Here is a 228,488-nt window from a genome sequence, read left to right as displayed (position 1 = left end):
CACAAGCGCGACGCCTGTTCGGTCAGCGCCTGCTGCAGCGCCGGGTGCGCGTGACCCAGTGCGTTAACCGCAATGCCGCCGGCAAAGTCGATATACTCTTTGCCGTTCTGATCCCAGAGGGTCGAGCCCGATGCGCGTACCGGTACAAAGTTCGCTGGCGCATAGACCGGCACCATCCATTGATCGAAATCGTGACGCGAAACCTGCAGTGACATAACTGTTTCTCCTGCCTTCCCGCCCGGCGCACCGGTGAGTAAAGCGAATGTTTTAAATTTGTGAAATTCGGGTGAACACAGCCCTACTGTAAAGTGCAGCTTGCGTGCCAGCAAAGCGAATAAATGCATAAAAGAGGGAGGACAACGAAATATCAATAACTTAAAATCATACGCTATTCACTTTAAATGCATATATAGTGAATAATTTCGTGAGCGCCGCGCCTGCGCCGCATATTCCGCAGCAGATTTATGCAGTTGCCGGAGTAAATATTGCTTTTGTGATCGCTCCTGACTTTTATGTTCAAATTCAGGCAAAAAACGCACTTTATAAGTGCAGCGCGCTCTGTTTCATGGCAGATCGCTCGCATAAAAGAGGGAATCAGATTTAATGCCAAAAGAAATAAGTCTGGTCAGGCTGAGAGCATACTCCCGTGTGGAAAAACGCCAGGGGTTTTATTAATCAGGTTTCAGCAAATAAATAGTAGGGGTTAAAACAATTATTACTGACGTTATCATCAATGCAGCAATAAGAATTAATGATGGTCACTTAATTTGTAAGCAAGCTAATTATTAGAGCATTACTCTTAGTGTGGCATTTGAACTTTTTCGGTAAAGCTTGATTTTCATTTGGGATTGGCTAGCCGTTCGCAAAGGTGCATTCGCATAAACAAACCTCACCAAATATCGGGTAAACTCTCTTTAAAATCAACATATTGCATCGAAAACCTTTCATTAATCCTTTTACTGCCGATAATTTCCGCCGCGCCAGAAAGATCAAAAAACAAACAACATAAACAGTGAAATTGCTTTTGAAATATTCAGTTACACTTATTGCACTAGGTCAACTTATCCTTTTGTGTCATTTTTCTTTCACCCCAGATAGCGGGGAATAATAACTAACAAAGACAGGGTAAATATAAATGATGAAGCGCGCGTTAGCGGCGGCAGTGGTGTCGTCTCTTGTTGGAATATCTGCCGGCCAGGCAGCGGAGATTTATAATAAAGATGGCAACAAACTCGACTTAGTGGGAAAAATTAACGTCTCGCACCTGTTTTCCAACGACAGCAGCAACGATGGCGATACCTCTTCCTATACGCGCCTCGGCTTTAAGGGCGAAACCAAGATTACCGACCAGCTGACCGGCTATGGCTTCTGGCAGTATCAGTACAGCCTGCGCAACTCGGAAGGCAGCGACGCGCAGAACGGCAACCGCACCCGTCTCGGCTATGCCGGTCTGAAGTTCGGCGACGCCGGCTCGCTCGACTATGGCCGCAACTACGGACTGGTCTACGACGCGTTCGCCTATACCGATATGCTGCCCTTCTTCGGCGGCGATTCCGGCTACACCGACGCCTTCCTGGCGGGACGCTCCACCGGCCTGCTCACCTGGCGCAACAAAGATTTCTTCGGCCTGATTAAAGGACTGAGCCTGGCGGCGCAGTATGAAGGTAAAAACGATCGCGCCGGCAACACCGACGGCGTGCGCCGCTCCAACGGCGACGGCTACGCCCTTTCCGCCAGCTACGCCTTCGATTTCGGCCTGAGCTTTACCGGCGCCTACGCCAGCCTCGATCGCACCGAAGCGCAGAATGCGGCGGCGCGCGGCGACGGCGAAAGAGCGCAGAACTGGGCGACGGCGGTGAAATATGATGCGAATCAGATCTATCTGGCGGCGATGTATGGCGAAACCCTGAACGCCACGCCGATCAGCGGCGGCTTCGCCAACAAAGCGCAGAACTTCGAAGCGGTGGCGCAGTATCAGTTCCTGAACGGCCTGCGCCCGTCGATAGGCTACGTTTCATCTAAGGGCAAAGAGATTGAGAATATCGGCGACGCCGACATCTTCAAATATGTTGCGGTGGGCGCCACCTACTATTTCAACAAAAATATGTCGACCTACGTGGAGTACAAGATCAACCTGCTGGACGACAACAACCCGCTGGGTCTGAAGACCGACGATATCACCGCCGTCGGCCTGATCTACCAGTTCTGATAAGGTTTTACCCTCACTCTGCGCCCGGTCCGTGTCAACCGGGCGCGCAGGGCCGCGCAAGCGGCCTTTTTTTTGCTCCCCGCAGAGGCGTGCCGCCAGGGCTAGGTCAGACGGTAGTAGGCGTCGGGGCGCAGCGGCGTCGGCAGCGTCTCCTCTTCCCCCGCCATTTCCCGCAGGCTGATCTCGATATTGGCGCAGATCGCATCCATCGGCAGATGGTTGTTTTGATAACCGAATGGCATCTCCAGCTCTTCCGCCAGCGTATCGAGCGACAAAAAGGTGTAGGAGATAAACATCGACACCAGCGGCGTCATGTAGTGCAGATCGGGCGCCAGCGCGAACGGCAGCAGCGTGCAGAAGAGATAGACGGTGCGGTGCAGCAGCAGGCCGTAGGCGAATGGCACCGGCATGCTCGCCAGCCGTTCGCAGCCGCCGAGCACCGCCGCCAGCTGATTCAGGCTCTCGTCGATATTGCTCCACACCAGATCGCTGATTTTGCCCTGGCGACGCTGATCCGCCAGCCAGTGCGAGAGCTGAAGGTGCAGCATATTGGTCGGCGAGCGGCGCGACAGCACCCAGTCGGCATCTTCCCCGAGCAGCCTCTGCAGATCGGCGCGCGCGTCGCTGCGCCGCAGCTGGTGCTTCAGGCTGTAGCAGAACGCCAGCAGCAGCGCCTGAATGCGCGGCGCCTCTTCAGGAAAGAGCGCCAGCACCTGCCGCTGTAGCGTGCGACAGGCGATCAGCAGCGCGCCAAAAAAATGGCGCGCCTCGCTGAAGCGCGCGAAACAGACGCTGTTGCGAAAACCAAGAAACACCGCAATGGAGACGCCGAGCAGGCTAAAAGGCGCCAGCGTCAGCTTTATGCCGAGCGTCTCGTACCAGTTGAGCAGCCAGAGTGCGAGCAGCGACATCAGCAGGTTGAGAAACAAACGAAATGAAATAACAGGCAGCACAGAGCCGTGCCAGGCGAACAAACGAACGAACCAGTGGCGATGGGGACGAACGATCATGATCTGCAGGTGACAAGGGATTTTGCGGCGATTCTGCGACTTTCCCGCCCGCCTGACCAGCGATAAATTGTGACAATTGTCACAATTTATCGCTGACCGCGCATATGCCGTCAGGGCGCCATAATATCGAAGCGACCGGACGCCGCGCCGGCATCGGCCTGCATCGGCGGCTGCACCTTCAGGGTGATCCAGTTCGAGGTGACGCGCTGCTGCTTATCATCCTCCAGCGTCACCGACAGGCGATACTCGTTGCTGGCGCCCGGCGAGTCGTCCCAGGCGGGCACGATCAGGCTCCAGCCCTGCGGCTGGCTGTTATTGGCGGGCGGCGTCAGGCTCAGCGCCTGGGTATCGCCCTGCCAGCTCACCGCCTTAATCGGGTTACTGTGGCGGATCTGCAGCTTCAGCGGCAGGCTTTCGCCCGGCGTCAGCTGCCACGGCGGCGTGGCGAGAAACACCGACAGAGTTTTGCGCTGGCGAAAATCGAGCACCGGCGTATCGGAACGGGTGACGCGGTCATAGCGGCTGCCGCGCAGCGAACGCGCCTCGGCGACGTTGCTCGCCTCCAGCTGCTTGCTCAGCGCTACGCCGAAGCGATAGTTAAGCTTTAACCCCAGCTGATCCTGCGTCTCGCCCGCGCTGCTGGTCTTGTGGCTGGCCGACAGCGTCACCAGCGGCACTGGCGTATAGGAGAGGCCGAGCGACAGCGCGGAGGGGTTGTGATAGCGGTTGCCGCTGTGAAAGAGATCGACGTTATCGCCGAGATACTGCTCCCAGCTCAGCGACACGCCGAGCTGACGATAGAACGGCAGATAGCTCTGGGTGGTGATGTCGTAGCCGCGCGCCATGCGCTGCTGCCCGGTGTCGCCGCTGTTCTTCCAGCTGCCCACCGGGTGATAGTAGTTGGCGGAGAAGCGCAGATTCTCGTTCCAGGCTTCAGTGCCGAGCGAGGCGCGCTGCTGGCCGATATCGAAGCTGCGATCGAGAAAGGCGTTATAGCCCAATAGCCAGTTTGGCGTCACCCAACGCTGGCCCAGCCCGACGTTGCCCACCAGCCCGTCGCTGGTATCGCGCACCCCTACCTGACTAAAGGTGAGATGGCTGCGCTCGTCCGCCAGCGCGGTGAAGAGATCGCCGCCGGTGCCGGTAAAGCTGCCCTGCATATCCACCATCAGATCGAGCTGGGCGTTGCCGTAGGGCGACAGCAGCGACTGCCCTTCGCTCTCGACGCGATTCGCCACCTCGTCGCGAAAGTGGTTGAAAGCCCAGACGCCCGCCTGCTGGCCGAAACTGGTGCTGTTGTCGCCGTTCTGGCTCGCTTCGCCGATGTCTTTGGCGATAGCGGCGAGCCGCTTATTCCACTCGTCGTCGCTCTGCGCGTTGCCCAGCGACGGCAGCGCCGCCAGCTGCTGGTTAAAGCGAGCCGGATCCTCGAAAGGCGTCTCCGCCACGGAGGCGGTGCCGGTGAAAGCCTGCGCCGCAGGCACAGCGGAAAGGATCGCCGCGACAAGGGGCGAAGAGGCAAAAAAAACACGGGCAAAGCGATGAAAAAACATAGCGTCTTATCGGGTTTTTCGGCTAATTAACGAGACCTGGCTCACAAAATGGCTTGAGTCAACTTTAACACATCGTGATGAATTTGCAGAGAAAGGCGGTGAAAAGCGGAAAAACCAGGGGAAAAGCTGGATAAACTCGGATTTATCCAGCCTGAAGAGGGCGTCAGGAGAAGATGAGCCCGCCATCGACGTTAATGGTCTGGCCGGTAATGTAGCGCGCGTCGTCAGAGGCGAGAAACGCCACCAGCCCGGCGACATCCTCCGGCTGACCGGCGCGCTTCAGCGGAATATTCTCTACCCACTCCGCCATTAGCTCGCCCTTGCCATATTTTTTCTCATCGGTGCTGAGGATCTCGCCCCAGACGCGGTCGTTATAGTCCCACATCTCGCTCTCGATAATGCCGGGACAGAAAGCGTTCACGGTGATGTGCCAGGGCGCCAGCTCCAGCGCCAGACTCTGGGTAATGCCGATCACCCCCATCTTGCTCGCCGCGTAGTGCGGCGTGTAGATAAACCCCTGACGCCCCTGGCCCGAAGAGGTGTTGATCAGGCTGCCGCCGTTCTGCTTCACCATATACTTCGCCGCCTCGCGACAGCAGAGCCAGACGCCGGTGGTATTCACCGCCAGCACTTTCTCAAAATCCGCCTTCGGCATAGCGTCGAAGCGGTCGATAGTGATCACGCCCGCGTTCTGAATCGACACATCGATGCGGCCGAAGCGGTCAAACGCCTGCTGATAAAGTTGCTGGACCGCGGCTTCGTCGGTGACGTCCGCCTGCAGCGCCAGAATATCGCTGCCGTACTTCTCCTTTAGCGCTTCGGCGGTGGCGAACACCCGCTCGGCGTTGGAGACCATCACCAGGTTCGCGCCGTCGCGCGCGAAGCGCGCCGCGATGCCGGCCCCGATGCCGCGACAGGCGCCGGTAATTACTACGGTTTGTCCTTGAAAATTACGCGTCATGTTGCCCTCCGCTTATCCATGACTAACTTCAGATACCGATGTCGACTGCTGCTTTTTTTCATGGCGACGCAGCAGCACCACTTTGCTTTGCAACCGTTGCTGGAACTGGTCGATCACCACGGCGGTGACAATCACCAGCCCCTTGATCACCATCTGCCAGAAGTCGCTGACGCCCATCATCACCATGCCGTCGGCGAGGAAGACGATCACGAAGGCGCCGATAATCGAGCCGGAGACGCGACCGCGACCGCCCGCCAGCGCCGTGCCGCCCAGCACCGTGGCGCCAATGGCGTCCATCTCGAACATATTGCCGGTCATCGGATGGGCGGTTTGCAGCTGCGACGCCACCACCAGCCCCACCAGCCCGGCGCAGAGGCCGGAGAAGGCGTAGACGAAAATCTTCACCTTCACGATCGGCACGCCCGCCAGCCGCGCGGCCGATTCGTTGCCGCCGGTGGCGTAGATGTAGCGCCCCAGCGGCGTTTTGCGCGTCAGGTAGAGCCCGAGCAGCAGAAAGCCCACCATCAGCCAGATCGGCAGATAGATGCCGAGCAGCGTGCCGGAGCCGAGAAAGGCGAAGCCGGTATTGCCGAGCGCCGGCAGACCGACCAGGTTGGCGTAGGTGCTGCCGTCGTTGAACAGCAGCGCAGCGCCGCGCGCCACATACATCATGCCCAGGGTGCAGATAAAGGGCGCGACGCCGAGCCGGGTGATCACCGCGCCGTTCACCAGCCCGATAATTACGCCAAACAGCGCCACCGCGAGGATCACTTCCGGCACGTTGAGAAACAGGGTATTGCCGCCCCACAGCGGCACGCCGCTGGTGAGCAGCGCGCCCGCCACCATGCCGCAGATGCCCGCCACCGCGCCCACCGAGAGATCGATGCCGCCGGTGAGGATCACCAGCGTCATGCCGATCGCCAGCAGCCCGGTAATGGCGACGTGCTGGGTCATAATCAGCAGGTTCGACGGGGTAAGAAAGTTCGGCACCATGACGCTGAAAAAGCCGATGACGATCAACAGCGCGATAAAGGTGCGCGCTTTCAGCAGGTACATATAGAGCAGGTATTTTTGGTTCATCATCTCTCCTGCGGGCGATCGACGTCGCCCGTCATGCCTGGTAAACCGGCGGCTTAGTCATGCGGCGTTGAGGCCGTAATCAGTTTTTCGCGCGTAACCTCAGCGCGGGGTAAATCGGCGGTGATACGGCCGTCTGCCATCACCAGCACGCGGTCCGCCAGCGCCATCACCTCATCCAGTTCGGAAGAGGAGAACATCACCGCCAGCCCCTGCTGCGCCAGCGTGCCGATCAGGTGATAGACGTCGGTTTTCGCGCCAACGTCGATGCCGCGCGTCGGCTCGTCCAGCAGCACCACCTGCGGCCCGGTCATCAGCGCCTTACCCAGCACCACCTTCTGCTGGTTGCCGCCGCTCAGCGAGGTAATCGGCAGCTCGGGATCGCTGACCTTGATCGCCAGATGCTGGATCATTTCGTCGACGCGCCGCTTCTCTTTGGCCGGATGCAGCAGGCGCAGCGCGCGGCGAAAGCCGCGCAGGCTGAGGTCGGTCAGCGTCATGTTGGCGGTGATCGACATCAGCTGCACCACGCCTTCGCCCTGGCGATCCTCCGGCACCAGCGTAATGCCGCGCTTCAGCCGCTGCTGAAAGCTGCACCGCTCCAGCGCGCTGCCCGCCAGCCGCACCTTGCCCGACTGGCAGTGCATCAGGCCGATCAGCCCTTTGAACAGCTCGGTGCGCCCGGCGCCCAGCAGGCCGTAAATGCCGATCACTTCCCCTTTGCGCAGCGAGAAGCTGACGTCGTTGAGCCGGTAGCCGCCGTTCTGATGCAGCGCGGTCAGGCCGTCTACCTCCAGCACCGTTTCGCCCTGCGCCGCCGCCTGATAGTCGAAGTGCTTTTTCTTGTCGCCGACCATCTGTTCGATAATCCAGGGCACGCTGGCGTCGCGCACCTCGCGCTCGCTGATAAAGCGGCCGTCGCGGAAGATGGTGATGTGGTCGCCGATCTCCATCAGCTACTCCAGCCGGTGCGAGATATAGATGATGGTGACGCCGCGCCGCTTCAGCTGCTCAATAACGTTGAACAGCACCTTCACCTCCGACTGGCTGAGCGCGCTGGTCGGCTCGTCCATAATCAGCACGCGCGTATCTTTCGAGAGCGCCCGCGCGATCTCCACCAGCTGCTGATGGCCGATGCCCAGCTCGCCCAGCGGCGCGTAGGGATCGACATCCAGCTCCAGCCGCTCCAGCAGCGACTTCGCCAGCGCATACTGATACTTCTCGTTGATCACGCCGCGCTGGAAGAACTCGTTGGCGATAAAGATGTTGTCCATCACGTTCATATTGGGAAACAGGTTCAGCTCCTGAAAGATAATGCTGATGCCCTGTTTTTCCGCCTGGTGCGTCGAGGAGAGCGATACCGGCTCGCCGTCGAGCAGGATTTCGCCGCTGGAAGGGGTCTCTACCCCGGCCAGCATCTTCATCATGGTGGATTTGCCCGCGCCGTTTTCGCCGATCAGCACGTTGACCTTGTTGCGATAGACGCGATAGTTGACCTGATCGAGCGCGGTGACGCCGGGATAGATGCGCGACAGGCCGCGCGTCTCGATAATCACCTCGCCGTCCGCTTGTGAATGCTGCATAACCGCTCCTTACTGCCGCGCGATGGCGACAGGCGTCACGTTCGGGATCTGCTGCGGCACATCCCAGCTGCTGAATACGCCCGTCAGCTGCACCTTGTCGCCCACTTTCGGCTTAAAGGCGGTCATCATGCTGGAGGCCTGCTGATTGATGGCGCGGCCGTAGTCGCCGAACAGCACCTGGTCGTTAAAGTCCTGATAGCTCGCCCCTTTATAGGCGTCGCGCAGCGCGGTGCCGGGAATAATCGGTCCGGTCTGCACCGTGATGTTGTCGCCAGAGGCGTCTTTGACCGTCATACGACCGCTGCGCGACGTGGTATTGACCGCCGTCACTTCGCCGCTGACGCTGACGCTAAACACGCAGGGGTTTTCCGCCTGACTGCGATAGCCCAGCGTGCTGCAGGCGGTGTCGAAATCTTTCGCCGCCTGCAGCGCCTTCAGCAGTTCGGCCGCCGGTTTCGCGTCGCGCTGCACCTGCGGCACTAGCTGTTCGCGCCAGGTCTGGGCGATATTCGCCATCTTCGGGTTCGGCGGATTTTTCAGATCCGCCAGCTCCTGCTGCGACACAATGCGGCAACCGCTGAGCACAATCATCGGAAGCAGAAGCCAGAGTCGTCTGTCCATGGGGTTCTCCTGACGCCCGTCCAGGACGGGCGCCGCTGCAAGGGGGTTACGACTTAAAGTTGAAGTCCTGCACGCCGCTGGCGTTATCCGGCGTAATCAGGATGCCGCGGAACATCACGCGCTGCTTCGCCGGCTTGACCCCCTTCTGAATAAAGTTATCCAGATCGGTGACGCCCTGCGCGGCGATCGCCTGCGCCTGCAGCATCACCGTGGCTTTCAGCGTGCCCGCCTTCACCGCGTCGCGCTCGTCGTTGCTGCCGTCGATCCCCACCACGGTGACGTCGTTGCGGCCCGCCGCCTTCAGGGCGGCGATCGCGCCCAGCGCCACGGGTCCGTTGCCGCAGATCACCCCTTTCACATCGGGATGCGCCTGCAAAATGCTGTCCATGATGCGCTTGCCGTCGATCAGGGTGCCTTTCGCATCCTGGCGCGCCACGCTCTGCATATCGGGATACTGGTCCAGCACCTGATGGAAGGATTTCGAACGCGTCACGCAGTTGTTGTCCGCCAGGTTGCAGGTCAGCTCGGCATATTTGCCCTTCTCGCCCATCTTCTCGACGAACACGGTGGCGACGTCGGAACCGGCCTGGAAGTTGTTATGGGTGATCTGCTCCAGCGCCACGTCGTCGACCGGAATTTCGCGGTTGATCAGCACCACTGGAATACCGGCCTCTTTGGCCTTTTTGATCGCCGCGACGCTGGCGGTGGAGTCGGCGTTGTCGAGAATAATGCCCTGCACTTTTTTGCCGATGGCGGCGTCGATCAGCTCGCTCTGCTTCTTCACGTCTTCGCCATGCGACAGCACCGAGGTTTTGTAGCCCAGCTCTTGCGCCTTGAGGTTGGCGCCCTTGGCTTCCGAAGCGTAATAGGGATTATCCAGCGAGTTGACGAGGATCATGATGGTGCCTTTCTCCGCCGCGAAGCCGGCGCTGGAGAAGAGGCTGGCGGCGATCGCGGTGCACAGCAGGGAGCGGGTTTTCATGGCGATATTCTCTCTTCTATTTGTAGGGGGGTAAGGCTTTGGGGCTGGTGCTGCATTACCAGATAGTGAAACCGCCATCGATCATCAGATCGGCGCCGGTAATCATGTCGCTGCCGTTGCTGGCGAAAAACAGCACGGCGGCGGCGATTTCGTCGGTGTAGGCGAAGCGGCCTAACGGGATGAGTTTTTTCATCGCTTCGCCCTTTTCGCCGCGCCAGGCTTTTTCGCCCATCGGCGTCAGCACCACGGTGGGCGACAGGGTATTAACGTTAATGCGGTGCGGCGCGAACTCCTTCTCCATCACTTTGGTCATGCCGAGCAGGCCCGCCTTCGCGGAGGTGTAGGCGACGTGATTGTCGATGGCGATCGAGGCCGCCTGCGAGGCGATATTGATGATTTTGCCTCCCTTGCCCGCCGCGACCATGCGTTTGCCCGCCGCCTGCGCGCAGAGAAACGGTCCGGTCAGGTTAACGGCGATCTGCTTCTGCCATTCGGCAAAATCGGTTTCCAGCACCGGCTGCAGCATCACGTAGCCGGCGCAGTTGACCAGGATATCGATCTGGCCGTAGTGCTGCGCCACCTCGTCGAACGCCCTCTCCACCGACGCCGGATCGGTGACGTCGCAGGTGACGAACTGCACCCTGTCTGCGTCGAAGCTGTCGCGCAGGCTAGCGACCTTTTCCGCTTCGAAAGGGGGATAGAGCAGCGCCAGACGCGCCCCTTTCGCCAGCAGCATCTCGTTGCTCGCCATGGCGATACCCCCGAGTCCGCCAGTCACCACCGCCACTTTGCCGCCAAGATCCATCGCGCTGTCGACGCCGTAGCGCAGGTTTACGTCATATTCGCTGCTCATCTGTTCCTCACTTGTGTCGTTGCCGGCGGCCGCTCCAGTTAAAAACGGATTTTTTCCGGACTTACGGGATATTTGATTTTCGAACAAAAATATAAGCTATCGAATCGCAATGGTATGTGGGTGAGATCAAATTTCATACACCTCGCGAAAATTATTTTTATCCCTTTGTTTTCGTGTGATATAGCGTAAACCGCATAAACCGGGCATGGATAAAGGCGCTATGCGAACCCTGCGCTTTCAAAGAGATGCGAGATTTTCATTTTCATTCGAAAACAAATGGCGCGCCGGGCTGCCTCGCATTCGCTAAAAGTGCGGGGTAAACTCAGCGTCAGGCATCAATTCGCCGGATATGACCGTGATTGAGAAGAGGGAGCATTTCGATTGAAAAGCAAAATTGAGCAGCTTGCCGATATGCAGCAGCGCCGCGAAAAGATTCTGGAGATGATCCGTGAAGACGGCACGGTGACGGTTAAGGCGCTGACGGAGGCGTTCGGCCTGACGGAGGCCACTATCCGTACCGACCTGAGAATGCTGCAAAAGCAGGGGTTTGTGCAACGCTATCACGGCGGCGCGACCCTGATGACCGGCAAGCAGAATACCGGCGCGCTGCTGCTGGAACGGCAGACCCATCTGGAGGAAAAAGAGGCGATCGGCCGACTGGCGGCGCAGCATATCGAAAACGGCGACACGGTGATTTTCGATTCGGGCACCACGACTACCGCCATCGCCGAGGCGATCGGCCATATTCGTCGCCTCTCGGTGGTCACCACGGCGGTGAATATCGCGCTCAAGCTGGGCGGCGAGCCGGGTATCAACATTCTGCTTACCGGCGGCACCTTTAAATTCCCGACCCTTTCTACCTCCGGCGAAAAGGCAGCGAGCTTTTTTGAAAACGTGCTGGCGCAAAAGCTGTTTCTCGCCACCGCCTGCATTTCGCCACGCCTCGGTCTCAGCTTCCCCAGCGAAACCGACATCAAGGTGAAAATGGCGATGATCAACTCTGCCAGCACGGTCTACGTGGTGGCGGACTCCAGCAAAATCGACAAGGTGTCGATGTTCGCGCTGCCCTGCGACTGGAGCCATATCCACTATCTGATCACCGACGACGGGATCAGCGCGGCGCAGATCGCCGCCTTTGAGGCGCTTGGCGTCAACGTGCTGGTGGCGCCGCTGCCGCAGGCGCAGCGGCGCGCGGTTTAGGCCTGCGCCGCTGCGGCCCGCTGCGCCGCTGCGGCGTAGCGCACCACCTCGCCGACAATCAGCAGCGATGGCGAGACCGGTCGCTGCTGCGCCACCGTCTGCGCCAGCCCGGCCAGCGAGGTGATCAGCACCCGCTGATCCGCGCGCGTGCCGTTCTCGACGATCGCCACCGGGGTATCGCCCGCGCGCCCCTGCTTCTGAAGCTGGGCGGCGATCGAGGCGCTCCAGCGCAGCCCCATATAGAACACCAGGGTTTCGCGCGGGTCACCGTAGGCCCGATCCGCCAGCTGCGGCTCGCCCAGCTTGCCGTGGCCGGTGATCAGCCGCAGCGACTGGGCGCAGTCGCGGTGCGTCAGCGGAATGTTGCTGGCGGCGGCGCAGCCCACGGCGGCGGTGATGCCCGGCACCACCTCGCAGCGCACCTGCGCCTGCTGCAGAAACGCCAGCTCTTCGCCGCCGCGTCCGAAGATAAAGGGATCGCCGCCCTTTAGCCGCACCACCTCGCGGCCGCCGCGCGCCAGATCTGCCAGCAGCTGGTTGATCTCGCCCTGTTTCATCCCGTGACGGCCAGGCTGTTTGCCGACGTCGATGCAGAGCGCTGAGGTCGGCACCTCCGCCATCACCGCCTCGCTCACCAGCCGGTCATAGACTACCACTTCCGCCTGATGCAGCAGCCGCAGCGCTTTCACCGTCAGCAGCTCGACGTCGCCCGGTCCCGCGCCGACCAGCCAGACGCGTCCCTGCCCGTCGCCGTTTGACAGCAGTTTATTCAGTGAATCGATAGCAAAGGTCATCGCGTTCTCCGTTACGCCGTGGCTGGCGTGAATAACAGTTGTTTCAGTTCAGGAATGCAGGAGCCGCAGTTGGTGCCGCACTTCAGCGCGGCGCCGAGCGCCGCAGGCGAGTTGCAGCCCAGCGCCATCGCCTGCCGGATCGCCGTTTCGCCGACGCCGAAACAGCTGCAGATGATGCGCCCCGCGTCCCTGCCCTGCGCGCTGCTGCCCGCCAGCAGCGCAAAGCGTCCGGCGGCGTCGGCGGGCGGCGCGCGAAAGGCGGCGGTGATGAATTCATGGTCAAGCCTCGGCAGGCGCGGCGCGGCGTAGAACGCCAGCTGCAGCTCGCCCTCGCGCCACGCCAGCAGCCGGTACTCTCCCGCAGCGCCCACGGCCTGCTGCAGCTGCATGTTCTGCGTTGTCAGCTGCGCCTGCGCCCAGTCGCGCGCGACGCCGTCGCCCGCCAGCGTCAGCCGCTGCGCGCCTGCCTGAGGCGCGCGCGCCCAGTAGCGCAGCCCGGAAGGCGCCTCGACGTTGCGCTGCCACAGCCAGCCCTGCCAGCCGGTACGCAACGGCTGGATACGCACCGCCGTCTGCTTCAGCGCCGGCTGGCCCGATGCCGGACAGCAGCGCGCCGTCACCAGCGCGTCAACATTGCTCCGCAGCGCGAACTGACGGTTCCAGTGCATCGGCGCAAACAGCTCGTTAAGACGCATACCGCTGTCGACTCGCACCCGCGCCGCCATCCAGCCGCGCGCCGACTGCACCCGCGCCAGATCGCCATCGGCGAGCCCCCAGCGCTGCGCCGTTACGGGATGCAGCGCGATAAAGGGCTCGTCGATATGCTGCATCAGGCGCGGCACCGCGCCGGTGCGCGTCATGGTGTGCCACTGGTCGCGAATACGTCCGCTGTTCATCAGCAGCGGATAGCCTTCGTCGCCCGCCGTCTCCAGCGGCGCGGCGCAGGGCAGCAGCCGCGCTTTGCCGTCGTCATGATAAAAGCGGCGATCGCCGAACAGTCGGGCGCAGCCGTCAGGGAAGCGCGCGTTGACCGGCCACTGCACCGGTTTCAGCTGGTCCCAGGCGTCGTCGCTGAGCTGCGCCAGCCCGCTGATGTCGAAAGCGCGCTGGCCGTGGTTTTCAAAGCCGGAGAGCGCGGCGTGCTCGCGAAAAATCGCCGCCGGATGCTGCCAGCCGAAGGCGTCGCCAAAGCCGAGTCGCTGCGCCACCTGCGCCAGCAGCCACCAGTCGGGCTTCGCTTCGCCGGGCGGCGGCACAAAAGCGCGCTGGCGCGAGATGCGCCGTTCGGAGTTGGTCACGGTGCCGTTTTTTTCGCCCCAGCCGAGCGCGGGCAGCAGAATATCGGCAAACGCCGTGGTGTCGGTGTTCGCCATCACGTCGGAGACAATCACCAGCGGGCACGCGGCCAGCGCCTGCGCCACGCGGTTGCCTTCCGGCATCGACGCCGCCGGATTCGTGCCGAGGATCCACACCGCCTTCACCTCGCCGCGCGCCACCGCCTCGAACAGCGCGACGGCGGTGAGGCCGGGCCGCCGCGCCACCGTCGGGCTGCGCCAGAAGCGCTGCAGCCGGTCGCATTCGGCGTTGCTGAAGCCCATATGCGCCGCCAGCTGATTCGCCAGCCCGCCCACTTCGCGTCCTCCCATGGCGTTAGGCTGTCCGGTCAGCGAAAAGGGTCCGCAGCCCGCGCGCCCCAGCTTGCCGCTCAGCAGATGGACGTTAACAATGACGTTGTTATGGTCGCTGCCGGCGGCCGACTGGTTAATGCCCATGCACCAGAGCGTCAGCACCCGATCGCTGTCGCTAAACAGCTGGTAGAACTGCGCCAGCAGGCCGCTATCCAGATCGCAGGCCGCCGCCGCGCGCGCCAGCGTCCAGGGCTGCGCCGCCGCCAGCGTCTCCTCGACGCCGTTCAGGTGCGGCAGCATGCTGCTGTCGATGGCGCCATGCTGCGCCAGCCAGTTAAGCAGACCGCTGAACAGCGCGCCGTCGCTGCCCGGCCGCAGCGGCAGATGCAGATCCGCCAGGTCGGCGCTCGCGGTGCGGCGCGGATCGATCGTCACCACGCGCATCGCCGGACGCTGCTGCTTCGCCTGCGCCAGTCGATGATAGGCAACCGGATGGGTCCAGGCGGCGTTGGAGCCCACCAGCACCACCAGATCCGCCTCGGCGAAATCTTCATAACAGCAGGGTACCGCGTCCGCGCCAAAGGCGCGCTTGTAGCCCACCACCGCCGAGGCCATGCAGAGGCGCGAGTTGGTGTCGATATTGGCCGCGCCGAGATAGCCCTTCATCAGCTTGTTGGCGACGTAGTAATCCTCGGTGAGCAGCTGGCCGGAGGCGTAGATCGCCACCGCCTCCGGACCGTGCTGCTCGATAATGGCGCGCAGGCGCGCGGCTGCGCTCTCCAGCGCGCGTTCCAGCGCTACCGGCTCGCCGTCGACCCGCGCCCGCAGCAGCCGACCGCTGGCGTGCAGGGTATCGCCCAGCGCGGCGCCTTTGACGCACAGGCGTCCGAGGTTGGCCGGATGGCTGACGTCGCCGGCGACGGCGCCGTCGACGCCTACGCTGACGCCGCAGCCGACGCCGCAGTAGGGACAGGTGCTCTTCATGAGGCTTCCGCCATCAGGTTCAGCGGCCGGTTCGCCACCCAGATGCGCCCCGCTTCCAGCTTCACCGGCCAGCAGCGCAGCTGATGCTGCGGGTTGTCGAGACTCTGCCCGTCGCGCAGGCGCACGCGCTGCTTGTAGAGCGGCGAGATCACCACCGGCTCGCCCGCCACGTCGCCGAGGATGCCGCGCGACAGCACGCTGACTTCGCTGCCCGGTTCGCGATCCTCCAGCGCGTAGAGATCCTCGCCGAAGCGGAACAGCGCGATGCGCTCGCTGCCGAGACGCGCCCCGATGCCCGCCTGCGGCGGCACCGCCGCAAGATCGCACAGCGCGCTCCAGGGTTCGGCCGGCAGCTCGCGCAGCGCAATGCGCGCTGGCGTCGCGGGCTGGCGCTGATCCCGCACCCGATCGTAACGCAGCGCCTCGTCCGCCCCCGCGCCGTTTACAGCGGGGGTAAAAAGCGCGCGCCGCGACGGATCCGCCAGCGTGGTTTGCCATTCGCACTGGTAGCTCTCGACCACGCGCTGCATTTCCGCCTCCAGCGTCGCCGCGATGCCGAGGCTGTCCTCCATCACCACCTGGCGCAGATAGTCGAGCCCGCCGTCGAGATTATCCATCCAGACGCTGGTGCGCTGCAGCCGGTCGGCGGTGCGCACGTAGAACATCAGGATGCGATCGACATAGCGGATCAGCGTCTCGTCGTCGAGATCGCTGGCGAAGAGATCGGCGTGGCGCGGCTTCATGCCGCCGTTGCCGCAGACGTAGAGATTCCAGCCCTTTTCGGTGGCGATGACACCGATATCTTTGCTCTGCGCTTCGGCGCACTCGCGGGTGCAGCCTGACACCGCCATCTTGATCTTGTGCGGCGCGCGCAGCCCTTTGTAGCGATGCTCCAGCGCGATGGCGAAGGCGGTCGAGTCCTGCACGCCGTAGCGGCACCAGCTGGAGCCGACGCAGGATTTCACCGTGCGCAGCGATTTGCCGTAGGCGTGGCCGGTCTCAAAGCCCGCCGCCAGCAGCGCTTCCCAGATAGCGGGCAGCTGATCCAGCCGCGCGCCGAAGAGATCGATACGCTGGCCGCCGGTGATTTTGGTGTAGAGATCGTAGCGCGCCGCCACTTCGCCGATGGCGATCAGCCCCTGCGGCGTGATCTCGCCGCCCGGCACGCGCGGCACCACGGAGTAGCTGCCGTCTTTCTGAATATTGGCGAAGTAGCGATCGTTGGTTTCCTGCAGCGGCAGGTGCGCTGGCTTCAGCAGGTAGTCGTTCCAGCAGGAGGCGAGCAGCGACGCCGCCAGCGGCTTGCAGACTTCGCAGCCGTGGCCGCGCCCGTGCGCCGCCAGCAGCGCCTCCCAGCTTTTCAGCTCGCCGACGCGCATCAGGTGATAAAGCTCCTGCCGCGAGTATGGGAAGTGTTCGCAGATATCCTTTTTCACCTCGACGCCGAGGGTCGCCAGCTGGTGCTCCATCACCTGTTTCACCAGCGCCGAACAGCCGCCGCAGCCGGTGGCGGCGCGGGTGCACTGCTTGATCGCCGCCATATCGCCGCAGCCCGCCTGCACCGCGGCGCAGATCTCCCCCTTGCTGACGCTGTGGCAGGAGCAGACCTGCGCGCTGTCCGGCAGCGCCGCCACGCCCAGCGCCCGGCTCGGCGCTCCCGCCAGCGCGGGCAGAATCAGGCTCTCTGGCGCGGCGGGCAGCGCCATCTGGTTGAGCATCATCTGCAGCAGCGTGCTGTAGTCGGCGCTGTCCCCTACCAGCACGCCGCCCAGCAGGGTTTTGCCCTCGCCGCACACCACGATTTTCTTGTATATCCCTTTAGGCTCGTCGGTCCAGTAGTAGCTCTGGCTGCCCGCTGTACGGCCGTGGGCGTCGCCGAACGAGGCGACCTCAACCCCCAGCAGCTTGAGTCTGGTGCTCATATCCGCGCCGGTAAACAGGCTCGCCTCGCCGGCGAGGTGTCCGGCCAGCGCGCGCGCCATCTGGTAGCCGGGCGCCACCAGGCCGAAAATTTGCCCGTTCCACAGCGCGCACTCGCCGATGGCGAACACCGCCTCGTCGCTGGTCTGGCACAGATCGTTGATGACGATGCCGCCGCGCGGGCCGAGGGTTAATCCCGCCGCGCGCGCCAGCTCGTCGCGCGGGCGGATGCCCACCGAAAAGAGCACCATGTCGACGTTGAGCGTCTCGCCGTCGGCGAACCGCAGCGTCAGGCTGTCGTCCGCCTCGCGCACGAGGCTTTCCGTCTGCTTCGCGGTGTGCACCTGCACGCCGAGCGCGTCGATTTTACGCCGCAGCATCTGTGCGCCGCCCTCGTCCAGCTGCACCGCCATCAGGCGCGGCGCGAATTCGACCACATGGGTCTCCAGCCCAAGCTGGCGCAGCGCGTTGGCCGCCTCCAGCCCCAGCAGGCCACCGCCAATCACCACGCCGCGCCGGCTGCGGCGCGCGCAGGCGGCGATGGCGTCGAGATCGTCCAGCGTGCGGTAGACGAAGCAGCGCGGGTCGTCGTGGCCGGGGATCGGCGGCACAAAGGGACGCGAGCCGGTGGCGAGCACCAGCCGGTCCCACGTCAGCTCGTCGCCACGGCTATCGCGCAGGCTGCGCTGCTGGCGATCGATCGCCACCACCCGGCAGTCGCTGCGCAATTCAATGCCGTGCGCCGCAAAAAAGTCCTCGCCGACCAGCGACAGATCGGCGGCGCTTTTACCGTCGAACCAGGATGAGAGATGAACGCGGTCATAGGCAGGCAGCCGCTCTTCGCCGTAGACCACGATGTGATAGCGCTGGTGCAGCGCACGCGCCACCAGCTGTTCGAGGAAATGGTGACTGACCATGCCGTGACCCACCACGGCTAATACCGGTTTACTCATCATCGGGCTTCCTGCAGCCTGCGGCTGCGTTTCGGGTGAAGTATCAAAAAGGGTGTGCAGCGCGGCGCGTTCGCCCGCCTGCAGTTTCGCCAGCAGCGGCGCGGCCTGGCGACAGTCGCCGTAGAGCAGCACGCCGCTCAACCGGCCGTCGCGCAGAAACAGACGGCGGTAGTCGCCGGCGATCGGATCGAAGCTGACGCAGCTCTCCGCCTCGCGGATATCGCCGGCGCTAAACAGCGAAATCCCGCTGACCTTGAGGCGGGTGCCGTCGACCTGATGGCGAAAATCAGCAACCGGCTGCCCCGCCAGCTGCGCCGCCAGCACCTCCGCCTGCGCCAGACAGGGCGCCACCAGCCCGAAGGTCTCGCCGCCTGTTTCACAGCACTCGCCGAGGGCGTAAACGCCGGGCAGCGCGCTGCGCAGCTGGCGATCAACGATGATGCCGCGATGACAGGGCACGCCCGCCGCCGCCGCGATGGCAATCTCCGGCTCGACGCCGATGGCGATCACCACCTGCGCGGCAGGCAGCGCGCGACCGTCGGCGAGCAGCACGCCGGTTTCCGTCACCGCCGCCAGCCCGCTGTTAAGCACGACGTGCAGGCCGCGCGACGTAAGCTGCGCAAGGAGCAGCGCGCCTGCCTGGGCGTCGAGCTGGCGATCCAGCAGCCAGCTTTTGTGGTGCAGCAGCGTGACTTCGCGCCCCTGGGCACGCAGCGCGGCGGCGGCCTCAATGCCGAGAAAACCGCCGCCCAGCACCACCACCGGCCCCGTTCCAGCCAGCAGCGCGTCGACGTCCGCTTTGCTGCGAAAGCCAAAGACCTGCGGCCGGTCGACGCCGGCTATCGCGGGCAGCCGCGGACGCGATCCGGTAGCGAACACCAGCCGATCCCAGGACAGCGCACGCCGATCGGTCTCAAGCCGCCGCGTCGCGAGGTCGAGCTTTAGCGCCGTTTCGCCTGCCAGCAGCGTGACGCCGTGCTGCTGGTACCAGGTCTGGGTATGGATGAGCGTCTCCTCGAAGGGTCGCTCGCCCGCCAGCACCGGCGAGAGCAGCACCCGGTTGTAGTTGCCGTGCGGCTCGCGCCCGATCACGGTGATGGCGTAACGATCCGGCGCGAGGCGCAGCAGGCTTTCCACCATGCGCATCCCCGCCATGCCGTTGCCCACCACCAGCAGCCGTTGCGTCATAGGCGGCTCCTCAGGCTGCGGTCTGTTTTTCATAGAGAAAGTGCAGGATCTGCTGGCGCAGCTGGTGGTAACGCGCCTCATCCGCCAGCGCGACCCGCGAGCGCGGCCGGGCGAGATCGATGGTCAGGATTTCGCCCACCTTCGCCGCCGGGCCGTTGGTCATCATCAGCACCCGGTCGGAGAGCAGCACCGCCTCGTCGACGTCGTGGGTGATCAGCACGATGGTGGTGTTCAGCTCCTGCTGGATGCGCATGACGCTGTCCTGCAGGTGCGCGCGCGTCAGGGCGTAGAGCGCGCCGAACGGCTCGTCGAGCAGCAGCACGCGCGGCTTCATCGCCAGCGCGCGCGCAATGCCGACGCGCTGCTTCATGCCGCCGGAGATCTCGCCGGGGCGTTTGTGCATCGCATGGCTCATCTGCACCCGGTTCAGGTTGTGCTCAATCCACTCCGCCATCTCCGCGTTGCTCATGCGGCCTTTAAACACCTGCCGCACCGCCAGCTCAACGTTCTGCCAGGCGGTCAGCCAGGGCAGCAGCGAGTGGTTCTGAAACACCACCGCGCGCTCCGGGCCCGGCCCGGCGATTTCGCGGTTGTCGCACAGCAGTACGCCGCTGCTCGGCGCGGTGAGCCCGGCGATCAGATTGAGCAGCGTCGATTTGCCGCAGCCAGAGTGGCCGATCAGACTTAAGGTCTCTCCTTCGTGAATGTCGAACGAGACGTTATCCAGGGCGAGAAAGTCGCCGCCCGCGGTGGTGAAACGCTGGCTGACCTGCTGAACGCGAATAATCGGTGACATAGCGGCTCCTTATTTATCCCAGCTAAAACGGCGGGCCAGCAGCATCAGGCCCTGCTCCAGCAACAGCCCCACCACGCCGATAATCAGAATGGCGATGAGGATGTTCTCGACGTTGAGGTTGTTCCACTCGTTCCAGATCCAGAAGCCGATGCCGAGGCCGCCGGTGAGCATTTCAGCGGCGACGATCACCAGCCAGGCGATGCCGATCGAGAGGCGCACGCCGGTGAGCACCGCCGGCAACACGGCGGGAAACAGGATGCGGCGCATCACCGTCCACTCTGAAAGCTGCAGCACGCGCGCCACGTTCAGATAGTCCTGCGGGATGCGCTGCACCCCTTCGGCGGTGTTGATCACCATCGGCCAGATCGAGCAGATAAAAATGGTCCAGCTGGAGGCGGGTTCAGCGCGCTGGAACAGCAGCAGGCCGATCGGCAGCCAGGCGAGCGGACTGACAGGACGCAGCAGCGCGATAATCGGGCTGAACATGCGCGACACAAAGGTGAAGCGCCCGAGCAGAAACCCGGCGGGGATGCCCACCAGCGCCGCCAGGCCAAAGCCGACGGCGACGCGCTGCAGCGAGGCGAGCACGTTCCAGCCAATGCCCTGGTCGTTCGGTCCGGCGTTATAGAAGGGATCGGCGAACAGCGTCAGCGCCGCCTGCCAGGTGGCGTACGGCGTCGGGAAGCCGCTGCTCCACAGCGCGGCAATCTGCCACACCAGCAGCATCAGCAGCAGGCCACACAGCGCCGGAATGAGCCGCTGCATCAGCGGTCGCAGGCGCGGCGGACGGACCGCGCTTTTCGGTTTCAGGTTAAGGGTGACGACGGTGCCGGGTTCAACGGCGGCTGGGGCGCCGATCTGCGCAACTTTTTTCATCTCTGCCTCTCTTAGCGTTTCAGGGCGAAGCCGGCAGCGTAAGCGGCAGGATCGCTGCCGTCCCACACTTTGCCGTCCATCAGGGTGCTGCTGCGCAGTTCGCCTGGCGGCAGCGCGACGTTGCCGACGGCGCTCGCCGCCTGCTTGTAGATGTCGATGCGGTTGATCTGCCGCGCCACCGCCAGATAGTCGGGATCGGCGCTGAGCATGCCCCAGCGCTTCATCTGCGTCAGGAACCACATGCCGTCGGAGAGCCAGGGAAAGCTCACCGCGCCGTCGCCAAAGAAGCGCATGGCGTGCGCGTCCTGCCAGCTTTTGCCGAGGCCGTTCTGGTACTGGCCGAGCATGCGGCCCTCCAGCGTCTCAACTTTGGTGTTGATCCAGGCGCGCTGCGCCAGCACGGCGGCGGTTTCGCGTCGGTTGTCGTCGGAGGCGTCGATCCAGCGCGCCGCCTCGAGCACCGCCGCGGTCAGCGCGCGAGCGCTATTGGGGTTGCTTTTCACCCACTCGGCGCGGGTGGCGAGGATCTTTTCGGGATGATCCGGCCAGATCTGCTGCGAGGTGGCGGCGGTGAAGCCGATGTTGTCGCTGATGGCGCGCTGGTTCCACGGCTCGCCGACGCAGAAGCCGCTCATATTGCCGATCTTCATGTTCATCACCATCTGCGGCGGCGGCACCACCAGGGTGCGGACGTCGTCGAAGGGGTGAATGCCCGCGCTGGCGAGCCAGTAGTAGAGCCACATAGCGTGGGTGCTGGTGGGAAAGGTATGGGCGAAGGTGAAGGCGCCTTTCGGCTGCGCCGCCACCGCCTGCTTCAGGCTGGCGGCGTCGGTCACGCCCTGCGCCTTAAGCTGGCTGGAGAGTGTAATCGCCTGGCCGTTGTTGTTGAGCGTCATCAGGTTGGCCATGTCGTGCTGCGGCCCCGCCACGCCCAGCTGTAGGCCGTAGATCATGCCGTAGAGCGCGTGGGCGGCGTCCAGCTCGCCGGAGGTGAGCTTGTCGCGCACCGCCGCCCAGCTCGCCTCTTTACTCGGCTGCAGCGTCAGGCCGTATTTTTTATCGAAGCCCTTCACCGCCGCCATCACCACCGGCGCGCAGTCGGTGAGCGGGATAAAGCCGACGCGCAGGCTCGCCTTCTCCGGCGCGTCGGAACCGGCGGCCCAGACGGCGTTGCGCAGTCCCGGCAGCAGATATGCGCCGCCAGCGGCGGCGCCGGCGAGTAACAACTTGCGCCGTGAGGCGGAAAAAGAGGAGTGGCTCATCGCTCGCTTCCTGAAAAAAGAGAATAAAAAAAGGCGTCCGACCGACATGCTTGCGCATGCGGATGGACGCCTTTATCCAAAGCACTGTTTCGCCGCCGTTGGCGAAAGAAGTGCGAATTCCCTAAAAGTACAGCAAGGAGCGTGCCAGGTCAGGAAGTCCGCGCCGGCGCGGCTTTCGGCGCGGTGAAACGGAACGGATGCACTTTGCTAACGCAGCCTGCGCACAGCGGTTGTGCATCTACCTCTGGAGAGGTAGCCGTGCCGCGCATCTCACTGCGGCGCGGGCGGCTGCGCCATCGCGGCCACCGCCAGCACCGCCTGAGCGATGTCAATAATGCGTTTATTCTGGTTCATGGCGCTTTTGCGCAGCGCCTGCCACGCCGCCTGTTCGCCGTAGCCGTGCTGCTGCATCAGCCAGGCCTTGGCCTGATCGATCACCCGTCGCTCCTCTAAGGTAGCGCGCATGGTCGCCAGCTCATCCGCCTGACGCTGCAGACGCTGCGCCTGCTCGCGCACCAGCGACAGAACCGAGCGGCCAAGCTGATGCGCCAGGCCGTCGCTGTGCAGCCGGGTCTGCTCTTCCGGCAGCCAGTCGGCGCCGGCGATATAGAGGCTGAAGCTCTGATCCGCTGCCAGGGCGGGCTGCGCGGCTTCGCTCTGCGCCGCCTGAATCGCCTGGCGGCAGCGCGTCATCAGCGTAGCGGTAAGGTGATCCTCCAGCTTTTTCATCTGATCGATGCGGGCGCTAAGCAGCGAGAACCAGCGCAGCGTGCCCGCCTCCTCTTCCTGGCCGAGCGTGCAGGCGATGCGCCGCAGCCGCTCCACTTCCCGGCTGGCGGACGCCAGCGGACGCCAGCGGGCCAGCGCGTCGGCGTCGGCAAACTGGCTGAAGGTGGCGAAACTCTGCTCCTGCGCCGCGATCAGCGCCACCATGCGCTGACGCTGCTCTTCGCTGAAGCGGCCAGCGGCGAAGCCTGCCGATCCGGTGGCGCGCTCCTGCCCCACCAGCTCTTTGCCCTGCATAAAGCTGAACAGCGCAATCAGCGCGCGGGAAATATCGGGATGGCTGGCGGTATCCGCCGCTTCGAACACCAGGTTCAGCAGGGTGCGGATGACCTGGTTGAACGCCTGCATCGCCTGCGTCTGATCGCGCTCGCCCGCCAGCATCTGCGCGCGCAGGCCTGGCAGCGCCGCCAGCGCCTGCAGCGCGGCGGCGATCAGATTGCAGAAGCGGCTGTCGCCGGGATGGGCGGCAGCGGGCGGCAGCGCCTGGGTAAAGCGTCGGATCGCCGCGCTCACCTCGCCCTCGCGCGCCAGACGCTCCTGGGCAAACAGCCGCCCCTGCGAGCAGATCCAGATATTGCTGGCACCACGCTCGCGCTGAAGCTGATGGATCAATTCGCTCAGCGCCGCAATCAGCTGGCCGGTGTGCAGCAGCCGTTGCAGGCTGGCGATGTCGCTGTCGCGCGATGCCTGGAGGTATGCCAGCGCGTCGGTCATGGTGATCACCTTTTGCTCAGAGTCGCCTTATTTGGGCAAAACGAAGCAAAAGCCGTGCCGGTTTATAGAAAAAGTGCGATCGCCCTCACCCGTATATTCTGAAAATAACAGGCGCGAAAGAGGAAGCGCAGAAGGCGCAGGCGGCTGAAGCAATTAAAAAAATTTAATAATTTCCCATTCCCGGTGGCCCATGACAAAATAGCCTGCTTCATAATTCATCACGTTACGTCATTCATTCGTAAATTTCGTTTAACTGAACTACCCAGCGACCTTTTTCGGCATCTTTGCGCACCGCGCGCCAGGCTGGCTAGCATGGCTTTAGCGACAGCGCAATGGTTTGAAATCTCAAAAGTCTTAGGTAGACTGGATGCAGTACTATCCTGATGTAATTTGTCTGTTTTTTTAGCTGATGCTGTGAAGGCATGATGCAGGTTGCGGGTCGTCACCAGCGTGACGATGGCGACGTATTATGCAGTTACTCTGATGAAATCGAGGAACATGGTGAAAAAGAGTCTTGCGTTAATGCTGCTGGCGACATTGACCCTGGCGGGCTGTAAAGCGCCGCCGCCGTCTGTCACCGATGACACGCTGGTCACCAGCGAAGTCAATGGCGTTAAATTAGTGCATCGTCATGCGGTCGCCGCGCCTGCCGAATTTACCCCGGTTAATGAAACCTGGCGCGCGCTCTATGCGGCGTCGGTGATGACCACGCCCGATTACGGCGGCAAAGTGGTGCGTTATCTTGAAACCGGCAAGCCGTTCGAAGTGCTGGGCAGCGTCGAAAACCACTGGCTGGCGATCGCCGACCAGGCTGACGGCCCGCTGATCGGCTATGTTCCGCTGAAAGCGGGCGTGGAGAGCAGCCGCTACGACGCCACGCTGCGCAGCGATCGCCCGCGGCCGCGCGGTAAGAATAAGCAGGTCTGCGTCGATGTCGGCGGCGCCAGCAAAGCGTGCCGCACCAACGATACCGCGACCTGGATCTTAGACTGATAATGAAATCCGGCGCATATTGCCAGTTTGTCATCCCTGAGCTCGCCACTCAGGGATCTGTTCTTGTCTGGAAGAATCCCCGTTAATGACTCAGGAATCGCAGGCCGCAGAGGCGAACGCCTCGGGCAACGATAATCTTTTACTGCAGGCTGCGGCGCCGCTGCTGAACGCCGTGGTGCAGCTTCGCCAGGCGGTGACGCACGACGATCCCGCTGGCCTGCGTCAGTCGCTGATTGATGAAATCCGCCAGTTCGAGCAGCGCTGCAAGCAGGCGGGACTGCCGTTCGAGATGATTATCGGCGCGCGCTACTGCCTGTGCAGCGCGCTGGACGAAGCCGCGGCGCAAACTCCGTGGGGCACGCGCGGCGTCTGGTCCGGCAACGGCATGCTGGTTACCTTTCACAACGAAAGCTGGGGCGGCGAAAAATTTTTCCAGCTGCTGTCGCGCATTTCGCAGAGCCCGACCCAGCACCTCTGGCTGCTGGAGGTGGTGCACTACTGCCTGCTGCTCGGCTACGAAGGCCGCTATCGCGGCAGCGACAGCGGACGCGTGCAGTGCGATGCCATTCGCAAGCGTCTCGCGAAGCTGATCGAGGAGACGCGCCAGCCGCAAAGCGAGAGCGCTAAACCGCTGGTCGAGGTGCATCCGCTGGTCAGCAGCATCTCGCGCCCGATGATCCCGCTCTGGGCCTGCGCTACTGTCGCCGCGCTGCTCGCCTGCCTGCTCTACAGCGCGCTGAACTGGCGGCTCGGCAACGACGCCGAACCGCTGCTGCGCGCCATTTATCAGACGCCGCTGCCGCAGATCACCGTCGGGCGCCGTCCCTCTTCGCCGCAGGCGCTGCTCGATTTGCGCCAGCGTCTTAACGACGTTATCGCCGCCGGCCAGCTTGAAGTCAGCGACGGCGCGTTCGGCAGCAAGGTGATTATTCCCGCCGACAAGCTTTTCGCCGAACAGGGCACCGCCATCAATCCGGTGGGCCGCGCCTTGCTGGCCCGCGTCGCCACGGCGATGAAAAACGTCAAAGGCACGGTGCTGGTATCAGTCTTTACCGACAATCGCCCGGTGGACAATAGCCGCTTCGCCTCCAGCTATGAATTCTCGTTCGCCCGCGCCCGCGCCGTTACTCAGCTGCTGCAGTCGCAGCTTGCCGACGGCCATGCGATCCGCTCTGAAGGACGCGGCGACAGCGACCCCCTGCTGCCCAACGACAGCAACGAAAACCGCACTCGCAACCGCCGCGTCGAAATTACGCTGTTCGCCGCGCCGGAAACGCTCAGTAATCATCAGGGAACCCAGTAATGCGCGCATCCTTACGCCCTGCTCTCACCCATCGCCTGCTGTGGAGCTTTATCGGCGTGACGGCGCTGAGCTGTCTCGTCTGGATCCTCGGTCCGTTCTGGAGCTGGGGAGAGACCCGCCCGCTGGAGCAGGCGCTGCCGCGCCAGCTGACCGTGGGCCTGCTTTTTTTCATCTGGATTTTGTTTCAGTTTATCCCTTCGCTCTATCGCGCCTGGTTCAACAGCAAGCTGCTCAATAACCTGCAGCAGGCGGGCGCGGAGGATCTTTCCGATCGCCAGGCGACCGAGGAGCTGCTCACCCAGCGCTTTAGCGAGGCGGTGATGCAGCTGAAACGCATGCCCCTTAGCCGCAAAAGCAACAGCCGCTGGCTGGCGCGCATGCAGTCGAGCTATCTCTATCAGCTGCCGTGGTATCTGGTGATCGGCGCGCCCGGCGCGGGCAAAACCACCGCGCTGCTCAACGCCGGACTCGACTTTCCCCTGACCGACAGCGTCGGCAAGACCGCGATTCGCGGCGTAGGCGGTACCCGCCACTGCGACTGGTGGTTTACCGACCAGGCGGTGCTGATCGACACCGCCGGACGCTATACCCTGCAGGAGAGCCAGCGCGCGCGCGACGCTGGCGAGTGGCACAGCTTTATCAATTTGCTGAAGCGCTACCGCACGCGCCAGCCGATCAACGGCGTAATCATGACCCTCAGCGTCGCGGATCTGCTGAGCGAATCGGCCGAGGCGCGCTATGCCCAGGCGAGCGCCATGCGCAACCGCCTGAGCGAGCTGCACCAGCAGACCGGCATTCACTTTCCGGTCTACGTCATGGTGACCAAAACCGATCTGCTGAAAGGCTTTATGGGCTATTTCGGCGCGCTGGAGAAGCGCCAGCGCGACGCCATCTGGGGCTTTACCTTTCCCTGGGAGCCGGGCAAGCCGCATAAAGATGACTGGCACCGCAGCTTTAATCAGCAGTTCCACCGACTGGAGCAGCAGCTTCAGCAGCAGCTCAGCCACAAGATGGCGCAGGAGCGCGATCTCGGCCAGCGCGCCGACTGTTTCCTCTTTCCGCAGGAGTTCGCCTCGCTGCGCCCGCTGCTGAGCGAGTATCTCGACGTGGTTTTCTCTGACCAGCAGGAGTCGATCGCCTGGAGCGCCCGCGGGCTCTTCTTTACCAGCGGCACCCAGGAAGGTCTGCCCTTCGACCGCATTATGGGCGAGCTGAGCCGCAAGCTGCAGCTGCCGCAGGCGGCCGGTCAGACCATCGCCGCCTGGGACAGCGTCAACCGCAACAGCCCGATCCCTGGCAACAAGGGACAGAGCTTTTTTATCCGCGATCTGCTCAGCGACCTGGTGTTCCGCGAAAGCGGCCTTGCCGGCAGCAACCGCCACTGGGAGCACCGCAACCAGCTGTTCCACTGGATTGGCTACGGCGTGCTGGCGGGCGCGCTAACCATCGCCTCGGGACTCTGGCTGATCAGCTTTTTCCAGAACCAGCGCTACCTCAGCCAGGTGGCGGAGCGCGTGCCGGTTATCGCCACCCAGAGCCAGCAGGTGATCCATCAGCCGGCGGATAATATTTTTGATCTGCTTCCCTTTTTGAACAACCTGGTGAAACTGCCGCTCTCTGACCACTTTTCGCTGGATAATCCGCCGGTTACCATGCGCGCCGGGCTTTATCGCGGCACCCAGGTCAGCGATGCCGCCTGGGCGCTTTATCAAAATGCGCTAAAGTCTTTGCTATTACCGCGCGTCGCGCAGCAGATCACTAACCTGCTGCGAAACGACAAGGGCGACGACAATGAGTACAGCCGTAATGCGCTGCGCGCCTATCAGATGCTCTATCAGCCGCGCAACTACGACGGCGAATTTTTACGCGCCTGGCTGATGCAGAATTTGCAGCGCTCGCTGCCTGAAAACGTCAGCGCGCGCGACCTGCAGCAGCTCGACTGGCACCTCAGCCAGCTGCTGGATCAGCAGATTCAGTCTTCGCCTTATGCGCGCGACAATGCGCTGATGATGCGCAAGCTTGCGGAAAATCTTAAAAATGCGGGTCGCGAAGGCAGCGCGCTGGCCGTGACGCCGGCGGCGGACGCGCAGCGATTGACCGCGCATAGCGAGTAATGATGAGGTGAGTATGGCTGCGATCGTCGCCCCCGGCTGGTACGGGAAGCTCCCCTCAACCGGCGATTTCCTTCATCACCGGTTGAGCGAGAAACATATCGCGCCCTGGACCCACTGGTTTCAGCAGGGGCTGATGCACTGGCACAGTCAGGAGCAGGCGGCCACCAGCTGGTTTTTGCAGGCGCCGGTATGGAACTTCGTTCTGCCGATCACGCCGGGCGTGCAGCAGGTGCAGATGGGCTGCCTGATGCCCTCATGCGATCGCGTGGGCCGCGCCTGGCCGCTGCTGGCGCTGCGCACCTTTCCGCTCAGCCAGTGGCATCCGGCGCAGCTCGCGATTTCCGGCGACTGGTTTCAGGACTTAGGCGCCACGCTCTATCAGGCGGTGCAGGTGCAGATTGCTCCGGCCCAGCTGGAGCAGCAGATGCAGGCGCTGCCGCCGCTGATGGTGCCGGAGAAGCAGCGTTCCGACATTATGGACGTTATCGGCTTTAGCGACCTGCCCTGCACCCTGAGCTGGCGCGAGGTGGCGGACCGCTTCGATCCCCAGCAGCATATCAGCTACTGGTGGACCAACCGCTGCGACGGCTTCGCCCATGCGACCCACAAGCACAGCGGCAACCTGACGGCGCAACTGTTTTTATTACTTTTTAACCCGGCGGCAGGTACTCAGCCGGGACGTAACGGCCTCTATCCGCCAATGTTCGAATAACGGCCTTGCGTTTGCCCATCAGACACGGGATGACTCATGCAATTTACCATTGTGCAGTGCAATACGGATGTTCCGGTAAAAACCGTGGCGTTTCAGCCGCCCGGCGGCACCATCGGCCGTAGCCAGGATAACGATCTGGTATTGCCGGACGAATCGCGCGCTATTTCGCGCTTGCAGGCGCTGGTGCACCTTTCCGCCGACGGCGAGTGCCGCCTGACTAACCAAGGCAGCGTGACCGCGGTGGTGCACAACGGCGTCGCGCTCGAACGGGGAATGCAGGTTCAGCTGCGCCATGGGGACGCGCTGCAAATTGGCGAATATCAGCTTGCCGTGCAGGATCCGGCGCGCGCCGACGCGGCGAAGGACGATCCGCTGGCGCTGTTCGCCAGCGAGCTGCAGCTGGAGGGCGATCCGCTGGGCATGTTTGAGGTCGAATCCACGGAGAGCGTTCTCTCTGCGCCGCCTGCTGCGTCGCGCCACAGCGACGCGCGGCTGGCGATCGATCCGCAAAAGAGCGAGGCGCCGCGTCCGACCGGCATCGCTTTACAGGATCAGGAGAAGCTGATCGCCGCACTGCTGGAGGGGATGGGGCTGAATAACGGCCACGCCACGCCGATCGACGAAGAGCAGATGCGCGTCACGGGACGGATGCTGAGCCTCTTCTCGCAGGGCACGGTCGCGCTGCTGTCGTCGCGTCAGATCCTGAAGCGCGGCGTCAAGGCGGATATGACCATGATCCTCAACGAGGCGAACAATCCCTTTAAGATCCTGCCCTCCGGCAAAACCGTGCTGATGCAGATGTACCAGAGCCAGATGCCCGGCTTTATGCCGCCTGAGCAGGCGGTGCGCGACGCGCTGGTGGATCTGCAGGCGCATCAGCTCGGCATGATCGCCGGTATTCGCGCCATTATCGCCGCTATGCTGCAGTCGTTTAACCCGCAGCGTCTGGAAGAGCAGGCGCGCAGCGAGGGCGTGCTGCCTAAACTCCCCTTCTCCGTCGCCCGAAAAGCCGCGCTCTGGGACTACTTTACGCGTAACTATCAGCGCACCGCCGGCGAAATCGAAGATGACTTCCACACCCTGTTCGGCGAAGCCTTTCTGCACGCCTATGATGTGGAAGTAAACCAGTACAAAGATTCGCAGACCCGGACGGACGACGCATGAAGATTGTATTTGCCAGCCGCTGCCAGCAGGGGCTGCGCGATGAAAACCAGGACCGCACCGGCGCGGAAATCACCGACGAGAAAGCCTGCTTTGTGGTTTGCGACGGCGTAGCGGGCCTTGCAGGCGGCGATCGCGCCGCGCAGCTGGTGCGCGATACCCTGCTCGCCGATCTGCGCGACCAGCCGCGGCTGACGCCGGAAAACACGCACGCGGCGATTGAGCGCTGCCGCGCGGCGCTGCGCGAGGCACAGACGCAACAGCCCGGTTTCTCCCGCATGAGCACCACGCTGGCGGCCCTGTTTATCGATCGCCCGCAGCGGCGCGCCTGGTGGGCGCACGCCGGCGACAGCCGGGTGTACCACTTTCGCCATGGCACCCTGTTCGACGTCACGCGCGATCACAGTCTGGCGCAGCAGTTAAAGGATGCGGGCTATGAAAATACCGGCATTAACAGTAATTTACTCTATAATGCGCTCGGCGCGGATCCGGCGCGTCCGGTGACCTTCTCCGCCGAGCTGGCGCTGGAGGATGGCGACGCCTTTCTGGTCTGCACCGACGGATTCTGGCTTAACCTGACGGCCAGAGAGATGGAGCAGGCGCTACGCATGGTGAACGCCTGCGAAGAGTGGCTGGCGCTGATGGAAAAAGCGGTCAGCCGCAGCGTGAAAAAGGATAATCTCAGCGCGCTCTCTGTATGGATCGGCGAACCTCAGGACGCCACGTTGCTTTATTCTGCGGCGGATTCGGCACGTTTTCTGCCGCCCCGCGACTGATATACCAAGGATCCTTATGAAATTGTGGTTGTCCGGCATTGCGACCTTGCTTATCGCTTTCAGCGCGCAGGCCGAAGATTATCGCGTGGTTTACTCTCCCAGCCTGGCGCTGGAGGTTTTTATCGACGGCGTAAAAAGCAAAGCGCCCGACGACTGGTGCAAAGAGTCGCTGCCGCTGCGCATCGTTTCGGGCAAAAGCACCGATTCCGCCGTGCTGACGACTTTTTTGCCGCGCGTCGGCACGCTGCTGGCCAACCAGTGCGGCACGCTGGATGAGCTGCCCTGGCAGATGACCAACAAAGAGGGCGGCGTGCTGGCCAGCGGTAGCGCCAGCAAGCTGCAAAACTGGCGGCCGATCGTGATGGCCGACGCGACCGCCAGCGCCAGCGCCGCCAACGCGGCGCCGCTCGACCTGTCGCGTCCGGCCAACAGCGCGCCGCTGCAGCATTTCGATCTGCCCGGCGGCTGCCGCTTCCGCACCTCGTGGGACGCCGACGGCCAGTCGCTGTTTATTCCCGACGTCGCGCAGGCGCAGTGCCCGCACGACGGCTGGCTGGAAGGCAAAAGCGCGTTAATCTTAGCAAGCAAGGGCAAAAACACGCCTCTGCCGGTCACCTTCTATCAGGGCTACCCTATCGCGAACCTGCAAATCTCCGGCAACTCGCTGCAGGTAGTGGCCGCGAATAAAGAGCGCATGATCGTGACGCGCGCCGATGCCGCGGACAGCTGGCTGGTGCTGCCTTTCGACGAGGCGAGCCACGTCTGGCGCTTTAACGGCGCGCTGCTGGTGAAAATGGATAAAAATACGGCGCAGCAGGATCCGGACGCCGTGAAATCGCGGGTGGAAACGTTGCGTGGTCTTTGGGGACCGCAGTTTATGCCACAGCAAAAAGTGAATGTGTTACTGATCGACACCCTGCACGCCGATCTGGTTGATCCGGCGATAGGTGCGTGGCGTAACATCAATTAATTACAGCGCAGCCTGGCTGCCAGGCGGTGTTCAGAGAGTTCACTATGTCGGCAAATGATAATCAGAAAGCGGTGCCCAACGCGCTCCCTGCGGGATACCGATTTAACGAGTTTGAAATCAAGGAAGTGATTGGCGGCGGCGGGTTTGGCATCGTTTATCGCGCCTGGGATCATCAGCTTGAACGCACCATCGCCATTAAAGAGTATATGCCGGTGTCGCTGGCGGTGCGCGCCGAGGATCTGTCGCTGGAGCTGCGCGGCGAACGCTATCAAAAGCTGTTTAACGCCGGCCTGACCAGCTTTATCCAGGAGGCGCGTCTGCTGGCGCGCTTCAACCATCCAGGCCTGCTGCACGTGCTGCGCTTCTGGGAGCAGAACGGCACCGCCTATATGGGCACGCTCTACTACAGTGGCATGACGCTGAAAGAGTGGCAGCAGACCAGCCCGGATGCGGTAAGCGAGGCCTGGATCCGCCGCCTGCTGCCGCCGCTGTTCGGCGCCATCAGCACCATCCATCAGGCGGGCTATCTGCATCGCGATATTTCGCTGGATAATATTCAGATTCAGGAAAACCAGCTGCCGGTGCTGCTCGACTTCGGCTCGGCGCGCAAAGAGATCGGCAACCTGTCGGACGAAACCGAAATTATGCTCAAGCCCGGCTTCGCGCCGATTGAGCAGTACAGCGAAGAGGGTGAAAACGAACAGGGGCCGTGGACCGATATTTACGCGCTCGGCGCGGTGCTGCACAGTCTGATCACCGGCAATCCGCCGCCGGTAAGCGTGGTGCGCTGCATCGAGGATAACTACCAGCCGCTGGTCGAGCGTCAGCCGCCCGGCTATTCGCTGCCGCTGCTGCACGCGGTGGACTGCGCGCTGGCGATGAAGCCTGCCGATCGCCCGCAGTCGATTGACGCCTTCGCGGCGCTTATCGATCTGCCCGTCAGCGACGTGGAGGCTGTGGTCAATAGCCTGCAGCCTGCGCCGGAGCCGTCGCCGGTCGCTGCTGCGCCCGCCCCGACGCCCGTGGTCGAGAAAGAGGAAGAGGAAGTGGCGACGCCCGCGCCGGTGGTGATGGCGGTGAATCACGCCTCGGCCAGCGTCGAGCCGGTTACGCCGCGCAACGTGCGTCGTCTGTCGCCTGGGCTCGTGGCGCTGGCGGCCGCGGCGCTGCTGGCGGTCGTGGTAGTCACCTGGCTGACCAACAGACGCGACGCGACGCCGGAAAACGCGACCCCTGCGGTGGCGCAGAACCCTGTGGTGAATAGCGCGCCGCCGGCGACGCCCGCTGCGCTGGCGACGGTCTACCTCAAGCTGGAGCGCGGCGCCAACGTGGTGCTCAACGGCCAGCCGGTGGAGGTCAAACCCGGCAGCAACGGTTTCGCCGCGCTCAACCTCGCGGCGGGTCAGTATCGTATCGAGGTGCATTCAGGCACCAGCATGCGCGCGCAGTCGCTGGTGATCGACAAGCCAGGCACCTGGCTGCTCAATCCGGGGAACTAGCGCGCTTTCGCGGCGTGGATGAGCACGCCGCGAGCCTTACCCTTTAGCCCTGCGCGCAGCGAACGCCCGCCTGCAGCGCGCGAACCTGGTGCGCCAGGCGGCTTAAACTCTCCTCCTCCATGCCGCGCTTCGCCAGCTCTTGCTCAAGCGAAAAAAGATACTGCGCATTGCTGCCCAGCGGGCCGCTCGCCGCTGCGATCAGCGGCGCGATCGCCTCAGGACAGGAGTCCGACTCATAGAGCGGATGGCGCGGATCCATAATAAAGGCCAGCGCGGTGACGCTGCGCCCATCCTCCAGCGTTAATTCGCACCAGGTCGGCAGATAGCAGCCGGTGATCATTTCGCGCTTCCACAGCAGCTCCAGCTCTTCATGCAGGCGCGTCTCCGGCAGGCGAAACGCCAGGCCGCTGGTCGAACCGCCCTCTTTCAGCGCCAGCATGCGGCCAGGATGAGACGAGGTGCCGCGCCCGGCAATCAGGCGCAGGCAGAAGGCGCGATGCCAGCCGTCCAGCGTGCCGGATGCGACCTCGTCCGCTTCAAAAACAGGATTCCACATCAGCGAACCATAGCCGAAGATCCAGACCGGGCTCTGGTCGGGACGGCAGGCGAGCGTGGCCGCCAGCGATGCGGCGCGCTGCTCGCAGCTCCAGAGCAGCGATTCCTCAATATCGCCGAATGAGGTTTTGCAGTCTGCTTTTAATAAAAATTCTCGGGTTAACAATGCGACCTCCTGACCTTTTTAACGTCCTGTCCGACGGGCTCCCTTATAAAATCGGCTAACGGGCGACATTCTTGAGCCGCAGCATGCACTGACAGTATGCATTTTCCGCACCGCTTTCAAGGCCGCGGCCAGGCGAGAAATTAAAAAAAGCGCCGCGTCAGGCCGGCTGCGCCGGCCCCGTTCCCGTGGCTACTTTTTAGGGTGCCACTTATCATCGTCTCCTTTTTCATACTCTTTTTTCACCGCCGACCAGGCGACTTTATGCGCCACCTCTTCCTGAGACTCGTCGCCGCGTCGCTCATCTTTGTCTTTATATTGATCCCAGGCGCTATTGAACGCCTTCTGATAGATCTCCTGCGCATGCGGCGGCAGTACATGTTTCACGTTATCCGGCAGCGCTTCACGGTTTTTGTAAGGCATTGCATTTCCTCCATTAAGGGCCCGCTTTAAGCCTGGCGTATGGAGAAAAAATTACAACCTTGTTATTCAGCCCGCCGTGACGAAAAAATTTAACGAAACGCCTGAAAGACAACGTTATCATCGTAATAATTTGCGTTTAATCGTGAGATTATTGCCAGATCAATTAAGTTAATACGATGAATAGCAAGCGATAAAACTTCCTGATATTACCTTTTGACAATGTGGGAATTTATTTGCGAAAAAGTAAAAACCGGTAAATTTTCCCTATGTTAAACGGCGAAAAGTTACACTCTTCTGTGTAATAAAAGATCTACTATTTTGTGAAGCCCCGTTGGGTTTCGCCGAAGCATTTCTCTGGAGAGGATGGTGAATGACCACACATGAAAAAACACGTCACAAAGAGTTCTCGCTGATACTGCCCCTCGCCGCCCTGGGGGTGCTCTTTTTCTTTGGCGGACAAACCTCCCTGCCCGCGGTTATCGGCATTAACCTGCTGGCGCTGGTGGCGATCCTCAGCAGCGCCTTTAGCGTGGTGCGCCATGCCGACGTGCTGGCGCATCGGCTGGGCGAGCCCTACGGCTCCCTGATCCTTAGCCTGTCGGTGGTTATCCTTGAGGTTAGCCTGATCTCCGCGCTGATGGCCACGGGCGATGCCGCGCCGGCGCTGATGCGCGATACGCTCTACTCCATCATTATGATCGTCACCGGCGGGCTGGTAGGTTTCTCGCTGCTGCTGGGCGGCCGCAAGTTCGCCACGCAGTATGTGAATCTTGCCGGGGTAAAGCAGTATCTGATCGCCATCTTTCCGCTGGCGATCCTAGTGCTGGTGTTCCCCAACGCGCTGCCGGGCGGCAACTTCACCACCACGCAGGCGCTGCTGATCGCGGCGATTTCGGCGGCGATGTACGGCGTTTTCCTGCTGATTCAGACGCGCACCCACCAGAGCCTGTTTGTTTACGAGCATGAAGACGACAGCGATGATGGCGACCCACACCATGGCAAGCCTTCGGCGCACAGCAGCGTCTGGCATACCGTCTGGCTGATCGTGCATCTGATCGCGGTCATCAGCGTGACCAAGATGAACGCCAATACGCTGGAGCATCTGCTGTCGGAGTTTAATGCGCCCGCGCAGTTCACCGGCTTCCTGGTGGCCCTGCTGATCCTCTCGCCGGAAGGACTGGGCGCGCTGAAGGCGGTGCTGATGAATCAGGTGCAGCGCGCCATGAATCTCTTTTTCGGCTCGGTGCTAGCGACCATCTCGCTGACCGTGCCGGCGGTAAGCATTATCGCCACCCTCACCGGGCAGCAGCTGGTGTTCGGCCTTGAGCCGCCGCAGATGGTGATGATGTCAGCAGCGCTGATCCTGTGTCATATTTCCTTTTCCACCGGTCGCACCAACGTGCTGAACGGCGCCGCGCACCTGGCGATTTTTGCCGGCTATTTGATGACTATTATGCTCTGAAATAACGCTTTTCAGACCACACGTAAATTAAAACGCGGGTGACGGAAAGCGAAGAGCAAAGCGTCCCGCGCCAGGGACGGCGCGGGCCGAGCGGCAAGGATGCCAACTGCGTCTTTGCGATCGCTTCCCGTCACCTGCGTTAGCACCCATGCGGCAGACGAAAAAAAAGAGCGACCAACGTCGCTCTTTTTTATTTCGTCGCCTGAAGCGCCAGTTACTTGCTGGTATCCAGCTCCGGGAAGCTCTTCACCAGGTCGTCAATCGCCTTCATCTGCACCAGGAACGGCTCCAGCTTATCCAGCGGCAGCGCGGACGGGCCGTCGCACTTCGCGTGATCCGGATCCGGATGCGCTTCGATAAACAGACCGGCAATGCCGACCGCCATACCGGCGCGCGCCAGCTCGCCCACCTGGGCGCGACGACCGCCGGAAGCGGCGCCGAACGGGTCGCGCGTCTGCAGCGCGTGGGTCACGTCGAAAATCACCGGGCTGTTGTTGGTGACTTTCTTCATCACGTTAAAGCCGAGCATATCGACGACCAGATTGTCATAGCCGAAGTTGCTGCCGCGATCGCACAGAATCACCTTATCGTTGCCGCCTTCCGCGAACTTATCCACGATATTGCCCATCTGGCCCGGGCTGACGAACTGCGGCTTCTTCACGTTAATCACCGCGCCGGTCTTCGCCATCGCTTCTACCAGGTCGGTCTGACGCGCCAGGAAGGCAGGCAGCTGGATCACGTCGACCACGTCGGCCACCGGCTGCGCCTGCGACGCCTCGTGCACGTCGGTAATGATCTTCACGCCGAACGCCTGCTTCAGCTCCTGGAAAATCTTCATGCCTTCTTCGAGGCCGGGACCGCGATAGGATTTAATGGAAGAGCGGTTCGCCTTGTCAAAAGAGGCCTTGAACACGTACGGAATGCCGAGCTTGTCGGTGACCTTCACGTAGTGTTCGCAAATACGCATGGCGAGATCGCGCGATTCCAGCACGTTCATGCCGCCAAACAGCACAAATGGCAGATCGTTAGCGACCTTGATATCACCAATAGTGACGACTTTCTGAGTCATGCCCTTTCCTTAATGGTGTGGTGCGCTTAGTGCAGCGTCACCTGTTTCTGTTCAATTGCGTGAATTTGTACTTTGATCATCTCGCTGACCGGATCCTCGGGACACTGCTCAACGAAATAGGTTAGATCGTTTAGCGCAATATGATCGCACTCCAGCTGCGCGTAGATCAAACCGCGATCGCGGATCTCGTAAGGGTCGTCTGGATCGATCTGCAACAGCACCTGACTCACGCCCAGCGCCAGCTCCATCTGCTTCTCCTCCATCAGCGCCGCCTTCATGGTGTCGAGCATCTTGCGCATCACGCTAATGGTCTTCGCCTCTTCCAGATCGTCGTCGTAGAGCTTCGCCGTAGGGCTAATGTTGCCCTTCAGCCACACTTCCAGCGTGTGGGTATCCAGCGTCTCGCCGTTGAACGGGTTGATGAGCCACATCTCGCCGTCGATCCAGTCGGCGCGCAAAATCAGCTGCGTGGGGAAAATAACCGGCATCAGCGGAATGTCGAGCGCCTGCGCGATATGCAGCAGGATCACGCCCAGCGACACCGCGGTGCCCTGACGCGTCTTGAGCACTTTATCCAGCCACAGCGCGTCGGAAAGGTTGTAGATACCGCTGGCGCCGCCGAAGCCCCACTGGCGGTAGAAAAGCTCCAGCAGCTTCTCCAGCTGCATGTCGGCGTCCTGTTCGCTGCCCACATAGCGGCGGGCTTCCGCCACCAGCGTCGCCAGCTGCTCCTGCACGGACGAGGCGGGAAAATCGGCGCGAATCGCGCGGGTGGCGCCAATCACCGCTTCACACAGCGGCGTCTGGCTAAAATCTAATTGCTCTGTGGAGGTCATACTATCCCCAATAACGGCATTTTGGTCACCGCCAGCTTAATCACTGTCACCAGCGCGACCAGCGCGACCAGGAAAGCGATCCAGCGCGTACGGCTGGTGCGCGGGCGACGACTCAATGCCACGGAACCTAAGGCGATGTAGATAATAACGCCTAAAAGCTTCTCCGTCAGCCAGCTTCCTTGCGACGAGAACGGGTAAAAGTGGGTAATCATCACCAGCAGCACGCCGGTCAGCAGTAAAAAGGTGTCGTTAACGTGCGGCGTAATGCGCACCCAGCGGCGCTGCAGCAGCGCCGAGCCGCTGCGCAGCCAGTAAAAACGCAGGATAAAAAGCGCAATGCTGATAAACACCGTCAGCAGATGCAGTTGCTTGATAAGCGGATAGTAAGCGGCCATGAAACGTCCTTTTTAAGAGGGGATGCGACCGAGCGTGACGCGCGGATTGCCGCCGTAGTCATTCACGGTCTCGATCTGAAGAAAATCGTGCTGCTGCATCAGCGCGCGCACCGCCGCGTCCTGCTGCCAGCCATGCTCCAGCAGCAGCCAGCCGCCGGGTGCCAGCCACTGCGGCGTCTGGGCAATAAGCAGGCGCAGATCCGCCAGCCCCGCCTCGTCGGCCACCAGCGCGCTGCGCGGTTCGAAACGCACGTCGCCCTGCGACAAATGCTGGTCCTGTGCGTCGATATAGGGAGGATTGCTGACAATAAGGTCGAAGCGCGCGGCGGGCAGCGCGTCGAACCAGTGGCTCAGGGTGAACGTGGCGTTAGGGATCGCCAGCCGTTCGGCGTTGCTTTGCGCCAGCGCCACGGCGGCTTCGATGCGGTCGACGCCCAGCACCTCGCAGTCGGGCCGTTCGCTCGCCAGCGCCAGCGCGATGGCGCCGGTGCCGGTGCCGAGATCGAGAATGCGCGACGGCGTCGCAGGCAGGCGCGCCAGCGCCTGCTCCACCAGCACCTCGGTGTCGGGACGCGGGATCAGCGTCGCGTCGGAGACGCGCAGCGGCAGCGACCAGAATTCGCGCTCGCCGATAAGATGCGCCACCGGCTCGCCGCGCACGCGCCGCGCCAGCAGCGCGTCAAGGCGCGTCAGCTCTTCAGGCAGCAGCTCGGTCTCGCCGAACGCCACCAGCCAGCTACGCGATTTGCCGGTGACGTGCCCCAGCAGGATTTCCGCGTCGCGCTTCGGACTCTCGCCGCCCTGTAACGCGGCGACAGCCCTTTTCAGCCAGCCTTGAAACTCCATTACTCCTGACCAGCCAGCGCGGCCAGCTGATCGGCCTGATGCTCCTGCACGATCGGCTCAATCAGGTTATCCAGCTTGCCTTCCATGGTCTCGTCAAGGCGATAGATGGTCAGGTTGATGCGGTGATCGGTCACGCGCCCCTGCGGGAAGTTGTAGGTGCGGATACGATCGGAGCGGTCGCCGCTGCCCAGCAGGTTGCGGCGCGTGCTCGCCTCCGCTTCGTGGCGCTTCGCCATCTCCGCGGCGCGAATGCGCGCCCCCAGCACCGCCAGCGCTTTGGCTTTGTTTTTGTGCTGCGAACGCTCATCCTGACACTCCACGACGATGCCGGTTGGCAGGTGGGTGATGCGGATGGCGGAGTCGGTGGTGTTGACGTGCTGGCCGCCCGCGCCGGACGAGCGGAAGGTGTCGATCTTCAGATCGGACGGATTGATCTCCGGCAGCTCCGCCTCCGGCACCTCCGGCATCACCGCCACGGTACAGGCCGAGGTATGGATACGCCCCTGGGATTCGGTTTCCGGCACGCGCTGCACGCGGTGGCCGCCCGATTCGAATTTCAGACGGCCATAGGCGCCGTCGCCGGTGACGCGGGCGATGACTTCTTTATAGCCGCCGTGCTCGCCCTCGTTGGCGCTGACAATCTCCACGCGCCAGCGGCGGGCTTCGGCGTAGCGGCTATACATGCGGAACAGGTCGCCGGCGAAGATCGCCGCCTCGTCGCCGCCGGTGCCGGCGCGCACTTCGATAAAGCAGGCGCGTTCGTCGTCAGGATCTTTCGGCAGCAGCAGCACCTGCAGCTGCTGCTCCAGACGCTCGCTCTCGGCGCGCGCCTGCTGCAGCTCTTCCTGCGCCATATCGCGCATCTCGGCATCGTCCAGCATCATCTGGGCGGTTTCGATATCTTCCTGCGTCTGCTGCCACGCGCGGAAACATTGGGTCACGTCGGTTAACTGCGCATATTCGCGCGAGAGCGCGCGGAAGCGGTCCTGATCGGCGATAACGCTGGCGTCGCCGAGCATCGCTTCCACTTCTTCGTGGCGCTCCTGCAGCGCTTCCAGTTTGGCAACAATAGAGGTTTTCATGTCGTGATGGGATTCTCGTCACAGAGGGCAACAGCCCAGGAGTCTACTCGAGACCGAGGCTGTCGCGAAGCAATTGCAGGCGTTCAGTGTCGCCGTCGCGGGCGGCCTGCTGCAGGGATTTGGTTGGTGCGTGAATTAAACGGTTGGTCAGCTTGTGCGCCAGCTCCTGCAGGACTTTCTGCGGATCGGCGCCCTGCTGCAGCGCGGCCAGCGCGCGCGATTCGAGATCGGCGCGCACGCTTTCCGCCTGAGAGCGGTATTCGCGAATGGTCTCGACCGCGCTCTGCGCGCGCAGCCAGGACATAAATTCGCCGCTCTCCTGCACGACAATGCTTTCGGCCTGTACGGCGGCGGCTTTGCGCTGCGCCATATTCTGCTCGATGATCGCCTGCAGGTCGTCAACGCTGTAGAGATAGGCGTTAGGCAGCTTGCCCACTTCCGGCTCTACGTCGCGCGGCACGGCGATATCCACCAGCAGCACCGGTTTGTTGCGGCGCGCTTTCAGCGCGCGCTCCATCATCCCTTTGCCGATAATCGGCAGCGGGCTGGCGGTGGAAGAGATGACGATATCGGCGTCGGCGAGGCGTGCGTCGATGTCGCCGAGGCCGATCACTTCCGCGCCGACCTCTTCCGCCAGCCGCTCGGCGCGCTCGCGCGTGCGGTTGGCGATAATCAGCTTCTGCACTTTATGCTCGCGCAGATGGCGCGCTACCAGCTCGATGGTTTCGCCCGCGCCGACCAGCAGCACGTTAACGGTCGAGAGGGATTCGAAGATCTGGCGCGCCAGCGTACAGGCGGCGAAGGCGACCGACACCGCGCTGGCGCCGATTTCCGTTTCGGTGCGCACGCGTTTGGCGACCGAAAAGGTTTTCTGGAACATCCGCTCCAGCTCGCTGCTCAGCGCATGGCCGCGCTGCGAATCGGCGAAGGCTTTTTTCACCTGACCAAGTATTTGCGGTTCGCCCAGCACCAACGAGTCGAGGCCGCTCGCCACGCGCATTAAATGGCTGACCGCCGCGTTGTCCTGATGCCAGTAGAGACTTTGACGCACGTCCTCTTCATTGAGATGGTGATAGTCACACAGCCAGCGCACCAGGCGCTCCTGCAGATCCGCCTGCTGCTCTACGCTAAGGTAGAGTTCGGTGCGGTTGCAGGTTGAGAGAACGACGCCGCTCTGCACCATGGGCTGGGAAAGCAGGCTGTCGAGCGCCTGTTCCAGCACGTCCGGCCCGAACGCGACGCGTTCGCGCAGCGCGACAGGTGCAGTTTTATGATTGATTCCGAGAGCGAGCAGCGTCATGGCGATAAAAGTTGGGATGTCCCAATAATGTCAGGGTTTTGTGATGCGCATTCTACAAGATGCGGCAGATCATGAAAAGCCATACAAAGGCTATGACTGTAATAAGATTAAACTGATCGTGCGCAATTTTACTGTAATCGGCATTGACGGTTTATAAGCGGATCGCTAGCGTTAACCGTTACGAATTAAAAACGTGTCCGAGGAGATGACCACGTGATGACCTATTCACCACGCACTATGTTGCGCCTTTTGCCGCTGGCGAGCGTTCTGCTCACCGCCTGCGCCGTTAATCAGCCTCAGGGCCCAGGCCCGAGCACGACCGCGCCGCAGTGGCAGCAGCATCAGCAGGAAGTGGCGAAAGTCACGCACTACCAGACACGCGGCGCCTTCGCCTATCTTTCCGACAAGCAGAAAGTCTACGCGCGCTTTAACTGGCAGCAGACCGCCCCGGACCGCTATCGCCTGCTGCTGACCAACCCGCTGGGCAGCACCGAGCTGCAGCTCGACGCTCAGGGCGACACCGTACAGATCGTGGATAACAAAGGCAAACGCTACGTCAGCAACGACGCGGAGAAGATGATCTCTCAGCTGACCGGCATGGATATTCCGCTCGCCAACCTGCGCCAGTGGATGATGGGCCTGCCGGGCGACGCCAGCGACTATCAGCTCAACAGCAATTATCAGCTTAAAAGCCTGAACTACAGCAGCAACGGCCAGAAGTGGCAGGTCGCGATTCAGGATTACGACAGCAAATCCACCCCGCCGCTGCCGGCGAACCTGGAGCTGCGCGAAGGCGACCAGCGCATCAAACTGCGTATGGATAGCTGGACCCTGCAATGATCACCACCTGGCCCGCTCCGGCAAAGCTCAACCTGTTTCTCTATATCACCGGCCGTCGCGCAGACGGCTACCATAACCTGCAGACGCTGTTTCAGTTTCTCGACTACGGCGACAGCCTGCATATCACGCCGGACAGCAGCGGCCGCGTCAGCCTGACTACGCCGGTCGACGGCGTCGCCCATGACGACAACCTGATTGTTCGCGCGGCAACGGCGCTGCGCCAGGCGGCGCAGGCGCAGCACCGACTGCCGGCCGACGCCGGCGCGCAGATCGCCATCGAAAAGCGGCTGCCGATGGGCGGCGGGCTGGGTGGTGGCTCCTCGAACGCCGCCACCGTGCTGGTGGCGCTCAATCACCTGTGGGGCGTCGGTTTCTCACTGGAGGCGCTGGCGGAGCTGGGCATTAAGCTTGGCGCGGACGTGCCGGTGTTCGTCAGAGGTTTCGCCGCCTTTGCCCAAGGCGTCGGCGAGCAGCTGCAGCCGGCCGATCCGGCGGAGAAATGGTACCTGGTGGCACATCCGGGCGTGAGCGTTCCGACGCCGCTGGTGTTTAACGATCCGCAACTTACGCGCGATTCGCCGACGCGCTCGCTGGCGGCGCTTTTATCGACACCCTTTCACAATGATTGTGAGGCTGTAGTAAGAAAACGTTTTCGCGAGGTTGATGAGCTTGTTTCCTGGCTGCTAGAATACGCGCCGTCGCGCCTGACTGGCACTGGCGCTTGCGTGTTTGCCGAATTTGACACCGAGTCAGCCGCTCGTCAGGTGCTGGAACTCGCCCCGAAATGGGTATGCGGATTTGTCGCGCGAGGCGTTAACGTCTCGCCTCTGCATCGCACCCTTTCCGGGCTGTAAGCGCATGTGTGACAGTGTCACCCTGTTCCAGACGCTGCACGCTGTGCATTAACACACCCGTATGAACATGCGCTGCGGTATGCGCCGGTTACCGTAACGCCGTTCATTCTCTGGACGCCAAGCCTGAGGTTCTTCTCGTGCCTGATATGAAGCTATTTGCTGGTAACGCCACCCCGGAACTAGCACAACGTATTGCCAACCGCCTTTACACCAGCCTCGGAGACGCCGCAGTGGGCCGTTTCAGCGATGGCGAAGTGAGTGTACAAATTAATGAAAATGTACGCGGTGGTGATATTTTCATCATCCAGTCCACCTGTGCTCCCACCAATGATAATCTGATGGAACTGGTTGTGATGGTCGACGCGCTGCGTCGGGCTTCTGCTGGTCGTATTACCGCGGTTATTCCCTACTTCGGCTATGCCCGCCAGGACCGCCGCGTGCGCTCCGCTCGCGTGCCGATTACCGCTAAAGTGGTCGCGGATTTCCTTTCCAGCGTTGGTGTCGATCGCGTTCTGACGGTCGATCTTCACGCCGAGCAAATCCAGGGCTTCTTTGACGTCCCGGTTGATAACGTTTTCGGCAGCCCAATCCTGCTGGAAGACATGCTGCAAATTGGTCTGGAAAACCCGATTGTGGTTTCTCCGGACATCGGCGGCGTCGTGCGTGCTCGCGCGATCGCCAAACTGCTCAACGATACCGATATGGCTATCATCGACAAACGTCGTCCGCGCGCGAACGTGTCTCAGGTGATGCACATCATCGGCGACGTGGCGGGCCGTGACTGCGTGCTGGTCGACGATATGATCGACACCGGCGGCACGCTGTGCAAAGCGGCGGAAGCGTTGAAAGAGCGCGGCGCGAAACGCGTCTTCGCCTACGCGACTCACCCGATTTTCTCCGGCAACGCGGTGGAGAATCTGCGTAAATCGGTTATCGATCAGGTTATCGTCTGCGACACCATCCCGCTTTCTGAAGAGATGAAGTCGCTGCCGAACGTTCGTACCCTGACGCTTTCCGGCATGCTGGCTGAAGCGATCCGTCGTATCAGCAACGAAGAGTCCATCTCGGCGATGTTTGAGCACTAAGATTCGCTAAATAAAAAACCGGGCCATGCGCCCGGTTTTTTTATGGCTGGAAGAAGGGATCAGTGGTGCGGCGTGCGGCGGCAGCGTTCGTCATAGTGGCGGTGCCAGAAGTAGCGGTCTTCGATCCTTTCGCGCCCGCTGACGCGCGCGCCGGCGAGCCACAGCAGCGCGCCGATAAAGATGCCGAGGATAGCGCCCTGCGCCAGCAGCGCCGGCATCTGAATGCTCGGCAGTTGATTAAGCACGGAGAAGATGATGCTGGAGACCATCACCACCAGCCCCACGATCATCAGGACGTTTCCTGCTTTCCGACAATGTTGATGTTTCATAACTCACCTCTGTCCATATGAACAAGCCAAACAAACCGCACATAATGTTAACTTGTCATAAGTTTAGGCAATGACCTGCGGACAAATTGCGTCCAGGATCACAAACCCTAATAAAGGCTGACCTAAATTTACCTTCAGAAGCTTGATTTAAATAACAAAATAGTTAATCACGCGACGTAACCATATCGCTGTAGCTAAGTTTGTTCTCTTCTCTGCCGCGAAGTACACTAACGCCTTTTCACCACCTGAGCAGGATAATCATCGTGAGCAGCATTAAACTGATTGTGGGCCTGGCCAATCCCGGCGCGGAGTACGCCGCCACGCGGCATAACGCCGGCGCCTGGTACCTCGATTTGCTGGCGGAGCGTCATAATCAGTCGCTAAAGGAAGAGGCGAAATTCTTCGGTTATACCGCGCGTATCAGCCTGGCGGGCGAAGATGTGCGTCTGCTGGTGCCGACCACCTTTATGAACCTCAGCGGCAAGGCCGTGGCGGCGATGGCGACCTTTTTCCGCATCGCGCCGGAAGAGATTCTGGTGGCGCACGATGAGCTCGACCTGCCGCCAGGCGTTGCGAAGTTTAAACAGGGCGGCGGCCATGGCGGCCATAACGGCCTGAAGGACATCATCAGCAGGCTGGGCAACAACAATAACTTTCACCGCCTGCGCATCGGCATCGGCCATCCGGGCGATCGCAACAAGGTGACGGGGTTTGTGCTGGGCAAGCCGCCCGCCAGCGAGCAGAAGCTGATCGACGACGCCATTGATGAAGCGGCGCGCTGCACCGAAGTGTGGCTGAAAGAGGATCGCCTGAAGGCGATGAACCGGCTACACGCGTTCAAGGCGAGCTAAACGCCCTGCCCGCGCGATTTCTGTGTATAATGCGCCAAATTTTTTCGTTTCCGGCAATGCCTGCAGCAGGCGTTGCACCTCAAGTTAGAAGGGTAACCAACCATGGGATTCAAATGCGGTATCGTGGGCCTGCCGAACGTCGGTAAATCCACCCTGTTCAACGCGCTGACTAAAGCGGGCATCGAAGCGGCTAACTTCCCCTTCTGCACCATTGAGCCCAACACCGGCGTGGTGCCGATGCCGGATCCGCGCCTTGATCAGCTGGCGGAGATCGTCAAACCGCAGCGCCTGGTGCCGACCACCATGGAGTTCGTCGACATCGCGGGCCTGGTAAAAGGCGCGTCGAAAGGTGAAGGCCTGGGCAACCAGTTCCTGACCAACATCCGCGAAACCGAAGCGATCGGCCACGTGGTGCGCTGCTTCGAGAACGAAAACATCATTCACGTCGCGGGCAAAGTGGATCCGGCGGAAGATATCGACGTGATCAACACCGAGCTGGCGCTGTCCGATCTGGAAACCTGCGAGCGCGCCATTCAGCGCGTGCAGAAGAAAGCCAAAGGCGGCGACAAAGACGCGAAAGTTGAACTGGCCGCGCTGGAGAAGTGCCTGCCGCATCTGGAAAACGCCGGTATGCTGCGCGCGCTGAAGCTGGACGCCGATGAGAAAGCGGCGATTCGCTACCTGAGCTTCCTGACGCTGAAGCCGACCATGTATATCGCTAACGTCAACGAAGACGGTTTCGAGAACAACCCCTATCTCGACCAGGTGCGCGCCATCGCTGAAGCGGAAGGCTCCGTGGTGGTGCCGGTTTGCGCCGCCGTTGAGTCAGATATCGCCGAGCTGGACGATGAAGATCGCGCCGAGTTTATGGCCGAGCTGGGTCTGGAAGAGCCGGGCCTGAACCGCGTAATCCGCGCCGGTTACGCCCTGCTGAACCTGCAGACCTACTTCACCGCGGGCGTGAAAGAAGTACGCGCCTGGACCATCCCGGTTGGCGCTACCGCGCCGCAGGCGGCGGGCAAGATCCATACCGACTTCGAGAAAGGCTTTATCCGCGCGCAGACCATCGCGTTTGACGACTTTGTCGCCTATAAAGGCGAACAGGGCGCGAAAGAAGCGGGCAAGATGCGTTCAGAAGGGAAAGAGTACATCGTTAAAGATGGCGATGTGATGAACTTCCTGTTTAACGTCTAATTCGTTTCTGTTGTCTCATGCGATCTCAGTGAATCGCATAAAAAATGTAAAAACCTATAAAATCCACGCGGTTGTGTGGATTTTTCTTTTCATAATGTCTCAGCTCATCTCATAATAGCGCAGCCAAAAATGAGTTCAGGGATGAGTACAATCAGTTTCCATCTTCATTTTAGGTGAGTACAATAGCGGTATAAGAAATAAACAAGGACTCGCTATGCTCACTGATACGCAATGCCGCACTGCTAAGCCGAAAGAAAAACTCTATCGACTCAATGACTTCAATGGTCTCTACCTCGAAGTGAAACCCAACGGCAAAAAGGCATGGCGCTATCGGTTTAAACTCAACGGCAAATCCAGCATGTTCGCGTTGGGTGAGTACCCGACGGTCAAACTTGCCGAAGCTCGCGAGAAATGTGAGCAAGCGCGTAAACAAGTCGCGAATGGAGTTAGCCCGACACATGCTCGCCAGTTAGATAAGATCCGCAAGTTCAACGACGCATCCAACACCTTTGAGCTGATCGCCAAAGAGTGGTTGCAGATGAAAGACTGGGCCGAAATCACCAAAACGCGGCGACTGGATATGCTTGAACGTGTGGTTTTCCCCGCAATCGGTAAGCTATCGGTCAGAGAGATCACCCCACACCACATTCTTAAAATTCTTCAGGAAACTGCTAAACGAGGAGCACCGACAGTTGCCGCTGAAGCCCGTCGAACCATTTCATCAGTTTTCGAGTTGGCAGTAGCGACACTTAGAGCTGATAGTGATCCTGTCTGGCCGGTGCGCAAAGCTCTTCCGGCCAATAAGACACAGCACAAACAGGCACTGAATCCTCAGCAAATCGGAAAGTTATTAAGCTGTTTTGACAATAGTCGTGGCTCGTATCAAGTTAACTATTGCATGTGGCTTATGTGGTGGACATTGGCGCGTCCTGCAGAAGTCACCGAAGCAGAATGGACAGAATTCGATCTTGATAACGCCCTGTGGACCATTCCGGCAGCGCGAATGAAAGCCCGAAGAGAACATGTTATTCCCCTACCCTCCCAAGCTGTCAAAATGCTCAGAACGCTACAGGGATTAACCGGGCATCGGCAGCACCTTTTCCCGGGCAGAGATAATCCGCTAGGTCCAATGACATCGCACTCTCTACGTCAACTACTTAAAAATCTCGGCTGGAGTGGCACTTACAGCCCCCATGCCACCAGAACTACAGGGAGTACGCGTTTAAATGAGATGGGTTATCGGCCAGATGCTATCGAGGCTCAGCTTGCGCATGCTGATACCAACAATGTTCGTCGCACATATAATCATGCGACCTATCTTGGTGAACGTGAAGTGATGATGCAGGAATGGGCAGATAAGCTTGATGTATGGGTAAGAAGCACTGACATTAGTACTGATGTTTCGTAAACGATGATGCATTGGTGTGTTAATGCTGATTATTAACGATTATTTTCCACAATTGAATAAAAACTACATTTTAACCTGCAATTTTTTTAACTATCTGATTTTAAGAATATTGTTTGCTGTACTCATCCAGCGTTATACTCCCTTTGTTTTCCCATCCTTCTATTAACACAGGGCATCTCCATGAGCCGATACCATGTATCCAGCAGTGAAGGCCAGTATGAGAAAGACTCTGGCGAACAAGTTTTGGCTAATAAGCTGGGGCTCGCTACTTCTGATGAGATGGATGAGGCTGAACTTGTCTTGTTAGAACAACTCTACCAGTCTGTTTTTGAAGAACAGTTCCCGGAAGGACAGCTCAGCGTAGCCATGCTAAAAAGCTGGCATCGCCGCTGGTTAGGTAACATCTACGAGTGGGCTGGACAAGAAAAAGTGGTTAATATTAGCAAAGGCGGCTTTATGTTTGCCCCATCAGCGCAGTTGCCAAAAATGCTGAACGAATTCGATACCAAGTATCTTGCTCATTTCACACCATGTAGCGGCATGGATTAAGAACAACTCATCACCGCTATCGCCATCACCCATGTCGAGTTGATACTTAGCCATCCATTCAGAGAGGGAAACGGACGCCTGTCGCGACTATTAGCCGACGTTATGGCCATTCAGGGAGGATACAAACCGCTGGATTATCAAAGCTGGGAGCAAAGCAAAACCCAGTATATCTCGGCTATCTATGCAGGTGTATCAATGGACTACGAGCCGATGAAACACTGGGTCAGTGAGGCATTAAGAAAGGATTAGGCAAGTCGAAGATGGGCAAACTTTTTGCGCGCGGCTTCCAGAGAAGCTTTAACTCTGGCTGAGGGCTGGCCTATTTCAACAGCTGTAGACGTCGCCACAGAACGCACAATGTCCATACGAGACGGCTTAGCGTACGTTACATAATTTTTTTTGTTGTTGCTCATAGCGGCTCTTGATTAACAAATTAACTGTTTACATTATATCCAGTATTGCTGAGATCTGCATGTCTTTGGCAAATGGCTTCAACAAACGCTGCTACTCTGACAACAGAGAATGGGCAAAACCACAAGTGGGTCAGCATTCGATAATGCCATATTTACGATAAAAATTACACGCGATTAGCAACTTACTGTGGCCTCTCCTGTGCCTGATGGCAAAAAAATACAGGCATTCTATGGCGTTTCCTTGCGATTCAACCCATGACATCCTTCCACCTAAGCTTTACAATCCCTCCTTGTTTTTTGCGAGCTGGCTTGCAGTTTTCTGAGGGTAACTATAACGATGAATTACGACAAAACATGGATTGGAGACCTGCTAGGCGGGCCGCTGATGAGCAGGGAAAGTCGAATCATCGCTGAGTTCATGCTTACCAATCCCGATGAACAGACCTGGCAAGAGCAGATCGTGGGTCATAACATTCTCCAAGCTTCCTCTGCCAATACGGCGAAGCGCTATGCCACAACGATAAAACTACGCCTGAATACGCTTGATAAAGCGGCGTGGTCACTTATTGCGGAAGGGAGCGAGCGCGAGCGTCAGCAATTGCTGTTTGTCGCTCTGGTCCTCCATTCACCGGTTGTGAAAGACTTCTTGGCTGAAGTGGTGAACGACCTGCGCAGACAATTTAAAGAAAAGCTCCCTATGGATAGCTGGGATGAGTTCGTGACCAGCCATCTTCGTCAGCAGCCCATACTCACCAGTTACTCAAATTCATCCATAAAAAAAATGGGTAACAACCTGATCAAAGCACTGGCTGAAGCGGGTTATCTGGATACACCGCGTCGACGTAATCTCCAGTCAGTCTTTCTTTTACCAGAAACTCAGGCGACCTTACAGCGCCTTGGACAACAAGAATTGGTTTCTATTCTGGAGGGCTAACGGTGATCGATCCCGTGCTTGAATACCGCCTTTCACAGGTTCAGAGCCGTATTAGCGAAGATCGTTTCCTCAAAAATAACGGCTCCGGTAATGAAATTGGTTTCTGGATTTTTGATTACCCCGCTCAGAATGAGCTACAGGTGCGTGAACACCTGAAATATCTGTTCCGTAACCTGGAAAAAGACCATAAGTTCGCGCATCTAAATATCTTTCAGGTCATTATCGACATGCTCACTGAACGTGGGTTACTTGGGCGCGTCTGTCAGCAAGAAGTGAAAGTGGGTACCGAAGCACTGAAAAAACAGCTGGTAGGCTTGTTAAACCAGAAAAAGATCGCGGATTACATAGCAAAAAAAGTCGATCTTCAAAATCAAGAATTTGTCATTCTGACGGGTATGGGGAATGCCTGGCCGCTGGTTCGTGGCCATGAGCTGATGAGCGCCTTGCAGGACGTGATGGGTTTTACCCCTCTGTTGATGTTTTATCCGGGAACCTATAGTGGACACGATCTCTCTCCATTGGCAGGCATTGATTCCCGAAATTATTATCGCGCCTTCAGGCTGGTACCCGAAAGCTGGCCTGCGGCGACATTGAATCCTCGTTAAAGAGCACAGCAATGAATATTGAACAGATCTTTGAGAAACGTCTGGACCGAAACATCAATGGCGTTGTAAAAGCCGAGCAGACGGACGATGCCAGTGCCTGGATTGAGCTTGATGAATACGTCATCACCCGGGAACTGGAAGAGCATCTTCGCCATTTCTTCGAATCTTATGTTCCGGCAACCGGTCCGGAGCGCATACGCATGGAAAACAAAATTGGCGTATGGGTTTCAGGGTTCTTTGGCTCAGGTAAATCACACTTTATCAAGATTCTGTCGTATCTGTTGTCTAACCGCAAAGTCAGCCATAACGGTACGGAACGTAATGCATACTCCTTCTTTGAAGACAAAATCAAAGATGCTCTGTTCCTCGCTGATATCAACAAAGCGGTCCATCATCCGACGGAAGTGATTCTGTTTAATATTGATTCTCGTGCTAACGTCGATGATAAAGAAGACGCCATCCTTAAAGTCTTCCTGAAGGTGTTTAACGAACGGGTTGGCTACTGCGCTGATTTTCCGCACATCGCCCATCTGGAGCGTGAGCTGGCTAAACGCGGCCAATACGACGCGTTTAAGACCGCATTCTCAACTATCACTGGATCAAGCTGGGAAAAAGAACGCGATTCCTACTATTTCATCAGCGATGAAATGGCAGAAGCCCTAAGCCAGGCCACAGGTCAAAGCGTTGACGCCTCGCGTCAATGGGTGGAACAGCTGGATAAGAACTTCCCATTAGATATCAATAATTTTTGCCAGTGGGTCAAAGAGTGGCTGGATGAAAACGGCAAAAATATCCTCTTCATGGTGGATGAGGTCGGCCAGTTCATCGGTAAAAATACGCAGATGATGTTGAAGCTGCAGACTATCACTGAAAATCTTGGTGTTATCTGTGGTGGACGCGCATGGGTTATTGTTACCTCCCAAGCGGATATTAATGCGGCCATTGGTGGGATGAGCAGTCGGGATGGACAAGACTTCTCTAAAATTCAGGGCCGTTTCTCTACCCGTTTACAGCTTTCAAGCTCCAACACCTCCGAAGTTATCCAAAAACGTTTGCTGGTGAAAACCGATGCTGCAAAACCTACACTAGCTAAAGTCTGGCTGGAAAAAGGCGACATTCTGCGCAACCAACTTGCCTTTGATCCCACAACCACCGCTTCTTTGCGTCCCTATATCAGCGAAGAAGAATTTATTGATAACTACCCATTTGTCCCATGGCACTACCAAATTCTGCAGAAGGTTTTTGAGTCTATCCGGACCAAAGGTGCCGCCGGTAAACAGTTAGCCATGGGGGAACGATCACAGTTAGAAGCGTTCCAGACTGCGGCACAGCAAATCGCCCCGCAGGGTTTGGATTCTCTGGTGCCGTTCTGGCGTTTTTATGCCGCGATTGAGAGCTTCCTGGAACCGGCCGTCAGCCGCACCATCACACAAGCTTGCCAGAATGGCATCCTTGATGAGTTCGATGGCAACTTACTGAAATCGCTATTTTTGATCCGCTATGTCGATGTGCTGAAAAGTACATTAGATAACCTTGTCACCCTTTCGATAGACAAAATCGATACCGATAAAGTCGAGCTACGCCGTCGCGTTGAGAAAAGCCTGAACAAGCTGGAACGGGAAATGTTGATTGCACGTGTTGAAGACAAATACGTGTTCCTAACCAACGAAGAAAAAGAGATCGAGAACGAGATCCGCAACGTTGAAGTCGATTTCTCTGCAATCAATAAAAAACTGGCATCGATCATCTTTGATGACATTTTGAAAAACCGTAAGTATCGCTACCCGGCGAATAAGCAGGACTTTGATATCAGCCGCTTCTTGAACGGGCATCCTTTGGACGGTGCAATGCTTAACGATCTGGTGGTGAAGATCCTCACGCCAAAAGATCCGAGCTATACGTTCTATAACAGCGATGCCGCCTGCCGTCCTTATACTTCGGAAGGTGATGGCTGTATTTTGATTCGCCTGCCTGATGAGGGGCGCACCTGGACTGATATCGATTTAGTTGTCCAGACTGAAAAATTCCTCAGAGACAATGCCGGGCAACGTCCGGAGCAGGCCAGCTTGCTTTCAGAAAAAGCCCGCGAGAACAGTGTTCGTGAGAAAATGCTTCGCGTACAGCTGGAGTCGCTTATTGCCGAAGCTGAGGTCTGGGCGATTGGAGAGCGTTTACCGAAGAAATCCTCAACGCCGTCCAGCATTGTGGATGAAGCCTGCCGTTACGTGATTGAAAACACGTTCGGTAAGCTAAAAATGCTACGTCCTTATAACGGTGAAATCGCACGTGAAATTAACCAACAGCTTACGCTAGAGAATGATGCCGAACTGGATCTGGGCGACACAGAAGAATGCAATCCCGACGCGATGCGTGAAGTAGAAACCTGGGTCAGCATGAACATCGAGTTCAATAAACCAGTCTATTTGCGCGATATTCTGAACCACTTTGCTCGTCGTCCTTATGGATGGCCAGAAGAAGAAGTGAAGCTGCTGGTTGCACGTCTGGCGCGCAAGGGCAAATTCAGCTTTAGCCAGCAGAATAACAATATTGAGCGTAAGCAGGTGTGGGAACTGTTCAATAACAGCCGTCGCCACAGCGAGCTACGTTTGCACAAAATTCGTCGTCACGACGAATCACAAATTCGCAAAGCCGCACAAACTATGGCGGAAATTGCCCAACAGCCGTTTAGCGAACGTGAAGAACCGGCCTTGGTTGAACATATCCGCCAGGTCTTCAATGACTGGAAGCAAGAGCTGAATGTCTTCAGAGCGAAGGCTGAAGGTGGCAACAATCCAGGAAAAGAAGAGATTGAGTCAGGCATGTGCCTGCTGAATTCCATTCTCAGTGAAAAAGAAGATTTTGCTCTGATTGAGAAGGTCACCAGCCAGGCCAATGAGCTGCTGGATTTCAGCGAAAATCGCGAAGATTTAGTTGATTTCTACCGCAAGCAGTTCGCTACCTGGCAAAAGCTGGGGGCTGCACTGAATGGCAGCTTTAAATCCAACCGTAGCGCGCTGGAAAAAGACGCCGTGGCGGTAAAAGCGCTGGGCGCTCTGGAAAGCATCTGGCAGATGCCGGAGCCTTATAAACATCTCAATCGCATCACACCACTGATTGAACAGGTCCAGAACGTCAATCATCAGTTAGTGGAACGGCACCGCCAGCACGCCCTGGAACGCATTGATGCCCGCATTGAGGAGAGCCGTCAACGCTTGCAGGAAGCACACGCCACGTCAGAGCTGCAAAACAGTGTTCTGCTGCCGATGCAAAAAGCCAGAAAACGCGCCGAGGTCAGCCAGTCGATTCCGGAAATTCTGGCTGAACAGCAAGAGACGAAAGCGCTGCAAACAGATGCCGAGAAGAAGATTAACCAGTGGATTGACGAGCTGCGTAAAAAACAAGAAGCCCAGCTACGAGCAGCAAATGAAGCTACACGCGCTGCAGAATCACAGCAGACCTATGTTGTGGTAGAAAAACCCGTTATCCAACCGGTACCGAAAAAAACGCATCTGGTGAATGTCGCCAGCGAGATGCGCAAAGCCACCGGTGGTGAAGTGCTGGAAACCGCTGAGCAGGTGGAAAAAGCGCTTGATACGCTTCGTGCTGCCCTGCTGGCAGCCATTGAGGCAGGTGACCGGATTCGTCTTCAGTAACCCCCATTTCAGGGCGGCGCTCTGCTGCCCTTTGCAGGAATTTCTATGAATACCAATAACATCAAAAAATACGCTCCACAAGCCCGTAACCAGTTCCGCGATGCGGTGATCCAGAAGCTGACCACACTGGGTATTGCCACCGATAAAAAAGGCAATCTACAAATTGCTGATGCCGGGATCGTTGGCGACACAGTGCGCTATGGTCAGTTTGACTACCCCAAATCCACCCTCACCCGCCGCGATCGTCTGGTAAAACGCGCCCATGAGCAGGGCTTTGATGTACTGGTTGAACACTGTGCCTACACTTGGTTTAACCGCCTGTGTGCCATTCGTTATATGGAAATCCACGGCTACCTTGACCACGGCTTCCATATGCTCTCGCATCCGGATAACCCGACCGGCTTTGAAGTGCTGGACCATGTACCGGAAGTGGTGGAAGCACTGCTGCCGGAGAAAAAGGCGCAGCTGGTCGATATGAAACTCACCGGCAACCAGGACGAAGCCATCTACCGTGAATTGCTGCTGGCGCAGTGTCACGCCCTGCACCGCGCGATGCCGTTCCTGTTTGAAGTGGTTGATGATGAAGCCGAACTTCTGCTGCCGGATAACCTGACCCGTACTGACTCTATTCTGCGCGGTTTGGTGGACGGTATTCCGGAAGAAGACTGGCAAGAAGTTGAGGTTATCGGCTGGCTATATCAGTTCTATATCTCTGAGAAAAAAGATGCGGTTATCGGCAAGGTAGTAAAGAGCGAAGATATTCCTGCAGCCACACAGCTTTTTACCCCAAACTGGATTGTGCAGTATCTCGTGCAGAACTCCGTCGGCCGCCAGTGGTTGCAGACCTACCCGGATTCGCCGCTGAAAGGCAAAATGGACTACTACATTGAGCCAGCCGAACAGACGCAGGAAGTGCAGGCGCAACTGGCTGCCATTACGCCTGCCAGCATTGAACCAGAAAGCATCAAGGTTCTCGACCCTGCCTGCGGCTCCGGACATATTCTAATTGAAGCCTATAACGTGCTGAAAAATATCTACGAAGAGCGCGGCTATCGCGCCCGCGATATTCCACAGCTGATCCTGGAGAATAATATTTTCGGTCTCGAAATTGACGACCGTGCTGCCCAGCTTTCCGGCTTTGCATTATTAATGATGGCTCGAAAGGATGACCGAAGGATATTCACCCGCTACGTGCGTCTGAATATTGTCTCCCTGCAGGAAAGCCTGCATCAGGATATTGCTAAACTGTGGCAGCAACTAAACTTCCACCAGCAGAACCAGACCGGCAGCATAGGGGATATGTTTGCGGAAAATACCGCATTATCCCATACCGACAGCGCAGAATATCAGTTGTTGATGCACACGCTGAAACGCTTTGTAAACGCTAAAACGCTGGGCTCACTGATTCAGGTGCCACAAGAAGAGGAAGCAGAACTGAAGGCATTTCTTGATGTGCTGTATCGCCTGGAACAGGAAGGGGATTTCCAGCAGAAGGTCGCAGCGAAAGCGTTTATTCCGTATATTCATCAGGCGTGGATATTGGCGCAGCGTTATGATGCAGTAGTCGCGAATCCGCCGTATATGGGTAGTAATGCTATGAATAATGATCTTAAAAAAATTATTAATAACATTTACCCGAATAGCAAATACGATTTATGTACCATTTTTATGGAAAATGCAGATAATAAAATAAAATCAAATGGCTTAAATGCTATGATCGTAATGGAATCATGGATGTTCCTCTCCTCTTATGAAAATTTAAGAGAATCATTATTAATCAACAATACACTACTTTCGCTTATCCACATGCCATATGAAGGAAAAGGGAAAACTCCTTTAGGAATTAATTTTGGCACTGTCGCCTTTGTTACCTCAAAAATAAAAATAAAAAATAAAAAAACAAAATTTTATTGTATTCACTCAAGTGAAATAAATGAATTTGGCATCCCAGTCACTTTCCCAGTACTAAACGATAGGCATAACATTCTATCTTGTGAACAATTCCACAATATACCAAGAACTTGCTTCGGCTATTGGGCATCTTCTGAGCTATTAAAAACATTCACAGATAACACTTCAGTTGAGGAGATATCAGCTGTAAAAAGTGGAATAACCACAGGTGATAATGAAAAATTTATTTTATACTGGTATGAAGTATCATATGATTTAATTAAGAAAAGCAATGAAAAATCACCCAAACGTTATTCACTCCACAATAAAGGCGGTGATTTTAGAAAATGGTATGGGAATCTAGAGTCCGTCTTAAAAGATGGAACCACTCATCTTTCAGAAATGAAATTAAATAAAGGATTTAGATCAGATGGTATCAATGATTTTTATAAACCTATGATTGGCTGGAGTAAAATAACATCATCCTTGACAAGCTTTCGCTTTTATCCCAGTGGATGCTCTTTCAACACTGCAGGCCTTGCAATATTTTGTGATGATAAAGTCTTAATTAACCTACTAGGAGTATTAAACTCCAAAGCAACTCAGTATCTTCTTGAAATTCTCAGCCCAACTATAAACTCATCACCTTTGTCAATTAAATCACTTCCGGTTTCAGAGATAGGGAATGAAAAAATAATTAATGAACTTATTGAAATTCACAAGTTAGACTGGGATTATCAAGAAATATCTATCGATCATTTAGGGTCCCCTATTGTAAGTCATCACATGAGGAAAATAGCTGATAGTTATACTAAGTTCCAAAAAACCTGTGAAACAATTACATTAAGAGCCTTCCTTTTAGAAAAAAACAACAATAGTAATGTAATGTCTCATTTTAAACTAACTGAAGATAAATATTCCAACGCCCTAATTAATGAAGTAACTCTATTCTCAAACCCTAAATATATATATAACGGAAGAAGTGATAAAAAAAATAGATTCAGATCAGACTCTTTCCAAAATTTATTAAGTTATGCCATCGGATGTATGGCAGGTCGTTACTCCATTAATCGCAAAGGTCTCGTCTACGCCCACGAAGGCAACAAAGGATTTGCCGAACTGGTTGCCGAAGGCGCATACAAAACCTTCCCGGCCGATAAAGACGGCATCCTGCCGCTGATGGATGACGAGTGGTTTGACGATGACGTCACCTCTCGCGTCAAAGAGTTTGTTCGCACCGTCTGGGGCGAAGAACACTTGCAGGAAAACCTCGGATTTATCGCTGAAAGTCTCTGTTTGTACGCGATCAAGCCGAAAAAAGGTGAGTCTGCGGTGGACACTATCCGTCGCTATATTTCCACCCAATTCTGGAAAGATCATCTGAAGATGTATAAAAAGCGCCCGATCTACTGGCTGTTCAGCTCCGGTAAAGAGAAAGCGTTTGAATGCCTGGTCTATCTGCATCGCTACAACGACGCGACGCTGGCGAGAATGCGTACCGAATATGTGGTGCCACTGCTGGCGCGCTACCAGGCCAATATCGATCGCCTGAACGAACAGATCGATGGTGCCTCCGGCGGAGAAGCCACACGTCTGAAGCGCGATCGCGACAATCTGAGCAAAAAATTCAACGAACTGCGCAGCTTCGACGATCGATTACGACACTATGCTGATATGAGAATCAGTATTGATCTCGACGACGGCGTTAAGGTTAACTACGGTAAATTTGGCGATCTGCTTGCAGATGTGAAAGCCATTACCGGCAATGCTCCTGAGGTGATTTAAGTCAGATAGCATTCCTTCCCACACCACCGGGCTTTAGCTCGGTGGTGATCTCGACACGGGAAACAGGCCTTTTTCAGGCATCCGTCACTTCTAGTTCATGATAAAATGCGGCTTTGTGTCAGAACGCGGAGCACGGTTTCCAAGCGTTCAGGCACCTTCGAATTTACAGAATCAACATGGGATTGTGATCTTGCAAAATCAGGAATTTATTGCCGGCCTTAAAGCAAAATTCGCCGAACATCGCATCGTTTTCTGGCACGATCCCGATAAGCGTTTCCTCGAAGAGCTGGGTAATCTCGAACTGGAGAACATCACGCTGCTCGACATGACCGACCAGTCACAGCTGGCGGTTAAAAAGCGCATTGAAATTGATGAGCCTGAACAGCAGTTTTTGCTGTGGTTTCCCCACGATGTGCCCCTAAAAGAATTCGACTGGCTGTTGGACATTCGTCTTTACAGTACGGAGTTCCACGCCGATTTCGCCGCCATCACGCTGAATACGTTAGGTATTCCGCAGCTTGGCCTACGTGAGCATATCCAACGCCGGAAGGCATTTTTCAGCACTAAACGTCTTGCTGCCTTAAAAGGCCTGGTGACTGAGCAGGAAAACGAAGCCTCCCTTGATAAGAAGATGGTTGCGGTCATCGCTGGCGTGAAAACAGCAAAAACGGAAGAGATTCTGTTCAGCCTGATTACCCAATACGTTAATCAGCTAAAAGATGACGACAGTGACCTCGAAAACACGCTGGCGATGCTGAAACGCCACGACCTGAAAGGCGTTCTGTGGGACATTCTGAAACAGGAAATGGGCTATCAGGCCGAGCATCCTTCGCTGGAAAACCTGATCCTAAAGCTATTCTGTACCGATCTTTTCGCGCAGGCAGACCCGCAGAAACGCGAATGGCTGGAAAAAAACGTGCTGACTACGCCGTCAGGCAGAGCCTCCGCGCTGGCCTTTATGGTCACCTGGCGTGCCGACCGTCGCTACAAAGACGCCTATGATTATTGCGCACAGCAGATGCAGGATGCGTTGCGACCAGAAGACCAGTACCGTCTCAGCTCGCCGTATGATCTGCACGAGTGCGAAACTACGCAGAGCATTGAACAGACCATCATTCATGCACTGGTGACGCAGCTTCAGGAAGAGAGCACCACGCTTGACCGTGAAGCCTTCAAGAAGCTTCTGTCCGAACGCCAGAGCAAATACTGGTGCCAGACGCGTCAGGAATACTACGCCATCTATGACGCGCTTCGTCAGGCTGAGCGGCTGCTGAATCTGCGTAATCGTCATATTGACGGTTTCCACTATCAGGATAGCGCAACGTTCTGGAAAGTGTACTGCGAAGAGCTGTTCCGCTTTGACCAGGCCTACCGCTTGTTTAACGAATACGCGCTGTTGGTTCACAGCAAAGGCGCAATGATCCTGAAAAGCCTGGATGACTATATCGAGGCGCTGTATTCCAACTGGTACCTGGCAGAATTAAGCCGTAGCTGGAATAAGGTTCTGGAAGCCGAAAACTGTATGCAAGAGTGGCATATTGCGGGCGTTCCACGGCAGCAGAACTTCTACAATGAGGTGGTTAAGCCGCAGTTTAATAATCCACAAATCAAGCGCGTATTCGTGATTATCTCCGATGCGCTGCGTTATGAAGTAGCAGAAGAGCTGGGCAATCAGATCAATACTGAGAAACGCTTTACTGCCGAACTGCGTTCCCAGTTGGGCGTGTTACCCAGCTATACCCAGCTGGGAATGGCGGCATTGCTGCCCCATGACGAGATATACTACCAACCGGGTAATGGTGACATCGTTTATGCGGATGGGTTATCCACCTCAGGTACGCCCAACCGCGATACCATTCTGAAGAAATATAAAGGGATGGCAGTAAAATCCGACGATCTTCTGAAATGGAAAAATCAGGAAGGACGGGATCTTATTCGCGATTACGAAGTCGTCTATATCTGGCACAACACCATTGATGCCATGGGTGACAGCGCATCTACAGAAGAGAAGACCTTCGAAGCGTGCCGCAACGCGGTGGTTGAACTGAAGGATTTAGTGACCCGTGTGATTAACCGTCTGCATGGTACACGCATTATCGTCACGGCGGACCACGGTTTCCTGTTCCAGCAGCAGCCCCTTTCCGGGCAGGATAAAACCACGCTGCAGATCAAGCCAGACAATACGATTAAAAACCACAAACGCTTTATTATCGGCCATCAGCTTCCTGCCGATGATTTTTGTTGGAAAGGAAAAGTGGTGGATACCGCAGGCGTCAGCGATAACAGCGAGTTCCTGATCCCGAAAGGGATCCAGCGTTTCCATTTCTCGGGCGGCGCGCGATTTGTGCATGGTGGTGCCATGCTGCAGGAAGTCTGCGTTCCCGTATTGCAGGTGAAAGCGCTGCAGAAAACCGCTGCCGAGAAGCAACCTCAGCGTCGTCCGGTAGACATCGTGAATTACCATCCGCTGATCAAACTCGTCAATAACATTGATAAAGTCAGCCTGCTGCAAACCCATCCGGTAGGTGAGTTATACGAACCACGTACCCTGAACATCTTTATCGTCGACAACGCCAATAATGTGGTATCCGGTAAAGAGCGAATCTGCTTTGACAGCGATAACAACACAATGGAAAAACGCGTGCGTGACGTTACGCTGAAGCTGATTGGCGCGAATTTCAATCGCCGTAATGAATACTGGCTGATACTGGAAGATGCACAAACGGAAACGGGTTACCAGAAGTACCCTGTGATTATCGATCTGGCATTTCAGGATGATTTCTTTTAAGTGAGGCGATATGCAAACCCATCATGACTTACCCGTTCCAGCCGTATCCGAAGGGGAACTCGTCGCAGAAGGTTACGATCTGGACGCCTTGCTGAATCAGCATTTTCGTGGTCGGGTGGTGCGTAAAGATCTGACCAAGCAGCTCAAGGAAGGAGCTAACGTCCCGGTCTATGTGCTGGAGTATCTGCTCGGTATGTACTGCGCTTCTGACGATGACCAGATCGTCGAGCAAGGGTTGCAGAACGTTAAGCGTATTCTGGCTGATAACTATGTCCGCCCTGATGAAGCAGAGAAGGTGAAATCGCTCATTCGTGAGCGAGGATCCTACAAGATCATCGATAAAGTGTCGGTAAAGCTCAATCAGAAGAAAGACGTTTACGAAGCCCAGCTCTCCAACCTCGGCATTAAAGATGCACTGGTTCCGCCACAGATGGTCAAGGACAACGAGAAGCTGTTGACCGGTGGCATCTGGTGCATGATCACCGTGAACTACTTCTTTGAGGAAGGACAGAAAACGTCGCCCTTTTCTCTGATGACGCTTAAACCTATCCAGATGCCCAATATGGACATGGAAGAGGTATTTACCGCACGTACGCACTTCAACCGCGACCAGTGGATTGATGTCCTGCTACGTTCCGTGGGTATGGAACCTGCTAACATTGAGCCGCGAACTAAATGGCACCTGCTAACCCGCATGATCCCTTTCGTGGAAAATAACTATAACGTCTGCGAACTGGGCCCACGCGGTACCGGTAAAAGCCACGTCTACAAAGAGTGTTCGCCAAACTCACTGTTAGTTTCCGGCGGGCAAACCACGGTTGCAAACCTGTTTTACAACATGGCTAGCCGCCAGATTGGCTTGGTCGGCATGTGGGATGTTGTCGCGTTTGATGAAGTGGCAGGGATCACTTTCAAAGACAAAGACGGTGTGCAAATCATGAAGGATTACATGGCATCTGGCTCGTTTTCACGCGGCAGAGATTCGATTGAAGGCAAAGCGTCTATGGTGTTCGTCGGCAACATCAATCAGAGCGTTGAGACGTTAGTCAAAACCAGCCATCTGTTAGCCCCCTTCCCTGCCGCGATGATCGACACGGCGTTTTTCGACCGCTTCCATGCCTATATACCCGGCTGGGAAATCCCAAAAATGCGCCCGGAATTCTTTACCAATCGCTACGGCCTTATCACAGATTATCTCGCCGAATACATGCGGGAAATGCGTAAGCGCAGCTTCTCCGACGCGATTGATAAGTTCTATAAGCTGGGTAATAACCTCAACCAGCGCGACGTTATCGCGGTAAGGCGCACAGTTTCAGGCTTACTGAAACTTCTTCATCCCAATGGTTCTTACAGTAAAGAAGATGTCCGTGTTTGCCTGACCTACGCCATGGAAGCCCGCCGTAGAGTCAAAGAACAGCTTAAAAAGCTGGGCGGTCTGGAGTTCTTCGATGTGAATTTCAGCTACATCGATAACGAGACGCTGGAAGAATTCTTCGTCAGCGTGCCAGAACAGGGCGGCAGCGAATTAATTCCTGCTGGCATGCCGAAACCTGGCGTTGTGCATTTGGTTACGCAAGCGGAAAGTGGCATGACGGGTCTGTATCGCTTCGAAACTCAGATGACAGCGGGGAACGGTAAACATTCGGTTTCCGGGATTGGTTCAAATACCGGCGCTAAAGAAGCTATCCGCGTGGGTTTTGATTATTTCAAAGGAAATCTGAGCCGCATCAGTGCCACAGCGAAATTCTCAGACCATGAATATCATCTTCATGTTGTGGAACTCCATAGTACCGGTCCCAGCATTTCAACCAGCCTTGCAGCACTCATTGCATTTTGCTCGGTGTTACTGTTAAAACCTGTTCAGGAACAAATGGTGGTACTGGGTAGCATGACGCTTGGTGGCGTCATTAACCCGGTGCAGGATCTGGCCGCATGCCTGCAAGTGGCATTTGACAGTGGCGCGAAGCGCATATTGTTACCTATGGCATCCGCAATGGACATCCCAACCGTACCGACAGAACTGTTTACTAAATTCCAAGTTGGTTTTTATTCAGACCCGGTTGATGCAGTGTATAAAGCATTGGGAGTTAATTAACCCTGAACAGATGTTACGTCATTGAGGATAATATCCGCCAACGACGTAACAAAATACAACAAAAAACCTGTTTAATATTATGTGAAAATGCCATTTCCTTAATTAAAATCTATCATACCAAAACCAGGGATTAAGGGGCGTACTTATTATTTCAATCAACATAATACTTATACTTCCTCACCCAAACATCATGCGCATTCGTACAAGAGTCGAACAACACAATTGAGGTTAAGGTAAAGCGACAAGCCCTAACGTCAGGCTTATTTACAATTATGCATTTTTAAACAATATCGACGTTTGATATACGATTTACCGCTCCTTAGCTGCCTGGTCGCCTTCCCACTAGCATCAACAAATAGACGGTCATTTTTAGTCAGCCAATCTGTGACTTGCGATAGATTGCCAATGATATTTTTCTTGAAGAAATCTGCTTTAACAGCGAGAACTTCAATATCACCAATGTTGGCTACCAAGACATTCACTTCATTGAGTTTTTCGATGTCCCAAGCACCACCTGGAAGTGGACAAGCCTCATTCTTCAACGCATCCTTCAATATCTGATTGAACACTTCTTTTGTTTGCAGTGTTTTATCGCAAGCCATCATATAGCAGTAGGATATGCCCTCCATAACCTCTTGTGGCGAAAAAGGAAGTATCTTACATTTCACGGCAATAACACCACTTGCATAAGCCAGCGCAAACCTTCTTGCGATCCTCTTTTCAAGCCCGTCCTGCCCTTCAATCTTATGATGTTTCAAAAACTCACGACTATAACGATTAATCTTCTCTGTCAGGAACTCGCTTTTTTTCTCAAGTAATTTGATTACCAAAGCTGGTCCTGCCGTGCCATGATAGCGCTCGCAATTTTCCTTAATAGTCTCAGCATAATCACTGAGCGTCATATCTTCAGGAACAGTTAAAAATATACCCTGATCATTTCCGCAGTCTACAGGCACGTCAACGAACCTTGCCTGCTCACCTTTTTTGCGCGACATATCGCCGTCGGCAGCATGCTGTGCAAGTCCATTCTCTCCATTACTAATCGCATTCAAGCGCCATACAGCTTTATGCTTCTGATAATGAATCGAACGCTGCTTCCCTCCGCCTGAGCCCAATATGTACACCAGTTTTTGCATTTTCTGAGCAGCTTCTTTAGCATTTTTATCCAACAATACAAGTTCATCTAATATGAGTAAGCTATTATTTCTGGACTCTGCAAACTCTTCAAATGCTGTTTCCGTAACATTCCAGTCGCAGACATATTGGTCGCTACCAAACACTGAAGCTGCGACAAGAAGAGCGGTGGTCTTTCCTTTAGAACTGTCGCCATAAAGGTGAAATCCGCCAGACTCAAAATTCGTGAAATAGATGCAGTATCCTGCCATAGCGCTGCACATAGTAAGCATGGCGTATGGGCTGTGTAATGCAGCTGAAGCAACATGCATCTGCCATTGCTTCAAGGTGCCCTTTTGATTTTCACAACCCTTAAATGCCGGGGCATTGGGGTATGGCATCGGCGCACATCCCTCAACATTGCCTAAAACTTGGCCACTACCTGTCAGATAGCATAGCGAGCCGTCAACGTTTACGAACCCCGGTCTCATACACAACTTTACGCGATCTTTAGGAACGGTTTTAAGATGATCGATGATCTCGTTAAAATCACGCTCAGAATAATCCAGATCGAGTCCAGCATCGATCAGCGTCTCACGAAGCTTCTTTTTGTCTGTAATAATATGGGCTGGAATCAAGACCAGTATCCATTTCCCACTGTGGCAATCTTTAACTTTTATCAGGCGGTATGCGACCTGCCCATCTTCTTTCTCAGATAAAGCCAGTAATCGCACAGGTAATGCCTTCTTCTTAGCCATTGAATTCATCCTTAGGCCTTCTCATATCCGGAAGGCCAATCACCAAATCACCAAATTACTTGGCAATATTTCCTAATATTTGAGTACTGCTGGGGAAACTAATCAGTGTTACCCACCACATATGCTCAACTCATGCTCCCGATGCACCTAGCAGCTACATTGAGGGCGTATTTATGAGTAATCGCTTTACCCAACTTGGACATTAATAGCGAACGTGAGCATCCCATCGCTTAAGCGATCAAGCTTCACAAGTGATTTGGCGTAAACGCCCGCACTCTTGATTCGCCGGGGAACCATACTCTTCTTTAGCTTGTTGTCTGCGTTGAGAAACCATGGATACTCCATCCAGATGCCGGTTATGCAATAACTCATCTGACGCTCAACATTCTTGATTCGATCAATACGCATGGGCCGATTGCGCTTACCTTCACGCGCAAGAAGGTTCTTTTTGCGTAACATGTACTGCCTCAACATTTCCAGTTTCTCTGGTTCATTTGGCATCAGTAAATGCAAATGAGGTAACCAATGGCTCTGCTTCTTATCATGGGTATAGTTGTGGTAGTCCATCTCGAAGCCACCGATGATCGGTGACTTGAAGCCTATGCGTTGCATCACTTTTAATACGCGTTGTTTGAACTTGCTGTATTCCCAATCTGAAAGTTCTGATGCTGGATGTTTATCCGCATAGAAAATTAGTGTTACCGCTACATAGTCTTCTTGATGCGTTTTGACGTAGGGCCCCCACTTCTGCATAAACCGAAGCTTGCGATTACGCTGGCACAAGCTGCACGCCATACTTCCGCACGGTTCTTCCAGAGAACAGCTCTCCAGCTTGTTAGCCAAGTCAATGCACGCCTCGTTCGCTTTACGCATACCGAACTCACGCAACATCACTGAACGCTTAATATTTTCATTCAGCGCATCATTGACAGTCTCGAAATCTGGCATGAACTTCCGGATGACTTTTGCCACTTCCTCCAGTTGCGGGAATGCTGTTATATAGTTCGTGTAATGTGGTCGTTTCATCTTATTACCCCTTAACCGGCATACGACTGGCAATCCAAGCGTCAATATCTTCTGAGCGCCAACCCACTGCGCGACCTTGTGGTGAAAGCCTTACTTGAGAAGGAAAGCAACCTGATGATATATAACGATAAAGTGTCGCACTGGCGATACCGCAACGGTGTAAAACTTCTGCCTTCTTGATAATTCGGCTGGTCATTTGATGCTCCAGTAGTGAATGGAGTCAACTCTTTAAAAGCCTCAACAAAATGAAAAGGAAAGCAGGATGTTAAATCGACACAAACCAACATAATCAATTGAAATTACTCCTTTAAAAAAACTATATATTTTTTAGAACTATTGAGCCTCAATACTGATACGTTGAGCCTCAATACATTATCTGGATAAGGAAACATCTAATGCCTACTAAGAAACGACCTCCAACGAATAAGACACTCATAGCGCCTAGCGATAAGCCGAGTGCGGTCAGCCGTAGGACAAAAAAAAGCTCTATGCGCAGGTGGGTATCAAGGAACAGAAGGTATTCCTGGGAAGGGATGCACTTGAAAAATTGAGGTTCCTACTTCACTTCCAATATGGCAACGGAAATGGTGTTAATGACCGGGACCCGCTATTGTTGGGAGATGTGCTGAGTTACTGCATTAACACCTGCTATAACTCAAAGTTTGTTAAGGCTGAGAGAACCAGTGATGCCCCAAAAACAATGACGGCGGCTAAGACACCGCAAGGTCAGCGCCTGTATCGTTACCACCAGATGGCAAAAGCCAACGATGCCTTCGAGCTGTCGAAAACCTTCAATGCTTGCGATAAGCGAGGTAAACCCTATTTTCCTCACACAGAAGATGTCGCTGCGCACTTTGATTGGGGCGATGAATTTGGCGAAATGCCAGATGCTGAAGAGTCAGGGGAAGGTGATAATGAGGACAAAGATGAATGGTTGGCACATGAAATCCAGAAGCTGCGTGATGCTAAAGCAGTAAGAAAATGCATTAAGAAATGGAATGAAGAGGCCTTTCCAACCAAGGATGAACAGCCCGTTTCAGTGGACGAAGTGGGGGTAACCCCGAAATTAAAAAAGCCAAAAGAGAATAAGATTTCAAGTGATCTAGCTGACGATGATTTTCCTGATTTTTGATTGATGCGCAAAAAATCGGGCGATCATGGCAACGCCTTGTTCCCCAAGGCGTTGTACGAATGTAATGTTTTATTTATTGTTTTTGTTGACCCAGTGAAAACATCATATTTACCCGCATGATATGAGCGGAGGCCTTGGTGGATAAGGGGGCGCCGTGAAAATAGCTATTTTACGGCGACATGATAGTGAGTCGGTTGGCATTACCAGCATCGTAGCCGCTGCGAAGCCATAATCTTTGCTTCATCCCCGCGATGATCGTAACTGGCTGTCGTGCTGATGTCGGTATGCCCTGCTAGCTGGCGCACGGTATTGATATCCACGCCCTGCTCCAGCAAACGAGTGATAAAGGTTCGCCGCATATCATGCGGGGTAAAACGCGCTATGCCTGACGTTTGCTGTAACTCCGTCAGGATACCCGTTAACCCGGTAGTTGTCAGCGGCTGGCTGGCTGGCGGCTTTGCCATTGCGCTGAATACGGCTGAACAGAGCGTTTTCAGCTTCGTTTGCGCTGACTTTCAGCCACGCGCGAATGGCCTTGTCCACTGCATCCGCCACGTAAATTTCACGGTATTTCCGCCCCTTCCCTTGCCTGACTGTCAGGATGCCATTGTCATAGTCCCGGCGCTCAAGTTTAACCAGTTCCCCGGCCCGCAGGCCCGTTCCGCAGAGTATTAGGACAATTGCGGTGTCACGACTGCGCCGAACCGATAGCGGATGCTGTTTTGCGGCCTGAATCAGCGCCCGGATTTCCTGCTTGTCAAGCGCCCTTCCCTTACGCTGGATATCGCCGCTCACTCGCTTTACTGACCGGATACGCGCCAGCGTTTCGGCATCCATGCAATTGAGGTTAAAGGCCGTCTGTGCCACACCCCGTAGTGCTGACACCGCCATGTTGACCGACGACACGGCGTAACCATCATCCAGCAGTGCCGCACGTACTTTAGCGACGGCGGCATAGTTAAGTTGTTCCCACGGATAGTTATCTGCACCCGTACCGCGTTTAAGTATGCTGGCGCTGCGGTTTAACAGGCTGGTGACACCCCGCCGCCCCGATGGAGCCAGACCGCCAATATACGCATCCAGGACGGTGGTTTGCACCACCGGCACGACCTGACGTAACGCTGCCCTGCTCATGCGCGTAACCCGTGATAACGTACAAACCAAGTAGCTTTCAGCATCACACCAGCCCCCGTTCAGCCATCGACACCGTTTCAGTCCCGGCAACGATAAAGTGGTCAAGTAATCGCACGTCCAGCATTTCCAGCAGCTCTTGGAGCTTTTTAGTCAACTGGATATCGCAACGGCTGGGTTCAGGCTCGCCGCTGGGGTGGTTGTGGACAAGGATGGCTGCGGCAGCATTATGTTTCAGCACACGCTTGATAACTTCACGGGGGTGAACGCTGACCGAGTTTAGCGTACCCCTGAACAGGATTTCGCGGTGCAGCAGCTGATTCTGATTATCCAGCAGGATGATGCCAAACTCTTCATGTTCAAGCGGTGCCAGCTCAACCATCACGCACCGTCGAACATCATCAGGGGAGCAAAGTTGAACACCACGCTGATAGTACCGGCTGATGATGTCACGTGCCTGGTCGAGGATACGGGTTTCACGTTGGGTAAACATGGTCATGTCAGAACTCCCGTTCAATGAAGTAAATGGCTTCGGGAAACAGCTGGCGGCGGGTTACGCCAGTGCGTAAAGAGAAGGCTTTACGCGGCATGATGGTTCGTCCATTGCTGTCAAAGAACCAAAGCGTTTCCTCGTCCATTTTGACCAGAAGGGACCAGTGAAACTGGTCGCTAAGCATAATAAGGCGGGAGTGGTCAGTGGCTTCGAGAAACTGTTGCATTTCCCTGAAAAGTCGTCCGTCTGTGAGTCCTCGCTTCTCTGCAAAGGGTTTAGTGATTTCAACCGGAAACTGGCGGTGGTAGTGACCTTTCTGTAGTACCTGTGCAATCAGCCAGTCGAGCCGGTTTTCATCTATCCCTTCGGTCAGCCATTCATGCAAAGGCCAGCGTTGCTGATAGGCCTGAAGAAGTCGGTTCATGAGTGGTTTTCGTTTCACCCGACCGTCATACAGCCAGCTCAGCATATTCACCACACAGTACGCGCCGCAAAGACAGTCAAGCTCTCCCTGTACTGACGCGTGGATCCCTCTGTTAGCAGTCACAGATAATATCTCCATCAATAATTAGCTGTCAGTGTGGCGGGATTAGCTTTCCCACATAACGGTGAGTGTGTAGATATTCAGGAAGTGGTAATGAACGAAATTTCTCTGCCAGAGTGCAAAAATGTCGCGCCCTTCCCCTGGAGGTAAATCACCGGCATAGGACAGGAAGACATAGCGCTGGCTCCAGCTGATATCGATTTCCTTTTCGAGTTCCGGGTCTACCCCCATATATTTGAAGTCAGTGATGTAATCGAAATACCATTCATCGTTACGGGAGATAAGCCTTATTTCGACCGGATGAAACCCACCATTCTCAGCGCTGTAATTGATATCTTTGAACAGCAATGTAACAGCACAAATATTAGGATTCATGGGCGGTCTTTTACTAATTTCAGCCAGTAAAATATTAATGAGTTCCTGACTTACGGGCATGGATAGCCCTTCCTGACGGATAATATTCATTGTATTTATTCCGATAAATATGCGTTTGGGTTGATGACATAGATACTAATTAACCCTAACCCGCACTGACTATTTAGACGATGTACGTCCTCCCGCCAGAAGGGATATAAAATGAAACGCTAAGCTAGCTATTAGTTTATGCATCAGCTACTGAATAACATGACACTATCCAGTAATGACATTTTACCAAGAATACACTTATAAAGCAAATAATTTCAAAGAGAAACTAATTGTTGATTTATTTTATGAATTCATCTAAAAACAGCAGAAGGCTTTTCCTTTTGCCGTAATCCAATTTGTTCCAGACTTGATCGAGGCGTTGTTTTAATTCTTTATCTAGCCCAGATAGATAGTCAGGCGAGATATTAGAAACATTCAGCTCATTCATGCAATCAATAAAGAACCAACTTATTGGTGTCTTCAGGGATACTGCAATTTTAACTAAATGCGCAACATTGATCTTATTCGTTCCACGTTCATAGCGGGAAAGCTGTTGTTGAGATATATCGATAACTTCCGCAAGGTCAGCTGCGGTTAACCCGGCTTCTTTACGTCTGCTCTGAATACGCTGCCCTACCAGCTTATCAGCTGAATCTGCCACCAGTTTAACCATCATTTATTCTCCCATCCGTCCATAAGCGGAAGTTTGGGTCTTTTTTACTCTTGCATGAACATCGATAATGACCTTAAAATCCAACAAATACTCACTTATAGACAAACAAGACTAAGACTGATGAGCTGAGTGACCAGCAGATGAGCCTTAGAACAAAGGTGGACAGAAAGGGGAACATTGTGGCAACCACCATTACTGAGATAACGGATTGCTTTGAGTACTTTTTCAGCTCCCTTTACCGGCGTGAATTTGTCAAAACACTGCGTCTGAATGAATGCAGCGAGCGGGAATTACTGCCATTAGTACGTTGCTATTTACTGGGTTGGTTTGCGGATAACGTCTCGCCAGAAGTTAAAAGCAGGCTACCTGGAACGGTATCCGGGCATGGTTTCATTGACTTTGTGATTGACGATGTGGCCGTTGAGTTTGCAGTCCGTAAGCCAACGGCAGCTCGTTCCAATGTCTCCGCAACCGTAAACAGCACGGAAGTGAAGAAGTTGATGAAGCACGACGGCAAAGCACTGCTTGTACTGTTTGACTTCTCTGACACGCCCTATTCAGAAGAACAGATCGAATCATTCCGTAACTGGCCCTCCCTGGGTCGGGGGAATCACCGTAAATCAGCTTTCAACGTTGTGTATTTCTTTGTGGAAAAACGCAGGCCGCTGGCACTGGGGAAAATCACCAAAAACATTCGTATTAGCTAACAGGATATTTAATGATGAAGAGAATTGTTACCGCGTTAGTACTGACAGCCTTAGCCCTCCCGGCAATCGCAGCTCAATACGCTAAGCCGGGTGCTGTCTTAACGCTAAAGCCAATGAACGGTAATGCGGAGTTCAGCATCAACGCATCAACCAAAGATGGCTCAGAGACCTGCAACATGGACGGTACAGCACAACAAATAGCTGCTGGTGAGAATCAGAAACGCCGTTGGATCTGGAATGATAGTTCCAGCCAGTGTGTTGCTGTGCTCAGTGAAATGAATAATGGAAAATCCAGCGTAATGACTCGTGGTTGCGAAGGATACTGCGGGGCTTCGGCAGCAGGTGCAATGGATGGTCAATACAGCAAAAAATAATAAAACGGCACTTTGATTTGAAGGAAAACAACAAATGAAAATAAATATACTTCTGGCACTGATTGCAGCGGGTTCAATAGTAGGCTGCGGTGATAAGACACCAAAATGCAATAGCGATGACGCCAAGAATCTGGTCGTTGATATAGCACGGAAAACGATAGAGAAAAGCATGACACTGGATAAGGATGTGAGGATTTCTGTTGAAAATGTCAGAACAATAAGCCATGGATCAGGCCTTGATGTTTATCAGTGTGCGGCTGACTTAACATTCACAAAACCAGACCTGCAAAATTCCTTGCCAATTACATACCTGATTCAAAAAACTGATGAGGGTAAAGGACGATTCTATATAAATGTATCTGGCTTATAAAATTTTGTGCATTACTTCACTGCAACACAGAATAGTAAAATAAAAACAGGAGATAATCAAACACATTAAATATATGGGGGAGTGGCATCCCCCAACCCCACATTCAATGAAATCAAGAGTTACCGGTTCTGGATTTAATAAAATCATAATTATTCAAGCCCCAAACTTTAATTAACTGACCCAATGTACAAAGCAGTTCCTCTTTACCCTTCAAGCGAGGATTTGCTTGACAGTTCTCATTAACACATTGAATTTGAAAATTTTTACAACTATGTAGTAAACCGCATGACTCATCTCCATATTTAAATATTCTTATATATTGGTATAAGGTATAAAATAGGAAAAACTGTTCATCGCACCCCTTTGCAGCGATTGCATGTCCAACATAGCCATTTTCGTTAAATAGCAATGGCATACCAATTAATTTAATAATATCATTCAGATAATTAAAAGCCACTTCCTTTTCTAGAAACATCATCTCCGATATTGGCATCAAATCATCACTGCTGAAATTACTCATCGAATCCAATAAATATACCAAAGCATCATAGGCTTTATCAAAATCAGAATTCCCATCAAAAAAAACCTTAAAGTCTTTTTTTACTTCTTCTATTTGTCGGTTAAGAAGCATTTTCTTAGAATACTCCTTGAATTCTCCATCAGTATCTGTAGATCCACTTTCCAATATATCATAATCTTCCTGAACATAATAAACAGAATCACAGCACTCAGACAAACTCCTTTTATCCATGCTATTTATAGCACATCCTTTATCATTTAAACTATTTAGTATCTTATATAGCTCCTCCCCAGGAAACGGAGACTGGAGTGTTAGTTCGCATATCGCAACCAAAATATCATCATTAACCTCATATCCAAAAATAAAATCCGCCACGTCTTTTACTACTAAGTATGGTGTCTTAGGTGGTTCACCAACCGTTCCAAATAAATGCTTTTCAATAGTGAAGGCCATATATTCATAAATACATATAGCACCTACGTCCACTGTTATATTTGGAACCTGAATTGAATTACCTTGGGTAGTTAAATACGCATACTCCACTAAAAACCTGCTGGAGTACTTTAACCTTTCTGGCATCGGCGTAATTTCATCAAATAAAATATTATCACTAAATGGAGACAACGTCACCTTGCTTACACCATACTTGTCTGTTAGTATATTCAGACCTTTATTTTCACCATCGCCGTATAGTGAAATAATAATTGAATCAAAATTCTCGATAATTGTTGAAGAATCACTATTTTCTCCATAGTATGGGAAACATCTTACCCCCCCTTCATTCTCTTTATTGTTATAAATCCCATGAGTGAGATGCCCCACCCAAGCACCAATACAGCTCAGAATTGTCAAACCACTTACGGTAGAAATGTTTTGCAAGAAATGAATATACTCATGAACTAATGTTGAGTAGTCTTGTTCACTCATATTTATAAAGTCTGTAGCCGAGTTTACTGTTATTGTAAAGTATCCGGGAAGATACTGACCTAGGATTTCATCTCTCAATATTGCATCTTTCATTAATTGCTCCTTACTATATTTTTTTAATTGTTACATAAAATTCATGACAAATTTGATAGTTAATATTTCTCTATAATTTCCCATCTCATTTGTAGCCATCTAACCTGGCAAAATCACTGGTGTTGACGAGCATACAACTAGTCTCGCAGAGCCTCGAGTCATAGCGACATAAAGATGCCTTGCATCCATATCTTCGGGCGCAGTTATAATTGCCACCTCCCCTTTTAGACCTTTAAGGAGCAATGTACTGCCAATGACACGACGTGCCAGTGGTCGACTCTCATGACGATTGCGTTCACGCTCATTTACCGTGGCTTCTGCAAAAGTGCAGTCTCCGGCGGCAGCCGACTGTAAGGCGCGCAAACAGCAGCGCAAAACCTCAGGCCGATAGACCCGCGCATTTTCCTGGCGAGTCAGCTGTCGCAACGCCTCTGCCGCCAGCGTAAAACTCGGCCCCTCCGCAAAAGCCATTAAAGCTGCTTCTGCAATTGTCGGCGGGTTGCGGGCACGCCCTCTTCGTAGCGTCTCCAGGCGAGGTAACAATGCTGCGAGGCCAACCTGAGTCATGACGCCTGCGGCAAACTGCACCAGGCGCGTCAGCGCATCCGCAGCATCCATGTTAAACTCTGCACCAAAGTCAGTGAGGTCGATCAAATCGACGGCCTCGACAGTCGTCGCTCCCGGGGTCTGGCTGGCCATCTGCTGGCGCCCGCGGGTGTCGTAGCTGTTTCCAATCACCAGTACCTGCCCGTTCGCGGTGACCGCACGCGTCAGGGCGGCAGTAAGGCGCTGCTGAACAGCTGTTTCTGCCCGCAACGGTACCCAGGTCACCTCAGCAGGCACCTGGCGAAGGTCAATGGCGTTACCATTCAGCAACATTCGCCGGCAGTCCAGAAGCCAGCGACCGAGTTCCGGTGCCCCTGCGTTAGCCCAGCGCCATGGGTGGTTGAGTTCACCAATCAGTGGAAAGTGAGCGAGTACATGTGCGTCCCAGTCCACGAGCTGGTTACCCCGAAAGCCAAAAATGGCCTGCATTGGGTCACCCAGTACACAAGCAGGCAGCACCATTGATAACGCGGTTACCAGTGCATGTTGCACCAGGTTGCAGTCCTGGTATTCGTCCACGATGAGGTGAGCGTAACTGGCCAGCAGAACATCATTGAGATGTCCTGCCTGCAGCAACTGGCAGGCAGCCAGTCGTATAGCGGGATAGTCAGTTCCGCGATTGCGCAGTTGAAAGACCTCAGCGTTGAGCCCACTACGCGCCGGAAACATCGCCACTAGACGCATGGCAAATCCATCAATGGTGGCGAGACGGTAGGCCGCAGCAGAAACACCGGCGCGTTGCATACGCAGACGTAGTGTTGTCACACCCGCGTTGGTGTGCGTGAGGATAAGTACCGGCTTGGCTCCCATATGCAGGGCCAGGGTATCCGCGATGATTTGTGTTTTACCGCACCCGGCCGGGGCCGTAATCGTCCCTCGATGATATTCCAGCAGGTTGTAGTCAGGCGGCATGTGCCCACCCGTACAGCCGGTTAATTAGCGCCTGGAACCCGGCATCAGACGCGAGGAGATGAGGACCAAGGATATCGTCTGCCACATCCTCATACCGGGTCACCGATTTAAACCACCCGTTTCGTCGGTTACGCGCAGTGAGTCCCAGTAGTTGTCGTATTTCAGGAGAATAAGGAGCCCCAATCAGTTGCCGCTGGTGCCGGATATGGGAAAGCGTTACCTGACCGTTGGACTGCGTCTGGATATGTGCCGCCACCAGTTCCTCCTCCATAAGGTCAATGCCTCGCTGAAGCAGCGCGTCGACGCCTGCATCTGGCAGGCTCATAAACAGTTCATCCTCCAGCGCGCGACCGGCTCGCCATGTGATATGTTCTCCACCCGCGGCCTCGAAGGCCTCGACCGTCGCCGGGGTAGGCGGCTTATCCGCATCCACCAGAACCAGCACACGGTAGCCAAGTCGACGCAGTGCTAGCCCACGCACAAAACATCGGTCAGGCTCTCCTCCACCAACATTCACGAATGCGGTTCCTGCACTCAGCATGGAATTACCATTGAGGGCGGTCCAGTAATGATCCAGCCCACGGATCAGCCCCACCTCGCTCGCCCCTTCACAGACGATCACGCTACGCGCCAGAAAGGCTTCGGGGTCAGCCCGGACCGTACTTTGAATATCATCGGCAATGCCCACCGGCAGCACTAGGTGGGGAGCTATCGGGTGGCCCCGCACAACGAAGAGCTGGTTGCCATTAAGCTCACGCACGGCCACGGGAGAGTGTGTGGTCAGAAAAACCTGAAGTGGCGGCGGTGTTTCCCTGGCCCCCAGAGAGTTCAGTAACCGGGTAAGCCGATGCGGTTCGAGTCCGTATTCCACTTCATCGACCAGCGCCACGGAGGCCCGTTGCGCGGCAGCACGCTGCATTCCTGCCACCAGAAGACGGGACGACCCCGTACCAAGAGAACGCAGCGGCACACCGGCTGCGTTGTGCAGCGCAATTGCGCCATCGCCGATGGAAACCGCGTGAGCGTCCAGTAAGGCCTGAGCCCGACCACCGACCGGCACACCCAACTCATTGGCCTTCTGAGTAACTACGTCCAGCGTTGCCGCGAGTTGTACCGCTGCCTGACCACCGAAATTGTTTCGGGCCTGACGCGCAGAATTTGACAGTTCAGCCCCCAGATTAGGGCGCTCCTCCGTGAGCCGATTAAGCACAGATCCGCGTGCCCAGGACAAATTTGAGCTTGCATAGGTGCCAAGTCTCGCCGGTGCGATGAGCAGCCGATCTTTCCAGGCCAGATTGCGTTCCTGACCTAGCGCTTCGGCACGCTGAGACACCAGCGTCCAGTTGGGCTCCAGTTCACTGTCGACACTAAGCCGCAGACACAAAACCGTTTCCAGCCCGAGCTGGGGCTCTTCCTGAATCTGCCCCGTCGCTCTGTTGAACGCCTGCAAATAATTGCCGTAGGTTTCCATTGTCTTCAGCGCATCCGGCAATGACCCCAGGGTCAGGGTAATGCTGATGGGCTGAGTCACATCGAGACCAAAAAAATCGGTGTCGCTGAAACTGACATTACGCCGCGCCCCTAGGCACAAATCTATAGCGTCAAGAATGGTGGTCTTGCCACTGTCCCCAGGGCCAATGAGGCAGTTGATCCCTGGCGAAGGCTGCCAGGTCAGCAAACGAATAGATCGGAAGTTCTGGATTTCAACTTTACAAACTCTGACCACGGTACTCTCCCTCTTTTATTATTTTTGTCCACTCGCCTGTCGTGAAGATAACTACAAATGCGCAGCCAGTGCACCGACACGGATAAAAGTAACGCTCCCGAATTTCTTAATCAATGATATATAGCCTGTTTTACTGACATATCTGACAGCGGGTGGATTTCCTTCAATTTATTGATGTAACACCATACGAACTACATCTGCCTCCACCAGAATATGAGGTGAAATTGTTGCACACCGATTAATCCGGGTGTTCCGGTCAAACTTTTGGTAGCCATGCTTAAATTCCATTGCGCACGCTGATATGTAAATCTGGGGTATTTCTAACAAGTAACTTAAGAAACAAAAATGCAGGCAAACGAAGAAAAATCTACGCCGGATGTTCTGGACTCTGCCCAGTTGGTACGTATTGAAGCCGTACACCGGGGATTCCTTTATCAACACCTGTATGCCGTTGGTTGCTTGCTGCTGGCACAGAAAGCCAGCATGGATACAGTGACCGTGGAGCTTGATGAGGATATTGAGCTGAACTCCAGGCAGGAGCGCATTTACGTTCAGGTTAAAACCCGCCTGAACCCCATCATTCCTAGTGATGTGTCTGACGCACTGGCGCGGTTTGCCGATCTGCGTAACGAACACACTGATGGGCGCCGACAGGGAAGCGCGTCGTTCATTATCGTCGCCAACCAGGCGCCAGGTCCGCACCTGCAGAAGATGACTGAGGATATGACGCTTCCTGCGGATGTCCGTTTTGTCTGGCCCCAGTCAAACGCTGAGCGCCATCCCGCACTTCCCCCTGCCTGGGACACCGTGGCTGAAGCGGCAGCCTGGTGCATCACGCAAGCAGAGCAACTGAACTTTTCGTTATTGTCGCCAGAATCCCTGATCTGGAAGCTGGCCGGTCTGGTCCAGCTCGCTGCCTCCGGAGGCGATGCCAGCGGACAGCATGCTTTTTATACAAAGGACCTTCCTGCCCTCTTCGAGCAGTTGATTGTTCAGTTACAGGACTTCCCTGCACCGCCGGCACTCTACCGACCACTACGAGAGGAACCCTCTTTTGTGTCGGATGAGCGGGTGCGCATCATTTGCGGCTTGTCCGGTGCAGGTAAAACAGCGTGGGCAGCCCAAGCCGCCCAGCACAGTAGCCAGGTGTGTGCGTATTACGACGCCGGCGACCTTCCGGGTCCTGCACTTGCCAGTACGCTGGTTCGTGAGCTGGCAGCCAGGTTTGCGACTCAGGAGCAAGGTGGCCTGCGCAGAATACTGCTTCCTGGAGCCAGTGGCGTTGAAGCACTGAGAACGTTCGACACCTTCTTGCGGCAACGGAACGACAGCCTGCTGCTGGTTCTGGATAACGCACATCGTATTCCCGTAGAGAATTTGCGGGATGTTTTACATGCCACAACTTGCATCCATTTTGTGCTGCTATGCCAGCCTCATGACAATGTCCGGCAACTGGAGGCCATGACCGGATTTCAGCGTGAATCGTTACAGGGATGGGATATCGACACAGTGGCCGCCGCAGTGACCGACCTCGGTGGTTTCGCCAGTGCGCTGGGATATGAGCAGCTACGAAGCTATACCGGAGGATTGCCGCTGTATGTCGAAAGTGCGGCGAGAGTTGCTGCAGACGAATACAAAGGGGATATAGACACGCTGTGCGCTGAACTGCGACAACAAGAAAACAGCACGGAAACCGCGCAGGAAGTCATTCTCAGCCGTGTCTATCAGGGGTTTGAACCACTGGTCCAGAACGCCCTGGCGTTGTTCAGTCTGTCCGATGTGGGACTGAGCCGTGATGAGGTTTCAGAGTACCTTGCCCGCTCATTGAATATCCCTTCAAGCGGAGCGGCCACCCTTATTAAAAAAATGCGGGCCACCGGAACAATTGAAAACTATGGCAACCAGACATTAAAGGTACATGACGCTGTCAGGGCGCTGGGGCTGCAGCACCTGATCATGATGGACGCGGATATCGTAAATAACGCGTTACTGACGTTAAAAGATCTTTTGATTGAGAGCCTTCACCAGGCACGTGACACTTCGCGATTTTCTCTCCTGACGCAGATCTACATCAAACTTAACGACGTCATGACACTTATCGATCTGTCCGGCGAAGAGCTATTTTATGAGATGGGCATTACTGTCGACATTATGGAAAGCCTGAAAAAGGCAACGGCTTCGAACTCACTGGCGCCGGTTCATAAGTTCTGGGCACTCGATGGCCTGGTTTTTTCCGAGCTTAAAGACGGCGTTTCTGAACAAATCGCCCAATGGCTGGATGCGATGAAAGCCTTGCTTACAGAACATGAGTTTGGCTACCGGGAACGCACGGCCTATACAATGAAGCGGATGCTTTTCTTATCCGGAAAGGGCGACCATTCCCAAGTACAAAAATTGGCTGAAGACGCCCGCCCCGGACTTCCGGATGAGGAGCATGCGCGTATTTTTGACTATAGCCATGCTATCGCGCTCTGGAGATTAAAAAAACACAAGCAAGCAGAAACGCTGTGCCGGAGCGTGGTGGATCGCTATTACGCGTTATTTGGTATTACCCCACGGGATGTCATGGGTAAAAACTCGGATGTGCTGTGGACAATCATCAACCAGCCTGAAAATGTTCACGAGCACATCAAACACCTGGCCGATGCCCTGGAGTTACTCGCCAGAATTAATGACGCGCAGGGAAAAGTGTCACCGTTTGTGCGTATTCACGCGATGAAATTTTACAACATGACCGCAGCCCCCGAATCTTTAGTCCGGGTAGGACAGGATCTGGCGGACGAATTTGTCGCAAGAAAGGACTATGTCGGTGCCAGAGAGGTGATGGAGCAACACGTCCTGCCCGTAGTCAATGAAGCCGGTCTGGTACAGCGGCTGGTTCAGGTCCGGAGCCAGTACGCTGTCATTCTGGCACTCGTCGGGGAACATGGGCAGGCGGAAGCAGAAATGCGCCGAATCGAACCCTATTTTGAGGGGTTAACGGGGGGGCAGCGCCAGGAGTTTGAGGACCAGTCGAACTATATTGCCCAGCTTGCTTACAAGGCGGCAAAATCCGAAATTACTCGATTTTTCGGGGGGGTAGGCAGAAATGAACCTTGCCCCTGCGGGTCGGGAGTAAAGTATAAAAAATGTCATGGAGCCTGAGCGCTGGCTTCGCTATGTTGGACGTGGCCTGGCAGTTTCCAGAAAACGGCCGGGATCTAAGTCCACGGGAGCCATATCAGGATGCTGTCCACATCGTGCAACCGAGCGCTTTTTATTGGTATTGCCGTTGACTCTCTTAAAGCACATCGTCGTGCGTGGGGACAGTATATGGCCTATGAAAACAGGCCATATTCACCTAGGAGGGAGAAAATACGCGAGTGCGCACTAAAACACGCTATCGTAGCGCTGACCTTTAGTTGCAACTACATTGATGCTGCTCTTGCCTGCCATTGCCGTGCAAGACTGGGGCATAATTTCAGCGAAACGATGGTCTATGAAACACGCCTTCAGGTTCTGGGATTCAATGACGTACAGTTACTTAAAGATGTAAAAAAGATCCATATCGCTTTACGTGAACTCGAACGCGAAAAAGAGCTGGAATTACATCATAAACCCAATAAGCTGTATGCAAAGCAGAACGAAGTTAAAAACTCTGTTGCAACTGCTACCAGAGTTCGCAGCCTGTTACAGGACTGAGATTTTTATCAGACCGAAAAACAATATTAATTTCCAGAACACACAACAACACCGAAGTCCCAGAACAATGCAGCAGGAGAGCATTTTTTATTGCGGAGCATCTCTGGTGACATATTCCTATCCCTGTATATTTAACTATAAATAAATGATGACAACGATTCCCGATTTTACAGCAAAAGGGTACCTTCCTGAGGGTACGCACCGCTGTTCAGCACAGCAGTTTATTGATCGCTTTTGCCTGGTTAATGAGAAGCGGCAGCTTCTGAAAAAAGCATTTATCGATATTCTGGACTTTGCAAACGCGCGTAATGCCTTATTTGTGCTGGTCGGTGGCTCCTACGTAACCGACAAAAAAGACCCTAATGATCTGGATGTCGTGATCGTGCTGCGAAGTAAAGATCACATCCCGACAAGGCCAGAACGTCTGCTTTTAGAAGGTAAACGCACTGACATAATGTTCTGCTCGGCAGACGATCCCATTCTTACAGCCTCGTTTTTAAAACTGCTGTCTTACGAGCGATTCGGGAGTGGCGTGGGAGTGATACAGATAAGCCTTAATCACCCGGACGAACCTTGGACAACCCATCATGAACCTGATGACGATACCTATGAAGTTATCAAAAGAGCCTACTTCAACCGGCATCTGGTCGATTTAAATGAAGCCCCGGGCGTGCTGGTCACTATTCACGGGCTCATGACTCACGCTGAATGGAACGCTAATCTGATCCCTATTGCGAGTAGCCAGGGCTGGATTGTCGCACCTTATATCTACGGCTATACCACTCCAGACATTCTGCTGAACAAGGGAAAAAGGAAAGAAGCAGTGGATGCCTTTAGGGACTGGATTTATTCAGTTCAAAGAGATTATTGCCAGAACGGTGAGCAGATTTCGATCATTGCACATTCCTTCGGTACCTATCTGATCGGCGCTTACCTTGACGGCTTCGAGGAGTTTACTCCAGTACATTTCAACACGATTATCCTCACCGGCAGTATTCTGAACGAAAACTATGACTGGGAAAGTTGTGTCGGCAGCAAAGTCGCGCGAGTCAGAAATGAAATAGCGCCTAATGACCAATGGGTAAGCTGGATGCCGAGAAAACCAGCCGAATGGGTGGGACTGGATCCACTTTTTGGCCAAGCTGGAACTAACGGCTTTACCTCAGCGAGCCATATTCTCACTCAGCCCAGCAACAAAATCTTCGACCACAACAATGTAATCAAAAAAGACGTCATCACATCAATGTGGATGCCCTTTCTGAACAGCAATAAGTATGCGAGTGAGGAAGAGGGGTTTAAGCGTCATCTCGCCACATTAACGAATAAGAAACCCTGAAAGCGCTGCAGTGGATAAGGCAAGAATCTGAAAACGCCAGAACCGGCAAGCGGCATGTGACTTCATCTGGAGGGGCTGTCTGCCTCACGTATATTGAGCATTCTGAGTTGAGGGCGGTATGTCGACAAATCAGTTTTATGAACTCTATCGCCAGCTCGCTGCATTACGAACCGATGCCGGCAATTGCCATTCTGTTATCGCGGAACTGACCCTGCTTTGTCGCGAAACCATCAGGGCCTCGTCTCCTGAAGAGTGTCTTCGCGCCGCAGATAACTGCCTGCATGAAATCGGTCAGTCTGCTCCGCTTTTTGCAGTCGCCCTCTCCTGCTGGCTGACCGATAAAGCGCTTAATGGACTGGCGAAAGTCCTCGCGCATGAGGCAAGCGTGTGCCACCTTCAAGCAGCGACCCCACAGGCGTACGACCTTTCCTCCGTCGATGAGTCACGCGCCATACTGGCGGCGTCCCGGCTCTGCGCCCTGCATGTTTCCCCCGCCGTCTCACTCGGCTGGGCTTTAAGCCTGGCAATCGCTTACCCAGCCAGCGTCACGGCACTCAATGCAGCCAGGGCACTCCTGCAGCATCACATGGAAGAGTATCCCTGGACCACGCAGCGACTGCTTGCCAGCCCTGAATCCCCGTTTATCTCGCTTGAACTGGCGCAAAACGCCCTGGCACAGATGGAACAACAGCAAAACCATCTTAACGGACTACCGGCGCTTCGTGAGCTCGCGATGACGCCTGAAATGCGTCTAATGTATGCCAGTCTGAAACGCAGTGAGAACCGGGAGATTCAACGACACTCGGAAGAGCACTCCATTTTTGGTCAGTTCTTCACAAAGCAACATTTCAAATACGCCAACAAAACCGCAGTAGAGTTTTCCGTGGGTGACGATGTAAAAGAAACCACGCTGGAAATGATGCCCTTTCAGATTGAAGTTGAGTTGCCCCTCACCTGGCGCACCGATCCACTTTCATGTGACCGGACCAGAAACAGACTGTGGAAAGGAGAGCTGGAATGAGTATTCAGCTGGTTCTCTCCCATTACCTGGCGGGCCTGCGTGAGCGCAATGAGCTCGATGTACTGCTGCCAGAACTGCTTAAGGCCATGGGGCACAATGTGCTCAGTCGCCCACAGATTGGCCCCGCACAGGCTGGTGTTGACGTGCTGTCGACCAAAGCGGGTGCCGACGGGGTTGATGAGGTTTTTGTCTTTATCATCAAATTCGGCAACGTCGGACGGGCCGATTTTTACGGTGGGCCGCAGTCTATCGATCCCTCTATCCGGGAGGCCTGCAATGACTTCCTCAGAAATCGTTTACCGGAACCGCTCAAGCCGCTGCATAAACGAATCGTCTTGGTATCCAATGGCGTACTGCTACAAGAAGCCCAGGCCGGTTTTTCAGCCCTGACGGAAGACATCGCAACACGTCCGCTTTGCAGTCTTGAATTCTGGGGCACCGATCAGATCACACCATGGATAGAGCAGTACCTCTTCGATGACACATTACTGCTGGCACGGGGAAAATCTGACCTCCGCGCGGCTCTGGCCGGCCTTGAAGAGTCAAGCTCGGCGATAAGCCGGTTTATCCGCTTTGTTGATGCCTGTTTTGAAATACAGGCCGAGGAGTCAGAACAAAGCGCAGAAACACGAAATAAGAAGTTTTTAAGGCGATGTGCCGCAGCGTCGATGGGCTGGGCGGTCCTGCTGGTCTGGGGAAAAAGCGAAGACAATTTAAAACCTGGGGTCGTTAGCGGTGAATACCTGATACTGCGTATGTGGGCCGAGGCGGCAAAACTGGAATTGTATGCCGACCACGCCTTTATTGACCGATTTGAAACCCTAGTTACGCTGCATATACAAGCTCTGGTGGACTATTTTGAAAAAATAATGCCTACCCTGGAGTCACCACGAGCCGTCCTCCGCTGGCGCCCGGATCGCGTCTTCTACCTGGAGCTTATGTTTGAGGAGCTAGGACGCCTGTCTACCCTCTTACTATTACTCCAGCAAAAATCTGGAAATGAGGCGCTTCGCACGACGATCCGCAACGCCATCATTCATCTGCTCAATCAGCATTCGGGGGTACTACTTCCCCTTTATGACGGGCATAGCATCGACCTTACCCTGCTCTTCTGCGCGCTGATGGGCGAGTCAGACTGGGCCAATACGCGGATTATCGCAGGAGAAGTTGTGGCCCGGCTTCACCATGCTCTGAGAACAGGATGTTATCTGCCGGTCGACACCGACTCGCTGGAAGATGCTATTGCCCTCGACAGAAACAAGGCTGAGAGTCGTGATTTCTTCCAGACATCAACGTTGGTGCCAGCACTCGCGACTGTGACGTCATTACTGAGTGATGAAGAAACCTTCCAAGCACTGCGGGATAAGATCCTTCCTCTAATGAAGGGGGTAACACTTGAGCGCTGGTTTCCTACAGCACGACTCGAAACACTAAGCGGCTCGTCACAGGGCATTTATTGCGTTGGGATATCCAAGGCATTGTCTGGCCTAAGGCCTTCAGCAAGGGAAGAAGGCGAGGCGTCCATTAAAATCTTTGACGGTGCCGCAGCCTCATCTGACTTTAGATGGTATGGAAATTGGCAAATCCTGATCGCGTTGTCAGCCCGACTGTATCGGCATCCCTTACCCACCTGGTTTATCCGTGAGTATTGCAACCCAGAGCATCCCGCACAGTGAATGCCGGAATCATTCTCCGACCTGAAAAAAGGCGAACGGATGCGCCATTGCGACATGCTCTTTGTGCACTTATTCTGACAGGAATGTTCCCAATGAGAGAAGGTGGGTTTCGACAGCATGCAAACGAAGTTCAGTTGTTTGTAATCTGGGTTGGCTATATGTCGTTTTCACCGTTGCAAGACTAAACTAATGACCTAATTCTGTTGTCCTGAAAAATTTAAGGCGTTAATAGGAGTCGAACCTATGACCTTCGCATTACTAATGCGAGCAAATTCCAAAATGAGTACAATGATGAGTACACGTAAAAAAATTAATAAAATAAAATATACAATTCAATAGCATAACTTTGAAATCACTATTCAACGTCTAACTCGCGGTTGTCTGATGAGGGGCCAGCGCCTCTCATAACAAACCGCTCGGTTTTAAAATCCACGCCTGTGCGTGGATTTTTTATGCCCCGAAAAGGCACCCTTTATTTCCCGCTCTCGGACAGCCTCTCTAAACAGACTTTTCATAAAAAAACGCCTGATTCTCACCCTCCTGACTAACGCGTTTGATTCCCTACATTCATGAAACAGCATGTCTACTCCCAAAGGGGCGATGTGCGCTGAGGCTATTCTGAATGCCATTTGTGCTTATCCCTTGCAAGACATTGTTCGCACCGCTGTTTCGCGTCATATTGCCTGCTTCAATAGCATGCTGTAACTAATAAAGTTATACGGTATTCCGCGTTCACCACGCTCCAGCCCTCTCCCCCGCTGTATATTTTCCGTACTAAACACAGGCACTTTTCGCCCGCCCGACATGCGCTAGCCAACGGCTCCACCCGCTTCGTGCTAAAACCCTTTGCAAAGCCCCACAGAAAGGGATAATACCCCACCGCTTTCCGACAAAGGACCGACGATGCGCGACACTCCGCAAGGCAACCTGACCCGCAAAAAACATATGAAGCTCAGCACGCTGGTGACGCTGATGATCGGCGCGGTAGTGACCTTCGTGCTGCTCAGCGTGCATCTGCTCTACTTCTTTCAGATCGGCAACGCCACGCAGAAGCAGCTGGAAGACAAGGCGATGGCCGTGGCGCGCACGCTGGCGGACGTGCCTGCTATTCAGCAAGCGCTGAGCGGGCCGCCGGACAGCGGCATTATCCAGCCCATCGCCCGCGCGGCGCAGCAGCACAACAATCTGCTGTTCGTGGTAGTGACCAATATGCAGGGCATCCGCTACTCCCATCTTAATCCGGCGCTGATCGGCCAGCACTTTATCGGCGACGACATCAATCCGGCGCTACAGGGCAAAGAGAACGTCTCGGTGAATCGCGGCTCGCTGGCGGAGGCGCTGCGCGTCTTTACGCCGGTCTATAACGCGCAGCAGCAGCAGATCGGCGTGGTGTCGATAGGCATCTCGCTGGAGGCGGTCAGCGATCAGATCAACCAGAGCCGCTGGAGCATTATCTGGACCATCCTGATCGGCGCGCTGGCGGGCGCGCTGGGCACGCTGGCGCTGGTAAAAACCCTGAAGCGCATCCTCTTCGGACTCGAACCCTGGGAGATCTCCTCGCTGTTTGAGCAGCGCCAGGCGATTCTGCACTCGGTCAAAGAGGGCGTCATCGCGGTGGACGCTCATGCAGAGGTGTCGCTGATCAACGAGGCGGCGAAAAAGCTGCTGACAGAGGAGAGCTCCGGCAGCATGGAGGACGCCAGCGTTATTCACGCTCAGCTGCAGGAGACGCTGGCCACCGGCCGGGCGCGGCGCGACGAAGAGCTGAATATCAACGGCCATGTGCTGCTGAGCAACACCGTGCCGGTCTACAGCCAGCAGCGGCTTATCGGCGCGGTCTGCACCTTCAGGGATAAAACCGAAATCACGCGGCTGCTGCAGCGCCTGAGCGGCATGGTAAACTACGTCGACGCGCTGCGTGAGCGCTCGCATGAGTTTATGAATAAGCTGCACGTGATCCTTGGCCTGCTGCACATGAAAAACTATGCGCAGGTCGAAGCCTATATTTTAAAAACGGCGAACAACTACCAGACCGAAATCGGTTCGCTGCTCGACAAAATCAAGTCGCCGGTGATCGCCGGCTTCCTGCTGAGTAAAATCAATCGCGCCTCGGACAGCGGCCATCGCCTGACGCTGAGCGACGCCAGCTTCCTGCCCGATATCGGCAACGAGCAGCAGATCGCCGTGCTGATCACCGTGCTCGGCAATCTGATCGAGAACGCGCTTGACGCGCTGGGCAGTGAACACAACGGCGATATCCACGTGATGCTGCACTACCAGAACGGCTGGCTGGCGTGCGAAGTCAGCGACGATGGGCCAGGCATCCCGACCGACCAGCTGGATGCTATCTTTGACAAAGGCTTTTCAACCAAAGGCGAGGATCGCGGCGTCGGGCTTTATCTGCTGAAGCAGCAGACGGAAAGCCTTGGCGGCAGCGTCAGTGTGGAGTCGGAACCCGGCGTGTTTACCCAATTTTTTGTACAACTTCCCTGGGATGGAGGCAACAAAACCGCATGATCAATGTGTTAGTGGTCGATGATGACGCTATGGTCGCCGAGCTGAATCGCGTTTACGTCGGGCAGGTGCCGGGCTTTCACTGCGTCGGCACGGCGTCGACGCTGCAGCAGGCGAAAGAGATGATCCTTCACAGCGAACCCGCCGTGGATCTGGTGCTGCTCGATATCTATCTGCAGCATGAGAACGGGCTGGATCTGCTGCCGGAGCTGCGCGAGGCGAAGCAGCCTGTTGAGGTGATCATTATTTCATCCGCCGCCGACGCTGCCACCATCAAAACCTCGCTGCACTACGGCGTGGTGGATTATCTGATCAAACCCTTCCAGTTCCCGCGTTTTGAAGAGGCGCTCAACAACTGGCGGCAGAAGAAGTCGCTGATGGATAACCATCTTTACTACCAGCAGGCGGAAGTCGACCAGTTGATCCACGGCAATCCGCCCACCACCAACGACAGCAAACGGCTGCCGAAAGGCCTGACCCCGCAGACGCTGCGCACCCTCTGCCAGTGGATCGACGCCCATCCCGGCAGCGAATTCTCTACCGACGAGCTGGCGGCGGAGGTGAATATCTCGCGCGTCTCCTGCCGCAAATACCTGATCTGGCTGGCGCAGATCAATATTCTCTTCACCAGCATTCACTACGGCGCGACCGGCCGTCCGGTCTATCGCTACCGCCTGCAGCCGGAATACCACTCGCTGCTCAGGCAGTACTGTCAGTAGTCAGCTGATAGCGACGGTCATGCAGACGAAACGTGAACTGACGCGACGAGGAACAGATCACCTGCTGGTCGCGGGTAACGAAAATCGCTTCGATGTGCGGCGCGTCGCGCAGCGCCGTAAGGCTCTGCTCAACGCCCAGCCCGTAGAGCAGCGTGGTGTAGATGTCGCCATCTATCGAGCGGTCGGAAATCACCGTGACGCTCAGCAGCTCGTTGTCGAGCGGATAGCCGCTGCGCGCGTCGAGGATGTGATGATAGAGGCGGCCGTCCAGCTCGAAGTAACGTTCGTAGACCCCCGAGGTCACCACCGATTTCCCCGCTACCTCAATCACGCCGATTAATTCGTCAGCCTGGCCGAACGGGGTTTTCAGCCCCACCGACCAGCCGGCGGCCTGCGGCGGCGCGCCGAGCGTCTGCACATTGCCGCCCAGGTTAATCAGCGCCCTTTCCACGCCCTGCTGGCGCAGAAAGCTGCGAACCAGGTCGGCGATATAGCCTTTGGCGATGGCGCCCAGATCGATCTCCATGCCTGGCTGGCGCAGAAACACGCTGCGCCGCTCGGGATCCAGCACGACCTCGCGCGGATCGGTCAGCGCCATCAGCTTTTCCAGATCGCCCTGCGGCGGCACGCTGCGTCCCTGAAAGCCGATCTTCCAGCGCTTGACCAGCGGTCCGATAGTGAAATTGAACAGGCTGTGCGGCAGCAGACTCACCTGATGCGCGCACTGAATGAGATCGAACACTTCACGGCTGACGCAGACCGGCTCTTTGCCTGCAGCGTGGTTAATCGCCATCACCTCGGAGTGGGCGCGATTGACGGTGAGGATATTTTCCTGATAGCGGATAAGGCGGAAGACCTGCGCGGCCAGCGCCGCATTATCGTCAAAGAGCTTAAGAAGAATGGGCGAACCCATCAGTACTGCGGAATAGGCGTAAACGCCTTCGTCGGCTGACATACTCGCCTCGGCTGTCAAAGTGGATCCGGCAACGGCGCGCCGGGTAGTGTTGCCCGATGCGCCGTTGCCGACAGCGGACTAGCCGCGCGCCAGGGCCGCCGCGTTACGTCCGGCAAGGATACCAAAGATAATGATATCCGCCACGGCGTTACCGCCGATACGGTTGGCGCCGTGGATGCCGCCGACCACTTCTCCCGCCGCCCAGGCGCCGCGGATCACCTGTTTATTGCTGTCGAGCACCGCGGTGTCGGTATTGATGGTCACGCCGCCCATGGTGTGATGCACCCCAGGCGCGACGCGGATGGCGTAGAACGGCCCCTGATTCAGCGGATGACGCAGCGCGGTGGTACGGCCGAAATCCTCATCCTTCTGATCCACCACAAACTGGTTGTAGCGCGCCAGCGTCTCTTCAAGCGTGGTGTGCTCCATATTCAGCTTCACCGCCAGCTCGCCCACGGTCGGCGCGCTGATAACGAAGCCCTTGGCGATATACTCATCGGCCGCTTTATTGTTCGCCCGCACCTGTTCGTCAAAAACCACCCAGGCACTTTTCTCCGGCAGCGCGATAATCTGCGCGGAAACCTTGTCGCGGGTCTCCATCTCGTTGAAGAAGCGTTTGCCCTCCTGGGACACCAGGATAGCGCCGCCGCCGCGAATCGATTCAGAGATCAGATACGAGGTAGTCTGCTCAACGGTCGGATGGATCTGGATTTCGCCCATATCGACTGTATCCGCCCCCAGCTTCTGCAGCATGGCGATGCCGCTGCCGGTCGCGCCTTTGTGGTTGGTGGTCACGAAGCCGTCCAGCTCAGGGCGGTATTTCACCACCATCTCGCGGTTGGCGCTGAAGCCGCCGGTGGCGACGATCACGCTTTTCGCATAGAGGATGCGGCTGTCGTAGTACTCATCCACCACCTTCACGCCGGTTACCGCGCCGTTCTCGGTGAGGATTTCAGCGACCGAGGTATCCAGCAGCACTTCGATATTGCGCTTGTTGATGTTTTTCACCAGGCCGCTGATCAGGTAGCCGCCAACCGCCGAACGGTCCGCAGGGCGGTGCGTGCGGTCGATGCTCATGCCGCCGGTAATGGTGATATCGTTCAGCTCGATGCCGTGATCCGCCAGCCAGTCAATCGCCTCCGGCGCCAGCTCGACGAACTCGCGCAGCAGCACCGGGTTGTTTTTATGCTGGCCGCCTTTCAGCGTCTCCTGATAGAAGAGCTCTTTGCTGTCTTTGATGCCTTTCATCGCCTGGAAGCGGGTTTCCGCCGCGTTCATGCCCACCGAGGCTTTGATGGTGTTGCCGCCGATGGTCGGCATCTTCTCGATAATGACCACGCGCGCGCCTTCGTCGTGCGCCTGAATCGCCGCCGCCAGGCCGGCGCCGCCGCTGCCGATCACCACTACGTCGTAGTTCTGCGGTGCGGAAGGATTACCACCCTCTTCAATTACATACTCTTTGCTGGAGGTGGAGAGCGCGCGCGATACCGCTTTTTTCAGCGCCTCGCTCTGGGTAGTGGCGCCGCTGATGGCGTCGACGTGCGGGCTGTTGGCTACCAGAATGCGGTTACGCAGGCTTTCAAAGGTCTCGGTGAAATCGACGTCCAGCGTATCGTCCGGCACCATCGAAATATCGGTGATGCGGTCGGTATCCAGGGTGACGTTGATTTTCAGCTTCAGCGCTTCCGCTTCGACTTTCTCCTGATAGACGCCCGCCTTGTATTTGCGGCCCGGCGCGCTGACTTCGCGGATCATCGCGTCCACCAGCGAGAAGCGCCACAGCGGTTCCGGGATCATCAGCGCTTCGCGCTGGGTGCTGTCGATATAGAGGTCGAGATGCTCGTTGTTCAGCACGCGATCCGCCCAGTCCGGGTAGGCGATGCAGGATTTGCCGACCGCCACCAGATCGTAGCCGTGCTCCAGCGCCATCTCCGCGTCAGCTTTATTCACCACGCCGCCGACGCCGATAACCGGCACCTTCGCCAGGCGCTCTGAGCGCTGCGCGATATATTTGTCGATCAGCGGCATCGGGTCGCGGGTATCGACGATAGAGGGACGCAGCAGCTGCCCCATGGAAAAGTGCACGTAGTCGAGGCCGCGCTCCGCCAGTTTTTCCAGCAGATAGAGCGTGTCGGCAAAGCGGATGCCGGGCACTTCGATCTCTTCCGGCGAGAAGCGATAGCCGATAATGAAGGTGTTGTGCGCGATGCGCTCCGCCATTTTATGGGCGATATCCAGCACCGCCAGCGGGAAGCGGGCGCGGTTTTCGCGGCTGCCGCCCCACTTGTCGTCGCGCTGGTTAGAGTTAGGGGAAAAGAACTGCTGGATCAGATAGGTATTGGCGCCGTGCAGCTCCACGCCGTCGAAGCCCGCCTTGATGGCGCGGTTCACCGCGTCGCCGAATTTAGTAATCATCACTTCGACTTCGTCGGCGGTCAGCGCCTGCGGCGTGGTCGCGCCTTCGCGCGGTGCGGCAATGGCGCTGGGGCCCACCGGCGTTTTGCCGCCGATCAGCCCCGGTTCCACCATACGGCCGCCATGATAAATTTGCAGGATAGCCGTCGAGCCCTGCGATTTAATCGCGTCGGCGATGCGCGCCAGGCCCGCGATTTTGTTGTCGCTGTCGATGCCGATAGCGCCTGGAAAGGCGGGGCCTTTGTTATCGATAAAACAGGACTCGACGATAACCGTACCGAGCGTGCCTGCGCGCGCGCGATAGTACTCCACGAGCTCGCTGGTCACGGTGCCGTCGTAAAATCCCGTACAGGTGGTCATCGGCGCCATGACCAGCCGATTTTTTAATACCGCGCCGTTGGGCAAAGTCAGCGGATTTAAAAGCGGGGTGCGAGTATTCATTTAGATTAACTCCGGAAATTAAAAGCTGAGAAATTCTGCGGACGAGGCACTCTGGTGATTATTAAAAGGTCCGGCTTAATGCCACTAATATACCAGTTACTTTAGCTACAAAAGAAATGAATATAGTTATAAAACTTTTAAAGGAGCGGAGTTATTTATTTTGCAAACCATGAGATTTTAGTTATAGTAATGTTAGCGAAAGCGCTGAAAAAATCAAATTATTGTTATAAGTAAAAATTATTCTATACTTTTCAATAAGGTGCAAGGGATGAAATTTGCAGAAAAAAGCGCCAGTAATGATAATTTGCACCTCGGAATCTTCTTAAGAGCGCAGCGCGGGCATTTAAGTTCTTAACGCAATTAACAGCCAAACTCACTCTTTGATCTAGATCAAAATTTACTATTATGGCAGGCGCATCATATAGGCAAGGCGCAAAAGTTTATTTAATAAAGTTGTCATATGAAGACGTTATTCAATAAGGTTTTGCTGAAGGCGTTCTACGCGCACTAATAATAAACGGTGCATCAACAAAGCCGACACTCTCTTCTTTATAACTTGCAGACCCTCACTATGAACATGAAAACGACGCTGAACGAAGCCGCGCAACCTGCGCCCGTCCCGCCGCCGGGACAACACAAACGCTGGATCATGCTGGCGCTGCCCATCGTGGTCGCCGCCCTGCTACTGCTGGTGCCGACGCCTGCCGGGCTCGAGCCCTATGCCTGGCACTTTTTCGCCATCTTCGTCGGCGTTATCGTCGGCCTGATCTTCGAACCGCTGCCGGGCGCGGTTATCGGCCTGACCGGCGTGGTGGTCATCGCCCTCTTCAGCCAGTTCGTGCTGTTTAGCCCCGCCGAGCTGGCGAAGCCGGGCTTCAAGGTCGCCACCGAGGCGTTTAAATGGGGCGTAAGCGGTTTCGGTAACTCCACTGTCTGGCTAATTTTCGGCGCCTTTATGTTCGCCGCCGGCTACGATAAAACCCAGTTCGGTCGCCGCCTGGCGCTGATTCTGGTGAAGTATCTTGGCCGTCGCAGCCTGACGCTCGGCTACGCCATTACCTTCGCCGATCTGCTGCTGGCGCCTTTTACCCCGTCGAACACCGCGCGCAGCGGCGGCACCATCTACCCGATTATCGCCAACCTGCCGCCGCTCTACGGCTCTAAACCCAACGACCCGAGCGCGCGCCGCATTGGTTCTTATCTGATGTGGGTCGCGATTACCGCCGCCTGTATCACCAGCTCCATGTTCCTGTCGGCGCTGGCGCCGAACCTGCTGGCGCTGGCGCTGGTGAAAAGCGTCGTGGGCTTTGATATCTCCTGGGGCATGTGGTTTCTCGCCTTCCTGCCGCTCGGCGTGCTGCTGATCCTGACCATGCCGCTGCTGGCGTACTGGCTCTATCCGCCGGAAGTGAAGGTCAACGACGAAGTGCCGCGCTGGGCCACCGCCGAGCTGCAGAAGCTGGGCAAACTGTCGCGCAACGAGATTCTGCTGCTGATTTTCGTGGTGTGCGCGCTGCTGATGTGGATTTTCGCCACCGCCTGGATCGAGCCTGCGATGGCTGCGCTGCTGGTTATCATACTGATGCTCTGGACCGGCGTGCTGAACTGGAGCGACATTACCAGCAACAAAGCGGCGTGGAACACCTTCGCCTGGTTCGCCACGCTGGTGGCGCTGGCGGATGGCCTGGCGCGCGTCGGCTTTATCGCCTGGCTGGGCAAAGAGGGCGGCATGCTGCTGCAGGGTTACGACCCGCAGGTCTCCGCAGTGGTATTGCTTATCGCCTTCTATCTGCTGCACTACCTGTTCGCCAGCACCACGGCGCACACTACCGCGCTGCTCCCCGCGATGCTGACCATCGCCGCAGCGATCCCGGGCATCAATATGCCGGTGTTCTGCCTGATGCTCTGCACCTCGCTTGGCGTGATGGGGATTATCACTCCTTACGGTACCGGCCCCAGCCCGATTTACTACGGCAGCGGCTATCTGCCGACCAAAGACTACTGGCGCCTGGGCACCATTTTCGGCCTGCTGTTTCTGGTGCTGCTGATGCTGATCGCCTATCCGTGGATGGTGATGATGTTCTAAAGCAGGCGACGAAACAGGTTAATAAAGTGTAAAATCCTTTCCCTTCAGCTTACGCCAGCCGCGTCCCGCGCGGCTGGCGAAATAAAAACCAACAATATTTGCGGCTGTTCGTCTCGCGCTGCGCGAGCCGTCGCCGCCGCATAAGTGAGCCGAGATGTCGAACAAACCTTTCTACTATCAAGAGCCCTTTCCGCTGTCCCACGATGATACCCAGTACTATCTGCTGACGCGCGAGCACGTCTCCGTCGCCAGCTTCGAAGGCGAAGAGGTGCTGAAGGTCGATCCCAAAGCGCTGACCCTGCTGGCGCAGCAGGCGTTTCACGACGCCTCTTTTATGCTGCGTCCGGCGCACCAGCAGCAGGTCGCCTCTATCCTCGCCGACGATGAAGCGAGCGAAAACGATAAATATGTCGCCCTGCAGTTTCTGCGCAACTCGGAGATCGCCGCCAAAGGCGTGCTGCCGACCTGCCAGGATACCGGCACGGCGATTATTATGGGCAAAAAAGGCCAGCGCGTCTGGACCGGCGGCGGCGATGAAGCCGCACTGTCGCAGGGCGTCTATAACACCTTTATCGAAGATAACCTGCGCTATTCGCAGAACGCCGCGCTCGATATGTATAACGAGGTGAATACCGGCACCAACCTGCCGGCGCAGATCGATATCTACAGCACCGACGGCGACGAATATAAGTTTCTCTGCATCGCCAAGGGCGGCGGCTCAGCCAACAAAACCTATCTCTACCAGGAGACCAAAGCGCTGCTCTCGCCCGGCAAGCTGAAGAACTATCTGGTGGATAAGATGATGTCGCTCGGCACCGCCGCCTGTCCGCCCTATCACATCGCGTTCGTGATCGGCGGCACCTCGGCGGAGGCCACGCTGAAGACCGTGAAGCTCGCCTCGACGCACTATTACGATAGCCTGCCGACCAGCGGCAACGAGCATGGCCAGGCGTTCCGCGATTTGGCGCTGGAGCAGGAACTGCTGGAGGCGGCGCAGCAGCTCGGCCTCGGCGCACAGTTCGGCGGCAAATATTTCGCGCACGATATCCGCGTAATCCGCCTGCCGCGCCACGGCGCTTCCTGTCCGGTGGGCATGGGCGTCTCCTGTTCGGCGGATCGCAATATCAAAGCGAAGATCAACCGCGACGGCATCTGGATTGAGAAGCTGGAGGACAACCCGGCGCAGTATATTCCGGAAGCGCTGCGTCAGCAGGGCGAAGGCGGCGTGGTGAGCGTCGATCTTAACCGGCCGATGAAAGAGATTCTGGCGCAGCTTTCCGCTTATCCGGTCTCTACGCGTCTGTCGCTGAGCGGCACCATTATCGTGGCGCGCGATATCGCGCACGCCAAGCTGAAAGAGCGTATCGACAACGGCGAAGGGCTGCCGCAGTACGTGAAAGATCACCCGATCTATTACGCCGGTCCGGCCAAGACCCCTGCAGGCTACGCTTCCGGCTCGCTTGGCCCGACTACCGCTGGCCGCATGGATTCCTACGTCGATCTGCTGCAGTCGCACGGCGGCAGCATGATTATGCTGGCGAAGGGCAACCGCAGCCAGCAGGTGACGGACGCCTGCCAGAAGCACGGCGGGTTCTATCTCGGCAGCATCGGCGGCCCGGCGGCGGTGCTGGCGCAGCAGAGTATTAAAAAGCTGGAGTGCGTGGAGTATGCCGAGCTGGGGATGGAGGCGATCTGGAAAATTGAGGTTGAGAACTTCCCGGCGTTTATCCTCGTGGACGATAAAGGCAACGACTTCTTTAAGCAGATTCAGGACAGCACCTGCGCGCGCTGCGTGAAATAGCACTGAAGCAGACTCTTAAAAACCGCACCATGTTTTGATAAGCGGGCGGCAGGGTCTGAAGAGCAAAGCGTCCCGCGACAAGGATGTCGCGGGCCGAGCGAGCAGGGATGCCTTGAGCGACTTTGCGATCAGACCCTGCCGCCCGCGTCTGCGCAACGGCCAAAGGCGCCCTTACAGCAAACTATCTTTACCAGAAACGCGGCACTTCCGCCGCATCGCTCGCTTCTCCCGCCCGCAGTGGAGCGGCGACATCGCCATCGCGCAGCGAGACCGGCAGGTTAACCGCAATGATGCTGTACTCCACGCCGTCCAGCACCTCGTCATGTTCAGTCAGCACGTTATAAAATTCGTTCATCAACATTCCTTATTCAGTTCGGCCTCAGGCCCGTCAGGAACCACCGTCCTGACCATGCCATAGCAATCTTACGCGGTTATGACAGTTAACAATGGGTCGAAAAAAGGCGAAATGCGCCGGGATTAATATGAAACAAAAACGGCGCGTTGCCCAGAGAGCAGCGCGCCGCAGAGCGCGAAATCAGAAGAAACCGAGCGGCTGAACGCTGTAGCTCACCAGCAGGTTTTTGGTCTGCTGATAGTGGTCCAGCATCATCTTGTGCGTCTCGCGTCCGATGCCCGATTTTTTATAGCCGCCAAAGGCGGCGTGCGCCGGATAGAGGTGATAGCAGTTGGTCCAGACGCGCCCTGCCTTGATGGCGCGGCCGACGCGGTAGGCGCGGTTGATATCGCGCGTCCAGACGCCGGCGCCCAGCCCGTAAATCGAGTCGTTGGCGATGGCGATCGCTTCCGCCTCATCCTTAAAGGTGGTAATGCCGACCACGGGTCCGAAAATCTCCTCCTGGAAGACGCGCATGCTGTTGTCGCCCTTCAGCAGCGTCGGCTGAATGTAGTAGCCGCTGGCGAGCGAGCCTTCCAGCTTCTCCACGCCGCCGCCGGTCAGCACCTCCGCGCCCTCCTGACGAGCGATCTCCAGATAGGAGAGGATCTTGTCGAACTGCTGCTGAGACGCCTGCGCGCCGACCATGGTTTCGCTGTCCATCGGATCGCCGCGCTTAATGGTTTTGATGCGCTTCATCACCGCCGCCATAAAAGGCTCGTAGATCGACTCCTGCACCAGCGCGCGCGACGGACAGGTACACACCTCGCCCTGATTCAGAAAGCCGAGCACCACCCCTTCGGCCGCCTTCTCGATAAAGCTCTCTTCCGCCTGCATGATATCTTCGAAGAAGATGTTCGGCGATTTGCCGCCCAGCTCGACGGTTGAGGGGATCATGCTCTTCGCCGCCAGCTCGAGAATATGGCCGCCGGTCGCCGTGGAGCCGGTAAAGGCCACTTTGGCGATGTCGGGATGAGAGGCCAGCGCCTCGCCCGCCTCCTTGCCGTAGCCGTGCACTACGTTCAGCACCCCGGGCGGCAGCAGGTCTTTAATCAGCTCGACAAACAGGGTAATGCTCAGCGGCGTCTGTTCGGCCGGCTTCAGCACCACGCAGTTGCCCGCGCCCAGCGCCGGGGCGAGCTTCCATGCCGCCATCAGCAGCGGGAAGTTCCAGGGAATAATCTGCGCCACCACGCCGAGCGGCTCATGGAAATGGTAGGCGGCGGTAAACTCGTCGATCTCGGCGGCGGTACCCTCTTGCGCCCGCACGCAACCGGCGAAATAGCGGAAGTGATCCACCGCCAGCGGCATATCGGCGGCCAGGGTTTCGCGCACCGGCTTGCCGTTATCCCAGGTTTCGTTCACCGCCATATATTCCAGATTTTGCTCCAGCCGATCGGCGATCCTGAGCAGCGCCAGCGACCGCTGCTGCGGCGAGGTTTTGCCCCAGGCTTCGGCGGCGGCGTGCGCCGCGGCGACGGCATTGTCCACATCCGCCTTGTCCGATCGCGGAAATTCCCCCGCGACCGAACCGTTGACCGGCGACGTGTTGGTGAAGTAGTTACCGTTCACTGGCGTCACGAATTCGCCGTTAATAAAGTTGCCGTAGGTTTTCTGCAGCTGAATCAGAGAACCCTGTTCCCCGGGAGAGGCGTAACGCATGGTGAATCTCCTTAACATGGCAGGAATTGAAACAACGATGAAACTTGCTGTTAACAATGAATGAACAAACCCAGCCTGTCAGATGTTGCGGTCGGAAACTGTGACCGCCGCAAAGGAAAAGCGCGCCGCCCGTGCGCACGGATAATTCTGAGAATAAGCCGAGGCGCGAAAAAAAAGCGAAACCTCGGGCCGGAACAGGGTCAACAGAGAAGGTTAATCACAGGAGAGAGTGACATGCTGGCTTCGGCTTTTACCCTTATGCGCGCAAAAGCAGACTTTATTCATCAGTTTATTCGCCATCCGCGCAAGATGGGCAGCATTACGCCCTCATCGGCGGCGCTGTGCCGCGCCATGAGCGACAGCGTCTGCTGGCGCAGCGCGCTGCGCGTCGCCGAACTGGGTGCGGGCGACGGCGTGCTGACGCGTCATCTGCTGGCGCGTATGCAGCCGCAGGCGACACTGGATGCGTTTGAGATCAGCGCGCCGCTGGCGGATAAGCTGCGCGCGCTGGAGGATGCGCGCCTGCAGGTGCGCAGCTGTTCGGCGGCCTGGTTATCAGGCGAGTATGACGCGATCTTTTCCGGCCTGCCGCTGCTGTCGCTGCCGCCGGCGCTGCGCGACGACATTCTGCGCGCCGCGTTCGACGCGCTCGGCCCGGACGGCGTTTTCGTGCAGTTCCAGTACACCTCCATCACCCAGCCCGATCTCTCGCGCTACTTTATCTGGCAGCGTCAGCGGGTGCTGAAAAACGTGCCGCCCGCCTGGGTTTATCGCTGTCGGCGCAGCTACGCGCCCTGAGCCTGGCTCGGCTGTGGGCGCGTCTGCTGCCAGAACGCCATCAGCAGCTGCCGCGCCCAGTCGGGGCCTTCGATGTCCACATCCGCGACGCTATCGCTGACGTCGGGCGACAGGCAGGCGCTCATAATATGGCGTGAAAATTCCGGGTGAAACTGCACCGACAGCGCCTGCGGCGAGTAGCGCAGGATCTGACAGGGATCTTTCTCAGAGGTGGCCAGTACCTGCGCCTGCGGCGGCGGAGCGATCACCGACTGGCGGTGCGACAGCCAGGCGCTGAAGCGTTCCGGCAGCGCCGAGAGCAGCGCGTCGCGCTGCATCGCCGCTTTGCACGTCAGCGGCAGCAGGCCACGCTCCCAGCCGTTGGGGTTATCCGCCACCTTGCCGCCCAGCGCGTAGGCCATCAGCTGGTGGCCGTAGCAGACGCCCAGCAGCGGCAGCTTAGCGTCGATCGCCGCCCGCACCCACGCCGCGCTGCGCTCGCTCCACTCGGCGTGGTCGGTCACCATCGCCCAGGAGCCGCTCAGGATCGCGCCGCTGATCTGGTCAAACTGCGGCAGCGATTCGCCAAGGTGCGGGCGCACAATGAGATAGTCATCGGGTTGCAGATCAAGCGCGTCAATAAACCAGCGCGGCTGTTCGCCAATACGTTCCACCACGATGGCAGGCGGCACTTCAAGTTGAATCAGGGCAAGGGGCAAAGAGGAAGTGGAAGTCATACCGAATGGGTTCCCTGGCAGGTTAGCGTCTCGGTGAACCAGTCTGCCAGCAAAGCGGCGGCCTGTCTTATGATTTTCCAGCCGCTGTCATAACAGAAAAATATTTGTCATCGCCTGTCGGCCTCTCCCCGCTTCGTGCCATCATTAGGGCGTGGCGAAAAACAACAGCGAAGGACGGGATTGTGGCTCTGCGGCATTTTTTTCTGATCTTGATGGTGGTCTCTATCTGGGCATTCAATAACGTGGCGGTGAAGTGGGGCCTGCTGGAGCTGCCGCCGCTGTTTCTCACCTGCATGCGCTTTGTGGTGGTGGCGATTGTGCTGATCCCCTTCTGCCGTATCACCCGCCAGCAGCTTCCCTGGCTGCTGGCGCTCGCCTTTACCTTCGGCTTTATGCACTTCTCGCTGCTGTTCGTCGGCATGCGCTATACCGACGCCGGCACCGGCGCGATTGTGGTGCAGCTCGGCACGCCGATCGCCATGCTGCTGGCGATGGCGGTGCTGAAAGAGCGGCTGAGGGCGATTCAGCTGGTCGGCATCGCCATCTCGCTGTGCGGCGTGGCGGTGCTCTCCGGCAGTCCGACCATCCCCGCCTGGTGGGTGCTGGCGATCCTGCTCTGCAGCGCCACCGGCTGGGCGGTCAGCAATCTGATTGTGAAAAAATCGCCGCCCATTAAGCCGCTGACCATGACCGGCTGGATCGCCTTTCTGGCGGTGCCCATCGTCGGCCTGTCGAGTTTCGTGATGGAGTCGCACCAGTTTTACGCCCTCAGCCAGGCGGGATGGCGCGGCTGGTTCGGCATTCTCTACAGCGCGCTCGCCTCGTCGATTGTCGCCTATACCCTCTGGTACGGGCTGCTGAAGCAGTACAACGTCAATCTGATTATGCCCTACTCGCTGCTGACGCCGGTGTTGTCGGTGCTGATGGGCATTGTGGTGCTGGGGGACAGCCTTAACAGCTTTAAAATCATCGGCGCATCGCTGGTGGTGTGCGGCACGGCGATAGCCGTCATCAATCTGCGCAGCCTGCGCATGCACGCGCGCTTCCCGCGTCTGCGCCGTCGCTGAAAAAGCGGTGCTATGCTCTGGATACCGTCTGTTTCTGGAGAATGATTATGGATTATCAGCTTGCCGCGTCGCTGTGGCAGCAGCTGTGGCAAGGATTGCGTGGCCCCGGCGACGCAACCGCCCCGCCCACTTTTCTTGATACCGCGACCTTCTCATCCGCTTTCGCCGTCAGCGAGCTGGCAGCCGCCAGCATCGGGCTGGCGACCCAGGCGACGGCGGATTTTATCGGCGTCCGCCAGCCGGTCAGCGTGAACGTGCGCCTCGCCTCGCGCTGGTTTCAGACCAGCTTCTTTCCCCGCAATCGCCCCGCGCCCGCGCTGTGGGACGCCTTTGCCGGCGACTACCGCAGCGCCGACGGCTGGATCCGTTTGCATACCAATGCGCCGCAGCATCGCGCGGCGATGGAGCGTGTGCTGGGCCAGCACCCCGACCGCGACGCGCTGGCGCGACAGGTGGCGCGCTGGCAGGCTGACGCGCTGGAGCAGGCGGTGGTCGATGCGGGAGGCTGCGCCGCAAAGATGCGCAGCGAACAAGCGTGGCAGCAGCATCCGCAGGGCCAGGCGGTGCGCGAAGAGCCGCTGATCGCCTGGCGACGGGGCGCCGCCGCGCCCGCGCGCAGCTGGTCGATGCCCGGCGCGCGGCCGCTGCTCGGCGTTCGGGTGCTGGATCTGACGCGCATCATCGCCGGGCCGGTGGCGACCCGCTTTCTCGCCAGCCTCGGCGCGCAGGTGCTGCGTCTCGATCCGCCCGGCTGGCGCGAGCCGACGCTGGATGAAGAGATCGCCTGCGGCAAACGGCGCGCCGTGGTCGACTTTAAAACGACGGCGGGCCGCGAGACGCTGCGCGAGCTGCTGCAGCAGGCAGACGTGCTGGTGCACGGCTATCGCGCCGATGCGCTGGAACAGCTGGGATTCGACGCTGAGACGCGCGCCCGGCTGGCGCCGGGACTGGTGGACGTTAGCCTGAACGCCTGGGGCTGGCACGGCCCGTGGCGCAATCGCCGCGGCTTCGACAGTCTGGTGCAGATGGCGTGCGGCATCGCCGAGAGCGGCATGCGCTGGTCGCAAAGCGAGAAGCCGACGCCGCTGCCGGTACAGGCGCTGGATCACGCCACCGGCTATTTGATGGCCGCCGCGGCGCTGGAGGGACTGCGCCAGCGCCACGCTACCGGCTACGGCGTGGAGGCGCGACTGTCGCTGGCGCGCACCGCCCTGCTGTTGCAGCAGCATCCCTGCCGGGACGCCGCTCTGCCGGCGGGCATTAAAGCGCATGCGCACGATACGCTGCCGACCATTGAGCTGACGCCCTGGGGCATCGGTGAACGGCTGCGCGCCGCCGCGCGACTGCCCGGCACGCCGCAGCTCTGCGCCACGCCGGGCTGCGAGCCAGGGACGCACCCGGCGCGCTGGTAAAAGGCGCGGAGTTACGCTTCGCCGCTCTCTTCGCCGGCCTCGTTTAGCTCATCCCACATCGCCTGGATAGCCTCGCGGCTTAACATCGCCAGCGTGCGGTAAAAGGCGGTGGTAGCGTGCGCCTCGACCTTGCCGAGAAAGGCGCCGCACCAGGGCAGCAGATAGCTGTCAAACAGAGCGCATTGCGCCGCGCTCTCATCTTCCGCCGATTGATCTTCCAGCCAGGAAGCCGCCAGCATCAGCACGCCGAAGTGGTCGGCGGGCGCGTCGCTGAGCGGCATGCCGCGCGAGGCGAGAAAGGCGCGCACCTCTGGCTCCGGCTTGCCTTCCGGCCACTGTGAGGCGTAAGGCGGCACCTTACAGTCGGGGCCGACGAACAGCGCATTGTAATCCGCCGCCAGCGCCTGCGGATCGCTGTTCTGCTGCAGGCGCTGCAGCAGTTCATCCTGCTCCAGCGGCCACTGCGCGCCAAGTTTGCCCTCGCGCAGCAGCGTAAACAGCGGAACCAGCAGCGGATCCTGCGGCTGACGGTTAAACAGGGAGCCGATCACGCGGCAGAGAATGGAAAACTCGTTCATGCACTATTCCAGAGGCAAAAGGGTTAAAAATCCGCCAGTTCGGCAATCTGCTTGCCGGTACGCTGCTCCAGAAAATCGAGCAGGCGGCGCGGCGTGACATTTAACACGCGATCCTCGGGAAAATCCACTGCGCGCGTGATGCGCAGGCAGTGCTCGAAGTCGCCCAGCGTAAACGCGGTGTGGGAATCAGAGCCAAAGGCCAGTTTGCCGCCGGCGTCGCGCACCGCTTCGGCGATGGCGCGGCAGTTCGGCTCGCTGCCGGGACGTGAGGTGGTGAAAGAGGAGTTATTGATCTCCAGCGCCACGTTGTAGTGCGCGGCCGCTTCGGCGACGGCGCGGATATCAACCGGAAACTTCGGGTTGCCCGGATGGCTGATGATATGCGCCACGCCGTTCGCCATGGTGGCGATCATCGCATCGGTGTGATGGCTCTTGTCGCGCGGCGCGTAAACCGGCTCGTGAAAGCCGGCGATAATCAGATCCAGCGAGCCGAGCATCGGCCCGGAGCAGTCGATTTCGCCCTGCTGATTTTTAATATTAGCCTCGATGCCGCGCAAAATGCCGACGCCGTCGATGACGCGCGGCCAGATTTTCATATTAACGAAGTGCCAGTAGTGCGGCGCGTCGGCCATATCGGGGCCGTGATCGGTAATGGCGAACAGCTTAATGCCGTTGTTTTTCGCCTGCGCGACGTAGTCGTGCAGCGTGCTGTAGGCATGGGTGCTGGCGACGGTATGCATGTGCAAATCAACGGGATACATTATTTTCTCCTCTATGCCGTCCGCTCGGACGGCCAGTCAGTTAACCGGAATTCAATAGCCGCGCTGGCGATCGACGCAGCCCGAGGGCCGTTCGCCCGCCTCAATGGCGCCGATGCCGCGCGTAATGGCGTCCATCGCCTCATCCGTTAGGGTCAATGCCGCAATATGCGGGGTCACGGTGACGCGCGGATGACGCCACAGCGGATTCTCCTGCGGCAGCGGCTCCTGCTGGAACACGTCGAGCGCGGCGGCGCGCAGCTGTCCGCTCTCCAGCGCCGCCAGCAGATCCGCCTCTACCACCTGCGCGCCGCGCGCCATATTAAGGAAACAGGCGTGCTGCGGCAGCTGGCTCAGGGTGCGCGCGTCAAACAGGTTGAGGGTTTCCGGCGTGGTGGGCAGCAGATTGATCGCTACCTGCGCGCCGCGCAGAAACTCGTCGAGGCTTTCGCGTCCGGCAAAGCTCTCGACGCCCGGGATGCGCTTCGGCGTCCGGCTCCAGACGCGCAGCGGAAAGCCCCAGGGTCGCAGCGCCTCGATAACGCTCTGCCCCAGCACGCCCGCGCCGAGCACGCCGACGCTGAACGTCTCGCGCGTCGTCGGCGGCAAAGGCTGCCACTGCGCCTGCTGCTGCTGTCTGGCGTAGTCGTCGAAGCGGCGGAACCAGCCGAGCACGCAGTAGAGCGCATACTCCTGCATCTGCCGCGCCATGCCGCTATCTTCCAGGCGGACCAGCGGCACCGACGGCGGCAGCATATCGGGATAGCGCGCCAGCCGGGCGAGAATATCGTCTACGCCCGCGCCCATCACGAATACGCCCCGCAGTCCGGCGCGATGCGCCAGCATCTCGCGCGGCGGCTGCCAGAGAATAGCGTAATCGGCGGGCGCGTCGTCGCCGGGCTGCCAGCGCCGGACCCGCGCCTGCGGCAGACGCCGCCGCAGGCCCGCCAGCCAGATCTCGCCGTCCTGAGTCGGGTGATACCAGATAATATCCATCTCAATCCTCGTTTTTTGCCCTCAGCCTCCGGCAAAAGCGGCGCCAGGGCAAGCAAAAACCGCCGCCCCACCGCCATGCTCACTCCTGGTCTGCTTCACATTTCCGCAGCGTCGTCGCGCCACGTTGTCAGATTGCGACTAAAGTTGTTTGAGTGGTCAATGCGTTACGCGCGGCCGCCTTTCGGACAAGGAGAAAAACCGATGAAGAAAACTGTCGTAACCGCGCCTGTCGGGCGTCAGGGAGTCGCGCCAGTGCTGCTGACTCTGCTGCTGGGTCTGCCTGCGCTAACGGCGCACGCAGACGATAACTCACGTATGCTCAGCAGCCAGCCTCAGCCGCCGGATGTTCGGCTGGGTCCGTTGTTTAACGCGGTGCAGCAGGCGCAGTTCTATCCCGACCAGAAAACCTTCGCCGACGCGGTGCCGAAGTTCGATCCCGCGTCGATTCTGGCAGACTGGCAGATGCAAAAAAATCAGCGCAATTTCGATCTTAAGCGTTTTGTCGCCAGCAACTTTACCCTGCCCGCCGCGGGCGAAAAATATGTGCCGCCCGCCGGCCAGAGCCTGCGCGCGCATATCGACGGCCTGTGGCCGGTGCTGACGCGCACCGCCAAAAGCGCCGGGCGCTACGATTCGCTGCTGCCGCTGCCGAAACCCTACGTGGTGCCGGGCGGCCGCTTCCGCGAGGTCTACTACTGGGACAGCTATTTCACCATGCTCGGCCTGGCCGAGAGCGGCCACTGGGATCGCGTGCAGGATATGGTGGATAACTTCGCGTGGGAGCTGGATACCTACGGCCATATTCCCAACGGCAACCGCAGCTACTATCTCAGCCGCTCGCAGCCGCCTTTCTTTAGCCTGATGGTCGATCTGCTGGCGACGCACGAAGGCGACGCGGCCTACAGCAAATATCTGCCGCAGCTGCAGAAAGAGTACGACTACTGGATGGCGGACAGCGATAGCGTCGCCGCTGGTCAGGCGAGCAAGCGCGTGATCAAGCTGGCGGACGGCACCGTGCTTAACCGCTACTGGGACGCGCGCGACGCGCCGCGCACCGAATCCTGGCTGGATGACGTCAATACCGCGAAAAAGGCGCCGCAGCGCGATAAAGGCGAACTCTACCGCGATCTGCGTGCCGGCGCCGCGTCCGGCTGGGACTTCAGTTCGCGCTGGTTCAGCGACGCGCATAATCTCGCCTCGATCCGCACCACTCAGCTGGCGCCTGTCGATCTCAACAGCCTGATGTTCCATCTGGAGCAGACGCTGGCCAAAGCGTATCGCCTCGATAAGCAGCAGGATAAGGCGAAGCAGTTCGCCGATCTGGCGGAGAAGCGCCAGGCGGCGGTGAACCGCTATCTGTGGGATGAGAAACAGGGGTGGTACGCCGACTACGACAGCAAAACGCGCCAGGCCAGCCCGCAGCTGACTGCCGCAGCGCTCTTCCCGCTCTATATGCAGCTGGCCAGCGACAAGCAGGCCGATCGCACCGCCTCGGCGGTAGAGAAACAGCTGCTGAAAGCGGGCGGCCTGCTCACCACCACGGTGAACAACGGCCAGCAGTGGGACGCTCCTAACGGCTGGGCGCCGCTGCAGTGGGTGGCGGTAGAAGGTCTGGAGCACTACAACAAGCCGCAGCTGGCGCAGCAGGTCGGCATGCGCTTCCTGCAGAACGTCCAGACCACCTACGACAAAGAGCATAAGCTGGTCGAGAAGTATGTGGTCGACGGGCCGAACCTCGGCGGCGGCGGCGGCGGCGAATATCCGCTGCAGGACGGCTTCGGCTGGACCAACGGCGTGACGCTGATGCTGCTCGACAAGTACTGTCCGAAAGAGAAAACCTGCAACAGCGCGCAGGATATTCCTCAGGCCGCGGCGACAACGAAGTAACCTCCCCCAGACGAAGGGCCGCTACCGGCCCTTCGTTTTCTTTTTTTGCCTTCCCCTGTTCAACAAACCTTGAAACATTTTTCACATATTGATAATAATTCTCACTCTGATTTTGAGAATCTTTATCATACATGTGCCGCCTGCCGAAGGCGGACTGAACAAGGACAGGACATGACGCTGCCGTTTCCCCCTCACCGCTGCGCGCTGCTGTGCGCGCTAGCGATCGCTCTGCCTGCCGCCAGCCTGGCGGCCGACACGCTGACGGTGACCGCCTCGCCGCAGGAGAGCGCCGACGGCCCGACTCAGGGCTATCTCGCCACCACCAGCGCAGGCGCCACCAAAAGCGATCGCCCGCTGCTAACGACGCCGCAGTCGGTCTCGGTGATCACCCGCCAGCAGATCGACGATCAGGGCGCGATCGATCTCAATCAGGTGTTGAACTATACGCCAGGGGTTTTCTCTAACTTCGGCGGCGCGGCGACCCGCTACGACACTGTTTCGCTGCGCGGCTTCCACGGCGGCGACGTGGATAATACCTTCCTCGACGGCCTGCGCCTGATGAGCGATGGCGGCAGCTATAACGTGTTGCAGGTCGACCCCTGGTTTCTGGAGCGCGTCGACGTGATTAAAGGCCCCTCTTCCGCGCTGTACGGCCAGACGGTACCGGGCGGGCTGGTGAATCAGACCACGCGCCACCCCCAGTTCAGCCAAGCGGGCCACTTCCGGCTGACGGCGGGCACGCAGGATACGCGCGGCGCGGCGTTCGACTACACCAACGCCATCAACAACGAGTGGGCGTTTCGCCTCACCGGCATGACGCGCAACAGCGATACCCAGTATGACCATACGCGTGAGGAGAAGTACGCGCTGATGCCGCAGCTGATGTGGCAGCCCACGGAAGATACGCAGCTGCTGCTGCGCGCCTATCTGCAAAAAGATCCGTCAGGCGGCTATCACGGCTCGGTGCCGGGCGATGGCGCGCTGAGCGCCCACAACGGCGCGAAGCTCAGCACCGGTTTTTACGACGGCGATCCCTCCCTTGACCAGTTCAAGCGGCGCGAGCAGATCTACAGCTATGATTTTCAGCACCGCTTTAGCGACGTCTGGTCGTTTTCCTCGACCGGCAGCTACAGCCACTCAAACGTCGATCTCGACCAGGTTTATCAGGTCGGCTGGCAGTCGCCCGGCAGCGCTATCCTCAACCGCTACTACTCCGGCGAACGCTCGTCGCTCTCCGCCTGGGCGACGGATAACCGCGTCACGGCAGAGTTCGACACCGGCGAGCTGGCGCATCGCCTTTCGATCGGCGCGGAGTATCACCGTTACAAGAACGATTTAAGCGACGCGGGCGGCGAGGCCAGCGCGCTCAACGCCGATACCGGCGCGGCGCTCGGGCCGATGCCGGACTATAGCTGGACGCGCGAGACGCGCCGCTACTACCAGACCGGCCTCTACCTGCAGGATGAGATGACGTGGGATCGCTGGCATCTCGATCTCTCTGGCCGCTACGACCGCATCGTTGCCGACAACAGCGGCACGGCGCGTCGGCAGGACGATCACGTCAGCGGGCGCGCGGCGCTGCTCTACGCCTTCGACAACGGCGTCTCGCCCTATGTGAGCTACAGCCAGGCGATTACGCCGACCGCGCTGACCGGCACCGACGGCAACCTGCTGCAGCCGACCACCTCGGAACAATATGAGACGGGCATAAAATATCAGCCAGCAGGCACGCGCGATCTCTATACCCTGGCGCTCTACGATCTGACGCAGAAAGATGTCGCCACGCGCAATATCGTCGATTCCACCTATACGCCGACCGGCAAAGTGCATTCGCAGGGCATCGAGCTGGAGGCGCGCAATCAGCTGACGCCGCGTCTGAGCACCGTGGCGGGCTATACGCTTAACCACCTGCGCTATAAGGAGACGCTGGACGGCAATGATGGCCACACGCCTTACGTGACGCCGAACAGCATGGCATCGTTCTGGGGCCACTATCAGTTTGACGCCGGCATCAGCGCGGGCGCAGGCGTGCGCTATATCGGCAAACAGTGGGCGGACAATGAGAACAGCCGACGCGTGCCGTCGGTGACGCTGTTCGACGCCTCGGTGCGCGCCGATCTCGGCGTCTGGAACAGCGCGCTACGCGGCGCGTGGCTGCAGGTCAACGCGAATAACCTGACCGATCGTCACTATGTGGCCGCCTGTTACGGCACGGGCTACTGCTACTGGGGCGCGGAGCGTTCGCTGCTGGTGTCGGTGGGATACGATTTCTAGCGGGGAAAGTAAAACGGGACGACAAAGTCGTCCCGTTGCAGTTCTTACGCTATGCGTATTAGCTACGGACTTTACGGTAGATAAACAGCACGACAAGGGCACCGATTACCGCGACCACAAAGCTGCCGAAGTTAAAGCCGTCTACTCGGCCGAAGCCAAACAGGGTACTGATCCAGCCGCCGACTACCGCACCGATGATACCCAGAATAACGGTTACGATAAAACCACCGCCATCTTTACCAGGCATGATCCATTTAGCGAGAATACCGGCGATTAAACCAAAGATGATCCATGAAATGATACCCATCTACTACTCCTTCCTTTTTGTTTAGGTTGTGACCGCCTGATTAATCAGGAGAATTACAGAGCTAAGTATAGACCGGAAATTCTCTAATGCAGGATAAACCGCGACAAAAATTGACTTAAAACCTAAAGCTTCCGCGCCCGCCGCCGATAACGGAGAGAGAATAAAGCATCAGATAACAGCAAATTTGCCCTCTTTTGGAGCCAGTAAGTGAAAGAAGCCGACAAAGAACAGTATCTCAAACGTGGCACGCTGGCGGTTCTCGGCGTGATAAAGGATTTGCTACGGTTTCAGACGCCTTTAATGGTCACTTTTTCGCGCGGTCAGTTTATCAGCCGTATGCTGGATGCCGACGAGGATCGCATTGTTTTCGACCTTGGCAGCAATAATCTCGACAACGAGTATGTGCTTTCCTGCAACGATGTGAGCATCTTCGCTGAAACCTACGGCGCCAAAGTAGAGTTCAGCCTCGCGTCGCTGGAGAGAACCACCTTCGAGGGACTGCCCGCCTTTAGCGCGCCGCTGCCCGACCTGCTGTGGCAGATCCAGCGCCGTGAATTTTTCCGTATTTCCGTGCCGCTGGAACCAATCTTTTACTGTCACAGCGAATGGCCCAACGGCAAGAAGGTGCGTTTCCGCCTGCAGGATCTGTCGCTGGGCGGCATCGGCGTGCTGGTGGACGAGGCGTTGCCGGAGGGGCTGAGCAGCGGCGACAAGTTTAAAAAGCTGCACGTCGAGCTGGGCGAATATGGCCAGTTCGAGGTCGGCGCGCAGCTGCTGCATATCGGCGAGCGCAGCGTGGTGACCAGCAAAAACGAAACGCGCGTCACGCCGCGTCTCAGCTTCCGTTTTACCGCCATTGAGCCGTTGCAGGAGCGTCAGCTGCAGCAGGTTATTTTCGCCCTTGAGCGCCTGGCGCGCGACAAAGCGAATCGATTTCAGTAATTATTCAGTGATTTGCGCTGCCTGCCGGCGCATCCAGGCTATGCTTCTCCTTGCTCTCTTTTTTAAACCGGCTCCCAGCAAGGAGAAACTCCCCAATGGAAAACTGGCTCTCATCCGGCTATTTTCAACGTCTTTTTCTGAATCAAACCTTCTGGATCAATAGCGCTATCGTGGTCGCGGGCACGCTGGTGATCTACTGGCTGCTGCGCAGCGCCATCCGCTTTATCTCCGGCCGCATCGCGCGCTATAGCGAGCAGCGCCACGTGCGCTTCACCTCGATTCTGGTGGAGATCCTGCGCAGCACCAGCCAGCTGCTGCTGCTGATTTTTTCGCTGCTGATCGCCCTGCGTTTCGTCGACGTGCCCGCCAGCTGGGATGGCTTTATTTCTCACGGCTGGTTCCTCGCGTTCGCCGTGCAGTTAGCCATGTGGATCGACTGCGGCATCCGGCTGTGGCTGCATAATCTGCTGCGCGATCCGGTCCACGTGCGCAATCCTGTGACCACGGTGATCCTCGGGATTCTGCTGCGCGTGGTGGTGTGGGTAATGATGCTGCTCGCCATTCTGTCGAATATGGGCATCAATATTACCGCGCTGGTAGCGAGTCTCGGCGTGGGCGGTATCGCCATCGCGCTGGCGATTCAGACGGTGCTGAGCGACGTTTTCGCCTCGCTGGCAATCGGCTTCGATAAGCCTTTTGAGCACGGCGATTTTATTGTGTTTGGCGATATCGCCGGCTCTATCGAGCATATTGGCCTGAAGACCACGCGCCTGCGCAGCCTGAGCGGCGAGCAGATCGTCTGTTCCAATACCATTCTGCTGCAGCAGACCATCCACAACTACAAGCGCATGCAGCAGCGACGCATCGTGTTTCGCTTCGGCCTGAGCTACGGCACGCCTTCAGCGCAGGTGCGCGAAGTGAGCGATCTGGTGAAGTCGATTATTCAGGGCATTGAGCTGACCCGCTTCGACCGCGCGCATTTTTTCGCGTTTGAGGATTCGAAGCTGACCTTCGAGGTGGTCTATTTCGTGCTTGACGCCGACTACAACAAATATATGGATATTCAGCAGGAGATTAACCTGCAGCTGATGGCGGCGCTGGAGCAGCGCGACGTGCGCTTCGCCTTCCCGATCCGTCAGGTGGAGTTCAGCGGCGGCCGCATTCCGCCGGTGGAGATGCTGCGCGCGGAGAACGACGAGGAAGAAGCGCGGCGGGCGTAATTTGCCAGAACCCGTCGCTTTGTGTTTCGCGATGGGTCAAGGGCATTTCGCCCGATCGCAAAGACGGCATAAAGCATCCCTGCGCCTCGGCGCGGGCCGTCCCTGGCCCGCGACGCTTTGCTCTTCGGGCGAAACGCCCTTTCCCTTTGGCTATGGTGCGGCTGTTTAGAAGCCCAGTTACTAAATAGTCATGTCATGCTTTTTCAGGCGGCTAATAAACTCAAATCGTGGGTGACATGGACCGAAGAGCAAAGCGTCCCGCGCAAGGGACTGCGCGGGCCGAGCTGTCAGGGATGACGCTTTTGCGTCTTTGCGATCGGGCCTTGTCACCCACGTCCGCACCTTGTTGAAGACCTCATTTAATACACTGTCTAACATTCACGCCGGCTGAAACCGGCAGCGCGCCACCGCCGCTATCCACCCCTGATAGCTCTCCCGCATCGCCTGCGCCTGCTCGCTGCGCGGCTCAACGCGCGTGCCGCCCTGTAGCGCCTGCATCTCGTCGCCCTGCTGCCACCAGCCCAGCACCTTGCCCGCCAGCAGCGCCGCGCCGAGCGCGGAGACCTCCGCCGTGGGCGCGCGCAGCAGCGGGCGCTGCAGCACGTCCGCCTGCAGCTGCATCAGCCAGTCGTTGGCGGTCGCGCTGCCGTCCACGCAGAGCGCCGACAGCCGCTGGCCGCTCGCCTGCTCCATGGCGAAAAAGACGTCCGCGATCTGAAACACGATCGACTCCAGCGCCACGCGCGCCAGCACCGCAGGCGTGGCGGCGTCGGTCAGGCCGCACACCATGCCGCGCGCCTGCAGATCCCACCAGGGCGCGCCCAGCCCGGAAAGCGCCGGCACAAAATAGACGCCCTGATTGCTGTTGGCGGTGCGTGCCAGCGCGGTCAGCTCGTGCGGGTCCTGAATGTTGAGCATCTTGCCCAGCCAGGCCGCGCCGGAGCCGGTGTGGGTAATATTGCCCTCGAAGGCGAAGCGCAGCGCGCCGTCGTGCCAGGCGACGGTAGTGCTCAGGCCGTTATCGGTCAGCAGCGGCGTCGCCATCGACATCATCATCGAAGAGCCGGTGCCGTAGGTCGCCTTCACCACCTCTTCGTCGCCGCGCCGCTGCGCCTGCAGCGCCGCATGGGAATCGCCGATGCGCGCCAGAATCGGCGTGCCCGGCGCCAGGCCCGGAATATCGCTAATCGCCACCGCGCCCTGCGCGCTGGCCGACGGCACGATAGTCGGCAGCGCGGCGCGCGGCAGCTGAAACAGACGCAGCAGCTCATCGTCCCAGCCGCCGCTGTGCAGACTATAGAGCTGAGTGCGCGCGGCGTTGGCGTGATCGGTAACGAACACCTCGCCCGCGCTGAGCTGCCAGGCAAGCCAGCTGTCGACGGTGCCGATGCAGAGTTCGCCCGCCGCCGCGCGCGCCGCGCCGTCCGGGATCGCTGCCAGCATGCCGGTAAGCTTCGCCGCCGGGAACATCGGATCCACCGCCAGCCCGGTCAGTCCGGTAATGCGCGAGGCGTTGCCCGCGGCGCGCAGATCGCGGCAAAACGCTTCCGAGCGCCGATCCTGCCAGCTCACCAGCGGCGTGAGCGGCTTGCCGTCGCGCCGCTGCCAGATCAGCACCGACTCGCGCTGATTGCTGATCGCCACCGCCGCTACCGGCGCGCCGCCGCACTGCGCCAGGCAGTCGGCTACCGCCTGCTTCACCGCCTGCCAGATAGCCAGCGCGTCCTGCTCCGCCAGCCCCGGTTGCGGATGCGACAGCGTCAGCGGCTGACTGCCGCGCGCCACGACGCGGCCCTGGCGATTGACGGCGATCGCCTTGGCATTGGTGGTGCCTTCGTCAATCGCCAGAATAAGGGCGTCTTCCATGGTCAGGCTCCCGCGCAAATGCGCACTGCGCTGTTGACGACGCCCGCGGCGTCGATGCCGTGATACGCGCGCGTAGAGGCGCGATCGCCTGCGATGGCGTACTGGCCGTCCGGGATGCCGAGGCGCAGCAGCGGAATAGCGCAGCCCCCTTCCGCCAGCACCTCGGCCACCAGACTGCCGACGCCGCCGTTAACGTTGTGCTCTTCCACGCTGATCACGGCTGGATAGTGATTTAGCAGGTTGCGCAGCTGTTGGGTATCGCAGGGTCTGATGGATGGAACGCTGATCACACCCGCCGAGATCCCTTTCTCCGCCAGTAGCTCCGCCGCGTGAACAATCTCATGCACCGTCGAACCCATCGCCACCAGCGCGATATCCTTGCCTTCGCGCAGCTGGTCGATTTTACCCGGCTCGAAGCGGTAATCCTCGTCGTGCAGCTGCGGCAGATCTTTGCCGTCGAGGCGGATATAGACCGGGCCGACGTGCTCAAGCGCATAATCGATGATCTGGCGGCACTCCAGCGGACAGGCGGGCGCGTAAATTTCGATGTTGCCAAAGCCGCGCATCACCGCGATATCGTCGATGCTGTGATGGGTGCTGGCGAGCGGGCCGTAGCTGGCGCCGGCATTCAGGCCGAACAGCTTCACGTTGGTGTTGTTGTAACAGACGTCGACCTTGACCTGCTCGTTGGCGCGCGACACCAGGAAAGGCGCGGCGTTGCAGGTCACGGCAATCTTGCCGCCCAGCGCCAGCCCGGCGGCGGTGCCGACCAGCGTCTGCTCGGCGATGCCGACGTTCACCAGCCGGTCGGGAAAGGCTTTAATAAAGGGCGAAATTTTTGCGGTTGAGGTGGAGTCCGCCACCACCGGCACCAGATCCACGCCGCGATTCACCGCGTCGATAAAGGCGGTCACCATTACGCTGGCTAAATGTTGTGCATTACTCATCTTTCAGTTCCTCCAGTGCCAGTTCAATCTCTTCGCCTTTCGGCACGCGGTGATGCCACTCCGCTTTACTCTGAATAAAAGAGATGCCATAGCCTTTTTCGGTATGCGCCACGATGACCTGCGGCTTACCGTTCTGCGGCAGGCTTTCAATGGTCTCGACCACCTGCGCCATGTCGTTGCCGTTGCACTCCGTGACCTCCAGGCCGAAAGCGCGCCATTTTTCCGGCAGCGGGTCGGTGTTCATGATGTCGCGCGTCGCGCCAGCCAGCTGCAGCTTGTTCTTGTCGTTGATAATGATCAGGTTGTCGAGGCCATAGTGCGCCGCGACCAGCGCCGCCTCCCAGTTGCTGCCCTCCGCCAGCTCGCCGTCGCCGGTCACCACGAAGATGCGCCGCTTGCTGCCATCTTTTTTCGCCGCCAGCGCCAGCCCCACCGCTACCGGCAGACCATGGCCGAGCGCGCCGGTATTCAGCTCCACGCCCGGGGTTTTCTGCCGCACCGGATGGCCCGGCAGATGCGAATCAGCATGTTGATAGGTGGGCAGCCAGTCGACCGGAAAATAGCCCGCTTCCGCCAGCACGCAGTAGTAACCGCCGACCGCATGACCTTTGGACTGGATATAGATGTCGCGCTGCGGATCCTCGGTGCGATCCGGCGCGCAGTCGAGAATGCGGAAGTAAAGCGCGGTCAGAATATCCGCCTGCGACAGATCCGCGCCGGTATGGCCGCCAGCCGGGCTGCCCGCGTTAAGCTGGATAATGCGGCGGCGCACGGCGCGCGCCTTACGCTGCAATTCATCGACCGGAAGTTTGAAAGGATTCATACATCACCTCTGAATTAAAAATCATGTCCGAATATATATTCGTAAGGGGTAAAAAAAGGGGGTGCAGCAAAATAACCCGCCTGCACCGCCACCGATTAACTTTTTGCCTCTGCGCCCTCCTCGATCAGCGCCTTCTGCGCCACCACCGCCGCTTTTTGCTGCATACGGTTTTGCATCTGGTCGATGATGACGGCGATGATGATAACGATGCCCTTGATCACCATCTGCCAGAATTCGCTGACCCCCATCATGATCAGGCCGTCGGCGAGAAAGCCGATAACAAAGGCGCCGACCAGGGTGCCGAGAATGGTGCCGCGTCCGCCCGCCAGCGAAGTACCGCCCAGCACCACCGCCGCAATGGCGTTCATCTCGAACGAGGTGCCGTTGGCCGGATGGCTGGCAACCAGCTGCGACGACACCACGATGCCCGCTATCGCCGCGCAGAAGCCGGAAAGCGTATAGACCCAGATTTTCACCTGCTTCACTTTGACGCCGGAGAGCTCCGCGGCGCGCTCGTTATCGCCGATGGCGTAGACCTGGCGGCCGAACGGCAGGCGACGGGCGATATAGGCGATCACCAGCGCCAGCACGATCATCATCCAGATGGCGTACGGCAGGCCGAGCAGCGATCCGGCGCCGATGCGGTCGAAGCCGGTGTTGCCGAGCAGCGGATTGCCCTGCAGCCCGGGGAAGGTTTCGCCGCCCGAGGTGAGCATCGCCGCGCCGCGCAGGATATACATGGTGCCGAGCGTGCAGATAAAGGGCGCGACGTTGTAGCGGGTGATGATCCAGCCGTTGGCCGCGCCGATCAGCCCGCCCACCAGCAGCACCAGCGGCACAATCACCCAGACGCTGGGAAAGATGGCGATGCCGAACATCGGCAGCACGATCCCTTTGGTGATCAGCCAGCCGGCGATCATGCCGCACAGCCCCAGTGTCGCGCCGATAGAGAGGTCGATGCCGGCGGTGATAATTACAAAGGTGATGCCCAGCGCCAGAAAGGCGTTAATGGCGATATGCTTCACCATAATCACCAGGCTGCCGAGGGCGAGAAAGTCCGGCACGGTGATCGCGAAGAAGCCGACAATCAAAAACAGCGCGATAAAGGTGCGCAGCTTCAGCAGCAGCAGGATAATGCTCTCGCGCGAGTTAAACGCCTTCGCCGGTTGGCCTGCCATCGTCATAGCGTTATTGCCTTTCATGCTCAGAACCCCTGTGCGCTTGCTTTCACCAGCGCTGACTCTTCCGCGTCGCCGCGCGGAATATCAGCCGTAAGTTTGCCGCCCGACATCACCAGGATGCGATCGGCCACCGCCATGATCTCTTTCAAATCGGAGGTGGAGAAGAGCACCGCGATGCCCTGCTCCGACAGCTGCACCATCATGCGAAAAACTTCCCCTTTGGCGCCGACGTCGATGCCGCGGCTCGGTTCGTCCAGCAGCAGCAGGCGCGGATTGGTCAGCAGCGAACGGCCGATCACCACCTTCTGCTGATTGCCGCCGCTCAGGGCGCTGATCGCCACCTCCGGCGAGGAGATCTTGATCGCCAGATTGCCGACGGTGCTGGTCACCGCCGCCCGCTCTTCCTGCTGGGCAATGGCGAAGCGGTGCGTCAGGCGGCGCCACAGGCTGGCGATGGTGAGGTTGCTCGCCACCGAGGACCCCGGGAAAATCCCGGCGCGCTTGCGATCTTCCGGCACCAGGCTCATGCCCATGCGGATGCGCTCGGCGGGCGGCAGCCGCGTCGGCACTGGCTTGCTGTCGAGCCAGATTTTGCCGAGGTAGTTGCGTTCGCTGCCGAGCAGACACTCGAAGAGTTCGGTGCGCCCCGCGCCCATCAGCCCATAGATGCCGACAATCTCCCCGGCGCGCACGTTAAAGGTGACGTCGTCCACCAGGGTGTTACCGTTGGGGCTGACGCAGGTAATGTGCTCCGCCTCCAGCACCGCCGCGCCGAAGGTGCGTCCGTCCGGCAGAAAGTTGCTCATCGGCTCGCTGCCGAGCATTTCGCGCACGATCCAGGGCACGTCGATATCGCTGACCTGCGCTTCCGCCTGAAAGCGGCCGTCGCGCAGAATGGTGATCACGTCGCCGATCGCCATCAGCTCTTCGAGGCGATGCGAGATATAGATCAGGGTGACGCCCTGTCGCGTCAGCTCGCGGATGACGCGGAACAGGATCTCGACTTCGGTTTTGCTGAGCGCCGAAGTCGGTTCGTCGAGGATAAGAATATCGGCGTCTTCCGCCAGCGCCTTGGCGATCTCTACCAGCTGCTGCTGCCCGACCTTGAGATTGCCGACCGGCTCTTTCGGCGAAATCGGCTGGTCAAGGCGCGCCATCAGTGCGGCGGCGCGGCGCTCCTGCTCCGCTTCGTTAATGGGGCGGATACCGCGCTGCAGCTCGCGGCCGAGAAAAATGTTTTCCGCCACCGACAGGTTTTCAAACAGGTTCAGCTCCTGATGCACCATGCCGATACCGAGCTTTGCAGCGGCGCGCGTGCTGCTCAGCACCACCTTTTCGCCGTTGAGGAACAGCTCGCCGCTGGTGGGCTGCTGCACCCCGGCGAGGATTTTCATCAGGGTCGATTTGCCCGCGCCGTTTTCGCCGATAATCACGTTGACCTTGCCGCGCCAGACGCGGTAGTCGACGCGGTCCAGCGCCAGCGTGCCGGGAAAGAGCATAGTGATATTGCTGGCCTGCAGGATAATGTCGTCGCTCATGGCGCCTCTCCCTGCTTCAGCTCTACCGCCATCACGTCGTTGACCACGCCGTGGCCCATCTCGACCGCCAGCAGCGCCTGCGCCGGTTTGCCGACCCAGCTGGCGTCGACCTTCGGCAGCTGCTGCACCGCGTGGCGGTTAAGCGCGCGGGTCAGCTGCGCGTACTGCACCTGATTGGTGAACTCCTCGAAGCGGAAACCCGCCGCATCGCGCAGCGCGTTGCTGCGGATCACCGGCCCCAGGCTGACTTTTACCGGCTTGCCGTTCAGGGTCAGCGTCAGGGTGCGCTCGCGGCTGTTGCTCTCGTCTACCGCCTCAACCGTACCGCTGGCGCGCACGAAGACGCTTTCGCTGCCGCCCGCCCTCACCGTCCCGCTTTTGGTCTCCATATCCGCCCAGCTCATGGCGCGCTGCTGCGCGGCGTCGAGCACCCGGCTCTGCCAGCTCGCCTCCGCGATCTGCTGCGGCGTCTGACTGCTGTAGCTCGGTTTCGCATGGGGATCTTTCGGCATGATCGGGTTGCCGCTGGCGTCGAGATCCACCACGGTACAACCGCTTACCGCCAGCGCCAGGGTGATCGCCAGCATCGCTCTGCTCCGTTTCATGCCGCCTCCGGTCACTTCGCCAGGTTAAAGTTTTTCAGCTTCGACGCGTTGCTGTCGTCAATCAGCACGCAGTCCATCAACTGCTTCTCTTCTTTCTGGGCTTTGCCGTTTTTCAGGTAGTAGTCCGCCTGCTCGACCGCCATCTGCGCCTGCGCCCAGCCCGGCTGCAGCACCGTCGCCTTGATGTTGCCTTTGTTGATAATGGAGTCGCGGGTGTAGTCGCTGCCGTCGAAGCCCACCACGATAACGTTGGTTTTGCCCGCCGCCTTCAGCGCCGCCTCTGCGCCCAGCGCCATGGTGTCGTTGCCGGAGATCACGCCGACGATGTTCGGGTTCTTCTGCAGAATGGTCTCCATGCGGCTGAACGCCTCGGTCTGGCTCCAGTTGGCGCTCTGCTGCGCCACCATCTTCATGTCGCCGTAGTCGTCCAGCACGTCGTGATAGCCCTGCGAACGCACGCCTGCGTTGGTGTCGGACTCTTTGCCCAGCAGCTCGACGTAGCTGCCTTTGCCGTTCAGCAGCTTGGCGAACTTCTCCGCGCCAAGCTGCGCGCCCTGATAGTTGTTGGAGACGATCTGCGCCACGGCGATGCCGGTTTTGTTGATTTCGCGGTCGATAAGGAAGGTAGGAATGCCGGCATCTTTGGCTTTCTGCACCGGGCCGACGGTGGCGTCCGCCCCGGCGTTATCAAGGATGATCGCTTTGGCTTTGCGCGCGATGGCGGTTTCGATCAGCTGGTTCTGTTTGTTGACGTCATCGTCGTGCGACGCCACCAGCGTGGCGTAGCCGAGCGCCTTAGCCTTTTCCAGCGCGCCGTCCGCTTCCGCTTTAAAGAAGGGGTTATCATGCGACGGGGTGATGATCGCCAGCAGGCCTTTATCGGCGGCGAGCGCGGCGGTCGAGAGTGCCATCAGTGAAGCCAGTAGGGTAATTTTGACGAGAGGTGCGTTCATCAGTTATTCTCCGCTTGAATAAATATTCAATTGCGATTTTATATGCAAGATGACTATGCACCCGCTTCAGGCGGGCGCGCAACCCCGATTGTTTAAAAAGCGAAAAGGATCACAAAATGTCCCGCGTTGTGATTTCCCGCATCCTGGTTAACAATACCAGGCCGACACAGAGAGGAAGGATGAATGGCGAAACAGGATGAGCAACGGCTGATGGTGAAGATTGCCACGCTTTACTACAGCGAAGGGATGAAACAGTCAGATATCGCGCAGATGCTGAAGTTGTCGCAGTCTTTTGTCTCGCGCATTCTCAACCGCAGCGTGAAAGAGGGCGTGGTAAAGATCAGCGTCGTGCCGCCCGCCAATATCTTTCCGGCGCTGGAGAAGGCGATCGAGCAGACCTACGGGCTGCCGCAGGCGATTGTGGTCGACGTGCCGGAAAACGCCTCTTCGCAGCAGATCAAGCAGGCGATCGGCTCGGCGGCGGCGCACTATCTGGAGACGCGGCTGCGCGCCGACGAGCTGATCGGCATCTCCTCCTGGAGCGGCACCATTCGCGCCATGGTGGATGCGCTGCACCCCTTTAACGCCGCCTGCAAAGGGGTGATCCAGCTGCTGGGCGGCGTCGGCGCCAACGGCAACGTGCAGGCGACGATTCTGACGCAGAATCTTGCGGCGCTGCTGAACTGCCCTTCCTGGCTGCTGCCTTCCCAGTCGATCGAGCACTCGGTGCAGGATCGCCAGCGGCTGGCGGCCAACCCGGACGTCGCGGAGGTGCTGGAGAAGTTTGATCAGGTGGATCTGGCGATCGTCGGCATCGGCGATCTGGAGCCGTCGGCGCTGCTGCGCAACTCCGGCAACTATTATGACGAGGAGATGCTGCGCACCCTGGCGCAGCGCGGCGCGGTTGGCGATATCTGCCTGCACTACTTCGACGCGCAGGGCGAACCGGTGCTGAGCGCGGAAGAGGATCCGGTCATCGGCATGGAGCTGGCGCAGGTGCGCAACTGCGCGCAGGTGGTGGCGCTGGCGGGCGGCAAAGAGAAGGCGCACGCCATCCGCGGCGCGCTGCGCGGCGGCTACGTCAACGTGCTGATCGTCGATTACCCCACCGCGCGGCTGCTGGTGGAGTAAGGCGTTAAATGGTGCGGTACGCCGTGGTGACCTTCCACAGGTAGCGCGGCGCCTGCGCGGCGGGATGCTTGTTCTGAACGTGCTGGTAGAACTCGTCCGGCGACATGGCGTTGATCATGGCGATAGCCCGGTCGCGGTCGCGGGAAAAGGTGCGCAGCAGCGCGCCCGCGCCGTTGGCGTAGGAGACGATAGTGGCGTAGCGCAGCGTCAGCGGGTCGCGAATGCCGGAGAGCGCCGACTCCTGCAGAATCTTGATATAGGCGGCGCCGATATCGATATTTTTCGCCGGATCGCGCAGTTCCGCGTTCGACGGCTGACCGCGGCGCCCCTGCACGCGATAGACTTCCCTGCCCGCCGTCGCGGCTTTAATCTGCATCAGCCCTACCGCATTGGAGCGGCTGACGACGCCGGGGTTACCGCCCGATTCGACAGTGATAATGGCGCTGAGCAGTTTCTCATCAACGCCATAATGACTGGCGGCATCTTCGGTGAACATCGCCCAGGTGGCGTTGATATTCGACGGCGGCGCCTGGGTTAGCGGCGTATTTCGTTGCTTAACGACCTGTTTTGACGGTTCGCTGGCGCAGCCGGCCAGCAGCAGCGCGGAAAGGGCAAGGTATCGAAATTTCACCAATTTTTCATCCTGATGCAATGTGGTCGCAGGCTATCATACCTGGCGCGCGCCGCAGCAAAATTACCGTTTATCCTAATTGCGTAAAAAACCGTGTCGCGCAGTGACTTCCGTCGCGCTTTTCGTCATCATCGGCCAGTTAATCGCCCGCTAACCGCAGGAATAGCCTTATGATTTCTCGTTCCGTTCATCTCATTTCGCCCTCCGGATATTGTCACAATCAGCCTGCCGCCTGGCGCGGCGTTGAACGGCTGCGCGCGGCGGGCCATCAGGTCGATAATCTGGAAACCATCGGCCGCCGCTTTCAGCGTTTCGCCGGCACCGACGCCGAACGCCTCGCCGAATTCAACCGACTGGCGCAGCTCGAGACGCTGCCCGACATCGTGCTGGCGGTGCGCGGCGGCTACGGCGCCAGCCGTCTGCTGGCGCAGATCGACTACGTAGGGCTGCAGCGCCGCCTGCTGAATCAGCCGCTGGCGCTGTGCGGCCACAGCGACTTTACCGCGCTGCAGCTCGCCCTGCTGGCGCAGACCGGCCTTGTCAGCTTTAGCGCGCCGATGTTGGCCGGCAATTTCGGCGCGGAGGTTTTATCTGATTTTACCCTGACGCACTTCTGGCAGGCGCTGACTTCGCCTACAGTCAATGTTGGCTGGCGCAGCGAGACGCCGGACGCCGGCGAGTGGCAGGGCACGCTGTGGGGCGGCAATCTGGCGATGATCTGCTCGCTGATCGGCACACCCTGGCTGCCGCAGTTCGATGACGGCATTCTGGTGATCGAGGATGTCAATGAACATCCGTTCCGCATCGAGCGCATGCTGATCCAGCTGCAGCAGAGCGGCATTCTGGCGCGGCAGCGCGCCATCATCACCGGCAGCTTTACCAGCAGCGCGCTCAGCGACTATGACAACGGGTTTGACTTCGCCAGCGTCTGGCAATATCTGCGCGACGTCACCGGCCTGCCGGTGATAAGCGATCTGGCCTTTGGCCATGATGCGGATACCGTCACGCTGCCGCTTGGCGCGCGCGCCCGTCTGCGCGTGGCGAATCATCAGGCCGAACTGCAGGCCGCTGGCCATCCCGTATTACCCGAGCATTAAGCCGTTCTCAGGGAGATCGCCATTGAAGCCGCTGTACGACGATTTGTGGATCTCCACGCCGGAATTTCCGGTGGAAGATGCCGTTAATGATTTAATGATGCACGGCTTTATGCTGCGCCATCCGCGCGGCAACCTGCTGATTGGCCGCGTGGAGCACCCGCTCGATCATGAGGTGCTGGCCGACGAGGGCGGCGTGATCCGCCACTACCTGACCCACTGGCACGAAGCGGCGCCGGGCGCCGCCGTGATCCAGCAGCGCTTTAACAGCGCGCTCTACTGCCACAGCCGTTCTCTCGGCCCCATCAGCCGGGTGCTGGAGCCGGACGATACCTTCAGCCAGCAGGAGACGCACTTCGGCGACTTCCATCTGCTGCCGACGCCGGGCCATACGCCAGGCAGCAGCAGCTTCCTCTACCATTCGCCGCTGGGTCGCAGCTATCTGTTCGTCGGCGACACCCTGACGCGCGATCACCATCGCTGGATCACGGTGCTGGTGGCGGACAGCAATCCGCACGAGCTCAAGCAGTCGCTGGAGTTTTACCGCACGCTGCGGCCCGATGTGGTGCTGATGAGCACCACGCGCGGCCATCTTTCATGGGTCGAGGTGACGCTGCAAAGCTGGCTGGCGGCGATCGACGAGGCGGAGCAGCAGCCGCTGGATATGCGCCAGCAGCCGCTATTTTGATTACAGCGCCTTGCTGAGATAGTGGCGCTGATGGTGACGCGGATAGTTATCCAGGCTGAAACGCAGGCTGTAACCTAACTTTTCATAGAACGGGCGCGCCTGAAAGCTGGCGGTATCGACCTGCGCATAGCGGCAGCCGCGCCGACGCGCCTCCTCTTCCGCGGCCCCGATCAGCTGCGTGCCGACGCCCTGCCCGCGCAGCGCGTCGCTGACCCACAGCATATCGATACGTAGCCAGTTGCCGGTGGTCGAGCCGGTCAGTCCCGCCCGTTTTTTGCCGTGCTCGTCGGTGACGAACACGCCGATGGCTTTGATCTCGTCGATATTGATAAAGCGGCTGTTGAAGGCGTTCAGGCCGAGGCGTACCTCATCCAGATCCTGATGCGTGACCGCATCGGTAACGTTCAGTTGCATAGACTCTCCGGCTAAAGCGGGTTAAGAGTGCGGGTGGGCGCGATCGTCATAGGGCTCCAGCGACAGCTGGTCGACATCGCGCGTTTCGCTGCGGCTACAGGGTAACAGCCGGTTGCTGTTGCGGTAAACGAAGAAGGTCTCCTCGCTCGCTTTATTGACGATCAGCTGGTCACCGTTGCGAAAGCGGGTAATGGCGACGCTGTCGCCGCCCTTCAGCCGGGTATGCTGCTGGCCGGCGGCAATCTGAAAATGGTGCTGCGGCCAGGTAAGCGTGCTCAGGCCATAGGCGGCGCGCGAAATGGTCATGGTGGGACGGCCGGGACAGGTGATCTGGAACTGGGTGTCGCTCCAGGCGGGCGCAATGGCGCAGCTCAGCAAACCAAGTGTGAGCAAAGTCGCTTTCATTATCTCCAGGCTCCGTTGAAGTTATGCTCTGATTTAGTTAACTATTTTTAGAATAACACAACAAACGGTAGGGAAAAACGAAACGGCCCGCGCAGGGCGGGCCGAAGTGTGACAAAAGCTGTCGTTAGTTACCAACCTGCGACATATCTTTGATGCTGTCGCGATTGATTTGCTGCTCTTTACCGTAGACGTCTTTGTAGGTGATCATACCGGTGTCGCTATCCACCTGCGGCTTGCCCTGCGCCACAATAGTGCGGCCGTCGTTGGTGTGCAGCACGTGGTCATTCGCGCAGCCGGCCAGCATCAGGCCCGCGCTCAGGATACCGATCGCCATAACTGTTTTTTTCATATTTCCTCCTTCCTGGGTTCGCTTTAGGTTTAGCACAGACTCGCCAAAGCGAAACCAGGAAGAGGCTTAAAACGCATTGATTCCTAAAGGAGATTCTATGGACCGGCAAGATGCCCTGTTTCAGCGGCTGGCGCAGTCGCCGTTTCGGCGGCGCTTTCATCTGGGCGTCAAGGAGCGTGAGTACTGTCTGGCGAAAGGGCCGGAGGTGATCGATCGGCATGCGGCGGATTTTGTTGCGCAGCGACTGGCGCAGGCGGAGCCGAAGAATGACGGTAAGCAGACGCCGATGCGCGGCCATCCGGTGTTTATCGCCCAGCACGCTACGGCGACCTGCTGTCGCGGCTGCCTGGCGAAGTGGCACGGTATCGCTGCTCATCAGCCGCTGGACGACGCGCAGCAGGCGTGGATTGTCAGCGTGATCCACCGCTGGCTGGTGAGTGAGATGAACCGCTAAAAGCCCGGCGCCGCATCATGCAGCCCCGGGCTGACGTTTATTCCGCCGCAACCTCGGCGGCGACCAGCATTAACGCCAGCGAGGCGTCCTCCTCGTCGTATCCCTGCATAACATCGCGGATCGCCGCCACGCAGGAGATCACCTGCTGCTTCTTTTCCGCTTCAAGCCTCTCGATCGCATGACGGATAATCATTAGACTGGCTTCTTCTTCTTTCATTCAGTTTCCCTTAAATCGCCCAACTGGTGCGCAAAGATGGCAAGAATACCTTTAATGTGCTACTCAAGTCACCCTCTGGCACGTTTAAAGCTTAACTATTAATCGAACTGCAAATGGGATGCCGCGCCAGACCTGCTATGATCACAATAGCCGGGACGCAACGCGTCAAAATCAGCGCCACGGGATACCCAGGGATCGAAGCAGGTACAGGATATGTTGCGACTCACCGTTTTCACTTTTATTACGCTGCTTGCCGGCTGCGCCTCCGGCCCGAAAGGGGTCGATTGCGCTGGCGAAGTCAGCACCATTTACGGCCAGCCGATGGGGCAGACGCAGGCGACGATTTTCGATCTCGTCAGCGCCTTCACCGTCAGCCGCGACGGCGTTAACGTGCAGAGTGGGACACTGCAGTCGCTGGATCGTTTCAAATATATCCCCTCCGCCGTCACCGCCGAAGGCTATTACGCCCAGCGGCTGTCGGATAAGCAGTTCCGCCTGATCAATCCGCACGAAGACACCATGATCACCTGGACGTGCCCTTAGGCGTGCGTCCGGCAGCCAGATAGTTTATTGTCGTGGCTCGTCAGGCTGCAGGCTTACCCCCCATGGAAAAGCGACTGGACAACAACGGCTACATCGATTTCCCCTTCCCCGCCACGCGCAACGAGGACGGTTCGCTGAACCCGTGCGGCATCGATCTCACGCTGCAAACAGAGCGTATCGATGAGATTGCGGTGCTGGCGCAGTCGGCCAATCTGCGGCGTCTGCTGGAAGAGATTAATCTGCAGGATGGGCTGTTTATGACGCTGGCGTGCGACTGGCAGCAGCGCGCCGATGCGGTATGCGGCTTTATCGATTTCGCCTTCCGTCCCGACCTGCCGATCGCCCAGCAAGAGACGCTAACCCTCGACCAGGCTTTCGGACGCTACCTGCGCGAGCAGGCGACGCAGCACGATATGCAGCCGGAGGCGTTGATTAACTACGCCCGCTGCGTGCTGGACTGGGGCTGGTCGCCGCTGCGTCAGCGCGCGCGGGAGTATGAAAAGGTGACGGTAATGTACTACTGCCAGCAGCGCGACGAGGCGGAGTGGTGCCTCGATCACCTGCGGCATTTCCTGGTGAGCTGGTATCCCGCCAGCCGCCCGGGACTGCTGGCGCAGCAGGCATAGCGCCTGGCGGCGCGGCCTGAAGCAGGTTTATTCCTTATGCGCCTGCGTCTCCTCCCAGCTTAAATCAAAACGCTTAAGGTATTTGCGCAAGCGATCCGCATCGTTCGGCTGCTTTTTTTGCTGGCGGGAGATGGCGAAAAGTTCACGCCCGGCTTCAGAGAGCGAAGCTGAGCGTCGGCACACGGCAAGGACCGTTTCCAGCTGCGCGCGATCGAACAGGTCGACCGCCTGCTTAACCGGTAGCGCCGCCTGCGGCTGCTCAAAGGACTGCCAGGCGGCCTGCAACCGGCCGATCTCTTCCTCTACCAGCGCGGCGGTGATGCGGCCGTTTTCAGCGAGCGTGGCCATACGCGCGACGCTGGCTCCGAGTTCGCGAAAGTTGCCGCGCCAGACGGCACCCTCTGCGCTGGCGAAGCTTAGATAACGGGCGCGCGCCTCTTTGTCGAAGCGTATCTGGCTGCGATTGTCGCGAATAAAGCGCTGCAGTTCGTACTCGACGTTAGGCTCGATATCTTCCCGCCGCTCAGCAAGGCCAGGCAGCCTGAATGTCCACATATTGATACGCGCGTAGAGATCCTCCCGGAAGCGCCCTTCCCTGACCCACTGACGCATATCCCGGTGCGTGCCGGCGATCAGTTGAAAATCGCTGCTCACTTCGCGGTCTGCGCCAAAGGGAAAAAAGCGTTTTTCTTCAATCGCGCGCAGCAGCATCGCCTGTTCATCCAGACCCAGCTCGGCAATTTCGTCCAGAAACAGAATACCGCCGTCAGCCTCGCGCAGGAGGCCTGCGCGCGCAGCCAGCGCGCCGGTAAAGGCCCCTTTCACATGGCCAAACAGCGTAGACATCGCGTTATCGCCGCGCAGCGTCGCGCAGTTCACCGCCACAAACTTTCCCTGCACCTGATGACGAGACTGGCGCAGCTGGAAAATGCGCTCGGCCAGAAAGGATTTACCCGCGCCCGTTGGCCCGGTTAGCAGCACCGGGGCGCTTGAGCGCTGCGCGACGCGTTCAATCTGTTCGATAAGCGCGTTAAAGGTCGGGTTGCGGGTTTCGATGCCCGATTTGAGAAAGGAGACCGAGCTCTGCTGCTCGCGCTGAAAGCGGCTGGTTAAAGTGGCATAGCGACTCAAATCGAGATCGATAACCGAATAGACCCCCTGCGGCGTTGCTTCTCCGTGCTGCCCAGGGCCGGTCTGTAACAGGCTGGCGGGCAGGTAGCGTGCTTCCGTGAGCAAAAACCAGCAAATCTGCGCCACATGCGTTCCGGTGGTGATATGCACCAGATACTCTTCATTCTCGGTGTCAAAAGGATAGCGCGCAGCAAAATCGAGAAACGCGCTATACACCTCTTCAAAATCCCAGGGATCATTGAGGCTGACCTCATGCGGGATCACTTTCGTGTGCGGCGAGACGGCGGCAATGTCCTCCACCAGTCGTTGCGCCAGGCTCAGGTCGCGCGGCTGATGCAGCAGTTCAAAACGGTCAATGGGCAGCGCATCGTGCTGACACAGCGCCACGCTGGGACGCCACTTCGTCCAGCGATGCTCACGCTTGCCGCGTCTGTCGAGCTGCGTGCCCAGAACGCCAATAACCACGCGTTTTTTCATCGTTTATCCTTTTGTATAAATGCCTATCCAGCGGGATAAGATTATCGCTCCTGACAGGAGTATGGCAACCCCCCCCTTTAAATTTAATTCTTTTAAATATAATTACTTAGATTTCTTTTTCACTAGTTCCTGAGTTTGGCACGCTATTCGCTATGTATAACGACACGCATACAGCAACGAAGATAAAATGATGAAACCTCAGTTTGACCTGATCCAGTCCGGCGCCGGCGCGCCGATAAAAATGTGGACACAAGGCGTCCCTGTCGAGCCAGAAGCCCAACAGCAGCTGCTGAATACGGCCAGCATGCCGTTTATTTTTAAACACATGGCCGTTATGCCCGATGTGCATCTGGGTAAAGGCTCCACGATTGGCAGCGTGATCCCGACGCTGGGCGCCATTATTCCGGCGGCCGTCGGCGTCGACATCGGCTGCGGCATGATTGCGGTGCGCACCTCGCTGGTGGCAGCCGATTTGCCTGACAGCCTGCTCGGCCTGCGCAGCGCCATCGAGCAAGCCGTGCCGCACGGGCGCAGCAGCAGCCGAGGCAAACGAGATAAAGGCGCATGGCATGAGACGCCGTCTGACGTCGATGCGCACTGGTCGCGACTGGCCGGACGATTTAAGCGCCTGACAGACCGCTATCCGCAGCTGCTGAAAACCAATAACCACCAGCATCTGGGAACGCTCGGCACAGGCAACCACTTTATCGAGATCTGCCTCGACCAGGCCGATCGGGTCTGGGTGATGCTACACAGCGGCTCGCGCGGCGTGGGCAATGCGATCGGCACGCTGTTTATTGCGCTGGCGCAGAAAGATATGCAGCAACATATTGCTCATCTTCCCGACCGCAATCTCGCCTATTTCCGCGAAGGCAGCCGTCATTATGACGACTATCTGGAGGCGGTAGGCTGGGCGCAGGATTATGCGCACCACAACCGCGAGGTGATGATGAATCGGGTGCTGTCAGCGCTCTCCGCCACGATCGCTAAACCCTTCGCCACCCATCAGGAGGCGGTGAACTGCCATCACAACTATGTGCAGAAAGAGAAGCATTTTAATCAGCAGGTACTGATTACGCGTAAGGGCGCGGTGTCGGCGCAGCAGGGCGAGATGGGCATTATTCCCGGCTCGATGGGCGCCAAAAGCTTTATCGTGCGCGGCCTGGGGAATGAAGAGAGCTTCTGCTCATGCAGCCACGGCGCGGGACGCACCATGAGCCGCACGGCCGCTAAAAATCGTTTTACTGTCGCCGATCAGATCCGCGCCACGGCCCACGTTGAGTGTCGTAAAGATCGTGACGTCATTGATGAAATACCGATGGCCTACAAAGATATTGATGCCGTTATGGCAGCGCAGTCCTCGCTGGTGGAGATCGTTCACACGCTGCGTCAGGTGGTCTGCGTAAAAGGATAAAAGGAAAAGAAGGATGAAAATAGAAACGGGATTACACGGCGTTGACGAGTCGATGCGCGCCCGCGTTCGCGCTGTTCTGGCGCAAACAGAAGCCGAGCACGATATCCGGATAGTGTTCGCCTGCGAATCAGGCAGTCGCGGCTGGGGCTTCGCCTCCCCGGACAGCGATTATGACGTGCGTTTTCTCTATGTGCACAAACCTGAATGGTACCTGCGGGTTGAGTCGCCGCGCGACGTTATCGAAAAGCCCATCGATGCCGAGCTCGACGTATGCGGCTGGGAGTGGAGAAAGGCGCTGGGTCTTTTAAAGCGCGCCAACCCGACGCTGATTGACTGGCTCGATTCGCCCGTTATATACCGGCAGGACGAGGAGGTTATGGCTGGCTTGCGGGCGATCGGCGAGCGTTTCTTTTCACCCGAGCGCGCGCTGGCACTACCGCTCGATGGCCCACAAGAACTTCCAGCACTATTTGCAGAACGATGAAGTCAGGCTGAAAAAGTACTTTTATGTGCTGCGTCCGCTGCTGGCGGTGCGCTGGATAGAAGCGGGGAAAGGCGCGCCGCCTATGCGCTTCGATCGGTTGCTTGAGGGAACCGTGCAGGCGGGACCGTTACGTGAGGATATCGCTGCGCTGCTTAGCGCCAAACAGCGCGCCGGCGAGGCGCAATTTGGGCCACGTCGCCCCGTGCTGCATGCCTTTATCGAGCATGAGCTGGCGCGTGCTGAAGCGACGCTCGCTCCGCCGCCTCACAAACAGGATGATACATTGCTGGATGCGCTGCTGTTTAAAACCGTGATGGGCAAGGTTGCTTAAAAGGGTTCCCGCTGCGCCGCCAGCGTTTAAGGCTTAACCAGACGGATCGCGTGCTCCAGCATCCGCTGCTCATCGCGTTCGCTGTGGGAGCGGTGCTGACGCGCGCGTTTCAGCAGCGCGGAAATCTCTTCTCGTTTGGTCTCATGGCCCGATTCGGCCAGCACGACCACCGCATCGCCAATGACCCGGCAGACTTCGTCGTAATCATCTTCATTTAATGCATCGCGCTTCATCGCTCCTCCTGCCAGGTTTCGCCAGTCGTCGTAAAAGAGTATTCAGAAACAGTAGTCAGGATCGTCACGCGCCGCAAACCTGCTGCGGGCGGAACAGCATCTGAGGCTTAGGGCTTCGCTTCGCCATCGGCGCAGCCCTTCTCCAGAGAGCTGCGCCAGCGATGCCTTACCTACGGGTTGAGAGCGTTTGCAGCACTTTCAGCTCCGCCACCGCCTCCTGCATGGCGTCCATGCCAGCAGTCAGGGTGCGCAGGCTATCCAGCTGTTTCGTCATGTCTGCGCGTTCCTCGCGCGTGCGATGGCTCATCGCGGCGATGGTATCGGCCGCGTGAATGCTGCGCTCGGCCATATCGGTGGCGGTTTGCACCGTGTTGGTGGCCACGTCGCGAATGCGTGAAATGGTGCTCACCGCATCGTCGATATTGCTCGCGGTGGCTTCCGCCTGCTCTTTAGACGAATGGGCCAGACGACGCACCTCTCCCGCCACCACGGCGAATCCCCTGCCCGCTTCGCCCGCGCGCGCCGCTTCGACCGCCGCATTCAGCGCCAGAATATTGGTCTGGAAAGCGATATTGCTGATGCCATGCGTAATAACATTGATGCCGTTTGATATCTCCTCCAGATCGTCCAGCCCCTCCCCTAAACGGCTTTGCGCCTGCTGGCTTTCTCTGGCGATATCGCTGATGCCGCGGATAGCGCTTTCAGCCATGGTAAGCGCTTCGCTCTGGCTCTGGGTCGCCGCTTCCAGCACCGGCAGCGCCTGCACGATAGGGGCCAGCTCCTGCTGATAATTCACCACGCGCGCCAGCACGCCGGACTGCACGCGGTTCAGCGCCTCCCAGCGACGCAGCGCGCGCTGGGCGTAATGCGCCGCATAGCTGGCATACTCAACGGGAAATTGCGCCATCGCATTGGCGTCGTGATTAAAAAACACCAGCGCAGAGAGGGTCTGATTGATCGGCACGCCCAGGATTTCGCCAAAGCTGGAAAAGCCGGCGGCGGGAATGCCTTTAAAAAAGTGGGCGTCGTGCAACCGATCGGCGTTGCCTGCGCGGCGCAGTATGCAGTCGTTCATCAGGATCGCCGCCGGTTTGCCGTGACGCCCGGTAAACGCCTGCCAGTCGCGCAGCGTCGCCTGTTTGAAATCGGTTTCGCGCATCAAATAGAGCCGGTCGCCGAATTCCAGATCGCAAAAAAATTGCACGCTGCGGCTCGTTATTTTCGCCACGGAGCGAATAAAGAACGCCTCGCCCACCTTAACGGCGAAGGTCAGCCCTTTCAGCCGTTCGGTAAGCTGCTGTTCGTTGCACTCAAGATGTTGCGCCAGCGCCTGGGTAAACGGCTGCTGCTGCCCCTGCTGATTGAACACCGAGGTCAGAGTACGCGTAACGGGATCGGCTTCCGCGATTAACCAGCTCTTATTCAGCGGCTCAAAGTTCTGGCTTTTAAAAGGCGCAAAGGATTTGCCCGCCGCCATGCGGCAGAAAACGATCACCGCTTTCCCCTGCAGCACGCGACCGCCTACGCCGATCCAGGTGCCGTCGAAGGTGACGCGCCCGCCCGCCGAGCCGCCAATCGCCAGGCAGGGAAAGCGGCCGCTGTTATACCAGGCCTGCATCAAAAACCCTTCCGACGCCGACAGCCCGTCGCAGTAGATCATGGCGAAGGTGCGATCGGCAGAGAGCGGCATACGCAGCTTCAGCGCGGTCAGCTCCTGCTCAATCGCGCTGATGCGATCGGTCGCCGTGTGGGTGTCGCTGAGATGCAGGTCGACGATATGGGTTTCATGTTCCGCAATCAGGCTGCGGGGCAGCCAGAGCCAGCTCCCCTCCTGGCCATCCCCTTTGCAGTAGGTGGTCTGTTTGCCGCTGGTGCTGAGCGCGCCGTTAGAGGAGAGCGTAATCACGGTTAAATCCGCCGAGGTAAAGCGCTGCCAGGCCTGGCTGACTTTCTGAAAATCGGCCTCGGGCGGCACGAACGTCAGCAATACCCCTGCCGCACGCGAGCTGAGGCCTGCCGCAGAGAGCGAGGCCGGCAGGCTCTCGCAGTTAAAAATACCGTTAGCGGGCTGAGACGCACCTGCAAAACCTGAACCAAAAAAGCGTTTACCCATTGTCTTGATAGCAGACATATTATTATTTCCACTGTAATTAAAAGGCGTGCATAGGCTGGTGTTGTAAAAAAAAGGAGGGCTAAAAGCAGGTCCGTTCGCAATCAGTACTCATGATCCCTACTCAGCGTCAAAAAATGCGCTGAGCATGGGTTATCGACGCATAGCGCCAGAGCTTCAGCGATTACTGTGATTGGCATCACTGATAAGAGGAGTTAAATATGCATTGAAAAGATCCGACCGCGCGTTATTTCAGCACTTACTTCCGCATTTAATTATCTGTTTCGCGCTTTACCTTATATTTCTCTGCGCCCTCCCGCCTTCACATCATAAGCTGACGAATTAAACAGTTTGGTAACATTTATCTTGCCGCAGCCGAGTAATAATCTTATTACTATTTAGCTAGTTATATTCTTCAACGTTCCAGCGTGTTAATAAAAACTATTACAGGGATAAAGTATGCCAGCTAAACACGCCGCTGCCGCGAGCGCGGAACCGGGTCTGTTTCAGACGTTAAAATCCTTCCCGCCGACTGTCCATGCGCTGCTCTTTTTTACGCTGGTTATACGGTTTAGCTATTTTATGGCGTGGCCGTTTATCGCCGTGATCATGACGCAAAATTATCACCTGTCGCCGATTGCCATTGGCATGGCGATGACCAGCAGCGCGCTGTTCTCGGTGGTGCTGGGTATGTACGGCGGACAACTATCGGACCGGCTGGGCCGACGCGTGATCCTGCTGCTGGGCTGCGCCTTTTCCGCGCTGGGCTATGTCACTCTGGCGCAGGCCACCGGGCTGGGGCTGTTTATCGTCGGCCTGATGGTTATTGGCGTCTCCTTTGCGTGGGTCGATCCCCCTTTGCGCGCGCTGATGAGCGATTTGCTGGGCGATCGCCGTCGTCGTGCGCTTGCTCTGCAAATGCGCTACTACCTGATTAACGTTGCGGCGGTGTTTGGTCCGCTGGTGGGGATCGTCTTTGGCCTGACCTCGCAAAAGGGAACCTTCCTGATAACCGGACTGAGCTACCTGCCTTTTTTCGCTTACGTGCTGCTGTTTATCCCGGCGGGAAAACTGCTGAGCGAGCAGCAGGCTGGCAGCGAGCCGCCGGTAAAGCTGAATCAGATGGTAGGTATTATCGCCAGAGATAAAACCTATATTGCGGCGCTGCTGTGCAGCATTTTATGCAGCGTGGTGTTTATCCATTACGAAGCCATACTGCCCCAGTACCTGCTGCTGCTTGACGGCAACGCGGCAGTGAAGTTGATCACCCTGATACTGGTTACGAATGCCTGTACCGTGCTGCTGTTTCAGACATTTATTGTGCGGTTTATGGCGCAGATTACCCTGCCGAAACGCATTCTGTTGGGCGGACTCATTTTCGCTCTATCACAGCTCCTGTTTTTTTCCGTGCGCTCGACGGAAATCTGGCTGTGGCTGACGGTCACCGGCGTCTTTAGTCTGGGAGAAGCGATTCTGATGCCGAACCTGAACATCCTGCTCGATCAGCTGGCGCCGGCAAAGCATCGCGGTGCCTACCTGGGCGCCTCTATGTTGTCGACGCTGGGGATCGCTGCCGGACCCTTGATCGGCGGCGTCATGCTGGCGCTGACCGGTGCCGGCGTCTTTATCTGCACCGCCTTGCTCAGCCTGATGCTGTGCGCCCTTATCTACGTTTTCAGGATCCGTATCCTGAAGCGTCTGCAGGATGCATAGTAAGGCGCAGAGTATAGCGATGCGGCCACCCCGGGCGGCCAGAAAAACAACGGCGATCCTGACCGATCGCCGTGTGGTAAACCCTCGCTAAGCACGCGATCGTCCCTCGACGTCACGCCTGCTTCCGCTGCCGCAGCGCATAAACCAGCACCACGCCAAAGCAGAGCAGCGGCAGACTATAAGCCACGGCAGTGCTGATATGGTCGGAAATCAGCCCCATGAAGTAGGGCATAATCGCCCCGCCGACAATCGCCATAATCATAAACGAGCTTGCCTGTTTGGTGGCCGGGCCGAGATTTTTGACGCCCATGGCGAAGATGGTCGGGAACATCGTCGACATAAAAAAGAAGATAGCGATCAGCGCCACGACTGAGACATCCCCTGCGCCCAGCATCACCACGGCGCAGAGCACGATATTGATCAGCGCATAGGCCGCCAGCATCGCCGCCGGTTTGACCCTGCCCATCAGCCAGGTGGAGAAGAAGCGTCCCAGCATAAAGCAGATCAACGCCACCGAAAGCATATAAGAGGCGCTCTGGTTGGTAACGCCGTGCCAGTGCTCGGTGGCGTAGTTAATAAAGAACGCGCCCACTCCGACCTGCGCCGCAACATAAAAGAACTGCGCAATCACGCCGCCGACGAAATGCTTTTGCTGCCATAACGTCGCGCCGGGCTGCTGCACATGCGCGCTGGCGGCCTCGCGAATATCGGGCAAAGCGGTGCGTTTAAACAGCAGCGCAATGGCGATGACCACACATGCGATGACCACGTAGGTGATTTTGACGCTCTCCTGCGCCGCCTGCTGGCTGGCGTGGGTAAAGAACAGCGAGCCGCCGATCATCGGCCCGACAAACTGTCCGAGGCCGTTAAAGGACTGCGCCAGATTAAGGCGCCGCTCCGCCCCGCTGGCGTCGCCGAGCACCGTGGCATAGGGATTCGCGGCGGTTTCAAGGCAGCCCAGCCCGGAGGCCAGCACGAACAGCGCGAAGAGAAAGACCGAGAAGTTATTGACCATTGCCGCCGGCACGAACAGCAGCGCGCCAAGGGCGTAGAGCGATAATCCCGCCAGGATCCCTGCCTTGTAGCCGTGACGCTGCATAAAATAACCGGCCGGCAGCGCCACGATAAAATAGGCGCCGAAATAGGCCGCCTGCAATAATCCCGATTGCGCTTTGGTGACGCTTAACGTTTCCTGAAAATGTTTATTGAGCACATCCAGCAGGCCGTAGGAGACGCCCCACATAAAAAACAGGGTGGTAATCAGCATGAACGCCCAGCGCAGGCTAATAGTTCCCCCGACGCCGATATTTTCCGGCGTCTCGACGCGTTGTATTGCCATGGTTATATCCTCGTAGCGTAGAGTCGGTAAGTGTTGTTATTGGTCCTGCAAAGAGAATATTCGCGCCATCGCCGCCCATTTTTCCCCTGCGGGCGTCCAGGGCGTTGGCTGTTGAAACTGCCACATCAGCGCTTCCCAGCGCTGAATGTGCGGATCCTGTTCAGAGGCCTGAGCAAAATCCTGCGCGTTAAAGCGTTCGTTTACCTCCATTACCATAAAAAGTCGGGCGCCAAGCCGGTATATCTCCATATCGACGATGCCGTGCTGACGCAGATGAGCGGCCACTTCCGGCCAGATGCGCTGATGCAGCCGCTGGTACTCGGCGATCTTCTCCGCGTCGTCCAGCAGATCGAGCGCCAGACAGTAGCGCGCCGTTGCGCCGCTCATAACAGCGCCCGATCGAGATGCAGATAGCCGCCGTCGACGCTCAGCCACTCGCCGGTGGTGTGCGACGCGCGCGACGACAGCAAAAATACCGTGGTACTGGCGATCTCCTCCGGCGTGGTCATGCGCTGGCCGAGCGGAATGCGCTGGGTAATTTTCGCCAGTTCGCCCTGCGGATCGGCGAAGCCGCCGATCCAGCGTTCATAGAGCGGCGTCATCACCTCGGCAGGCACCACGGCGTTTACCCGCACGCCGCTGTGCCGCAGCGACACCGCCCACTCCCGCGTCAGCGCCAGAATCGCCCCTTTCGACGCGCAGTAGCCGCTGGTGCCGCCCTGGCCGCTCAGCGCGGTTTTCGAGGCGATATTGACGATCGCGCCGCGGCTCTTTTCCAGCGCGCGCTGGCAGAAGTGCGTCATCTGGTAGTAGTGCAGCAGGTTCTTTTCCAGCGAGGCGACGAAGGCGCTGCGTCCCGCCTCCAGCCCGACGCCGTCGTTGACGCCCGCGTTGTTCACCAGTCCGTCGATGCGCCCGAACTGATGCTGTACTCTCTCAACCGCGCGCTGGCAGTGCTGCTCATCGCAGAGATCGGCTATTACGACCTCGGTTTGCGGCTGCAGCTCGCGTAGCGCGGCCAGCCACATTTCATCCGGCTCCGCGTTGGTGACGATCGCCGGGATCGCGCCCTCTTCCGCCAGCAGGCGGGAGATAGCGGCGCCGATGCCCGATCCGCCGCCGGTGACGATAACCACCTTATCCTGCAAAAACAGATTCATTGTTCTCTCCTGTCAGGCCGTAAACGTGCGCGGCCGTCTCGCCCCAGATGGCCGCCTGTTCGCTGGCGGAGAGCGCAGCAGTCGCCTCTTCAGCCAGCTGCGCCACCGCCTGATACTCCGCGGCCAGCAGGCAGACCGGCCAGTCCGAGCCGAACATCAGCCGCTGCGGACCGAAACGCGCCAGCGCCTCGTCGATAAAAGGCCGCAGCTGTGCGCGCTCCCACTGGCCGTGCGGCGCCTCGGTCACCAGCCCGGATAATTTGCATACCACGTGCGGCATCGCCGCCAGCTCCGCCACCTGCTCGCCCCAGGCCCGCGCGCCGCGCGCAATATCCGGCTTTCCGAGGTGGTCGAGCACCAGCCAGTGGCGATCGTGCTGCGCGGCAAACTGCGTCGCCTCCGCCAGATGACGCCAGGTCACCAGTATTTCCCACACGTAGGCCTGCTTTTGCAGCTGCCGCATACCCGCCGCCACGCGTTCCTGCCGCAGCCAGGCGGCAGGATCGGACTCGTCCTGCACCAGATGGCGGAATCCCCGCAGCCGCGGATGGCGCAGCGCGTCCAGCTGCGCCGTGAGATCCGCCGCGGCAACGTCGATCCAGCCCACCACCTGCGTAGCCGGCAGCGTCTGCGCCCACTGCAGCAGCTGCTGCGTCTCCGCCACGCACTGCCGCGCCTGTACCGCAATCGATCCCTGCAGCTGCCGCTGCGCCAGCAGCGGCGCGAGGTCTTGCGGTAAATAATCGCGCTGCAGGCGCGTCATGGCGGCCGTGATCCAGGGATAGCGCGCCGCGTCATAGCGCCAGAAATGGTGATGAGCGTCGATGCGCATCTCAGCCTCCCTGCGCGCGATAGCGGTATTTCTCGCGCGAGGCGGGCATCATCTCGATCGAGAAGCCGGGCGCGGTCGGCGGCATATAGGCGGCGCCGCGGATCTCGCACGGATGCAAAAAATGTTCATGCAGATGATCGACATATTCGATAACGCGGCCTTCATGGCTGCCGGCAATGCAGACAAAGTCGATCATCGACAGATGCTGCACGTATTCGCATAGCCCCACGCCGCCGGCGTGTGGGCAGACCGGCAGCTGATATTTCGCCGCCATCAGCATTACCGCCAGCACCTCGTTGACGCCGCCAAGGCGACAGGCGTCGATCTGCACCACGTCGATCGCCTCGCGCATCATCAACTGCTTAAAGATGATGCGGTTCTGGCACATCTCGCCGGTAGCGACTTTGACCGGCGCGACGCCCTGACGAATTTTGCGGTGGCCTTCGATATCGTCCGGGCTGGTCGGCTCTTCGATAAACCAGGGCTGGGCGAACGCCAGCTGTTGCACCCAGTCGATGGCGTCGTTGACTTCCCACACCTGATTGGCGTCGATCATCAGCTGGCGATGCGGCCCCAGCACCTCGCGCGCGATGCGCACGCGGCGAATATCATCCTCGAGATCGCGCCCGACCTTCAGCTTGATATGGGAGAAGCCGGCGTCGACCGCCTGCTGGCAAAGGCGACGCAGCTTGTCGTCGTCGTAGCCGAGCCAGCCCGCCGAGGTGGTGTAGCAGGGATAGCCGTGCTGCTCGAGCTGGCGGATGCGCGCCGCCTTGCCCGGCTGCTGCGCCGCCAGCAAGGCAAGCGCCTCGTCCGGCGTGATACAGTCGGTGAGGTAGCGGAAATCGATGCAGCGCACCAGCTCCTGCGGCGACATATCGGCGACCAGCCGCCACAGCGGCTTCTCTTCCGACTTCGCCCACAGATCCCATACCGCGTTGACCACCGCGCCGGTCGCCAGATGAATGGCGCCTTTATCCGGCCCGATCCAGCGCAGCTGGCTGTCGCTGGTGATATCGCGCCAGAACTGCCCCATATCGGCGGTGATCGTCTCCAGCTGGCGGCCGACGATCAGGTGCTCCAGCGCGCGGATCGCCGCACAGCAAATCTCATTGCCGCGCCCGATGGTAAAGGTCAGGCCGTGCCCGCTGATCGCCGCGTTATCTGTTTCGATAATGACGTAGGCGGCAGAGTAGTCGGGGTCCGGGTTCATCGCGTCCGAACCGTCGAGATGATCGGACGTGGGAAAACGGATATCTTCGACGCGCAGTGAGGTCAGTCTGGTCATGCTTCGCTGCCCTCGGTGATCTGGCGCTGCTCGCCCAGCCCGGCGATGCCTAAGCGGATCGCCTGACCCGGACGCAGGTAAACCGGCGGTTTCTGTCCCATGCCGACGCCCGGCGGCGTGCCGGTAGAGATCACGTCGCCCGGCTGCAGGCTCATAAAGCGGCTGAGATAGCTGATGATGTGCGCCACCGTGAAGATCATGGTGCGGGTGTTGCCGTTCTGATAGCGTTTGCCGTCGACCTCCAGCCAGAGATCGAGCTGCTGCGGATCGGCGATCTCATCGGCGGTCACCAGCCAGGGTCCGATGGGACCAAAGGTGTCGCAGCCTTTGCCTTTATCCCAGGTGCCGCCGCGCTCGATCTGATATTCGCGCTCAGAGACGTCGTTGACCACGCAGTAGCCCGCCACGTGCGACAGCGCATCCGCTTCGTCGATGTAGCTGCCGCCTTTGCCGATCACCACGCCCAGCTCAACTTCCCAGTCGGTTTTCACCGAGCCGCGCGGAATGCGCACCGCGTCATTAGGGCCGACCACCGCGCTGGTCCATTTGCCGAAGACCACCGGCTCCTGCGGGATGGCGGCGCCGGTCTCCGCGGCGTGATCGGCATAGTTCAGGCCGATACAGATAAACTTGCCAATCCGGCCGACGCAGGCGCCCGTGCGCGGCTGGCCGCTGATTTTAGGCAGCTCGCTGAGCGGCAGCTGGCGCAGCTTCTCCAGTGAGGAAGGCAGCAGCGCATCGCCCGCGAGGTCATCGATATAGTGCGACAGATCGCGCAGTTCGCCCTGCTCATCCAGCAGCGCCGGACGCTCATTGCCCGGTTCGCCTACACGTAATAATTTCATTGTTCCACTCCTGTTAGTTGCTCCAGCCGCCATCGATAATCTGGGCGGTGCCGGTGGTGTAGGCGCTGGCATCGGACGCCAGGTAGGCCGCAAGATAAGCGATCTCTTCAGGCGTGCCGATGCGGCCAATGGGCTGACGCGCGACAAAAGCGTCATAGACTTCCCCTTCCGTGCGCCCTTCCGCCTGCGCCTGGGCGGCGATGCGCTGACGCAGCGACGGCGAATCGACCGTGCCGGGGCAGATGGCGTTGCAGCGGATGCCGTCGCCGATGTAGTCCGCCGCCACCGAGCGCGTCAGGCCGATGACCGCCGCTTTGGTGGCGCTATAGGCAAAGCGATTGGCGACGCCTTTGATGCTGGAGGCCACCGACGACATGTTGATAATCGAGCCCCTGCGCTGTTGCAGCATTGCGGGCAGAAATGCCTGGATCATGTGAAACATCGCGGTGACGTTGAGATCGAGCGCGAACTGCCACTCCTTTTCGCTGCACGCCAGCAGGCTGCCGCTGTGGACGACCCCGGCGCAGTTAAACAGCGCATCAAGCGTGCCGAGCTCCTGCGCCGCCGCGCGAATCGCCTGAGGATCGGTCACGTCCAGCTGATAAGCGCGAATACCGGGTAGATCCTGCAGCGCGGCCAGGTTGATATCGCTGGCGATCACCTCTGCGCCCTGTTGGGCAAAGTAGCGCGCGCTGGCCAGCCCGATGCCCTGACCAGCGGCGGTGATTAATACGCGTTTTCCGTGTAAATTCATTGCATTTCCTCTGGTCCAAAGATCTAATGGTCAGGCCAATAAAGCGATGTTTTGCCCTTCCGGAATAGCAAATAACGCTGGCTACTTTTTCGCTGACGCATTACGTTTTATTGACATTTGCGTAACATTGACAAGTGTCCTGACGATTATTTGTGCATCGGGTCACTTAATTTATTTAGACGGGTAGCAGTGCGATGCCGATAAAAAAGATGGAAAACCCCAGGCTTTACAGACAAATAGCTGACCAGCTGATCAAGCTCATCGACAACAACGAGTTTCCGCCCGGCAGTCGTCTGCCAGCGGAGCGTGAGTTGGCGGAGCAACTGCAGGTGAGTCGCGCCTCGGTGCGCGAAGCGCTGATTGCGCTGGAAGTGATTGGGCTGGTGGATGTGAAAGTCGGCAACGGCGTGATTGTGAAGGCGCGCTCCCGCACTCAGGAGCCGGTGATGATGCAGGCCGGACGCGATCAGTGGCGCGAGCCGGACGATGAGCTGGGCATCAGGCTGGACTTCTCCACCGAGCTGCCGCCGTTCTCTCTGCTGCAGGCGCGGCGCCTGATTGAGCCGGAGGCGGCCGCGCTGGCCGCGGTGCACGCCAGCGACGAGGAGCTGGCGCTGATCCGCGCGGCCTATGAGCAAAACTGCGAGGATAACCGCGCCCAGTCGCGCACCCATCCCGGCGACCGGCTGTTCCACATCCGCATCGCCCAGGCGAGCGGCAACCCGGCCTATGGCTTTATCATTGGCCATCTGCTCGGCCACCGCTACGGCAGCATGTTCCGCATGCTGCAGGCGCACTATACGCCAGGCGACATGCCTTCTGTCTCAGAGTCCGAGCACAGGGCCATTCTCGCCGCGCTTGAGAAACGCGACGGCAAGGCGGCGCGAAGCGCGATGAAAAAACATATCGACCGGGTGATTGCGACGTTTGAGCGGGTTCAGGAGTAAGGGCTGGCGCAACGGGCCGATGGTGCGCTGTGTATTCGTAGTATGCAACGCAACCATCGGCCTGAGGAAATACCCCGGAAAGTTCACGGAAGTTCAAAGATAAAGCAGGCTCAGCAAAAAATAAATTTGCGCCTGCCTGACATCAATTTTATTTCCTGAGCACTATGATTCACTATAATACACCCTCTACTAAACAGTAGATAATTCGTCGCTGATTAACATCAGTTTTTCCTTTACCCGCTGACCGGAGATAAAAATGATGCCTGTTAATACGATGGCGTTAATGTTAATTATTTCCATTAATATTTTTTTAATCTTGTGCTATATCTTTAACTGCAGAGAAGCCAGACGATTATTTGATCAGGCAGAAGCGTGCAGCTGGTGCGAACTGCCGCTTAATGTTCCCCCCGCGCAAAAAAATATTAACCAGAGATTAAAAGAGAAACGTGCGTCGCTGAAAACCTTACGCAAGCTTTTAATGCTCTCTTTTGGCTATAGCGTTATCGTGGTGGTCATGCTTTACCTCGCCTGAGACCCTTATCAGTTATTCAGTTCAGGTGTCATTTACCTCGCGCCTGTTTTTCTGTGATAAAATAACCGCTTCATTGTCAGGCGCAGATAAATTTCATGAAATTTACCTTACGACAGCTTGAACTATTTATTGCCCTGGCGGAAACGCATCAGATCTCCAGGGCTGCAAGCCACTGTCATATCTCACAATCCTCGATGACAATAGCGATGCGTAATCTCGAGTCTGCCCTCAATACGCAGCTCTTCGTCAGGCATGCTAAAGGGGTACGAGTGACGGCGGCGGGCGAACGGTTACTGGCTTATGCCCGTAAAATTATCAGTGACAGCCAGGCGGCTTTTGATGATTTGCAAAATAAGCCTGAAACCGCGTTTGGCATTTGCCGGATTGGCATTTCTGAAACCCTGTCAGCTTATCTGTTGCCGCAGATATTACATGATGTCGAGCAGCGATTTCCTTTAGTCGACCTCCAGTTTGTTGAAGCCCCCTCTCCCGCGCTTATCGCGCAGTTACGCAACAGGCAAATTGACTTTGCGCTTTTGCTCACCTCAAACATAACGCACGATAGCGATCTGAAAATAGAAACATTCATGCGCTCTCCGCGTCGGTTATGGGCATGTAGTGGGCATCCTTTATTAAGTAAAACAGCGCTGCTATTAGAGGATGTGGAAAAGGTGCCCTTTATACTTTTGAGCACCGACGAATATCCTGGCGTGATAAGCGAATACTGGAAAGGACATGGGACAGGGCCGGACGTTTTTTTCCGCACCAACTCTTTTGAGGCGGTGCGCAGCTTTGTTGCGCAGGGCAAAGGCGTCACGATTTTATCGGATTTAGTCTACCGTCCCTGGTCGCTTGATGGGCTACGGGTTATGCGTCGTACTATAGATAATTCCATTACTTACATGGATACGGGGGTGGTCACCCTTGACCAGCATGCGCTCAGCCCCAGTCATCGGCAGCTCATCGACTTTATTGGTCAGCTCTGTTCTCGTCTGGATATTAAGGGCTAGACGCTGTAACCGACTACGCCTTCATAAATAAAAAGGCTATCATCAGCGGAATAAAAACAACAGTCAGCATCGATATATTCATTAACGGCGTCGCGTCCCAGCCGAAAATACCAAACCAGACGAGCAGCTCGATAATGGAGACATACAAAAAATAAGCCTGCTTGCCCATTATATTTCCCGGACTATCTTAAAAGGGTTCAAATCTTATTACTAATCAGTATGAGACGACGCACGAGTTTAGCCGCGACCTGCGCATACATTTCGCGCGTGATGACCTCCTGTGCGCTCGCGTCCAGCAGCGCTCCCTGTGCGTTTATAAATCGGGAACGGTAAATTTTTTCGGTAAGGGATATCCTGTCTTTTCCTGGAACCATCACCGTCGCGCTGAGTGATATAAAGAGTTGTTTTTCCGCTGTGCGATCGCCGATGACCGAAGCGGTATCCTCTCCCTTCACATCATTTTCCAGATGGAGCGTGATAAGATCCATACGAGCAGTCGACATATTATCAACAACCTCTATTCCATTCAGCCGTAGCTCTTTACGCACGGCGCGACTCAGTGGCCCGTGTGGATCGTCAGAAATCATTATTAAGGTTCTTAAATTCACCGGTTTTTGTGTCTGCCCTTTAAGGTGCCACCCGCATCCGGCAGTGATCATAATAGAAATAACGATCATTACATATTTTATGCACTTCATCTTTAGCTGACTCACATGATTCATATTGCGGAAAAGCTACGCAAACCGCCCCGCATATTCCGGTATCGATTTTATGCAGCAGATAGTAATTCAGCGTATGCTTTACTGACCAATATAAAATAATCATGCTTTGCCATAGATAAAATAGAACGCAACAGCCATATATTAACCAGCCACCTACAATTAATTTTCACATTTAATACATATTCCTGACAGCAGCCCGCCTTACAGCAGCAGGACTCATTATTTTAAGCAGCTGAAAGCGTGGCTAAAGGCGGGGAATAGCAGATGACCAGAGGCTAACACAGAGAGGCGGTTGTTAAGTTGATCTGCCGGGAAAGCTATCTGCTTGTCCGGCAGAAAGGGACAGGCGTTATTTGCTGAGCGGAAAAAGATGGATCATGTTTGCGGCCAGCGGATAGATACCAAGCCCGCGCGTTGACTCCTTCAGTGCATCAAGGGAGGCGCCCTGCTCCGGTATTCGTCCTCCCCATATGGTGACGCCCTCAGACAGATGGTCTGGACGACCGCTACTTTCTTCGCCGATTTCAAGGGTTTCGCCATTGCCCAGCGTAATCACCAGAGAAGCTGCTTCTAAGTCCTGCACCATCCCGTTTTGGTTTTTAACCTGTACTTTCATCAATATCTCCTTGTGAAAAGCTGCGCGGTGGCAGTCTGACGACGCTGCTATTAAATTCTTCTTGCTGTCTGACTGCAAGCTTACCCTCGATTAACCAGCCAGATCCCAACCGCACACGCCTGACCGCCCTGTCGTCGCTGCTGCCACGCAACCTGTCTCGCTGCTGACTCGCCTTCATATAGCTGAAACGATTTAACTAAACGCCTCTTTTTCAGCTCTCTCTTGCTTCCGCTCTGCTTTATCGCCTGTTTATTGAGCTAAAACCTGTGATGCAGATCTGATTTATCTCATCAGGCTAATGGAAAATTGCGTCAGGTGAACCTCATCACGTTTTCGCGCGGCGGCAATTTATACTCTTGCCCGACTTGAGCTAAATCAATTCAGCAACGGGATGCATAAAAATGAAAAAGGCACTTTTAGCAGGCATGGTTATGGCGGCATTCAGTGGTCAGGCAGCAGCGCAGACGTGGGTGCTGACAGATGCTGAAGCCGGTACCGATAAGGGAAACTGGCAGATTAGCAGTAAACAGCTGAAGCTTTCTGGCGACGCCTTCAGCTTACAGCAGAAAGTCCTGCACGGCGGCAAGCAGGAAGGCTCGAAGGTACTGACTATCACCAGCCAAAACGGCCTGACTATCGCCCTGAGCCCGACGCGCGGTATGGATTTGCTGCATGTGAATGGCGATGGCGTCCGGCTGGGATGGGATTCGCCAGTCAACGAGGTGGTCAATCCGGCCTATATCAATCTTGACAGCCGCAATGGATTAGGCTGGCTGGAAGGATTCAATGAAATGATGGTGCGCTGCGGCTACGAGTGGACCGGGCATCCGGTGGTCAAAGACGGCAGGATTTATACCCTGCACGGCAAAGCAGGCAATACGCCAGCGTCCCGCGTTGAGGTCACCATCGACGAAAAGGCGCCGCATGAAATCCGCGTGCGTGGTCTGCTGAAAGAAAACACTTTTAAAAAAGCAAATCTGGAAACCTGGACCGAGCTACGTTACGTGCCCGGCGCTAAATCCTTTACCTTGCATGACGTGCTGACCAACCGCGGCGACTATCCGCATGACTATCAAATTATTTATCACAGCAACTTCGGTACGCCGATTCTGGAAAAAGATGCGCGCTTTATCGCCCCGCTGAAGTCGGTTTCGCCTTTTAACGATTATGCGAAATCCGGCCTGAAAGCATGGAACATCTACGACGCGCCGACCAAAGACTTTGATGAGATGGTGTTTAACCTGGTGCCAAAAGCGGACAGCAGCGGCAAAACGCTGGCGGCGGTGATTAACAGCAAAGGCGACAAAGGCGCCTCGATTGAGTTCGACACCCACCAGCTGCCCCTGCTGACGATGTGGAAGAACACGGATACGCTGAAACAGGGCTACGTTACCGGCATTGAGCCAGGCACCAACTACGCCTATCCGGTTACGATTGAAAAAGAACAGGGTCGCGTGAAGCAGTTAGCGCCCGGACAAAGCACCACCTTTGAGCTGACCTATACCCTGCTGAGCAGCGCCAGCGCGGTTAACGCAACCGAACAGCGCATCAGGCAGATTCAGGGCGATGAACAGCCCACGGTGGATGAGAAACCCATCGCCGTAGAGTAATGCCGGCGGGCAGATCGCCACTGCTGCGGTTTGCCCTTTCTCAACCTGCTGACCATCAAGGTCATGGTCATCCGCGATGCTGTTTAGCCTGATAGCGTTTTTGCGCGTTCTCTGCCCCTCGCCGGAGTAACAAAAAGTCCCCTGCTCAATAAAGTCCTCCTATTATTAGGTTAATTAACCGGTTATCAGATAAACCTACGCTTTTACAGGAGATTCACGATGAAAGCAGTTACGCTCAAGGCGCCCGGCGGTCTGGAAAACATTACCCTGACTGATATTGCCGACCCCGGCAGGCCTGGCAAAGGCGAAATTCGGGTGGCGATTAAAGCCAGCTCGCTAAACTTTCACGACTTGATTGTGGCCAGCGGAGAGTTCCCTACCCAGGATGGTCGCATCTTGCTGTCAGACGGCGCAGGCATTGTGGAAGAAGTGGGAGAGGGCGTTGAAGCGTTCAGAGCTGGCGATCGCGTCGTCTCGACCTTTTTCCCCCTCTGGCCGGCAGGCAAGCCGGGGCCCGCGGCAGGCAACTTTGCCCACACGCCCGGCGACGGTATCGATGGCATGGCGAGCGAATATGTTGTTCGCCCGGAAAGCGCCTTCACCCATGCGCCGCAAGGCTGGAGCCATACCGAGTCTGCAACCATCACCACGTCAGCCCTGACGGCCTGGCGCGCGCTGGTCACAGATGGTCAGCTTAAAGCGGGTGAAACGGTGCTGGTGCAGGGAACCGGCGGCGTCTCTGTCGCGGCGCTGCAAATCGCTAAAGCGATGGGCGCCAGGGTGATTGCCACCTCCTCCTCCGATGAAAAGCTCGCCGCGGTACGAGCGATGGGCGCCGATGAAACCATCAACTACAAAACCACGCCGCAATGGGGCGACAAAGCGCTCGAGCTGACGCAGGGATTCGGCGTCGACCACGTAGTGGAAGTAGGCGGCCCGGCCACCCTGAATGAATCCCTGAAAGCGGTCAAAGTCGGCGGCCATATTGCGCAGATCGGCATTCTCTCCGGCGATAAAGCGGACATCTCCGTGCTCTCCCTGCTGGCGAAGCAGGTCCAGCTTAAGGGCCTGATTGTGGCCAGCCGCCAGGACCAGGTCGATTTTGTGAAGGCGCTGGAGATCATGGGCAAGAAGCCGGTGATTGACCGCACCTTCAAATACGCCGAGCTCGGCGACGCCTTTCGTTACCAGCAGAGCGGCGCCCATCTGGGTAAAATTTGCGTCGAGTGGTGATGGCGTCGGCGATAAGGGCGCTCGCCCTTATCGCCTTCCTGTAACGGCGCCAGCACGCGCCTTTTGCCGGGTCGTGCTGGCGAGATATCCGCCTAATCCCGCGCCTTAACTCGCTTTGCCATGGGCCACGTCAGTAGGCCGCTTATCCGTGCCGAGAAAATCAGAAATAGTGAACAGGACATGAGATGACCGACTTCGATTTTCATAAGTTTCTTATTAACGACCTGCCTTATACCTTTCTTTTTGAAGTCATCATTCGCGTTTTTATTGCCTACAGCGTTGTTTTTATTTTTCTTAAAATCTCTGGCAGACGAGGCGTTCAGCAGCTGTCGCTTTTCGAGGTGGTGATTATATTGACGCTGGGTTCAGCCTCCGGCGACGTGACATTTTATGACGATGTGCCGGTGCTGCCCGTTATCATGGTTTTTATCGTTCTTCTTGCCCTTTACCGTCTGACAACCTGGGCTATGTCGCGCTCGACTACGCTGTCGACCTTAATTGAAGGACAAGTCGTTACCCTTATTTCGGAAGGGAAATATGTATCCGGTAATCTCGATAAACTCAATATTTCTGAAGATGAGTTTTTAATGGAGCTGCGGCATGCGGGCGCAGAACATCTTGGTCAGATCCGCCTGGGGCTGGTTGAAGTCGATGGTCAGCTCAGCCTCTATTTCTATAAAGATGACGATGTCGTTCCCGGCCTTTCCGTTCTGCCAGCTGCGCATCGTCCCTGCTTTACCTTAATCCCTCAGGACGGTTTATATGCCTGTAAGCGCTGCGGTCTGACCCAAGAGATGCGTACCGGCGACAAAGGCAACTGTCCGGAATGTGGTCGGGATATATGGTCGCTGGCGCTGCATTCACATCGAACATAAACAGCGGGCCGGTTGCAGTCGGTCGCCTCGTTTGCCCTCCGGCTATTCCCCCGCTACGCTTTCAGCATCCCTTTTTTAGCCAGGAGAAGCCTGTGAAACAGCTGGTAATGATTTTTTTACTCGGGCTCGGCGCGTGCGCCGTGACAGCCTGCGCGCCACGTCCGCACGACGCGCCAGCGCCGCCACATGCGCCCAGCGGGCAACAACCCCCTGGCGCGCCGGGCGGCAGCGGCCCCGTCGGTCAGCCTCAGTCATAGGATGAAAAAAGCGTAAGCATCCAGCATAACTGCCGGGCTTTGCTACGCTTTTAGTGAATACCAACTCAAAGGAGACGAACTATGTCAGGAAAAATCGAAGATACCGTTAAAGAAGTTGCTGGTGCCGCTGAGCAGCAATGGGGCGAAGCGACCGATTCACCGCGTCATCGCGTTCGCGGTGCAGCGCGTCGTTATTCCAATCAGGCGACCTACGCTGCGCGCGACGCGGCAGACACCATTAAAGACCAGGTTCAGGCCAACCCGCTTGCCGGTCTGGCGGTCGCTGCTGGCGTTGGCGTCTTCATCGGCTTCCTGCTGGGTCGTAAATAATCCAGCGCGCCTCCTCGCATCGGCGAGGAGGCTGGGAAGGGACGCCTGTCCCTTCCCTCGTCTTATCTCTCACCTTTTTAGGCTATTTCTGCGCCTGCCGCAGGATGGTCATTCGCCCTTCCAGCGCCCGCGCTATCGCTTTCTGCCGGTAAGGAGTCAGCTTGCGCCACTCTTGCGCCTCTTTACGCGTGCGTCCGCATCCTTCGCACCAGCCTGTTTTCCCGTCAAAGACGCATAAATCGATGCAGGGTGATTTTACTGCCATAAAGATCTCCAGAAGCTATTGATGCTAAGACGGGGCGACGCCCTGGCCCGTGGCGGCAGGTTGCAAACGGCTGCCGGGAGCCGTAGAATTTAGCCTGATATACTATACCCCAGTATAGATAGCGATCAACGGGAGATCCTGAATGGCGCATACCCTGAAAAATCAAAAGAGCCTGCTGACCCGCGTGCGCCGTATCAAAGGTCAGGCCGCCTCGCTGGAAACGGCGCTGGCGTCGGGCGAAGAGTGTCTGAAAGTGCTGCAGCAGGTGGCGGCGGTACGCGGGGCGATTAACGGCCTGATGAGCGAGCTGCTGGAAGGCCATATCCGCGAACACCTGATGAATGAAGAGGCGACCCCACAGGAGCGGAGTGACGATCTGGAAGAGATCGTCGCGGTTATTCGCTCCTACCTGAAATAGCCGCGCCTGCGGCTCACCCATTAACGGAAAAACCGATGCTCTGGCTTATCTCAAAATATGCGATTACCGCTTTTATGGTGGTGCTGATATCCGAAACGGCGAAGCGCAGCGATCGCCTCGGCGGGCTGCTGGCCGCCCTGCCGCTGGTCACCGTGCTGGTGCTGATCTGGATGAAGCTGGAAGGTCAGGCGCAGGAGAAGATCGCCGCTCACGCCTGGTACACCTTCTGGTATGTGGTGCCGACGCTGCCGATGTTTATTCTGTTTCCGTTCCTCTACCAGCGCACTGGCTTCTGGCCCACGCTTGGGATCTCCTGCCTTATCACCCTCGCGCTCTTTGCCCTGTGGGCGCTGCTGTTAAAACGGTTCGGCATTGAGCTGATGTAACGATTACAGCCGCTGCTGAGCATCGCTGTTTTTCAGCGTCATCAGCGCCGGTATAGTGACCAGCGCGGTGGCCATCACATACCAGGCCGGGATATCAAGATTGCCGGTCTGCTTCATCAGGCCAGTGATAATCAGGCCAGCGCAGCCAGAAAAGATGGCGTTCGACAGCGAATAGGCGAGGCCCAGCCCGGTGTAGCGCACATGGGTGGGAAACATCTCCGCCAGCATCGCCGGACCTGGCCCCGCCAGCATCCCGACGATGCCGCCGGCGACAAACACCACCAGCGCGCGCAGCGCCGTCGAGGTGGTATCCGCCTGCAACAGGTTGAGCAGCGGAAACGCGAGCAGCAGCAGCAAGACGCTGGCCGTGACCATCACGCGGCGGCGGCCGATTTTATCGCTGAGCCAGCCGGCCGGCAAAATAGCGGCCGCAAAGCCCAAATTAGAAATCACCGCGCTCAGCAGCGCCTGATTGAAGCCGGTGTGCAGCGCCGCCTGCAGATAGCTGGGCATAATTACCAGCCAGGTATAGCCCGCCGCCGACCAGAGCATTACCCGCGCAATCGCCAGCAGAATAATTTTCAGCGTTTGCGCGGCGCTCGCCTGCGGACGGGTCTGCTGATGCTGGCGAATAAAGCTCGGCGTCTCCTCCATGCTCAGCCGCAGCCACAGCGCAATCAGCCCGAGCGGCAGCGCCAGCAGGAAAGGCACGCGCCAGCCCCAGGCCAGCATTGCGTCGGGGCTGAGCAACCCCGAAAGCAGCGCCACTATTCCCGCGCCCGCCAGCAGTCCCAGCGCCACGGTAAAAGATTGCCACGCGCCGTAGAGCCCGCGCTTGTCCGGCGGCGCGAACTCGGTCATCAGCGCCACCGCGCCGCCATACTCGCCGCCCGCGAACAGCCCCTGCAGGATACGCAATCCAGTGAGGATCAGCGGCGCGGCGATGCCCAGCGCGGCGCTGGTCGGCGCCAGGCCAATCAGCGTGGTCGCCAGCGTCATCAGCAGCAGCACCGCAATCAGCGTCGGCTTGCGGCCTATCCGATCGCCGATGCGGCCAAAGATAACGGCGCCCAGCGGACGAAAGAAAAAGGCGATGGCGAAGGAGGCGTAGGTCAGGATCAGGCTGCTGAGCGCCGAGGCGCCGTGCAGCTGAAAGAAATTCTGCGCGATCAGCGTCGCGAGAAAGCCGTAAACGGCGAACTCATACCATTCGATAAAGTTGCCGACCGAACCGGCAAGCAACGCGCGTCGCTGACGCTGCGCCAGCAGTTGAGGATTTTCCACAGGCGTATCCTGGTGACGGGCCTTTTAATGGGTCAAGTATAGGATTGCGACGCGCGTTCGGCCTCAGCGCGCCGCAAAGCGACGCGGTTTTTCCATGCGAAACCCCATGCCGAGCAGCCGCCCGAAGACAAAGCGCAGGAAGGGCCATTTGCGCAGCATGCCCGGCATCGGGTTTTTCCCGCCTCCGCCCGGCCGTTTACGGCTCATTTTGATCTGCAAAAACTGGGTGGCAACGGTGGGAAACTGGCGCCGTTTCTGCACCCGGGCCAGAGCGCGCAGCGTGACTCTGCCGCGCTGGAGCGGCCGGGTCAGCAGGTTGGCGGCGGCCACCGCATCCTGTATCGCCAGGTTGACGCCGACCCCGCCGATGGGCGACATGGCGTGCGCCGCATCGCCGATGCAGAGCAGCCCGGGCCTCATCCACTTATCCAGCCGGTCGATACGAATCGACAGCAGCCGGATCTGCGACCAGTCGGCGATGGTCTCCAGCCGTCCGGCGTCGAATGGCGACACCGCGGCGATGCGCTGCTTCAGCGCCGCCAGTCCATCCTGCTGCAGCGCCTCGAACTCCCCTTTCTCGATAGTGAAGCCGCACTGCCAGTAGTCGCCGCGATCGATAACGATAAAGTTATTGCGCGGGCCGCTGTGGCCGGTGCCCATCGCGGGATCGTCAGGCTGCTTGTCGAGCCGAAACCAGATCACGTCGCGCGGCGTGCCGAAGGCGCGGCTGGTCAGCCCCGCTTGCGCTCTGACCGCCGAATGCCGCCCATCGGCGCCGATCACCAGCTGCGCGCGGATAGTCAGCGGCTGGCCGTCGCGCAGCGCGGTGACGCCGCACACCCGGTCCTGCTCGACGATCAGCTCGCTGAGCGTGGTCGAGGTCAACAGCCTGAAGCCGCGAAAGGCGGCGCACTGGTCGGCGAGAAAGTTAAGGAAATCCCACTGCGGCATAAAGGCGATAAAGCGGCAGCGCACCGGCAGGCGCGAGAAATCGGCCATCGTCACCTCTTCCCCGCCCATTTCCGCCTGCAGCTTTTCGGCGCGCTGGTGCGGCAACGCCAGCAGCTTATCCAGCAGGCCCAGATGGTGCATCACCTCCAGCGTGGAGGGATGAATGGTGTCGCCGCGAAAATCGCGCAGAAAATCGGCGTGTTTTTCAATAACGACCACCTGCAGGCCCGCGCGCGCCAGCAGGTAGCCGGTCATCAGGCCCGCCGGGCCGCCGCCGACGATGCAGCAGTCAGCGGAAAGCGTCTGTGATGGCATGGTTGCTCCTCGGTTAGTGCCTGACAGTGTAGGCCAGCTGTCAGCCATAAAGTACAGACTTATTGCAGGGATATTGCCGTCTGGCTTGAACGATCTCATCTGGCTGCCAGGCTTAAAGGTAATGTCTGTCATCCCACCGTAAGGAGAAAACATGTCGAGATTTACAGGAAAAGTGGTCGTTGTCACCGGGGCGGGATCGGGTATTGGTCAGGCTACGGCGAAACAGTTTTCCCGTGAAGGCGCCGCCGTGGTGCTGGTCGGCCGAACCGAAGAGAAGCTGCAGAAGACGCTGGCGATGCTGGCGTCAGGCGATCATCTGGTGGCGCCGTGCGACGTCGCGGAGGTCGATCAGGTTAAAGCGCTGCGCGATCGCGTGGCGGAGAAGTATGGGCGCGTCGATGTCCTCATCAATAACGCGGGCAGCGTGGTGCAGGGCCGCATTCACGAAGTGCAGCCAGATGACTGGCACAAGCTGATGAAGGTCGATCTAGACGGCGTTTACTACTGTATTCACCACTTTATGCCCGACCTGCTGAAAACCCGGGGCAACGTGGTCAATATCTCCTCGGTTTCCGGGCTTGGCGGCGACTGGGGCATGAGCGTCTACAACGCGGCGAAAGGCGCGGTGACCAACTTTACCCGTTCGCTGGCGATGGACTACGGCGCCGACGGCGTGCGCGTCAACGCCATCTGCCCTGGCCTGACTTTCACCGACCTGACGGAAGAGATGAAAAACGACGAGGCATTGATGGAACGCTTCTATGACCGCATCGCGCTGCGTCGCGCCGGCGAGCCGGACGATATCGCCAGCGCGGTGCTGTTTATCGCCAGCGACGACGCGCGCTATATCACCGGCGTCAATCTGCCGGTCGACGGCGGCATTACCGCCTCGAACGGGCAGCCGAAACAGGCATAACGCGCCACCGACGGCATCGCGCTGTGCGATGCCGCTCACCCTCAGGAGAGACTATGAACCAGGATTATCTGATTTTCGGCGCCGGCTACCACGGCGAAGTCAAAAGCTTTGCAGCGGGCCAGGTAGAAGTCGAGGTTGAGATCAAAGCGCCTGAAGAGACCGAGAGCAGCACCTCGCCGAACCGCGAGGTGCTGCAGCGCTATGTGCTGCCGGTCACGGTCATCGCGGTGGACGGCAAACGCTACAACGTCGCGACGGAAGAGAACCCCAGCGAAGATGAGGTCAAGCAGGCGGTCGAGCGCTGGCATGCGCAGCCGATTCAGGCCGACGAACTGCTGTAACCGCCCGAGGCGCGGCGTCTCGATCGATCAGACGCCCGCCTCGGCCTTTTGCATCTCCACCAGCACCAGCGGACATTTCCTCACTTTGCAGGCGTGGCTATAGGCCAGCGCACACACCGAACAGAGATCGCCCTCCGACTCATATTCATACTCCGTGAAATAACGAACGCCGGCACGCTGTGACTGCGCGGCGCGGAATGACGCTTCAGCCAGAATCACATCCAGCTCCCGGAAGGTCAGCGCGGAGGGATTATGAAATCCCACTTTGATTCGATAAGTAGCCATGGTGAGATTATTCCCGGACGGCGCGTTGGCCGCCAGACGGTAATAGTATTTGGTGTGATAGCTGCGGATTATCAGCGAGATAATCCGCAGCCTGCGCTTATGCCGCGTCGCTGGCGGCGGCTTTATCCGTTTCGCCGAAACGCTCGCGCATCAGGGTTTCAATCTGCTCCAGCGATTTACCGCGCGTCTCCGGCAGCATCAGAGCGACAAATGCCAGCGACGCTACGTTAATCGCCGCGAAAATAAAGAAGGTGCTGTTGCCCGCCAGCGCCAGCAGCGGCGGAAAGGCGAAAGCGACCGCCGCGTTGCAGATCCACTGGAAAGAGACGGCGGTGCCGGTCAGCACGCCGCGCACCTTCATCGGGAACAGCTCCGACATCAGCAGCCAGTAAACCGGCGAGATGCACATTTGCATAAAGAACAGGAACAGCATGATGCAGGCGAGCGCCAGCAGGCTCTGCGTCATGTTCTGCGGCATAAAGACCAGCACCGAGCCCAGCGCCAGCTGCGCCGCGATCACCACGCACAGCCCGGTCATCAACATCGGACGGCGGCCAAAGCGCCCTACCGCGCGGATCCCAGCCATCACCGCCAGCACCGACACCACGCCGTTGCCGATGGTGGCGGCAATGGAGGCGCTGGTGCCCATGCCGGTGGTTTTCAGAATAATCGGCGTGTAGTACATAAAGGCGTTAACGCCGGTGAACTGAATGACGATGCCCATACCGGCGCCGAGCAGCAGCAGACGCACCACCCATTTCTCGCGCAGCAGCTCGCCGGCCGACGGGCCGCGCTCCGCTGCGCGCGCCTGTTTGCGCATCTCCGCCATCTCTTTGCGCACCTCGCGCGGCGTTTCGCGCAGCTTCTTCATCACGCGCATCGCCTCTTTGATGCGCCCTTCCGCCACCAGCCAGTGCGGTGAGGCGGGAACGAAGAAGGTGCCGATAAACAGCAGCGCGCCGGGGATCATCGCCAGCGCCAGCATATAGCGCCACATTTTCGGATCGTGCAGCAGGTAGCTCATCAGCGCGCTGACCACGTAGGCGAGCAGCTGGCCAGAGACGATCATCAGCTCGTTGCGGCTCACCAGCGGCGCGCGATGGCGCGGTCCGGCGATCTCGGCGATAAACACCGGTACGGTAGAGGAGCCGCCGCCGACCGCGATGCCAAGCAGCAGTCGCATCGCCACCATTACCTCGACGTTAGGCGCAACGGCGGTGCCGATAGCGCCGGCGACGAAGACCAGCGCCAGGCTGCGCAGCGTGATGCGGCGGCCGAAGCGATCCGAGACATAGCCGCTGAGAAACGCGCCGACCGCGGCGCCGAAGATCAAGGAGGAGGTCACCAGCCCTTCGGTGAATGGGGTGAGGTCGAGACCGCCCTGCGCGGGCGGCAGCGTCATATAGGGCAGCGCGCCGGAAATAATGCCGGTGTCGTAGCCAAAGGCGAGCGCGCCCATGGTTGCCACCAGCACCACGAAAAAGAGCCGCTGGCGAACGGTATCGGCCGACGGCGCGCTGCTGTCGTTTGATTCAGGTTTATTCTGCTCCACATTCACTCCATGAGTTTTAACGTCCTGAATTTGCATATAATTTCACCAACCCAGGCAAGAGTCACAAGTATAGATGCACTTTTAGATTTGTGACGGGCATCACCTAATTTTCCCGCCACGCAGCGCGATAGCCGCTTTCCGCGCCGCGCCCCGCTCCGGCAACTCTTCCAGCGTGGACTATGATTGATTTTCGTATGGCGTCGTAGAGAGCCGGTTGCGCCACCCCGCATCCCGCGGCGGCAGGCGCGCTCTCTCCGCCGACGACGTGTCAGATACGTTTCCGTCTTACCTTTTGTTGCCTGCATCGCCGGACCTGGGCCGCGCGGTGTGGTTTATCGATCACATTTGATTCAGACGAGGTTATTGAATGGAGTCAGCATCATTTACCAAAAGCTGGGGCGCTGAATATGTCGCCAACGATGCGGTCCGCTTTCGTCTCTGGGCCCCTGGTCAACACAGCGTTAGCCTGCGTCTTGACGGCAAAGATACGCCAATGCGTCCCGCCGAGGATGGCTGGTTCGAACTGCGCACCGAGGGCGTCGCGCCCGGCAGCGAATATAATTTTGTGCTGGCCGACGGCACCGTTGTGCCCGATCCCGCCTCACGCGCGCAAAAAGATGAGGTTAACGGCCCGTCACTGGTGGTCGATCCCACGCGCTATGCCTGGCAGCATCAGGCGTGGCAAGGCCGCCCCTGGGAAGAGAGCGTGGTCTATGAGCTGCATATCGGCACCTTTACCCCGGAAGGCACCTTCCAGGCGGCAATTGAAAAGCTGCCCTGGCTGGCGGAGCTCGGCATCACCATGATTGAGGTGCTGCCGGTATCGCAGTTCGGCGGCAACCGCGGCTGGGGCTACGACGGCGTGCTGCTCTATGCGCCGCACGCCGCCTACGGCACGCCTGACGACTTCAAAGCCTTTATCGACGCCGCGCACGGTCACGGCCTTTCGGTGGTGCTGGATATCGTGCTGAACCACTTCGGCCCGGAAGGCAACTACCTGCCGCTGCTGGCGCCGGACTTTTTCCACAAAGAGCGCGTGACGCCCTGGGGCGCAGGCATTGCCTACGACGTCGACGCGGCGCGCCGCTATATCGTCGAGGCGCCGCTCTACTGGCTGCAGGAGTACCGCCTCGACGGCCTGCGCTTCGACGCCATCGACCAGATCGAAGATACGTCGGAAAAGCATGCGCTGATCGAGATCGCCGAGCGCATCCGCGCGGAGATTTCCGACCGCCCGATCCATCTCACCACCGAAGACAGCCGCAATGTGGTGTTTCTGCATCCGCGCGATGAGCAAGGCCACGCGCCGCTGTTCAGCGGCGAATGGAACGACGACTTCCACAACGCCGTTCACGTCTTCGCCACCGGCGAAACTCACGCCTATTACCAGGATTTCACCCCGCATCCGGAAAAATATGTCGCCCGCGTGCTGGCGGAAGGTTTCGCCTATCAGGGCGAGGTCTCGCCCCACAGCGGCGAGGCGCGCGGCGTCGACAGCCGTGGCCAGCCGCCTGCGGCTTTCGTCGATTTTATCCAGAACCATGACCAGGTCGGCAACCGCGCGCTGGGAGAAAGGCTGATTAGCCTTATCGGCGCCGATCGCAATAAGGTGCTGCTCGCCACGCTGCTGCTCTCGCCGCATATTCCGCTGCTGTTTATGGGCGAAGAGTATGGCGAAACCAACCCCTTCCTCTTCTTTACCGATTTTCACGGCGATCTGGCCAGGGCGGTGCGCGAAGGCCGCGCGAAGGAGTTCGCCGGTCACGCCGGACATGAAGGCGAAAGCGTGCCGGATCCCAATGCCGAAGAGACCTTTAACCGCTCGAAGCTCGACTGGCGCAAGCCGCAGAGCGACGAGGGCAAGGCCTGGCTGACGCTGTCGCGCCGCCTGCTGGCGCTGCGCCAGCAGCATATTGTGCCGCTGCTCGCCACCGCGGGCGGCCACGCCGGGCGCGTAGAGCACTGCGAGGAAGGCTTTATTCAGGTGAGCTGGCGCTTCCCCGCCGGCACGCTGTCGCTGGCGCTGAATATCGGCGAGAAGACGCAGCCGCTGCCTGAGCAACCCGGCGAAACGATTTTCGCGTGGCCGGATAACAGCCGCGATCTGCCGCAAAACGCGATCGTCGTGCGGCTGGCCAAAGGAGATGCCCAATGACTATTCCCGCTTCAACCTACCGTATTCAGTTTCGCAACGGCATGACCTTCGATCGCGCGGCGGCGCTGGTGCCCTATATTAAACGGCTCGGCATTACCCACCTCTACGCCTCGCCGATCTTTACCGCCACCAGCGGCTCGACCCACGGCTACGACGTGACCGACGCCAATGCCATCGATCCCGCTATCGGCGGCCGCGCCGGTTTCGACCGGCTGGTGGAGACGCTGAAGCAGGCGGGCCTCGAGCTGATTATCGATATCGTGCCGAACCATATGGCCGCCTCGCTGGAGAACGCCTGGTGGCGCGATGTGATTGAGCATGGCGAGCAGAGCCGCTATGCGCGCTACTTCGATATTGACTGGTCGCGCCGCCTGACGCTGCCTTTCCTGGGCGACAGCTTCGAAGCGGCGCTGGAAAACGGCGAAATCACGATAAAAGCCGATCCTGACAGCGGCAAACCGGCGTTCGCCTATTACGAAAGCTTTTATCCGCTCTCGCCGGCGAGCTGGCAGGGAGGCGAAGCCGACGTGCTGGCGCTGACCGATAAGGCGCAGATCGCGGCGCTGCACGATCGTCAGCCCTACCGGCTGATGTCGTGGCGCGACGCGCCGCGCGACCTCTCCTACCGCCGCTTTTTCGAAATCACCGGGCTGGCGGGCGTCCGGGTGGAAGATCCGCAGGTGTTCGACGACAGCCACCGGCTGATTCTTGAGCTGGTGCATTCAGGCGCGGTCAGTGGGCTGCGCGTTGATCACGTCGACGGGCTGGCCGATCCCAAAGGCTATCTCGAGCAGCTGCGCCAGCATGCGGGAGCGGATTGTTACATCACGGTAGAGAAAATCCTCGGCGAAGGCGAACAGCTTCCGGCGGACTGGCCGGTTTCCGGCACCACCGGCTATGAATTTATCGCCTCGCTCTCCGACGCGCTGGTGGATGGCCGCCAGATCGCCGCGCTGCGTCAGGCCTACGATCAGACGGTGGGCGAGCCGGTGGATATGCGCGCCCAGCTGCGCGCCGCCAAACTGCTGATGGCGGATAAAAACTTCGAAGGCGAATTCACCACCCTGCTGAAGCTGGCGGGCGCCATCGCCAGCGCCTCCGACGTCACGCTGCCGGAAAGCGATCTGCGCGCCGCGCTGCGCGAGCTGCTGGTGGCGTTTCCGGTCTATCGCAGCTACGGCACGCCGGAAGGCATGCCGCCGGAAGGCGCGGCGCTGCTGCAGCGCGTGGCGGACAAGGTGCGCCGCGACGCGCCCGGCCTCTCGCCTGCGGCGCTCGACTTTCTGCTGCGCATTATGAACGGCGAGCTCGACGCCGCCGTCGCGCAGAATGCCGCCACCTTCCGTACCCGCTTCCAGCAGCTGACCGGCCCGCTGATGGCGAAGTCGGTCGAGGATACGCTCTTTTTCCGCCAGCATATGGCGCTGGCGCTTAACGAAGTCGGCGCCGAGCCGCTGCCGCGTCCCTTCTCGCTGGCGCGCTTTCACGACGAGATGCAGATCCGCCGCGAGCGTCAGCCGGATGGTCTGACCGGCACCTCGACGCACGACACCAAGCGCGGCGAAGACGCGCGCGCGCGCCTCTATACCCTGACGGAGTCGCCGCAGCGCTGGGCGCTGCATGTGGCGCGCTGGCGGCAGATGAACCGCGGCGCGGTGGTGGCGCTCGACGGCGGCCCGGCGCCGGAGCCGGCGGTAGAGTGGATGCTTTACCAGGCGCTGGCGGGCATCTGGCCCGCCTCCGGCGCGGCGGACGCCGCTCAGCTCGCGGCGCTCGAACCGCGCTTTACCGCCTTTGTCGAAAAAGCGCTGCGCGAAGCCAAGCTGCGCACCAACTGGGCGGACGGCGATGAGGCCTACGAAACGGCGGTGCTCGACTATGCGCGCCGCCTGATCTCGCCGGATAACGCCGAGTTCCTCGCCGACTTCAGCCAGGCGCTGCTGCCCTTTATCGCCGCCGGCCTGATCAATTCCCTCAGCCAGACGGTGATCAAGCTGACCGCGCCCGGCGTGCCCGATATCTATCAGGGCAGCGAAGCGCTTAACTTCAGCCTGGTCGATCCCGATAACCGCCTGGAGCCCGACTTCGACGCGCTGCAGCGCATGCTGGACGAACGCGGCGATTTCTCCGCGCCGGAGGGATGGCAAAGCGGCCAGCTCAAACAGCAGACCATCGCCACGCTGCTGCCGCTGCGTCAGCAGTATCACGCCCTGTTCCGCCACGGCGACTATTTGCCGCTGGTGGTCAACGGCACCGAAGCCTCGCATGCGGTCGCCTTCGCCCGCGCCGATGCGCAGCACGCGCTGATCGTCGTGGTGCCGCGCCTGGCTTTCGCCCGTCAGCGCTACAGCGACGCCACCTCGATTACCCTGAAAGACCCCCTGGCGCAGCGCCGTTATCGCAACATTTTTACTGGAGAAGAGTGTGAGCTGACCGATCGGCTTAGCCTTGACGCGCTCAACAGCGGTGCGCCGCTGGTGCTGATCGGCGTCTGACAAGATGAAAAAAACAGGTGATTTAACGCGGTTGTTGTGGATAGCATTTTACTGAATGGAGAGGGATAAATGTCTGAAGCTACAGAGTTTACTATTACGTCGGGATCGGGCCAGCAGCTAGGCGCCAACTACGACGGCGAAGGGGTGAATTTCGCCATTTTTTCCGCTCACGCCGAGCGTATCGAGCTCTGTCTGTTTGATGAGAGCGGCAAGAATGAGATTGCCCGCCTGGAACTGCCGGAATTCACTCACGAAGTGTGGCACGGCTATGTGCCGGGCCTGAAGCCCGGCGCGCTTTACGGCTATCGCGTTTACGGTCCTTACGATCCAGAGAACGGACATCGCTTTAACCCCAACAAGCTGCTGATCGACCCCTATGCGCGCGAACTGGCGGGCGACATCGAGTGGAACGAGGCGCACTTCGCCTACGAGCTGCTGCATGAAGATAAAGATCTGACGTTCGACACGCGCGACAGCGCGCCTTTTATGCCCAAGTGCCGGGTCATCGATCCCAACGAGTTCGACTGGCAGGACGATAACCGCCCGAGCATCGCCTGGCCGAACACGGTGATCTACGAGACGCACGTGAAGGGGTTCACCCAGCTGAATTCGGCGCTGCCGGAAGTGCTGCGCGGCACCTATGAGGGCATGGGACATCAGGCCACGGTCGACTATATCAAAAGCCTGGGCATCACCTCGGTCGAGCTGCTGCCGGTGCACTGGTTCCCGGACGATCAGCATCTGCTGGACCGCGGGCTGAAAAACTTCTGGGGCTACAACTCCATCGGCTTTTTCGCCCCAGCGCCGCGCTACTACGGCCCGCGCGGCATTCAGGGCTTCCGCGACATGGTGCGCGCCTTCCACGACGCCGGCGTCGAGGTGATCCTCGATGTGGTTTACAACCACACGGCGGAAGGCAACGAGCTGGGGCCGACGCTCTCCTTTAAGGGCATCGACAACTTCTCCTACTACCGCACCCTGCCCGATCAGCATCGCTACTACATCAACGATACCGGCACCGGCAACACGGTGAACACCTCTCATCCGCGCGTGCTGCAGATGGTGATGGATTCGCTGCGCTACTGGGCGGAGTCGATGCATATCGACGGTTTTCGTTTCGACCTCGGCACCATTCTCGGACGCGAGCCGGAAGGCTTCGACCAGCGCGGCGGCTTCTTCGACGCCATTATGCAGGATCCGGTGCTGTCGAAGCTGAAGCTGATCGGCGAACCCTGGGATATCGGCCCCGGCGGCTATCAGGTCGGCGGCTTCCCGCCCGGCTGGGCGGAGTGGAACGATAAATACCGCGATACGGTGCGCGAATACTGGAAAGGCGATAACGTCTCGACCGACTTCGCCGCCCGCCTGCTTGGCTCCGGCGATCTCTACGATCAGCGCGGCCGCCGTCCCTGGGCGAGCGTCAACTTTATCACCGCCCACGACGGCTTCACGCTGAACGACCTGGTCTCCTACAACGAGAAGCATAACGACGAGAACGGCGAGGATAACAACGACGGCCACAACGACAACCGCTCCTACAACTACGGCGCGGAAGGCGCGACCGAAGATGAAGGCATTAACGCGGTGCGCGAGCGCCAGAAGCGCAACTTCCTCGCTACGCTCTTCTTCTCCCACGGCACGCCGATGCTGCTGGCAGGCGACGAGTTCGGCCGCAGCCAGCTGGGCAACAACAACGGCTACTGTCAGGACAGCGAGATCTCCTGGGTGCACTGGGATAACCTCCCCGCCAGCGCGGAGGCGCTGCGCGAGTTTACGCGCCACGTTATTCGCCTGCGCGCCGAGCAGCCGCTGCTGCGCCGCGAGAACTGGCGCGACGGCATGGAGATCAAGTGGTTCAACGCCGGCGGCGGCTTTCAGCAGGAAGAGCAGTGGGAGGAAGGCTCAACGCTGGGCGTCTATATTGGCCGTCCTGACCTGCAAACCGAAGAGGGCATCTGGCACGACGTGCTGATGCTGATCAACCCGTTTGAGGGCACGGTGCCGTTCCGCATTCCGCAGTTTGGCGAAGGCGGCTGGGTGCTGGAGCTGACCACCTCTGACAACGATAATCGCGGACTGGTGATTACCAAAGAGAAGGATTTCGAGCTGGAAGGACGCAGCCTGGCGCTGTTCCGTCGCCCTTAAACCGCAACGCTAACGCAAGATGCGCAGCGCCTCGCTTCGGGGCGCTGCGCTTTTTATTATTTCGGGTAGAAAAAATGACGCTTTAAATTGTGATAGTTATCACAATTCAGCACTAACGGCCAAATTGTACAGCTATATTAAAAGTTGTACATATTTAGCCGAATTTCCTTTAGCTGGCATGTAATTAGGCTTCGCTTTTTCCTGCACTCTTATTTCCGCTGCGGAAAACGGCAAATATTCATCTCAGATGTCACATTGCTAAATCGCCATTCTGCTTACATAGTTAAAGCGCATTGAAACTCTTTTAATTATTATTATTTTATACAGAGAGGAATTGATATGACTCAGCGACGTGGTGGAGCAGGTAATTTTGCCGAAAATCCCGACAGAGCGCGTGAAGCGGGTAAAAAAGGCGGGCAGATGAGCAGCGGTAATTTTAAATATAACCGCGAGCGCGCGGTCGAGGCAGGACGCGTCGGCGGTAAGCTCAGCCGCCGCTCTGCCGCAGATAAAAGCGCCAGTTAAAAATAAAATTTCGCCGGGAAATTGTTTCCCGGCGTTTATTTAGTTCACTCTTGCAGCAGCACCCTTTTATTCTACGCAACCCCTTCTTTCTTAAATAACGCCGATCTCACCCGACAGATAATTAACCGCGTTCTGTGCCACAGCCGTTGTTATTTTCCGGCGCGCGCTCCGGAAATAAGTATCGGCTGCCGTAGCTGTTCGGCTGAGACGCCAGTACCCTGCGCAGCACCTGCACGTAATCCATTACCAGACCCGGCGTCCAGGTCATGCCCTCCGCCCGGCTGCGGATCAGGCTCAGCAGCCAGAAGTCGGGATCGAGCAGCGCCGCGTAGCCGCGCACGCCGCGCAGCCCCAGCAGCCCCTCGGTAGCGACGTCCAGCGCCTGCATCACGCTGGTGGAGCAGTTGCGCGACGTCAGGTTATAGCGGCAATCCTGGCCGTGGCGCGCCCAGTAGTTGATCAGCGCCTGCTGGTTGTAATGCGGCAGCGAGAGGCGCTTGTCGGGCAGGCACCACTCTTTGATCTCGCGCTCAAGAGAGCGCTGGTGAAAGCCGGCGACGTCATTCTCTTCGCGCGCGTGCAGCATTTGCAGCACGCCGCTCAGGGAGCCGGTCATATCCTCGACCGGATAGAGGCTGACGTAGAGCGCATCGCCCATCGCCAGCGAGGTGTGGCCGGTGGAAACCTGTCCGCGATGATCGATAGCGGCGACCCAGCGGTCAAACCAGGGACGCCGTCCGGCGACGCTGCCCGACCCCAGCGGCGTCCAGATATAGATGGTAAGCGGTTCGCTGGCTGGCGCGGCGTCGCAGGGAACGTGGCGATAATCGAGCCCGTGCGGTTTACGCACCCCTTTGCGGGTAAAGAGCGGCAGCGCCGCCACGCTGGTCTCCGGCGGCAGCGCGCGGATTTGCCAGACCATCTGCAGCAGCGAGAAGGCCCAGCCCAGCAGCACCAGGGCGAATCCCATCGGGATCAGCACGCGATGGGGCAGCGGCCAGTCGGTGACGATCATCAGGCTGAGCAGCCATTCGCCGCCGCCGATCGCCAGCTTGCTGTGCCAGCGGCGACAGCGCATCAGCGCGCAGGCGATGATGCGAAAGCCACCGTCCAGCAAAAAGGCGAGCGCGAACAGCCAGGCGACGCAGCTGCCCTTCTCGTGCGGCGCGACCAGCAAAGCGGTGCCGAGCAGCAGCAGCGTCAGCGCTTTGCTCTGCGCCGCCCAGCCGCTGTCGAACCCGGTTCGCGCGCGCCAGGCCTGTATGACGCCTTCGGAGAGGAGGAAAACGCTCAGCAAACAGAGCGGAACGGAGAGCGTGCCGTGGTAAAGGCTCTCCAGCACGATGCCCGCGCTGGCGGCGAGGCAGAGCGTGCCGGCCGCCAGCAGACCTGGCCAGCTGGCGCGCAGCATCGGCCCGCCCATTAATAAAAAAAGCAATCGCAGCAAAGAGGGTGGCTCCCGTCTAAACAATCAACGTCTGGTTTGCCGGACAACATGCGCGACGGCACCGGGCGTTCCTTCTCCCCTGGGCAGGATCCTGACCTGGCGTTAGCAGTGGGTGCAGCCTACGAAATAAAGATTAGTTTTCGCTTAATTTCGCCTCGTCTTTGCGCGATACAAAAAAGGCCTGAGGCGGCATTGCGCGTCAGGCCTGGGTATTAACGTTTTGTCGCTTAGTTGCCGCGATAGGTGGAGTAGCCGTAAGGGCTAAGCAGCAGCGGGATGTGGTAGTGCTGGCTGGTGTTCTCAATGGTGAAAATCACCGGGATCTCCGGGAAAAAGGTCTTTTGCTTCACGCCGGCATAGTAGTCACCGGTTTTGAACACCACTTTATAGGTGCCCTGTTCCGCCTGTTTGCCTGCCGGATAGAGCGCGCTGATGCGACCGTTGGCGTCGGTGACGCCGGTCGCGAGCTTGACCCAGTCGCCGTTGCGGTTTTGATCCAGCTCTACCGTTACGCCAGCGGTAGGAATACCGGTTTGTAAATTCAGCACGTGAACGCTGATTGGGTTTTTCATCGCGGCAGGTTCTGCCGCCGTGGCGGAGAAAGCGAAAGCCGCCAGCGCGGCGGCACCAAACATTGACAGAGATTTCATAAGTCGTCCTTTTTTATGTTGAGGACCACAGGTTAAGCCAGCATGCGGCGCAACCTACCCATTTTCGTTGCATATCTGAAATTTCCGAGAAGCGCAGCGCAGTATATTCTCCTCCTGCTGTGGTTAATAAAAATGATTATTTAGCCTGCTTATTTCCCTGGCCCGCGCTTTTCTGACCGGTTTGATTTCAGACGCCTGCTGTGCCGCTGACGTTTTTATTTTTCCTGTCGCTCGCCGTTATGGTAATTTGGTAGCAAATATTTCCTTAAGTTGAGCGATGACCACATCCCGCATTCCCCCCGCGCCCCCCAGGGAGCGTGGCAGGCCAAGAGCTTTCGATACCGATACCGCCCTGGATAACGCCATGATCGTCTTCCGTCAGAAAGGCTTCCACGCCTCGTCGGTAGCCGATCTCAGCGAAGCCATGAATCTGACGGCGGGCAGTATCTACAAAGCTTTTAAAGACAAGCGCACCCTTTTTCTGCGCGTGTTCGAACGCTATATCAGCGTGCGCGGCGCCGACCTGCGCGCGCGCCTGCAGCACTATCCTACCGGCAGAGCGCGCATCGCCGAGCTGCTGCAGTTTTATCTCGACTCCGCCCGTGAAATTGAGGGGCGCCGCGGCTGCCTGGTGGTCGGCAGCACCGTCGAGCTGCAGAGCCTGGACGAGGAGCTTTCCGAGCTGGTGCGCCAGGCGGTGCTGCGCAACCGTAATTTTTTGATCGCGCTGGTTCGCGAAGGCCAGGAGGACGGCTCGGTCTCTGCCTCGCTGGATGCGGAGACGGCGGCGGGCCTGCTGCTCTGCGTAGCGTTCGGCATGCGCGTGGTGGGTAAAGTTCAGGATGTGACTAATGGCGCAGAAACGATTAATATGCTGCTTGGCATTCTGGATTAATTGATTCGCCCTATTAGGAAATAAGTATTTCCTAAATATATTCCGCACAGCGCGCTTTTTTTCAGGCGACCGTTCTTGCTGTGCTTTTCCCGATTAAACAGTAAAAGAGATAATGCATTCAAAATTACCCGTTCGTCATCGCCTTTCAGGAGACAGAGTGAACCACAATGAAACTGCTGATAATCAGGAAGTTTACGCTCTGCTAGGTCGTGTTGTGGCGCAACTCCTGCAGCCTGGCGAAGCCCTTCCCCTACAGGAAATCATTGGCGCGCTCTACCGTGCCGGCGCACGCGCGGAAGATCCGGAAACAGAGGCCGCCTGCGAGCGCGCCATTCGGCTGCTGGCCAGTAAATTAAACTAACGCATAGCCGTTATCCGCTTGCCTTGGGTTTAGCCTAACTCGTTGTTAATACTGATAGTGTGGTGAAGTTCAAAAATTAAACGCCAGCCTGCACAGGTAATCCTGTACAACCTTGTGCAAATTGTATAACTTTAGGCCTGGCTTAACTGATTATGTTTTAATCACACGGACTTTTAAGGGTTGTTTATGCGTCAGATCGGAGACAGGCCAACCACAGGCAGTGATATCGCCCACTATTTCAAGAAGGCGACGCTGCCGTGCGAGCAGGAAACCTTAGGTCAGATTGTGGTCGAGATCCTGCGCGCGGGTAAACAGCTCAACAGGAAAACGCTCTGCACCAAACTGCTTGCCCGCCTTGAACTGGCAGCCAGCCCGGAAGAAGAGCAGCATTATCAAAAGCTAATTAGTTTGTTATTTAAACGTTAGTTTTAATTTGCAGGCTGACCATTGCGTTCAGCTCCTGCCCGCAGCATGATTCACAGTGGAACGTGTCAGGCAGAGCATCATTGACGGACATACGCCGCAGGCGACCTAACGCAGACGGCTTGCTTCCAGTCACTCTGCCCCATCACCGGGCGAACACTGTCATAAGAGATGCGGGTATGTACAGAAGTAAGATTGAAAAACTCACAGATTATCTGATTGGCGAAGCTGTTGCCGCGCTGCTGGAGCAAAACGCCTCGATCTCCGGTGCCTCGCTGGCGAATCGCCTGAAAGCGATGGCGATGACGGAAAGCGACGGCGATCGCAAGCAGGCGCTGACGCTGGCGCTGGCGGAGATACGCCAGGAGTTTCCCTCGGCGCGCGCCGTCAGCGAACCGCCGCCGCGCAGCTATGGCGAACGCGCCCCGTCAACCGCCAAAAAACACTAACCGCTCAGGCCGATCGCCTACCGGACGATCGGCAGATCCGAAAAACGGGTGGTATAGGCTGGCGACAGCATCTCGCGCTTCATCGCCCAGCTCTTTTCAATGCCCTGCCCGGCGAACCAGAGCGTTCCCCTGCCCGCCTGGTTGATCTTATCTACCACCTGCATTAGCGCCTCGCTGTTGGCTCGCGGCCCACAGGCGTCAAACAGATGCAGCTGCGCCACGCCCTGGCTGAAAAAATCCCCAGCATGACGCCTGCCTTCATATAGCGGTAGCCGTCCAGCCAGATGCGATCCAGCGCCTCTGTAGCGATGCGAACGATATCGCGCGTGTCATTTGAAGGGGTCAGCAGCTGCCCCATCGCCTGGTTGCCGTAATAGGGCTCGTTTTCCGCGTGCGGGCTGGTTTTCAGAAACACCGCGATTTGCCGGCAGTATTGCTTCTCCTGGCGCAGCTTTTCCGCCGCCCGCTCGGCATACTGGCAAACCGCCTGCCGCACCGCGCCGTAATCGGTGAGGCGCGTGCCAAACGAGCGCGAGCAGACGATTTGCTGCTTTGTCGGCACGACCTCCTCCAGGTCCAGGCAGGCTTCGCCGCGCAGTTCGCGCACCGTGCGCTCCAGCACCACGTTAAAGTGCTTGCGTATGACCCAGGTAGAGCTGTCGGCCAGCTGCAGCGCGCTCTCAATGCCCATCTGCTGTAGCTTTTTAGCGATGCGCGCGCCGACGCCCCACACCTCTTCTACCGGCACCAGCGCCATCAGCTTACGCTGCCGCTCTGCGTGTGACAGATCGACCACCCCTTTTGTGCCGTGATACTTTTTCGCGGCGAAGTTGGCCAGCTTCGCCAGCGTCTTGGTGGGCGCAATCCCGACGCCCACCTGCAGATGCAGTTCCTGCTTTACTCGCGCCTGAACCGCGCGGCCAAACGCCTCCAGCGGCTGGCAGAAGCTGACGCCGCTCAGGTTGAGAAAGGCCTCATCAATGCTGTAGATCTCAACCGACGGCGCCATCTCCTCCAGCGTGGTCATCACGCGCAGGCTCATATCGGCATAGAGCGCATAGTTAGAACTGAAAACCTGCACCCGATGCTGGCGCAGCGTCTCTTTCAGCTTAAAAAAAGGCGCGCCCATCTTAATGCCAAGCGCTTTGGCCTCTGCGCTGCGGGCGATAACGCAGCCGTCGTTGTTGGAGAGCACCACGACGGGCACCCCGCGTAAGTCGGGGCGAAAGACGATTTCACAGCTGGCGTAGAAGCTGTTGACGTCGACCAGCGCGTACATATCAGTGCGTCGATTTAATAACGTAGGTCACGACGCCGAAGACCTGGAGTCCTTCGGGGGTATTGATAGGGATTGGGCTGTGTTTGCTGTTGGCCGGCATCAGTAGCACTGAGGGGTGGATGCGAAGCTGCTTAATAGTAAATTCGCCATCAATGGCGGCGACGATAATATCGCCGTGCTTCGCCGTAAGAGAGGAGTCGACGACAATCATATCCCCTTCGCAGATGCCCGCCTCGATCATAGAATCGCCGCTGACGCGGAGAAAGTAAGTTGCACTAGGGTGCTGCACCATCAGGTCATTCAGATCGATGCGTGTTTCAATGTAATCCTGCGCCGGCGACGGAAAACCGCAGGGCACGCGCTCAATGTAAAGCGGCAAAGGCAGCAGGTCGCGGACTTCCGCGGGGCGATATAACTTCATGAGAAAGGCTCCTTCTTCTGGATACTGTATATAAATACAGTAATATCAAACTCCTGATTTAATCAAGGCGCAGCGGTGGTAAAAATGGTAAACCCACTGACGCTGAAGGGATTATTTTTTGTAAGGCTGAGCGGTTAACCTCTCTCATGAGCAAAATATCGACTTAATTCAAACTGATATGGCGATAATATGAGCGCTGAAAAGTAGATGAAACAGGCTCTCGCCCGGCTTGTGTTTTTCACCGTCTCGACGACTTTTCACCTTGTCATTTGCTTTACCTGGCAGTGACGCCGCGAGGCGGTTTCTCCCTCATTTGCCGCATCGCTTTCCATACTCTGCTGGTTAAATTTTTCATCGCCCGGTCAAAACTGATTTGGGCTTTTTTTGCTCTGAAGAGGCTTAGCCGCTCTCTTAGAAGAGATACATCAGTACGTTTCTCTTTTTTAAAAAAGAAAGATTAAAAACGCGATATTAATAGCGGTTAAATAACAGAGAGTGCGTGAAAGATAGAGTTCTAACCGTTAGAGATTAAGGCAATTATTTATTTTTAAATCAGTGGCGGCGCTTATTAACTATGTTATGCTTAAAATGAATTCTGAGCCCAAGCCTCCACCAGAGATATTGCTCTACGAGTCCGTTTTATACTCAATATGACTCTCCCCTGCATTGCGGGGGCATTTTTTATTTCGCTTTGTTAAGTATCAATGTCACTCTTCCCTGCCTTTCTCCCCGGCCACGCGCGGCATGACCGCTACAGGCCAGTTCAACAGGAAATAATGGCCCATCCAGAATAGCTTAGTTAGCGCACCTGTCAGATATGAGTTGCAGACCATTCTTAGTAATCGTTTTCAGAAATAAAAAACCGCTATAATTCAATCATTCCGTTTCCTCAGGAATCTAATAATTAGAGCTCTAAATTTATAATATTGTCCTTCAGACAGGCAATAATCGCTGGCGTTAGCTATATTTAAGCGGCTCGGTAATGAAATCCACAATGCTTACTGAGCGGCTGTTACTCCAACCCCTTGCCCCCTTTTGGGGGCTTTTTTTTGCCGAAGCCAGACCATGACGCGATCGGGCATACCGCTGGTTCCGGCAATAAAAAAGGCATCCCGAAGGATGCCTTAATAAGCTGATGCACGGCTTGTCACCCTGCCTGCAGGACCTGCACGACAGCGGCGAAACGGTTAACGATCGAACACGCCTGCAAGAATCATCGCGCTTTTGCAAAAAATGCATTTTGCGCCATGGGGATTGCTTTTACACTGATCGAACGCAGAGACACGATACTGTGAACTCTGGCAGCACGGGCATCGGAAGCGTCTGGCTGAAAGGCTAATATTAAAGCCCTACAACGTTTACTGCTGACGGACCTTTCGGACCCTGCTCAACAGAAAACTCAACGCGCTGACCTTCGTCAAGCGAGCGGTAATCAGTGCCCTGGATAGCAGAGAAGTGGACGAAAACGTCCTTGCTGCCATTCTCCGGAGAGATAAAACCAAAGCCTTTTTCTGAGTTAAACCACTTCACGGTTCCAAGAATTTTATTCGACATAATATATGACCTTTTTAGTTCGCCTTTCGGCATAAGAGGCTGAATTGCAGAAATAAATCAGAACCTGAGGTAGACTCAAAAAGAAAGGCTTGATGCGGCACTAACTGAGATGAGAAATACAATATGAACTAACTCTGAAACTGTCTGCTAATCAGACCGACAGGCTATTAACGCATGTCCGCCATACTTAAGCAAGTTAAAAGTAAATCAGTCTGGCAAGAACGCTTTGGCGTGCCGGCTGCTGCGCCAGCATAGGGTCAAGGGACGCAGCCAAATGACAGCTGGCTACGCGGAGAGACGGCATCGGCGCCTGGTTAACGCGCCTTCAGGCGTAGCGACGCAGGCGCCGCTACTCCTGCTGTAGTAACGCTCCCCTCATCGCCTGTTCGTTGCTGAGACGTTTGCGCGCAAGGCTGTTGAACTTCGCCAGCCATACGGAATACTGGTCAACCTTCTTTTGCGCGTCCGCTTCATTTTCGGCATAGCAGAGAAAAATGCGGCTTTTAGTATTGCTGTGTTCATCAATGGCATACACTTCAAAATCCACGCCATATTTGCTGTATATAATGGCGGTAAAAGAGATTTTCTCCCAGGATTCAAGTTTGTTTTCAAACTGCTTATAGTTCACTTTATTCACCTGATAATAATTAATGCACACACCCGGCTATTAGCTGGGCTTGATTATTATAATGCCAGTAGATAAATTATGAGTGTTAAAAAAAGTCATTCCGCATTTAACCTTTCATCTGGCATACGTGACTTTGCTTTAAATCAAATAAAGCAGCTTTATTAAAGACAGTTACATTTTCTTCGCGGCGGCGCGACAGACGCAGCGGCCTGTTTGCCGCTTCGTTTTTTACCGTTTCGCTTTAGAGCGATCACGACCTGTTATTTGTCATATCAGAAGAGGATGGCGGCAATAAGCGGTCGCCGATTATTTCAAAGTCCATTTGGCGAAAATAAGTCGCCGTTATCGGGATAGCGCTTTGCGGTCGGTACCAGCCGAACTGAGATAAGTAGTACCAGACCTGCAGCGGCTCGTTACCCGATCTAACCCAGTAGAAACCTTCTTTCATCAGTGGCTCGATCAGCTAATGCTGTTTTAAAGACACTCATGCATGTCTAATCGTGAGCGGCGCCTGGATATAGCGTCGCAGCGGGTTTTCCTGCGTTCATGACAACGTACCCAGAAAGTAAAGAGTAGCAGTCTTTAGGCTTATTCACCGATAAACAGGTCGAAAATACTATTTGCGCCGCGCGCCTGCCGCTTATTCTGTTATTGAGTGGCGCTTAATTACCGCATTTAGCTGATTTTTTTTTGCAGAAATAATTAATGCCCTTTCCTGCTACATTTACCTGATAAAAAACCTCGCCGGATAGCGAGGTTTTTTACAGATCGTCAGGCAGAGTGATAATTAATCTTTACTCTGCAGCAGGAAACGGTAAATAAGCCCGCCGATACAGCCGCCGACAATCGGCGCCAGCCAGAAGAGCCAAAGCTGCTGCAGCGCCCAGGTTCCCTGAAACAGCGCAACCGCCGTACTGCGCGCCGGGTTGACCGACGTATTGGTCACCGGGATGCTGATCAGGTGAATCAGCGTCAGCGCCAGACCGATCGCGACAGGCGCAAAGCCCGCCGGCGCTTTTTTATCGGTCGCGCCGTGGATAACGATCAGGAAGAACGCGGTCAGCACCAGTTCGATAATAACGGCTGACTGCAGAGAATAGCCGCCCGGCGAATGCTCGCCGAAGCCATTTGAGGCGAAGCCGCTGGCGGTTGCGTCGAAGCCCGCTTTGCCGCTGGCAATAAGATAAAGAACGCCGGCCGCCGCAATCCCGCCGATAACCTGCGCGATAATATAAGGCACAACGCCTTTCGCGCTAAAGCGACCACCCGCCCACAGCCCCAGCGTGACCGCAGGATTGAAATGGCCGCCGGAGATATGTCCGACTGCATAGGCCATGGTCAATACCGTCAGACCAAATGCGAGCGCCACGCCGGCGAATCCGATGCCTAATTGCGGATAGGCAGCGGCAAGCACCGCGCTTCCGCAGCCGCCGAATACCAGCCAGAACGTGCCGAAAAATTCAGCCGCAGTTTTTTTTAACATCATTTACCCCTGGTTTCTTGCAACGTTAATGGCGGGCGTAAATTGCCAGCCCGCCAGCATGAATAAAAGATTAATGCTGACTAATCTTTGCGATTAAATAGCACCTGCCGATCTTCGCTTTCCGCTGTTTCCTCGCAGAGCTGAAAATCGACAAAAAAATACCCTGAATAAACAGGGTAAGTTTTCAAAAGCCAAAAATACAAAGATTACATTTTGATGAGGTTGTTTGAGCCGGGTCACTTAACAACACACGCCGCTAATAATAGTCCTCCCGGGTTTTTATTTTATGATCTTAATCAACTTTAGCGGGTGCTGCTTTTCTCCATTCTTCTCAAATGGGAAGATTAGTTGCAGGCGCGTAATTAGTTATTCCTTGCGTGGTAAAAAAGGCTTATAAAGCGGGAAAGAAAGTGCGTTATTCCACAATTAACCGTCCATGCAAAGGCTGTAGCGGCCGGTTGTTACTCGTCTTCAGCGCCTGGCGGAAAGCGTCCAGCTGCGCCTCGGACAGCGTGACGGGCTGTTTGATTACCAGCCAGCGCAGCCCTTCGCTGCATGGCGGCGTAGTAAGCGAGCCGCTGAAGCGATAATAGTGCAGGTCGGTGGGAATGAGCGGACGCAGGTTCACCTGTTTGTCGACCGCCACGGCGTGATTTAACTGCGGCGGGATCGCGGCCAGAATCGGATTAAGCGCCGGATTCTCTTTACCAATATCAAACATGACTGCCACTACCGCCAGCTCCCCTGCCGCATTGCTGTGAACAAAGTGCGCCTCAAGCGGAAAGCTGCGGCCTGCTATCTGGTTCTCGCTGGGGGTATGGAAGTGATACTGCTTCAGCTGAAAGACCTCGCCATCGAGCATGAAATCATCTTCGTCATCAACGCTGACCTGTATGGTGTGGCCATTGTTCACCAGCGTTTCGGCAGAGGTGTGAAACTCCAGTCCCAGCGGCGGCAGCTTGCCGTCGATGGCATTTTTAATATCGATCGGCGACTGAAACTTGCCGTTGTGGCAGGTCTGATAATCTGCCGCCAGCTCGCCCCAGTGCGCCGGCCCCGCTTTCCCCTCGTAGCTCCAGTGCGGCGCCGAGGCGCAGGCGGTGCCGATAGCGCTGAGCGCCATTAATAGCGCGGCCAGTCTCTCTCTTTTCATTATGTTCTCCCTTCATCGTTAAACAGCATTGTCGCCGGGCGATGTTATTCCCGACCGGTTTGCCGCAACAAGGCGCTTATGTGCGCTGCCGCGTTAAAGAGAGTCCAGAATGACGACAGCGCGGCGCAAGGTTAATCCGCATAAAAAAGGCCCACATCAGTGAGCCTGCTTCAGCCGCTATCAGGCTGGACGATTAATTAAGCCGCGCGGCGTCAGCCTGAGCCTGGGCTAATTCACTCTTTGCCGATTCCACCTTTAATTTTTTCTCTTCTACCTTGTGCGTTTTTTTGGAAATTTTATCCAGTCGTCCGTCTGCTTTCGCCTCTTCCAGCTCCTGCTGCGCTTCCTGCAGCTCAAGCTCCGCCTTTTTCACCTTTCGCTGCTGTTTGCTGACATCCTGATTCGCTCGCTGCGCCTGACGATCCTCGGTGCAATAAGTTTTCACCTTGTCCCGCGCGATATTAAGCCGGGAGAGTTCTGCGCTGTTGTTATATTTTTTAGCCTGCTCGATTTTAGTATTCAGAGCGGAAAGCTGCTCGCTGCAGGAATCGGTAGCCGCAAAAGCGAACAGCGGCGCGGCCGCAAAAAACAATACAGCCATTTTCTTTTTCATATATAAGTTAACTCCTTGTTAAAAACGCATATATGGGTTTATCCGTGGTCACTATAACCTGGTTCTGAGGATAAAAAGCAAAGTCTGCCGTGAATAAAAAAGAGAGGAGAAACTAACAAACAGATTAATTCCTGGCTGAGGCTATTTATTCCACGGCGCGCCGGAAATCACGCATGGCTTTTACAGAGCGGCAGACGCAAGAAAAAGACACGTTTAGTTAAAAAGAAGGAAAGAGATCAGGGAAAAGCGCAGCGAGGAAAAACTCCGATCGCCGCAGAGGCGATCGGAGAGAGGTATATTACATATTTTCGATGATAGCGTCGCCGAACTCTGAACATTTCAGCAGTTTAGCGCCTTCCATCAGACGTTCGAAGTCATAGGTCACGGTTTTGTTGGCAATTGCGCCTTCCACACCTTTAACGATCAGGTCGGCTGCTTCGAACCACTGCAGGTGACGCAGCATCATCTCTGCGGAAAGAATAACGGAACCTGGGTTCACTTTATCCTGACCAGCATATTTCGGCGCGGTGCCGTGGGTCGCTTCGAACAGCGCGCATTCGTCGCCGATGTTCGCGCCCGGTGCGATACCGATGCCGCCGACCTGCGCCGCCAGGGCGTCGGAGATGTAGTCGCCGTTCAGGTTCATACAGGCGATAACGTCATACTCCGCCGGACGCAGCAGGATCTGCTGCAGGAACGCATCGGCAATCACATCTTTCACGATGATATCTTTGCCGGTGTTCGGGTTCTTAATCTTCATCCACGGACCGCCGTCCACCAGCTCAGCGCCGAACTCTTCTTTCGCCAGCTGGTAGCCCCAGTCTTTGAACGCGCCTTCGGTGAACTTCATGATGTTGCCTTTGTGCACCAGCGTCAGCGAGTCGCGGTCGTTAGTGATCGCATACTCAATCGCTGCGCGCACCAGACGTTTGGTGCCCTCTTCCGAACACGGCTTCACGCCGATGCCGCAATCCTGCGGGAAGCGGATTTTCTTAACGCCCATTTCTTCGCGCAGGAACTTGATCACTTTGTCCGCTTCGGCAGAACCGGCTTTCCACTCGATACCGGCGTAGATATCTTCTGAGTTCTCACGGAAGATCACCATGTCGGTATCTTCAGGACGTTTTACCGGGCTCGGCGTGCCTTTGTAGTAGCGAACCGGACGCAGGCAAACGTAGAGGTCGAGCTCCTGACGCAGCGCCACGTTCAGAGAACGGATGCCGCCGCCAACCGGCGTCGTCAGCGGGCCTTTAATGGCGACGCGATACTCTTTGATCAGGTCGAGAGTTTCCTGCGGCAGCCAGACATCCTGGCCGTAGAGCTCTACCGATTTCTCGCCGGTGTAGATCTCCATCCAGGAGATTTTGCGCTCGCCGTTGTAGGCTTTTTTCACCGCAGCGTCGACGACTTTCAGCATCACCGGAGAAACGTCAACGCCGATGCCGTCGCCTTCAATGTAAGGAATGATCGGGTTATTCGGCACATTGAGCTTGCCCTGATCCAGGGTGATTTTCTGACCTTCCGCCGGAACAACTACTTTGCTTTCCATTAACCTCTCCTGGGCGTTTTGTTAATAAATTGTAAGATGTGGAGCCATGATACTTGAATATTTACGCCGCGCCAATCGTCACTGTTTCGCGTTATAATGCGCCGATTGTCACCGACTGCAAAGCTCATGCGAAAAAGTTCTCAGCAAATTCACCAGCATAAACGCCCTGACCGCGCGCCACGCGGCGCTCAGCGCAAATCGCCGCGCGCGCGCGGACCGCGACGCGTCATATTATTTAACAAACCATTCGATGTTCTGCCACAGTTTAGCGACGAAGCTGGCCGTCAGACGCTGAAGGATTTTATCCCGATCGCCGACGTCTATGCCGCCGGTCGTCTGGACCGCGATAGCGAAGGCCTGATGGTGCTGACCAACGATGGCGCGCTGCAGGCGGCGCTGACCCAACCCGGCAAGCGCACCGGCAAAATTTACTACGTTCAGGTCGAAGGTGAGCCGCAGGAAGCGGATCTTGCGGCGCTGCGCGGTGGCGTTAATCTGAAAGATGGCCCTACGCTGCCTGCAGGCGTCGAAAAGGTGGCCGCGCCCGCCTGGCTGTGGCCGCGCCAGCCGCCGATCCGCGAACGTAAAGCGATCCCCACCAGCTGGCTGAAGGTGACGCTCTACGAGGGCCGCAACCGTCAGGTGCGCCGTATGACGGCGCATATCGGCTTTCCTACGCTACGCCTGATCCGCTATGCGATGGGCGACTATAGGCTCGACGACTTAACGCCGGGCGAGTGGCGTGAAGTAACCGTTTCGGCGTAAACATCGTCGCGCTTTTCGATAACGTCAGGTTAACAATCCCGGAGGATCGATGTTTAAACCTCATGTCACCGTCGCCTGCATTGTGCAGGCCGAAGGCGAACTGTTAGTAGTGGAAGAGCGGGTAAAGGGCCGCGCCACCTGGAATCAGCCCGCCGGTCATCTTGAAGCGGACGAAACGCTGCTGGAGGCGGCGCGGCGCGAGCTGCGCGAAGAGACCGGCCTTGAGTGCGCGCTCGACTATTTTCTCGGCGTCCAGCAGTGGATCGCGCCGGACAATACGCCTTTCGTGCGTTTTCTGTTTGGCGTCGACCTGCCGGAAAAGCGCGCGACCGCGCCGCAGGACAGCGATATCGACCGCTGCTGGTGGCTTACGCCTGAGCAGATTATCGCCGCAGATAACCTGCGTTCGCCGCTGGTCGCCGAAAGCGTCAGGCTGTGGCAACAGGGCGCGCGCTATCCGCTGCATCTGATCGCGCCGTTCCAGTGGCCGTTTCGCGAGGGTGCGCGCCACGCCGACGCGTGATAGAATATGCCGCCTGTTTTTTTATCGTAATCAAGAGTGCGTCATGTCTGACAACAGCCAGAAAAAAGTGATCGTCGGTATGTCCGGCGGCGTCGATTCTTCCGTTTCCGCCTGGCTCCTGCAGCAGCAGGGCTATCAGGTAGAAGGCCTGTTCATGAAGAACTGGGAGGAAGACGACGGCGAGGAGTATTGCACTGCCGCGGACGATCTGGCGGACGCGCAGGCGGTGTGCGACAAACTCGGCATCAAGCTGCATAAAATCAACTTTGCCGCAGAGTACTGGGACAATGTCTTTGAGCACTTCCTTGAAGAGTACAAAGCGGGCCGCACGCCCAACCCCGATATTCTCTGCAACAAAGAGATCAAATTCAAAGCCTTCCTGGAGTTCGCGGCGGACGATCTCGGCGCGGACTACATCGCCACCGGCCACTACGTGCGCCGCGCGGACGTCGACGGCAAAAGCCAGCTGCTGCGCGGCCTCGACGGCAACAAAGATCAGAGCTACTTCCTCTATACGCTGAGCCACCAGCAGATCGCCCAGAGCCTGTTCCCGGTCGGCGAGCTGGAAAAGCCGGAGGTGCGCCGCATCGCCGAGGAGCTCGATCTCGTCACCGCGAAGAAAAAAGACTCCACCGGCATCTGCTTTATCGGCGAACGCAAATTCCGCGACTTCCTCGGCCGCTATCTGCCGGCGCAGCCGGGCGCGATTGAAACCGTGGACGGCCAGGTGGTCGGCGAGCATCAGGGGCTGATGTATCACACGCTGGGCCAGCGTAAAGGGCTGGGCATTGGCGGGCTGAAAGAGAGCAACGACGATCCCTGGTACGTGGTGGATAAAGACGTGGCGCGCAACCGCCTGATCGTGGCGCAGGGCGCCGATCATCCGCGCCTGATGTCGGTGGGCCTGATTGCCCAGCAGCTGCACTGGGTCGATCGCCAGCCGATCGCCGCCCCGCTGCGCTGTACGGTGAAAACGCGCTACCGCCAGACGGATATTCCCTGCGAAATCGTACCGCGCGGCGACGATCGCATCGAAGTGCGCTTCGACGCGCCGGTCGCGGCGGTGACCCCTGGCCAGTCCGCCGTGTTCTATCTCGGCGACGTCTGCCTTGGCGGCGGCATTATCGAAGAGCGCCTGCCGCTGAGCGCAGACTAAGTCGGCATGGCTGACGCGTAGACAGGAGTAACCGTGGCTAAAAATTATTACGATATTACGCTGGCGCTGGCGGGCATCTGCCAGTCGGCGCATCTGGTTCAGCAGCTGGCGCATCAGGGCCAGTGCCAGCCAGACGCGCTTAACGTCTCGCTGCGCAGCGTAATTGATCTCAACCCCGGCTCGACGCTGGCGGTGTTCGGCAATGACGAAGCTAACCTGCGCCTCGGGCTGGAAACGCTGATGGCGGTGCTCAATAGCAGCAGCCGTCAGGGCATGGGCGCGGAGCTGACGCGCTATACGCTAAGCATGATGGTGCTGGAGCGTAAGCTGAGCGGCAACAAAAGCGCGCTCGACACCCTGGCGCAGCGCATCGGCCAGCTCGATCGCCAGCTGGCGCACTACGAACTCGGCTCGGAAACGATTACCAGCGCCATGGCGGCGATCTATGTCGACGTCGTCAGCCCGCTCGGCCCGCGCATTCAGGTCACCGGCTCGCCCGCCGTGCTGCAGAATCCGCTGCTGCAGAGCAAAGTGCGCGCCACGCTGCTGGCGGGCATCCGCGCCGCCGTGCTGTGGCAGCAGGTCGGCGGCGGCCGCTTTCAGCTGATGCTGTCGCGCCAGCGTTTGCTGCGCGAGGCGAAAACCATTTTATCCCGGCTCTCTCCGGCTTATTAAGCCGGCGAAGTCCATACTGTTAACGATTCAGGAGTTGCACTGATGGAATTATCCTCTCTGACCGCCGTCTCACCCGTCGATGGTCGTTACGGCGATAAAGTCAGCCCGCTGCGCGCTATTTTCAGCGAATATGGTTTGCTGAAGTTCCGCGTCGAGGTTGAAGTACGCTGGTTACAAAAACTGGCGTCCACCGCAGAGATCAAGGAAGTTCCTGCATTTGACGCTGACGCAAACGCTTTCCTCAATGCAATCGTCGCTAATTTCAGCGAAGAGGATGCGGCGCGCATCAAGACCATTGAGCGCACCACCAATCACGACGTAAAAGCGGTCGAATATTTTCTCAAAGAGAAAGTCGAAAGCGTGCCGGCGCTGCATGCGGTGTCGGAATTCATCCACTTCGCCTGCACCTCCGAAGATATCAACAACCTGTCGCACGCGCTGATGCTGGAAAGCGCGCGCCGCGACGTGATCCTGCCCTACTGGCAGCAGATCATCGACGCGGTTAAGCGCCTGGCGCACGAATACCGCGATATTCCCCTGCTGTCGCGCACGCACGGTCAGCCCGCCACGCCCTCTACCATGGGCAAAGAGATGGCGAACGTCGCCTACCGCATGGAGCGTCAGCAGCGCCAGCTGAGCAAAATCGAGATTCTGGGCAAGATCAACGGCGCGGTGGGCAACTACAACGCCCATATCGCCGCCTATCCGGAAGTGGACTGGCACCAGCTGAGCGAGCAGTTCGTCACCTCGCTGGGCATTACCTGGAACCCCTACACCACCCAGATCGAGCCGCACGACTATATCGCCGAGCTGTTTGACTGCATGGCGCGCTTCAACACCATCCTGATCGACTTCGATCGCGATATCTGGGGCTACGTCGCGCTCAACCACTTCAAACAAAAAACCATCGCGGGCGAAATCGGCTCCTCTACCATGCCGCACAAGGTCAACCCGATCGATTTCGAAAACTCCGAAGGCAATCTGGGCCTGGCGAACGCGGTGATGCAGCATCTGGCGAGCAAGCTGCCGGTTTCGCGCTGGCAGCGCGACCTCACCGACTCAACGGTACTGCGTAACCTCGGCGTCGGCGTCGGCTACGCGCTGATCGCCTATCAGGCGACGCTGAAAGGCATTTCCAAGCTGGAAGTGAACCGCGAGCGTCTGCTGGACGAGCTGGATCATAACTGGGAAGTGCTGGCGGAGCCGATCCAGACCGTGATGCGCCGCTACGGCATCGAGAAGCCGTACGAGAAGCTGAAAGAGCTGACGCGCGGCAAACGCGTCGATGCGGCGGGCATGCAGACCTTTATCGACAGCCTCGCGCTGCCGGAAGAGGAAAAAGCGCGCCTGAAGCAGATGACGCCGGCTAACTATCTCGGCCGCGCCGTGCAGATGGTCGACGATCTGAAATAAGCGCAGACGCAGGCGGGCCGACCCGCCTGCGTTAAGCTGTTGTTTAAATGTTTTTGCGTATACTTTATCTTTACTTAAATGCTCTGAGAGTAAGGAAAAGCCATGCGTGTTTTGGTTGTGGAAGATAATGCTCTGCTGCGCCATCATCTTGCAGTTCAACTGCGCGAAATGGGCCATCAGGTAGACGCCGCAGAGGACGCAAAGGAAGCCGACTATTTTTTACAGGAGCATCTGCCCGATATCGCGCTGGTCGATCTGGGCCTGCCGGATGAAGACGGCATGTCGCTGATCCGCCGCTGGCGCGGTCAGTCGGTGCGGCAGCCGATTCTGGTACTCACCGCGCGTGAAGGCTGGCAGGCCAAAGTCGAAGCGCTGGAAGCGGGCGCCGACGACTACGTCACCAAACCTTTCCATATTGAAGAAGTGGCCGCGCGCCTGCAGGCGCTGATGCGCCGCAACAGCGGACACGCCTCGCAAATCATCGACATGGCGCCGTTTCAGGTCGATCTCTCGCGTCGCGAGCTGACTATCCACGACCAGCCGGTGAAGCTGACCGCCTTTGAATACACCATCGTCGAAACGCTGATCCGCAACGCGGGCAAAGTGGTGAGCAAAGACTCCCTGATGCTGCAGCTCTATCCCGACGCCGAACTGCGCGAAAGCCACACCATCGACGTGCTGATGGGCCGACTGCGTAAAAAAATCCAGGCGCTGCATGCAGATGAAGTGATCACCACCGTACGCGGTCAGGGATACCGCTTCGATCTCTGATGAGCTGGTTTCAACGCTACCGTCCTCTGTCGCTACGCGCCCGCTTTTTGCTGGCCTGTTCCGCTATCGTGCTGTTTCTCTCGCTCTCCTACGGCATGGTAGCGGTGATCGGCTACGTGGTCAGCTTCGATAAGAACACCTATCGCGTGATGCGCGGCGAAAGCAATCTCTTCTTTACGCTGGCGCAGTGGCAAAATAACCGCCTGACCATCGCGCAACCAGAGCGCATGACGCTTAACTTCCCGACGCTGGTATTCATCTACGACGAACAGGGTAAGCTGCTGTGGCAGCAGCGCGACGTGCCGGAGATCCGCGCCAAAATTCAGCATGAGTGGCTACTGAAGCCCGACTTCTACGAAATCGACACCAGCAACCGCACCAGCGCCATGGCAATTGGCAACGATCTGTCGGCGCAGAAGCGGCTGCACGCCATCGATAACGACAGTAACGACACCTTTACCCACTCCGTCGCAGTCAACCGCTATGACGCCACCACCAACCTGCCTGCGCTGACCATCGTGGTGGTGGACTCGATACCGCAGGAGCTGCAGCATTCGGACGTGGTCTGGTCCTGGTTCAGCTACGTGCTGGCCGCCAACCTGATTCTGGTCATCCCGCTGCTGTGGCTGGCGGCGCACTGGAGCCTGCGCCCGATCGGCCATCTCGCCACGCAGATACGCGAACTGGAAACCAGCCAGCGTGAGAATCTCGACGATGCGCCGCCGCAGGAGCTGCGCAGTCTGGTGCGCAACCTCAATCTGCTGCTGAGCAACGAACGTCAGCGCTATACGCGCTACCGCACCACCCTTTCCGATCTGACGCACAGCCTGAAAACGCCGCTGGCGGTGCTGCAAAGCACGCTGCGCTCGCTGCGTAACGGCAAGGATCTCACCATTGAGCAGGCCGAGCCGGTGATGCTGGAGCAGATCAGCCGTATTTCGCAGCAGATTGGCTACTACCTCCATCGCGCCAGCATGCAGGCGGATCACAATCCGCTGCTGCGCGACCTGCATCCGGTGTCGGCGCTGCTCGACAGCCTCTGTTCGGCGCTCAATAAAGTTTATCAGCACAAAGGCGTGGAGATTACGCTCGACGTTTCGCCGGAGGTGACCTTTATCGGCGATAAAAACGACTTTATGGAAGTGCTGGGCAACGTGCTGGACAACGCCTGCAAATATTGCCTGGAGTTTATCGAGGTGAGCGCGCGGCAGACCGATCAGGCGCTGCATCTGTTTATCGACGATGACGGCCCCGGCATTCCTGAAAGCAAGCGCGATCTCGTCTTCGTGCGCGGCCAGCGCGCCGATACGCTGCGGCCCGGTCAGGGGTTGGGCCTGGCGGTAGCGCTCGATATTCTGGAGCAGTATGAGGGCCAGATTATCGCCACATCCAGCCCGCTGGGCGGCGCGCGTATGGAAGTGATCTTCCGCCGACAGGAAGTCGAACATCGCCGCGAGTAGAAAGGCGCGCGGGCTGTTATACTTGGCTGCATTTACAGCCCTGCATGGAACGACCCTATGGACTATCAGCTCGATCTTAACTGGCCCGACTTTATTCAGCGCTACTGGCAAAAACGCCCGGTGCTGCTTAAGCGCGGTTTTAAAAACTTTGTCGATCCCATCTCTCCTGACGAGCTGGCCGGACTGGCGATGGAAAATGAGGTGGACAGCCGTCTGGTCAGCCATAACGACGGCAAGTGGCAGGTGAGCCACGGTCCTTTCGAGAGCTACGATCATCTGGGCGAGAACAACTGGTCGCTGCTGGTGCAGGCGGTGAACCACTGGCATGAGCCCTCTGCGGCGCTGATGCGTCCGTTCCGCTTTTTGCCTGACTGGCGCATTGACGATCTGATGATTTCGTTCGCCGTGCCGGGCGGCGGCGTCGGTCCGCACTTCGATCAGTACGACGTGTTTATTATTCAGGGTACCGGCCGTCGTCGCTGGCGCGTCGGCGAGAAAGTGCCAATGAAGCAGCACTGCCCGCATCCCGATTTGCTACAGGTGGAGCCGTTCGACGCCATTATCGATGAAGAGATGGAGCCGGGCGATATTCTCTATATTCCGCCGGGATTCCCGCACGAAGGCTATTCGCTGGAGAACGCCATCAACTACTCTGTCGGCTTCCGCGCGCCAAATGGCCGCGAGCTGATCAGCGGCTTCGCCGACTACGTGCTGGCGCGCGAGCTGGGCAGCTATCGCTACAGCGATCCTGACGTGCCCGCGCGCGACTGCCCGTCGCAGATCCTGCCGCAGGAGATTGAAGGCATTCGCAAGGTGATGCTCGACGTGATCGACCAGCCGGAGCATTTCGCCAGCTGGTTCGGGGAGTTCATCTCCCAGTCGCGTCATGAGCTGGACGTCGCGCCGCCGGAGCCGCCCTATCAGCCCGATGAGATTTATGATGCGCTGCAGCAGGGTGATACGCTGTCGCGTCTTGGCGGACTGCGCGTGCTGACCATTGGCGATGCGGTGTTTGTCAACGGCGAGCGCGTCGAGTGTTCGCAGCCGGAGGTGCTGAAGGCGCTGGCGCGTCGTCAGACGCTGAGTCTGGAGGATTTCGGCGAAGCGCTGGACGACCCGTCGCTGCTGGCGCAGCTTGCCGCGCTGGTGAACGCCGGGTACTGGTACTTCGGCGACGCTGAGTAGAGCCACCAGACGACTCAAAAGCTAAAGCGCGGGTGGCGTGGAGCGAAGAGCAAAGCGTCCCGCGCCAGGGATAAAAACGCCGGGAGCGTTTTTAAACAACGCAGCGCGTTGGCCCGGTAACGGGCGCACCTCAGGGATGAGGTGCGTAGCTACGCGGGCCGAGCGAGCAGGGATGCGTTTAGCGACTTTGCGATCGCTCCACGCCACCCGCGTAAGCGCTGCGCCTACTGACGGAGACGTTTTTTACCCCTTTTTCTGCGCCGCCAGCTCCGCCAGCCGTACAATCACATCCACCGACTGCGCCATAATATTGAGCGAGGCGAACTCGTGCTTGCCGTGATAGTTATAGCCGCCGGTAAAGATATTCGGGCACGGCAGTCCTTTCCATGACAGCGCGGAACCGTCGGTGCCGCCGCGAATCGGCTTCACTTTCGGCTCGATGCCGCAGTCGCGCATCGCCTGCAGCGCCAGCTCGATAATATGCGGGTGCGGTTCCACCTTCTCGCGCATATTGCGATAGCTGTTGCTGATCTCCACGGTAACGGAGCAGTCTTTATGCAGCCCGGCGTTAATGCGCTCGGCAATCGCCGTCAGCACCTGCTTGCGCTGTTCAAACGCGTCTGTATCGAAATCGCGAATAATGTACTGCAGCTCGGCGTGCTCTACCGTGCCCTTGATCTGATGCAGATGGTAAAAGCCCTCGTAGCCGTCGGTAAACTGCGGACGCTCTTTCGCCGGCACGTCGGCATGAAACGCCATCGCCACGTCCAGCGCGTTCACCATCACCCCTTTCGCCGAGCCGGGGTGCACGTTATTGCCGACGATCTTCACTACCGCTGAGGCCGCGTTAAAGTTCTCATATTCGAACTCGCCGAGATCGCTACCGTCGATGGTGTAGGCCCAGTCGGCGGCGAAACCCTCGACGTCGAAGTGCGAGGTGCCGCGGCCAATCTCTTCGTCCGGGGTAAAGGCGACGCGAATGGCGCCGTGCGGAATATCGCTTTTGGCGAGGCGCGCCATCGCCGTCATGATCTCGGCGATGCCCGCCTTATCGTCGGCGCCGAGTAGCGTCTTACCGTCGGTGGTGATCAGCGTATGGCCGATCAGCTTATGCAGGATCGGGAACATCACCGGCGACAGCACCTCTTCGCCGGTGCCGAGCGCGATATCGCCGCCGCGATAGTTCTCAATAATCTGCGGGTTCACATTCTTCGCGGTAAAATCGGGCGACGTATCCATATGCGAGATAAACCCGATTACCGGCGTCGGCCAGTCGACGTTGGCGGGCAGCGTGCCCATCACGCAGCAGTGATCGCTGAGCGAGACATCGATAAAACCAAGCGCAATCAGCTCTTCCTGCAGCTTGCGCGCCAGCGTCCACTGCCCTTCGCTGCTGGGCACCTGACGCGCCTGCGGTTTTGCCTGCGTCTCTACCGCCACGTAACTTAAAAAACGTTCAAGTAACTGATCCATATGCCATCCTTCAAAAGAAGCCGACCATCATTATCAACAGTCGCGTCCGACGCATGTTGCGTCACATCATTATCTGACAGGTTAACCTGCGCGGCGCGTTTGCAGAAGGAACTTTTAACACAGTTGTTAACATCTGTGGTCAGGGTAGCGGATAACGGCCTAATCGCCTCTTTTCACCGCCAAAACATGGCATTGCGCTGTTTTTCAGGTATCATCGCGCCCTCTCGCTGGCTGGCCGACGTAAACGGCTATGCTGTAATCTGTTCGACCCTATTACCGACTGAGTGACTAAAATGACGCAAACACGCGCGCAGCAGGCGCTGGTTACGCTTTCTGGCATCAGTAAAGCTTTCGACGGCAAGTCGATTATCAGCGACTTCAACCTGACCATCGACCACGGCGAATTTATTACCCTGCTCGGTCCGTCGGGCTGCGGCAAAACCACCATACTGCGGCTGATTGCCGGGCTGGAAGAGGTCGACAGCGGCCGCGTGATGCTGGATGACAGCGATATCACCGATACGCCCGCCGAGCATCGCCACGTCAACACCGTCTTTCAGAGCTACGCGCTCTTCCCGCACATGTCGGTCTTTGAAAACGTCGCCTTCGGCCTGCGCATGCAGAAAACCCCGAATGCGGAGATCGCCGCGCGCGTCAGCGAGGCGCTGGCGATGGTGCAGCTGGAGAGCTTCGCCGATCGCCGCCCGCATCAGCTTTCCGGCGGTCAGCAGCAGCGCGTCGCCATCGCGCGCGCGGTGGTGAACCGCCCCAAAGTGCTGCTGCTCGATGAATCGCTTTCGGCGCTCGACTACAAGCTGCGCAAGCAGATGCAGAACGAGCTGAAGGCGCTGCAGCGCAAGCTCGGCATCACCTTTGTGTTCGTGACCCACGACCAGGAAGAGGCGCTTACCATGTCGGACCGCATCGTGGTAATGCGCGACGGCAAGATCGAGCAGGACGGCACGCCGCGCGAAATTTACGAAGAGCCGAAGAACCTCTTCGTGGCGCGCTTTATCGGCGAGATAAACGTATTTGACGCCGACGTCCTCGACGCCAGCGCCGCGCCGCGCGTGCGCGCCCGCGTAGAGGGCCGCGAATGCGATATTCACTGTGCCTTCCCGGTCAGCGTCGGCGATCGCCTGCATGTGCTGCTGCGTCCGGAAGATCTGCGCGTCGACGAGGTGCACAGCGACCAGGCGGTGGAAGGCCTGATCGGCTACGTACGCGAGCGCAACTACAAAGGCATGACGCTGGAATCAACTGTCGAGCTGGAAAACGGCAAGCTGGTGACGGTCAGCGAATTCTTTAACGAGGACGATCCCGACTTCGATCACTCCCTTAATCAAAAGATGGCGGTGAACTGGGTTCCCAGCTGGGAGGTGGTGCTGCCCTATGAAGCTGATGCGTAACCGTTTCCAGAAAAGCGTCACGGCGCTGATCGTCGGCTGGCTGGCGCTCTTCGTGCTGCTGCCGAACCTGATGATCTTCGTCACCAGCTTTCTGACGCGCGACGACGCCCACTTCGTTCGCATGGCGTTCACCCTCAGCAACTATACGCGGCTGCTCGATCCGCTTTATGGCGAAGTGCTGCTGCACTCGCTCAATATGGCGGTTATCGCCACGCTCTGCTGCCTGCTGCTGGGTTATCCCTTCGCCTGGTGCCTGACGAAGCTGCCGGCGCGCCTGCGGCCGCTGATGCTGTTTCTGCTAATCGTGCCCTTCTGGACCAATTCCCTGATCCGCATTTACGGGCTGAAAATCTTTCTCAGCACGCGCGGCTGGCTGAACGACTTTTTGCTGTGGCTCGGCGTTATCGAGACGCCGTTTCGCATCATGTATACGCCGCAGGCGGTGGTCCTCGGACTGATCTATATTCTGCTGCCCTTTATGGTGCTGCCGCTCTACTCCAGCCTGGAAAAGCTGGATCGCGCCTGCCTTGAAGCGGCGCGCGACCTTGGCGCCAGCAAAACGCAGACCTTTTTCCGCATTATTCTGCCGCTGACCATGCCGGGCATCGTCGCAGGCTGTTTGCTGGTGCTGATCCCGGCGATGGGGCTGTTCTACGTGGCGGACCTGATGGGCGGCGCGAAAAATCTGCTGATCGGCAACGTCATCAAGAGCCAGTTCCTCAACATCCGCGACTGGCCGTTCGGCGCGGCGACCAGCATCGTGATGACGCTGCTGATGGGGCTGATGCTGCTGTTTTACTGGCGCGCCGCGCGCCTGCTGAATAAAAAGGTGGAGCTGGAATGATCGCGCGCCTGCTACGCGGCGGCTTTATGGCCGCGATTTACGCCTGGTTTTATATCCCTATAGCCATTCTGATCGTTAACTCGTTCAACGCCTCGCGCTTCGGCATCAACTGGCAGGGCTTCAGCACTCAGTGGTACAGCCTGCTGGTGAATAACGACAGCCTGATTCAGGCGGCGCAGCATTCGCTGATGATGGGCGTGCTCTCCGCCAGCTGCGCGACGCTGATCGGCTCGCTCACCGCCGTGGCGCTCTACCGCTACCGCTTTCGCGGCAAGCCCTTCGTCAGCGGCATGCTGTTCGTGGTGATGATGTCGCCCGATATCGTGATGGCGATCTCCCTGCTGGTGCTGTTTATGCTGCTCGGCATTTCGCTCGGCTTCTGGTCGCTGCTCTTTTCGCACATCACCTTCTGTCTCCCTTTTGTGGTAATTACCGTCTACTCGCGGCTGAAGGGTTTTGACGTGCGCATGCTGGAGGCGGCGAAGGATCTGGGCGCCAGCGAAACCACCATTCTGCGCAAAATTATTCTGCCGCTGGCGATGCCGGCGGTGGCGGCGGGCTGGCTGCTGAGTTTTACCCTGTCGATGGACGATGTAGTGGTCTCCTCGTTCGTGACCGGGCCCACCTTTGAGATCCTGCCGCTGAAGATCTATTCGATGGTGAAGGTTGGCGTCTCGCCAGAGGTGAACGCGCTGGCGACGATTTTGCTGCTGCTGTCGCTGCTGCTGGTCGGCATCAGCCAGCTGTTGCTCCGTGATAAAACCAAATAGAGGATTGATGATGAAGAGATGGTCTCACTGGCTGGCGGCTGGGGCGCTGGCGCTGGGCATGCAGGGCGCGCAGGCTGACGACGCCAACACACTCTACTTCTATAACTGGACCGAATATGTGCCGCCGGGGCTGCTGGAGCAGTTCACCAAAGAGACCGGCATCAAGGTGATTTACTCGACCTACGAGTCCAACGAGAGCATGTACGCCAAGCTGAAGACCTGGAAAGACGGCGCCTACGATCTGGTGGTGCCCTCGACCTACTTCGTGGCGAAGATGCGCAATGAAGGCATGCTGCAGAAGATCGACAAGGCGCAGCTCAGCAATTTTAAAAACCTCGATCCCAATCTGCTGAACAAGCCGTTCGATCCCAATAATGACTACTCGATACCCTATATCTGGGGCGCGACGGCGATCGGCGTCAATACCGACGTGGTGGAGGCGAAGTCGGTGCAGAGCTGGGCCGATCTGTGGAAGCCGGAGTATAAGCAGAGCCTGCTGCTGACCGACGACGCCCGCGAGGTATTCCAGATGGCGCTGCGCAAGCTGGGTCTCTCCGGCAATACCCGCGATCCGAAAGAGATCGATGCCGCCTATGAAGAGCTGAAGAAGCTGATGCCGAACGTGCTCGCCTTTAACTCCGACAATCCCGGCAACCCCTATATGGAAGGGGAAGTGAATCTCGGCATGATCTGGAACGGCTCCGCCTATGTGGCGCGCCAGGCGGGCACGCCGCTGGAGGTGGTCTGGCCGAAAGAGGGCGGGATTTTCTGGATGGATAACCTGGCGATCCCGGCCAACGCGAAAAACAAGGCGGGCGCGCTGAAGCTGATTAACTTCCTGCTGCGCCCGGACGTGGCGGCGAAAGTGGCGGAAACTATCGGCTATCCGACGCCGAATCTGGCCGCGAAGGCGCTGCTGCCGAAGGCGGTGGCGAGCGATCCCTCGCTCTACCCTTCCGCCGAGGTGATTAAGAATGGCGAATGGCAGAATGATGTCGGCGACGCCAGCGTGCAGTATGAGACGCTGTTCCAGAAGCTAAAGGCGGGTCGATAACAAAAAGGCAGGGAGCAGGGATTGTCGCCTGACAGCCACGCCAGAGTTTAACAGCGGGTGACTGGGACCGAAGAGCAAAGCGTCCCGCGACAAGGATGTCGCGGGCCGAGCCGGCAGGGATGCCGCTTTTGCGTCTTTGCGATCGGGCCCAGTCACCCGCGGTGAGCACCTGTCCCACAGCAGCTTTTCACTGCACTTACTTATACAAACTCCGCAAAAACCCATCCACAAACTGCGGCACTTCCTGGCTCGCCAGCCCGTAGTGACGTTCGGCGAACTCATTGCCTACCTGGCTCGGCTCCAGATTCAGCTCCACAGTATGCGCGCCCTGCAGTTTGGCTTCATGTACGAATCCCGCCGCCGGATAAACATGCCCGGAGGTGCCGATAGCGATAAAGAGATCCGCCTGCTCCAGCGCATGGTAAATCTCCTCCATGCCGATGGGCATCTCGCCAAACCACACCACGTGCGGGCGCAGCGGCGCAGGAAACTGACAGCAGGTGCAGCGATCGTCGGTGGTAAGATCGCCGCTCCACTCAATCACCTGTCCGCTGTCGGTGCAGCGCGCCTTCAGCAGCTCGCCGTGCATATGCAGCACGCGACTGTTGCCCGCGCGCTCGTGCAGGTTGTCGATATTCTGCGTCACCAGCAAAAAGTTATCGCCCAGCACCTGCTCCAGCTCGGCCAGCGCCTTGTGCGCAGCGTTAGGCTGGATCTCGCTGGACTGCAGCGCGCGACGGCGCGCGTTATAAAAACGCTGCACCAGCTCGGGATCGCGGCGATAGCCCTCCGGCGTTGCCACATCCTCTACGCGATGCTCTTCCCACAGGCCGTCGGCGGCGCGAAACGTCTGGATGCCCGACTCGGCCGAAATGCCCGCGCCGGTCAAAACGACCACGAACGGCTGCGGATGGGACGCCAGCTCCGCCTGGCGATCGCGCTCGAAAATGCGCTGGCGAAAACGCTGGTGCACCTTGCGGCGGGTCTTCTTATAGCGGGCGAGGCGCAAGCGTCGACGCGGTGTGCGCATAAAAACTCCTTATGGGCGACGTCGGGTCGCCGCCAGAACTCTCAAGTGTAGCGGCCGCGTATGACAGCGCGATGCCGCCGTTTTCGCCGGGTTATTGCCCGCTCAGCACGCGTGCCGGATCGATGCGGCTGGCGCGCCGCGCCGGATACCAGCTCGCCAGCAGGCTCAGCACAATGGCCGTCAGCAGCACGGAGCCGACGTCGAGCCAGTGCAGCTCCGAGGGCAGAAAATCGATAAAGTAGATATCGCCCGCGAGCAAATGATGGCCGGTCAGCGATTCCAGTCCGCGCACCAGGGGGGTGAGATTGAGCGCCACCAGCACGCCGATGATCACGCCGCTGACGCTGCCGAGCAGCCCGGCCAGCAGGCCGTACCAGATAAAAATGGCGCGGATCAGCCCATCTTTCGCGCCTAGCGTGCGCAGCACCGCAATGTCGCTGCTCTTGTCCTTCACCGCCATGACCAGCGTCGAAACGATATTAAAACAGGCTACGCCAATCACCAGCACCATCGCCAGATACATGATGGCGCGGATCATCTGAATATCGCGGTACATATAGCCGAAGGTGCCAATCCAGCTGCGAATATAGACGTAGCCGTGGGTCGCCTCGCCCGCGTCGCGCACCAGCTTCACCGCCTGAAAGGGATCCTGCATCTTCAGGGCGATACCCGTGACACTGTCACCCATATCGAGATAGTTTTGCGCGTCCGCCAGCGGTACCAGCGCCAGACTGTGGTCCAGCATGCCGCTCAACTGCAGAATGCCGCTCACCTGCAGGCGAATGCGTTTCGGCTGCAGCAGCTTCGTGCCGCCGTCGTTGTTGGGGATCAGGATAGTAATCCAGCTACCCTGCCTGACGTTCAGCGTGCGGGCGATGCCGCCGCCTAAAATAATCTGCTGCTTGCCGGCGGCGAAGGTTTTCCAGCCGTCGCCTTCAACGAACTGCGGCAGCGCGCTCAGGCGCGGCTCCTGCGCCGGATCGACGCCTTTCACCTGCAGCGCCTGCAGCTTTGCGCCGCTCTCGATCAGCCCGGTGAAGTTCACGTAGGGCGCAGCGGCGGCGATGCCGGGCACCTGCTCTACGGGCGCAATCAGCGACTGCCAGTTGCGGAACGGCTGATTCACCGCTTCGATCTCGCCGTGCGGCACCACCGCCAGAATGCGGTTGTTCAGCTCGCGCTCGAAGCCGTTCATGGCGCTCAGGCCGATGATCAGCACCGCCACGCCCAGCGCGATGCCGAGAGTCGAAATAATCGAAATCAGCGACACCATGCCGCCGCCGCGGCGGCCGCGGCTGAAGCGCAGCCCTAACAACAGGGATAACGACGAACCCATCACAGCGCTCCTGCTAAGGTCACCTGCTCGCTTAACTGACCATCGCGCATCTCCATCTGACGCGACAGGCGCTTCGCCAGATGCAGATCGTGCGTCACCACCAGAAAGGCGGTGCCCTGACGGACATTCAGCTCGCCCAGCAGCTCAAAAATGGCGTCGGCGTTGCGCGCGTCGAGGTTGCCGGTGGGCTCATCCGCCATCACCAGGCGCGGGCGGTTCACCAGCGCGCGAGCGATAGAGACGCGCTGACGCTCGCCCCCCGATAGCTCTGACGGACGATGATGCGCGCGCTTCTCCAGCCCCACCGCCGCCAGCATTTCGCGGGCGCGCTGCTGCGCCTCCGCCTTGCCGACTTTGCCGATCAGCAGCGGCATCGCCACATTTTCCAGCGCGTTGAAGTCGGGCAGCAGATGATGGAACTGGTAGATAAAGCCCAGCTCTCGGTTGCGCAGCGACGCTTTAGCAGAGGAGGACATGGCGTTCAGCGACTGACCGTCAAACACCACGTCGCCGGAAGTCGGCGCGTCCAGGCCGCCCAGCAGATGCAGCAGCGTACTTTTGCCGGAGCCGGAGCTGCCGACAATCGCCACCAGCTCGCCGGGCTGCAGGCTAAAGGTGACGTTGCGCAGCACGTCAGTCTGCACGCTGCCTTCCTGATAGCGTTTGCACAGCTCGCGGCACTGCAACAAAGGGGTGTTACTCATAACGTAAAGCCTCAGCGGGTTGAACGGCGGCGGCGCGCCAGGAGGGATAGAGCGTCGACAGCAGCGCGACGGCCATCGCCGTGACGGCGATGGTCACCACCTGCCAGAAATTGATGTCGATCGGCAGCGCCGCGCCATCTAAAAACAGGCCGATAACCGGCATCAGATTATTGAGCTGGCTGGCCAGCAGCACGCCCAGCAGGGTGCCGAGCAGCGCGCCGATAATCCCGGCGCTGGCGCCCTGCACCATAAAGACCGCGATAATCTGCCGGCGCGTCAGCCCCTGGGTTTGCAGGATCGCCACCTCGCCCTGCTTCTCCATGATCAGCAGGCCGAGCGAGGTAATGATATTAAAGGCGGCGACGGCGACGATCAGGCTCAGCAGCAGCCCCATCATATTCTTCTCCATACGTACCGCCTGGAAAAGGTCGCCTTTGCGCTCGCGCCAGTCTTTCCACACCAGTCCGGCGGGCAGCGCCTGCTGGCTCAGCGCATCTACCGCCAGCGGTTTATCCAGCCACAGACGCCAGCCGGTGACGTTGCCCGCCGGATAGCGCATCAGGCGCGAGGCGTCCTGCTGGTTGACCAGAATCTGGTAGCCGTCCACTTCGCTGTTGGCGGCGTAAGTGCCCGCCACGGTGAAGAGACGCTGGCTCGGCACGCGGCCCATCGGGGTAAACTGGCTGACCGACGGCACCATCAGACGCAGCTCGTCGCCGCGCTTGACGCCGAGCTGCGTCGCCAGCTGTTCGCCGAGGATGACGTTGTACTGGCCCGACTGCAGCACGCTTTGCGGCGTATTGACCAGATAAGGCGTGAGCGGATCTTTTTCGTCGGGCTGAATGCCGAGCATCACGCCGACCGACACGTTATGCGCGCTCTGCAATACCACGTCGGCGGTGGTGAGCGGCGCCATGCGGCTGACGCCCGCCAGCTTAAGGCTCTCAGCGGGCTGCTGCTGCGGGTTGATGCTGCCCTTCTCGCTGGTGACCAGCGCCTGCGGCATCAGGCCGAGAATATTGCCCTCCAGCTCGCGTTCAAAGCCGTTCATCACCGACAGCACGGTGACCAGGGCCAGCACGCCGAGCGTGATGCCGATAGTGGAGAGCCAGGAAACGAAGCGACCAAAGCGATCCGATGCTCGCCCGCGCATATAGCGCAGGCCGATAAATAGCGCGACAGGTTGATACATGTATTCCGTCTTGGCAGTTGCCTGAAAGTAGACCAGTGATGATAAAGGAGGCGTTCGGTTTATGAAACCTCTAACCCTCTGAGTACGCGGCAAAGTGTGGCCGATTTTTGCCAAAAAGAAATCCCGGCGCTCCCGTCTGTACGTTTAATCGCCTGCCGTCTGGTTAGGCTACACTATAAGGTGGAGTCAGCAACGTGCTCCTGAGGCGCTGGAGGAAACACCATGTTCAAATATCCCAAAGGCAGCATTGTGAAACACAAATCGGGAGAGATAAAAGGCGAGATTGTTAACGTTTTTGAACAGGGAGACGCGCCCACCGGCTACTACGTCAAGTGGGACGACGGCAACCACAGCTACCATCTGGAAATGGAGTTGAGCTGGGCGAACGTCGATCGTCCGCGCATGCACTACACTCAGCCATCCGCTAAATAACTCGGCCACCGCGCAAAGGAAAAACCGTCGCAGCAGGTGATCGCCAGGGCGTAATGTGGAATCATGACGCCCTGGAAAAAATGGAGAGAACCACAAGATCCCATGTCCGAACAGACCTGCTATGCCCTGCCCGTAAAATCCGGCGATCGTCGCCAGCTCGGTCAGCTGATCGGCGCCGCGCACGCGGTGGAGTGCGCCAGCATTACCGAGCGCCACGCCGGTCCGGTGCTGATGATCACCCCCGATATGCAAACCGCGCTGCGCCTGCTGGATGAAATCCGCCAGTTCACCGATCTGCCCGTCAGCCATCTCGCCGACTGGGAAACGCTGCCCTACGACAGCTTCTCGCCGCATCAGGACATTATTTCGGCGCGTCTGTCGACGCTTTACCAGCTGCCGACCATGACGCGCGGCATGCTGATTATGCCGGTGAACACGCTGATGCAGCGCGTCTGTCCGCATCCTTTTTTGCACGGCCACGCGCTGGTGATGAAGCAGGGACAGAAGCTGTCGCGCGATCGCCTGCGCGATCAGCTGGAACAGGCGGGCTATCGTCACGTCGATCAGGTAATGGAGCATGGCGAATACGCTACGCGCGGCGCGCTGCTCGATCTCTTTCCGATGGGCAGCGAGCAGCCCTACCGCATCGACTTTTTCGACGACGAGATCGACAGCCTGCGGCTGTTCGACGTCGACAGCCAGCGCACGCTGGAAGCGGTACCGGCGATTAATCTGCTGCCGGCCCATGAGTTCCCCACCGACAAAGCGGCGATCGAGCTGTTCCGCACCCGCTGGCGCGAGCTGTTCGACGTGCGCCGCGAGCCGGAGCATATCTATCAGCAGGTGAGTAAAGGCACCCTGCCCGCCGGCATCGAATACTGGCAGCCGCTCTTCTTCGAGCAGGAGCTGCCGACGCTGTTCAGCTATCTGCCCGACAATACGCTGGTTGTGAACTGCGGCGATCTTAACGGCAGCGCGGAGCGCTTCTGGCAGGACGTAGAGGCGCGCTATGAAAACCGCCGCGTCGACCCGATGCGCCCGCTGCTGACGCCGACCACGCTCTGGCTGCGGCCGGATGCGCTGCTGGGCGAGCTGAATCGCTGGCCGCGCATGCAGATGACCACCGAGGCGTTGCCGGAGAAAGCGGGCAACACCAATCTCGGCTACCAGCCGCTGCCCGATATCGCCGTGCAGGCGCAGGCCAAAGCGCCGCTCGATCCGCTGCGCCAGTTCCTCGACGGCTTCAGCGGCCAGGTCACCTTCTCGGTTGAGAGCGAAGGCCGCCGCGAAAGCCTGCAGGAGCTGCTGGCGCGCATTAAGCTGCGTCCGCAGACGGTGCGGCGCTTCGATGAGGCGAACAGCGAGCGCTATACCCTGATGATCGGCGCCAGCGAACGCGGCTTTGTCGATACGCAGCGCGACCGCGCCCTGATCTGCGAAAGCGATCTGCTGGGCGAACGCGTTAGCCGTCGCCGTCAGGATACGCGCCGCACCATCAACCCCGATATTCTGATCCGCAACCTGGCCGAGCTGACGCCCGGCCAGCCGGTGGTGCATCTGGAGCACGGCGTCGGGCGCTATATCGGCCTGACCACGCTGGAAGCGGGCGGCATCATGGCGGAGTATCTGATGCTCTCCTACGCCAACGACGCCAAACTCTATGTGCCGGTGTCGTCGCTGCATCTGATTAGCCGCTACGCAGGCGGCGCGGATGAAAACGCGCCGCTGCACAAGCTGGGCAGCGACGCCTGGACGCGCGCGCGGCAGAAAGCGGCGGAGAAAGTGCGCGACGTCGCCGCCGAGCTGCTGGATATCTACGCCCAGCGCGCGGCGAAAGCGGGCTACGCCTTTAAGCACGATCGCGAGCAGTATCAGCTCTTTTGCGAGAGCTTCCCGTTTGAAACCACGCCGGATCAGGCGCAGGCGATCAACGCGGTGCTGAGCGACATGTGCCAGCCGCTGGCGATGGATCGTCTGGTGTGCGGCGACGTGGGCTTCGGCAAAACCGAAGTGGCAATGCGCGCCGCTTTCCTCGCGGTAGAGAACCATAAACAGGTGGCGGTGCTGGTGCCGACCACGCTGCTGGCGCAGCAGCACTACGACAACTTCCGCGACCGCTTCGCCAACTGGCCGGTGCGCATCGAGATGTTGTCGCGCTTCCGCAGCGCCAAAGAGCAGACGCAGGTACTGCAGGCGGCGAGCGAGGGCAAGATCGATATCCTGATCGGCACCCACAAGCTGCTGATGAGCGACCTGAAGTGGCACGACTTAGGGCTGCTGATTGTCGATGAAGAGCACCGCTTCGGCGTGCGCCACAAAGAGCGTATCAAGGCGATGCGCGCCGACGTCGATATTCTGACGCTCACCGCGACGCCGATCCCGCGCACCCTGAATATGGCGATGAGCGGCATGCGCGACCTGTCGATTATCGCCACGCCGCCGGCGCGCCGCCTGGCGGTGAAGACGTTCGTACGCGAATACGACGCGCTGGTGGTGCGCGAGGCGATCCTGCGCGAAGTGCTGCGCGGCGGTCAGGTTTACTACCTCTACAACGACGTTGAGAATATTGAAAAGGCGGCGCAGCGGCTAACGGAGCTGGTGCCGGAGGCGCGTATCGCCATCGGCCACGGCCAGATGCGCGAGCGCGACCTTGAGCGGGTGATGAACGACTTCCATCATCAGCGTTTCAACGTGCTGGTCTGCACCACCATCATTGAGACCGGCATCGATATTCCGACCGCTAACACCATTATCATCGAGCGCGCCGATCACTTCGGCCTGGCGCAGCTGCATCAGCTGCGCGGCCGCGTCGGACGTTCGCACCATCAGGCTTACGCCTGGCTGCTGACGCCGCATCCCAAGGCGATGACCGGCGACGCGCAGAAGCGTCTTGAGGCGATCGCCTCGCTGGAGGATCTGGGCGCGGGCTTTGCGCTGGCGACGCACGACCTGGAGATCCGCGGCGCGGGCGAGCTGCTGGGCGAAGAGCAGAGCGGCCAGATGGAAACGCTGGGCTTCTCGCTCTATATGGAGCTGCTGGAGAACGCGGTTGAGGCGCTGAAGGCGGGGCGCGAGCCGTCGCTGGAGGATCTCACCAGCAATCAGACCGAAATCGAGCTGCGCATGCCCGCTCTGCTGCCGGAGGAGTTTATCCCCGACGTCAATACCCGCCTGTCGCTCTACAAGCGCATCGCCAGCGCCGACAGCGAAGAGGAGCTGCAGGAGCTGAAGGTGGAGATGATCGACCGCTTCGGCGTGCTGCCGGACGCGGCGCGCAACCTGCTGGATATCGCCACGCTGCGGCTGGTGGCGCGCAGTCTCGGCATTCGCAAGATCGAGGTCAGCGATAAAGGCGGCTTCTTCGATTTTGCGCCGCAGAACAGCGTCGACCCTGGCTGGTTGATTAGCCTGCTGCAGAAAGATCCGCAGCAGTGGAAGCTGGATGGGCCGACCCGACTGCGCTTTACGCGCGATCTGGCCGAGCGCAAGCTGCGCATGGAGTGGGTGCAGAGCTTTATGGCGCAGCTGCGAGAAAACCGCATTTAGCGAGTGATAACGTCTCCCGGCAGCGGGAGACGTCAGACTGCTGAAGCGCTTATAGCGTGGGTGGCAGGACCCGGAGAGCAAAGCGTCCGCGTTACTTCAGTCCCATCGCACTGCGCAGCGTAAAGAAGAGATCGGTCTGATCGGTCAGTCCCACCACGTTAGCCGCCCAGGGACCATAGGCCGCGACGCGCAGCTGAGTGCCGGTGTGACCCTGCGAATCGGTATCGGAGTTGCCGTAGCTGATGGTCATCACCGCGCCGTCCTTAGTGTTCAGCGCCTGCGTCAGGCCGGGCGCCTTCGTCCCGTTAGCAATGATCTGGCTGCTGTGCGCATGGTCCGCCGTCACCACCACCAGCGTATTGCCCTCCGCGCGCGCAAAAGCGAGCGCCTGCTGCACCGCTTCGTCAAGATCCATGGTTTCGCCGATCTGGCCGCACGGGTTCGCCGCATGATCCTCTTTATCGATCGACGCGCCTTCGATCTGCAGGAAGAAGCCGTTCGGATTGGTTTTCAGCAGATCGATCGCTTTGGCGGTCATCTGCGCCAGCGTCGGAGTCGCGGCCGGGCGCTCTTTATTTACTTCGCAGGTCACCGGCGCTTGATCGATGTTGCCATAGTGGCTCGCCTTCGGCCCTTTCCAGCGCACCGGCATATTGCCGTCGGCAAACAGGCCGAGCAGCGGTTTGTCCTTGTCGGCTGCGGTAACGGCGTTGAGTCCCTGCCAGTCGCTCACCAGCTGGTATCCCAGCGCCTGCGCCTGTTCGCGCAGGGTTTTGCCCTGATAGTCGCCCGCTTTCGCCATCTCGTTAAAGGATTTCGCGCCGCCGCCCAGTACTACGTCGGCGCGGGTTTTCAGTATCTGCTCGCTGATCGAGCCTTTACCGCCCTGCTCCAGCGCGTTGCTGGCGCACAGCTCGCTGGTTTTCTCGGGGCCGTAGCATTTGCGGCTGGTGACGTGCGCCATCAGCGCGGCGGGCGTAGCGTCCTGCAGCTCTGCGGTAGAGACGTTGCCGGTCGCTTTGCCTGCCGCTTTGGCGATCTCCAGCAGGGTTTGCTGATCCTTGCCGTTGACGTCGACGCCGATAGCGCCGTTATAGCTTTTGGTGCCGGTGGCCCACGCGGTGGCGGATGCGGCGGAATCGGTCACGTAATCCGGCTTATGGGTTTTCTTGTCCAGCGAGTAATGGGTGTACTGGCCGGTAAGCGGCAGCGCATCAATGCCTTTAAAGAAGCCGCCTGCGCCCTCCGCCAGGTTGCGCGCCGCGGTAATTTCCGAGTCGCCCATGCCGTCGCCAATCAGCAGAATGACGTTTTTCGCCGTGGTATTGCGCAGCGACGCTTTCAGCGCCTCGGTCTGATCGCCAGTCAGGCGGCGCGCGCCGCCGTGCTGGGTGATATCGCCGGTCGCGGCGCGGATATAGGCTGCATCCGCCGGCGCGCTGGCGGTTTCGGCATGCGCGGAGAGGCTGACCAGCGAAGCGAGCAGCGAAAAGGTGAAAAGGCGCATCTGTTTCATCTTGTGTTCCCTTATAAGCAAAATTTACCAGAGGTTTCAGGCGTTAAGTCTGTGATGCTTGGGTGACATTTTTGTGGCTGCGGGATTTCTTTTTGATGACAATCTGGCCGGAATGCGCAGGGATAAATCGATTCGAACAGAGCTTAAGCGGATAGAAAAAAAGAGAAAAATAGTGCTTGACCCTTTTGGGCCGACTCCCTATAGTAGCGCCCCGTTGACCCAGCAAGGTCAGCGGAAAAATGTGGTGAGGTGTCCGAGTGGCTGAAGGAGCACGCCTGGAAAGTGTGTATACGGCAACGTATCGGGGGTTCGAATCCCCCTCTCACCGCCATAATTAGTAGGACGTTGAGCGGACAAAGCCGCGTGTAGACTGAATCCAAGGACTACATAAAGACAACAGAACTACAAAAGCAGTACAAAAAAGTGCACGTGAAATGCACGCGCATCTCAGATGCAAAGAAAAAGCCTTTGGTTAACGCCAGAGGCTTTTCTGTTTGTGTCTAATTGAAACTGAATGTTTCACCTCTTCAGTATCACCTTCCCGCATCGGCTACGTTTACTATTCCCACCCCGTAGCCTGCTCAGATCGGCGCGGAACGCCACTGCCCCGTCGCCGGGGCTTTTTTTGATTTATGGATATCACTGCTGATACTATCAATGAAAGAAAAAGCTAAACTTCAGCTCTCAGGAAATCGATTGAGATGGAATCATTCAAGAATAAGAACGACGATATTCAAGTCCTTCGCTGCATCGCAATAATATTCGTTATGTTGGTTCATTCAATTATTATTATTCCGCAAGATTACTCCCACTTCTATTTTTCCATTAAGAAAGTATTCAACACTGGTTCTGGTGTTGATTTGTTTTTTGTTATGGCTGGCTTTTTCCTTTCACTATCACTGCGTAAATTAAAGGATGGGCCAAAACAAAACACCTACTTTTCCTTCATGGGCAAGAAATTTAAAAGACTATCACCTGCTGCTTACCTTTGGTCAGTCATCCCTCTTTTCATGTCACTTGTGATGCCTGACACATACTGGCTAAGCGTCCATGACATGGCCATAAAATTCCTGTCTTCCGTATTCTATGTTAGAAATTTTGAAGAAATCAGACTGACCAGCGTTTTCGGATATCTTTGGGCGTTAGGGCTTGAAGTACAGGTCTTTGCAATTTTTGCTCTCTTATACACTTTTTTCGGGCGGAAGGTGTATTACACTAGCGCATTCATCATCTGTTTTATCATGCTATTTTATCGCCCAGGCGGCTCTTATTCATGGATGTTCAGGTATGATTCGATGCTTTATGGCATCATTCTTTATTATATGATCGTTGAAAAAGAATGGCTCAGGGATGGATTAAGACTTATCTCTCGCAAGTCTTCATTGAAGCCTTTTTTGTCAGTTATCCTGCTATTGCTGCTTGCGGCATCATTTAATATTCCCTCTGACAAATTCAATATAACAGTATTGTCTTCAATAATTAGTTGCGTGCTAATCTCATTCGCTTTGTACGGCGGAGGGTTGTTTGGCTGGGTACCATCACCTGTTTATAGCTTGATGAGATTAATTGGCAACAGGAGTTACTCTCTTTTTTGTTGTCACATACCCTCTTGGCTTCTAACGTTGCAGTTATTGCAGGGCCACGTAAGCAGCCCTGCAACCATGGTAATTGCACAGTTACTATCGATGCTGATATTTACAGAGATCACATACAGGTTTATTGAGAAGAGTCTGATGAAAAAAAATAAGCCACTGGCTTAATTTTTTGGATAAAAACCCTTTTTCTTGGAGTAAGCATAGCCAATATCTACAAACACCCCATCTTCGATGATTTGCGTGGTCGTTCCTTCAGGCAGAATCAGTTCTGCCTCACCATCCCATACAATAATGTTAACGACAGTTGCCTCTGAAATTACTGCATAATTGCTATTCATGCATACTCCTCAATGATCAAATATCCGCTTGCACCAGCACCGCCTGTTACTGCGACTGCTACGCCGTTTGCCCCACCGCCAGCGCTACCAGGAAAACCACCCGCTCCTGAACCAGATGAGTAATGACCCTCGCCGCCTTGAGTAGAGAATGCACTCCCTCCCGATCCGCCGAGCGAGTTGTTGGGAGCCCTGCCACTTGATCCATTGAGGTTAAGGACATTTCCGCCCGTTGCTGTACCCGCGGATGAAGTTGTTGCCCCCGCCTGATTATTCGTTGTCCCGCCGCCACCAAACCCTCCAGTAGCAGAAAACAGGCTTCCTAAACTAGTAGAGCCTGCTGCACCTCCATTGCCGCCGGTAGAAGTACCGGCAGCGCCACCAGCACCAATCGAGACAGCCAAAGGACCGGTTACACTGAATATGCCCTCAACGTAAGCTCCACTTGATCCGCCGGCTGCGCCTGCAGTTGCTGCCGCGCTAACACCGCCGCCTCCGCCGCCGCCGCCCCAGGCTCGAACTCTTATTTTCTTTGCTCCTGCAGTCGGGGTATACGTACCACTAGATGTAAAAGTTTTCACCCCTAGAAATCTGCCGGGTGTATATGCCGTAAGCGCACTTTTCAGTTGGGCCTGGAGTGCGTTCATATCGCCATTATCAAGCACATCAGCAGCGTTCTGGTCTGAAATAAACTGAGCAACGATTGCAGCGATGGTAGTCGCCTGGCGCAGAGCTTTATTCACCTGGGCGGATGAAGCTTTCCCTGATGTAAAGCCTGTAGCCAGCGCAGTTAAGGATTCCCAGTCAGCCTGTGACAACACGTTTGCACCGGCACCCGTAGCGAAAGGTTTAAAGTTATTAGCGGCCATTAAAGTATTTTCTCCCAAGCGCCATCATCAAATCCGGCGATATATGCGTTATCCGTGTCGAAACCAAAAAAGCGGTTTCCAACGGATGGGGTTTCAATTGAAGGGGTTTGAATATCGCCAGCCCAGACGCCGGCAGCTTTTACGGTTAGATATCCCTGCCGAATGGCTGCGATGAGTTCCAGCGACACCTGGCTGATGTCGACTTCAGGGAACACCCATACAGAAATTGTCATGTCCTGATTATCAACAATCTGCATCCTTAAACCGGAGCCATTGAGAGCCGTTTCCAGGATTTCCGGCAACGAATCGTTTTGCCCGTCCCAGCTGTTGATGGCTATCTTCGCCTTCAGGACGATGCGATAGGTGTCATCACTCAGGCTGGTGAAGCCAGCATCCGGGTCATACGGCCCTTGCCATACACCCTGATCCCAGCCAACCCCATCGGTATCAAACGAAAAGTAGACGCCACTGATTGACTGGCTGACTATTCGCGTTCGCCCAATCCACTCTCCCAGCACATCCAGCTGCACACCCACCGCACTGTCGATATCGAAGGCAGTGAGCAGATTCTGCAGGGCTGTGGAAGTATCAGTAAGCGGACGCGTTGACAGGTCGACGTGATCGACAAACAGAGGTTTTCCTCTGTGGTAGTTGGTAATCAGGTCGGTATATTTGCTCATGACGTCACCGTGAGAGCGATATTTGCTGTACTGCAGGAAGCCGATTCGTTGAAGGCTATGACGATATTCGCCGCCGCCTGTGAGCCTGCCGACTTGCCGATTGTCAGGGCGTTGATGTCGTAGTATTTCGCATTTCCACCGCTCACTACGCCGAGGTTAGCCGGTGAATAGATGCGGCTTAACAGGACGTCATCGCCAATTGTCAGGCTGTTGATGTAATCGGCAATCGCCTGTTTAATCTGCTCGCCGATCTGAGTGGTGTAACCGGTGAAGACCTTCAGAGTTATGGCGACATAAATCGGAACATCTGTTGATCGTGAAAAGCTGATTGCGTGAGGATTATCGTATTTATCCGGCACTGTGACGGTCGTCGAGCCGAAAGTGGCAACACCCTGGCCTTTTTTGCCACGGATAGTCTGTGCGATATCCGTAACGTCCCCACCGTCCACTATTGCCGCGATTGAGTGTGCTGGTATGCCATCACCGTTCACAGCTCCGGTATCATTTTCATAAAGCTTGTGACGAGTTACGCCTGTTACGTTTGCGATCGCACCGTCGACAGCATCAAACGGCGTCAGGGCCGGAATTGCCACACTCTGATTTTGACGCACACGAAGCTGAGCATCAGTTTCCGCTGCTGATCCTACAGTCGCCGCGCTGGCATTCGATACCGCAGTCCACCCACGCGTCGGCGTATTGATTTTGGTGATGCTGCCGGCAACAGCTGCAACAGCGCCAGAATTAGCGCATGTAGCCGTTACCGTCACCGATCCGCTGACGTTAATAGTCACGCTGCCCGGCAGGTTCCAGATAATGCCATTGGCATCCTTCACAGAGCCATTGGTGATTGTCGTTCCGGCCGTGCCAGTCAGCGTAACGTCAACCGTGGAGTTGGTGGCTGCTTTACGCGCAATGCCATTAATTTTGACGTTGCGTGTTAAAGCATCGGTCATGCCTGATGATGGCGAGAACGAGTTGTAAACCTGAATAGCCGTGTTGTTGGCATCATGTACTGCCAGCGCCACAAGCGCGACCATCTGCCCGTCTTTACTGTCAGGCTCGAGATAAGCGTCGGTACCGTAAATCTGCTGAAAATAATCGGTGATAGTGCTCAGGATTGTCTGGTAATCAGGCGCACTTATCCCTGAGGCGGTCACCGTAGCGGAGAGCCCCAGCGTGTCTAAATTGAGAGCCATTACGCCTCGCTTGTGACTGTCGTCGTTCCGTAGATGGTGTCGATCGTCGCGGTAAACACTACGCGGCGGGATGAGGTGTTCAGCGTCGTATCGAACGACCTGATAGAGTTAACGCCTCGCGTCTCAAGGATGCGCTGGCGAATGGCGAGGTTGTACGTTTCCGGCTTCTGTTTGCCCAGCACTGACTGAATCCACGGCGTGCCCTCTGTCGTGTCGAGGAACCACTGCCCGTACCAAAGCAGGAAGCGAGTTTTCACCGCCTGCGCCACCGTTTCCGGTGAGTTGATCAGCCAGGTATCGTTGCCCTGTCCGAAGGTGTAATCACCATCGTCATCTTCGCGTCTGTACCTCATTGCGGGCCTCCCGTATTACTGCCACCTGACTGCACTCCTCCGTGAACATGTCCAGTTTGACTGATGCCCGCTGCAATCTGGTCTCCGGTGGAAGTGATAGCGCCATTCACTTTAACGTCGCCGTTTATCGTCACTTGCCTTGATGTAATCGTTACGTTTCCGCCCTGCCGCAATTCAATGAAGCTGGCGCCGTCATCGGTACGTATTTGCAGGGAATCGGTGCTGATATTGCCTATCACTTCAGCCTGCGACTGCGGGCCGATAAACGCAAAGGCGTCTGAAAGGTCATGCTGACGAGGATCAACCGGCTCCTGCACGCCGCCGTTCTGCCACCAGAAGTCGATGCAGCGATCCGAAAACACCACCAGACACTCGTCACCATTTTTAACGGGAAAGGTGATGGTGCAGCCGCCACCGCGCGGGAAGACCACAGGAACGTCGACGAGCAGCGGTAACGGCGCAGATTTAAACTCGCCTGCCTCATCTGCCACCTGACCTGATATGGCCGGCTGAACAGTGCAGGTGCATGCTATCGGATCAAACGACTGGATGATGCCTGGCATGGAGACGCGAAGCATGGAGAAGATGGTGTCAGACAGCACCTTCATTGCCTGCTGCTCGCCGCCAGCCAGCGACTGGGGTGTTACTGTCATGTTTACTCCGGGCATTAAAAAACCCGCCGTAGCGGGTTAGTCGGAAGCAGTAATTTAAAGATTCATGCTTAAAACTATTTTGCAATCATCTAATGTCAAACCTAAAACAGAAGCCGCTTCAGAATATTGACATGAGTTTTTGACCCTTCTGAACCCTAATACACCAAACTGATCACCTTTTTCTTTCATCAGTTCGTCTTCATCCCCTCCTTCACGGCGCGCATATCCAGCCGCCTCAAAGCGGGAAGCTTTAGATATAGCAGTATGAATTGCAAGGTTGCCATCTAACTCAGGATTGGATTTGAAGAAGTCTTGCAGCGTTCCTGCGTGGCTTAATAATGGGAAAAGCATCAATAGGGATATAAGTAGTTTCATTCACTTCACCTTAACGCAATCGAAAGTACCAAACACTCGGGGTTGATCCATATTACTGCGAATCGCCTCAACGTTTAGAATGGCCTTGCCATTACGCTTAATGTAATCAATGCCAAACCAGCCCGGCGCATCTCCCCTTTGAACCATCCACTGGTAGCTAAGGTTGTTATAGTCATCTTTAGCGCCAAGAAAGCTAAACTTTTGCGTTTCTGGCCGCGCGTTGTTGATGTGCATAAATCCATCATGACTTGATGAAAGGGTGAATGGGCCGCACTGCATTAATGGCTTTGCCTGATCGTCTGCATTAGCACCGATGGAAATAAGAAATATTGATAACGCGAAGAGAATTTTTCCTTTCACACTCCAGCACTCCTGTTCAATGTGCCTGCAGATTGGAGGTCAGCAGACCCGCGCGCTATGCACATCAGATCCATGTACCAAGGCTGACCTCTGGTATCGCCAGTATAATCTATAGCCGATACGATATACACGCCATCAGCCGCAATACTTGCAGGTTGTTGCAGTGTTCCGTTAACGCTCAGGTTGCCGTTCGTATTGTCTTCTCTGGCCCTACCCGGCAGGGCTTTAACCTCTTCTGACGACAGGCTGGTCCGGTAAATCGATGCCTGGTCGAGCTGCACTAACCCCTTAAGCCGGATATTCGGGTTTATCAGGCAGCGCACGTTAACGCCCGCGCCCATAGTCTGCTGAGGCATTCCGATCAGGCCGGTATCGCTGTTCAGCACGATCGCTTCCTGTACGTATTTATCGTTCGGCACCATCTGCGCCTGGCCATCAACGAGCTGCCAGGTGGCGCTACACTGCGCCGCCACGTTATCCATCACATCGCGCGTTGACTGGTAAAGCACTCGCCCGCGCGGGAATACCGTAGCAGGAGTATCACCGGTGATCCCCTTAGTCACGCCAAACGGGTTGAAGCTGTCCATAGCCGCGGCGTGAACATCAGCCACGGTATAGCCGGCCGCGAGCGTTGTGGTCACGCTGGCGTTCATGAAAGCCTGATGCCCGTCGATCGCCTGAATCAAAACCCAGGTATCGGTAGGATTGTCGCGCCCGGTGACGGTGAAGCGTATTTCACCGCTGAAAATTTCCCCGAAGTTCGTACCATTTGTCTGGCCAACTTTCGACGGGTCTATTTCCGTTGCCACGCCGATCTGGCTACTGTCTACCGCCGCCGGCATGCCGTCATAGCCCGCGATGATCTTAATCTTCGCGAACTCTTTTCCCAGAATACGGCTGCAGGTGTCTTTGGAAAGGTTATAAATCTTCACCATCGCAACGCGCGGCCAGCGGGTATCAGTCCACTCAATGCGGAACGTCACCTTGAAGTCACTCAGGCTAATGCCTTCACCACTTTCTGACAGAATTTGCAGCTCGAAGTGGCGCATCCAGTTCTGTGACATATTTACTCCGTTACGGCCCAGAGATGGCTGCTTATGCCTAAGTCGGTTTTAATGGGGTAGTCCTGCGTCGGATCATCGCAAAGCACCACGAGCCCGAAGCCGAGTTCGAGATAAGAAAATGACGCCAGCAGGTTAGCGCCCGTAACCAGAGGAATGCCGGTCACAATGCCTGCGCCGCTGCTGTCGAGTAGATCCATCACCCAGCCTGCGGCGTCACGCCATATTGTTCTTATCGAGTAATTAACCCCGTTTATCGCCACGGCGAATTGCTGGTTATCAGGTGACAGGGGGATTTCACTGGCCTGCATCGTGTCTCCTTAAAACAGGTCGGACAGCTTCGATAAAATCGACTGGCTGCCGGTGGGCTTCGTCGACTTAACGCCGGAGTTTTGCACTGCTGACGTACTCACGCCCTGCGACATGTCAGCCTTATCTGCCACCGATATCGTCTGCGTTGAAGAGATGATCACCCCGCGCAACGTTAGCGTCGCCATCAGCACATTTTCCGATGTACGGTCAGTCGTTACATCCAGCACGCGGATCAGCATGTTGGTGTAGAGGCGCTTGCCGGTTACCACGTCAAACGGCACGCGGCTTTCCTGCAGGTCGATGAGCTGCTGATAAACCTCTTTCGGGCTAAGGCCAAGGCTGAGCCCAATCGAGGAAGTATCGAGGAGATCCAGCAACGAACCGCCGCCAGAAAACCCCACCTCCATCACCAGCTCTGGCGGCCTTTTGAAGGCGTGGTCAGCAACAGGAGCATCCTTTTCGACGGGATGCTCTGTGATTTCCAGTGTGTCGCTATGCTTTTCGGTGATCACCACGTCCGGCACTATCAGCCCGATTTTCCGGCTCTGCTGTGAAAACAGCGTAGAAAGAATGTCCATCAGCGCGGCCCCGTTCCGAGTGCTTGCGTAAAGCGTGAGTTCACGGCCATCTGCTTGTCGGCGACTTCGCTGGCGGCCCTGCTCGGGTCGTTAACTCCGTGGATATGGATATTAGTTTCCTGGCTGATCTGCGCGCCGCTGGCAGGCATATTGCTGAGAACGCGCGGAATATAATTCCGGGTTTCTTCCGGCATTAGCGCCATGCCATGCTTCTGTACGTTACCGATGCCCCAGTTATAAGACGCGAGCGCCTTGGGAAGGTCGCCGTTATTGGCCTTTAAGAGCTGGGCGAGATATTTCGCTGCAGCCTGTGCGGACTTAACCGGGTCAAATGCCTCGTTACCGCGCAGCCCCAAATCCTTAGCCGTGCCGGGCATTAGCTGGAATAGCCCTTGCGCGCCGGCGCCAGACATCGCATTGGGGTTGCCTGCAGACTCGGTGATAGCAACGCTTTTCAGCAGGCCCACAGGAAGCTGATATAGCTGCTCCAGTTTGCCGAACATTGGTTGCAACCACCCCAGCAACTGACTGCCTTCCTTACTCGCCTGAGGCCGCCTGAAAGACTGCCCGTATTGTTCAACCGGGCCATCTACCGGATAGATGCGCTCTGGTCCAGGGTCTTCCGCTGCCATCGGCTGGACAGAGCTATCACTGAACCATCTTTTCATGGCTGCCCCGATACTGCGCGGGTCGAATCCGGTTTTTTCCTTGATATAGTCTGCGGCACTGTCCGCGCTGGCGGATACGGCAGGCAATGCATCGGGGTTACCCTGTCCCTGATTTATCAGCTCGCGCCCGATCGCGTAGGCATCTTTCCATCGTCCGTCTTTAATGGCGTTGAGCAGGCGCGCTATCCCGTCCAGCATTTTGGACAGCTCGCCAAGGTTTTCCATGAGGTTGCTCATGTCCCATTTGGCTGTCCATGTCTGCGGGTCGATGCCGAGCAGGCGCATAACGGCATCTTTCAGATCGTCGACGCCTTTAATGGCGCCTTTTATCTGCGGCTCCCACTTTTTCCAGTCGATGAGTGACTGGCCGCCTTCCTTCCACGTTTTGTAATCGTCGTAGAGCGCCAGAATGGCAAGGCCAAGGGCGGTGATCATTCCAATCGGCGACATCACGAACGCGCCATTCAGGATGCGCCAGGCGATAACGAGCGCGCCGAACACCTCAATCAGGCGCTGTGTTGACTTGTCCAGCGATGACCACCATTGCATGATGTCGCCGCCAGCCTGAATCAGCCGATACACGACGCGGCCGATCACCTCAGCAAGCCACAGAATGCCTTTAACGCCGCTGGTAATCGTCTGCTCAATCTTCGGGAAGTTGTCGACGATTTGCTTACGCAGGGTATCGATAGAACCGGAAAGCCCTTCCGCCAGGTTAGAGCCGATCTTGTCGCGCGCCATACCTGCCATCTGGCCGAATGCGCGTAGAGAAGTCATGAAGCGGTTAGAGCTGGCGGCCGCCTGGTCGGCATTGAAGCCAATAGCTTTCGCCATTTGCGTATACTGAGCGCCAAACTGCCCCATACCGCGGCGCATTGCCATCAACGTGTTTTCATCTATACCCAGCATCTGCGCGTACTGATTCGCGCGGTAGTAAGGCATTTTGTTCAGCTGCTGGCCGACACCGGTAAAGATGGACGCCATATCCCGCATGTTGCCGCTGGCGTCGCGCGTCTGCACGCCAAGGCGATTCAGGAAACCTTCGGCGCCGGGATTATTACGCATAAAGCGCGACAGGCTTTCCAGTGAACCGCGCGCAGCTTCTGCACTCGATCCGGCCTGAGCGGCGGCATAACCGATCGCCTGAATGCCCGCGACCGTTGCGCCTGTGCGCTGAGATGCCCAGTAAAGCTGATCGAGGCCGCTGGCGATTTTCGCAGTAAAGGCAACCACGGAAATCGCTGCAGCCTCAACGGCAACACCCAGCTTCATTGCCTGCGCGGTGGTGCCGGCGATAACCGTATCAAATTTGCGAGCGCCAGCCTCGTCAACCTGAAAGCCGAGGCTTACCAGAAAATCCTTGATAGTCTCAGCGTTCATTTGCCTCTCTCCAGCGCTCTATACGGTTATTGTTGTCTGCCTTCAGGTCGAGCCAGTCATTCATTCGTGCAATGTCTGCCAGGTCTACCGAGCCATCCTTTAAGGCTGAATAGCTGATGTACCCGGCATCAACCGGGCGCATCAGAAAATCTTCGCCATCAGGAAGTGATTCCAGCGTCAGGCCACTTACTGGGGCGCAGTCTCGCTGGCGGGGAGTGCGGGCAAAAAATTTCCCAGGCTGTCGCCTACCACCCGACCAACCATCTGCAGCATGCTCATCAGATCGATGTCGTCGAACATCAGCGTGCCCTGAGACATCACCGGCGACCAGCTTTTACCGTTCTGGCGGGAAACCACCGACAGACAGGGGAAGATGATCGCGTTGGTATCCTCTTCGGACATTCCAGCAAGTGAATCAGCGATTTTGGGCAACGCGGTTTCTATCGCCTTATAAACGTCGCCGCCTTCTGCTGCTGCTTTGATGCCCTGAAAGTCAGCCAGCATCCCGGCCAGAACCGGAAGCAGTTTGCGGGAAACCTTGAGCTGATCGAATACGCTGAGCTTTGCCGTGCGGTACTGCACGCCTTTGATTTCAAATTCCATGTTTTAAAATTCTCCCAGCACTTCGTCGACTTTGCCGCCATCGAACACCCATGCGACCATGCCCGCAACTTTTGGGTTATTCCAGTCAGGCTGCTTTTGAAATGCTGCTGCGCGGACTGTAACGATGTCGCCTGAGACTTTATTGCGGAGTACAAAAACGTTATTTCCCCACAGCGATGAGGACTGGCTCTGAGCGTTGTACATCAGAGAAAGTTTTTTGTTCACTGGGGAGGTTTTTTGCAGGTTGACCGTGACAGTCCCGGATTTTCCGGCGTGGAGGCTGTGCATCACCTCGCCATCTGCGCCGATCGTCATGGTGTTTTTGGATTCCGTCATGGTGACGGTAATGCCTTCCTCGGAGTTAGCAGAGCCGTATCCGAGGTCAACAGAGCCTGTCGGGCCGGTCATGGACGCGGTGATGTCCATAAAGGAGTAAGTCGCCATTTATGTCCCCTTAGCGAACAACGTTGATCTGAACATCGGCGTAGTGGACTGCGCCGGCCAGTTTGATTGCCGCCTGGATAAGCGGTGCTTTGCGAGCCTCGCGATCGGCCTGAGCCTGAGATGACAGCGGCTGTGCATAGACGTAATAGCCTTTCGTCAGCGTGTCGCCTGCACTGATCTGGCCGATGTCGCCGCCATTCCATACGCCCGGCGCTACCAGACCATTCGATACTGCCTGATCCAGCGACTGCTCGACGTTCGACAGCAGGCGGGTAATACCGGCCTCAGTCTGCGGAATTTTCGTGGTTGAGGTGTACAGCAGGTTGAAGAGATTGGTCTGCACGTAGTTCTGCAGCCAGTCCAGGCCGTGCCGCTCATCAAAGAAATCGCCGTTGGACATCACACCCTGCTGCAGGATCGCCGTGTCATTCGAGTAGTAAACGTAAACGTTCGCGTTTTTCGCATCGACAGCTGCCGCCTGCGAGCTGGTTAGAGTCTCGTACGTCACGCCCGGCTCGGTTTTGAACTTCAGCGTGATCGTGGTGTTGTTGCCGGTGAAGTTGACGGTAAACGCGCGCCCGAATGCAGACAGCGCCGCATATTTGCTCTTCGTCGAATACTGAACGAAAGTGCGGCCGTAGCCAGCGGCTTTGAGCGTTGAGGCGATGTCAGTAGTCGAGGCTGAGTCGATTATGCCGGAATCGTCAGACGTTACGGCAAACACGCGGCTGAGGCTTGATGCCTGAATAGCGGCGGCAGTCGCGGTGATTTCCGCTGCGGTGAGGTCTTCGTCGTCGGCAATGCCAAGACCATACCAGTTGGTGAACTGCAGCACGGCGGTGATAGCCTGCGCCAGCGTCTCAACGCTGCCGGATTCAGCCGTCGCCAGGGTTTTAGCCCAGCGCCCAACATAAACTTGTGTCGGCTGCGGAGACTGCGAAAAGTACACCAGTGCGGCAGCATATTCCGGGCTGCCCTCTCCAAAGTCTGCGCCGATCTCTTCCGAGCCGGTATACAGACGGATGCGCTCTGACACAGGGATAACCGTGGATGTGCCGAGAATGAGCAGTGAACCGAAATTACGACCCGTCGCCGCAGTGGGCGACATGATCACATCAACGTTTACAACGTTGGATACAGGTAAGCCCTGTGCCATAGATTAATCTCCAAAGAATGATACTGGCGCGCTGACCAGAGATTTGATGCCGTAATCGCGGATAACTTTGCGGCGCAGGCGCACGGTGATGTCGTACCGGCGCACCCACTGGTTATTGATAAGCTCGGGGAAAGCGGTCAGTTCACTGTAATCAGCGAGCGACAACTCGTTTGTTTTCAGGGTTTCGTTGTTCTGCTCAACCGTCAGCCCGTCACGGAACAGCGTCGCGATAGACTGGCTGTGCGGGCCGTAAAACGAGGCGAGCGTTTCTATCACCTCATGCCGCCACAGCTGATTACTGTCATCGGTCTGCCGCACGAATGCGGGGCCATCATCAGCAGTGAAGCCGATAATGCCGAAACCGCACCAGTCCACGTCCGCTGCAGGTATTGCCGCTTGTGTCGCTGTCCAGCGCGGGCGAACCATCCCAGCCGGCAGGCCCGATAATGCCCGTACCCACTGGCTGAGTTCTCGTTCCAGAGTTTCGTCGTAGGCCTGAGGCGCGCTGACGGGGGTCAGATACCCCGCTGATGTGCTGCTGTTACTCACGCGGGCCTCCATCAAACGGCTGCAGCTCACAGTGCGCCTGGACGAAACCGGCGCCGTAAGCCGTGTACGGATCGACAAAGGTCACGCGATAGTCGCGGCCGCGATAAGTCACGATGTCGGCATCAATGCCGGTGTTGCCGCTGCTCAGCCTGTAGGTGGTGACAATCAGGATTGCGCCATTAATCACCTGACCGGCCTGCATGCGCCGGGCTTCCAGTGAACGGTCAACCGTCACTACGCCGCCGAATTGGGTCTCTGTGGTGGTGTTTCTGGCAAAGCCATCCTCATCGACCGTCTGCTCATTGCGCTTTACCACGAGCGTCGTATCAAGGAATTCAGGCGACAGCAGAACGTCAGTTACATCAAGTGTCGGCATCTTTATCCCTCACAACGTGCGTGATTGAGCGGCGGTATTCGCCGGTGTCGATGAGTGGTTTGTTGCCAGTGCGACCCCGGCGCAGACGGTTGGCGATCGTGGCGTCAGCCAGGGGAGTGAATCCTGTAATTGTGATGTAACGCTTCACCCCGTTAGCGGCCACTGTCCCGGCGCGATCGAGCGATGTCACCGCACCCTCTGCATTTCCTTCCAGCGCCTTCTGAGCCGCGGCTTTCAGGTGAGGCATGAAATCCTGCTCAACCGACCGGACGCCGGGCTTCAGGTGCGGGCGTGGCGGGATGTTCTGCGCCGGTGAGCCATCCTCATTGATACGCCCGATTGCCGCATTCCCGATATCGCCATCGTCACGTTCATCCTTCGATTCAGGAATGCCCACCAGAACGTCCTTGTTCGCGAGGGTTTTAAGGGCGTCCAGAATGCTTTGAGCGTGGTCGCTGCGAACAGTCAGGCCTGATTTCATAGCTGAATACCGCCATACCCGAAGATCATCAGCAGCTGCCAGAACTCTGCGCCGTAGCGGGAGAAGTTCCAGAAGCCCGCATCGGCGTTGAGCGTCGCGCTGTTGTCGTAGCTCACGCTGACTTTATCCACCGACTTGGACGCAACCACGCCGCTCGTTGCGCCACCAGCACCTCCCAGCGCGCCAGCCGCCGTATCTGCGGCATTCAGCACCATGTAATGCGCGACAAACAGCTCTGCCAGATAAGGGAACATGTTCCCCATGGCGGAGCCGTCAATCAGCATGTCGGCGAGGTTGAGGCGGAACTCGATTACTGCGTCGGGATATTTGGTGTCGTCACTGAACTGCGGGAAGTCGCGGCGAAAATCACTTACTGTCGGCAGATTTCGGTTTCTTGCCATCAGCATTACCTTCCGTTACCGGTTCAGTTACGGGCGCCTGCAGGGCTGCCAGCTGCGCGGTCAGGTCAGAGATGGTCTGGTCCTTCTCCGCTACCGACTGCTGCAGATCGCCGTGCGCTTTGGTTTTCTCTTCCAGCTGCGCGGTCAGGCTGTCGATTTGTGCCTGGAGCTCCTTTGTGTCGGCGCTGGCTTTTGCCTTGCCGGTTACGTCAGAGTGCGCGGTGACGAACCAGTGGTCGGCAACTTTGTCGTCAACGGTGTGCTCGCCGGCCTCAAATCGCTGGCTGGTGCCATCTTCAGAGGTGAAATTAAACGGGGTATGGACGCGAATCGTCTTCTTAGCCATTTGCTGCTCCTGTTGGCCCCTTTCGGGGCCGGATTGGTTAGATGCCGTCCAGATACGCCATGGTTTCCGGGTACGGAGACTCAACTGCGCCCAGCTTGCCGTAGTAGGTGGTCAGCTGGTAAATGCCGCGGTACTGCACCGGCACGCTCAGCAGCGGAACCATCGGGAAGCGCACAAACTTCTTGTCATTGGTATACGCCATCATGCGGTCAGTGCCGCCGGTGCCCGCACCTTTCAGCCATTTCACCGCGCGGATGTTCAGCGGCACGCCGTTCTGATGGAAGGCGATCGTGTTTTCGCGCAGGTAAGTCAGCAGTGACTGGTTACCGGCTGAGGAAACGATGATGCTGGACAGCAGAGCGAACTGCTCAGGCGGCAGCAGCAGGTCACGCGGGACGATGGTGTAACCAGACGCCGCCCAGGCATTGGAGAGCAGCAGGTTGATTGACGCCCGGATTTCGTCCGGCGTGGATGTTGCCCACGTCTTCGGAGCGTTAGTGACTGCCGCGCCGTTGTAATTGACGAGGCCTTTCACGCCCAGCTGGCTGTCACCGCGATAAACCTGCTCGTCGGTGTCCATGTTCCATTTCAGCTGCATCGCATCGTACTTCTGCGTGTCGATCGGGCGACCGACTTTAGCAGCAGCGGCGAGCTCGACAACGGTCCAGCCCAGCTCCATGCCCCACAGGGTCAGCGGGAAGCCGGTTTTTGCGATATCGACGTTCGGCCCTGCAATGGCGGTGGAGTCTTTGCCGATCCAGTTTTTACCGTTCGGGTTCGGCGTGCCGGCAGCGGCAAAGGTGGAGTTGGTGAAAGAGCTGATGTCATCGGCGATCGACACGTCTTCGCGCAGCTGAATATCGCGCGACCACGTGTAACCGACCAGCGGCATGTTCAGTTCCTGATCGAGGCGCTCAAGCTCGCCAACCAGGAAAGCGCCAGTGCCGTCGAGAGTGGCTTGGTCAAAAGTGTACATATTTAGCGTTTCCCTTAGATGTTGTATGCGATTTCAGCGTTGCCAGCGGCATCGCCTGCGCCAGTAAAGACGGCGTTCGGCAGCACGACAGTTTCGTCGGTGACAGCCGCGCCCAGAATTGCGCCCAGCGGGCTGGCGTCGGTCGGTTTGGCGTTGCGCACATAAACCGGCGCGCCCTTTGTCAGGCCAACTGCGGTGCTGCCGATGTTCACAGTCATGTAACCGCGCTTCATCACGTCACCAGTGAAATTGGCATTTGCGCCAACCTGTCGCGCCATGTCAGGCGTAGAGGTGGTCGGGTAAGGACGTACGTACAGGCCGGTGATTACCGTCGCGGCGTCAGATGCTGCCAGCGGGATAAACTTGCCATCTGAGCTGTCTTTACCCGCCAGGCCGTACTGGCTAAAAGTGTTCGCGGCATTGAGGATAACCGGCTCGGTGGTCAGGTCTTGCGGGCGTGAGATAGCCCCGGCGATGCCGACTGGCATCCGGTACAGGTATGCAACCATGGGTTTTTCCCTTATTTATTCCAGTGGGCGGCGTATGCCTTATTCAGAGCAGCCGGAGAGTTTTTGTTGGATGAGTCGTAAAACGATGCGCGCGAGGCGGTAGCTGGCGCACTGTTACGCGCTTTGGCGATTTCGCTGGCGGATACAAATACCGCGTCCAGCGTTGCCTTCGGCATTTTGGCGAAGTCCGGCGAAGCGCCTACCAGCGGAGCCAGCAGCGCCTGACCTTCCGGCGTTTTGAATGCCGCGTCCATGGTGGAGCGCTTGAACGCCGCCAGCTTGCCACCTTCAGGAAGTTTCACGCCTGGCATAATCAGCTCAGCACGCGCGACCACGCCCTGGTGATAAGCAGCATCGGTGGTTGCCCGGGTTTTCTCTTCCTTTTCTTCCGGATCGTCGCTATCAACGGTTGAAGTAGAAGATGGGTTAAGCAGCTGCTGAACCAGAAGCGCCAGTGCATCGACTTTCGCTTCAAGCTCGCTGTTAGTCTGCGAGCCGCCTTCACCATCTTCATCAGTGGTCAGGCCGCCAAGCTCTTTATTCGGCGGCAACGGCTGCGCGGGGTTGATAGTGATGTTTACTGCCCGCGCCAAATCAAGGCTTGGCTCGACCAGTTCTGATGGCGCGTTATCAACCAGATCAGCCAGGCTATCGGCATCCTTGGTTTTAATCGCCCGCTTCAGCTGGCTAAACCAGCCCTGATTTTTGGTAGTCATGAATGAGCTATCTCCAATTGAACAACGAATACCCGCACGGCCGTTAGGAACGCCCGCACAGTGGTTACCGATAATTGAGTGCTGTCGCGCCTGACCCGGCCCCTTCTGCTCGTAGTCGGCGTCGTAGCCCATAGAAATCTGCTCGAGGCCGTTCATTACCTGCTGGATGGCTTCGGCGGTTTTGATGTGAATGTCGCCCAGCATCAGATCTGACTGGTCGCCAGTGCCGCGGCGGACGTTCTGGATATGCCCGTGGGCGTAGTCTTTCCAGTTGCCCGGATTGACCATGTCTTTCGGGTGACCCAGCGTGAAGGCCATACCTTCGAAGGAAGCGAGCGTTTCGGGCCTGAAAACCTCGTCAGCATCTCGGGTGACGACGATCTCGCCATCTTCATCGCCGATTAGCCCTTCCAGTTCGCTTTCGTCGTAGACCTGAGCGCCGGTGCGTGCGATCGGCACGTCTTTGCACAGCAGCGAGCCATCGGCCATCTCAAAGCGAGTATTGCCGAGGCGCGTAGTGAAGAAATATTGCATCGTTAATCCTCGGGTACTACGGGCTCGGCGTAGCAGCGGCAGTTGGGGAACTGGCCCGCGTGCCCGGTCATGCCGTCGAGCGTTGGCGGCTTTGCCCAGTCAACGTACTGACCGTTCATTTCTTTGTGGGAGTGGCGCACGTCGCTGTCTTCTGCAGTGCGCCAGATGTAGCCGCGTGAGCCAATGGCAGTTGAGCGCGCCTGGGTGATTGCAGTTGATGCCCGGCCAACCTCAGTGCGGGCAATCGTTCGCGCCCGCGCCTCAGTAACTTCCCCGGTACGCATGATTTCATCAGTCAGCGTGCTTGAGCGCTTACCGGACACCACGGCCTCAATCGCCTGATTGTGGATGTCGTAAACGCGATCGGCTGCCTGCAGGGGAAGCGATTTGAACAGTTTCACCTGCTCGTCGATGATGCTGCGCGTTACCGCGCCGGTGCCGGAGTTCATCAGCTCACGAAGCCCGGCAGAGATACGCTGTGACCTGTCACGCCACATTGCATCGTCTGCGACTTCCAGTGTGCCTATCAGCCGACTCGACACCGCTTCCGCCCATGGCTCAATCAGGTCGGCGTAACGCTCCAGCCTGTCCATGATGTCGGTAACGCTATCGTTTGAACCATCGTACGAACCCTCGACGATTGCCCCCACCGTACGCGCTATCTGTCGTAGCTGTGTTCGCAGCTGCGTCTCGGCGCGCTTCAGGTTCGGTGGTTTCGACGTTATCGAGGTCGGCCTCCGTCGGCGCCGGGATGTCACTGGCATTATCAATATCCTCGTCGCTAATGGTGCCGCCCAGACCGGTTACACGGGCCGTCTCCTGCAGGTGCTGCGCGCCGGCTTTCTCGGTCATCAGACCTGCATCGACAGCTTTCACCGTGGCATCGACGACCTTATTGGCCGTGTCCGCGCGCTCGCTGTCCGGTGTCTGCCAGAGCTCGTTAAACTCGAAGGTGAAATCATCCGGCAGCGGTGAGGCAAACATGCTCATATGCAGCACTTCAAATAACTTTCGGATTGGCCGGCGAAGTTTGCGCTCCTGCTGCGTCGACACATTGTCGTAATAGTTCGCCAGGTCGGTATCGCCAGTTGAGAAACCAGCCGGAGACTGACCGAACAGGCGGACCAGCGGGATACCGAACGCGCCTGATACCTGCTGACCGAACTGCGCCAGCACATCGCTCAGCCCGGCATACGAATAGGTGTGCGCCTCGAACTTGTCGTCGGCATCCATGATCGTCATGCCTTCGTTGCTCTGGTACTGGCGGATCATGTCCATGTGCGACATCAGACCCTTAAAGGCCGGATTGTCTTTACCCATAGCCAGCAGGGAGCGAAGCCCTTTGATGCTGTAGGTGCGCAGGTGAGCTTTGTAGATGAGCTGCGCCACGCCCTGAGTCGTAGAGTCGAATGCCAGCAGGCGATCGAAGCAGCGCTCGATCACCGACATGCCCCAGTCGTTTTCGGTCAGGCGCTGCTGATATGGCAAAGGGACGCCATCGAAGCGGATTAGCCTGGAATGGTGAATGCGCCACGGCGGGATGCCGGTTGCAGATGTAACGACACGGTAGAACTCTGGCATGCCGAAATCCGGCCCCAGCTCAGTTACGCGCCGCTCAGTGGTTGCGTTAAGCATCCAGCGGTCCATCACCATCACGCCTTTAAATGCGCCCGGTGCGATAGCGTCGATGCGAAGTGGCGTCGAGTAGTTCTGACCGTCAATCAGGATGACGCCTACAGCGCCGCCATAGAGCCGCGCCCACTTCAGCGTGTCGTTGAGCGCTTCCCAAAGCGCCATCTCATCCCATGCGTTATCGAGCTGCTTCTTGCGGCCGTCTTCCAGCTTGGAGGTAATGGTCACGCCCTTGCGAGTCATGTCATCGGGGATAGCATCAACGCCTGCACCCACCAGCCAGGACGACCGGTAAGCCTGCTCAATCAGCAGTCTGTTGCGCGATGTCCAGTTGTTGCGGTAGGTGCCGGCGCCAGACTGGTTCGATTCGTTAACGCCCATGCGGGCGACAAAGTTTTCATAGCTGTCACGCGTCGGTACAGGCTGCGACACGTTTTGTGTTTCGGACATGTTCAGCCTCTGCCAAGTTGCGCCCAGATATCCAGTGATGTTTCCATTGGTGCGTAACTGATCATCACCGAGTCAGCCAGGTTAGGTGATTTAGTACCTTCCGGCTGCTTATCCACGACGATTTTACCCACCCCATTAATGGAATAGGTCGGCTGGGATAGCTCGACGATCAGCTTGTCTTTGTTGGTGATGCTGCTGCTAAGAGAAATGATTTCATCAGGGTTGTATTCCATGCCCTGAACTGCGCGGAAAGTATTGCGAAAAAGTTTTCGAAGGTGCCACCAGCTCTGAGCTTTAGCGTTAGCAAAGAAGTCTTTGTTCAGGCGCGATGGCTGCCCATTATCGCCTTTGACTGCTTCACCATCGGGATCGAACACCGCGCCACTGCCTCGGAAAGGAGTCGCGAGAATATAGGGGCGGCCCTCAGGCTGGCGCAATTCATTAATAGCCTTTGCGTCACCGCGCACGCCAGCGCCCAGACCATCCTCATCGAAGCGGAAAGCTTCAAGATTGTTGTGGTCACACAGGCCAAACACCTTCACAACTGAGCTGTAAATGTCGCTGCCAACCCCAGACCACTCGTCCACTTCTTCAAGCAGAAAGCCGTGGCGGCGTGAAAATGCGTTTTTGTCGCGCCCTTCATCAGCGACATCCATTGCTCCGAGTCGCTGGCCGGTTGGCGTGATGCCCAGTTTGATGTGAGCATCTACAGCTGCCTGTACCCACTCATTCGGGATCAGAACACCTTCAGCTGAAGCGCTGTAATTCAGGTCAAGCTCCTGCGCAACGACAACGGGATTATCGATTTTTGCGCACTCTTTCTGGTACCAGGCATCATCTTTGCGCGGGTCACTGCGCCAGTGGAAAGTGAATACCGGAATGCGGCCGCCGTGGCGTTTCTGCGCGAATGGGTTGGACATGCCGTTAACCGATGAAAGGTCTATACGGCAGCGGGTGGTTTGCGACAGCGCAGCATCAATAAGCAGCGGGCGCTGAAGAAATGCAGCCTCATCCACGAAGTAAAGCGTTGTTCGGTCACCGCGCCCGATGTTGTCGCCCGCTTCACCCTTGAGAACAGCGCCAGTTTCCGGAAACTCTACGCGCATATATGGAGCGTGCTTTCTCTCGTTCCAGTTACCTCGAAACTCAACCGGCAGCGTCTCAACGAATTTGCGTGCTTTCCAGAACAGCGCTTTCGGGTCGCCGGTGCTGTCTACGTACTCCTCTTTACGGGAGCCGAAGCCAATCACCATTTCTTTGTTGAACAGGCAAAGAGAGCAGGCAAGGCCGATTGACGTCCAGCTGAGACCCATCTCACGGCTCTTTTCAGTAATGCCGTTCTCCATGCTGCGACGGCGATCCATTATCCAGTCGATCCACTCTTCCTGCTTCGGGAACAGCAGAAACGGGATTGTTACCGGCAGACCATAATCGAGGTTTCGCGGGTCTGTTGTCATGCCCCAGTCGATAATGAACTGAGCTGGGTTATCCCGGTAAAATGCCTTCAGCGCGGGCAGCATCGATGGGTTGGCGCGGATGCGCTGTAGCCTCTCCATCCGCCACTCAAAAACCTGAGTGTAATCCGGGTTCTTGAAGTCGAAAGGGAATGGTATTGGCATATCTAACCCATGAGTTTTTTATACTGCTCTGCTGCTTCCTGCGGCGTCATGCTGGTAACGTCAACTTTCACCGGCGCGCCATCAGCGCCAGTAATCTCGGTAGATGTCTGCTGCTTGAACGCCTGCACAGTGATGTGATCGCCGATTAGTTTGAGCGAAGCAACAGCGCCTTTGGCATCGAAGCCATAGACCGTTCTGCCCTGCTCGTCCGTAATCTCTTCGCCGCGGCGGTCTGTAAGCGGCTCTACTTCCTGCATGCAGCGCTCGTGGAGTTTTACCGCCTGTCGCAACACGTAATCAGCATCAATATTGGTTCGCTTGAGTCGATCCTGATTTAATTCTGCGATACGCTGCAAAATGTCGTCATTTGTCATCAGGCGGTGTGCTTGGTTGCGTGCTGAACCATCGCTGTACCCCGCCCGAATGGCCGCTTGCGTGGCGTTCAAATCGATGAGGTACTCGCGACAGAACATCTCTTGTTTGTCGGTGAGTGCCATATTTAACCTAAAGAAGGAGTTTTACGTGAGTACTTCTGGCGATCTAAATGCTGTGCTTAACCAGTTGCTGATGGAAAATCGAGCCTTAAAACTATTGGTGCTTCCTTTACTCAGAGAGAAAAACATTGATAGTTTGAACGGTTTTATTTCTGAAGTTGAGGCCAGAACTAAACTGGCTGTTAATAACGAAAGAGATGCTGAGGCTGCAAAACAAATTAAAATCTCAGGCGAGCAAGCAGTAAGCACTTTGCGCACGATGATTGCTGAGAAGAGCGCCAGCCTTTAGTCATTATCGAAGCCACTCAGTCAGTGGCTTCTGTAATGCCTATTACTTACCGCACAACTTTACCCATAGGTCATTGTGGTTATTGATGGCCCTTACCGTACGGATATCCATCAGATCAGCATCTTTGCCATGCGTTCTGATGGGAGCATCTTGTGTACAAAGGGAATCGACTGTTTTGGTCGGTGCTTCAGTCGTCGGAGTTGAACTGTGATTTGCGCAGCTTGTAGCGAGCAGCATCGTCAGACAGAGAAGCATTGGTTTCTTTAACACTGTTGGCCTTCTCCGTGTTTATTGCCTGCACCTTAGCCACATCATTAACCTGCTGTGACTCAACCTTTGCTGCTTCCACGTCAGCCTTTGCTTTCTCTTCAGTCTGCCCTTTGCTCTTACCTCCAAAGTAGGCAGCAACACCGGCAGCAATTAGCGCAAAGAAGGCGAAAACATAATTCCAGCCGCCTGAAAACAGGTGAACGAGAGTTGTCATGGCTGTCCGTCCATTTGCTGTTTGCGATCGCTAAGCTTTCTCTGCCGGATGAACTGAGCAATCACGCCCAGTGCGACAATGAAGTAACTCACGTACTGCGCGATGTTGACCGGCAACATGGATTTCAGGTCAGGCGGCAACATGTTCCAGGCTGAGATAATGGCATCAGGAGCAGATGCGAGGTAAACGCCCAGCAATGTACCTGCACCTGTCAGCCATACTGACCATGCTCGGAACAGCAACCTTGCATGCGCCACGAACTCAATCGAGCTGTATTTGCGCACCAGAAGCACAATGGCGATCACAACGATAACCACGGCGAGGAAGGCGATAACGTTCATATCTTCCCCTTGTAGATGTCGTATGAGCCGGTGCGCATCACCTCAGCATGGCGACGTGCGCGGCCGGGAGTCTGTTTAGCCCACAGGCTGTTCAGCATACCTTCGGCAGCACCCGTAAAGTTGCCATTGGATATCATGACCAATGTGTTTTTGAATGCCGCCAGACCATCCACACCCATCTGGTAAGCCATGCTGTACAGGACGTCTGCACGGGCCGGATTGCATTGCTTCAGGGCTGCGTAGATTGCCGGCCGACTGTTCATATCCAGCACCTTCTCATCCACAATCGCCTGCTTCCATACATCCCCTACTTTGCGAGGAACGCGGAAGGTGTAGCTGGTGAGCGGAGCGCCTTTGGGGCCGATGCGAATACCACCTGCCACCGTAGGGAACCCCAGCGTGTCGAGGTAAGGTGACTCAATGTAACCTTCCTCAAAGTTGAGGATCGGGATTATCTGACTCATCTGCCGGACTCCATCTCATTTGACTCATGCGCTCTTCACGCCGGTCGCGCTTACGCTGGAAGTGAATGTTCACAATGAACGTCGCGATAGCCAGAATAAAACCGCCCACAGCTAACCACTCGTTTAGAGACATGCTCCCGGCAAGGAAAGTCGCCCCCGACGTTGTATACGCCGCGGCTGTCGTTACTTTGTCTGCCATAGTTTTCATATCCACCTCCAGGAATGGAGGCTCGCTTTTAGGAATTGATGAAATTGTGAACTGAGCGAGCCAGGTTAGAATTCTTAGTGTCACGTAAGAAACCTTCCTGAAACTCCTCCACACCAATAACATCCGCTGTGTTTGAAAAAGATGCGCTACGCCACCAGGGTGAAATCACGATTTGGTGTTGAATGGCGTGCGCAAAAGAAAAAGGCCGCCAATGGCGACCTCTGAAATTGATACCCCGACGCAAAAGCGGTAACTACCGTCATCGTCATGACCGGGGATTTTTATGTGCTGTGATTCATCACAACGGAAAGCTGCCTGTTTCACAACACGAGTTCATCGCTAAGCGATCCCACGTCAGGCAGCTTACCTGTTGTGCGCTCCGTTTCGTGGAGCTAACGGCGGGTGATCAATCCGCACCTGAAGGGTACTTATTTTCAGCCTCAATGCTCATGCCCTCGCGAATGGTTTATGCATTCGCCAGTGCACGACAGACGTAAAAAAGCCCCGCCGACTGGTGAGGTCGCGAGGCTCTTTGGAATCCACAAAATTGTTTGCAACTGACCTGAAATTTCGTGCCGCGGCATTCTTAAGAACACTTACGGCAGCTTACTCGAATATCATTGCTCAATTGCTCAAGCTTGTCAACACGTTCTACGCTACCTTCTGCAATTTAACTACACGTTTGCGATCGTTAAACGCTTTTAGCAGCGGTCCATACAAAAGGTAAAGGCTGGCATTAAGAATTTCATCCACTTCTCGCCGGCATGTTGCCATTGATGGGCGCCTGATTTTTCCTTCTGCCGAGCCTGACATTTTGCGGGGAATTGCGACCTTGTGATAGTACGATGCAATGGCGTGCTTGGAAGAGCCATGCGCGAAGTAACTTAGCAGGATGCCAAATGCTTTTTTGTCGATGTACATGACGGAATCCACGACCTGAGAAATCAAGAGTCCGTCATCATCGTTACACATCGGCCGCGAAGGATAGCCTTGAGGTTCAACAGTAGCCATATACTGCGCTATGACACTGCTCTGGCGCTTTTCTAATCTTCCTGAATACACCCATGCACCCCACAGTTCCAGCCAGCTATTAAGCCAGTCGTATTGGTCTTTGGTCAGATTAAGCTCGCGTACCGACATATTGGCCTCCCAGCATTTTCGCCATGCGTTTTATGATCCGATAATCGACTGCAAAGCCGCCTTCGCGTTTGTAGATGCGCAGCTTCTGCCATTTTTCTCTGAGGTATTCGTTCACCATTCGCTTTGCTCCCCTGTCCCACTACAAAGCTGACATGGCTGCCTGACAATCTCGGCTGTGCCCGCATTATTGAAAGTGGGTGCGATACGTACAGACCCGGTACCGAAGCAGATTCCACATTTAACTTTTGGTGCAAATCTGTTTCTTGCGGCCCTTATGCTGGCCTGTTGCAATACTTCTTGGAATGTCATGCTGCCTCCCTCTGCTTGACCAATGCCCGCAGCAAAGCCCTGTAACGCGCACGTATGCCGTCCAGCTCTTCACGGGTGTATCGGTGAGGTTCGTTGTTTGATTCGAGCGCTAAGACGCGCTGAAGGCCGATTTTGGTAATCAGGTTGATGCGGTAAGGGCCGATGGCGCCGGAGTGATGCACGTTGCATGCTGCACACTGGCTGTGGACGTTGTCCTCGTTGAATCGTAACTGTGAAGCCGCTGCCGTTGTCCGGTAATGCCCGGCGTGATAGCTAAACGCCGTTGTGCTGCCGCAGCTGATGCAAATATCCCCGTCCCGCGCTCTGATGTAGTCGTTGAATGCTCGCTGGGTCATGTTGATCCAGTGACTTAACGGCTTCACATCAGCCTTGCGTTTGTTCCATGCCGCGCGCTGCTCTTTCTCCAGGCGCTTTTGCTTGCGCTCGGATAGCTGGTTAGCGAGTTGGATGGCACACTTTGGAGAACAGACGGTTTGTAGGCTATTGCGTGGGATGAATTTCTCAGGACAGCATTTGCACTTCTTAGGCTTGGGCGGCTTCGGCTTAATCGCCTTTACCATGTAAATCCTCCGCAATCTGTTTCATGTCAACTTGCTTAACTGCGTAGACCTTTCCTCCGCCCATATAAAAGCCCTTCTCAGCTTGATCGTTATTTGCTGAGTTGATAACTGAAGCGCCACAGAAAAATCCAACCACAAATATCACTATCAAAATTGCAAAATCAGTCATCGCTCTCTCCTTGCATGCGATAATTCGGATCGTCTAGCAGCTCGATTTCGCACTTGCTGCAACAGTAAGTCTCGGCCGGCGCCAGTAATTCCTGACAGAAAACGCACACAGAAGCAAATGGCTCGCCAGCGCCAGTAGGCTGATTTAACGGGACGGTCTCTTTCATGGTCTTCCCACTCCATATCGCACTCACACGATTCGCATGAGATGGTGTAGTGATGCTTGTCTTCGCTTGTGAGGATGGTGTAACAGCGGTGGCAGCGTTCACGCGGCATTGTCGGCGTCCTTTTTGTTTTTGTAGTAAACAGCCCAGCCGATAGCGTCAATTTTCTTCCGCCCTTTGGCGTCCACCATGTAAATGCCATCACTGCACGCGTGCTCTTCAGTGACCTGCTGCATCAGCGTTTCCAGCTCTTCGTAAGTCAGCGCGGTTAGCTTGTGCCTGTTAAAGCCGTAGGTTTTTATTTTCATTTCGATTTCCTGATTCTGTCAGCCACCGCCCGGCGCAACCTTGCAACGTAATTGCAGGTTGTCACTTCGGATTCAGTCGGGATTTTGTGGCGACGGCGTTTCTGGCGGGGATACTTCAGTTTGGCGTGTTCACAGGCTAAGAAGGTGATGCTAATTTGCCGGCGCATGTCCACCTCTCGCAGCTTTCAGTAACTGGTCAAGCTGATACACCTGGCTCTTGCGCTTGCAGGTCGTGACCACGTTGCGACGAGCTGCCTGCTCTTCTGCTTCGTAACGGGTTCCCCATCGCGGATATTTCTCCGCCAGGCGATATTCATACCCGTTGGTTCCGTAGTTCTTTCTGCGATGCGTGATGCCATATTTGTAGGCGTGGTGCGTGGTGTGCATGATGCATTTATCGCTCACTCCTAGGCTTGCGAAGTAGATTCTGATTTCACTGGTTTTCAGCGAGCCTTCTTTTGCCAGAAGCTCACGAAGCATTTCGACTCTTGCTGCTAAACCCATTGGTTCTTTCATGCTGCTCTCCCGTTAATCTTGATCATTAACTCTGCCGCTAAGGCATCGAGGTTTACTACTGGCTTAAGCTGTTCGCCGCGAGGTATACCTTTTCTCAGGGTTACTTTAGGGATTAGCACCGCTTCCTCTTCCGACCAGCCCTTCCGAATGCGAGCTAAAATGGTTCGCCCATCTATTCCGGTAATCTGCGCCCAATCAGTGCATGGTTTCTTTATCCCCCGAACCGTCAGGTGTCTCGTATTTCTTCGATTAATGGTTTGCTCGCGCCTTGTTGACCATTTGCAGTTCCACTTGTAATAGCCCTTGTCGTTATCTATGCGGTCAAGGGTCATTCCTTCTGGCCGGTCACCCATATCCCTGTAAAACGTTTTGAAGTCATGCCAGTCATCGCAAACCTTAATTCCCCTGCCGCCATAGTTTGGATATGCCTTCACGTTAGGGTTTTCACATCGGTCTATCATGGAGCGCCATATCGTATAAATGCTTGAGCGCTTTTTACCGTGCCTGAAATTGCTCATACTCCCTCCATGTGTCGCTTTTCCACCTAACTCCTTGCTCAGCGCCAAAAGCGAAAATAAGCTCGATGAGGTCACGCATCTCGCTGACGCGCATTTTGCTGGTCGACTGACCGAGGACTACAAAGCCGCCATTGATGCCGGGAACCGTCTCCTGCTGTTTCAGTGCAGCACTAAAAACATGCTTCCAGCTCTCTGCATCCATCTTTCTCCCGTACCACACCACCTGTTGCGAAATGTCATGCAGGCAGGCCCAAAGCATGCGGTTTTGCGCAAGGCTTCTGGTGTCCTCCTGAATGGTTACCTGCAGAGGCTTATCGGAACTGGCGGGGAGTTGTTGGATGGCGGTGATGCAGTTCTGTCGGATGCTGTCGCTCCTAAGCAGGAACGTTGCTTTCTCCATCTTCACTTTCCTTCTTCAGGTCAGCCCGCCACGATTCCATGCTTCTTTCGAGGATTTCATCGGCAAATGTCTTTGGTTTGTCTCGCTTCAGGGCGTCGCCCAGTACCTTACGCATCACCGCAGGGTAGCAGGTGAAGTCGTGGAACTTGCGGCCGTGGATGATTACTTCCTGCAGGAGGGCTTCAAATTCGTCATCTGGCAGGAGATAGGTAGATTTCTTGAGAGGAATAACGTTGCTCATTGCCATCCCCAACCGGTAACGTAGCTGATTCCCAAAATGGCCCCGCCCACTATCATGTACGCCAAAATGCCCATAGCGATGCCTAGTAGCGCCCCAAGAAAGAAGCCATCGTGGCGATCGCGATAACCATGAATGACAGCAAAAACCAGCAGGGTAATGATGAAGCTGCCCACTAATGGTTTCAGGACATGATCAGGTATTTCATCGCTCTCCGTCGGGTAAAGAATCTCAATGCATTTTGCATACTGCTGCTTGTCGGCGATTCCGCTGGTAGGGCTAAACTTCTCCACAGATATTTTGCATTGTGCAATTTCAGCTCTGTGCGCCGCCTCTTCTGCGCGCGATGCATTTGATGCCGATATTGCCGCGTTGCTTGCAGAGATAGCTGCCATTGTTGCCGTCGTGCTCATTCTTTTTCCTCCGCATCTCTTAGGCCTAGTTGATACCATTTCCACCACGCAGATATCGGCTGGAGCAGTGACATGCTGTCAAAGCTATGCCTATATCCAGCGTTCAGCCTTGCCTCTTTTATTACCGTTAAAGGCAGATCTAACGCTTGTGAGGCCAGGCTTTCGAAACGCTGCCGATCCAGCTCATCTTTGTCGCTCATGCGTCCTCCGGTGGTGATGGGAGTGGTTGCCAGTGGGTGATTGGGCCCAGCAGGACTGTAGCGCTATGTTCTACTGAACAGCTATCGCCATTTCTGTTCGGCCAGAATCCTCGCCAGCGCCACACTCCTACTTCACGCCCATCGCTGATGATTACCGCCTGCCGGTCTCTTGGAGTTTTCTCACTGCACTTAATCCAGCCGCTCATACTTCCTCTCCTCGCTCGCGTTCCTGCTCAACCACTCGATAGGCGATGATGTCCCAAACTCCGCCGTAATGATTCCATTCGCCAGCCTCTGCGGGAAAATCTTGAGTAATAAAGCCTCCACGCAACTTCAGGTCTACTCGATTACCAGGAATAACAGGGCACTCACCACCATCCCACTCAACCCACCCATTAATCAGCTCAGCGCTATCATCGCCCTTCTCCTGCTGCTCCAGTACAGGGAGTGCAATCTCAAGGGCTTCAAGGTATTCCTCCTCAAAAATTGAGATGCCAAATCTGCGCTGGGATGTTTTCAGCTTATCGATTCGCTCAAGGCACTTCTTAGCGGTTAGCTTGTTCATCATGCATACTCCGTAACGTTTTCACTCGCCCATGCCTGGTCGTATTCATCGGATGGCATATTGGCGATGTAGTTGTAAGGTGTCGCGCCTTCCATCATCAGGAACTGGTGCGACTGCTCGTGAAGGTAAAGCGGGATTCCACCTTCCCAGCCTTCTCCGTTTCGCTGCTTCTCCAGCATCAGGACTGATGCCGAGGTTGCCAGCGCGGCCTGCTCCTTCTCGTTAAGCGGCTCGCCAGCGTGTTGCTTCTGAATGGCTCGCTCTCTGACCTTGTTGCGCCAGATGATGAACAGGTTGTCGGTGAGGTCGGTGATCGCACTGGTGCCCTTCACGTCCATCTTCCCGGTGGGCTTCTCTTCACTGTCCGATTTCCGGCTGTGGGTCACCATGATGACGTGGCTGTTGGTGCGGTTTTTGAAGTCGCAGATAGCGTCCACAAAGGCTTTCTGGCCGTTGTAGTCATCCTCTCCAATGCCGCATTTCATCAGGCTGTCGATGACGAACAGCTGGATGCCGTAGCGCCGGTTGGCGTACTCGAAGATTTCCAGCAGACGGTCTGCCTTCGCCGTTCCCGTCAGGCCAAACAGCCAAAGACGGTCGTCGTAGAAGTTGAATGCCGCGTCGATTTCCAGCTGAGGTGGTAGCTTCACGCAGGTTGCCTGTCGCGTCAGGCGCTTCAGTAACGCTCCCGGCTTAAGCTCCAGTGACGCAACGCAGGTTCGAACCCCCTGACGCATAGCCTCGAGAACCATATGTCCCACGACTTCAGTTTTTCCGTGTCCGTTCACCCCATTCACAATGGTTAGCTCGGCTTCCCGGTAGGCGAAGTTATGGTTCAGCGTTTCCCATGGGCTGCGGAACATGCACTGCTCTTTGCCGTAGAAAGCGTTGATGGTGTCCTGATAGAACTCGCGGGCGCTGTACAGCTCTTCCGGGTCGAAGTAGGCAGCGCGCTCAAGCACGTCGATTACCTCGTCGCTGGTCATTCCCGCCTGCAGGCACTCGTTGATGTCTTTGTGCGGCAGGTTCACCAGTCGGCAGCGGTGCTCTCCGAGGCGTGATGCGATTTCCTTTGCGGCAGCCTGGCCGACTTCATCGGAGTCCATGGAGATCCAGATTTCGTCGAAGCGGTCGAGGTTGTGATATTCGAACTCAATCCACTGCTGCTTGGCTCCTTTTCCACCGCCGAAGGGGACAGACAGCGCCGGCAGCCCGTACTGGTAATACGTCATGCAGTCGATTTCACCTTCGCAGATAACCACCAGGCGAATGTTCTTCGGCATTGCCTGCCATCCGAACAGGCATGGCTCGCACTCGCCTTCCGCCATGATGACTTTCTTGCCGTTGGGCCGCTCAGTGCTGATGCGCTTTACCTGCAACAGCTCACCATCGCGCTTGTACGGGAACGCCAGAGCATCCAGCTCGCGCTCGCCATTCCAGACCTTAGCCGCAGCCACTTCAAACGCCTTTGCCGTCTCTGCCGTGATGCCGCGAGATGCCAGGTATTCGAGGTGCTTTTCGGTTTTGGTGAGGTACTTACTGATTTTCTTGCGGTCAGGGCGGGAGAACTTTTTCTGCTGTTTTGCTGCGAAGTGGTGGTCGTCGTCTTTGATGCCGAGGAACTCTTTGGCTTCTGTCATCGCCTGGTGTAAACCGCAGTCTTTCACGGCGACCCACAGGTCCAGAAGGTCGCCGCCGCTTCCTTCGGCGAAGTCCTGCCAGACTTTCTTGCCAGCCAGATTAACCTTGAGGCTCTGGCCCTTTTCCCCGTTAACGCTTCCTGCTACCCACTCGTGCGATTCTTTTTTGCCGTTCGGCAACAGGTATTTCGCTACCCTGTCGACATGGTTCCAGAGCATGTCACTCAATTCGGATGGGCCCATATTTTTGGCCTCCTTTTAGATATGTCTCCAGCTTTTTCCACGACGAACATCGGAGATCTGCGCCTGACAAACACCGTATTTATCGGAAAGCTCTTTCAGAGACATATCCGAGGCCATCCTGATAGCAACCACGTCTTCATGAGTTAGCTTTGATCGAGAATTCGCTGCGCCCTTTGCATCCTTCAATCCAATGCGAAAAGCATGTCTTACGTTCTCCGAGCCAGTGCACCACTCTAAATTTTCCATGCGGTTATCTGCTTTATCGCCGTTGATATGGTTAACCTCTGGCTTGCAGTAGTGATTTGGGATAAACGTTTCCGCTACGATTCGATGAACTTTCCTTGTTTTCAGTCCACCATTCGAGAACAAACCAACCCTCAGGTACCCCTTTGTATCTGGTACCGCTTTCAACCACTTTCCTCTCCTTGCATGACCTGATGCATTGACTCTTGGGTGGGAGTAAACGCGGCCGTCCTTGGTTACCGAGTATTTCCCTTCGTAACCAGAGATAAACTTTCCAAATTCAGTTTCCATCATGATGTCCTCAAATGAAGTTTCTCAAACCAGTACCGGACAAACTCTTCGCTCAACAGGCCGTGGTTATATCCGGCAATCAGCAATGATTTAATGTAAGCGTCGTCTGAGTACCG

At 57.4% G+C, this 228,488-nt stretch carries 224 protein-coding genes, 1 tRNA gene and 5 pseudogenes (1 of these 230 running past the window's edge); 90 read left to right on the top strand and 140 right to left on the bottom strand.

All coding sequences use genetic code 11. The features are described 5' to 3' along the window. Nucleotides 1-215 carry the 5' end (the start) of an aspartate aminotransferase family protein gene (locus B3229_RS12505; protein ID WP_276726332.1) on the bottom strand. It extends 1,006 nt beyond the left edge of the window, so 215 of the gene's 1,221 nt are visible here — the first part of the coding sequence; it begins with the start codon at nt 213-215; its stop codon lies off the left edge, out of view. Nucleotides 216-412: 197 nt separating this feature from the next. Between B3229_RS12505 and B3229_RS12500 the strand changes: the two genes are divergently transcribed. Beyond that, a complete protein-coding gene (locus B3229_RS12500; protein ID WP_286871124.1) occupies nt 413-604 on the top strand; it encodes a hypothetical protein in 192 nt (63 codons plus the stop codon). Nucleotides 605-1,135: 531 nt separating this feature from the next. Then, the gene (locus B3229_RS12495; protein ID WP_286871122.1) at nt 1,136-2,209 is read left to right on the top strand and encodes a porin; all 1,074 of its coding nucleotides are present in this window, start codon (nt 1,136-1,138) and stop codon (nt 2,207-2,209) included. Between the two features lie 101 nt (nt 2,210-2,310). On the opposite strand, the gene B3229_RS12490 is transcribed toward B3229_RS12495, so the two are convergent. The 8 genes and pseudogenes from B3229_RS12490 to B3229_RS12455 form a co-directional block, all read right to left on the bottom strand. Then, nucleotides 2,311-3,219: a bestrophin family protein gene (locus tag B3229_RS12490; protein WP_033747594.1), complete on the bottom strand. Its 909-nt coding sequence runs from the start codon at nt 3,217-3,219 to the stop codon at nt 2,311-2,313. Nucleotides 3,220-3,329: 110 nt separating this feature from the next. Beyond that, nucleotides 3,330-4,772 (bottom strand): YchO/YchP family invasin, encoded by a 1,443-nt coding sequence (locus B3229_RS12485; RefSeq protein WP_286871119.1) that lies wholly within the window; start codon nt 4,770-4,772, stop codon nt 3,330-3,332. 163 nt (nt 4,773-4,935) lie between these two features. Then, the gene (locus B3229_RS12480) at nt 4,936-5,733 is read right to left on the bottom strand and encodes a glucose 1-dehydrogenase (protein WP_286871117.1); all 798 of its coding nucleotides are present in this window, start codon (nt 5,731-5,733) and stop codon (nt 4,936-4,938) included. A 12-nt stretch (nt 5,734-5,745) separates the two neighbouring features. Beyond that, nucleotides 5,746-6,813 (bottom strand): ABC transporter permease, encoded by a 1,068-nt coding sequence (locus B3229_RS12475; protein ID WP_048786390.1) that lies wholly within the window; start codon nt 6,811-6,813, stop codon nt 5,746-5,748. A gap of 53 nt (nt 6,814-6,866) precedes the next feature. Then, nucleotides 6,867-8,393: pseudogene (locus B3229_RS12470) on the bottom strand (sugar ABC transporter ATP-binding protein). A 9-nt stretch (nt 8,394-8,402) separates the two neighbouring features. Beyond that, nucleotides 8,403-9,014: a DUF2291 family protein gene (locus tag B3229_RS12465; protein ID WP_286871115.1), complete on the bottom strand. Its 612-nt coding sequence runs from the start codon at nt 9,012-9,014 to the stop codon at nt 8,403-8,405. Between the two features lie 46 nt (nt 9,015-9,060). Further along, nucleotides 9,061-9,996: a D-ribose ABC transporter substrate-binding protein gene (locus tag B3229_RS12460; protein ID WP_286871113.1), complete on the bottom strand. Its 936-nt coding sequence runs from the start codon at nt 9,994-9,996 to the stop codon at nt 9,061-9,063. A gap of 55 nt (nt 9,997-10,051) precedes the next feature. Then, nucleotides 10,052-10,849: a GolD/DthD family dehydrogenase gene (locus tag B3229_RS12455; protein WP_286871112.1), complete on the bottom strand. Its 798-nt coding sequence runs from the start codon at nt 10,847-10,849 to the stop codon at nt 10,052-10,054. A 381-nt stretch (nt 10,850-11,230) separates the two neighbouring features. Between B3229_RS12455 and B3229_RS12450 the strand changes: the two genes are divergently transcribed. Then, entirely contained in the window at nt 11,231-12,049 is an 819-nt protein-coding gene (locus tag B3229_RS12450) for a DeoR/GlpR family DNA-binding transcription regulator (RefSeq protein ID WP_286871110.1), read from the top strand. Here B3229_RS12450 and cobA read toward each other — a convergent pair. The 7 genes from cobA to B3229_RS12415 form a co-directional block, all read right to left on the bottom strand. Continuing rightward, entirely contained in the window at nt 12,046-12,843 is a 798-nt protein-coding gene (gene cobA / locus B3229_RS12445) for a uroporphyrinogen-III C-methyltransferase (RefSeq protein ID WP_286871108.1), read from the bottom strand. The genes B3229_RS12450 and cobA overlap by 4 nt on opposite strands. A gap of 11 nt (nt 12,844-12,854) precedes the next feature. After that, nucleotides 12,855-15,455 carry a nitrate reductase gene (locus B3229_RS12440; protein ID WP_286871107.1) on the bottom strand — a complete coding sequence of 867 codons (2,601 nt, stop codon included), beginning with the start codon at nt 15,453-15,455 and terminating at the stop codon, nt 12,855-12,857. Then, a complete protein-coding gene (gene nirB, locus B3229_RS12435; protein WP_286871105.1) occupies nt 15,452-19,516 on the bottom strand; it encodes a nitrite reductase large subunit NirB in 4,065 nt (1,354 codons plus the stop codon). Before nirB ends, B3229_RS12440 begins: the two co-directional genes overlap by 4 nt. Nucleotides 19,517-19,526: 10 nt before the next feature. Further along, entirely contained in the window at nt 19,527-20,312 is a 786-nt protein-coding gene (locus B3229_RS12430; protein WP_286871103.1) for an ABC transporter ATP-binding protein, read from the bottom strand. Between the two features lie 9 nt (nt 20,313-20,321). After that, nucleotides 20,322-21,188, bottom strand: a complete 867-nt coding sequence (ntrB, locus tag B3229_RS12425) for a nitrate ABC transporter permease (RefSeq protein WP_048785309.1) — start codon at nt 21,186-21,188, stop codon at nt 20,322-20,324. Nucleotides 21,189-21,199: 11 nt separating this feature from the next. Beyond that, nucleotides 21,200-22,450, bottom strand: coding sequence for a CmpA/NrtA family ABC transporter substrate-binding protein (locus B3229_RS12420; protein ID WP_286871101.1), 1,251 nt, complete (start codon nt 22,448-22,450; stop codon nt 21,200-21,202). A gap of 270 nt (nt 22,451-22,720) precedes the next feature. After that, entirely contained in the window at nt 22,721-23,950 is a 1,230-nt protein-coding gene (locus tag B3229_RS12415; protein ID WP_286871098.1) for a nitrate regulatory protein, read from the bottom strand. 498 nt (nt 23,951-24,448) lie between these two features. Here B3229_RS12415 and B3229_RS12410 point away from each other — a divergent pair, with 498 nt between their 5' ends. The 8 genes from B3229_RS12410 (at nt 24,449) to B3229_RS12375 (ending at nt 33,478) form a co-directional block, all read left to right on the top strand. Then, the gene (locus B3229_RS12410) at nt 24,449-24,943 is read left to right on the top strand and encodes an SH3 domain-containing protein (RefSeq protein WP_179944743.1); all 495 of its coding nucleotides are present in this window, start codon (nt 24,449-24,451) and stop codon (nt 24,941-24,943) included. Nucleotides 24,944-25,028: 85 nt separating this feature from the next. Then, entirely contained in the window at nt 25,029-26,246 is a 1,218-nt protein-coding gene (gene icmH, locus B3229_RS12405) for a type IVB secretion system protein IcmH/DotU (RefSeq protein WP_048785316.1), read from the top strand. Then, the gene (gene tssM / locus B3229_RS12400) at nt 26,246-28,360 is read left to right on the top strand and encodes a type VI secretion system membrane subunit TssM (protein ID WP_286871095.1); all 2,115 of its coding nucleotides are present in this window, start codon (nt 26,246-26,248) and stop codon (nt 28,358-28,360) included. The genes icmH and tssM overlap by 1 nt, the downstream gene beginning before the upstream one ends. A 13-nt stretch (nt 28,361-28,373) precedes the next feature. Continuing rightward, complete coding sequence (gene tagF / locus B3229_RS12395; RefSeq protein ID WP_286871093.1) at nt 28,374-29,072, top strand: type VI secretion system-associated protein TagF; 699 nt, start codon at nt 28,374-28,376, stop codon at nt 29,070-29,072. A gap of 36 nt (nt 29,073-29,108) precedes the next feature. Continuing rightward, nucleotides 29,109-30,236, top strand: coding sequence for a type VI secretion system-associated FHA domain protein TagH (tagH, locus tag B3229_RS12390; RefSeq protein WP_286871091.1), 1,128 nt, complete (start codon nt 29,109-29,111; stop codon nt 30,234-30,236). Next, the gene (locus tag B3229_RS12385; protein WP_048784233.1) at nt 30,233-31,009 is read left to right on the top strand and encodes a PP2C family protein-serine/threonine phosphatase; all 777 of its coding nucleotides are present in this window, start codon (nt 30,233-30,235) and stop codon (nt 31,007-31,009) included. The genes tagH and B3229_RS12385 overlap by 4 nt, the downstream gene beginning before the upstream one ends. A 16-nt stretch (nt 31,010-31,025) precedes the next feature. After that, nucleotides 31,026-31,979: a hypothetical protein gene (locus B3229_RS12380; RefSeq protein ID WP_033789732.1), complete on the top strand. Its 954-nt coding sequence runs from the start codon at nt 31,026-31,028 to the stop codon at nt 31,977-31,979. A gap of 44 nt (nt 31,980-32,023) precedes the next feature. Beyond that, the gene (locus B3229_RS12375) at nt 32,024-33,478 is read left to right on the top strand and encodes a serine/threonine protein kinase (RefSeq protein WP_048784236.1); all 1,455 of its coding nucleotides are present in this window, start codon (nt 32,024-32,026) and stop codon (nt 33,476-33,478) included. 43 nt (nt 33,479-33,521) lie between these two features. Here B3229_RS12375 and B3229_RS12370 read toward each other — a convergent pair whose 3' ends face one another. Both B3229_RS12370 and chaB read right to left on the bottom strand, forming a co-directional pair. Next, nucleotides 33,522-34,199 (bottom strand): gamma-glutamylcyclotransferase, encoded by a 678-nt coding sequence (locus B3229_RS12370; RefSeq protein WP_048784238.1) that lies wholly within the window; start codon nt 34,197-34,199, stop codon nt 33,522-33,524. Nucleotides 34,200-34,388: 189 nt separating this feature from the next. Beyond that, entirely contained in the window at nt 34,389-34,619 is a 231-nt protein-coding gene (chaB, locus tag B3229_RS12365) for a putative cation transport regulator ChaB (RefSeq protein WP_033747642.1), read from the bottom strand. A gap of 370 nt (nt 34,620-34,989) precedes the next feature. Between chaB and chaA the strand changes: the two genes are divergently transcribed. Next, on the top strand, nt 34,990-36,081 hold the full coding sequence (chaA, locus tag B3229_RS12360) for a sodium-potassium/proton antiporter ChaA (protein ID WP_286871087.1): 1,092 nt from the start codon (nt 34,990-34,992) through the stop codon (nt 36,079-36,081). Between the two features lie 214 nt (nt 36,082-36,295). On the opposite strand, the gene kdsA is transcribed toward chaA, so the two are convergent. Genes kdsA through hemA form a run of 6 tightly spaced genes read right to left on the bottom strand, consistent with a single transcriptional unit; the run spans nt 36,296 to nt 41,609 of the window. Next, nucleotides 36,296-37,150: a 3-deoxy-8-phosphooctulonate synthase gene (kdsA, locus tag B3229_RS12355; protein ID WP_286871085.1), complete on the bottom strand. Its 855-nt coding sequence runs from the start codon at nt 37,148-37,150 to the stop codon at nt 36,296-36,298. Nucleotides 37,151-37,176: 26 nt separating this feature from the next. Next, nucleotides 37,177-37,986, bottom strand: a complete 810-nt coding sequence (gene sirB1, locus B3229_RS12350) for an invasion regulator SirB1 (protein WP_286871083.1) — start codon at nt 37,984-37,986, stop codon at nt 37,177-37,179. Continuing rightward, nucleotides 37,983-38,381 carry a SirB2 family protein gene (locus B3229_RS12345; protein ID WP_286871081.1) on the bottom strand — a complete coding sequence of 133 codons (399 nt, stop codon included), beginning with the start codon at nt 38,379-38,381 and terminating at the stop codon, nt 37,983-37,985. The genes sirB1 and B3229_RS12345 overlap by 4 nt, the downstream gene beginning before the upstream one ends. Before the next feature lie 12 nt (nt 38,382-38,393). Then, nucleotides 38,394-39,227 carry a peptide chain release factor N(5)-glutamine methyltransferase gene (prmC, locus tag B3229_RS12340; RefSeq protein WP_286871079.1) on the bottom strand — a complete coding sequence of 278 codons (834 nt, stop codon included), beginning with the start codon at nt 39,225-39,227 and terminating at the stop codon, nt 38,394-38,396. Continuing rightward, the gene (prfA, locus tag B3229_RS12335; RefSeq protein WP_033747664.1) at nt 39,227-40,309 is read right to left on the bottom strand and encodes a peptide chain release factor 1; all 1,083 of its coding nucleotides are present in this window, start codon (nt 40,307-40,309) and stop codon (nt 39,227-39,229) included. Before prfA ends, prmC begins: the two co-directional genes overlap by 1 nt. Nucleotides 40,310-40,352: 43 nt before the next feature. Next, nucleotides 40,353-41,609 carry a glutamyl-tRNA reductase gene (gene hemA / locus B3229_RS12330; protein ID WP_033789716.1) on the bottom strand — a complete coding sequence of 419 codons (1,257 nt, stop codon included), beginning with the start codon at nt 41,607-41,609 and terminating at the stop codon, nt 40,353-40,355. A gap of 216 nt (nt 41,610-41,825) precedes the next feature. On the opposite strand from hemA, the gene lolB reads away from it, so the two are divergent. The 3 genes from lolB (at nt 41,826) to prs (ending at nt 44,388) form a co-directional block, all read left to right on the top strand. Further along, nucleotides 41,826-42,449 (top strand): lipoprotein insertase outer membrane protein LolB, encoded by a 624-nt coding sequence (gene lolB / locus B3229_RS12325; RefSeq protein WP_033747670.1) that lies wholly within the window; start codon nt 41,826-41,828, stop codon nt 42,447-42,449. Beyond that, a complete protein-coding gene (gene ispE, locus B3229_RS12320; RefSeq protein ID WP_286871075.1) occupies nt 42,446-43,303 on the top strand; it encodes a 4-(cytidine 5'-diphospho)-2-C-methyl-D-erythritol kinase in 858 nt (285 codons plus the stop codon). Before lolB ends, ispE begins: the two co-directional genes overlap by 4 nt. Before the next feature lie 137 nt (nt 43,304-43,440). Next, nucleotides 43,441-44,388 carry a ribose-phosphate diphosphokinase gene (gene prs / locus B3229_RS12315; protein ID WP_006118899.1) on the top strand — a complete coding sequence of 316 codons (948 nt, stop codon included), beginning with the start codon at nt 43,441-43,443 and terminating at the stop codon, nt 44,386-44,388. Nucleotides 44,389-44,447: 59 nt separating this feature from the next. Here the strand turns inward: prs and ychH are convergent, their stop codons facing one another. Continuing rightward, nucleotides 44,448-44,717, bottom strand: coding sequence for a stress-induced protein YchH (gene ychH / locus B3229_RS12310; protein ID WP_033747679.1), 270 nt, complete (start codon nt 44,715-44,717; stop codon nt 44,448-44,450). 263 nt (nt 44,718-44,980) lie between these two features. On the opposite strand from ychH, the gene pth reads away from it, so the two are divergent. From pth to brxL, 10 genes and pseudogenes are all read left to right on the top strand, one after another. Further along, complete coding sequence (pth, locus tag B3229_RS12305; protein ID WP_048786408.1) at nt 44,981-45,568, top strand: aminoacyl-tRNA hydrolase; 588 nt, start codon at nt 44,981-44,983, stop codon at nt 45,566-45,568. A gap of 102 nt (nt 45,569-45,670) precedes the next feature. Next, nucleotides 45,671-46,762 (top strand): redox-regulated ATPase YchF, encoded by a 1,092-nt coding sequence (gene ychF / locus B3229_RS12300; protein ID WP_033747685.1) that lies wholly within the window; start codon nt 45,671-45,673, stop codon nt 46,760-46,762. Nucleotides 46,763-46,976: 214 nt separating this feature from the next. Next, nucleotides 46,977-48,170, top strand: coding sequence for a tyrosine-type recombinase/integrase (locus B3229_RS12295; RefSeq protein WP_286871058.1), 1,194 nt, complete (start codon nt 46,977-46,979; stop codon nt 48,168-48,170). Nucleotides 48,171-48,350: 180 nt separating this feature from the next. After that, nucleotides 48,351-48,968, top strand: a pseudogene (locus tag B3229_RS12290) (Fic/DOC family protein). 501 nt (nt 48,969-49,469) lie between these two features. Then, nucleotides 49,470-50,066, top strand: coding sequence for a DUF1819 family protein (locus tag B3229_RS12285; protein WP_286871057.1), 597 nt, complete (start codon nt 49,470-49,472; stop codon nt 50,064-50,066). A 2-nt stretch (nt 50,067-50,068) separates the two neighbouring features. Then, on the top strand, nt 50,069-50,671 hold the full coding sequence (locus tag B3229_RS12280; RefSeq protein ID WP_286871056.1) for a DUF1788 domain-containing protein: 603 nt from the start codon (nt 50,069-50,071) through the stop codon (nt 50,669-50,671). A gap of 11 nt (nt 50,672-50,682) precedes the next feature. After that, nucleotides 50,683-54,324 carry a BREX system P-loop protein BrxC gene (gene brxC / locus B3229_RS12275; RefSeq protein WP_286871055.1) on the top strand — a complete coding sequence of 1,214 codons (3,642 nt, stop codon included), beginning with the start codon at nt 50,683-50,685 and terminating at the stop codon, nt 54,322-54,324. Nucleotides 54,325-54,369: 45 nt separating this feature from the next. Further along, a complete protein-coding gene (pglX, locus tag B3229_RS12270) occupies nt 54,370-57,999 on the top strand; it encodes a BREX-1 system adenine-specific DNA-methyltransferase PglX (RefSeq protein ID WP_286871053.1) in 3,630 nt (1,209 codons plus the stop codon). Between the two features lie 190 nt (nt 58,000-58,189). Next, nucleotides 58,190-60,787, top strand: a complete 2,598-nt coding sequence (gene pglZ, locus B3229_RS12265; RefSeq protein ID WP_286871051.1) for a BREX-1 system phosphatase PglZ type A — start codon at nt 58,190-58,192, stop codon at nt 60,785-60,787. 10 nt (nt 60,788-60,797) lie between these two features. After that, nucleotides 60,798-62,882: a protease Lon-related BREX system protein BrxL gene (brxL, locus tag B3229_RS12260; protein ID WP_286871049.1), complete on the top strand. Its 2,085-nt coding sequence runs from the start codon at nt 60,798-60,800 to the stop codon at nt 62,880-62,882. Nucleotides 62,883-63,142: 260 nt separating this feature from the next. On the opposite strand, the gene B3229_RS12255 is transcribed toward brxL, so the two are convergent. The 3 genes from B3229_RS12255 to B3229_RS12245 all read right to left on the bottom strand — a co-directional run bounded on the left by B3229_RS12255 (nt 63,143) and on the right by B3229_RS12245 (nt 65,975). After that, on the bottom strand, nt 63,143-64,753 hold the full coding sequence (locus B3229_RS12255; protein ID WP_286871047.1) for a DUF927 domain-containing protein: 1,611 nt from the start codon (nt 64,751-64,753) through the stop codon (nt 63,143-63,145). Nucleotides 64,754-64,939: 186 nt separating this feature from the next. Beyond that, a complete protein-coding gene (locus B3229_RS12250; protein WP_286871045.1) occupies nt 64,940-65,779 on the bottom strand; it encodes a hypothetical protein in 840 nt (279 codons plus the stop codon). Nucleotides 65,780-65,783: 4 nt separating this feature from the next. Continuing rightward, nucleotides 65,784-65,975, bottom strand: a complete 192-nt coding sequence (locus tag B3229_RS12245; RefSeq protein ID WP_286871043.1) for a helix-turn-helix transcriptional regulator — start codon at nt 65,973-65,975, stop codon at nt 65,784-65,786. A gap of 300 nt (nt 65,976-66,275) precedes the next feature. Here B3229_RS12245 and B3229_RS12240 point away from each other — a divergent pair, with 300 nt between their 5' ends. Then, nucleotides 66,276-66,911 carry a hypothetical protein gene (locus B3229_RS12240; RefSeq protein ID WP_286871041.1) on the top strand — a complete coding sequence of 212 codons (636 nt, stop codon included), beginning with the start codon at nt 66,276-66,278 and terminating at the stop codon, nt 66,909-66,911. Nucleotides 66,912-67,111: 200 nt separating this feature from the next. Here B3229_RS12240 and B3229_RS12235 read toward each other — a convergent pair. The 5 genes and pseudogenes from B3229_RS12235 to B3229_RS12215 all read right to left on the bottom strand — a co-directional run bounded on the left by B3229_RS12235 (nt 67,112) and on the right by B3229_RS12215 (nt 70,157). Further along, nucleotides 67,112-68,045, bottom strand: a pseudogene (locus B3229_RS12235) (tyrosine-type recombinase/integrase). Between the two features lie 43 nt (nt 68,046-68,088). Next, nucleotides 68,089-68,541 (bottom strand): RadC family protein, encoded by a 453-nt coding sequence (radC, locus tag B3229_RS12230; RefSeq protein ID WP_197791051.1) that lies wholly within the window; start codon nt 68,539-68,541, stop codon nt 68,089-68,091. Between the two features lies 1 nt (nt 68,542). Beyond that, a complete protein-coding gene (locus B3229_RS12225) occupies nt 68,543-69,004 on the bottom strand; it encodes a hypothetical protein (protein ID WP_286871038.1) in 462 nt (153 codons plus the stop codon). A 120-nt stretch (nt 69,005-69,124) separates the two neighbouring features. Next, a complete protein-coding gene (locus tag B3229_RS12220) occupies nt 69,125-69,544 on the bottom strand; it encodes a DUF2787 family protein (protein WP_286871036.1) in 420 nt (139 codons plus the stop codon). 238 nt (nt 69,545-69,782) lie between these two features. Further along, nucleotides 69,783-70,157: a helix-turn-helix domain-containing protein gene (locus tag B3229_RS12215; RefSeq protein WP_286871370.1), complete on the bottom strand. Its 375-nt coding sequence runs from the start codon at nt 70,155-70,157 to the stop codon at nt 69,783-69,785. A 179-nt stretch (nt 70,158-70,336) separates the two neighbouring features. Here B3229_RS12215 and B3229_RS12210 point away from each other — a divergent pair, with 179 nt between their 5' ends. Genes B3229_RS12210 through B3229_RS12200 form a run of 3 tightly spaced genes read left to right on the top strand, consistent with a single transcriptional unit; the run spans nt 70,337 to nt 71,608 of the window. After that, nucleotides 70,337-70,864: a hypothetical protein gene (locus B3229_RS12210; RefSeq protein WP_079497751.1), complete on the top strand. Its 528-nt coding sequence runs from the start codon at nt 70,337-70,339 to the stop codon at nt 70,862-70,864. Between the two features lie 14 nt (nt 70,865-70,878). Next, nucleotides 70,879-71,238, top strand: a complete 360-nt coding sequence (locus B3229_RS12205; RefSeq protein ID WP_286871368.1) for an acyl-CoA dehydrogenase — start codon at nt 70,879-70,881, stop codon at nt 71,236-71,238. 34 nt (nt 71,239-71,272) lie between these two features. Continuing rightward, nucleotides 71,273-71,608, top strand: coding sequence for a hypothetical protein (locus B3229_RS12200; RefSeq protein WP_286871031.1), 336 nt, complete (start codon nt 71,273-71,275; stop codon nt 71,606-71,608). A gap of 112 nt (nt 71,609-71,720) precedes the next feature. Here B3229_RS12200 and B3229_RS12195 read toward each other — a convergent pair whose 3' ends face one another. The 3 genes from B3229_RS12195 to B3229_RS12185 all read right to left on the bottom strand — a co-directional run bounded on the left by B3229_RS12195 (nt 71,721) and on the right by B3229_RS12185 (nt 76,392). Continuing rightward, complete coding sequence (locus B3229_RS12195) at nt 71,721-73,148, bottom strand: hypothetical protein (protein WP_286871029.1); 1,428 nt, start codon at nt 73,146-73,148, stop codon at nt 71,721-71,723. A gap of 99 nt (nt 73,149-73,247) precedes the next feature. Then, entirely contained in the window at nt 73,248-74,666 is a 1,419-nt protein-coding gene (locus B3229_RS12190; protein ID WP_286871027.1) for a UvrD-helicase domain-containing protein, read from the bottom strand. Further along, nucleotides 74,656-76,392: an ATP-dependent nuclease gene (locus tag B3229_RS12185; RefSeq protein WP_286871026.1), complete on the bottom strand. Its 1,737-nt coding sequence runs from the start codon at nt 76,390-76,392 to the stop codon at nt 74,656-74,658. The genes B3229_RS12190 and B3229_RS12185 overlap by 11 nt, the downstream gene beginning before the upstream one ends. Before the next feature lie 345 nt (nt 76,393-76,737). Here B3229_RS12185 and B3229_RS12180 point away from each other — a divergent pair, with 345 nt between their 5' ends. The 7 genes from B3229_RS12180 to dcuR all read left to right on the top strand — a co-directional run bounded on the left by B3229_RS12180 (nt 76,738) and on the right by dcuR (nt 87,339). Next, nucleotides 76,738-79,536, top strand: coding sequence for an SEC-C metal-binding domain-containing protein (locus B3229_RS12180; protein WP_286871024.1), 2,799 nt, complete (start codon nt 76,738-76,740; stop codon nt 79,534-79,536). Between the two features lie 81 nt (nt 79,537-79,617). Beyond that, nucleotides 79,618-80,073 (top strand): hypothetical protein, encoded by a 456-nt coding sequence (locus tag B3229_RS12175; RefSeq protein ID WP_286871023.1) that lies wholly within the window; start codon nt 79,618-79,620, stop codon nt 80,071-80,073. Between the two features lie 145 nt (nt 80,074-80,218). Beyond that, nucleotides 80,219-81,409, top strand: coding sequence for a DUF6932 family protein (locus tag B3229_RS12170; RefSeq protein ID WP_286871021.1), 1,191 nt, complete (start codon nt 80,219-80,221; stop codon nt 81,407-81,409). Nucleotides 81,410-81,527: 118 nt separating this feature from the next. Then, a complete protein-coding gene (locus B3229_RS12165; protein WP_286871019.1) occupies nt 81,528-82,430 on the top strand; it encodes a hypothetical protein in 903 nt (300 codons plus the stop codon). Next, nucleotides 82,427-84,106, top strand: coding sequence for a hypothetical protein (locus B3229_RS12160; RefSeq protein ID WP_286871017.1), 1,680 nt, complete (start codon nt 82,427-82,429; stop codon nt 84,104-84,106). The genes B3229_RS12165 and B3229_RS12160 overlap by 4 nt, the downstream gene beginning before the upstream one ends. A 903-nt stretch (nt 84,107-85,009) precedes the next feature. Next, nucleotides 85,010-86,623, top strand: coding sequence for a sensor histidine kinase (locus B3229_RS12155; RefSeq protein WP_048786410.1), 1,614 nt, complete (start codon nt 85,010-85,012; stop codon nt 86,621-86,623). Continuing rightward, nucleotides 86,620-87,339, top strand: coding sequence for a two-component system response regulator DcuR (gene dcuR, locus B3229_RS12150; RefSeq protein ID WP_048786413.1), 720 nt, complete (start codon nt 86,620-86,622; stop codon nt 87,337-87,339). The genes B3229_RS12155 and dcuR overlap by 4 nt, the downstream gene beginning before the upstream one ends. Here dcuR and B3229_RS12145 read toward each other — a convergent pair. Together B3229_RS12145 and B3229_RS12140 are read right to left on the bottom strand one after the other, a co-directional pair. Beyond that, nucleotides 87,320-88,294, bottom strand: coding sequence for an FAD:protein FMN transferase (locus tag B3229_RS12145; RefSeq protein WP_286871015.1), 975 nt, complete (start codon nt 88,292-88,294; stop codon nt 87,320-87,322). The two genes, dcuR and B3229_RS12145, sit on opposite strands and share 20 nt — an antisense overlap. A gap of 78 nt (nt 88,295-88,372) precedes the next feature. Next, nucleotides 88,373-91,150, bottom strand: a complete 2,778-nt coding sequence (locus B3229_RS12140) for a flavocytochrome c (RefSeq protein ID WP_048786418.1) — start codon at nt 91,148-91,150, stop codon at nt 88,373-88,375. Between the two features lie 577 nt (nt 91,151-91,727). Here B3229_RS12140 and B3229_RS12135 point away from each other — a divergent pair. Together B3229_RS12135 and fumA are read left to right on the top strand one after the other, a co-directional pair. After that, nucleotides 91,728-93,236 (top strand): anion permease, encoded by a 1,509-nt coding sequence (locus B3229_RS12135; protein WP_048786423.1) that lies wholly within the window; start codon nt 91,728-91,730, stop codon nt 93,234-93,236. Nucleotides 93,237-93,390: 154 nt separating this feature from the next. After that, nucleotides 93,391-95,037, top strand: coding sequence for a class I fumarate hydratase FumA (gene fumA / locus B3229_RS12130; RefSeq protein ID WP_286871012.1), 1,647 nt, complete (start codon nt 93,391-93,393; stop codon nt 95,035-95,037). 187 nt (nt 95,038-95,224) lie between these two features. Here the strand turns inward: fumA and B3229_RS12125 are convergent, their stop codons facing one another. After that, nucleotides 95,225-95,392: a hypothetical protein gene (locus B3229_RS12125; RefSeq protein ID WP_161801256.1), complete on the bottom strand. Its 168-nt coding sequence runs from the start codon at nt 95,390-95,392 to the stop codon at nt 95,225-95,227. 180 nt (nt 95,393-95,572) lie between these two features. Then, the gene (locus B3229_RS12120; protein ID WP_033747704.1) at nt 95,573-97,093 is read right to left on the bottom strand and encodes an aldehyde dehydrogenase family protein; all 1,521 of its coding nucleotides are present in this window, start codon (nt 97,091-97,093) and stop codon (nt 95,573-95,575) included. Between the two features lie 234 nt (nt 97,094-97,327). On the opposite strand from B3229_RS12120, the gene B3229_RS12115 reads away from it, so the two are divergent. Then, entirely contained in the window at nt 97,328-97,891 is a 564-nt protein-coding gene (locus tag B3229_RS12115) for a class I SAM-dependent methyltransferase (RefSeq protein ID WP_033747706.1), read from the top strand. Here the strand turns inward: B3229_RS12115 and B3229_RS12110 are convergent. Further along, entirely contained in the window at nt 97,879-98,607 is a 729-nt protein-coding gene (locus tag B3229_RS12110; protein WP_286871010.1) for a glutamine amidotransferase, read from the bottom strand. The genes B3229_RS12115 and B3229_RS12110 overlap by 13 nt on opposite strands. Nucleotides 98,608-98,789: 182 nt before the next feature. Here B3229_RS12110 and B3229_RS12105 point away from each other — a divergent pair, with 182 nt between their 5' ends. After that, nucleotides 98,790-99,674: a DMT family transporter gene (locus tag B3229_RS12105; RefSeq protein ID WP_048784790.1), complete on the top strand. Its 885-nt coding sequence runs from the start codon at nt 98,790-98,792 to the stop codon at nt 99,672-99,674. Nucleotides 99,675-99,721: 47 nt separating this feature from the next. Beyond that, the gene (locus B3229_RS12100; protein ID WP_286871007.1) at nt 99,722-101,086 is read left to right on the top strand and encodes a CoA transferase; all 1,365 of its coding nucleotides are present in this window, start codon (nt 99,722-99,724) and stop codon (nt 101,084-101,086) included. An 11-nt stretch (nt 101,087-101,097) separates the two neighbouring features. Here B3229_RS12100 and B3229_RS12095 read toward each other — a convergent pair whose 3' ends face one another. From B3229_RS12095 to ghrA, 3 genes are read right to left on the bottom strand one after another with little or no spacing between them, the layout of a single operon-like run. Continuing rightward, nucleotides 101,098-101,664 carry a TorD/DmsD family molecular chaperone gene (locus B3229_RS12095; protein WP_216492412.1) on the bottom strand — a complete coding sequence of 189 codons (567 nt, stop codon included), beginning with the start codon at nt 101,662-101,664 and terminating at the stop codon, nt 101,098-101,100. A gap of 23 nt (nt 101,665-101,687) precedes the next feature. Next, nucleotides 101,688-102,425, bottom strand: coding sequence for a phosphatase (locus tag B3229_RS12090; RefSeq protein WP_048781505.1), 738 nt, complete (start codon nt 102,423-102,425; stop codon nt 101,688-101,690). 51 nt (nt 102,426-102,476) lie between these two features. Further along, a complete protein-coding gene (gene ghrA / locus B3229_RS12085) occupies nt 102,477-103,418 on the bottom strand; it encodes a glyoxylate/hydroxypyruvate reductase GhrA (protein ID WP_286871003.1) in 942 nt (313 codons plus the stop codon). A gap of 201 nt (nt 103,419-103,619) precedes the next feature. On the opposite strand from ghrA, the gene treA reads away from it, so the two are divergent. Beyond that, nucleotides 103,620-105,305 carry an alpha,alpha-trehalase TreA gene (gene treA / locus B3229_RS12080; protein WP_286871001.1) on the top strand — a complete coding sequence of 562 codons (1,686 nt, stop codon included), beginning with the start codon at nt 103,620-103,622 and terminating at the stop codon, nt 105,303-105,305. 171 nt (nt 105,306-105,476) lie between these two features. Next, nucleotides 105,477-107,579 (top strand): TonB-dependent siderophore receptor, encoded by a 2,103-nt coding sequence (locus B3229_RS12075; protein ID WP_286870999.1) that lies wholly within the window; start codon nt 105,477-105,479, stop codon nt 107,577-107,579. Between the two features lie 58 nt (nt 107,580-107,637). Here the strand turns inward: B3229_RS12075 and B3229_RS12070 are convergent, their stop codons facing one another. Then, a complete protein-coding gene (locus tag B3229_RS12070; RefSeq protein ID WP_033747725.1) occupies nt 107,638-107,886 on the bottom strand; it encodes a GlsB/YeaQ/YmgE family stress response membrane protein in 249 nt (82 codons plus the stop codon). 207 nt (nt 107,887-108,093) lie between these two features. On the opposite strand from B3229_RS12070, the gene B3229_RS12065 reads away from it, so the two are divergent. Continuing rightward, entirely contained in the window at nt 108,094-108,828 is a 735-nt protein-coding gene (locus B3229_RS12065) for a flagellar brake protein (RefSeq protein ID WP_048784986.1), read from the top strand. A gap of 95 nt (nt 108,829-108,923) precedes the next feature. Further along, nucleotides 108,924-110,048, top strand: a complete 1,125-nt coding sequence (locus B3229_RS12060; RefSeq protein ID WP_048784984.1) for a mechanosensitive ion channel family protein — start codon at nt 108,924-108,926, stop codon at nt 110,046-110,048. A 378-nt stretch (nt 110,049-110,426) separates the two neighbouring features. Here B3229_RS12060 and B3229_RS12055 read toward each other — a convergent pair whose 3' ends face one another. The 7 genes from B3229_RS12055 to B3229_RS12025 form a co-directional block, all read right to left on the bottom strand. Beyond that, on the bottom strand, nt 110,427-111,914 hold the full coding sequence (locus B3229_RS12055) for an FGGY family carbohydrate kinase (RefSeq protein WP_286870997.1): 1,488 nt from the start codon (nt 111,912-111,914) through the stop codon (nt 110,427-110,429). A 2-nt stretch (nt 111,915-111,916) separates the two neighbouring features. After that, nucleotides 111,917-112,861 (bottom strand): transketolase family protein, encoded by a 945-nt coding sequence (locus B3229_RS12050; RefSeq protein WP_286870995.1) that lies wholly within the window; start codon nt 112,859-112,861, stop codon nt 111,917-111,919. Further along, a complete protein-coding gene (locus B3229_RS12045; RefSeq protein WP_048784979.1) occupies nt 112,854-113,684 on the bottom strand; it encodes a transketolase in 831 nt (276 codons plus the stop codon). Before B3229_RS12045 ends, B3229_RS12050 begins: the two co-directional genes overlap by 8 nt. A gap of 95 nt (nt 113,685-113,779) precedes the next feature. Continuing rightward, nucleotides 113,780-114,886: an ABC transporter permease gene (locus B3229_RS12040; protein ID WP_277268848.1), complete on the bottom strand. Its 1,107-nt coding sequence runs from the start codon at nt 114,884-114,886 to the stop codon at nt 113,780-113,782. 2 nt (nt 114,887-114,888) lie between these two features. Next, the gene (locus B3229_RS12035) at nt 114,889-116,403 is read right to left on the bottom strand and encodes a sugar ABC transporter ATP-binding protein (protein ID WP_286870992.1); all 1,515 of its coding nucleotides are present in this window, start codon (nt 116,401-116,403) and stop codon (nt 114,889-114,891) included. Further along, complete coding sequence (locus B3229_RS12030) at nt 116,400-117,008, bottom strand: DUF2291 family protein (protein ID WP_286870990.1); 609 nt, start codon at nt 117,006-117,008, stop codon at nt 116,400-116,402. The genes B3229_RS12035 and B3229_RS12030 overlap by 4 nt, the downstream gene beginning before the upstream one ends. Nucleotides 117,009-117,019: 11 nt before the next feature. Further along, nucleotides 117,020-117,961 carry a D-ribose ABC transporter substrate-binding protein gene (locus tag B3229_RS12025; RefSeq protein ID WP_033747746.1) on the bottom strand — a complete coding sequence of 314 codons (942 nt, stop codon included), beginning with the start codon at nt 117,959-117,961 and terminating at the stop codon, nt 117,020-117,022. A 183-nt stretch (nt 117,962-118,144) separates the two neighbouring features. Between B3229_RS12025 and B3229_RS12020 the strand changes: the two genes are divergently transcribed. Continuing rightward, entirely contained in the window at nt 118,145-119,092 is a 948-nt protein-coding gene (locus B3229_RS12020) for a sugar-binding transcriptional regulator (protein ID WP_033789666.1), read from the top strand. 4 nt (nt 119,093-119,096) lie between these two features. On the opposite strand, the gene emtA is transcribed toward B3229_RS12020, so the two are convergent. Next, nucleotides 119,097-119,726, bottom strand: a complete 630-nt coding sequence (gene emtA / locus B3229_RS12015) for a membrane-bound lytic murein transglycosylase EmtA (RefSeq protein WP_033747752.1) — start codon at nt 119,724-119,726, stop codon at nt 119,097-119,099. 167 nt (nt 119,727-119,893) lie between these two features. On the opposite strand from emtA, the gene ldcA reads away from it, so the two are divergent. Together ldcA and B3229_RS12005 are read left to right on the top strand one after the other, a co-directional pair. After that, the gene (gene ldcA, locus B3229_RS12010) at nt 119,894-120,820 is read left to right on the top strand and encodes a muramoyltetrapeptide carboxypeptidase (protein ID WP_048785151.1); all 927 of its coding nucleotides are present in this window, start codon (nt 119,894-119,896) and stop codon (nt 120,818-120,820) included. Between the two features lie 22 nt (nt 120,821-120,842). Further along, on the top strand, nt 120,843-121,505 hold the full coding sequence (locus tag B3229_RS12005; RefSeq protein WP_048785153.1) for an MBL fold metallo-hydrolase: 663 nt from the start codon (nt 120,843-120,845) through the stop codon (nt 121,503-121,505). On the opposite strand, the gene B3229_RS12000 is transcribed toward B3229_RS12005, so the two are convergent. From B3229_RS12000 to B3229_RS11990, 3 genes are all read right to left on the bottom strand, one after another. After that, nucleotides 121,506-121,919: a GNAT family N-acetyltransferase gene (locus B3229_RS12000; RefSeq protein ID WP_084881874.1), complete on the bottom strand. Its 414-nt coding sequence runs from the start codon at nt 121,917-121,919 to the stop codon at nt 121,506-121,508. It abuts the gene before it with no gap. A 21-nt stretch (nt 121,920-121,940) separates the two neighbouring features. Beyond that, nucleotides 121,941-122,324, bottom strand: a complete 384-nt coding sequence (locus B3229_RS11995) for a hypothetical protein (RefSeq protein WP_048785157.1) — start codon at nt 122,322-122,324, stop codon at nt 121,941-121,943. Between the two features lie 124 nt (nt 122,325-122,448). Continuing rightward, nucleotides 122,449-122,673 (bottom strand): YgdI/YgdR family lipoprotein, encoded by a 225-nt coding sequence (locus B3229_RS11990; RefSeq protein WP_048785159.1) that lies wholly within the window; start codon nt 122,671-122,673, stop codon nt 122,449-122,451. Between the two features lie 97 nt (nt 122,674-122,770). On the opposite strand from B3229_RS11990, the gene B3229_RS11985 reads away from it, so the two are divergent. Beyond that, complete coding sequence (locus B3229_RS11985) at nt 122,771-123,127, top strand: DUF4186 domain-containing protein (protein WP_033747769.1); 357 nt, start codon at nt 122,771-122,773, stop codon at nt 123,125-123,127. 37 nt (nt 123,128-123,164) lie between these two features. Here the strand turns inward: B3229_RS11985 and B3229_RS11980 are convergent, their stop codons facing one another. After that, nucleotides 123,165-123,344 carry a hypothetical protein gene (locus B3229_RS11980; RefSeq protein ID WP_033747773.1) on the bottom strand — a complete coding sequence of 60 codons (180 nt, stop codon included), beginning with the start codon at nt 123,342-123,344 and terminating at the stop codon, nt 123,165-123,167. 213 nt (nt 123,345-123,557) lie between these two features. Between B3229_RS11980 and B3229_RS11975 the strand changes: the two genes are divergently transcribed. Both B3229_RS11975 and B3229_RS11970 read left to right on the top strand, forming a co-directional pair. Beyond that, the gene (locus tag B3229_RS11975) at nt 123,558-123,887 is read left to right on the top strand and encodes a hypothetical protein (protein ID WP_286870984.1); all 330 of its coding nucleotides are present in this window, start codon (nt 123,558-123,560) and stop codon (nt 123,885-123,887) included. A gap of 62 nt (nt 123,888-123,949) precedes the next feature. Beyond that, nucleotides 123,950-124,513 carry a hypothetical protein gene (locus B3229_RS11970; RefSeq protein WP_048785161.1) on the top strand — a complete coding sequence of 188 codons (564 nt, stop codon included), beginning with the start codon at nt 123,950-123,952 and terminating at the stop codon, nt 124,511-124,513. 27 nt (nt 124,514-124,540) lie between these two features. Here the strand turns inward: B3229_RS11970 and rtcR are convergent, their stop codons facing one another. Continuing rightward, nucleotides 124,541-126,121, bottom strand: a complete 1,581-nt coding sequence (gene rtcR, locus B3229_RS11965) for an RNA repair transcriptional activator RtcR (RefSeq protein ID WP_286870981.1) — start codon at nt 126,119-126,121, stop codon at nt 124,541-124,543. A gap of 187 nt (nt 126,122-126,308) precedes the next feature. Here rtcR and B3229_RS11960 point away from each other — a divergent pair, with 187 nt between their 5' ends. Beyond that, nucleotides 126,309-127,535, top strand: a complete 1,227-nt coding sequence (locus B3229_RS11960) for an RtcB family protein (protein WP_286870979.1) — start codon at nt 126,309-126,311, stop codon at nt 127,533-127,535. A gap of 52 nt (nt 127,536-127,587) precedes the next feature. Further along, nucleotides 127,588-128,350 (top strand): annotated as a pseudogene (locus tag B3229_RS11955) (nucleotidyltransferase domain-containing protein). A gap of 26 nt (nt 128,351-128,376) precedes the next feature. Here the strand turns inward: B3229_RS11955 and B3229_RS11950 are convergent. Both B3229_RS11950 and B3229_RS11945 read right to left on the bottom strand, forming a co-directional pair. Beyond that, nucleotides 128,377-128,583 carry a DUF2767 family protein gene (locus B3229_RS11950; protein ID WP_048785169.1) on the bottom strand — a complete coding sequence of 69 codons (207 nt, stop codon included), beginning with the start codon at nt 128,581-128,583 and terminating at the stop codon, nt 128,377-128,379. A gap of 166 nt (nt 128,584-128,749) precedes the next feature. Further along, the gene (locus B3229_RS11945; RefSeq protein WP_286870976.1) at nt 128,750-130,714 is read right to left on the bottom strand and encodes a methyl-accepting chemotaxis protein; all 1,965 of its coding nucleotides are present in this window, start codon (nt 130,712-130,714) and stop codon (nt 128,750-128,752) included. Between the two features lie 438 nt (nt 130,715-131,152). On the opposite strand from B3229_RS11945, the gene B3229_RS11940 reads away from it, so the two are divergent. Further along, nucleotides 131,153-132,406: an MFS transporter gene (locus B3229_RS11940; RefSeq protein ID WP_286870974.1), complete on the top strand. Its 1,254-nt coding sequence runs from the start codon at nt 131,153-131,155 to the stop codon at nt 132,404-132,406. A gap of 112 nt (nt 132,407-132,518) precedes the next feature. Here B3229_RS11940 and B3229_RS11935 read toward each other — a convergent pair whose 3' ends face one another. Genes B3229_RS11935 through B3229_RS11905 form a run of 7 tightly spaced genes read right to left on the bottom strand, consistent with a single transcriptional unit; the run spans nt 132,519 to nt 138,624 of the window. Beyond that, nucleotides 132,519-133,745 carry a sugar MFS transporter gene (locus B3229_RS11935; RefSeq protein WP_286870972.1) on the bottom strand — a complete coding sequence of 409 codons (1,227 nt, stop codon included), beginning with the start codon at nt 133,743-133,745 and terminating at the stop codon, nt 132,519-132,521. A gap of 36 nt (nt 133,746-133,781) precedes the next feature. Then, nucleotides 133,782-134,132: an L-rhamnose mutarotase gene (locus tag B3229_RS11930; RefSeq protein ID WP_286870970.1), complete on the bottom strand. Its 351-nt coding sequence runs from the start codon at nt 134,130-134,132 to the stop codon at nt 133,782-133,784. Further along, nucleotides 134,129-134,905, bottom strand: a complete 777-nt coding sequence (locus B3229_RS11925; protein WP_286870968.1) for an SDR family oxidoreductase — start codon at nt 134,903-134,905, stop codon at nt 134,129-134,131. The genes B3229_RS11930 and B3229_RS11925 overlap by 4 nt, the downstream gene beginning before the upstream one ends. Further along, nucleotides 134,883-135,737, bottom strand: coding sequence for an amidohydrolase family protein (locus tag B3229_RS11920; RefSeq protein WP_286870966.1), 855 nt, complete (start codon nt 135,735-135,737; stop codon nt 134,883-134,885). The genes B3229_RS11925 and B3229_RS11920 overlap by 23 nt, the downstream gene beginning before the upstream one ends. 1 nt (nt 135,738) lies before the next feature. Further along, nucleotides 135,739-137,025 (bottom strand): L-fuconate dehydratase, encoded by a 1,287-nt coding sequence (locus B3229_RS11915; RefSeq protein ID WP_048785180.1) that lies wholly within the window; start codon nt 137,023-137,025, stop codon nt 135,739-135,741. Further along, nucleotides 137,022-137,870, bottom strand: a complete 849-nt coding sequence (locus B3229_RS11910; RefSeq protein WP_048785182.1) for a fumarylacetoacetate hydrolase family protein — start codon at nt 137,868-137,870, stop codon at nt 137,022-137,024. Before B3229_RS11910 ends, B3229_RS11915 begins: the two co-directional genes overlap by 4 nt. Nucleotides 137,871-137,883: 13 nt before the next feature. Then, the gene (locus B3229_RS11905) at nt 137,884-138,624 is read right to left on the bottom strand and encodes an SDR family oxidoreductase (protein ID WP_286870963.1); all 741 of its coding nucleotides are present in this window, start codon (nt 138,622-138,624) and stop codon (nt 137,884-137,886) included. 194 nt (nt 138,625-138,818) lie between these two features. Here B3229_RS11905 and B3229_RS11900 point away from each other — a divergent pair, with 194 nt between their 5' ends. The 3 genes from B3229_RS11900 (at nt 138,819) to B3229_RS11890 (ending at nt 141,113) form a co-directional block, all read left to right on the top strand. Further along, entirely contained in the window at nt 138,819-139,571 is a 753-nt protein-coding gene (locus tag B3229_RS11900) for a FadR/GntR family transcriptional regulator (protein ID WP_048785186.1), read from the top strand. Nucleotides 139,572-139,827: 256 nt separating this feature from the next. Beyond that, a complete protein-coding gene (locus B3229_RS11895) occupies nt 139,828-140,103 on the top strand; it encodes a hypothetical protein (RefSeq protein WP_048785187.1) in 276 nt (91 codons plus the stop codon). 95 nt (nt 140,104-140,198) lie between these two features. Next, nucleotides 140,199-141,113: a LysR family transcriptional regulator gene (locus B3229_RS11890; protein WP_048785189.1), complete on the top strand. Its 915-nt coding sequence runs from the start codon at nt 140,199-140,201 to the stop codon at nt 141,111-141,113. 13 nt (nt 141,114-141,126) lie between these two features. Here B3229_RS11890 and B3229_RS11885 read toward each other — a convergent pair whose 3' ends face one another. From B3229_RS11885 to B3229_RS11875, 3 genes are all read right to left on the bottom strand, one after another. Next, nucleotides 141,127-141,282: a hypothetical protein gene (locus B3229_RS11885; RefSeq protein WP_286870959.1), complete on the bottom strand. Its 156-nt coding sequence runs from the start codon at nt 141,280-141,282 to the stop codon at nt 141,127-141,129. Between the two features lie 28 nt (nt 141,283-141,310). Continuing rightward, the gene (lptE, locus tag B3229_RS11880) at nt 141,311-141,790 is read right to left on the bottom strand and encodes an LPS assembly lipoprotein LptE (RefSeq protein ID WP_161801260.1); all 480 of its coding nucleotides are present in this window, start codon (nt 141,788-141,790) and stop codon (nt 141,311-141,313) included. A gap of 394 nt (nt 141,791-142,184) precedes the next feature. Then, complete coding sequence (locus tag B3229_RS11875; protein WP_286870957.1) at nt 142,185-142,451, bottom strand: hypothetical protein; 267 nt, start codon at nt 142,449-142,451, stop codon at nt 142,185-142,187. A gap of 401 nt (nt 142,452-142,852) precedes the next feature. Here B3229_RS11875 and B3229_RS11870 point away from each other — a divergent pair, with 401 nt between their 5' ends. From B3229_RS11870 to B3229_RS11855, 4 genes are all read left to right on the top strand, one after another. Then, on the top strand, nt 142,853-144,061 hold the full coding sequence (locus B3229_RS11870; RefSeq protein WP_048785195.1) for an aldose 1-epimerase family protein: 1,209 nt from the start codon (nt 142,853-142,855) through the stop codon (nt 144,059-144,061). 219 nt (nt 144,062-144,280) lie between these two features. Then, nucleotides 144,281-145,294 (top strand): zinc-dependent alcohol dehydrogenase family protein, encoded by a 1,014-nt coding sequence (locus B3229_RS11865; RefSeq protein WP_286870956.1) that lies wholly within the window; start codon nt 144,281-144,283, stop codon nt 145,292-145,294. Between the two features lie 185 nt (nt 145,295-145,479). Beyond that, nucleotides 145,480-146,169 (top strand): DUF421 domain-containing protein, encoded by a 690-nt coding sequence (locus tag B3229_RS11860; protein ID WP_286870954.1) that lies wholly within the window; start codon nt 145,480-145,482, stop codon nt 146,167-146,169. A gap of 338 nt (nt 146,170-146,507) precedes the next feature. Next, the gene (locus B3229_RS11855; protein WP_048785201.1) at nt 146,508-146,756 is read left to right on the top strand and encodes a DUF883 family protein; all 249 of its coding nucleotides are present in this window, start codon (nt 146,508-146,510) and stop codon (nt 146,754-146,756) included. A gap of 82 nt (nt 146,757-146,838) precedes the next feature. On the opposite strand, the gene B3229_RS11850 is transcribed toward B3229_RS11855, so the two are convergent. Continuing rightward, nucleotides 146,839-147,021: a DUF1289 domain-containing protein gene (locus B3229_RS11850; RefSeq protein WP_286870951.1), complete on the bottom strand. Its 183-nt coding sequence runs from the start codon at nt 147,019-147,021 to the stop codon at nt 146,839-146,841. Between the two features lie 142 nt (nt 147,022-147,163). On the opposite strand from B3229_RS11850, the gene B3229_RS11845 reads away from it, so the two are divergent. Together B3229_RS11845 and B3229_RS11840 are read left to right on the top strand one after the other, a co-directional pair. Beyond that, the gene (locus B3229_RS11845) at nt 147,164-147,439 is read left to right on the top strand and encodes a metal/formaldehyde-sensitive transcriptional repressor (protein ID WP_286870949.1); all 276 of its coding nucleotides are present in this window, start codon (nt 147,164-147,166) and stop codon (nt 147,437-147,439) included. 35 nt (nt 147,440-147,474) lie between these two features. Beyond that, on the top strand, nt 147,475-147,825 hold the full coding sequence (locus tag B3229_RS11840) for a DUF3147 family protein (protein WP_048785205.1): 351 nt from the start codon (nt 147,475-147,477) through the stop codon (nt 147,823-147,825). A 3-nt stretch (nt 147,826-147,828) separates the two neighbouring features. Here the strand turns inward: B3229_RS11840 and B3229_RS11835 are convergent, their stop codons facing one another. After that, nucleotides 147,829-149,109 carry an MFS transporter gene (locus B3229_RS11835; protein ID WP_286870947.1) on the bottom strand — a complete coding sequence of 427 codons (1,281 nt, stop codon included), beginning with the start codon at nt 149,107-149,109 and terminating at the stop codon, nt 147,829-147,831. A 63-nt stretch (nt 149,110-149,172) separates the two neighbouring features. Further along, on the bottom strand, nt 149,173-150,375 hold the full coding sequence (locus B3229_RS11830; RefSeq protein ID WP_286870945.1) for an FAD-dependent oxidoreductase: 1,203 nt from the start codon (nt 150,373-150,375) through the stop codon (nt 149,173-149,175). A 151-nt stretch (nt 150,376-150,526) separates the two neighbouring features. On the opposite strand from B3229_RS11830, the gene B3229_RS11825 reads away from it, so the two are divergent. Both B3229_RS11825 and B3229_RS11820 read left to right on the top strand, forming a co-directional pair. Further along, entirely contained in the window at nt 150,527-151,291 is a 765-nt protein-coding gene (locus B3229_RS11825) for an SDR family NAD(P)-dependent oxidoreductase (protein ID WP_277269422.1), read from the top strand. Between the two features lie 53 nt (nt 151,292-151,344). Next, on the top strand, nt 151,345-151,632 hold the full coding sequence (locus tag B3229_RS11820; protein ID WP_286870942.1) for a hypothetical protein: 288 nt from the start codon (nt 151,345-151,347) through the stop codon (nt 151,630-151,632). 27 nt (nt 151,633-151,659) lie between these two features. Here the strand turns inward: B3229_RS11820 and B3229_RS11815 are convergent, their stop codons facing one another. Beyond that, nucleotides 151,660-151,917 carry a hypothetical protein gene (locus tag B3229_RS11815; protein ID WP_033748045.1) on the bottom strand — a complete coding sequence of 86 codons (258 nt, stop codon included), beginning with the start codon at nt 151,915-151,917 and terminating at the stop codon, nt 151,660-151,662. Between the two features lie 97 nt (nt 151,918-152,014). After that, nucleotides 152,015-153,469: a sugar porter family MFS transporter gene (locus B3229_RS11810; RefSeq protein ID WP_033747826.1), complete on the bottom strand. Its 1,455-nt coding sequence runs from the start codon at nt 153,467-153,469 to the stop codon at nt 152,015-152,017. Nucleotides 153,470-153,836: 367 nt separating this feature from the next. Between B3229_RS11810 and treZ the strand changes: the two genes are divergently transcribed. The 4 genes from treZ to B3229_RS11790 all read left to right on the top strand — a co-directional run bounded on the left by treZ (nt 153,837) and on the right by B3229_RS11790 (nt 160,789). Continuing rightward, complete coding sequence (treZ, locus tag B3229_RS11805; RefSeq protein ID WP_286870939.1) at nt 153,837-155,624, top strand: malto-oligosyltrehalose trehalohydrolase; 1,788 nt, start codon at nt 153,837-153,839, stop codon at nt 155,622-155,624. Then, nucleotides 155,621-158,119 carry a malto-oligosyltrehalose synthase gene (treY, locus tag B3229_RS11800; RefSeq protein WP_286870937.1) on the top strand — a complete coding sequence of 833 codons (2,499 nt, stop codon included), beginning with the start codon at nt 155,621-155,623 and terminating at the stop codon, nt 158,117-158,119. The genes treZ and treY overlap by 4 nt, the downstream gene beginning before the upstream one ends. 69 nt (nt 158,120-158,188) lie before the next feature. After that, the gene (glgX, locus tag B3229_RS11795; RefSeq protein WP_033747830.1) at nt 158,189-160,264 is read left to right on the top strand and encodes a glycogen debranching protein GlgX; all 2,076 of its coding nucleotides are present in this window, start codon (nt 158,189-158,191) and stop codon (nt 160,262-160,264) included. A gap of 339 nt (nt 160,265-160,603) precedes the next feature. After that, a complete protein-coding gene (locus B3229_RS11790; RefSeq protein WP_033747833.1) occupies nt 160,604-160,789 on the top strand; it encodes a general stress protein in 186 nt (61 codons plus the stop codon). Nucleotides 160,790-160,910: 121 nt separating this feature from the next. On the opposite strand, the gene B3229_RS11785 is transcribed toward B3229_RS11790, so the two are convergent. Together B3229_RS11785 and uraH are read right to left on the bottom strand one after the other, a co-directional pair. Beyond that, on the bottom strand, nt 160,911-162,236 hold the full coding sequence (locus tag B3229_RS11785) for a hypothetical protein (protein ID WP_286870934.1): 1,326 nt from the start codon (nt 162,234-162,236) through the stop codon (nt 160,911-160,913). Between the two features lie 227 nt (nt 162,237-162,463). Beyond that, complete coding sequence (uraH, locus tag B3229_RS11780) at nt 162,464-162,886, bottom strand: hydroxyisourate hydrolase (RefSeq protein WP_033747835.1); 423 nt, start codon at nt 162,884-162,886, stop codon at nt 162,464-162,466. A gap of 277 nt (nt 162,887-163,163) precedes the next feature. Between uraH and B3229_RS11775 the strand changes: the two genes are divergently transcribed. The 4 genes from B3229_RS11775 (at nt 163,164) to B3229_RS11760 (ending at nt 165,014) form a co-directional block, all read left to right on the top strand. Continuing rightward, a complete protein-coding gene (locus B3229_RS11775) occupies nt 163,164-163,781 on the top strand; it encodes a TetR/AcrR family transcriptional regulator (protein WP_277269307.1) in 618 nt (205 codons plus the stop codon). A gap of 157 nt (nt 163,782-163,938) precedes the next feature. Further along, the gene (locus tag B3229_RS11770; protein WP_065426277.1) at nt 163,939-164,142 is read left to right on the top strand and encodes a hypothetical protein; all 204 of its coding nucleotides are present in this window, start codon (nt 163,939-163,941) and stop codon (nt 164,140-164,142) included. 186 nt (nt 164,143-164,328) lie between these two features. Further along, complete coding sequence (ycgZ, locus tag B3229_RS11765; RefSeq protein ID WP_048780989.1) at nt 164,329-164,568, top strand: regulatory protein YcgZ; 240 nt, start codon at nt 164,329-164,331, stop codon at nt 164,566-164,568. 176 nt (nt 164,569-164,744) lie between these two features. Then, entirely contained in the window at nt 164,745-165,014 is a 270-nt protein-coding gene (locus B3229_RS11760) for a hypothetical protein (RefSeq protein WP_277269306.1), read from the top strand. Nucleotides 165,015-165,031: 17 nt separating this feature from the next. Here the strand turns inward: B3229_RS11760 and umuC are convergent. From umuC to icd, 9 genes and pseudogenes are all read right to left on the bottom strand, one after another. Continuing rightward, a pseudogene (gene umuC / locus B3229_RS11755) lies at nt 165,032-166,293 on the bottom strand (translesion error-prone DNA polymerase V subunit UmuC). Nucleotide 166,294: 1 nt separating this feature from the next. Next, nucleotides 166,295-166,714: a translesion error-prone DNA polymerase V autoproteolytic subunit gene (gene umuD / locus B3229_RS11750; RefSeq protein WP_048780987.1), complete on the bottom strand. Its 420-nt coding sequence runs from the start codon at nt 166,712-166,714 to the stop codon at nt 166,295-166,297. 1,187 nt (nt 166,715-167,901) lie between these two features. Next, nucleotides 167,902-168,054 carry a hypothetical protein gene (locus B3229_RS11745; protein ID WP_239670389.1) on the bottom strand — a complete coding sequence of 51 codons (153 nt, stop codon included), beginning with the start codon at nt 168,052-168,054 and terminating at the stop codon, nt 167,902-167,904. A 1-nt stretch (nt 168,055) separates the two neighbouring features. Continuing rightward, nucleotides 168,056-168,268, bottom strand: coding sequence for a transcription antiterminator/RNA stability regulator CspE (gene cspE, locus B3229_RS11740; protein WP_033747854.1), 213 nt, complete (start codon nt 168,266-168,268; stop codon nt 168,056-168,058). A 349-nt stretch (nt 168,269-168,617) separates the two neighbouring features. After that, nucleotides 168,618-168,896, bottom strand: a complete 279-nt coding sequence (locus B3229_RS11735; RefSeq protein ID WP_048782952.1) for a hypothetical protein — start codon at nt 168,894-168,896, stop codon at nt 168,618-168,620. Nucleotides 168,897-169,683: 787 nt separating this feature from the next. Further along, nucleotides 169,684-170,379, bottom strand: coding sequence for an aquaporin Z (aqpZ, locus tag B3229_RS11730; RefSeq protein WP_286871365.1), 696 nt, complete (start codon nt 170,377-170,379; stop codon nt 169,684-169,686). Nucleotides 170,380-170,794: 415 nt separating this feature from the next. Continuing rightward, nucleotides 170,795-171,532, bottom strand: a complete 738-nt coding sequence (locus tag B3229_RS11725; RefSeq protein WP_286870927.1) for a carbonic anhydrase — start codon at nt 171,530-171,532, stop codon at nt 170,795-170,797. A 193-nt stretch (nt 171,533-171,725) separates the two neighbouring features. Beyond that, entirely contained in the window at nt 171,726-172,145 is a 420-nt protein-coding gene (locus B3229_RS11720; RefSeq protein ID WP_048784124.1) for a DUF1090 family protein, read from the bottom strand. Nucleotides 172,146-172,443: 298 nt separating this feature from the next. Next, nucleotides 172,444-173,694: an NADP-dependent isocitrate dehydrogenase gene (icd, locus tag B3229_RS11715; protein WP_096072959.1), complete on the bottom strand. Its 1,251-nt coding sequence runs from the start codon at nt 173,692-173,694 to the stop codon at nt 172,444-172,446. Nucleotides 173,695-173,790: 96 nt separating this feature from the next. On the opposite strand from icd, the gene rluE reads away from it, so the two are divergent. From rluE to B3229_RS11675, 8 genes are all read left to right on the top strand, one after another. Then, complete coding sequence (gene rluE, locus B3229_RS11710) at nt 173,791-174,459, top strand: 23S rRNA pseudouridine(2457) synthase RluE (protein ID WP_376747181.1); 669 nt, start codon at nt 173,791-173,793, stop codon at nt 174,457-174,459. A 49-nt stretch (nt 174,460-174,508) separates the two neighbouring features. Continuing rightward, the gene (locus B3229_RS11705; RefSeq protein WP_048784118.1) at nt 174,509-174,982 is read left to right on the top strand and encodes an NUDIX domain-containing protein; all 474 of its coding nucleotides are present in this window, start codon (nt 174,509-174,511) and stop codon (nt 174,980-174,982) included. A gap of 43 nt (nt 174,983-175,025) precedes the next feature. Continuing rightward, nucleotides 175,026-176,138, top strand: a complete 1,113-nt coding sequence (gene mnmA / locus B3229_RS11700) for a tRNA 2-thiouridine(34) synthase MnmA (protein WP_048784116.1) — start codon at nt 175,026-175,028, stop codon at nt 176,136-176,138. A gap of 33 nt (nt 176,139-176,171) precedes the next feature. Continuing rightward, nucleotides 176,172-176,813, top strand: coding sequence for a high frequency lysogenization protein HflD (hflD, locus tag B3229_RS11695; RefSeq protein WP_033747876.1), 642 nt, complete (start codon nt 176,172-176,174; stop codon nt 176,811-176,813). A gap of 42 nt (nt 176,814-176,855) precedes the next feature. Next, a complete protein-coding gene (gene purB / locus B3229_RS11690) occupies nt 176,856-178,226 on the top strand; it encodes an adenylosuccinate lyase (protein ID WP_286870921.1) in 1,371 nt (456 codons plus the stop codon). 102 nt (nt 178,227-178,328) lie between these two features. Next, nucleotides 178,329-178,997: a two-component system response regulator PhoP gene (phoP, locus tag B3229_RS11685; protein ID WP_033747880.1), complete on the top strand. Its 669-nt coding sequence runs from the start codon at nt 178,329-178,331 to the stop codon at nt 178,995-178,997. Beyond that, entirely contained in the window at nt 178,997-180,457 is a 1,461-nt protein-coding gene (gene phoQ / locus B3229_RS11680) for a two-component system sensor histidine kinase PhoQ (protein ID WP_048784111.1), read from the top strand. The genes phoP and phoQ overlap by 1 nt, the downstream gene beginning before the upstream one ends. 57 nt (nt 180,458-180,514) lie before the next feature. Next, on the top strand, nt 180,515-181,642 hold the full coding sequence (locus B3229_RS11675) for a cupin domain-containing protein (RefSeq protein ID WP_033789600.1): 1,128 nt from the start codon (nt 180,515-180,517) through the stop codon (nt 181,640-181,642). A 243-nt stretch (nt 181,643-181,885) separates the two neighbouring features. Here B3229_RS11675 and pepT read toward each other — a convergent pair whose 3' ends face one another. Further along, a complete protein-coding gene (gene pepT, locus B3229_RS11670; RefSeq protein WP_048785227.1) occupies nt 181,886-183,115 on the bottom strand; it encodes a peptidase T in 1,230 nt (409 codons plus the stop codon). Between the two features lie 293 nt (nt 183,116-183,408). Here pepT and potA point away from each other — a divergent pair, with 293 nt between their 5' ends. From potA to potD, 4 genes are read left to right on the top strand one after another with little or no spacing between them, the layout of a single operon-like run. Beyond that, nucleotides 183,409-184,524, top strand: coding sequence for a spermidine/putrescine ABC transporter ATP-binding protein PotA (gene potA, locus B3229_RS11665; RefSeq protein ID WP_033789596.1), 1,116 nt, complete (start codon nt 183,409-183,411; stop codon nt 184,522-184,524). Then, on the top strand, nt 184,508-185,368 hold the full coding sequence (potB, locus tag B3229_RS11660) for a spermidine/putrescine ABC transporter permease PotB (RefSeq protein ID WP_376747195.1): 861 nt from the start codon (nt 184,508-184,510) through the stop codon (nt 185,366-185,368). The genes potA and potB overlap by 17 nt, the downstream gene beginning before the upstream one ends. Next, the gene (potC, locus tag B3229_RS11655) at nt 185,365-186,138 is read left to right on the top strand and encodes a spermidine/putrescine ABC transporter permease PotC (RefSeq protein WP_048785231.1); all 774 of its coding nucleotides are present in this window, start codon (nt 185,365-185,367) and stop codon (nt 186,136-186,138) included. Before potB ends, potC begins: the two co-directional genes overlap by 4 nt. 10 nt (nt 186,139-186,148) lie before the next feature. Continuing rightward, on the top strand, nt 186,149-187,192 hold the full coding sequence (gene potD, locus B3229_RS11650) for a spermidine/putrescine ABC transporter substrate-binding protein PotD (protein WP_286871362.1): 1,044 nt from the start codon (nt 186,149-186,151) through the stop codon (nt 187,190-187,192). A 196-nt stretch (nt 187,193-187,388) separates the two neighbouring features. Here the strand turns inward: potD and cobB are convergent, their stop codons facing one another. The 4 genes from cobB to lolC all read right to left on the bottom strand — a co-directional run bounded on the left by cobB (nt 187,389) and on the right by lolC (nt 191,454). Next, on the bottom strand, nt 187,389-188,222 hold the full coding sequence (gene cobB / locus B3229_RS11645) for a Sir2 family NAD+-dependent deacetylase (RefSeq protein ID WP_286870916.1): 834 nt from the start codon (nt 188,220-188,222) through the stop codon (nt 187,389-187,391). A 91-nt stretch (nt 188,223-188,313) separates the two neighbouring features. After that, nucleotides 188,314-189,558 carry a lipoprotein-releasing ABC transporter permease subunit LolE gene (lolE, locus tag B3229_RS11640; RefSeq protein ID WP_048785238.1) on the bottom strand — a complete coding sequence of 415 codons (1,245 nt, stop codon included), beginning with the start codon at nt 189,556-189,558 and terminating at the stop codon, nt 188,314-188,316. Further along, the gene (gene lolD, locus B3229_RS11635) at nt 189,558-190,262 is read right to left on the bottom strand and encodes a lipoprotein-releasing ABC transporter ATP-binding protein LolD (protein WP_033747905.1); all 705 of its coding nucleotides are present in this window, start codon (nt 190,260-190,262) and stop codon (nt 189,558-189,560) included. The genes lolE and lolD overlap by 1 nt, the downstream gene beginning before the upstream one ends. Continuing rightward, nucleotides 190,255-191,454 carry a lipoprotein-releasing ABC transporter permease subunit LolC gene (gene lolC / locus B3229_RS11630; RefSeq protein WP_286870913.1) on the bottom strand — a complete coding sequence of 400 codons (1,200 nt, stop codon included), beginning with the start codon at nt 191,452-191,454 and terminating at the stop codon, nt 190,255-190,257. Before lolC ends, lolD begins: the two co-directional genes overlap by 8 nt. Before the next feature lie 222 nt (nt 191,455-191,676). On the opposite strand from lolC, the gene B3229_RS11625 reads away from it, so the two are divergent. Beyond that, the gene (locus tag B3229_RS11625; RefSeq protein ID WP_033747909.1) at nt 191,677-191,886 is read left to right on the top strand and encodes a hypothetical protein; all 210 of its coding nucleotides are present in this window, start codon (nt 191,677-191,679) and stop codon (nt 191,884-191,886) included. A gap of 102 nt (nt 191,887-191,988) precedes the next feature. After that, nucleotides 191,989-195,432, top strand: a complete 3,444-nt coding sequence (gene mfd / locus B3229_RS11620) for a transcription-repair coupling factor (protein WP_286870910.1) — start codon at nt 191,989-191,991, stop codon at nt 195,430-195,432. A gap of 91 nt (nt 195,433-195,523) precedes the next feature. Here the strand turns inward: mfd and phoA are convergent, their stop codons facing one another. After that, a complete protein-coding gene (gene phoA, locus B3229_RS11615) occupies nt 195,524-196,948 on the bottom strand; it encodes an alkaline phosphatase (protein ID WP_286870908.1) in 1,425 nt (474 codons plus the stop codon). A 243-nt stretch (nt 196,949-197,191) separates the two neighbouring features. Between phoA and B3229_RS11610 the strand changes: the two genes are divergently transcribed. Further along, nucleotides 197,192-197,279, top strand: a tRNA-Ser gene (locus B3229_RS11610). 370 nt (nt 197,280-197,649) lie between these two features. Beyond that, a complete protein-coding gene (locus B3229_RS11605; protein WP_286870906.1) occupies nt 197,650-198,708 on the top strand; it encodes an acyltransferase family protein in 1,059 nt (352 codons plus the stop codon). Here the strand turns inward: B3229_RS11605 and B3229_RS11600 are convergent. The 28 genes from B3229_RS11600 to B3229_RS11465 all read right to left on the bottom strand — a co-directional run bounded on the left by B3229_RS11600 (nt 198,705) and on the right by B3229_RS11465 (nt 218,652). After that, the gene (locus tag B3229_RS11600; protein ID WP_286870904.1) at nt 198,705-198,881 is read right to left on the bottom strand and encodes a hypothetical protein; all 177 of its coding nucleotides are present in this window, start codon (nt 198,879-198,881) and stop codon (nt 198,705-198,707) included. The two genes, B3229_RS11605 and B3229_RS11600, sit on opposite strands and share 4 nt — an antisense overlap. Further along, on the bottom strand, nt 198,878-199,747 hold the full coding sequence (locus tag B3229_RS11595) for a hypothetical protein (RefSeq protein ID WP_286870902.1): 870 nt from the start codon (nt 199,745-199,747) through the stop codon (nt 198,878-198,880). The genes B3229_RS11600 and B3229_RS11595 overlap by 4 nt, the downstream gene beginning before the upstream one ends. After that, nucleotides 199,747-200,427 carry a DUF2612 domain-containing protein gene (locus tag B3229_RS11590; RefSeq protein WP_286870900.1) on the bottom strand — a complete coding sequence of 227 codons (681 nt, stop codon included), beginning with the start codon at nt 200,425-200,427 and terminating at the stop codon, nt 199,747-199,749. Before B3229_RS11590 ends, B3229_RS11595 begins: the two co-directional genes overlap by 1 nt. Further along, on the bottom strand, nt 200,424-201,623 hold the full coding sequence (locus B3229_RS11585; RefSeq protein ID WP_286870898.1) for a baseplate J/gp47 family protein: 1,200 nt from the start codon (nt 201,621-201,623) through the stop codon (nt 200,424-200,426). Before B3229_RS11585 ends, B3229_RS11590 begins: the two co-directional genes overlap by 4 nt. Next, nucleotides 201,623-201,976, bottom strand: a complete 354-nt coding sequence (locus tag B3229_RS11580) for a hypothetical protein (RefSeq protein ID WP_286870896.1) — start codon at nt 201,974-201,976, stop codon at nt 201,623-201,625. The genes B3229_RS11585 and B3229_RS11580 overlap by 1 nt, the downstream gene beginning before the upstream one ends. Beyond that, nucleotides 201,973-202,629 carry a Gp138 family membrane-puncturing spike protein gene (locus B3229_RS11575; RefSeq protein WP_286870894.1) on the bottom strand — a complete coding sequence of 219 codons (657 nt, stop codon included), beginning with the start codon at nt 202,627-202,629 and terminating at the stop codon, nt 201,973-201,975. Before B3229_RS11575 ends, B3229_RS11580 begins: the two co-directional genes overlap by 4 nt. Nucleotides 202,630-202,683: 54 nt before the next feature. Further along, nucleotides 202,684-203,004 carry a hypothetical protein gene (locus B3229_RS11570; RefSeq protein ID WP_286870892.1) on the bottom strand — a complete coding sequence of 107 codons (321 nt, stop codon included), beginning with the start codon at nt 203,002-203,004 and terminating at the stop codon, nt 202,684-202,686. Continuing rightward, nucleotides 203,005-203,283 carry a hypothetical protein gene (locus tag B3229_RS11565; protein WP_414692778.1) on the bottom strand — a complete coding sequence of 93 codons (279 nt, stop codon included), beginning with the start codon at nt 203,281-203,283 and terminating at the stop codon, nt 203,005-203,007. It abuts the gene before it with no gap. 77 nt (nt 203,284-203,360) lie between these two features. After that, nucleotides 203,361-204,428 (bottom strand): hypothetical protein, encoded by a 1,068-nt coding sequence (locus tag B3229_RS11560; protein WP_286870888.1) that lies wholly within the window; start codon nt 204,426-204,428, stop codon nt 203,361-203,363. A gap of 2 nt (nt 204,429-204,430) precedes the next feature. Beyond that, nucleotides 204,431-204,736: a phage baseplate plug family protein gene (locus tag B3229_RS11555; RefSeq protein ID WP_286870886.1), complete on the bottom strand. Its 306-nt coding sequence runs from the start codon at nt 204,734-204,736 to the stop codon at nt 204,431-204,433. 9 nt (nt 204,737-204,745) lie between these two features. Further along, complete coding sequence (locus B3229_RS11550) at nt 204,746-205,315, bottom strand: phage baseplate protein (protein ID WP_276743167.1); 570 nt, start codon at nt 205,313-205,315, stop codon at nt 204,746-204,748. Further along, nucleotides 205,315-207,363: a transglycosylase SLT domain-containing protein gene (locus tag B3229_RS11545; protein ID WP_286870883.1), complete on the bottom strand. Its 2,049-nt coding sequence runs from the start codon at nt 207,361-207,363 to the stop codon at nt 205,315-205,317. Before B3229_RS11545 ends, B3229_RS11550 begins: the two co-directional genes overlap by 1 nt. Continuing rightward, nucleotides 207,353-207,505 (bottom strand): DUF6889 family protein, encoded by a 153-nt coding sequence (locus B3229_RS11540; RefSeq protein WP_048784607.1) that lies wholly within the window; start codon nt 207,503-207,505, stop codon nt 207,353-207,355. Before B3229_RS11540 ends, B3229_RS11545 begins: the two co-directional genes overlap by 11 nt. Nucleotides 207,506-207,549: 44 nt before the next feature. Beyond that, a complete protein-coding gene (locus tag B3229_RS11535; protein WP_286870880.1) occupies nt 207,550-207,966 on the bottom strand; it encodes a phage tail assembly chaperone in 417 nt (138 codons plus the stop codon). Between the two features lie 3 nt (nt 207,967-207,969). Beyond that, nucleotides 207,970-208,410 carry a phage structural protein gene (locus B3229_RS11530; RefSeq protein ID WP_286870878.1) on the bottom strand — a complete coding sequence of 147 codons (441 nt, stop codon included), beginning with the start codon at nt 208,408-208,410 and terminating at the stop codon, nt 207,970-207,972. Nucleotides 208,411-208,420: 10 nt separating this feature from the next. After that, nucleotides 208,421-209,566: a DUF3383 family protein gene (locus B3229_RS11525; protein ID WP_286870876.1), complete on the bottom strand. Its 1,146-nt coding sequence runs from the start codon at nt 209,564-209,566 to the stop codon at nt 208,421-208,423. A gap of 3 nt (nt 209,567-209,569) precedes the next feature. After that, on the bottom strand, nt 209,570-210,127 hold the full coding sequence (locus B3229_RS11520; protein WP_286870874.1) for a phage neck terminator protein: 558 nt from the start codon (nt 210,125-210,127) through the stop codon (nt 209,570-209,572). Next, entirely contained in the window at nt 210,108-210,491 is a 384-nt protein-coding gene (locus tag B3229_RS11515; RefSeq protein ID WP_286870872.1) for a head-tail adaptor, read from the bottom strand. Before B3229_RS11515 ends, B3229_RS11520 begins: the two co-directional genes overlap by 20 nt. Beyond that, nucleotides 210,478-210,972 (bottom strand): hypothetical protein, encoded by a 495-nt coding sequence (locus B3229_RS11510; RefSeq protein WP_286870870.1) that lies wholly within the window; start codon nt 210,970-210,972, stop codon nt 210,478-210,480. The genes B3229_RS11515 and B3229_RS11510 overlap by 14 nt, the downstream gene beginning before the upstream one ends. Next, nucleotides 210,969-211,373 (bottom strand): DUF4054 domain-containing protein, encoded by a 405-nt coding sequence (locus B3229_RS11505; RefSeq protein WP_286870868.1) that lies wholly within the window; start codon nt 211,371-211,373, stop codon nt 210,969-210,971. Before B3229_RS11505 ends, B3229_RS11510 begins: the two co-directional genes overlap by 4 nt. Then, nucleotides 211,339-211,719: an STY1053 family phage-associated protein gene (locus B3229_RS11500; protein ID WP_286870866.1), complete on the bottom strand. Its 381-nt coding sequence runs from the start codon at nt 211,717-211,719 to the stop codon at nt 211,339-211,341. Before B3229_RS11500 ends, B3229_RS11505 begins: the two co-directional genes overlap by 35 nt. Nucleotides 211,720-211,756: 37 nt before the next feature. Continuing rightward, complete coding sequence (locus B3229_RS11495) at nt 211,757-212,695, bottom strand: DUF2184 domain-containing protein (RefSeq protein ID WP_276743194.1); 939 nt, start codon at nt 212,693-212,695, stop codon at nt 211,757-211,759. Nucleotides 212,696-212,709: 14 nt separating this feature from the next. Beyond that, entirely contained in the window at nt 212,710-213,204 is a 495-nt protein-coding gene (locus B3229_RS11490; RefSeq protein ID WP_286870864.1) for a structural cement protein Gp24, read from the bottom strand. Nucleotides 213,205-213,215: 11 nt separating this feature from the next. After that, nucleotides 213,216-214,454 carry a DUF2213 domain-containing protein gene (locus tag B3229_RS11485; RefSeq protein WP_286870863.1) on the bottom strand — a complete coding sequence of 413 codons (1,239 nt, stop codon included), beginning with the start codon at nt 214,452-214,454 and terminating at the stop codon, nt 213,216-213,218. A gap of 2 nt (nt 214,455-214,456) precedes the next feature. Beyond that, nucleotides 214,457-215,104: a phage minor head protein gene (locus B3229_RS11480; protein ID WP_286870862.1), complete on the bottom strand. Its 648-nt coding sequence runs from the start codon at nt 215,102-215,104 to the stop codon at nt 214,457-214,459. Then, nucleotides 215,061-216,536 (bottom strand): DUF1073 domain-containing protein, encoded by a 1,476-nt coding sequence (locus B3229_RS11475; RefSeq protein WP_286870861.1) that lies wholly within the window; start codon nt 216,534-216,536, stop codon nt 215,061-215,063. The genes B3229_RS11480 and B3229_RS11475 overlap by 44 nt, the downstream gene beginning before the upstream one ends. A 2-nt stretch (nt 216,537-216,538) precedes the next feature. Then, nucleotides 216,539-218,155 (bottom strand): TerL protein, encoded by a 1,617-nt coding sequence (locus tag B3229_RS11470; RefSeq protein ID WP_276743209.1) that lies wholly within the window; start codon nt 218,153-218,155, stop codon nt 216,539-216,541. A gap of 2 nt (nt 218,156-218,157) precedes the next feature. After that, complete coding sequence (locus tag B3229_RS11465) at nt 218,158-218,652, bottom strand: terminase small subunit (protein WP_276743212.1); 495 nt, start codon at nt 218,650-218,652, stop codon at nt 218,158-218,160. 25 nt (nt 218,653-218,677) lie between these two features. Here B3229_RS11465 and B3229_RS11460 point away from each other — a divergent pair, with 25 nt between their 5' ends. After that, complete coding sequence (locus B3229_RS11460; RefSeq protein ID WP_286870858.1) at nt 218,678-218,938, top strand: hypothetical protein; 261 nt, start codon at nt 218,678-218,680, stop codon at nt 218,936-218,938. Nucleotides 218,939-219,125: 187 nt separating this feature from the next. Here B3229_RS11460 and B3229_RS11455 read toward each other — a convergent pair whose 3' ends face one another. The 20 genes from B3229_RS11455 to B3229_RS11365 form a co-directional block, all read right to left on the bottom strand. Next, nucleotides 219,126-219,422 carry a hypothetical protein gene (locus tag B3229_RS11455; RefSeq protein ID WP_286870856.1) on the bottom strand — a complete coding sequence of 99 codons (297 nt, stop codon included), beginning with the start codon at nt 219,420-219,422 and terminating at the stop codon, nt 219,126-219,128. Then, nucleotides 219,419-219,763 (bottom strand): hypothetical protein, encoded by a 345-nt coding sequence (locus tag B3229_RS11450; RefSeq protein ID WP_286870854.1) that lies wholly within the window; start codon nt 219,761-219,763, stop codon nt 219,419-219,421. The genes B3229_RS11455 and B3229_RS11450 overlap by 4 nt, the downstream gene beginning before the upstream one ends. Then, nucleotides 219,760-220,227, bottom strand: a complete 468-nt coding sequence (locus tag B3229_RS11445; protein WP_286870852.1) for a glycoside hydrolase family protein — start codon at nt 220,225-220,227, stop codon at nt 219,760-219,762. The genes B3229_RS11450 and B3229_RS11445 overlap by 4 nt, the downstream gene beginning before the upstream one ends. Continuing rightward, complete coding sequence (locus B3229_RS11440) at nt 220,196-220,435, bottom strand: holin (RefSeq protein ID WP_286870850.1); 240 nt, start codon at nt 220,433-220,435, stop codon at nt 220,196-220,198. Before B3229_RS11440 ends, B3229_RS11445 begins: the two co-directional genes overlap by 32 nt. A gap of 651 nt (nt 220,436-221,086) precedes the next feature. Continuing rightward, nucleotides 221,087-221,575: an antiterminator Q family protein gene (locus B3229_RS11435; RefSeq protein ID WP_286870848.1), complete on the bottom strand. Its 489-nt coding sequence runs from the start codon at nt 221,573-221,575 to the stop codon at nt 221,087-221,089. Further along, a complete protein-coding gene (locus B3229_RS11430) occupies nt 221,556-221,693 on the bottom strand; it encodes a YlcG family protein (RefSeq protein ID WP_286870846.1) in 138 nt (45 codons plus the stop codon). Before B3229_RS11430 ends, B3229_RS11435 begins: the two co-directional genes overlap by 20 nt. Nucleotides 221,694-221,880: 187 nt before the next feature. Then, complete coding sequence (locus tag B3229_RS11425) at nt 221,881-222,465, bottom strand: recombination protein NinG (protein ID WP_286870845.1); 585 nt, start codon at nt 222,463-222,465, stop codon at nt 221,881-221,883. Further along, nucleotides 222,449-222,634, bottom strand: coding sequence for a hypothetical protein (locus tag B3229_RS11420; RefSeq protein WP_286870844.1), 186 nt, complete (start codon nt 222,632-222,634; stop codon nt 222,449-222,451). The genes B3229_RS11425 and B3229_RS11420 overlap by 17 nt, the downstream gene beginning before the upstream one ends. A gap of 264 nt (nt 222,635-222,898) precedes the next feature. Continuing rightward, entirely contained in the window at nt 222,899-223,105 is a 207-nt protein-coding gene (locus B3229_RS11415) for a hypothetical protein (protein WP_349679585.1), read from the bottom strand. Further along, nucleotides 223,102-223,272, bottom strand: a complete 171-nt coding sequence (locus B3229_RS11410; RefSeq protein WP_286870842.1) for a NinE family protein — start codon at nt 223,270-223,272, stop codon at nt 223,102-223,104. The genes B3229_RS11415 and B3229_RS11410 overlap by 4 nt, the downstream gene beginning before the upstream one ends. Further along, a complete protein-coding gene (locus B3229_RS11405; protein ID WP_286870840.1) occupies nt 223,256-223,621 on the bottom strand; it encodes a hypothetical protein in 366 nt (121 codons plus the stop codon). Before B3229_RS11405 ends, B3229_RS11410 begins: the two co-directional genes overlap by 17 nt. Continuing rightward, nucleotides 223,618-224,139, bottom strand: a complete 522-nt coding sequence (locus B3229_RS11400; RefSeq protein ID WP_286870838.1) for a hypothetical protein — start codon at nt 224,137-224,139, stop codon at nt 223,618-223,620. The genes B3229_RS11405 and B3229_RS11400 overlap by 4 nt, the downstream gene beginning before the upstream one ends. Then, a complete protein-coding gene (locus tag B3229_RS11395; RefSeq protein WP_286870836.1) occupies nt 224,117-224,539 on the bottom strand; it encodes a recombination protein NinB in 423 nt (140 codons plus the stop codon). Before B3229_RS11395 ends, B3229_RS11400 begins: the two co-directional genes overlap by 23 nt. After that, a complete protein-coding gene (locus tag B3229_RS11390; RefSeq protein WP_286870834.1) occupies nt 224,514-224,780 on the bottom strand; it encodes a hypothetical protein in 267 nt (88 codons plus the stop codon). The genes B3229_RS11395 and B3229_RS11390 overlap by 26 nt, the downstream gene beginning before the upstream one ends. After that, complete coding sequence (locus B3229_RS11385; RefSeq protein WP_286870832.1) at nt 224,777-225,190, bottom strand: hypothetical protein; 414 nt, start codon at nt 225,188-225,190, stop codon at nt 224,777-224,779. The genes B3229_RS11390 and B3229_RS11385 overlap by 4 nt, the downstream gene beginning before the upstream one ends. Then, nucleotides 225,187-225,390: a hypothetical protein gene (locus B3229_RS11380; protein ID WP_286870830.1), complete on the bottom strand. Its 204-nt coding sequence runs from the start codon at nt 225,388-225,390 to the stop codon at nt 225,187-225,189. Before B3229_RS11380 ends, B3229_RS11385 begins: the two co-directional genes overlap by 4 nt. Further along, complete coding sequence (locus B3229_RS21290; RefSeq protein ID WP_414692777.1) at nt 225,387-225,596, bottom strand: DUF551 domain-containing protein; 210 nt, start codon at nt 225,594-225,596, stop codon at nt 225,387-225,389. Before B3229_RS21290 ends, B3229_RS11380 begins: the two co-directional genes overlap by 4 nt. Then, nucleotides 225,593-225,958, bottom strand: coding sequence for a hypothetical protein (locus B3229_RS11375; protein ID WP_286870828.1), 366 nt, complete (start codon nt 225,956-225,958; stop codon nt 225,593-225,595). The genes B3229_RS21290 and B3229_RS11375 overlap by 4 nt, the downstream gene beginning before the upstream one ends. Then, nucleotides 225,955-227,838, bottom strand: coding sequence for a toprim domain-containing protein (locus B3229_RS11370; RefSeq protein ID WP_286870826.1), 1,884 nt, complete (start codon nt 227,836-227,838; stop codon nt 225,955-225,957). The genes B3229_RS11375 and B3229_RS11370 overlap by 4 nt, the downstream gene beginning before the upstream one ends. Before the next feature lie 15 nt (nt 227,839-227,853). Continuing rightward, complete coding sequence (locus tag B3229_RS11365) at nt 227,854-228,375, bottom strand: NUMOD4 motif-containing HNH endonuclease (RefSeq protein WP_286870825.1); 522 nt, start codon at nt 228,373-228,375, stop codon at nt 227,854-227,856. Nucleotides 228,376-228,488: the final 113 nt, after the last annotated feature.

This window comes from Pantoea sp. UBA5035, from assembly GCF_002415245.1.
In the GTDB taxonomy this organism is placed as follows: domain Bacteria; phylum Pseudomonadota; class Gammaproteobacteria; order Enterobacterales; family Enterobacteriaceae; genus Pantoea; species Pantoea septica.
This window is presented reverse-complemented; position numbering and strand designations above follow the sequence as displayed.

Coding starts and splice junctions, on each gene's coding strand:
- phoQ (WP_048784111.1), top strand. CDS start 178,997: ATGAGCTGGTTTCAACGCTACCGTCCTCTGTCGCTACGCGCCCGCTTT.
- B3229_RS11885 (WP_286870959.1), bottom strand. CDS start 141,282: ATGGGCAAGCAGGCTTATTTTTTGTATGTCTCCATTATCGAGCTGCTC.
- B3229_RS12465 (WP_286871115.1), bottom strand. CDS start 9,014: ATGGACAGACGACTCTGGCTTCTGCTTCCGATGATTGTGCTCAGCGGT.
- B3229_RS12415 (WP_286871098.1), bottom strand. CDS start 23,950: ATGACCGACGCGCTGGCATACCTCCAGGCATCGCGCGACAGCGACATC.
- rtcR (WP_286870981.1), bottom strand. CDS start 126,121: ATGAAAAAACGCGTGGTTATTGGCGTTCTGGGCACGCAGCTCGACAGA.
- B3229_RS11815 (WP_033748045.1), bottom strand. CDS start 151,917: ATGGCTACTTATCGAATCAAAGTGGGATTTCATAATCCCTCCGCGCTG.
- potD (WP_286871362.1), top strand. CDS start 186,149: ATGAAGAGATGGTCTCACTGGCTGGCGGCTGGGGCGCTGGCGCTGGGC.
- B3229_RS11775 (WP_277269307.1), top strand. CDS start 163,164: ATGACCACATCCCGCATTCCCCCCGCGCCCCCCAGGGAGCGTGGCAGG.
- B3229_RS12170 (WP_286871021.1), top strand. CDS start 80,219: ATGATGACAACGATTCCCGATTTTACAGCAAAAGGGTACCTTCCTGAG.
- B3229_RS11905 (WP_286870963.1), bottom strand. CDS start 138,624: ATGAATTTACACGGAAAACGCGTATTAATCACCGCCGCTGGTCAGGGC.
- nirB (WP_286871105.1), bottom strand. CDS start 19,516: ATGACGCAACGGCTGCTGGTGGTGGGCAACGGCATGGCGGGGATGCGC.
- B3229_RS11845 (WP_286870949.1), top strand. CDS start 147,164: ATGGCGCATACCCTGAAAAATCAAAAGAGCCTGCTGACCCGCGTGCGC.
- B3229_RS12195 (WP_286871029.1), bottom strand. CDS start 73,148: ATGAAAGATGCAATATTGAGAGATGAAATCCTAGGTCAGTATCTTCCC.
- kdsA (WP_286871085.1), bottom strand. CDS start 37,150: ATGACTCAGAAAGTCGTCACTATTGGTGATATCAAGGTCGCTAACGAT.
- B3229_RS12145 (WP_286871015.1), bottom strand. CDS start 88,294: ATGTCAGCCGACGAAGGCGTTTACGCCTATTCCGCAGTACTGATGGGT.
- B3229_RS11985 (WP_033747769.1), top strand. CDS start 122,771: ATGGACCGGCAAGATGCCCTGTTTCAGCGGCTGGCGCAGTCGCCGTTT.
- B3229_RS11490 (WP_286870864.1), bottom strand. CDS start 213,204: ATGGTTGCATACCTGTACCGGATGCCAGTCGGCATCGCCGGGGCTATC.
- B3229_RS11380 (WP_286870830.1), bottom strand. CDS start 225,390: ATGAGCGACAAAGATGAGCTGGATCGGCAGCGTTTCGAAAGCCTGGCC.
- B3229_RS11430 (WP_286870846.1), bottom strand. CDS start 221,693: ATGGTGAACGAATACCTCAGAGAAAAATGGCAGAAGCTGCGCATCTAC.
- B3229_RS11525 (WP_286870876.1), bottom strand. CDS start 209,566: ATGGCACAGGGCTTACCTGTATCCAACGTTGTAAACGTTGATGTGATC.
- B3229_RS12410 (WP_179944743.1), top strand. CDS start 24,449: ATGGTGAAAAAGAGTCTTGCGTTAATGCTGCTGGCGACATTGACCCTG.
- B3229_RS12200 (WP_286871031.1), top strand. CDS start 71,273: ATGAAAATAAATATACTTCTGGCACTGATTGCAGCGGGTTCAATAGTA.
- B3229_RS11970 (WP_048785161.1), top strand. CDS start 123,950: ATGGAAAAGCGACTGGACAACAACGGCTACATCGATTTCCCCTTCCCC.
- B3229_RS11435 (WP_286870848.1), bottom strand. CDS start 221,575: ATGTCGGTACGCGAGCTTAATCTGACCAAAGACCAATACGACTGGCTT.
- B3229_RS12175 (WP_286871023.1), top strand. CDS start 79,618: ATGCTGTCCACATCGTGCAACCGAGCGCTTTTTATTGGTATTGCCGTT.
- B3229_RS12190 (WP_286871027.1), bottom strand. CDS start 74,666: ATGCCGCCTGACTACAACCTGCTGGAATATCATCGAGGGACGATTACG.
- B3229_RS11465 (WP_276743212.1), bottom strand. CDS start 218,652: ATGGCACTCACCGACAAACAAGAGATGTTCTGTCGCGAGTACCTCATC.
- B3229_RS12250 (WP_286871045.1), bottom strand. CDS start 65,779: ATGAAACGACCACATTACACGAACTATATAACAGCATTCCCGCAACTG.
- mnmA (WP_048784116.1), top strand. CDS start 175,026: ATGTCTGACAACAGCCAGAAAAAAGTGATCGTCGGTATGTCCGGCGGC.
- B3229_RS11930 (WP_286870970.1), bottom strand. CDS start 134,132: ATGAGCGGCGCAACGGCGCGCTACTGTCTGGCGCTCGATCTGCTGGAC.
- B3229_RS12025 (WP_033747746.1), bottom strand. CDS start 117,961: ATGAACGCACCTCTCGTCAAAATTACCCTACTGGCTTCACTGATGGCA.
- B3229_RS11900 (WP_048785186.1), top strand. CDS start 138,819: ATGCCGATAAAAAAGATGGAAAACCCCAGGCTTTACAGACAAATAGCT.
- B3229_RS12215 (WP_286871370.1), bottom strand. CDS start 70,157: ATGGTTAAACTGGTGGCAGATTCAGCTGATAAGCTGGTAGGGCAGCGT.
- B3229_RS11370 (WP_286870826.1), bottom strand. CDS start 227,838: ATGGGCCCATCCGAATTGAGTGACATGCTCTGGAACCATGTCGACAGG.
- B3229_RS12060 (WP_048784984.1), top strand. CDS start 108,924: ATGGAAAACTGGCTCTCATCCGGCTATTTTCAACGTCTTTTTCTGAAT.
- B3229_RS12455 (WP_286871112.1), bottom strand. CDS start 10,849: ATGAGCAGCGAATATGACGTAAACCTGCGCTACGGCGTCGACAGCGCG.
- B3229_RS12490 (WP_033747594.1), bottom strand. CDS start 3,219: ATGATCGTTCGTCCCCATCGCCACTGGTTCGTTCGTTTGTTCGCCTGG.
- B3229_RS11995 (WP_048785157.1), bottom strand. CDS start 122,324: ATGAAAGCGACTTTGCTCACACTTGGTTTGCTGAGCTGCGCCATTGCG.
- B3229_RS11820 (WP_286870942.1), top strand. CDS start 151,345: ATGAACCAGGATTATCTGATTTTCGGCGCCGGCTACCACGGCGAAGTC.
- ispE (WP_286871075.1), top strand. CDS start 42,446: ATGATCACCACCTGGCCCGCTCCGGCAAAGCTCAACCTGTTTCTCTAT.
- B3229_RS12115 (WP_033747706.1), top strand. CDS start 97,328: ATGCTGGCTTCGGCTTTTACCCTTATGCGCGCAAAAGCAGACTTTATT.
- B3229_RS21290 (WP_414692777.1), bottom strand. CDS start 225,596: ATGAGCGGCTGGATTAAGTGCAGTGAGAAAACTCCAAGAGACCGGCAG.
- B3229_RS11725 (WP_286870927.1), bottom strand. CDS start 171,532: ATGAAAAGAGAGAGACTGGCCGCGCTATTAATGGCGCTCAGCGCTATC.
- B3229_RS11450 (WP_286870854.1), bottom strand. CDS start 219,763: ATGAACGTTATCGCCTTCCTCGCCGTGGTTATCGTTGTGATCGCCATT.
- B3229_RS12460 (WP_286871113.1), bottom strand. CDS start 9,996: ATGAAAACCCGCTCCCTGCTGTGCACCGCGATCGCCGCCAGCCTCTTC.
- B3229_RS12475 (WP_048786390.1), bottom strand. CDS start 6,813: ATGAACCAAAAATACCTGCTCTATATGTACCTGCTGAAAGCGCGCACC.
- B3229_RS11550 (WP_276743167.1), bottom strand. CDS start 205,315: ATGGACATTCTTTCTACGCTGTTTTCACAGCAGAGCCGGAAAATCGGG.
- treY (WP_286870937.1), top strand. CDS start 155,621: ATGACTATTCCCGCTTCAACCTACCGTATTCAGTTTCGCAACGGCATG.
- ychF (WP_033747685.1), top strand. CDS start 45,671: ATGGGATTCAAATGCGGTATCGTGGGCCTGCCGAACGTCGGTAAATCC.
- B3229_RS12160 (WP_286871017.1), top strand. CDS start 82,427: ATGAGTATTCAGCTGGTTCTCTCCCATTACCTGGCGGGCCTGCGTGAG.
- rluE (WP_376747181.1), top strand. CDS start 173,791: ATGCGCCGATTGTCACCGACTGCAAAGCTCATGCGAAAAAGTTCTCAG.
- B3229_RS12000 (WP_084881874.1), bottom strand. CDS start 121,919: ATGCAACTGAACGTTACCGATGCGGTCACGCATCAGGATCTGGATGAG.
- B3229_RS11500 (WP_286870866.1), bottom strand. CDS start 211,719: ATGGCTAAGAAGACGATTCGCGTCCATACCCCGTTTAATTTCACCTCT.
- B3229_RS11545 (WP_286870883.1), bottom strand. CDS start 207,363: ATGAACGCTGAGACTATCAAGGATTTTCTGGTAAGCCTCGGCTTTCAG.
- tagH (WP_286871091.1), top strand. CDS start 29,109: ATGCAATTTACCATTGTGCAGTGCAATACGGATGTTCCGGTAAAAACC.
- B3229_RS12090 (WP_048781505.1), bottom strand. CDS start 102,425: ATGTATCCCGTTGATTTGCACATGCATACCGTCGCCAGCACCCATGCC.
- B3229_RS11520 (WP_286870874.1), bottom strand. CDS start 210,127: ATGGAGGCCCGCGTGAGTAACAGCAGCACATCAGCGGGGTATCTGACC.
- B3229_RS12070 (WP_033747725.1), bottom strand. CDS start 107,886: ATGGGTATCATTTCATGGATCATCTTTGGTTTAATCGCCGGTATTCTC.
- phoA (WP_286870908.1), bottom strand. CDS start 196,948: ATGAAACAGATGCGCCTTTTCACCTTTTCGCTGCTCGCTTCGCTGGTC.
- B3229_RS12380 (WP_033789732.1), top strand. CDS start 31,026: ATGAAATTGTGGTTGTCCGGCATTGCGACCTTGCTTATCGCTTTCAGC.
- B3229_RS11575 (WP_286870894.1), bottom strand. CDS start 202,629: ATGACAGTAACACCCCAGTCGCTGGCTGGCGGCGAGCAGCAGGCAATG.
- B3229_RS11555 (WP_286870886.1), bottom strand. CDS start 204,736: ATGCAGGCCAGTGAAATCCCCCTGTCACCTGATAACCAGCAATTCGCC.
- ycgZ (WP_048780989.1), top strand. CDS start 164,329: ATGCGTCAGATCGGAGACAGGCCAACCACAGGCAGTGATATCGCCCAC.
- chaB (WP_033747642.1), bottom strand. CDS start 34,619: ATGCCTTACAAAAACCGTGAAGCGCTGCCGGATAACGTGAAACATGTA.
- B3229_RS12420 (WP_286871101.1), bottom strand. CDS start 22,450: ATGAGCCACTCCTCTTTTTCCGCCTCACGGCGCAAGTTGTTACTCGCC.
- B3229_RS12040 (WP_277268848.1), bottom strand. CDS start 114,886: ATGAAAGGCAATAACGCTATGACGATGGCAGGCCAACCGGCGAAGGCG.
- B3229_RS11485 (WP_286870863.1), bottom strand. CDS start 214,454: ATGCAATATTTCTTCACTACGCGCCTCGGCAATACTCGCTTTGAGATG.
- B3229_RS11570 (WP_286870892.1), bottom strand. CDS start 203,004: ATGAAACTACTTATATCCCTATTGATGCTTTTCCCATTATTAAGCCAC.
- B3229_RS12120 (WP_033747704.1), bottom strand. CDS start 97,093: ATGCGTTACGCCTCTCCCGGGGAACAGGGTTCTCTGATTCAGCTGCAG.
- B3229_RS11515 (WP_286870872.1), bottom strand. CDS start 210,491: ATGCCGACACTTGATGTAACTGACGTTCTGCTGTCGCCTGAATTCCTT.
- B3229_RS12220 (WP_286871036.1), bottom strand. CDS start 69,544: ATGAATATTATCCGTCAGGAAGGGCTATCCATGCCCGTAAGTCAGGAA.
- B3229_RS11875 (WP_286870957.1), bottom strand. CDS start 142,451: ATGAAAGTACAGGTTAAAAACCAAAACGGGATGGTGCAGGACTTAGAA.
- lolB (WP_033747670.1), top strand. CDS start 41,826: ATGACCTATTCACCACGCACTATGTTGCGCCTTTTGCCGCTGGCGAGC.
- ldcA (WP_048785151.1), top strand. CDS start 119,894: ATGATTTCTCGTTCCGTTCATCTCATTTCGCCCTCCGGATATTGTCAC.
- icmH (WP_048785316.1), top strand. CDS start 25,029: ATGACTCAGGAATCGCAGGCCGCAGAGGCGAACGCCTCGGGCAACGAT.
- purB (WP_286870921.1), top strand. CDS start 176,856: ATGGAATTATCCTCTCTGACCGCCGTCTCACCCGTCGATGGTCGTTAC.
- B3229_RS11675 (WP_033789600.1), top strand. CDS start 180,515: ATGGACTATCAGCTCGATCTTAACTGGCCCGACTTTATTCAGCGCTAC.
- prfA (WP_033747664.1), bottom strand. CDS start 40,309: ATGAAAACCTCTATTGTTGCCAAACTGGAAGCGCTGCAGGAGCGCCAC.
- B3229_RS12035 (WP_286870992.1), bottom strand. CDS start 116,403: ATGAGCGACGACATTATCCTGCAGGCCAGCAATATCACTATGCTCTTT.
- potB (WP_376747195.1), top strand. CDS start 184,508: ATGAAGCTGATGCGTAACCGTTTCCAGAAAAGCGTCACGGCGCTGATC.
- B3229_RS11840 (WP_048785205.1), top strand. CDS start 147,475: ATGCTCTGGCTTATCTCAAAATATGCGATTACCGCTTTTATGGTGGTG.
- B3229_RS12045 (WP_048784979.1), bottom strand. CDS start 113,684: ATGAATCCTTTCAAACTTCCGGTCGATGAATTGCAGCGTAAGGCGCGC.
- B3229_RS12375 (WP_048784236.1), top strand. CDS start 32,024: ATGTCGGCAAATGATAATCAGAAAGCGGTGCCCAACGCGCTCCCTGCG.
- B3229_RS11410 (WP_286870842.1), bottom strand. CDS start 223,272: ATGCGCCGGCAAATTAGCATCACCTTCTTAGCCTGTGAACACGCCAAA.
- B3229_RS11990 (WP_048785159.1), bottom strand. CDS start 122,673: ATGAAAAAAACAGTTATGGCGATCGGTATCCTGAGCGCGGGCCTGATG.
- B3229_RS11565 (WP_414692778.1), bottom strand. CDS start 203,283: ATGCAGTGCGGCCCATTCACCCTTTCATCAAGTCATGATGGATTTATG.
- B3229_RS11420 (WP_286870844.1), bottom strand. CDS start 222,634: ATGACTGATTTTGCAATTTTGATAGTGATATTTGTGGTTGGATTTTTC.
- B3229_RS11850 (WP_286870951.1), bottom strand. CDS start 147,021: ATGGCAGTAAAATCACCCTGCATCGATTTATGCGTCTTTGACGGGAAA.
- brxC (WP_286871055.1), top strand. CDS start 50,683: ATGAATATTGAACAGATCTTTGAGAAACGTCTGGACCGAAACATCAAT.
- B3229_RS12245 (WP_286871043.1), bottom strand. CDS start 65,975: ATGACCAGCCGAATTATCAAGAAGGCAGAAGTTTTACACCGTTGCGGT.
- B3229_RS12050 (WP_286870995.1), bottom strand. CDS start 112,861: ATGAGTAATGCACAACATTTAGCCAGCGTAATGGTGACCGCCTTTATC.
- B3229_RS11940 (WP_286870974.1), top strand. CDS start 131,153: ATGCCAGCTAAACACGCCGCTGCCGCGAGCGCGGAACCGGGTCTGTTT.
- B3229_RS12165 (WP_286871019.1), top strand. CDS start 81,528: ATGTCGACAAATCAGTTTTATGAACTCTATCGCCAGCTCGCTGCATTA.
- treA (WP_286871001.1), top strand. CDS start 103,620: ATGAAGAAAACTGTCGTAACCGCGCCTGTCGGGCGTCAGGGAGTCGCG.
- B3229_RS12255 (WP_286871047.1), bottom strand. CDS start 64,753: ATGGCTAAGAAGAAGGCATTACCTGTGCGATTACTGGCTTTATCTGAG.
- B3229_RS11495 (WP_276743194.1), bottom strand. CDS start 212,695: ATGTACACTTTTGACCAAGCCACTCTCGACGGCACTGGCGCTTTCCTG.
- ghrA (WP_286871003.1), bottom strand. CDS start 103,418: ATGGATATTATCTGGTATCACCCGACTCAGGACGGCGAGATCTGGCTG.
- tssM (WP_286871095.1), top strand. CDS start 26,246: ATGCGCGCATCCTTACGCCCTGCTCTCACCCATCGCCTGCTGTGGAGC.
- B3229_RS11475 (WP_286870861.1), bottom strand. CDS start 216,536: ATGTCCGAAACACAAAACGTGTCGCAGCCTGTACCGACGCGTGACAGC.
- cobA (WP_286871108.1), bottom strand. CDS start 12,843: ATGACCTTTGCTATCGATTCACTGAATAAACTGCTGTCAAACGGCGAC.
- B3229_RS12055 (WP_286870997.1), bottom strand. CDS start 111,914: ATGGAAGACGCCCTTATTCTGGCGATTGACGAAGGCACCACCAATGCC.
- B3229_RS11895 (WP_048785187.1), top strand. CDS start 139,828: ATGATGCCTGTTAATACGATGGCGTTAATGTTAATTATTTCCATTAAT.
- B3229_RS11385 (WP_286870832.1), bottom strand. CDS start 225,190: ATGAGCACGACGGCAACAATGGCAGCTATCTCTGCAAGCAACGCGGCA.
- B3229_RS11440 (WP_286870850.1), bottom strand. CDS start 220,435: ATGAAAACTATGGCAGACAAAGTAACGACAGCCGCGGCGTATACAACG.
- aqpZ (WP_286871365.1), bottom strand. CDS start 170,379: ATGTTAAAAAAAACTGCGGCTGAATTTTTCGGCACGTTCTGGCTGGTA.
- B3229_RS11405 (WP_286870840.1), bottom strand. CDS start 223,621: ATGAAAGAACCAATGGGTTTAGCAGCAAGAGTCGAAATGCTTCGTGAG.
- B3229_RS12385 (WP_048784233.1), top strand. CDS start 30,233: ATGAAGATTGTATTTGCCAGCCGCTGCCAGCAGGGGCTGCGCGATGAA.
- B3229_RS11400 (WP_286870838.1), bottom strand. CDS start 224,139: ATGAGCAATTTCAGGCACGGTAAAAAGCGCTCAAGCATTTATACGATA.
- B3229_RS11425 (WP_286870845.1), bottom strand. CDS start 222,465: ATGGTAAAGGCGATTAAGCCGAAGCCGCCCAAGCCTAAGAAGTGCAAA.
- B3229_RS12140 (WP_048786418.1), bottom strand. CDS start 91,150: ATGAATACTCGCACCCCGCTTTTAAATCCGCTGACTTTGCCCAACGGC.
- pepT (WP_048785227.1), bottom strand. CDS start 183,115: ATGGATCAGTTACTTGAACGTTTTTTAAGTTACGTGGCGGTAGAGACG.
- B3229_RS11625 (WP_033747909.1), top strand. CDS start 191,677: ATGTTCAAATATCCCAAAGGCAGCATTGTGAAACACAAATCGGGAGAG.
- B3229_RS11605 (WP_286870906.1), top strand. CDS start 197,650: ATGGAATCATTCAAGAATAAGAACGACGATATTCAAGTCCTTCGCTGC.
- pglX (WP_286871053.1), top strand. CDS start 54,370: ATGAATACCAATAACATCAAAAAATACGCTCCACAAGCCCGTAACCAG.
- B3229_RS11945 (WP_286870976.1), bottom strand. CDS start 130,714: ATGTCTGCTATCAAGACAATGGGTAAACGCTTTTTTGGTTCAGGTTTT.
- ntrB (WP_048785309.1), bottom strand. CDS start 21,188: ATGAAAAAAGTTGCGCAGATCGGCGCCCCAGCCGCCGTTGAACCCGGC.
- B3229_RS11560 (WP_286870888.1), bottom strand. CDS start 204,428: ATGTCACAGAACTGGATGCGCCACTTCGAGCTGCAAATTCTGTCAGAA.
- lptE (WP_161801260.1), bottom strand. CDS start 141,790: ATGATCGTTATTTCTATTATGATCACTGCCGGATGCGGGTGGCACCTT.
- B3229_RS11830 (WP_286870945.1), bottom strand. CDS start 150,375: ATGCCATCACAGACGCTTTCCGCTGACTGCTGCATCGTCGGCGGCGGC.
- B3229_RS11980 (WP_033747773.1), bottom strand. CDS start 123,344: ATGAAAGAAGAAGAAGCCAGTCTAATGATTATCCGTCATGCGATCGAG.
- ychH (WP_033747679.1), bottom strand. CDS start 44,717: ATGAAACATCAACATTGTCGGAAAGCAGGAAACGTCCTGATGATCGTG.
- potC (WP_048785231.1), top strand. CDS start 185,365: ATGATCGCGCGCCTGCTACGCGGCGGCTTTATGGCCGCGATTTACGCC.
- B3229_RS11600 (WP_286870904.1), bottom strand. CDS start 198,881: ATGAATAGCAATTATGCAGTAATTTCAGAGGCAACTGTCGTTAACATT.
- potA (WP_033789596.1), top strand. CDS start 183,409: ATGACGCAAACACGCGCGCAGCAGGCGCTGGTTACGCTTTCTGGCATC.
- treZ (WP_286870939.1), top strand. CDS start 153,837: ATGGAGTCAGCATCATTTACCAAAAGCTGGGGCGCTGAATATGTCGCC.
- B3229_RS11760 (WP_277269306.1), top strand. CDS start 164,745: ATGTACAGAAGTAAGATTGAAAAACTCACAGATTATCTGATTGGCGAA.
- B3229_RS11455 (WP_286870856.1), bottom strand. CDS start 219,422: ATGACAACTCTCGTTCACCTGTTTTCAGGCGGCTGGAATTATGTTTTC.
- uraH (WP_033747835.1), bottom strand. CDS start 162,886: ATGAAATCTCTGTCAATGTTTGGTGCCGCCGCGCTGGCGGCTTTCGCT.
- prmC (WP_286871079.1), bottom strand. CDS start 39,227: ATGGAGTTTCAAGGCTGGCTGAAAAGGGCTGTCGCCGCGTTACAGGGC.
- B3229_RS11790 (WP_033747833.1), top strand. CDS start 160,604: ATGACTCAGCGACGTGGTGGAGCAGGTAATTTTGCCGAAAATCCCGAC.
- sirB1 (WP_286871083.1), bottom strand. CDS start 37,986: ATGACCTCCACAGAGCAATTAGATTTTAGCCAGACGCCGCTGTGTGAA.
- B3229_RS11505 (WP_286870868.1), bottom strand. CDS start 211,373: ATGGCAAGAAACCGAAATCTGCCGACAGTAAGTGATTTTCGCCGCGAC.
- glgX (WP_033747830.1), top strand. CDS start 158,189: ATGTCTGAAGCTACAGAGTTTACTATTACGTCGGGATCGGGCCAGCAG.
- B3229_RS12100 (WP_286871007.1), top strand. CDS start 99,722: ATGGATTATCAGCTTGCCGCGTCGCTGTGGCAGCAGCTGTGGCAAGGA.
- B3229_RS11590 (WP_286870900.1), bottom strand. CDS start 200,427: ATGAGCAAATATACCGACCTGATTACCAACTACCACAGAGGAAAACCT.
- B3229_RS12125 (WP_161801256.1), bottom strand. CDS start 95,392: ATGAACGAATTTTATAACGTGCTGACTGAACATGACGAGGTGCTGGAC.
- B3229_RS11825 (WP_277269422.1), top strand. CDS start 150,527: ATGTCGAGATTTACAGGAAAAGTGGTCGTTGTCACCGGGGCGGGATCG.
- cobB (WP_286870916.1), bottom strand. CDS start 188,222: ATGCGCACACCGCGTCGACGCTTGCGCCTCGCCCGCTATAAGAAGACC.
- B3229_RS12430 (WP_286871103.1), bottom strand. CDS start 20,312: ATGTCACCGATTATTCGCGTTCAGCAGGTCAGCCAGCGTTTCACCACC.
- lolD (WP_033747905.1), bottom strand. CDS start 190,262: ATGAGTAACACCCCTTTGTTGCAGTGCCGCGAGCTGTGCAAACGCTAT.
- B3229_RS11935 (WP_286870972.1), bottom strand. CDS start 133,745: ATGGCAATACAACGCGTCGAGACGCCGGAAAATATCGGCGTCGGGGGA.
- B3229_RS11720 (WP_048784124.1), bottom strand. CDS start 172,145: ATGAAAAAGAAAATGGCTGTATTGTTTTTTGCGGCCGCGCCGCTGTTC.
- B3229_RS11910 (WP_048785182.1), bottom strand. CDS start 137,870: ATGAAATTATTACGTGTAGGCGAACCGGGCAATGAGCGTCCGGCGCTG.
- B3229_RS12180 (WP_286871024.1), top strand. CDS start 76,738: ATGCAGGCAAACGAAGAAAAATCTACGCCGGATGTTCTGGACTCTGCC.
- cspE (WP_033747854.1), bottom strand. CDS start 168,268: ATGTCGAATAAAATTCTTGGAACCGTGAAGTGGTTTAACTCAGAAAAA.
- B3229_RS11960 (WP_286870979.1), top strand. CDS start 126,309: ATGATGAAACCTCAGTTTGACCTGATCCAGTCCGGCGCCGGCGCGCCG.
- hemA (WP_033789716.1), bottom strand. CDS start 41,609: ATGACGCTGCTCGCTCTCGGAATCAATCATAAAACTGCACCTGTCGCG.
- B3229_RS11890 (WP_048785189.1), top strand. CDS start 140,199: ATGAAATTTACCTTACGACAGCTTGAACTATTTATTGCCCTGGCGGAA.
- B3229_RS12225 (WP_286871038.1), bottom strand. CDS start 69,004: ATGCTGAGCTGGCTGTATGACGGTCGGGTGAAACGAAAACCACTCATG.
- phoP (WP_033747880.1), top strand. CDS start 178,329: ATGCGTGTTTTGGTTGTGGAAGATAATGCTCTGCTGCGCCATCATCTT.
- B3229_RS11920 (WP_286870966.1), bottom strand. CDS start 135,737: ATGCGCATCGACGCTCATCACCATTTCTGGCGCTATGACGCGGCGCGC.
- B3229_RS11950 (WP_048785169.1), bottom strand. CDS start 128,583: ATGAAGCGCGATGCATTAAATGAAGATGATTACGACGAAGTCTGCCGG.
- mfd (WP_286870910.1), top strand. CDS start 191,989: ATGTCCGAACAGACCTGCTATGCCCTGCCCGTAAAATCCGGCGATCGT.
- B3229_RS11915 (WP_048785180.1), bottom strand. CDS start 137,025: ATGACCAGACTGACCTCACTGCGCGTCGAAGATATCCGTTTTCCCACG.
- B3229_RS11855 (WP_048785201.1), top strand. CDS start 146,508: ATGTCAGGAAAAATCGAAGATACCGTTAAAGAAGTTGCTGGTGCCGCT.
- B3229_RS11415 (WP_349679585.1), bottom strand. CDS start 223,105: ATGAAAATAAAAACCTACGGCTTTAACAGGCACAAGCTAACCGCGCTG.
- B3229_RS11870 (WP_048785195.1), top strand. CDS start 142,853: ATGAAAAAGGCACTTTTAGCAGGCATGGTTATGGCGGCATTCAGTGGT.
- B3229_RS12205 (WP_286871368.1), top strand. CDS start 70,879: ATGAAGAGAATTGTTACCGCGTTAGTACTGACAGCCTTAGCCCTCCCG.
- B3229_RS11395 (WP_286870836.1), bottom strand. CDS start 224,539: ATGGAGAAAGCAACGTTCCTGCTTAGGAGCGACAGCATCCGACAGAAC.
- B3229_RS11445 (WP_286870852.1), bottom strand. CDS start 220,227: ATGAGTCAGATAATCCCGATCCTCAACTTTGAGGAAGGTTACATTGAG.
- B3229_RS11390 (WP_286870834.1), bottom strand. CDS start 224,780: ATGAGCAACGTTATTCCTCTCAAGAAATCTACCTATCTCCTGCCAGAT.
- B3229_RS12030 (WP_286870990.1), bottom strand. CDS start 117,008: ATGAAACGGAGCAGAGCGATGCTGGCGATCACCCTGGCGCTGGCGGTA.
- B3229_RS12440 (WP_286871107.1), bottom strand. CDS start 15,455: ATGAAGAGCACCTGTCCCTACTGCGGCGTCGGCTGCGGCGTCAGCGTA.
- B3229_RS12495 (WP_286871122.1), top strand. CDS start 1,136: ATGATGAAGCGCGCGTTAGCGGCGGCAGTGGTGTCGTCTCTTGTTGGA.
- B3229_RS11975 (WP_286870984.1), top strand. CDS start 123,558: ATGTTGCGACTCACCGTTTTCACTTTTATTACGCTGCTTGCCGGCTGC.
- B3229_RS11540 (WP_048784607.1), bottom strand. CDS start 207,505: ATGCGCCCGGTTGATGCCGGGTACATCAGCTATTCAGCCTTAAAGGAT.
- B3229_RS11865 (WP_286870956.1), top strand. CDS start 144,281: ATGAAAGCAGTTACGCTCAAGGCGCCCGGCGGTCTGGAAAACATTACC.
- umuD (WP_048780987.1), bottom strand. CDS start 166,714: ATGAAGTTATATCGCCCCGCGGAAGTCCGCGACCTGCTGCCTTTGCCG.
- lolE (WP_048785238.1), bottom strand. CDS start 189,558: ATGGGTTCGTCGTTATCCCTGTTGTTAGGGCTGCGCTTCAGCCGCGGC.
- dcuR (WP_048786413.1), top strand. CDS start 86,620: ATGATCAATGTGTTAGTGGTCGATGATGACGCTATGGTCGCCGAGCTG.
- B3229_RS12485 (WP_286871119.1), bottom strand. CDS start 4,772: ATGTTTTTTCATCGCTTTGCCCGTGTTTTTTTTGCCTCTTCGCCCCTT.
- radC (WP_197791051.1), bottom strand. CDS start 68,541: ATGACCATGTTTACCCAACGTGAAACCCGTATCCTCGACCAGGCACGT.
- B3229_RS12135 (WP_048786423.1), top strand. CDS start 91,728: ATGAAAACGACGCTGAACGAAGCCGCGCAACCTGCGCCCGTCCCGCCG.
- B3229_RS12110 (WP_286871010.1), bottom strand. CDS start 98,607: ATGACTTCCACTTCCTCTTTGCCCCTTGCCCTGATTCAACTTGAAGTG.
- B3229_RS11580 (WP_286870896.1), bottom strand. CDS start 201,976: ATGAGGTACAGACGCGAAGATGACGATGGTGATTACACCTTCGGACAG.
- B3229_RS11535 (WP_286870880.1), bottom strand. CDS start 207,966: ATGGAATTTGAAATCAAAGGCGTGCAGTACCGCACGGCAAAGCTCAGC.
- B3229_RS12095 (WP_216492412.1), bottom strand. CDS start 101,664: ATGAACGAGTTTTCCATTCTCTGCCGCGTGATCGGCTCCCTGTTTAAC.
- B3229_RS11925 (WP_286870968.1), bottom strand. CDS start 134,905: ATGAATCTGTTTTTGCAGGATAAGGTGGTTATCGTCACCGGCGGCGGA.
- B3229_RS11860 (WP_286870954.1), top strand. CDS start 145,480: ATGACCGACTTCGATTTTCATAAGTTTCTTATTAACGACCTGCCTTAT.
- B3229_RS11510 (WP_286870870.1), bottom strand. CDS start 210,972: ATGAAATCAGGCCTGACTGTTCGCAGCGACCACGCTCAAAGCATTCTG.
- B3229_RS11470 (WP_276743209.1), bottom strand. CDS start 218,155: ATGCCAATACCATTCCCTTTCGACTTCAAGAACCCGGATTACACTCAG.
- B3229_RS11530 (WP_286870878.1), bottom strand. CDS start 208,410: ATGGCGACTTACTCCTTTATGGACATCACCGCGTCCATGACCGGCCCG.
- B3229_RS11585 (WP_286870898.1), bottom strand. CDS start 201,623: ATGGCTCTCAATTTAGACACGCTGGGGCTCTCCGCTACGGTGACCGCC.
- B3229_RS12075 (WP_286870999.1), top strand. CDS start 105,477: ATGACGCTGCCGTTTCCCCCTCACCGCTGCGCGCTGCTGTGCGCGCTA.
- B3229_RS12155 (WP_048786410.1), top strand. CDS start 85,010: ATGCGCGACACTCCGCAAGGCAACCTGACCCGCAAAAAACATATGAAG.
- B3229_RS12345 (WP_286871081.1), bottom strand. CDS start 38,381: ATGGCCGCTTACTATCCGCTTATCAAGCAACTGCATCTGCTGACGGTG.
- lolC (WP_286870913.1), bottom strand. CDS start 191,454: ATGTATCAACCTGTCGCGCTATTTATCGGCCTGCGCTATATGCGCGGG.
- B3229_RS11595 (WP_286870902.1), bottom strand. CDS start 199,747: ATGGCCGCTAATAACTTTAAACCTTTCGCTACGGGTGCCGGTGCAAAC.
- B3229_RS12020 (WP_033789666.1), top strand. CDS start 118,145: ATGGCGAAACAGGATGAGCAACGGCTGATGGTGAAGATTGCCACGCTT.
- B3229_RS12285 (WP_286871057.1), top strand. CDS start 49,470: ATGAATTACGACAAAACATGGATTGGAGACCTGCTAGGCGGGCCGCTG.
- fumA (WP_286871012.1), top strand. CDS start 93,391: ATGTCGAACAAACCTTTCTACTATCAAGAGCCCTTTCCGCTGTCCCAC.
- tagF (WP_286871093.1), top strand. CDS start 28,374: ATGGCTGCGATCGTCGCCCCCGGCTGGTACGGGAAGCTCCCCTCAACC.
- B3229_RS11365 (WP_286870825.1), bottom strand. CDS start 228,375: ATGATGGAAACTGAATTTGGAAAGTTTATCTCTGGTTACGAAGGGAAA.
- brxL (WP_286871049.1), top strand. CDS start 60,798: ATGCAAACCCATCATGACTTACCCGTTCCAGCCGTATCCGAAGGGGAA.
- chaA (WP_286871087.1), top strand. CDS start 34,990: ATGACCACACATGAAAAAACACGTCACAAAGAGTTCTCGCTGATACTG.
- icd (WP_096072959.1), bottom strand. CDS start 173,694: ATGGAAAGCAAAGTAGTTGTTCCGGCGGAAGGTCAGAAAATCACCCTG.
- B3229_RS11705 (WP_048784118.1), top strand. CDS start 174,509: ATGTTTAAACCTCATGTCACCGTCGCCTGCATTGTGCAGGCCGAAGGC.
- B3229_RS11375 (WP_286870828.1), bottom strand. CDS start 225,958: ATGATGAACAAGCTAACCGCTAAGAAGTGCCTTGAGCGAATCGATAAG.
- B3229_RS12295 (WP_286871058.1), top strand. CDS start 46,977: ATGCTCACTGATACGCAATGCCGCACTGCTAAGCCGAAAGAAAAACTC.
- B3229_RS12480 (WP_286871117.1), bottom strand. CDS start 5,733: ATGACGCGTAATTTTCAAGGACAAACCGTAGTAATTACCGGCGCCTGT.